This window comes from Ruminococcus albus 7 = DSM 20455 (assembly GCF_000179635.2).
GTDB classification, from domain to species: domain Bacteria; phylum Bacillota; class Clostridia; order Oscillospirales; family Ruminococcaceae; genus Hominimerdicola; species Hominimerdicola alba.
The window spans coordinates 115,344-346,029 of record NC_014824.1 but is presented as its reverse complement, the minus strand read 5'-3'; the positions used below and the strand labels follow the sequence as shown (position 1 = coordinate 346,029).

Annotated in this window: 221 protein-coding genes, 1 tRNA gene, 9 pseudogenes, 1 CRISPR repeat array and 2 riboswitches (1 of these 234 running past the window's edge); of the genes and pseudogenes, 75 read left to right on the top strand and 156 right to left on the bottom strand. The window is 37.9% G+C overall.

The genetic code is table 11. The features are described from left to right. The 14 genes from RUMAL_RS18345 to RUMAL_RS18280 all read right to left on the bottom strand — a co-directional run. Positions 1-295, bottom strand: partial view of an adenylyltransferase/cytidyltransferase family protein gene (locus tag RUMAL_RS18345; RefSeq protein WP_013483593.1) — the beginning only. It extends 980 nt beyond the left edge of the window; 295 of the gene's 1,275 nt are visible here — the first part of the coding sequence; its start codon is at positions 293-295; the stop codon falls past the left edge of the window. Between the two features lie 28 nt (positions 296-323). Continuing rightward, positions 324-1,397: a pyridoxal-phosphate-dependent aminotransferase family protein gene (locus RUMAL_RS18340; protein WP_013483592.1), complete on the bottom strand. Its 1,074-nt coding sequence runs from the start codon at positions 1,395-1,397 to the stop codon at positions 324-326. Positions 1,398-1,410: 13 nt separating this feature from the next. Further along, on the bottom strand, positions 1,411-2,250 hold the full coding sequence (locus tag RUMAL_RS18335) for a LicD family protein (protein WP_013483591.1): 840 nt from the start codon (positions 2,248-2,250) through the stop codon (positions 1,411-1,413). Positions 2,251-2,384: 134 nt separating this feature from the next. After that, positions 2,385-3,692, bottom strand: coding sequence for an O-antigen polymerase (locus tag RUMAL_RS18330; protein WP_013483590.1), 1,308 nt, complete (start codon positions 3,690-3,692; stop codon positions 2,385-2,387). Between the two features lie 243 nt (positions 3,693-3,935). Continuing rightward, positions 3,936-5,003, bottom strand: coding sequence for a glycosyltransferase (locus tag RUMAL_RS18325; RefSeq protein ID WP_013483589.1), 1,068 nt, complete (start codon positions 5,001-5,003; stop codon positions 3,936-3,938). Continuing rightward, entirely contained in the window at positions 4,984-6,129 is a 1,146-nt protein-coding gene (gene wecB, locus RUMAL_RS18320; RefSeq protein WP_028504351.1) for a non-hydrolyzing UDP-N-acetylglucosamine 2-epimerase, read from the bottom strand. The genes RUMAL_RS18325 and wecB overlap by 20 nt, the downstream gene beginning before the upstream one ends. A 32-nt stretch (positions 6,130-6,161) precedes the next feature. Next, the gene (locus RUMAL_RS18315) at positions 6,162-7,016 is read right to left on the bottom strand and encodes an SDR family oxidoreductase (protein WP_013483587.1); all 855 of its coding nucleotides are present in this window, start codon (positions 7,014-7,016) and stop codon (positions 6,162-6,164) included. 9 nt (positions 7,017-7,025) lie between these two features. After that, a complete protein-coding gene (locus tag RUMAL_RS18310; protein WP_013483586.1) occupies positions 7,026-8,066 on the bottom strand; it encodes a polysaccharide biosynthesis protein in 1,041 nt (346 codons plus the stop codon). Between the two features lie 7 nt (positions 8,067-8,073). Continuing rightward, complete coding sequence (locus tag RUMAL_RS18305; RefSeq protein WP_013483585.1) at positions 8,074-9,288, bottom strand: glycosyltransferase family 4 protein; 1,215 nt, start codon at positions 9,286-9,288, stop codon at positions 8,074-8,076. A 2-nt stretch (positions 9,289-9,290) separates the two neighbouring features. After that, entirely contained in the window at positions 9,291-10,163 is an 873-nt protein-coding gene (locus RUMAL_RS18300) for an NAD-dependent epimerase/dehydratase family protein (protein WP_013483584.1), read from the bottom strand. Next, entirely contained in the window at positions 10,164-11,054 is an 891-nt protein-coding gene (locus RUMAL_RS18295; RefSeq protein WP_013483583.1) for a sugar transferase, read from the bottom strand. Positions 11,055-11,073: 19 nt separating this feature from the next. After that, the gene (locus RUMAL_RS18290; protein WP_154662850.1) at positions 11,074-11,571 is read right to left on the bottom strand and encodes a PglD-related sugar-binding protein; all 498 of its coding nucleotides are present in this window, start codon (positions 11,569-11,571) and stop codon (positions 11,074-11,076) included. Position 11,572: 1 nt separating this feature from the next. Then, positions 11,573-11,824, bottom strand: coding sequence for a hypothetical protein (locus tag RUMAL_RS18285; RefSeq protein WP_157865506.1), 252 nt, complete (start codon positions 11,822-11,824; stop codon positions 11,573-11,575). A gap of 451 nt (positions 11,825-12,275) precedes the next feature. After that, positions 12,276-13,454 carry an RES domain-containing protein gene (locus tag RUMAL_RS18280; protein ID WP_161635474.1) on the bottom strand — a complete coding sequence of 393 codons (1,179 nt, stop codon included), beginning with the start codon at positions 13,452-13,454 and terminating at the stop codon, positions 12,276-12,278. Between the two features lie 349 nt (positions 13,455-13,803). On the opposite strand from RUMAL_RS18280, the gene RUMAL_RS18275 reads away from it, so the two are divergent. Continuing rightward, positions 13,804-14,448 (top strand): transposase, encoded by a 645-nt coding sequence (locus tag RUMAL_RS18275; RefSeq protein WP_013483579.1) that lies wholly within the window; start codon positions 13,804-13,806, stop codon positions 14,446-14,448. Between the two features lie 258 nt (positions 14,449-14,706). Here RUMAL_RS18275 and RUMAL_RS18270 read toward each other — a convergent pair whose 3' ends face one another. The 3 genes from RUMAL_RS18270 to RUMAL_RS18260 form a co-directional block, all read right to left on the bottom strand. Continuing rightward, positions 14,707-14,982 (bottom strand): stage V sporulation protein S, encoded by a 276-nt coding sequence (locus RUMAL_RS18270; RefSeq protein WP_013483578.1) that lies wholly within the window; start codon positions 14,980-14,982, stop codon positions 14,707-14,709. Between the two features lie 357 nt (positions 14,983-15,339). After that, on the bottom strand, positions 15,340-16,002 hold the full coding sequence (locus RUMAL_RS18265; RefSeq protein WP_013483577.1) for a DUF4314 domain-containing protein: 663 nt from the start codon (positions 16,000-16,002) through the stop codon (positions 15,340-15,342). Between the two features lie 186 nt (positions 16,003-16,188). Further along, a complete protein-coding gene (locus RUMAL_RS18260; protein WP_013483576.1) occupies positions 16,189-18,129 on the bottom strand; it encodes a dockerin type I repeat-containing protein in 1,941 nt (646 codons plus the stop codon). 183 nt (positions 18,130-18,312) lie between these two features. Between RUMAL_RS18260 and RUMAL_RS18255 the strand changes: the two genes are divergently transcribed. After that, positions 18,313-19,032 carry a hypothetical protein gene (locus RUMAL_RS18255; protein WP_013483575.1) on the top strand — a complete coding sequence of 240 codons (720 nt, stop codon included), beginning with the start codon at positions 18,313-18,315 and terminating at the stop codon, positions 19,030-19,032. A gap of 221 nt (positions 19,033-19,253) precedes the next feature. Here the strand turns inward: RUMAL_RS18255 and tnpA (RUMAL_RS18250) are convergent, their stop codons facing one another. The 5 genes from tnpA (RUMAL_RS18250) to RUMAL_RS18230 form a co-directional block, all read right to left on the bottom strand. After that, on the bottom strand, positions 19,254-19,730 hold the full coding sequence (tnpA, locus tag RUMAL_RS18250; protein WP_013483574.1) for an IS200/IS605 family transposase: 477 nt from the start codon (positions 19,728-19,730) through the stop codon (positions 19,254-19,256). Between the two features lie 177 nt (positions 19,731-19,907). After that, a complete protein-coding gene (locus RUMAL_RS18245) occupies positions 19,908-20,216 on the bottom strand; it encodes a hypothetical protein (RefSeq protein ID WP_013483573.1) in 309 nt (102 codons plus the stop codon). Between the two features lie 221 nt (positions 20,217-20,437). After that, positions 20,438-21,511: a hypothetical protein gene (locus RUMAL_RS18240; RefSeq protein ID WP_013483572.1), complete on the bottom strand. Its 1,074-nt coding sequence runs from the start codon at positions 21,509-21,511 to the stop codon at positions 20,438-20,440. Positions 21,512-21,675: 164 nt separating this feature from the next. Then, entirely contained in the window at positions 21,676-21,876 is a 201-nt protein-coding gene (locus RUMAL_RS18235) for a hypothetical protein (protein WP_013483571.1), read from the bottom strand. After that, on the bottom strand, positions 21,854-22,195 hold the full coding sequence (locus tag RUMAL_RS18230) for a hypothetical protein (RefSeq protein ID WP_013483570.1): 342 nt from the start codon (positions 22,193-22,195) through the stop codon (positions 21,854-21,856). Before RUMAL_RS18230 ends, RUMAL_RS18235 begins: the two co-directional genes overlap by 23 nt. A gap of 677 nt (positions 22,196-22,872) precedes the next feature. Between RUMAL_RS18230 and RUMAL_RS18225 the strand changes: the two genes are divergently transcribed. Continuing rightward, the gene (locus RUMAL_RS18225) at positions 22,873-24,198 is read left to right on the top strand and encodes an IS200/IS605 family element transposase accessory protein TnpB (RefSeq protein WP_013483569.1); all 1,326 of its coding nucleotides are present in this window, start codon (positions 22,873-22,875) and stop codon (positions 24,196-24,198) included. Between the two features lie 104 nt (positions 24,199-24,302). Here RUMAL_RS18225 and RUMAL_RS18220 read toward each other — a convergent pair whose 3' ends face one another. The 49 genes and pseudogenes from RUMAL_RS18220 to RUMAL_RS22630 all read right to left on the bottom strand — a co-directional run bounded on the left by RUMAL_RS18220 (position 24,303) and on the right by RUMAL_RS22630 (position 66,009). Then, complete coding sequence (locus tag RUMAL_RS18220; RefSeq protein ID WP_013483568.1) at positions 24,303-24,821, bottom strand: hypothetical protein; 519 nt, start codon at positions 24,819-24,821, stop codon at positions 24,303-24,305. 212 nt (positions 24,822-25,033) lie between these two features. Beyond that, positions 25,034-25,228, bottom strand: coding sequence for a hypothetical protein (locus tag RUMAL_RS18215; RefSeq protein ID WP_013483567.1), 195 nt, complete (start codon positions 25,226-25,228; stop codon positions 25,034-25,036). Positions 25,229-25,241: 13 nt separating this feature from the next. Then, positions 25,242-25,562 (bottom strand): hypothetical protein, encoded by a 321-nt coding sequence (locus RUMAL_RS18210; protein WP_013483566.1) that lies wholly within the window; start codon positions 25,560-25,562, stop codon positions 25,242-25,244. A 48-nt stretch (positions 25,563-25,610) separates the two neighbouring features. Further along, positions 25,611-25,745: a hypothetical protein gene (locus RUMAL_RS22755; RefSeq protein ID WP_272868109.1), complete on the bottom strand. Its 135-nt coding sequence runs from the start codon at positions 25,743-25,745 to the stop codon at positions 25,611-25,613. A 24-nt stretch (positions 25,746-25,769) separates the two neighbouring features. Continuing rightward, on the bottom strand, positions 25,770-26,060 hold the full coding sequence (locus RUMAL_RS18205; RefSeq protein ID WP_028504369.1) for a hypothetical protein: 291 nt from the start codon (positions 26,058-26,060) through the stop codon (positions 25,770-25,772). A 5-nt stretch (positions 26,061-26,065) separates the two neighbouring features. Beyond that, positions 26,066-26,329, bottom strand: coding sequence for a hypothetical protein (locus RUMAL_RS18200; RefSeq protein WP_013483564.1), 264 nt, complete (start codon positions 26,327-26,329; stop codon positions 26,066-26,068). 454 nt (positions 26,330-26,783) lie between these two features. Then, entirely contained in the window at positions 26,784-26,912 is a 129-nt protein-coding gene (locus tag RUMAL_RS22750) for a DpnD/PcfM family protein (RefSeq protein WP_013483562.1), read from the bottom strand. Positions 26,913-26,975: 63 nt separating this feature from the next. Further along, positions 26,976-27,452 (bottom strand): macro domain-containing protein, encoded by a 477-nt coding sequence (locus RUMAL_RS18190; RefSeq protein ID WP_028504370.1) that lies wholly within the window; start codon positions 27,450-27,452, stop codon positions 26,976-26,978. After that, positions 27,449-28,249: a DUF4241 domain-containing protein gene (locus tag RUMAL_RS18185; RefSeq protein WP_013483560.1), complete on the bottom strand. Its 801-nt coding sequence runs from the start codon at positions 28,247-28,249 to the stop codon at positions 27,449-27,451. Before RUMAL_RS18185 ends, RUMAL_RS18190 begins: the two co-directional genes overlap by 4 nt. A 346-nt stretch (positions 28,250-28,595) precedes the next feature. Beyond that, positions 28,596-29,957: an RNA-guided endonuclease TnpB family protein gene (locus tag RUMAL_RS18180; RefSeq protein ID WP_013483559.1), complete on the bottom strand. Its 1,362-nt coding sequence runs from the start codon at positions 29,955-29,957 to the stop codon at positions 28,596-28,598. Between the two features lie 658 nt (positions 29,958-30,615). Further along, positions 30,616-30,873, bottom strand: coding sequence for a hypothetical protein (locus RUMAL_RS18175; protein WP_013483558.1), 258 nt, complete (start codon positions 30,871-30,873; stop codon positions 30,616-30,618). A gap of 230 nt (positions 30,874-31,103) precedes the next feature. After that, positions 31,104-31,247, bottom strand: a complete 144-nt coding sequence (locus RUMAL_RS21990; RefSeq protein ID WP_154662861.1) for a hypothetical protein — start codon at positions 31,245-31,247, stop codon at positions 31,104-31,106. A 37-nt stretch (positions 31,248-31,284) separates the two neighbouring features. Further along, positions 31,285-31,905: an SMI1/KNR4 family protein gene (locus tag RUMAL_RS18170; protein WP_013483557.1), complete on the bottom strand. Its 621-nt coding sequence runs from the start codon at positions 31,903-31,905 to the stop codon at positions 31,285-31,287. 708 nt (positions 31,906-32,613) lie between these two features. Next, positions 32,614-33,129, bottom strand: coding sequence for a hypothetical protein (locus RUMAL_RS18165; RefSeq protein ID WP_013483556.1), 516 nt, complete (start codon positions 33,127-33,129; stop codon positions 32,614-32,616). 19 nt (positions 33,130-33,148) lie between these two features. Further along, positions 33,149-33,640 carry a hypothetical protein gene (locus tag RUMAL_RS22195; protein ID WP_013483555.1) on the bottom strand — a complete coding sequence of 164 codons (492 nt, stop codon included), beginning with the start codon at positions 33,638-33,640 and terminating at the stop codon, positions 33,149-33,151. Positions 33,641-33,679: 39 nt separating this feature from the next. Next, positions 33,680-34,201 carry a hypothetical protein gene (locus RUMAL_RS18155; protein ID WP_013483554.1) on the bottom strand — a complete coding sequence of 174 codons (522 nt, stop codon included), beginning with the start codon at positions 34,199-34,201 and terminating at the stop codon, positions 33,680-33,682. A gap of 276 nt (positions 34,202-34,477) precedes the next feature. After that, a complete protein-coding gene (locus RUMAL_RS18150) occupies positions 34,478-36,427 on the bottom strand; it encodes a leucine-rich repeat protein (RefSeq protein ID WP_013483553.1) in 1,950 nt (649 codons plus the stop codon). Positions 36,428-36,744: 317 nt separating this feature from the next. Then, on the bottom strand, positions 36,745-36,975 hold the full coding sequence (locus tag RUMAL_RS18145; protein WP_050793327.1) for a hypothetical protein: 231 nt from the start codon (positions 36,973-36,975) through the stop codon (positions 36,745-36,747). A gap of 12 nt (positions 36,976-36,987) precedes the next feature. Further along, positions 36,988-37,236, bottom strand: a complete 249-nt coding sequence (locus tag RUMAL_RS18140) for a hypothetical protein (RefSeq protein ID WP_013483552.1) — start codon at positions 37,234-37,236, stop codon at positions 36,988-36,990. Then, entirely contained in the window at positions 37,229-37,501 is a 273-nt protein-coding gene (locus RUMAL_RS18135; RefSeq protein WP_013483551.1) for a hypothetical protein, read from the bottom strand. The genes RUMAL_RS18140 and RUMAL_RS18135 overlap by 8 nt, the downstream gene beginning before the upstream one ends. Before the next feature lie 19 nt (positions 37,502-37,520). Then, on the bottom strand, positions 37,521-37,889 hold the full coding sequence (locus RUMAL_RS18130; protein WP_013483550.1) for a hypothetical protein: 369 nt from the start codon (positions 37,887-37,889) through the stop codon (positions 37,521-37,523). Between the two features lie 2 nt (positions 37,890-37,891). After that, a complete protein-coding gene (locus RUMAL_RS18125; protein WP_013483549.1) occupies positions 37,892-38,479 on the bottom strand; it encodes a hypothetical protein in 588 nt (195 codons plus the stop codon). Positions 38,480-38,600: 121 nt separating this feature from the next. After that, positions 38,601-39,476 (bottom strand): IS1595 family transposase, encoded by an 876-nt coding sequence (locus RUMAL_RS18120; RefSeq protein WP_013483548.1) that lies wholly within the window; start codon positions 39,474-39,476, stop codon positions 38,601-38,603. A 289-nt stretch (positions 39,477-39,765) separates the two neighbouring features. After that, positions 39,766-40,878, bottom strand: coding sequence for a dockerin type I repeat-containing protein (locus tag RUMAL_RS21040; protein WP_013483547.1), 1,113 nt, complete (start codon positions 40,876-40,878; stop codon positions 39,766-39,768). A 327-nt stretch (positions 40,879-41,205) separates the two neighbouring features. Then, positions 41,206-41,503: a CRISPR direct-repeat array (repeat unit 32 nt; unit sequence CTCGCAATTTACCTGCCTGTACAGATTGCATC). Between the two features lie 551 nt (positions 41,504-42,054). Then, positions 42,055-42,528: pseudogene (locus RUMAL_RS18110) on the bottom strand (hypothetical protein); the annotation flags it as partial. A gap of 12 nt (positions 42,529-42,540) precedes the next feature. Then, positions 42,541-43,005, bottom strand: a complete 465-nt coding sequence (locus tag RUMAL_RS18105) for a hypothetical protein (protein ID WP_013483545.1) — start codon at positions 43,003-43,005, stop codon at positions 42,541-42,543. A 128-nt stretch (positions 43,006-43,133) separates the two neighbouring features. Continuing rightward, positions 43,134-43,670 (bottom strand): hypothetical protein, encoded by a 537-nt coding sequence (locus RUMAL_RS18100; RefSeq protein ID WP_013483544.1) that lies wholly within the window; start codon positions 43,668-43,670, stop codon positions 43,134-43,136. Positions 43,671-43,829: 159 nt separating this feature from the next. Next, complete coding sequence (locus RUMAL_RS18095; protein ID WP_013483543.1) at positions 43,830-44,168, bottom strand: hypothetical protein; 339 nt, start codon at positions 44,166-44,168, stop codon at positions 43,830-43,832. 175 nt (positions 44,169-44,343) lie between these two features. Then, positions 44,344-44,655 carry a hypothetical protein gene (locus tag RUMAL_RS18090; protein WP_013483542.1) on the bottom strand — a complete coding sequence of 104 codons (312 nt, stop codon included), beginning with the start codon at positions 44,653-44,655 and terminating at the stop codon, positions 44,344-44,346. A gap of 13 nt (positions 44,656-44,668) precedes the next feature. After that, the gene (locus RUMAL_RS18085; RefSeq protein WP_013483541.1) at positions 44,669-45,379 is read right to left on the bottom strand and encodes a hypothetical protein; all 711 of its coding nucleotides are present in this window, start codon (positions 45,377-45,379) and stop codon (positions 44,669-44,671) included. A 133-nt stretch (positions 45,380-45,512) separates the two neighbouring features. Further along, positions 45,513-46,598, bottom strand: a complete 1,086-nt coding sequence (locus tag RUMAL_RS18080; protein ID WP_013483540.1) for a DNA-methyltransferase — start codon at positions 46,596-46,598, stop codon at positions 45,513-45,515. A gap of 209 nt (positions 46,599-46,807) precedes the next feature. Further along, positions 46,808-47,092, bottom strand: coding sequence for a hypothetical protein (locus RUMAL_RS18075; RefSeq protein ID WP_013483539.1), 285 nt, complete (start codon positions 47,090-47,092; stop codon positions 46,808-46,810). A gap of 386 nt (positions 47,093-47,478) precedes the next feature. Then, the gene (locus tag RUMAL_RS18070) at positions 47,479-48,267 is read right to left on the bottom strand and encodes a hypothetical protein (RefSeq protein WP_013483538.1); all 789 of its coding nucleotides are present in this window, start codon (positions 48,265-48,267) and stop codon (positions 47,479-47,481) included. Between the two features lie 534 nt (positions 48,268-48,801). Beyond that, a complete protein-coding gene (locus RUMAL_RS18065) occupies positions 48,802-49,524 on the bottom strand; it encodes a hypothetical protein (RefSeq protein ID WP_013483537.1) in 723 nt (240 codons plus the stop codon). Next, on the bottom strand, positions 49,521-50,165 hold the full coding sequence (locus RUMAL_RS18060; RefSeq protein WP_013483536.1) for an ATP-binding cassette domain-containing protein: 645 nt from the start codon (positions 50,163-50,165) through the stop codon (positions 49,521-49,523). The genes RUMAL_RS18065 and RUMAL_RS18060 overlap by 4 nt, the downstream gene beginning before the upstream one ends. 12 nt (positions 50,166-50,177) lie before the next feature. Continuing rightward, positions 50,178-50,933 carry a hypothetical protein gene (locus RUMAL_RS18055; RefSeq protein ID WP_013483535.1) on the bottom strand — a complete coding sequence of 252 codons (756 nt, stop codon included), beginning with the start codon at positions 50,931-50,933 and terminating at the stop codon, positions 50,178-50,180. 11 nt (positions 50,934-50,944) lie between these two features. Next, on the bottom strand, positions 50,945-51,835 hold the full coding sequence (locus RUMAL_RS18050; RefSeq protein ID WP_013483534.1) for a hypothetical protein: 891 nt from the start codon (positions 51,833-51,835) through the stop codon (positions 50,945-50,947). Positions 51,836-52,825: 990 nt separating this feature from the next. Next, complete coding sequence (locus RUMAL_RS18045; RefSeq protein WP_013483533.1) at positions 52,826-53,116, bottom strand: HU family DNA-binding protein; 291 nt, start codon at positions 53,114-53,116, stop codon at positions 52,826-52,828. A 49-nt stretch (positions 53,117-53,165) separates the two neighbouring features. After that, a tRNA-Lys gene (locus RUMAL_RS18040) sits at positions 53,166-53,238 on the bottom strand. A gap of 239 nt (positions 53,239-53,477) precedes the next feature. Beyond that, complete coding sequence (locus RUMAL_RS18035) at positions 53,478-54,755, bottom strand: dockerin type I repeat-containing protein (RefSeq protein ID WP_013483532.1); 1,278 nt, start codon at positions 54,753-54,755, stop codon at positions 53,478-53,480. 279 nt (positions 54,756-55,034) lie between these two features. Next, a complete protein-coding gene (locus RUMAL_RS18030) occupies positions 55,035-56,360 on the bottom strand; it encodes an IS200/IS605 family element transposase accessory protein TnpB (protein ID WP_013483531.1) in 1,326 nt (441 codons plus the stop codon). A 451-nt stretch (positions 56,361-56,811) separates the two neighbouring features. Beyond that, the gene (locus RUMAL_RS18025) at positions 56,812-58,635 is read right to left on the bottom strand and encodes a zinc ribbon domain-containing protein (protein WP_013483529.1); all 1,824 of its coding nucleotides are present in this window, start codon (positions 58,633-58,635) and stop codon (positions 56,812-56,814) included. Positions 58,636-58,727: 92 nt separating this feature from the next. Beyond that, positions 58,728-59,858: a DUF4317 family protein gene (locus tag RUMAL_RS18020; RefSeq protein ID WP_013483528.1), complete on the bottom strand. Its 1,131-nt coding sequence runs from the start codon at positions 59,856-59,858 to the stop codon at positions 58,728-58,730. 21 nt (positions 59,859-59,879) lie between these two features. Then, positions 59,880-60,374, bottom strand: a complete 495-nt coding sequence (locus RUMAL_RS18015; RefSeq protein WP_013483527.1) for a hypothetical protein — start codon at positions 60,372-60,374, stop codon at positions 59,880-59,882. An 80-nt stretch (positions 60,375-60,454) separates the two neighbouring features. Next, the gene (locus RUMAL_RS18010) at positions 60,455-61,504 is read right to left on the bottom strand and encodes a hypothetical protein (protein WP_013483526.1); all 1,050 of its coding nucleotides are present in this window, start codon (positions 61,502-61,504) and stop codon (positions 60,455-60,457) included. 485 nt (positions 61,505-61,989) lie between these two features. Next, positions 61,990-63,225 carry a hypothetical protein gene (locus RUMAL_RS18005; protein ID WP_013483525.1) on the bottom strand — a complete coding sequence of 412 codons (1,236 nt, stop codon included), beginning with the start codon at positions 63,223-63,225 and terminating at the stop codon, positions 61,990-61,992. Between the two features lie 16 nt (positions 63,226-63,241). After that, a complete protein-coding gene (locus RUMAL_RS18000) occupies positions 63,242-63,838 on the bottom strand; it encodes a hypothetical protein (RefSeq protein WP_013483524.1) in 597 nt (198 codons plus the stop codon). Between the two features lie 21 nt (positions 63,839-63,859). After that, complete coding sequence (locus RUMAL_RS17995; protein ID WP_013483523.1) at positions 63,860-65,032, bottom strand: ParM/StbA family protein; 1,173 nt, start codon at positions 65,030-65,032, stop codon at positions 63,860-63,862. 617 nt (positions 65,033-65,649) lie between these two features. Continuing rightward, entirely contained in the window at positions 65,650-66,009 is a 360-nt protein-coding gene (locus tag RUMAL_RS22630; RefSeq protein WP_013483522.1) for a dockerin type I domain-containing protein, read from the bottom strand. Between the two features lie 217 nt (positions 66,010-66,226). Between RUMAL_RS22630 and RUMAL_RS17985 the strand changes: the two genes are divergently transcribed. From RUMAL_RS17985 to RUMAL_RS17965, 5 genes are all read left to right on the top strand, one after another. Continuing rightward, the gene (locus tag RUMAL_RS17985; protein ID WP_013483521.1) at positions 66,227-66,460 is read left to right on the top strand and encodes a hypothetical protein; all 234 of its coding nucleotides are present in this window, start codon (positions 66,227-66,229) and stop codon (positions 66,458-66,460) included. A gap of 141 nt (positions 66,461-66,601) precedes the next feature. Next, positions 66,602-67,222, top strand: a complete 621-nt coding sequence (locus tag RUMAL_RS17980) for a TetR/AcrR family transcriptional regulator (RefSeq protein ID WP_013483520.1) — start codon at positions 66,602-66,604, stop codon at positions 67,220-67,222. Then, a complete protein-coding gene (locus tag RUMAL_RS17975; protein ID WP_013483519.1) occupies positions 67,219-67,950 on the top strand; it encodes a glycosyltransferase family 2 protein in 732 nt (243 codons plus the stop codon). The genes RUMAL_RS17980 and RUMAL_RS17975 overlap by 4 nt, the downstream gene beginning before the upstream one ends. 103 nt (positions 67,951-68,053) lie before the next feature. Continuing rightward, on the top strand, positions 68,054-68,704 hold the full coding sequence (locus RUMAL_RS17970) for a hypothetical protein (RefSeq protein ID WP_013483518.1): 651 nt from the start codon (positions 68,054-68,056) through the stop codon (positions 68,702-68,704). Then, positions 68,704-70,185 carry a serine hydrolase domain-containing protein gene (locus RUMAL_RS17965; protein WP_013483517.1) on the top strand — a complete coding sequence of 494 codons (1,482 nt, stop codon included), beginning with the start codon at positions 68,704-68,706 and terminating at the stop codon, positions 70,183-70,185. Before RUMAL_RS17970 ends, RUMAL_RS17965 begins: the two co-directional genes overlap by 1 nt. Before the next feature lie 223 nt (positions 70,186-70,408). On the opposite strand, the pseudogene RUMAL_RS17960 reads toward RUMAL_RS17965, so the two are convergent. From RUMAL_RS17960 to RUMAL_RS22995, 3 genes and pseudogenes are all read right to left on the bottom strand, one after another. Then, a pseudogene (locus RUMAL_RS17960) lies at positions 70,409-70,920 on the bottom strand (recombinase family protein). 134 nt (positions 70,921-71,054) lie between these two features. Further along, positions 71,055-71,732: a relaxase/mobilization nuclease domain-containing protein gene (locus tag RUMAL_RS17955; protein WP_154662885.1), complete on the bottom strand. Its 678-nt coding sequence runs from the start codon at positions 71,730-71,732 to the stop codon at positions 71,055-71,057. Continuing rightward, the gene (locus RUMAL_RS22995) at positions 71,636-72,211 is read right to left on the bottom strand and encodes a MobC domain-containing protein (protein ID WP_013483515.1); all 576 of its coding nucleotides are present in this window, start codon (positions 72,209-72,211) and stop codon (positions 71,636-71,638) included. The genes RUMAL_RS17955 and RUMAL_RS22995 overlap by 97 nt, the downstream gene beginning before the upstream one ends. A 218-nt stretch (positions 72,212-72,429) precedes the next feature. On the opposite strand from RUMAL_RS22995, the gene RUMAL_RS22070 reads away from it, so the two are divergent. From RUMAL_RS22070 to RUMAL_RS22625, 5 genes are all read left to right on the top strand, one after another. Next, positions 72,430-72,654 (top strand): hypothetical protein, encoded by a 225-nt coding sequence (locus RUMAL_RS22070; RefSeq protein WP_028504423.1) that lies wholly within the window; start codon positions 72,430-72,432, stop codon positions 72,652-72,654. A gap of 210 nt (positions 72,655-72,864) precedes the next feature. Continuing rightward, positions 72,865-73,308: a hypothetical protein gene (locus RUMAL_RS17940; RefSeq protein ID WP_013483514.1), complete on the top strand. Its 444-nt coding sequence runs from the start codon at positions 72,865-72,867 to the stop codon at positions 73,306-73,308. Between the two features lie 344 nt (positions 73,309-73,652). Next, a complete protein-coding gene (locus RUMAL_RS17935) occupies positions 73,653-73,841 on the top strand; it encodes a hypothetical protein (protein ID WP_013483513.1) in 189 nt (62 codons plus the stop codon). A gap of 62 nt (positions 73,842-73,903) precedes the next feature. After that, positions 73,904-75,007, top strand: coding sequence for a recombinase family protein (locus RUMAL_RS17930; RefSeq protein ID WP_242837763.1), 1,104 nt, complete (start codon positions 73,904-73,906; stop codon positions 75,005-75,007). Further along, positions 74,968-75,456 carry a hypothetical protein gene (locus RUMAL_RS22625; RefSeq protein ID WP_242837762.1) on the top strand — a complete coding sequence of 163 codons (489 nt, stop codon included), beginning with the start codon at positions 74,968-74,970 and terminating at the stop codon, positions 75,454-75,456. The genes RUMAL_RS17930 and RUMAL_RS22625 overlap by 40 nt, the downstream gene beginning before the upstream one ends. Here RUMAL_RS22625 and RUMAL_RS21030 read toward each other — a convergent pair. The 11 genes from RUMAL_RS21030 to RUMAL_RS17880 all read right to left on the bottom strand — a co-directional run bounded on the left by RUMAL_RS21030 (position 75,446) and on the right by RUMAL_RS17880 (position 82,539). Beyond that, positions 75,446-76,108: a leucine-rich repeat domain-containing protein gene (locus RUMAL_RS21030; protein WP_013483512.1), complete on the bottom strand. Its 663-nt coding sequence runs from the start codon at positions 76,106-76,108 to the stop codon at positions 75,446-75,448. The two genes, RUMAL_RS22625 and RUMAL_RS21030, sit on opposite strands and share 11 nt — an antisense overlap. Before the next feature lie 73 nt (positions 76,109-76,181). Further along, positions 76,182-76,263, bottom strand: a riboswitch (cyclic di-GMP riboswitch). Between the two features lie 275 nt (positions 76,264-76,538). Next, a complete protein-coding gene (locus RUMAL_RS17920; protein ID WP_013483511.1) occupies positions 76,539-76,760 on the bottom strand; it encodes a hypothetical protein in 222 nt (73 codons plus the stop codon). After that, complete coding sequence (locus RUMAL_RS17915) at positions 76,741-77,160, bottom strand: hypothetical protein (protein ID WP_013483510.1); 420 nt, start codon at positions 77,158-77,160, stop codon at positions 76,741-76,743. The genes RUMAL_RS17920 and RUMAL_RS17915 overlap by 20 nt, the downstream gene beginning before the upstream one ends. Before the next feature lie 123 nt (positions 77,161-77,283). Then, on the bottom strand, positions 77,284-77,790 hold the full coding sequence (locus RUMAL_RS17910; RefSeq protein WP_013483509.1) for a hypothetical protein: 507 nt from the start codon (positions 77,788-77,790) through the stop codon (positions 77,284-77,286). Between the two features lie 24 nt (positions 77,791-77,814). Next, positions 77,815-78,135 carry a hypothetical protein gene (locus tag RUMAL_RS17905; protein ID WP_013483508.1) on the bottom strand — a complete coding sequence of 107 codons (321 nt, stop codon included), beginning with the start codon at positions 78,133-78,135 and terminating at the stop codon, positions 77,815-77,817. Positions 78,136-78,155: 20 nt separating this feature from the next. Then, on the bottom strand, positions 78,156-78,671 hold the full coding sequence (locus RUMAL_RS17900; RefSeq protein WP_013483507.1) for a hypothetical protein: 516 nt from the start codon (positions 78,669-78,671) through the stop codon (positions 78,156-78,158). Positions 78,672-78,686: 15 nt separating this feature from the next. Continuing rightward, positions 78,687-79,004, bottom strand: a complete 318-nt coding sequence (locus tag RUMAL_RS17895; protein WP_013483506.1) for a hypothetical protein — start codon at positions 79,002-79,004, stop codon at positions 78,687-78,689. A 2-nt stretch (positions 79,005-79,006) separates the two neighbouring features. Continuing rightward, a complete protein-coding gene (locus RUMAL_RS17890; protein ID WP_013483505.1) occupies positions 79,007-79,207 on the bottom strand; it encodes a hypothetical protein in 201 nt (66 codons plus the stop codon). 21 nt (positions 79,208-79,228) lie between these two features. Then, complete coding sequence (locus RUMAL_RS17885) at positions 79,229-79,801, bottom strand: hypothetical protein (RefSeq protein ID WP_013483504.1); 573 nt, start codon at positions 79,799-79,801, stop codon at positions 79,229-79,231. Positions 79,802-80,029: 228 nt separating this feature from the next. After that, the gene (locus RUMAL_RS21975; protein WP_013483503.1) at positions 80,030-80,188 is read right to left on the bottom strand and encodes a hypothetical protein; all 159 of its coding nucleotides are present in this window, start codon (positions 80,186-80,188) and stop codon (positions 80,030-80,032) included. Between the two features lie 161 nt (positions 80,189-80,349). Then, positions 80,350-82,539 carry a DNA gyrase/topoisomerase IV subunit A gene (locus RUMAL_RS17880; RefSeq protein ID WP_013483502.1) on the bottom strand — a complete coding sequence of 730 codons (2,190 nt, stop codon included), beginning with the start codon at positions 82,537-82,539 and terminating at the stop codon, positions 80,350-80,352. Between the two features lie 544 nt (positions 82,540-83,083). Here RUMAL_RS17880 and tnpB (RUMAL_RS17875) point away from each other — a divergent pair. Beyond that, complete coding sequence (gene tnpB, locus RUMAL_RS17875; RefSeq protein WP_013483501.1) at positions 83,084-84,202, top strand: IS200/IS605 family element RNA-guided endonuclease TnpB; 1,119 nt, start codon at positions 83,084-83,086, stop codon at positions 84,200-84,202. Positions 84,203-84,518: 316 nt separating this feature from the next. Continuing rightward, positions 84,519-84,809, top strand: coding sequence for a hypothetical protein (locus tag RUMAL_RS17870; protein WP_013483500.1), 291 nt, complete (start codon positions 84,519-84,521; stop codon positions 84,807-84,809). A gap of 92 nt (positions 84,810-84,901) precedes the next feature. Here RUMAL_RS17870 and RUMAL_RS17865 read toward each other — a convergent pair whose 3' ends face one another. The 3 genes from RUMAL_RS17865 to RUMAL_RS21025 all read right to left on the bottom strand — a co-directional run bounded on the left by RUMAL_RS17865 (position 84,902) and on the right by RUMAL_RS21025 (position 88,752). Then, entirely contained in the window at positions 84,902-85,291 is a 390-nt protein-coding gene (locus RUMAL_RS17865; protein WP_013483499.1) for a hypothetical protein, read from the bottom strand. A 402-nt stretch (positions 85,292-85,693) separates the two neighbouring features. Then, complete coding sequence (locus RUMAL_RS22620) at positions 85,694-87,316, bottom strand: dockerin type I repeat-containing protein (protein WP_013483498.1); 1,623 nt, start codon at positions 87,314-87,316, stop codon at positions 85,694-85,696. Between the two features lie 452 nt (positions 87,317-87,768). Continuing rightward, the gene (locus tag RUMAL_RS21025; RefSeq protein WP_013483497.1) at positions 87,769-88,752 is read right to left on the bottom strand and encodes an SMI1/KNR4 family protein; all 984 of its coding nucleotides are present in this window, start codon (positions 88,750-88,752) and stop codon (positions 87,769-87,771) included. Positions 88,753-88,984: 232 nt separating this feature from the next. Here RUMAL_RS21025 and tnpA (RUMAL_RS17850) point away from each other — a divergent pair, with 232 nt between their 5' ends. The 5 genes and pseudogenes from tnpA (RUMAL_RS17850) to RUMAL_RS17830 all read left to right on the top strand — a co-directional run bounded on the left by tnpA (RUMAL_RS17850) (position 88,985) and on the right by RUMAL_RS17830 (position 91,783). Continuing rightward, a complete protein-coding gene (gene tnpA, locus RUMAL_RS17850; RefSeq protein WP_013483496.1) occupies positions 88,985-89,302 on the top strand; it encodes an IS66 family insertion sequence element accessory protein TnpA in 318 nt (105 codons plus the stop codon). Next, the gene (tnpB, locus tag RUMAL_RS17845) at positions 89,296-89,652 is read left to right on the top strand and encodes an IS66 family insertion sequence element accessory protein TnpB (protein WP_013483393.1); all 357 of its coding nucleotides are present in this window, start codon (positions 89,296-89,298) and stop codon (positions 89,650-89,652) included. The genes tnpA (RUMAL_RS17850) and tnpB (RUMAL_RS17845) overlap by 7 nt, the downstream gene beginning before the upstream one ends. A gap of 26 nt (positions 89,653-89,678) precedes the next feature. Further along, positions 89,679-91,255 (top strand): annotated as a pseudogene (tnpC, locus tag RUMAL_RS17840) (IS66 family transposase). 51 nt (positions 91,256-91,306) lie between these two features. After that, on the top strand, positions 91,307-91,456 hold the full coding sequence (locus tag RUMAL_RS21970) for a hypothetical protein (protein WP_157865504.1): 150 nt from the start codon (positions 91,307-91,309) through the stop codon (positions 91,454-91,456). Positions 91,457-91,459: 3 nt separating this feature from the next. Beyond that, positions 91,460-91,783, top strand: coding sequence for a hypothetical protein (locus RUMAL_RS17830; protein ID WP_043550630.1), 324 nt, complete (start codon positions 91,460-91,462; stop codon positions 91,781-91,783). 479 nt (positions 91,784-92,262) lie between these two features. Here the strand turns inward: RUMAL_RS17830 and RUMAL_RS17825 are convergent, their stop codons facing one another. The 15 genes from RUMAL_RS17825 to RUMAL_RS21965 all read right to left on the bottom strand — a co-directional run bounded on the left by RUMAL_RS17825 (position 92,263) and on the right by RUMAL_RS21965 (position 117,503). Continuing rightward, a complete protein-coding gene (locus tag RUMAL_RS17825; RefSeq protein ID WP_013483495.1) occupies positions 92,263-93,492 on the bottom strand; it encodes a hypothetical protein in 1,230 nt (409 codons plus the stop codon). Further along, on the bottom strand, positions 93,489-93,935 hold the full coding sequence (locus RUMAL_RS17820; RefSeq protein ID WP_013483494.1) for a hypothetical protein: 447 nt from the start codon (positions 93,933-93,935) through the stop codon (positions 93,489-93,491). Before RUMAL_RS17820 ends, RUMAL_RS17825 begins: the two co-directional genes overlap by 4 nt. 288 nt (positions 93,936-94,223) lie before the next feature. Then, entirely contained in the window at positions 94,224-94,604 is a 381-nt protein-coding gene (locus RUMAL_RS17815) for a hypothetical protein (RefSeq protein WP_013483493.1), read from the bottom strand. A 21-nt stretch (positions 94,605-94,625) separates the two neighbouring features. Continuing rightward, positions 94,626-96,608, bottom strand: coding sequence for a toprim domain-containing protein (locus tag RUMAL_RS17810; protein ID WP_013483492.1), 1,983 nt, complete (start codon positions 96,606-96,608; stop codon positions 94,626-94,628). A gap of 72 nt (positions 96,609-96,680) precedes the next feature. Then, complete coding sequence (locus RUMAL_RS17805) at positions 96,681-97,835, bottom strand: replication initiation protein (protein WP_013483491.1); 1,155 nt, start codon at positions 97,833-97,835, stop codon at positions 96,681-96,683. A gap of 6,293 nt (positions 97,836-104,128) precedes the next feature. Continuing rightward, entirely contained in the window at positions 104,129-104,563 is a 435-nt protein-coding gene (locus tag RUMAL_RS17800; protein WP_013483489.1) for a hypothetical protein, read from the bottom strand. A 217-nt stretch (positions 104,564-104,780) separates the two neighbouring features. Next, the gene (locus tag RUMAL_RS17795; RefSeq protein WP_013483488.1) at positions 104,781-105,866 is read right to left on the bottom strand and encodes a DHH family phosphoesterase; all 1,086 of its coding nucleotides are present in this window, start codon (positions 105,864-105,866) and stop codon (positions 104,781-104,783) included. A 14-nt stretch (positions 105,867-105,880) separates the two neighbouring features. Further along, positions 105,881-106,135, bottom strand: coding sequence for a hypothetical protein (locus RUMAL_RS17790; RefSeq protein ID WP_013483487.1), 255 nt, complete (start codon positions 106,133-106,135; stop codon positions 105,881-105,883). A 14-nt stretch (positions 106,136-106,149) separates the two neighbouring features. Beyond that, positions 106,150-107,322: a hypothetical protein gene (locus RUMAL_RS17785; protein ID WP_013483486.1), complete on the bottom strand. Its 1,173-nt coding sequence runs from the start codon at positions 107,320-107,322 to the stop codon at positions 106,150-106,152. Positions 107,323-108,655: 1,333 nt separating this feature from the next. Further along, positions 108,656-112,015, bottom strand: a complete 3,360-nt coding sequence (locus RUMAL_RS17780; RefSeq protein WP_013483485.1) for an MSCRAMM family protein — start codon at positions 112,013-112,015, stop codon at positions 108,656-108,658. A gap of 175 nt (positions 112,016-112,190) precedes the next feature. Then, on the bottom strand, positions 112,191-113,357 hold the full coding sequence (locus RUMAL_RS17775; protein ID WP_013483484.1) for a hypothetical protein: 1,167 nt from the start codon (positions 113,355-113,357) through the stop codon (positions 112,191-112,193). 346 nt (positions 113,358-113,703) lie between these two features. Continuing rightward, positions 113,704-115,029 (bottom strand): NYN domain-containing protein, encoded by a 1,326-nt coding sequence (locus RUMAL_RS17770; protein ID WP_013483483.1) that lies wholly within the window; start codon positions 115,027-115,029, stop codon positions 113,704-113,706. A 104-nt stretch (positions 115,030-115,133) separates the two neighbouring features. Beyond that, positions 115,134-116,543, bottom strand: a complete 1,410-nt coding sequence (locus RUMAL_RS17765; RefSeq protein ID WP_013483482.1) for a competence protein CoiA — start codon at positions 116,541-116,543, stop codon at positions 115,134-115,136. A gap of 379 nt (positions 116,544-116,922) precedes the next feature. Further along, positions 116,923-117,354 (bottom strand): hypothetical protein, encoded by a 432-nt coding sequence (locus RUMAL_RS17760; RefSeq protein ID WP_013483481.1) that lies wholly within the window; start codon positions 117,352-117,354, stop codon positions 116,923-116,925. Between the two features lie 2 nt (positions 117,355-117,356). Beyond that, positions 117,357-117,503, bottom strand: a complete 147-nt coding sequence (locus RUMAL_RS21965) for a hypothetical protein (RefSeq protein WP_013483480.1) — start codon at positions 117,501-117,503, stop codon at positions 117,357-117,359. A 116-nt stretch (positions 117,504-117,619) separates the two neighbouring features. Here RUMAL_RS21965 and RUMAL_RS22990 point away from each other — a divergent pair. From RUMAL_RS22990 to RUMAL_RS17740, 5 genes and pseudogenes are all read left to right on the top strand, one after another. Further along, positions 117,620-117,730 (top strand): annotated as a pseudogene (locus RUMAL_RS22990) (IS1595 family transposase); the annotation flags it as partial. Between the two features lie 274 nt (positions 117,731-118,004). Beyond that, complete coding sequence (locus RUMAL_RS17755; protein WP_013483479.1) at positions 118,005-119,198, top strand: ATP-binding protein; 1,194 nt, start codon at positions 118,005-118,007, stop codon at positions 119,196-119,198. 344 nt (positions 119,199-119,542) lie between these two features. Further along, positions 119,543-119,881 carry a helix-turn-helix domain-containing protein gene (locus RUMAL_RS17750; protein WP_013483478.1) on the top strand — a complete coding sequence of 113 codons (339 nt, stop codon included), beginning with the start codon at positions 119,543-119,545 and terminating at the stop codon, positions 119,879-119,881. Next, positions 119,878-121,164 carry a type II toxin-antitoxin system HipA family toxin gene (locus RUMAL_RS17745; protein ID WP_013483477.1) on the top strand — a complete coding sequence of 429 codons (1,287 nt, stop codon included), beginning with the start codon at positions 119,878-119,880 and terminating at the stop codon, positions 121,162-121,164. Before RUMAL_RS17750 ends, RUMAL_RS17745 begins: the two co-directional genes overlap by 4 nt. 90 nt (positions 121,165-121,254) lie before the next feature. Continuing rightward, positions 121,255-122,064: a zinc ribbon domain-containing protein gene (locus tag RUMAL_RS17740; protein WP_013483476.1), complete on the top strand. Its 810-nt coding sequence runs from the start codon at positions 121,255-121,257 to the stop codon at positions 122,062-122,064. Positions 122,065-122,654: 590 nt separating this feature from the next. On the opposite strand, the gene RUMAL_RS17735 is transcribed toward RUMAL_RS17740, so the two are convergent. Both RUMAL_RS17735 and RUMAL_RS17730 read right to left on the bottom strand, forming a co-directional pair. Further along, complete coding sequence (locus RUMAL_RS17735) at positions 122,655-123,254, bottom strand: SMI1/KNR4 family protein (RefSeq protein WP_013483475.1); 600 nt, start codon at positions 123,252-123,254, stop codon at positions 122,655-122,657. A gap of 387 nt (positions 123,255-123,641) precedes the next feature. Then, positions 123,642-124,379: an ankyrin repeat domain-containing protein gene (locus tag RUMAL_RS17730; protein WP_013483474.1), complete on the bottom strand. Its 738-nt coding sequence runs from the start codon at positions 124,377-124,379 to the stop codon at positions 123,642-123,644. Between the two features lie 298 nt (positions 124,380-124,677). Here RUMAL_RS17730 and RUMAL_RS17725 point away from each other — a divergent pair, with 298 nt between their 5' ends. Continuing rightward, positions 124,678-125,145 carry a DUF3592 domain-containing protein gene (locus RUMAL_RS17725; RefSeq protein ID WP_013483473.1) on the top strand — a complete coding sequence of 156 codons (468 nt, stop codon included), beginning with the start codon at positions 124,678-124,680 and terminating at the stop codon, positions 125,143-125,145. Between the two features lie 144 nt (positions 125,146-125,289). Here RUMAL_RS17725 and RUMAL_RS17720 read toward each other — a convergent pair whose 3' ends face one another. Beyond that, positions 125,290-125,580 (bottom strand): hypothetical protein, encoded by a 291-nt coding sequence (locus RUMAL_RS17720; protein ID WP_013483472.1) that lies wholly within the window; start codon positions 125,578-125,580, stop codon positions 125,290-125,292. Between the two features lie 3 nt (positions 125,581-125,583). Further along, positions 125,584-126,102 (bottom strand): hypothetical protein, encoded by a 519-nt coding sequence (locus tag RUMAL_RS17715; RefSeq protein ID WP_013483471.1) that lies wholly within the window; start codon positions 126,100-126,102, stop codon positions 125,584-125,586. Between the two features lie 683 nt (positions 126,103-126,785). Between RUMAL_RS17715 and RUMAL_RS17710 the strand changes: the two genes are divergently transcribed. From RUMAL_RS17710 to RUMAL_RS21960, 9 genes are all read left to right on the top strand, one after another. After that, a complete protein-coding gene (locus RUMAL_RS17710; RefSeq protein WP_013483470.1) occupies positions 126,786-128,441 on the top strand; it encodes a MutS-related protein in 1,656 nt (551 codons plus the stop codon). Between the two features lie 358 nt (positions 128,442-128,799). Next, a complete protein-coding gene (locus RUMAL_RS17705) occupies positions 128,800-130,350 on the top strand; it encodes a hypothetical protein (protein WP_013483469.1) in 1,551 nt (516 codons plus the stop codon). A 1,190-nt stretch (positions 130,351-131,540) separates the two neighbouring features. Then, the gene (locus RUMAL_RS17700; protein WP_013483468.1) at positions 131,541-131,975 is read left to right on the top strand and encodes a hypothetical protein; all 435 of its coding nucleotides are present in this window, start codon (positions 131,541-131,543) and stop codon (positions 131,973-131,975) included. A 19-nt stretch (positions 131,976-131,994) separates the two neighbouring features. After that, a complete protein-coding gene (locus tag RUMAL_RS21020) occupies positions 131,995-132,972 on the top strand; it encodes a 3'-5' exoribonuclease YhaM family protein (protein ID WP_013483467.1) in 978 nt (325 codons plus the stop codon). 145 nt (positions 132,973-133,117) lie between these two features. Continuing rightward, positions 133,118-133,200: riboswitch (cyclic di-GMP riboswitch) on the top strand. Positions 133,201-133,273: 73 nt separating this feature from the next. After that, positions 133,274-134,905, top strand: coding sequence for a hypothetical protein (locus RUMAL_RS17690; protein WP_013483466.1), 1,632 nt, complete (start codon positions 133,274-133,276; stop codon positions 134,903-134,905). A 6-nt stretch (positions 134,906-134,911) separates the two neighbouring features. Further along, a complete protein-coding gene (locus RUMAL_RS17685) occupies positions 134,912-137,914 on the top strand; it encodes an ATP-binding protein (RefSeq protein ID WP_013483465.1) in 3,003 nt (1,000 codons plus the stop codon). After that, positions 137,914-139,461, top strand: coding sequence for a hypothetical protein (locus tag RUMAL_RS17680; protein WP_013483464.1), 1,548 nt, complete (start codon positions 137,914-137,916; stop codon positions 139,459-139,461). Before RUMAL_RS17685 ends, RUMAL_RS17680 begins: the two co-directional genes overlap by 1 nt. 382 nt (positions 139,462-139,843) lie before the next feature. Continuing rightward, positions 139,844-140,605 carry a recombinase family protein gene (locus RUMAL_RS17675; RefSeq protein WP_013483463.1) on the top strand — a complete coding sequence of 254 codons (762 nt, stop codon included), beginning with the start codon at positions 139,844-139,846 and terminating at the stop codon, positions 140,603-140,605. Positions 140,606-140,789: 184 nt separating this feature from the next. Further along, positions 140,790-141,107 (top strand): restriction endonuclease, encoded by a 318-nt coding sequence (locus tag RUMAL_RS21960; protein WP_157865502.1) that lies wholly within the window; start codon positions 140,790-140,792, stop codon positions 141,105-141,107. Positions 141,108-141,734: 627 nt separating this feature from the next. On the opposite strand, the gene RUMAL_RS17665 is transcribed toward RUMAL_RS21960, so the two are convergent. The 4 genes and pseudogenes from RUMAL_RS17665 to RUMAL_RS17655 all read right to left on the bottom strand — a co-directional run. Beyond that, positions 141,735-143,060 carry an IS200/IS605 family element transposase accessory protein TnpB gene (locus RUMAL_RS17665; RefSeq protein ID WP_013483460.1) on the bottom strand — a complete coding sequence of 442 codons (1,326 nt, stop codon included), beginning with the start codon at positions 143,058-143,060 and terminating at the stop codon, positions 141,735-141,737. 18 nt (positions 143,061-143,078) lie between these two features. Further along, positions 143,079-143,168 (bottom strand): transposase, encoded by a 90-nt coding sequence (locus RUMAL_RS21470; protein WP_242843419.1) that lies wholly within the window; start codon positions 143,166-143,168, stop codon positions 143,079-143,081. Positions 143,169-144,062: 894 nt separating this feature from the next. After that, entirely contained in the window at positions 144,063-144,203 is a 141-nt protein-coding gene (locus RUMAL_RS21955) for a hypothetical protein (RefSeq protein ID WP_154662866.1), read from the bottom strand. Positions 144,204-144,302: 99 nt separating this feature from the next. Further along, positions 144,303-145,175, bottom strand: a pseudogene (locus RUMAL_RS17655) (DUF4368 domain-containing protein); the annotation flags it as partial. Positions 145,176-145,228: 53 nt separating this feature from the next. Between RUMAL_RS17655 and RUMAL_RS17650 the strand changes: the two are divergent. Both RUMAL_RS17650 and RUMAL_RS17645 read left to right on the top strand, forming a co-directional pair. Beyond that, a complete protein-coding gene (locus RUMAL_RS17650) occupies positions 145,229-145,573 on the top strand; it encodes a plasmid mobilization protein (protein WP_013483459.1) in 345 nt (114 codons plus the stop codon). Positions 145,574-145,757: 184 nt separating this feature from the next. Next, positions 145,758-145,970 (top strand): hypothetical protein, encoded by a 213-nt coding sequence (locus tag RUMAL_RS17645; protein ID WP_013483458.1) that lies wholly within the window; start codon positions 145,758-145,760, stop codon positions 145,968-145,970. A gap of 59 nt (positions 145,971-146,029) precedes the next feature. Here RUMAL_RS17645 and RUMAL_RS17640 read toward each other — a convergent pair whose 3' ends face one another. The 4 genes from RUMAL_RS17640 to RUMAL_RS17625 form a co-directional block, all read right to left on the bottom strand. Further along, positions 146,030-147,370, bottom strand: coding sequence for an ArsB/NhaD family transporter (locus RUMAL_RS17640; RefSeq protein WP_013483457.1), 1,341 nt, complete (start codon positions 147,368-147,370; stop codon positions 146,030-146,032). Beyond that, on the bottom strand, positions 147,363-147,950 hold the full coding sequence (locus tag RUMAL_RS17635) for a hypothetical protein (protein WP_013483456.1): 588 nt from the start codon (positions 147,948-147,950) through the stop codon (positions 147,363-147,365). Before RUMAL_RS17635 ends, RUMAL_RS17640 begins: the two co-directional genes overlap by 8 nt. Further along, positions 147,950-148,465, bottom strand: coding sequence for a hypothetical protein (locus RUMAL_RS17630; protein ID WP_013483455.1), 516 nt, complete (start codon positions 148,463-148,465; stop codon positions 147,950-147,952). The genes RUMAL_RS17635 and RUMAL_RS17630 overlap by 1 nt, the downstream gene beginning before the upstream one ends. A gap of 106 nt (positions 148,466-148,571) precedes the next feature. After that, positions 148,572-150,290: an ATP-binding cassette domain-containing protein gene (locus RUMAL_RS17625; RefSeq protein ID WP_013483454.1), complete on the bottom strand. Its 1,719-nt coding sequence runs from the start codon at positions 150,288-150,290 to the stop codon at positions 148,572-148,574. A gap of 208 nt (positions 150,291-150,498) precedes the next feature. Between RUMAL_RS17625 and RUMAL_RS17620 the strand changes: the two genes are divergently transcribed. Next, complete coding sequence (locus RUMAL_RS17620; RefSeq protein WP_013483453.1) at positions 150,499-152,196, top strand: winged helix-turn-helix domain-containing protein; 1,698 nt, start codon at positions 150,499-150,501, stop codon at positions 152,194-152,196. A 202-nt stretch (positions 152,197-152,398) separates the two neighbouring features. Here RUMAL_RS17620 and RUMAL_RS17615 read toward each other — a convergent pair whose 3' ends face one another. Further along, the gene (locus RUMAL_RS17615; protein WP_013483452.1) at positions 152,399-152,980 is read right to left on the bottom strand and encodes a TnpV protein; all 582 of its coding nucleotides are present in this window, start codon (positions 152,978-152,980) and stop codon (positions 152,399-152,401) included. A gap of 359 nt (positions 152,981-153,339) precedes the next feature. On the opposite strand from RUMAL_RS17615, the gene RUMAL_RS17610 reads away from it, so the two are divergent. Beyond that, on the top strand, positions 153,340-153,582 hold the full coding sequence (locus RUMAL_RS17610; RefSeq protein ID WP_013483451.1) for a hypothetical protein: 243 nt from the start codon (positions 153,340-153,342) through the stop codon (positions 153,580-153,582). A gap of 183 nt (positions 153,583-153,765) precedes the next feature. Here RUMAL_RS17610 and RUMAL_RS17605 read toward each other — a convergent pair whose 3' ends face one another. The 8 genes from RUMAL_RS17605 to RUMAL_RS17565 all read right to left on the bottom strand — a co-directional run bounded on the left by RUMAL_RS17605 (position 153,766) and on the right by RUMAL_RS17565 (position 160,257). After that, positions 153,766-154,698, bottom strand: a complete 933-nt coding sequence (locus RUMAL_RS17605; RefSeq protein WP_013483450.1) for a ParB/RepB/Spo0J family partition protein — start codon at positions 154,696-154,698, stop codon at positions 153,766-153,768. Positions 154,699-154,719: 21 nt separating this feature from the next. After that, the gene (locus RUMAL_RS17600) at positions 154,720-155,493 is read right to left on the bottom strand and encodes a ParA family protein (protein ID WP_013483449.1); all 774 of its coding nucleotides are present in this window, start codon (positions 155,491-155,493) and stop codon (positions 154,720-154,722) included. Positions 155,494-155,737: 244 nt separating this feature from the next. Continuing rightward, positions 155,738-156,364: a LexA family protein gene (locus RUMAL_RS21015; RefSeq protein ID WP_013483448.1), complete on the bottom strand. Its 627-nt coding sequence runs from the start codon at positions 156,362-156,364 to the stop codon at positions 155,738-155,740. Positions 156,365-156,632: 268 nt separating this feature from the next. Continuing rightward, positions 156,633-157,814: an ATP-binding protein gene (locus RUMAL_RS17590; RefSeq protein ID WP_013483447.1), complete on the bottom strand. Its 1,182-nt coding sequence runs from the start codon at positions 157,812-157,814 to the stop codon at positions 156,633-156,635. A 297-nt stretch (positions 157,815-158,111) separates the two neighbouring features. Next, complete coding sequence (locus RUMAL_RS17585; RefSeq protein WP_013483446.1) at positions 158,112-158,657, bottom strand: TMEM175 family protein; 546 nt, start codon at positions 158,655-158,657, stop codon at positions 158,112-158,114. A 56-nt stretch (positions 158,658-158,713) separates the two neighbouring features. After that, complete coding sequence (locus RUMAL_RS17580) at positions 158,714-158,896, bottom strand: hypothetical protein (RefSeq protein ID WP_028504376.1); 183 nt, start codon at positions 158,894-158,896, stop codon at positions 158,714-158,716. A gap of 583 nt (positions 158,897-159,479) precedes the next feature. Continuing rightward, the gene (locus tag RUMAL_RS17570; protein ID WP_013483443.1) at positions 159,480-160,043 is read right to left on the bottom strand and encodes a type II toxin-antitoxin system VapC family toxin; all 564 of its coding nucleotides are present in this window, start codon (positions 160,041-160,043) and stop codon (positions 159,480-159,482) included. Continuing rightward, on the bottom strand, positions 160,027-160,257 hold the full coding sequence (locus RUMAL_RS17565; RefSeq protein ID WP_013483442.1) for a type II toxin-antitoxin system Phd/YefM family antitoxin: 231 nt from the start codon (positions 160,255-160,257) through the stop codon (positions 160,027-160,029). Before RUMAL_RS17565 ends, RUMAL_RS17570 begins: the two co-directional genes overlap by 17 nt. Positions 160,258-160,612: 355 nt before the next feature. Between RUMAL_RS17565 and RUMAL_RS17560 the strand changes: the two genes are divergently transcribed. Together RUMAL_RS17560 and RUMAL_RS17555 are read left to right on the top strand one after the other, a co-directional pair. After that, positions 160,613-161,770: a hypothetical protein gene (locus tag RUMAL_RS17560; RefSeq protein ID WP_013483441.1), complete on the top strand. Its 1,158-nt coding sequence runs from the start codon at positions 160,613-160,615 to the stop codon at positions 161,768-161,770. A gap of 56 nt (positions 161,771-161,826) precedes the next feature. After that, the gene (locus tag RUMAL_RS17555) at positions 161,827-164,541 is read left to right on the top strand and encodes a protein kinase domain-containing protein (protein ID WP_013483440.1); all 2,715 of its coding nucleotides are present in this window, start codon (positions 161,827-161,829) and stop codon (positions 164,539-164,541) included. Positions 164,542-164,562: 21 nt separating this feature from the next. Here RUMAL_RS17555 and RUMAL_RS22185 read toward each other — a convergent pair whose 3' ends face one another. The 3 genes and pseudogenes from RUMAL_RS22185 to brxL all read right to left on the bottom strand — a co-directional run. Further along, a complete protein-coding gene (locus RUMAL_RS22185; protein ID WP_013483439.1) occupies positions 164,563-164,736 on the bottom strand; it encodes a hypothetical protein in 174 nt (57 codons plus the stop codon). Positions 164,737-164,822: 86 nt separating this feature from the next. Next, on the bottom strand, positions 164,823-166,121 hold the full coding sequence (locus RUMAL_RS17550; RefSeq protein ID WP_013483438.1) for a hypothetical protein: 1,299 nt from the start codon (positions 166,119-166,121) through the stop codon (positions 164,823-164,825). A 28-nt stretch (positions 166,122-166,149) separates the two neighbouring features. Beyond that, a pseudogene (gene brxL / locus RUMAL_RS17545) lies at positions 166,150-167,475 on the bottom strand (protease Lon-related BREX system protein BrxL); the annotation flags it as partial. 214 nt (positions 167,476-167,689) lie between these two features. Here brxL and RUMAL_RS17540 point away from each other — a divergent pair. From RUMAL_RS17540 to RUMAL_RS17530, 3 genes are read left to right on the top strand one after another with little or no spacing between them, the layout of a single operon-like run. Beyond that, positions 167,690-169,402, top strand: a complete 1,713-nt coding sequence (locus RUMAL_RS17540; protein ID WP_013483437.1) for a ThiF family adenylyltransferase — start codon at positions 167,690-167,692, stop codon at positions 169,400-169,402. After that, positions 169,378-169,845: a Mov34/MPN/PAD-1 family protein gene (locus tag RUMAL_RS17535; protein ID WP_013483436.1), complete on the top strand. Its 468-nt coding sequence runs from the start codon at positions 169,378-169,380 to the stop codon at positions 169,843-169,845. The genes RUMAL_RS17540 and RUMAL_RS17535 overlap by 25 nt, the downstream gene beginning before the upstream one ends. 10 nt (positions 169,846-169,855) lie before the next feature. Beyond that, positions 169,856-170,695, top strand: a complete 840-nt coding sequence (locus tag RUMAL_RS17530; protein WP_013483435.1) for a hypothetical protein — start codon at positions 169,856-169,858, stop codon at positions 170,693-170,695. A 633-nt stretch (positions 170,696-171,328) separates the two neighbouring features. Here RUMAL_RS17530 and RUMAL_RS17520 read toward each other — a convergent pair. After that, the gene (locus RUMAL_RS17520) at positions 171,329-171,529 is read right to left on the bottom strand and encodes a hypothetical protein (RefSeq protein ID WP_028504372.1); all 201 of its coding nucleotides are present in this window, start codon (positions 171,527-171,529) and stop codon (positions 171,329-171,331) included. A gap of 103 nt (positions 171,530-171,632) precedes the next feature. On the opposite strand from RUMAL_RS17520, the gene RUMAL_RS21950 reads away from it, so the two are divergent. After that, positions 171,633-171,779, top strand: a complete 147-nt coding sequence (locus tag RUMAL_RS21950) for a hypothetical protein (protein ID WP_013483434.1) — start codon at positions 171,633-171,635, stop codon at positions 171,777-171,779. 224 nt (positions 171,780-172,003) lie between these two features. Continuing rightward, positions 172,004-172,639 (top strand): hypothetical protein, encoded by a 636-nt coding sequence (locus RUMAL_RS17515; protein ID WP_242837751.1) that lies wholly within the window; start codon positions 172,004-172,006, stop codon positions 172,637-172,639. Positions 172,640-172,755: 116 nt separating this feature from the next. On the opposite strand, the gene RUMAL_RS17510 is transcribed toward RUMAL_RS17515, so the two are convergent. The 4 genes from RUMAL_RS17510 to RUMAL_RS17500 form a co-directional block, all read right to left on the bottom strand. After that, positions 172,756-173,760, bottom strand: coding sequence for a tyrosine-type recombinase/integrase (locus tag RUMAL_RS17510; protein WP_013483433.1), 1,005 nt, complete (start codon positions 173,758-173,760; stop codon positions 172,756-172,758). Continuing rightward, positions 173,753-174,622: a tyrosine-type recombinase/integrase gene (locus RUMAL_RS17505; protein WP_013483432.1), complete on the bottom strand. Its 870-nt coding sequence runs from the start codon at positions 174,620-174,622 to the stop codon at positions 173,753-173,755. Before RUMAL_RS17505 ends, RUMAL_RS17510 begins: the two co-directional genes overlap by 8 nt. 106 nt (positions 174,623-174,728) lie before the next feature. Further along, positions 174,729-174,896 (bottom strand): tyrosine-type recombinase/integrase, encoded by a 168-nt coding sequence (locus tag RUMAL_RS22610; protein WP_272868114.1) that lies wholly within the window; start codon positions 174,894-174,896, stop codon positions 174,729-174,731. A gap of 156 nt (positions 174,897-175,052) precedes the next feature. Beyond that, entirely contained in the window at positions 175,053-175,961 is a 909-nt protein-coding gene (locus RUMAL_RS17500) for a tyrosine-type recombinase/integrase (protein WP_242843416.1), read from the bottom strand. A 233-nt stretch (positions 175,962-176,194) separates the two neighbouring features. Here RUMAL_RS17500 and RUMAL_RS17495 point away from each other — a divergent pair, with 233 nt between their 5' ends. From RUMAL_RS17495 to RUMAL_RS17465, 7 genes are all read left to right on the top strand, one after another. Next, positions 176,195-177,019 carry a Mu transposase domain-containing protein gene (locus RUMAL_RS17495; protein WP_242837738.1) on the top strand — a complete coding sequence of 275 codons (825 nt, stop codon included), beginning with the start codon at positions 176,195-176,197 and terminating at the stop codon, positions 177,017-177,019. Continuing rightward, complete coding sequence (locus RUMAL_RS17490; RefSeq protein ID WP_013483431.1) at positions 177,009-177,755, top strand: ATP-binding protein; 747 nt, start codon at positions 177,009-177,011, stop codon at positions 177,753-177,755. Before RUMAL_RS17495 ends, RUMAL_RS17490 begins: the two co-directional genes overlap by 11 nt. Continuing rightward, complete coding sequence (locus tag RUMAL_RS17485) at positions 177,752-177,949, top strand: mobility-associated LCxxNW protein (RefSeq protein ID WP_013483430.1); 198 nt, start codon at positions 177,752-177,754, stop codon at positions 177,947-177,949. Before RUMAL_RS17490 ends, RUMAL_RS17485 begins: the two co-directional genes overlap by 4 nt. Before the next feature lie 314 nt (positions 177,950-178,263). Further along, entirely contained in the window at positions 178,264-179,334 is a 1,071-nt protein-coding gene (locus RUMAL_RS21010) for a hypothetical protein (RefSeq protein WP_013483429.1), read from the top strand. 269 nt (positions 179,335-179,603) lie between these two features. Beyond that, positions 179,604-181,508, top strand: a complete 1,905-nt coding sequence (locus tag RUMAL_RS17475) for a hypothetical protein (RefSeq protein ID WP_013483428.1) — start codon at positions 179,604-179,606, stop codon at positions 181,506-181,508. Positions 181,509-181,531: 23 nt separating this feature from the next. Beyond that, on the top strand, positions 181,532-182,839 hold the full coding sequence (locus RUMAL_RS21005) for an HNH/ENDO VII family nuclease (RefSeq protein ID WP_013483427.1): 1,308 nt from the start codon (positions 181,532-181,534) through the stop codon (positions 182,837-182,839). Between the two features lie 13 nt (positions 182,840-182,852). Beyond that, the gene (locus RUMAL_RS17465; RefSeq protein ID WP_013483426.1) at positions 182,853-183,242 is read left to right on the top strand and encodes an SMI1/KNR4 family protein; all 390 of its coding nucleotides are present in this window, start codon (positions 182,853-182,855) and stop codon (positions 183,240-183,242) included. A gap of 78 nt (positions 183,243-183,320) precedes the next feature. On the opposite strand, the gene RUMAL_RS17460 is transcribed toward RUMAL_RS17465, so the two are convergent. Next, complete coding sequence (locus RUMAL_RS17460; RefSeq protein ID WP_013483425.1) at positions 183,321-183,869, bottom strand: hypothetical protein; 549 nt, start codon at positions 183,867-183,869, stop codon at positions 183,321-183,323. Positions 183,870-184,212: 343 nt separating this feature from the next. Here RUMAL_RS17460 and RUMAL_RS21000 point away from each other — a divergent pair, with 343 nt between their 5' ends. The 9 genes from RUMAL_RS21000 (at position 184,213) to RUMAL_RS20995 (ending at position 192,584) form a co-directional block, all read left to right on the top strand. After that, a complete protein-coding gene (locus RUMAL_RS21000; protein ID WP_013483424.1) occupies positions 184,213-185,169 on the top strand; it encodes a helix-turn-helix domain-containing protein in 957 nt (318 codons plus the stop codon). Between the two features lie 385 nt (positions 185,170-185,554). After that, positions 185,555-186,307 carry a DUF6465 family protein gene (locus RUMAL_RS17450; RefSeq protein ID WP_013483423.1) on the top strand — a complete coding sequence of 251 codons (753 nt, stop codon included), beginning with the start codon at positions 185,555-185,557 and terminating at the stop codon, positions 186,305-186,307. A 149-nt stretch (positions 186,308-186,456) separates the two neighbouring features. Continuing rightward, positions 186,457-186,822, top strand: coding sequence for an ACT domain-containing protein (locus tag RUMAL_RS17445; protein WP_013483422.1), 366 nt, complete (start codon positions 186,457-186,459; stop codon positions 186,820-186,822). 44 nt (positions 186,823-186,866) lie between these two features. Next, the gene (locus RUMAL_RS17440; RefSeq protein ID WP_013483421.1) at positions 186,867-187,553 is read left to right on the top strand and encodes an SOS response-associated peptidase; all 687 of its coding nucleotides are present in this window, start codon (positions 186,867-186,869) and stop codon (positions 187,551-187,553) included. A 30-nt stretch (positions 187,554-187,583) separates the two neighbouring features. Further along, positions 187,584-188,417, top strand: coding sequence for an alpha/beta fold hydrolase (locus RUMAL_RS17435; protein ID WP_013483420.1), 834 nt, complete (start codon positions 187,584-187,586; stop codon positions 188,415-188,417). A gap of 41 nt (positions 188,418-188,458) precedes the next feature. Then, positions 188,459-189,952 carry a Y-family DNA polymerase gene (locus tag RUMAL_RS17430; RefSeq protein ID WP_013483419.1) on the top strand — a complete coding sequence of 498 codons (1,494 nt, stop codon included), beginning with the start codon at positions 188,459-188,461 and terminating at the stop codon, positions 189,950-189,952. Between the two features lie 311 nt (positions 189,953-190,263). Next, the gene (locus RUMAL_RS21945; protein WP_154662839.1) at positions 190,264-190,518 is read left to right on the top strand and encodes a hypothetical protein; all 255 of its coding nucleotides are present in this window, start codon (positions 190,264-190,266) and stop codon (positions 190,516-190,518) included. A gap of 15 nt (positions 190,519-190,533) precedes the next feature. Next, the gene (locus RUMAL_RS17420) at positions 190,534-190,947 is read left to right on the top strand and encodes a hypothetical protein (RefSeq protein ID WP_013483417.1); all 414 of its coding nucleotides are present in this window, start codon (positions 190,534-190,536) and stop codon (positions 190,945-190,947) included. Between the two features lie 362 nt (positions 190,948-191,309). Continuing rightward, positions 191,310-192,584 (top strand): alpha/beta fold hydrolase, encoded by a 1,275-nt coding sequence (locus RUMAL_RS20995; RefSeq protein WP_013483416.1) that lies wholly within the window; start codon positions 191,310-191,312, stop codon positions 192,582-192,584. Between the two features lie 593 nt (positions 192,585-193,177). Here RUMAL_RS20995 and RUMAL_RS17410 read toward each other — a convergent pair. Beyond that, positions 193,178-193,717, bottom strand: a complete 540-nt coding sequence (locus tag RUMAL_RS17410; protein WP_013483415.1) for a hypothetical protein — start codon at positions 193,715-193,717, stop codon at positions 193,178-193,180. Between the two features lie 67 nt (positions 193,718-193,784). Between RUMAL_RS17410 and RUMAL_RS17405 the strand changes: the two genes are divergently transcribed. The 3 genes and pseudogenes from RUMAL_RS17405 to RUMAL_RS22875 form a co-directional block, all read left to right on the top strand. Continuing rightward, positions 193,785-194,135 carry a hypothetical protein gene (locus RUMAL_RS17405; protein WP_043551133.1) on the top strand — a complete coding sequence of 117 codons (351 nt, stop codon included), beginning with the start codon at positions 193,785-193,787 and terminating at the stop codon, positions 194,133-194,135. 851 nt (positions 194,136-194,986) lie between these two features. Beyond that, on the top strand, positions 194,987-196,342 hold the full coding sequence (locus tag RUMAL_RS17400; protein WP_013483414.1) for an ATP-binding protein: 1,356 nt from the start codon (positions 194,987-194,989) through the stop codon (positions 196,340-196,342). A 971-nt stretch (positions 196,343-197,313) separates the two neighbouring features. Then, positions 197,314-197,415: pseudogene (locus tag RUMAL_RS22875) on the top strand (DUF6075 family protein); the annotation flags it as partial. Positions 197,416-197,561: 146 nt separating this feature from the next. On the opposite strand, the pseudogene RUMAL_RS21460 reads toward RUMAL_RS22875, so the two are convergent. From RUMAL_RS21460 to RUMAL_RS22745, 11 genes and pseudogenes are all read right to left on the bottom strand, one after another. Beyond that, positions 197,562-197,906: pseudogene (locus RUMAL_RS21460) on the bottom strand (transposase); the annotation flags it as partial. Between the two features lie 207 nt (positions 197,907-198,113). Further along, positions 198,114-199,550, bottom strand: coding sequence for a 4Fe-4S dicluster domain-containing protein (locus RUMAL_RS17385; protein ID WP_013483413.1), 1,437 nt, complete (start codon positions 199,548-199,550; stop codon positions 198,114-198,116). 16 nt (positions 199,551-199,566) lie between these two features. Next, positions 199,567-200,736, bottom strand: a complete 1,170-nt coding sequence (locus RUMAL_RS17380) for a SpoIIE family protein phosphatase (protein WP_013483412.1) — start codon at positions 200,734-200,736, stop codon at positions 199,567-199,569. Further along, complete coding sequence (locus RUMAL_RS17375) at positions 200,729-202,405, bottom strand: [Fe-Fe] hydrogenase large subunit C-terminal domain-containing protein (RefSeq protein WP_013483411.1); 1,677 nt, start codon at positions 202,403-202,405, stop codon at positions 200,729-200,731. The genes RUMAL_RS17380 and RUMAL_RS17375 overlap by 8 nt, the downstream gene beginning before the upstream one ends. 10 nt (positions 202,406-202,415) lie before the next feature. Continuing rightward, a complete protein-coding gene (locus RUMAL_RS17370) occupies positions 202,416-202,667 on the bottom strand; it encodes a (2Fe-2S) ferredoxin domain-containing protein (RefSeq protein ID WP_013483410.1) in 252 nt (83 codons plus the stop codon). Between the two features lie 5 nt (positions 202,668-202,672). Then, positions 202,673-202,912: a (2Fe-2S) ferredoxin domain-containing protein gene (locus RUMAL_RS17365; protein WP_013483409.1), complete on the bottom strand. Its 240-nt coding sequence runs from the start codon at positions 202,910-202,912 to the stop codon at positions 202,673-202,675. A gap of 17 nt (positions 202,913-202,929) precedes the next feature. Then, positions 202,930-203,679, bottom strand: a complete 750-nt coding sequence (locus RUMAL_RS17360) for a phosphotransferase family protein (protein WP_013483408.1) — start codon at positions 203,677-203,679, stop codon at positions 202,930-202,932. Between the two features lie 15 nt (positions 203,680-203,694). Beyond that, positions 203,695-206,412 carry a bifunctional acetaldehyde-CoA/alcohol dehydrogenase gene (adhE, locus tag RUMAL_RS17355; protein WP_013483407.1) on the bottom strand — a complete coding sequence of 906 codons (2,718 nt, stop codon included), beginning with the start codon at positions 206,410-206,412 and terminating at the stop codon, positions 203,695-203,697. 16 nt (positions 206,413-206,428) lie between these two features. Further along, positions 206,429-207,031, bottom strand: a complete 603-nt coding sequence (locus RUMAL_RS17350; RefSeq protein ID WP_013483406.1) for a redox-sensing transcriptional repressor Rex — start codon at positions 207,029-207,031, stop codon at positions 206,429-206,431. 160 nt (positions 207,032-207,191) lie between these two features. After that, on the bottom strand, positions 207,192-208,124 hold the full coding sequence (locus RUMAL_RS17345) for a LysR family transcriptional regulator (protein WP_013483405.1): 933 nt from the start codon (positions 208,122-208,124) through the stop codon (positions 207,192-207,194). Between the two features lie 199 nt (positions 208,125-208,323). After that, positions 208,324-208,446 carry a hypothetical protein gene (locus RUMAL_RS22745; protein ID WP_272868112.1) on the bottom strand — a complete coding sequence of 41 codons (123 nt, stop codon included), beginning with the start codon at positions 208,444-208,446 and terminating at the stop codon, positions 208,324-208,326. A gap of 259 nt (positions 208,447-208,705) precedes the next feature. Between RUMAL_RS22745 and RUMAL_RS17340 the strand changes: the two genes are divergently transcribed. From RUMAL_RS17340 to RUMAL_RS17325, 4 genes are all read left to right on the top strand, one after another. Further along, on the top strand, positions 208,706-208,909 hold the full coding sequence (locus RUMAL_RS17340) for a helix-turn-helix domain-containing protein (RefSeq protein WP_028504327.1): 204 nt from the start codon (positions 208,706-208,708) through the stop codon (positions 208,907-208,909). A 285-nt stretch (positions 208,910-209,194) separates the two neighbouring features. Beyond that, on the top strand, positions 209,195-209,410 hold the full coding sequence (locus tag RUMAL_RS17335; RefSeq protein WP_050793324.1) for a hypothetical protein: 216 nt from the start codon (positions 209,195-209,197) through the stop codon (positions 209,408-209,410). 369 nt (positions 209,411-209,779) lie between these two features. Continuing rightward, positions 209,780-212,965, top strand: a complete 3,186-nt coding sequence (locus RUMAL_RS17330; RefSeq protein WP_013483403.1) for an amidase domain-containing protein — start codon at positions 209,780-209,782, stop codon at positions 212,963-212,965. Further along, a complete protein-coding gene (locus RUMAL_RS17325; RefSeq protein WP_013483402.1) occupies positions 212,962-213,513 on the top strand; it encodes a hypothetical protein in 552 nt (183 codons plus the stop codon). The genes RUMAL_RS17330 and RUMAL_RS17325 overlap by 4 nt, the downstream gene beginning before the upstream one ends. A 218-nt stretch (positions 213,514-213,731) precedes the next feature. On the opposite strand, the pseudogene RUMAL_RS17320 reads toward RUMAL_RS17325, so the two are convergent. After that, positions 213,732-214,106, bottom strand: a pseudogene (locus tag RUMAL_RS17320) (recombinase family protein); the annotation flags it as partial. 152 nt (positions 214,107-214,258) lie between these two features. On the opposite strand from RUMAL_RS17320, the gene RUMAL_RS17315 reads away from it, so the two are divergent. Beyond that, positions 214,259-214,480 carry a hypothetical protein gene (locus RUMAL_RS17315; protein WP_013483401.1) on the top strand — a complete coding sequence of 74 codons (222 nt, stop codon included), beginning with the start codon at positions 214,259-214,261 and terminating at the stop codon, positions 214,478-214,480. Positions 214,481-214,588: 108 nt separating this feature from the next. Beyond that, the gene (locus RUMAL_RS22740; protein WP_272868111.1) at positions 214,589-214,711 is read left to right on the top strand and encodes a hypothetical protein; all 123 of its coding nucleotides are present in this window, start codon (positions 214,589-214,591) and stop codon (positions 214,709-214,711) included. A gap of 52 nt (positions 214,712-214,763) precedes the next feature. Here the strand turns inward: RUMAL_RS22740 and RUMAL_RS17305 are convergent, their stop codons facing one another. The 4 genes from RUMAL_RS17305 to RUMAL_RS17290 all read right to left on the bottom strand — a co-directional run bounded on the left by RUMAL_RS17305 (position 214,764) and on the right by RUMAL_RS17290 (position 218,822). Continuing rightward, positions 214,764-215,471 (bottom strand): hypothetical protein, encoded by a 708-nt coding sequence (locus RUMAL_RS17305; protein WP_013483399.1) that lies wholly within the window; start codon positions 215,469-215,471, stop codon positions 214,764-214,766. Then, entirely contained in the window at positions 215,464-216,855 is a 1,392-nt protein-coding gene (locus tag RUMAL_RS17300; protein WP_013483398.1) for an AAA family ATPase, read from the bottom strand. Before RUMAL_RS17300 ends, RUMAL_RS17305 begins: the two co-directional genes overlap by 8 nt. Before the next feature lie 557 nt (positions 216,856-217,412). Next, entirely contained in the window at positions 217,413-217,685 is a 273-nt protein-coding gene (locus RUMAL_RS17295; protein WP_028504329.1) for a hypothetical protein, read from the bottom strand. Positions 217,686-217,841: 156 nt separating this feature from the next. Next, positions 217,842-218,822, bottom strand: a complete 981-nt coding sequence (locus RUMAL_RS17290) for a tyrosine-type recombinase/integrase (protein WP_013483397.1) — start codon at positions 218,820-218,822, stop codon at positions 217,842-217,844. Positions 218,823-220,246: 1,424 nt separating this feature from the next. On the opposite strand from RUMAL_RS17290, the gene RUMAL_RS17285 reads away from it, so the two are divergent. Both RUMAL_RS17285 and RUMAL_RS17280 read left to right on the top strand, forming a co-directional pair. Further along, complete coding sequence (locus RUMAL_RS17285; protein WP_013483396.1) at positions 220,247-222,844, top strand: hypothetical protein; 2,598 nt, start codon at positions 220,247-220,249, stop codon at positions 222,842-222,844. 18 nt (positions 222,845-222,862) lie between these two features. Then, positions 222,863-223,240: a hypothetical protein gene (locus RUMAL_RS17280; RefSeq protein WP_013483395.1), complete on the top strand. Its 378-nt coding sequence runs from the start codon at positions 222,863-222,865 to the stop codon at positions 223,238-223,240. A gap of 169 nt (positions 223,241-223,409) precedes the next feature. Here the strand turns inward: RUMAL_RS17280 and RUMAL_RS17275 are convergent, their stop codons facing one another. The 6 genes from RUMAL_RS17275 to RUMAL_RS20985 all read right to left on the bottom strand — a co-directional run bounded on the left by RUMAL_RS17275 (position 223,410) and on the right by RUMAL_RS20985 (position 228,867). Continuing rightward, a complete protein-coding gene (locus tag RUMAL_RS17275) occupies positions 223,410-223,733 on the bottom strand; it encodes a hypothetical protein (protein ID WP_043550630.1) in 324 nt (107 codons plus the stop codon). Positions 223,734-223,736: 3 nt separating this feature from the next. After that, positions 223,737-223,949, bottom strand: coding sequence for a hypothetical protein (locus tag RUMAL_RS17270; RefSeq protein ID WP_043550632.1), 213 nt, complete (start codon positions 223,947-223,949; stop codon positions 223,737-223,739). Next, positions 223,939-225,450 carry an IS66 family transposase gene (gene tnpC / locus RUMAL_RS17265; protein ID WP_013483394.1) on the bottom strand — a complete coding sequence of 504 codons (1,512 nt, stop codon included), beginning with the start codon at positions 225,448-225,450 and terminating at the stop codon, positions 223,939-223,941. The genes RUMAL_RS17270 and tnpC (RUMAL_RS17265) overlap by 11 nt, the downstream gene beginning before the upstream one ends. A gap of 92 nt (positions 225,451-225,542) precedes the next feature. Continuing rightward, entirely contained in the window at positions 225,543-225,899 is a 357-nt protein-coding gene (gene tnpB, locus RUMAL_RS17260) for an IS66 family insertion sequence element accessory protein TnpB (RefSeq protein WP_013483393.1), read from the bottom strand. Next, complete coding sequence (tnpA, locus tag RUMAL_RS17255; RefSeq protein WP_013483392.1) at positions 225,893-226,210, bottom strand: IS66 family insertion sequence element accessory protein TnpA; 318 nt, start codon at positions 226,208-226,210, stop codon at positions 225,893-225,895. Before tnpA (RUMAL_RS17255) ends, tnpB (RUMAL_RS17260) begins: the two co-directional genes overlap by 7 nt. Positions 226,211-226,482: 272 nt before the next feature. Then, the gene (locus RUMAL_RS20985; protein ID WP_013483391.1) at positions 226,483-228,867 is read right to left on the bottom strand and encodes a BspA family leucine-rich repeat surface protein; all 2,385 of its coding nucleotides are present in this window, start codon (positions 228,865-228,867) and stop codon (positions 226,483-226,485) included. Between the two features lie 451 nt (positions 228,868-229,318). Between RUMAL_RS20985 and RUMAL_RS21940 the strand changes: the two genes are divergently transcribed. Together RUMAL_RS21940 and RUMAL_RS17245 are read left to right on the top strand one after the other, a co-directional pair. Next, the gene (locus RUMAL_RS21940; protein ID WP_157865500.1) at positions 229,319-229,471 is read left to right on the top strand and encodes a hypothetical protein; all 153 of its coding nucleotides are present in this window, start codon (positions 229,319-229,321) and stop codon (positions 229,469-229,471) included. Beyond that, on the top strand, positions 229,464-229,979 hold the full coding sequence (locus RUMAL_RS17245; protein WP_013483389.1) for an N-acetyltransferase: 516 nt from the start codon (positions 229,464-229,466) through the stop codon (positions 229,977-229,979). The genes RUMAL_RS21940 and RUMAL_RS17245 overlap by 8 nt, the downstream gene beginning before the upstream one ends. Positions 229,980-230,686: the final 707 nt, after the last annotated feature.

Below are 230,686 nucleotides of genomic sequence, written 5' to 3'. Positions count from 1 at the left end.
TGCCTTCCCAATCAGAACCAACAGTAAAAATATCGACCTGATAACGGCGGATATCATCTATTTTTTGACCTTCGTATTCTTCAACTATTATTTCATCAGCAATACCTATCGCTTTGACTGCTTCAACACGTTCCATCAAGGATTGCTGAAGATTAATTTTTCCTCTTGTTTTATCATAGTCATCAGATGTTACACCAACTATAAGATAATCACCAAGTGCTTTGGCTCTTTCAAGTAGACGAATATGTCCATAATGGAGCATATCATATGTTCCGTATGTAATTACTTTGATCACTATATCATCTCCATTAAAAACGTTTTTCTCACAGTTTACCTTTTCTTTGCATATCTTTCAAAGCGTTTATAAGCGTAGTATTGTCTTCGTGATTCAAGTAACCAATGTGACCAACACGGAATATAGTACTTTTCATTTCTCCGCCGTTCGGACAAATCCAGATTCCATAATGGTCTTTAAGTTCCATGAAAATCTCATAGGCATCTGCATTCAACGGATGAACCGATGTAACACCATTAGCTGGAGACTCAGATACAAATTCAAATGGCAATTCTTTGATCTTCTCACGGAAATCTTGTGCCTGGGCTGCAACACGGGCAATTTCAGCATCTGCCCCACCTGCTGCCTCAATTTCCTTCAGTCGTGTGTTTATCTGACGAAGTATACCAACAGCAGGAGTGAACGGTGTCTGTCCACGTTCCATATTTTTGAGAACATCTGCAAGATTGAAGTACATTGACTTCACATTTGCGTTTGTCACACGCTCCGCAGCCCTGGGAGCAAGAACAATCATGGAAACGCCAGGAGGGCAAGCAAGAACCTTCTGCGAACCGGTTATCATTACATCCGCACCGCAGTGTGCCATATCAAACGTATCAGCTAGGAATGCCGAAACACAGTCGCAAACGTAGAAGATATCATTCTTTTTACAGAATTCACCAATCATTTCCGAATCATAAAGGACACCGGTAGAAGTTTCATCAATATTGACAAGCAATCCAGTATAGTCCTTGTTGTCGTATTCATATAGTCTTTCTTTGGTAAGCTTCTGTCCATGATTCAGCTTCAGAATATCGTGTGGAACATCATGAATCTCGCACAGTTCAACAAATCGCTGACCAAAGCTACCGCCGTTGATAACCAGCACCTTATCCGATGCTGTAAAACAGTTCATAACTGTCGCTTCCATCGATCCAGTAGAAGAATTGGTCATAAAAGCTACTCTCGATCCTGCGGGCGCTTTGGAAAACTTCAGCATAAGCTTTTCATTTTCCAGCATCAATTCTGAAAATTCCGGCGTTCTGAAATAGGGAACCTGCTCACCGCCAACCGCACATACTTCATCACTGCACATAACTGGACCTACTGTAAAGTTTAACATTCTATTCACCTCATTATTTTTTCCAATAAGCATTATTGACATGATGCGTAATCTGTTTTTCAACAGGAGGCAATTTCATATAATCTCCATAATGAGCAGTTAATATCTCATCATAACCACAAGGAATTCTAAACTGTGTATCTTCAAACTGCATCATTTTGTAATCACTATATGCTGATCTTGGAAATCGGTATCTATCCCCGATACCAATATGACACACATATTCCGATTTTTCAAAATCATATTGATTTGATAATTGTTTTACTTTGCGTGCAACTGCCTTAAAACTCATAAATGGACAAAAATGAGCTTTGAAGCGATTTTTAACGAAATCTTTTCCGATTGTCAACATCCTGCGAAAAAAAATCTTCTTTTTCAGCATATACGTTTTATTATATCCTCTAATTGTTTTTTGATATTTATCATACTCATTCGGATTTGATGGTGCTCCATCAATTGGAAAGACATCAATGTCAATCCCAATCAGACCAAATTTATAGTTCAAATAGGGCTCAATCTTGATAGTTCGAGTATCGATAATCTTGACAAAATAATGCTGTGCTTCGTCATCAGAAGGCTGAATTAAATGATATGTTCCATCATTATCTTTTGAATTGAATAATTCACACATTTTTTCATAATCTGGTCTTGGCATCCGTATATCAATATCATCATCCCAAGGAATATAGCCATGATGCCTGACAGCTCCAAGTAGCGTTCCATCAGCCAAAAAATATCGAAGCCCATTCTTTTCACAAAAACTTGCAACATATTTCAGAATGTCTAGTTGTATTTTCAACTGTTCTTGACTATTTATTGTTTTGCCGATAAAATCTTTATAAAATTGTTTCACTCTAACTCTCCTTAGCTATGTTTTGGGGAAGTATCAAAAAAATGTAAACTAATGAGACTTTTTTAATGATTGCAACATATTGCATATTTCTGTAAAAATGGGTTTAATATTAAGTTATAAAGCATTTTATTCGATTAAGCTTTGGCATATTGTAATTTGTCGCGTTCATTCATTCTCATATATTGTCGTTTCATAAAAAAAGCATTGAACTGTTCAGTAATATAATACACAACAAAAACTAGAAATGCTCCTCTAAATAATGGAGACGGAGAATACAAAAACCATCTTGGAGTTGTGACAACAAAGTAAAGTAAAATACATTTTGATAAACCTGATTTTTTGTAAAAAGACTTCAAGTCATTTATGTATTTTGCAACTACAAGACTTATCAAAATTGTCCCTATGTATCCCATAAAGAAATGTCCGAAAAATGGAAGCACACCGCCATAATAATGTATGTAATAACGTCTTGTTATTTGAGCAACATTCGATTCTCTGATTAAACTTCCTCCTACCAACTGTGAACATATCCAATTTATAAATATCCTTAATCTTTCTGGTAAAGATAGTATTGATTCGGTTTTAATAAATGTTAAGGAAGTGTAATACGCAGAGTATGCTGTATCAAGAGTTAATGCTTTATTATTGCTCGATTCAAAAATATCATTTATAGTTGAGGTTGACAGTCGAAAATTAGCTCTAAAAAGTCCAACTCCAGTAAATATGATAAACGAAAATATTACAACTGGAATCATTGTTTTTAAATTAGTCTTAGATTTCTTGTGAACAAAAAGAATAAAAAAAATTGTCAACTCTTGCAGGGCAGTAATTCTACCTCCGTAATACAAGTTCTGTAAAGCATATAAAATCAAGAGAAAAGAACTTAAATTAATATAATACTTGTTTGAATGAAAGAAATAATAACCAACGATAAATAGTACTATAGAGTACTCGTATATCGTAGAAGGTGACCCTCGACCACCTTCCTTAGCTGGTCGGGAAAATCCAAAGATCAGGATGAATGTCAAAAGAAATAAATAGCCCCATGCGATTATCTCACTAACGGGCTTATTATATTTCCATGCTATTTCATAGTTTTTGCTGTCACTATTTTTTGTGAACAAACATAAAATCAAATTAAATATCAATAGTACTCTTAATCCTATTACTGATACTGCTGAGTACGAATCTCTAAGATAAAATGAATGCATATCAAGAAAGTAATTTGCAAAGATTATACTGTAATTAAACCAAAATAAAAATAATGCAACAATAAAAGACATAATATTCTTATACGATTTAATTATGAAAATAATACTTAGAAATACAATATATCCACCTACTAATGGTAATTCATTTACATTCGGAAAAATATACATAACCGCGGATGACAGTATTAGTAATAACAATTTAGCCGATATATCTATATTATTTTTTTTCATCAAAATCACCTGTTAGCATCTTATATTCGTGTGGAATTCGCGTTGAGACTAAAATAATAGTTTTCCTCAAATTCATTCCACGGAGTTTGGTCTCAAATTATTGGTACACATATCTGCTAACGCTTCATAAATCACAAAACCATTTTTTTCTTTAATTGTATAAACCGCTTATGGTATTATCCGTATTCTTCTCTTCATCTATAAATAGAAACATGAGACCCTTCATAAACTAATTCATTTCCATTATAACAAGTCAAAAACTTTCTTCCAGGTATTATCTTTAATCATGTGACAATCTACAGTATGAGAAGGTCTAAAGTCGAATGCTTTTTTCATGCACTTAAACATTTCATTCATATCGCCTGTTTTAAATAAAAATGCCGCTTCATTGTTGCTTAATATCTCTATGGCATAATCGTGCGCAGATGATACAATAGGTGTTCCAACTAATGCAGCCTCCATAAATGGCAGCGGAAAAGATTCAATATCTGAATTATTTATGAGTGAATAATTTCTATAATATTCAATAATCGTGCTTCTTGACTGATAACCAATAAAACTAACAATTCCTAATTTCTTAGCAAAATTATACACTCGTTTGGAATATTCGTTTTCATTACCTGTTAGTGTAATAATTACTTCAAGTTTGTTATATAAAAACCACTTTTTGTTAATTTTTATACATTTAAGTATATCTTCTATTTTTTTAAATGGAACCGCAGACGTCGGATAAATAAACCCCTTTATGGGAAATCTCGCTGTATTTATATATTCATCATCAATATGAACATTTGGATTAATAACAATCTTATTAATTTTGGGAAGAAAAACTTGTAATTTATTCTTTACTGTATTTGTCTGACAAATGATAGTATTTGCAAATTTCATACTTCTAATTGTATAAGGTGCTATTAATCTTGTGTACAACGCAAACTTACGTTCTTCTTTATTGAACAGTGAATACTTTTTTTTACTCTCTAAAAGTAATACATTGTGAAAATAAACAATCTGTCTAAAACCACGAAAAAAGAAACCCGTATTTTGAAGAGAAATAATTGTATCTATTCTATACTTAGTAAAATCCTTTTTAGCTTCTAGTAGTTCCCACTTTAATCGGCAAAACCATGATTTTTTTATTTCTGGTTTTATTACAACATGAAACTTATTGTTCTCAATTTCAATTGATTGGCTTACAAATATATAGTATTCATTCTTATCATCGTCTATTGAATGAAGATAATTTAGAAAATCCATCAATACTGACAATGCTCCACCACTTTCAGCAGCAACATCAACAATCGCTATTCTCATTGCATTTTCTCCAAACCATCTTATTTATTATACCGACATAACTCTGAATCAGTTTGATTACCTTGACACTTACATTCTTATCAACATATCCCGGCACATCAACTGCATCATCACCATTAGCATGCATAGACACAGCAAGATCAACAGCCTGAAGTACCTGTTCAGTAGTTATGCTACCGATTGTAAAAACGCCCTTATCCATTGCTTCGGGACGTTCCGTACTTGTTCTGATAGATACAGCTGGGAACTTGAAGTATGCACCTTCCTCAGGAATAGTTCCGCTATCGCTAACAACACAAAAAGCGTTCTGTTGCAACTTGTTATAATCAAAGAAACCAAGCGGCTTGTGCTGGATGACTCTGCTGTCAAACTTAAAGCCTCTGGCTTCTATGTATTTCTTACTCCTCGGATGACAAGAATAGAGAATAGGCATATCATACTTTTCAGCCATAGCATTGACAGCATTCATAAGGCTAAAGAAGTTTTCTTCAATATCTATATTCTCTTCACGATGTGCTGAAAGCAGTATATATCCGTTAGATTTTAATCCAAGAGTCTCAAGAATAGTGCTGTTTTCAATTTGAGCTTTACAAGAAGAGAGAACTTCTGCCATAGGAGAACCGACTACATAGGTATACTCCGGTTTTACGCCGGTATCAAGAATATATCTGCGGGCATGTTCAGAATAGCACAGATTGACATCGCTGGTAACATCAACAATTCTTCTAATAACCTCTTCAGGCAGATTCTCATCTTTGCATCTGTTTCCGGCTTCCATATGGAATACCGGAATCTTGAGTCTCTTTGCAGAAATAACGCAAAGACATGAGTTTGTATCTCCAAGCACTATTATAGCATCTGGTTTTACTTCCTGCATAAGCTCATAAGACTTTGAGATTACATTACCCATTGTCTGACCAAGATTCTCACCAACCACACCAAGATAGTAATCAGGCTCTCTGAGACCCAAATCTTCAAAGAACACCTTGTTAAGCTCATAATCGTAATTCTGACCTGTGTGAACAAGTATCTGATCAAAGTACTGATCAGCTTTCTTAATGATTGCAGACATTTTAATGATCTCAGGTCTTGTTCCGACAATAGTCATCAAACGCAATTTCTTTATCTCCATGTATTTTACTCCTCAAATCCTCGCCATTAAAGTTCATAATGTGGATATAATGATTTATGTGCTCTCATCCAATCAGCAAGTTCCGCTACCATTTGCTCATAATCAGGGATAAGATAGTCAAATTCAAATCTTGTACGTTTTAAAGATTTATCAGCTACTGTTTTATCAACAGGAATGATATTGATCTTATCATTTCTCATGTAGTGATTAAAGAGCTTAAGCAATTCGTATTTATTTATACTTTCAGAAGGTACGGTATTAAACAATCCATGAGCCTTAGTTTTAGCCGCAACTTCCATTGTTTTTGCAAGCTGTAAAGTTGTCTGTCCTGTCCAGATTGCTCCTAAGAAGCCATTTACCGTATCTTCTTGCTTCATAAACCAGTTGAGAAGTCCTATACCATTTGGATTAATATCAGGACCTACGATTGAATTACGCATAGTTATATTCCTATCATCTTCCAGTTCACCAAGAGCTTTTGAACGATCATAGAAGGTCTCCCCGTCACGCAAATCATCTTCAGTATACTGCCCACGCTTTCCGGAGAAAACACAATCTGTACTCATATGTATTACCTGAGTATCTGTTCCTTCTGTCAATTCTGCAAGATAATGCGGAAAATATCCGTTAAGATAAGCTGCGCTGGATTTATTGTTCTCTGCGAACTGATTAAGAAGTCCAATACAGTTGATAATACTGTCATACCTATTAACGCCGACAAGATCTTTTATAAACGCGGAATCCATTGCGTTTCCAGTTGTGCTTTCAATCAAAGTGGAAGGGCGAAGATCAAAGCCAAATACATCATGACCCTGTTCTTTCAAGTATAAGCTAATGGTATGACCAGCCATACCGTTGCATCCAAGAATTAAAAACTTCATGTTATGTACTCACTTCCCGATATTCAACTGCTCATTAACATAATCTGTAGTGAGTAGTTTTTTAATCGTTCCCTCAACATCAAGTCTGACAGTATTATGGCTTGTGTATGCCTCATCAGCCTGAGTCTGAACTTGACCTTTAACGAAATACTTATCATAATTGAGATCACGGTTATCAGCGGAGACACGGAAGTAATCGCCCATGTCCTCAGAACGCAGTCTCTCTTCCTGTGTAAGAAGTGTCTCATAGAGCTTTTCACCATGACGTGTGCCGATGATCCTTGTTCCCGTATCACCAAACAGCTTCTGAACAGCCTTTGCGAGATCTCCTATTGTAGAAGCATCAGCTTTTTGAACAAACAAATCCCCGGGATTAGCGTGCTCAAAAGCGAACTTAACAAGATCGACAGCCTCGTCAAGGTTCATAAGGAAACGAGTCATCTCTGGATTAGTGATTGTTATAGGATTACCCGCTCTAATCTGATCTATAAATAAAGGAATAACAGATCCACGACTACACATTACATTTCCATAACGAGTACAGCAAATAACGGTATTACCTCTTTCTGCAGCTACACGAGCGTTAGCGGTAATAACATGTTCCATCATTGCCTTGGAAATACCCATAGCATTTATAGGATAAGCTGCCTTGTCTGTTGAAAGACAAACAACACGCTTAACACCAGCTTCAATTGCAGCGTGAAGCATATTATCTGTTCCTTCAATATTGGTCTTTACAGCCTGCATAGGAAAAAACTCACAAGAAGGTACCTGTTTTAATGCAGCAGCATGAAATATGAAATCAACACCGGGCATAGCATCTTTTATAGACTGAGGATCACGAACATCTCCGATATAGAACTTAACTTTTTTTGCAGTATCAGGATTCTTTGCCTGCAATTCATGGCGCATATCATCCTGTTTCTTTTCGTCACGGCTGAATATGCGGATTTCTCTTATATCAGTATCTAAAAAATGCTTAAGTACAGTATGACCGAAACTTCCTGTACCACCAGTTATCAATAAAGTAGCTCCATTAAACGTTGACATATTATAATCAAGACCCTTCTAGTATTTTGTCCATTCTATCCATCAGCTTCTTCTTTTCAAAGTTTTCAGAATAGTATTTTAATGCATTATTGCCCATTTCATTCAATTCATTTATACTAGTATTTTTAAGTAATACTATATTATTAGTAAGTGCATCAACATCCTCTGATCCACTTACAAGTCCGGCTTTAGCTTCTTTAATAATGTCTTGAACCTCACCATCAGCCGAAACCAATATTGGCTTACCACAAGCCATACATGATTGAGTTTTAGCAGGTATTGTAATAGAGAACACTTCACTTTTGGATAGACAAATAAGAGAAGCATCAGCAGAAGAAATGTAACTTGGGATTTCTTCAGGATTCTTTCTGTCTATAAAATTAAAGTAATCATCTGTTTTACTATCCTTAACTAATTTCTTTAGTTCAGGCAAATACCTACCATTTCCAATTATATTAAATCTAACCAAAATGCCTTTTGATAATAATTGCTTAGCACTATCAACCAATATTCCTAACCCTTGAGCATAACCAATATTACCTGCAAACACTATATTAAAAATACCATCCTGGGGTATTTCATTATATTGAGGATGAATAATTGGTTTATAGAACTCTTCTGCATACTGAGGCCAAAACTCTATCTTATTAAATGGTATACGCCGTTTACTGATTGATTTGATAAAACTTTTAGAAGAAGTCAATATACGGTTATTTCTTTTATATATGTAATCTACCATCCATTGAATTGGAGTAATTATCCACTTACTTTTTATTCCCGTTATAATCTCGACGTTTTCAGGCCATAAATCAGTAACGTACAAATAATTGGGTATTTTTCTTCTTTTGGAATACCATACACCAACAAGCGCCTGTGTCATGGGAGAAACTTCATATGTAAAAACATAATCGGCTTTAACATTTGTCGTCTTTGCCCAGATTAAACCTGAGATAACAAATGACAGATAATTCAGCGCAAGTCTTACAGAGCCTTGTTTTCTTGCTGTTAGCGGCAGTCGTATTATCTTTACGCCCTTCCATTTCTGTTTTGTATGCCTGAACCAGCCATATCCATCATAGTATTCACCCTGCGGATAATTAGGATAACCGGTAACAACTGTGACCTCATAGCCCCTCTTGACCCATTCAGCGCACATATCGTTTATCCTGAACTGTTCAGGATAAAAATATTGTGTTATGACCAGGATGTGTTTTTTATTCATTTTCATTCCTCAGTTCGCTTTATACTTTCTGCTAAACTGCATACTCTATAATTGCTTTTGTATATGCTCAAACTTCTGTCATAATACAGATTTCCAAACGCCTTGTACACAAGACCGGTGAACAGTCCCAGAATCTTCAATGCCCACTCAAATCCGTGGATCAGATGCACGTTCTTACCGTGAGCCGCACCGATCATCTTGACCATTTCTGAAGTATTGCTATACTCCTTATTCTGCGGCCAGAATGTACCCTGCTCGTTTTTCTCGATCATCAGTCGGATAAACTCGCACAGGTTCTCAATGTAAAGCATCGAGCGTCTGTTTTTGACGTAAGGGAATACAGGCAGCTTCTGTGCCATTTTGGACATCAGCGGGTAATTGCCCTTGCTGCCTTTGCCATAGATCATTGGAGGGCGCAGGATAACGACCTTGAAATTGTCATCATCAAGCTTACGCAGACCGTTCTCTGCCTGTACTTTGCTGTCACCGTAGCAGTTTGCAGGTCTGAGAGGTGTATCCTTTGTGATACGCTTGCCTTTACCAATAGGTCCGCTGTTGCCGTAAACTATTGCGCTGCTCATGAAAATAAATTGCTTAACGCCTTCGGCTTTAGCTTTCTTCGCAGTTTCAATAGTAAGATCAGTGTTTACAGCATAATACAGCTTTTCCTTCTCTTTGCTGATCTTGCCGTTGTCGGAATGCGCGATACCAGCCACATGAAAAACACAATCATACTCGGAAAAATCCTTACTCTTCCAAGCATCACCGATCATATCAACAGTATCGATCTGGTATTCAGCACCGAAATGCGCCATATATTTTTCAAACGAAGTGCCTATGTAACTGTTCGCACCCGTTATAAGGATCTTCTTCATTTACGACACCTTTTCATTCTCTTCCTGCTTATGAATCTCTCCGGTTCCACCCTCAACAACGCCGTCGCTCTTGAGAACAGCCTTTACCGAATCTACAAATACCTTTATATCCATTTTCAGACCCGACCAGCTTGACTTCTTGAGTGCTGCGGCATATTCGCCGTCCAGCTTTGCCTTGTCCGGAATCTCCAACTCATCTCTGCCGTGCACCTGTGCCAGACCTGTAAGTCCAGGCTTTATATCATTTGCACCGTACTTGTCTCGTTCGGCAGTCAAATAATCTTGATTCCACAACGCAGGGCGTGGTCCAATAATACTCATCGAACCAACAAAGCAGTTCCACAGTTGCGGAAGTTCGTCGATGCTGCATTTTCTGATAAGTTTGCCAGTTCGTAGTAGGTATTGATCCGGATTGGATAACTGGTGCGTGGGCATATTTCGGGGTGTATCCATTCTCATCGAACGGAATTTCAGCACATCAAAATAGCCTGTCTGCTCAGATATTCTTTTCTGTTTGAAAATCACCGGACCGGGATCGTCTATCTTAATAGCAATAGCTGCCATTGCATATACGGGTGCAAGCACCACCATACCACAAAAAGAGAGGATAATATCCAATGCTCGCTTGATGTACTTTTCATAAAATGTTTGAATATGTTCACTTATTCCAACAGCTTCAAGGTGTCCTCGTTTTCCGTCAGCATTCACAGGATCATTATCATCTTCGATAAAAACAACCCTTTTCTTATACATTGGATTTTGCTCGGACTGATCATTTCTATATTTATCATTTGCCATTTGATGTTTAGCAATCTTTCGCATAACAATAAATGCTAAGCCTAAAGCAGCTCCTGTTATCGTAGCCGCCTTTTTGATCTTTGCTTTATTCAATCAAACATCCCTCGCTTACTTAATTTTGTGTGATAATCTCTCCGTATTTTGTTGTAATGTACCTTGGAGTATTTACCCTTGCACCGATTATCGAACCACAATCAATGTGACAACCATCGCCAACAATCGCATTGTGATTTACTACCGCTCCTGCGGAAATGATGCAGCCAATGCCGATAACCGATTCTGTATGCACGACGGTCATAGGCTCAACAAAACTACCCTTGCCTATCACAGCACTCGGAGCAACATATGCTCTCGGGGATATCAGAACGGGAATATCATATCCAGCGTTTTCAAGCTGTTCAATCAATTTTAGCCGCATTACTACATTGCCGATAGCGACAACAGCACTATTGTATTCGCCTATATATTTATCAAAGTCATTAAGTTTGCCGATCGCAACCGAAGAATAATCATCAAGAAAAGAAATACGCTCAAATCGTTCCATAGCTTTAGCTATCTCATAAGCGACCTTCCCGTATTGTCCTGCACCAAGTATAAGTAATTTGTTCATATCAAAAAAACGAAGCCTGTTCTTCGCCAATCCAGTTAATATCATTGGTTTTATCATTTTCTTTCAGAACAATGCATACCTTATTGTCCTTAGCTCTGATTTCCGCAACCAAATAATTCTTATCATACGATTTTTCATATGCTGCACTGCCATTCTGAAACTCTGTTTCCTTATTGCCAATTAAAACTATGACAGGAGATGTTATGTTCTTAACAAAAGATGAAATTTTATACGTTAAAGCCATTATGCTCATTCCTCTCCACACTGTTTTATTGGCTTAGCGAGTATACTAAAAAAGTTATAAAAGGCACTATTATCAATATTTCTTTAATCGCAATGATTAAGGAAATTCCAAAAATCATAAAAAATACCGACCTGTGTGAAAAAATATCATTGAAACACAGAACGATATGAAAATACGTTGTATTGTTATAACATATTCACCTTAATATTATACAGCAAAGAATAGTTAAAGTCAAGGAAATATGCACATTTTCCAAACACTTTGTTTAAAGTTCGTCGATAATTACAATTATTGGGAGCGGACAAGACTTAACCTTGTTGTTTGTAGCCACAAAAGCAAACGTAGATAACTATTAAAGAGTTTATGCCGTCAAGATAATTGTCAGGAGGGAGAAACAATTATGTCACGGAGAGGAAATCTTGCGCCTATTCACTTGAGTTAGTGCGTAGGCGCTGTGATTTTATAATTGGTTTCCGTCTTTGAATGGTTGGTTTACAAGATAATCGTCAAATATGCTGTATGGCGAACTAGAATATAGTTCGTTATCACCCTGCAAATGGATTTTTGAATTGAAGTCATGAGGATCACTGAAATTACTGTTGACATAGCTATGATGCTCGATATTATCATTTGATTCCGATATCTTGTCAACAAACGACTGTGTAAATTTTTGGGGTTCTGTAATTGATAAATAGTTTTTTAGCGTTCCGTAATCATTTTCTTCACTGACATCATCTACTAAAATCGCCAAGTTTATATTGTGCGGAATTGCAAAGTCGCTATTAGTATTTCTTTTAGAAGCATAAGCTATTCCGTTTATTCCGTTCTCTTTCAATGTGCGCATCAAACTCTGTGACAGTAAATACTCGTATTTGATCTCACCATTGGCGTGATTTTCTACAACAAAAGAAGTTGCAATAATGATGGGATAGAGTTTTAGATGAGATAACCAGATTTCTTTGAGAATTATATTATTACTATCTCTTCTATCATAAATGTTAAAATATTTTGATGATGCAAGATTCAGGATTTTTAATTTCTTGCCAAGCTCGTTAAATTTGATAGCGGATACGTGTAAGTGACTGTATGTTTTCTCATCAAATCGCAGTTCCTTAGCACAAACATAAGATGTTGTCCCTAAATACATACATGACGCACCTTGATTAGAAAATCTTCCGGCAGATGCATAAGATATAGATGAAAAAGGACAATTGAGCATTCGGTTTATATCCGGAGTCTCTTTTTGGCAAACTGCACGAAAAAATGTTAAGTCATTTTCTTTCAGCTTTTCATATTGTTGCACAAAACCCTGACTATGTAATTTTTCAAAATATGTTACACCACGGAAAGCATAGTTATGATCTAATTCTGAAACCCAAAATTCATCCACTAAATAGTAACCTATCAGATTTTTCATTTTTTCATCCATTTCTGGAAATTTACTTTTAGTTCCAAGAATTAATGCTTCTAATAGAGTATTGCATACAAAATCAACATCTTTCAAAAGAGCCGTTTCATATTTTGTACTAATGCTTCCGTGAATCACTGTTTTGTAATTATTCAGTATAGCAATAACTTTTTCTACATATTCATCATTGCTTTCTACAATTTGAGGAATGCTGAAATCTTTTTCGTTCATAATTCTTTGGTTCATGATTAATCCTTTCAAACTTATATAGCAGTGCGTATGCCATACTGGCACGTAACATTACAAGATTCGATATATCCATTACCATTGCGCCCTGTTTCTGTACATAAAGTGTTTGATTCAATGATAGTTCATCATTAAAGTTGTATGATATCATATCACCTAATTGATAGTTTTGGATGTAATTGTTTTCAAATGAATAAAAGTCAAGGGGCTGTTGCAGCCCCAACAAAGAAAAAGAGCCTGGCACAGACCTGAAATGAAAGGTGCCAGCTCTTCTTTTTGTGGTATAATATAATTGCAAAAACCATTAAACCACCGAAAGGATTGTACCACAAAAATGAGAAATTGTCAAGTGCGTCTTAACATGAATTATGAGATCTACATCGAAGGAAGCTCACCTGTCAGAGTATTGAGCAATGTTATAGATGAGATCTATCAAAAAGAAGAATACACGATAGTAAGCAAGTGGAATGGCGCCATACCCGAGGATATCATGATGAAGATACTCATCTACGGCTACATGAACGACTCTTTTTCAAGCCGTAAGATTGAACAGCTCTGCAAAAGAGATATCCATTTCATGTGGCTTCTCGATGGCTTTGGAGCTCCGGATCACAGCACTATCTCAAGATTTCGACAGAAAATGGGAGAACAGATCGAGCGTGTGTTTTACACTGTTGTAAAGTATCTTTTGAATATGAAAGAGATAAGCGGCGAGAACCTGTTCATTGATGGCACCAAGATCGAAGCTAATGCAAACAGATATACATTCGTCTGGAAAAAGGCGATCTCAAAAAACGAGCAGAAACTTCGTACCAAACTGCCTGAGATACTTGATGAGATAAATTATGCTTATGGTGTGAGATTCCCCGAAAATACAGGAGTATCGGAAATGATCTCGACCCTGTCTTCTCTTATGATAAAATTCGGTATTGAACGAGTTTACGGAAAAGGACATCATAAATCATCATATCAGAACTGAGTTCCTTTTGCTGGGACTTGCATACAACATAAAGAAGCTTTTTGCAAAGATTTCAGAAAACCGACTTGGAATTTCTCTTTTTGAACTGAAAACGGCATAAAAACCAGCAGAACATAACACCCCCGAGTCCTCTTTTTTGAAGAGGGCTTGGGGGTGTGCGCAATGAAACAGCTTATTTCACCAGTTAATATTTTTTTACTCTGATGTTCGGATATGGTTAGAGGGTGCTGCGGTTGCAACAGCCTCTTTTTTAAAGTATTACTGGAAGCTACAATCAAACATTATACCCGTAACCTGCTTAGAATCGATTTCCAGCGTTGCAAAAGACGTTTTACTGATAACGTCCCTATTCTTGGTAATAGCCATTCCGCGAGCAATTGCTAAAGCCTTCACTACCTGGTTTGTTGCTGCGGCTCCAACTGCTGTTATCTCAACTTTTTCACTGTTACCGCTGAGTGCAGAGACGATTGCCCATGCAAGGTTCTTAGGAGTTGTTTTTGCTGATGCTTTCAGTCTTGTGATAGAATTATTCATTCATAATTCTCCTTTCATGATTTAATATTGTTTGGTTGTTTATTTGAAAGCTTTGTACTCTTATTATATAAGAAAATTATTGAAAATAAAAAAAAATCGCCTCGCTTTATATTTTTTTTAGGAATTTTTATATACAGTTCGATTTTTACGCAAAAATATTTATTAAGAACAGTACAGTAAAAAACTGCCACATTTCTGCAGCAGTCTAACTGAATACTATATTCTATTGATTCAAACCGAGTTTTTGATTACATCGGACAATTCGGAACAATAACAAGTTATTTTATGATTCGTTATATACTCCTTCAGCTCCGCAATTTGGGCATATCATTCTTCCTTGCAGACTTCCCATTTTTATTATATCCTCCTAATAAAGATCCTGCTACCTGAAAAACCACGATCAAGCAGATTTTTGATTTCACCATCAGACAAATCAAAAACAGGAATATTATTAATTTTAATATCCTCAACAAAAACGTGAGAACACCACCAAATGAGATGATCGTTAATAGCTTCCTCTATTGTATTTTCATCACCGCTGCAATAACTACAGCATTCTCTCAGCTCATTTACCGCTTCTTCGTATGTGCTAAATTCTTTGAGCGGAAGCCTGTGTTTCCAGCAATCTGCACGATACTTCCCTTCTACAAAGCTAATTTCTGTGTATCCGTAATCTTTTTCTTCGTCATTTTCAATGATATCAAATTCATCATCAAATACGCTGCTTGGTTTAATTTCTACAGAATCTTCATTGATGGGATAGCAGGAGATCGAATCTTTACCTGTTCTATAAAGCTTTCTTACATATGGTATTTCAATTATCTCTACCTTATCTACTTCAAGACATATCCCCAGACCGCTTCCGTTGTCAAATTTTGCGTGAACAGTACCTACGTCATCAACTTCAGTGACAGTACCGCAGGTATTATCCGGAACAGGATGATATGGATCATCCATGTGAATAAGCTTCACTCTGGTTCCCGGGAGATATTTTTCTTTGATCGATTTTACGTCTAACATTTTTATTCCTCCGTATTATAATATTCGGTCTGCGACTCCATTTTATCAATAAGCGTAAACCTAAAATAATTATACAAGAAAACTTATCAAGATAATTTCATTCCGGATGAAATCTTTCATTGATTTGTAATTTAAAAAAGCAAAACACATCCATTCTATTAAGAACAGATGTGTTGCAAGTTTTTTCTATTTCAGAGTTTTTTTCCCTTTTATATGAGCTGCTATCACTACAATATCGGTAATATTCACTTTTCCGTCTTCGTTTACGTCAACTCTGAGCAAGTCATCTTTTGAGTCAATGATCTTTCTGCCTTTTATATGAGCTGCTGCAAGAGTTATATCAGTTATGTTGATTTTTCCATCTCCGTTAACATCTCCCTTTGACAGCGTTGTTCCTTCTACGATGCTGAATTTTTTTGTTACAGTACCCTGGTAGTTACCCTTGAACTTGATCACTGCCGTAGCTGTTCCGATCTTAACGTTGTTAGAATACTCTACAGTATAATCTATACCATAAAGTACAGCTCTTCCATCAGAAAGGCGAATTTTATCATTGAACGGAGTTGCAGCTTTTCCGGTATAACCGACGCTGATAGGTGAGCCTTTAATATCATTGATTTTTGCGGGGACAATATTGAACCGGATATACGAAGTTCCTGTATAGTTTCCTATTCCTTTAATTGTAAAATTACCTGCAAGAAAACCTACTGCAGTGTTAGAACCATAGGTTATAGTATAATCTTCATCCTTTTTCAGAGTGATCTCCTTTCCGTTTCTATCGGTTATTACCAATGTGGGATTCGGAGTTATCTGTCTGCCGGTATACTCTTTGTCTCCAACGCTGTAATCACTGAAATTTAAAACGATCTTGCCGTTTTTCTGTGTAGTTCCGTTTGCCGTACAGGAACCTATGTATGAGCCGATGCCATACACTACTATTTCATAGCTAATAGTAGTGATCCCATTTTTTTCAGTTTCCCCGGTTTTAGTGACTGTGTAAGTGTAATCTGTGTTTTGAGCTAGTGTTTTATCGTTATCCATAACGATAAGCTTCACGAATTCGCCTTTTGAGAAAACCGGAGTGATACTGCAGGAGGAAATGTTTTTCTTTGTCGTGTCGGAAATTTTGTGATTCTCTATTTTATAGGAGAAGCTTCCTGCATAATTTCCCATACCTATAAATGTGCAGTTATAGGTTCTGTAAGTAACTCCGGACTTAGTAACATCTGATGTATTTATTACGATCTTATAATCTTTGTTTTCAGTAAGGATTTTACCTTTGTGTTTAACAACAAATACAGGGTTTTCGCCTTTATACGTCGGTTCGCTTACTTCACATTCAATAAAATTGATCTTATTGTTTTCATCATCTACAGAGTTTATGAACGTCCTGGAGGTTTTACCAACATAGTTTCCTAAGCCCTGTATCTCAACAGTAAAAGAATATTCTATACCTCCGGAGATCTTTTTGTTGCTGCTGGAAGTTCTGAGCACCTTATAGTCAACATTTTCCTTAAGTTCCACACCGTTGTACTTGAATTTATATGCCGGAACAGCCTCATTTTTTGAGTAGTCAGTCGTGGCCTTGAGTTTACCGGTGTCAGTGATATCGAAGATAACAGAGGATTTTATGAACAGATCAGAAACAACTGTATCTGATGTTACACCTTTATTATATATAACAACATAATAGTTTCCCGCCGGCACTTTTGCCAGTTTTATCTGACCGACTTCATTTGTTCTTCCCGTATAATCATACTTTTCCTTTATGCTGCCGTTTGAATCCACAAAAAGAAGTGACACTTTGTTTGAAGTTGCAGTCATGCTTAAAGTAATATCGCCTTGCTTGGTCAGCTTGACTTTCAAACCACAGTATTTTGGTGAATTACTTCTTAATATAGCCGGATTATATACGGTTCCGAAACTCATATCTTCACTGTCCATGAGATAAATATCATTTACTGCTATCTTATTTGTTGAGGCTTCAGGGTAACTTACACTCGTATTGCTTGAATCATACGAATTTGAATCCATTTCGTTTTCAACAGCTGATACGGTTATTGTCATTGAAAACATTAACGTTAATGATATAATTCCTGCCAGAACCCTATTATACTTTTTGCTCATAAAAATCATCCTTTCGTTTTCCTGTGTATTATCAGATTATGCATTCCCTTATTTTTTATTATTACAAATGCAATCATATAATAGCAGAAAATTTAGAGTAATAAAAACGACAGCAAGAAAAAATTTTTTCCCATTAGAAAAAAATCTAGTATAATTATATTATAGAAAAAAGAAGGTGTATTAATGTCAAATAATTGTTTTAGATTTTCTCCTGCCGGCAAACAGGATGATTGGGCAGCATTAAAAAGCGATGTAACAATTCTTATAAAAGCTCAAAATCCCGCCATGGAACAATCATTTTATGGTTCCTTGGCAAGTGAATTAGATCCAGAAAATTATCCGTACTATACTAACACTTATAAAAGTGAGATCACACGGGATTATCTCGTAGAAGTTTCTATTAGCGATAATCCTAAAGGTTTACATCATGGCTTTATAACATTTTGTTTACCGGAATTTTTACAAAGCGCTAAAAATAGGCGTTTTTTACACAATAATAGTTTCCAAGTATTTTGTTATAAAATATGCTCAGCAAATTCAAGCGCATTCTTATCTATTTTTGATTCAACTAATCATTTTCAAAAACGTATTTTTCATCTTCAAAGTGATCCTGATGACAGAATCTATGTAGATACCAGAGAAGATCCGTATTCTTACAGTCAACATATAACTCTGGATAATAAGAATCTTGCCATCTACGAGAATTCTAAAAATAAGTATCTCGGTGTGAACGTGGTCTCAGTTACAGAACAAAGAAATGCTACAACCCAAAATATAGAAATTTTACAGATCAATTTTTGTTATTCCGAATATAACAATCAAGCCATTACAGAAAAAATCATTGATCTCTTAAGTTTTATTACAAGCGATAATATGTGGTTTGCATTAAGGATACAGGATTAGAAGAATAAAGAGAAAATATTTTTTCCAGACGTTTCACTTCGGTGGAACGTTTTATTTTTTGGGTTTTATCACGCGTGAATCAAAACCACCCGTTAAACGGGTGGTTTGCACTAGCCCTATAAGGGCATGATACTGACACTACCCCTTAAGGGGTCGGGAAAGGTCTGTCAACCGCATTTCATTCCCGTGCAACCCCTCAAGGGGTATTTTGTGTTCGTTTTCTACTTTTTCTTGTATTTTTCTCCTGTAAATGGGTCTACTGTCTCAAACAGGCTGATCTGGTCGCACACTATATCTTCCTGCAACTGATTCCTGATGTACTCTGCTATCTTTTTCTTGTTCTTTCCTACTGTATCAACATAGTATCCTCTGCACCAGAAGTGCCTGTTGCCATACTTATATTTCAGATTTGCGTGTCTGTCAAATATCATCAAACTACTCTTGCCTTTCAAATATCCCATTATCTCTGCTACACTGTATTTGGGTGGAATAGACAACAGCATATGTATATGATCAGGACACGCCTCTGCTTCGATTATTTTAACTCCTTTTTGATCACACAACTTTCTTAGTATCTTTCCGATATCCACTTTGATTTTATTATAAATCACCATTCTTCGATATTTCGGGGCAAATACTACATGGTACTTGCAATTCCACTTGGAATGTGCTAAACTATTTATATCGTCTCTTGTCATTGACGATACCTCCTTGTTATTCTAAGTTTCGGTTGCCAGACCTATTCTTAGTTTATCACAGGAGGTTTTATTTTTCTACTCATAGCTAAAGCTTTTTAGAACCCCCGGCATAGCCGGGGGTTTTCGGTTACAACAAAAAAAAGCACCTCTTTACGTGAGGTGCTGAAAAGTCGAGCGTTAAGCGATCATAATATTGTTGTTTTTAAAAGCGTCAGTGAAAGTTTTTTTATCTTCTTCACTTAAGCAATCATTCCAGATCACTTTTGATGTGTTATCTGCATTTATTTCTAAATAAGTAATTCGATTTCGTTCTTTTTCCGCAGGATTCAATCTATATATTCTGCAAATTCTTCTTGAATTCCGAATTTCGACCGGATTTGGTTTCCAGCAAATTATCTCATAAGTAAATCCATTACTGCGAAAAGATGTCATTTCGTAAAAAAGTGCTTCATGAATAGCATTTGTGATCACTTTTACATCAAACATTATAATTTCCTCCCTTTTCATTAGTCATGTCAATAGAAATATTAATATAAATGAAATATTGAGGATATTACTAACGCTCGAATATTTTTTACCTCCATATCATCAATAATCATCTACAAATTTATTGTATGATAAAATTGATGAAGATAAAAGCAAAAGATTTATTTGAACTATTGTAACACACATAAAAACGCCTCTCCGTAGAGAGACGTTGGTATTAATTATGGTCTGTAATTAGATAGATAAAGAACGGCATCATAATTTGCATCTGAAGGTGTTTTTCTTCTATTGGTATTAAAAAAAACCGTATTATTTACAATAGCACAACCTTCAATTTCAAAAAGATCAGGGTAAGAACCGCTTTCAAAATAGAATTTGGCTTCACCATATGGATTTGCTATTGTGGAAGTTCCTGAATTGTTTAATTTATTGTATACATTCTTATATATAATGATAAAACTTTTATTATGCGGAACACTTTTATCATCCGAATTCATTGAATATGTTACATAAAGATCTCCATTATAGTAAGATATTCCCTGATTCGCATATTTTTTCTCAGAAAGATCATGGAGAACATTTGTGCTCTTGCCATTTTTATCCTTACCGGGCAACTGAACTTTTGTTTTCAGGTCAAACTTTTTATATGCCGGAATACTCTCGTTCGTGTTATTCTTGTTGATCGTTGCTGTATATATCTCGTTTTTATCCTTTAAAATAATTTTATATCTAGACTTATTATTAAGTTCATCTTCAAAACCCGAAAGTCCGGAAAATTTCAATCTTGTATCACCATTTTTCTTTACCGTTATCCTCTTAACTTTTTTCAGTTTTTTCTTTGAATCATCGATCTGAAGTTTAATAATCTGACCTTCTCCAGTGCTAACATAAAGATATCTGATACCGTTTTCCTTGAGTAAGAACATATCGTTTGCATGACTGAGATCACCGGCTACATTTTTTTCATTATTCTTTTTTGTATCGAACGACATCAATGTTGGGGCTTCATTTTTGTTATTTGGATTTAAACGAAAGATAACCGCATATTGTTCTGATTCGGATATTTTGTGATTTTTTGCAACATATATATAGGAAGAATCACCAGCAATTCCCTGCATTGAATCGAACTTCATACCATATATATTTCCATCATCATCTAGTTTTAAATCTTTTACCGCCTTAAAACCTGCGCATTCGTTTTTGTAAACTTGCGCATTCGCGGGTATCGCTGTTACCATTGTACTGCTAATAATCGCAGACATAACCAGTGAAACTATTTTTTTTGCGTTAAACATAATACCATCCCTCTTCTAAATAATTAATTTGTGTTACTTTATATTATAGCATTTATAAAATACATCGTCAAGTCTTTTGATTGGACAAATATTATTAACAATCAAATTAATTTTTATACTAAAATGAAAAACATCCCTCCTAAGAGAGATGTTTTCACAGCAGTTCAGTTTTCTATTTTGTAATCAAGGATTATTCCCTTTTTCCTATCCTGTTCGAATCGTATTAACATCAGTTGATCAAATGTTTTCTGATCCATACCGGGAGTTCCTGTTACAACAATAATAGCATTACGCATTAATTCTCTGACTGTATTATACGTTTTTTCGGCATTGGGTTCAGTTTTATGATGATACTTGATTATCATAATCATTTCCTCCTTCATTCCGCATTTTTTTATAGCTTGTATATTTCGGTAGTAGTTCGAGTATGCTTCCAGATAGTATTTCTTCTATGGAACGGTCCGATATCTGTTCTATCATCTCGTTTTCAAGCTTATCCGCATAATCCTTCATCTGAGGATCGTCTTTTTCTATTTTTTCTCTGTATTTTACCACTAAAGCATAAGTCGATGACAGTTTTTCATCATACTCACTGTCCATCTTTACAAAGTGGCTTATAGTTTTATCGCAAACTAACGCATGAACGTATTTTAATAGTGAAAAATCATTTATAATTTTCCTCATTCTTCCATCCTCAGCCATTTTTATTTCGGAAAATAGAACATCAGGATCGATAAGATCGGAAGAACACAGACCGCATCTTGAAGGGACGCCTAAACCGGGTAATGCTGCGTCCCAGTCATCTCCACAATTCTTCCATTCCTCATTTGTGATTCCGTCTGGCTCATCTGTATTGTTCCAATAGCCGTACTCTTCAATTTCGTACTTTGACGATTTTGCCGCTGCACGCTCGTGACTTTAGTCATGAGTTAGGCGGCATTTCTAGACATTCTGTTGTGCATGGTCGAGGGTATGTATATTCATTGTAATACCATATCGTAAGAACTACCAAATACAGAAGTCCTGATCATATACTTCGTCTTGTAAACTGTAAGCCTCACTTAAGAATGTCAAATACTATAATTCTTAAGTGAAAGACATCTAAGTGAGTAAGATTAGCTGTCTTTCTGCATCTTAAACCTCATAAAAAGAAAATTTGAATTCTGTTTGTGTCACGCGTGACACAAACACAGAACAACTTTTAAGTATATATAATTTTTTATTCTTAAATAAATCTGCTATAATATATATGGAATCCATCGTATTTTGTAGCAACTGTAAGCGACAGAAGTCTTAAACATAAACATGTAACAGATTACATTAATTCTCAAAAAAACAAGTATAAGGAGGGAGTCTGCAGTATGCAGATATATACGACATACAGCGTTAAGATCAAGCATTACAACAACATTTTCAAAGATACCGTTATCGAATACAGACATGCTGTAGATTACCTTATCAGCGTTTGTCTGGATCATTGGGATAACATTGTTACATTCAAAGGGGTGAGTAGACTCACATATATTGAAACACTGATCCATGCTACAAAAGATAATCCCGATCCAATTTATGATTTTGATGCCAAATTCTATAAGATGCCAAGCTATCTGCGCCGTGGTGCTATTAACGAGGCTATAGGCAAGGTATCATCTTACAAAAGCAATTTCGATAACTGGATCAAAGATTCTGTAGGCAGAGAACCATCGTATCCAAAAGCAGGTTATTCATTCCCGTCTATGTATCGTACAGTAATGTACAATCAGACCGGTGATTATACTGCCCAGATCAAAGTCTATATCCGTAATACATGGGACTGGATAACTATAAACCTTAAAAAGTCTGATATGGATTATATATACAGATATTGCAGGTTTCGCAAGGAATGCGCTCCAACACTTCAAAAACGAGGCAAGAAGTGGTTTTTGGACTTTCCGTTTGAGGAAAAGGTCAAACTGGCAGATATATCTGTGTATGAGCAGACCATTGTTGCTGTAGACCTTGGGATCAACACCGCAGCTACGGTTTCCGTAATGCGTTCAGATGGCACTATTCTTGGAAGGCATTTTTGTAAGCTTACCAAAGAAACAGACCATCTGATGCATAGCATTAACCGTATAAAAAAAGCTCAGCAGCATGGTAACTATAAAACACCAAGGCTTTGGGCAAAAGCCAAAGGAATCAATCACGACATTGCCACTAAAACTGCTGCCTGCATCGTAGATATAGCCGTTCTTTATAATGCAGATGTTATTGTATTTGAGCATTTAGACAAGAACGGTAAGGTCCGCGGTTCTAAAAAGCAGAAGCTCAAGCTGTGGCGCAGTCAGGAAGTTCAGTCTATTGTAACGAATAAAGCTCACAGACTAGGTATGAGAGTAAGCCATATCTGTGCATGGAATACGTCACGCCTTGCATACGATGGCAGTGGTTTTGTACTTCGTGGTAAATTCGGTGGTTTCAATACCTATGAGCTATGCAAATTTCAAAATGGCAAGACCTACAACTGCGATCTATCTGCTTCGTATAATATAGGGGCAAGATACTTCATACGTGAAATATTAAAATCCTTGGATGAGAATTCAAGGTTGCTCATTGAGGCTAAAGTACCTCAATGCAGTAAGAGAAGCACCTGCACGTTCTCTACCTTAGTTAACCTGAATGCGGAATTTATCGCTCAAACAGCATAATTTTCTGAGTTCAGGCTGTATGGTAGAAACGTAGTCCGCCTGCCTAAAGTGGGCGTGTCCGTAAGGATACTATAGGAAGCACGCGACTTTAGTCGTGTGAGGCTTCACACGAGCTCATCGTTCTTTTTTATAAGTTCGTACATACAGTCTGTGAAAACATTTCCGAACGTCATGAATAAAGTCTTTTCTTTGCTGCCCTGAAGTAGCGCAATACTACTTCTGACGTCATTGTAGCAAGACTGTTTGTTTTCGTTCATAGTATCATTTTTGTAAATATTAATAGCCATGTTTATAACGCCACCGATAAAAGGCCATTCCAGATCATCGATCACCTTATCCATCTTACCAAGAGCTCTCTGAGCCATTGTTGTCGTTGTCAGACTTGCAAGATAGTAACTTCTCAGGAATTTTTCTACATTTTCCGCCTTTTCGGGAGTTCCTTCAAAGTCAAAGTTGTATTCTATGCACTTAGTAATTATTTTTGATGCTATTTGTATAATACCAATGCAAAAAGCGTTATGGACTGTAGGTGAGATCTTTTCTCTTAATTCATTGATGAAAACAATAAGTTCATTTGAGGATAATTCCCTCATACGAAATCCGTTATATATTTTAGTTGACATTTGTAATTCCTCCGATTTCTATATATTGTATTTGACAATTCAAAATAGTAAACAACCCGTCTGACCTCCAGGCTATCAATGATGTTTCTTTATTGATTATAGCAGAAAACAACAGATTATATAATCGTTTTTTTCCTGCCAATGCATATTCCATAGTATAAAAGAAACGCCCCTCCGAGGAGAGACGTTTCTTAACTAATATGGATATTGACCTATAATTCGACTTCCCTGTGACTGAAGCCGAATTTTCTTGTATATTCGTTATCTTCTTCCTCAAAATCCTTCTGAATTGCGTGTGAAGCTGCTTCTAAATCGGAAGCCCAGTCATCAAATTGTAACTTCCTGAGCAGTTTTGCGGCACTCAAAAGATGAGTTTCTATTTTATCTTCTGTCTTTTTATCCAGCATAATTACTCCTTATTTAATACCTAAATTTTTTGTTTTGTTCGTATATCTGATCTTCTATAGAATAAGGATAGCCATCAATGAATACCATTCCTTCAGGTTCAATGAACACCTTATGGTGTTTTCCTTGAATGTAGATGATGTTATTTTCTATCATACATTTCCAGCCTTTAGATTCACAAGCAGCAATAAACTCTTCTTCAGAGCATTCCTGTGTCCCGGTCGTATACTCATAACGCATCCCACCTATAATGAAGTGTCGAGATACATGACCTTTAAGATGCACACTTGGTATGCCTCTTATTATAACAAGTATGTTACGTTCTGCTTCTGCCATGATTGATCCCTCTGTATTGTCTCATATAGTGTTTTGAGCTTGCATTTATTATATAAGCACTTCGCAAATATAGCCGTCCCAGTCTTTACTGCCGCTTGCTTCATTGATCCAAGCACCTGTCTCGTTTAACTCATACTCACCCGATGAACAATCATTAAGCAGCCTGAAATTATAATTTGCCATAGTATATTCTTCTTGTAATTTTGTTTAATCTAGAGCTTGTCTTTCAGCTTCCAGCCATACATCATAATCATTCAGAACATCATGATAGAACTTTTTAACTTCCTTTATTCCGTACTTCGATACAGCTTCTTCTAAGGAAAGGTCTGTTCTACCTGTTTCATCAAAAAAAATATTACTGATAAACTGTCCGTTATACTCGAATCCGACCTTTGTACCCTGCTCTGTTTCGTTAGCAAGATACTGATTCACTACTGAAAGAGCCATTGCCATTTCCAACTCGTCTTCTGTTGTACCAATTATCTTAAGTATATCCACAATTATTACTCCCATTCTCTGCCTTTGTCATCGCAGCCCGTAGAATAGAAAGGACACCTGCCTCCGGCACAGCACCAATCCAAAATATACCTTCCATTAATGTGAATTATTTCTCTGATATAGGAAGGATCACGGCACATCATGTGCATTTTTTTCGGTTTTCCGTTACTGAAATAGAGATCATTGTCTTTTCTTTTTAGTTTTTCTAATTCTGTTAAGTTCTTCTTGTCTGTTTCTCCATTAGCTTTCTTCTGATAGCTTATCTGCATATTCCTGTGCTTTCCTAAGTGTATTAAAAAGCACGAAGTGATCACCTGGATATTTATTATAGTCCTCATAATAATCTTTCTTTAGTACTTCTTCTTTGTTCGTTTCCGATTTAATTATGTTTCTTACTCCACCTGCCAATTTGCAATTGCGGTTTACTGCTACCCAATAGTATATCATAATATCACCCTTTTTTTTCTGCTATTTTTACGTTTATATCTATAATTTTAGCATCTATAACCTGTCTGACCCCAGATTATCGATAATGCATTCTATCTATATTATATACGAAAACTTAATACGACAAAAAGGCCCTGTCGCTGCATTTCTAATACCTTTAATTATTTTTCCTCGTTGCAGCAGTTATAATGTGTCACGTGTGACACAAACATAAAAAGCGTCTCCCCACAAAAGAGAGACGCCACACTGTTTCTATAAGCTATCAGTTTGCGCACCTTATCCGGTTTCTATTTCTGCTTCAGTATTATCTTCCTGAGTCTCAAACTCAACTCCTGATAAGTCCTCAGCTTCAACTGTTACAGTCCTTTTAAGCGTTTCGATAATTGTTACATTAAATTCTTTCATAATGAACTTCTCCATACATTTCTATAGCATATTTATTGTTTGTTCTTAAGGAAATTTAAGCGACTATTTGTACAGACAAACAAGGATCTCTATATCAGTGTTCTCAAATACTTCTTTTATGATCTGTCTGACATTATCCCATTTTAGTTTATCCAATCCGCAGCCGATTAGTGGCATAGCCAACTTCCGTTGAATTCCTATAGGCCGTATATCTCCCCAAGGCAAATAATTTTCATCAATCACCCAATTCTTTAAATTCTCAAGACTTTCCCTGAGTGTATCATAGGTGGGTTTCATCCAATACTTTTCTTTAGTGATGAGATTTGCTACCATTTTATCCTTAAGACCGACAGGTATCATATATCCATGACCTTCCCAGTTCTTCGGATAGTTTTTCACAAGTTTTTCTTTCACGCCCATCTGAGCGAATTTCTTTGCGATCCCTGCGCCCAAAGCAAAGTCAGAACTTATGCAATGGACGAGGATGTAATCATCTGAAGTTGTAAATAAGTCCCTTACTTCTTCCTTATAGATCATCATTCTTCCTCCTCATCGTTCTCAAAGTCAATGAATAATATCTTTATAGCTACGATCTTTCCTTCGGTATTTCTTGCAACAAAGCATTCGTAACTTCCATCGCCGTATCCAGAACTGCTTATAAATGCTTTATCATCTAGAGGCATTCCATCTCTCAGCACGTATGTGGATTCATACCAGTCTTGGTCCTTACAGTTTTTTGCGAAATATTCTTCATCGTAAATTCCACATTCACCCGAATCCACTCCTACGTCAATATCCTGAAGTTCATCAGGTTCATATTCTTCAGGATCGTATTCTTCGTGAACTATTTTGATCCCTGCAACTCTTCCCTCTCCTGTTTTCTGAACAAAACAGTTATATGTTCCCGGAAGAACGTTTTCAAGACTTCCTGCACACCAGGTATCCATATCATAGCACAGATCAGATATTCTGACTCTTGTACTCAGAGTGATAGTGCCACTTTCGGTATAATCATAAAGACAGTTCATATCTATATGCACCAGTTCATTAAAATAATGTTCAGATGAGTACTTATCTACTATAGCCTTTATTTTGTCGTGTTCTTTCTTTGAAAAAATATAATTTTCATAGAAAAGCCAGAAGTTATCTCCTCCTGAAGGCTTACTGTGAATACCGATATCTTCAATTATCTCCGCTCTCCTTTTTATCATTTCTTGATTTAACGAACTATTCTCCTTCTTGCTTGAAAAGATAGTTACAATTATATCTGAAATGATAGTGCCGTTTATGTTGTTTTTCTCAGATGTTCCATTGTTTGCATTTTTAAATTCTTTCATTTTGAATTCCTCCATATAATAATCATTTAGTGTCTTCGATAACTTATTTATCTTCGCCAGTTATCAATAACATCTATGTTGTTATTATACAAGAAAAGTGAAATCGATAATATCTTTCGCTTGTGTCACGCGTGACACAAAACATACAGCTGCCAAAAAAGGCTCTGTCACTAAAACAAAGCCTTTTTCTCAGATTAATTTTGTGATCGTTTTTATTCTTCTGCATACAACGGATAACGCAGCTTTATTGCCTGCCAGCCTTTAGTCAGCAATCAGGATTAATCGCCTCGATTTTAGGACGTTAAGTCGCCCTAAAAATATTATCATCACATTATTTTACATGAACTTACTTCTCGGGCTTTTCTTCCTCTGTTTTCTTTTCCGGTTCCGTCTTTTCAAGTTCAGCTTTTATTATCTTGTCTATATCCTTGACAGCAATGTTCTGGCTGGCATTGTAATCATGCAGAACCCTATACCCACACTCTTGACAGATAAACTGCTCTCTGGTCGGATGATTATCTTTGTGTATACATCCGCATTTTGAGCATCTCAGGCTTGTGTAAGCAGGTTCAATATAAACAACTTTTATCCCTCTTTCTTTCGCCTTATTTTCGATCTTACTCTGAAGATCATAAAAAGACCAGTTTTTGAGGAATCCTTCTGAATTTTTTGTTACTCCTTTAAGATTTTCGAGCTGGATGATCCCACAATCATTTTTGATTGCAAAATCAATTAGCTTTTTACTTGCTTTGTGATTAAAGGTATCTCTGAAATTTGCTATCTTATCAGAGACATTCTGTAATGGTTTCATCCTGGTTTTATAACCATGACCTATCCTTCCATCTCCGCACACAGCAGCCTGTTTCTTCAGAGCTGTCCTTCTAGCCTCTATTCGTTTCCTGAATTCGATTATTTCATCACCAGAGATCGCTAGTCTATCCTTTTCTCCGGATATTGAAGCGTATAAAGGGTAGTAAACACCGAGATTTACTCCCAGTATCTTTTTCTTGTCAAGTTCCTTTACCTCTACTTTATCGAATGAATAGCAGAGATTTAAAAACCACTGACTCTTCTTTCTGTTCCAGATAAGCTTACTTGCGCTTATGCCGTATACTCCATCAAAACAACGTTCAAGGATCGTTCTTGTTGAATTATCCTTTACGGTTATCTTAAATCTGAAATCACTGATATTATAATGCTTGACGCCATTTTTGTTTAGCAGAACAAGAGTTACATAATAAGTGTTTGTGTCCTTATCGTATTCCAGTCCGATACAGGTCTTCTTGATATCCAGAGGCTGATCGGCTCTATAACTTAAAATGCTCTTATCTCCTCTTAATATTTCTTTGAGATTATTTTTAAAGCTTCCGCAGGCGTCTCTTAATGTTTGTGAATAGTTTCCTGAATGAAGATTGTATTTTTTGCTGTATTTAGCATATATAAATCCATCCAAAGCATAATCTTTAATCGTTCCGTCAGACTTTGCCTTTTTCAGATAATCTCTTTCATTCGGATATTCTTCGTTAAGTTTATAATAATCGTTGGTGAATCCGTACCATTCCCAGCATTCTCTTACTACAGCATTTTTCAGGTCCCTGGTTTCTTTTTGAAGATCCCATAGGCATCTGTTTAATTCATTGTATTCAACTTTGTTTCCATCTTTATCGGTTACATTGCTTATTAACGCTAATTTTACTACTTTAGTCATTTTTATTACTCCTTAAGATTTTTTTGAAGGACACATCAATACTCCAATATCATTATATAACTTACAGCTCACATTCTTATATAGTTATGTTCACTGTCTACGCGGATTTTATGCGTATAATTTTGATCTCATTGCTGAGATATTACCTTATCGAGTATACGATCAACGCTGTATAGCGGTTTACGACGCATTGTTTCGATTTAAGGGCGTTAAGCCGCCCTGGATAATATGAATATCACAGTGTTATTTATTGTTGCTGTTATTCTTTTTGAGAAAAATTTTATATAGTTCGGGATTTCTTTTGATGATTAATAGTGCATTTCAATTTTCTCCTTTACTGTAAACTGATCTGTTGATTCCGACTCCGATTATCAAAATTTTTAGATCTAAGATAATTATAGAAGAAAATCTTTATCGATGAAAACGTCCCTGCAAAAAAGGTTTTTATAGGGAACATTTTATTTGTGTCCCGCGTGACACAACAAGTTTTATACTATTATAACAGAAGATAATTTTTCCTTTTTAATATTTCCTTGATTATTATATCAAAAAAACAAATTGTAGTCAACATCTTCTATTCTTGTATGATGAAAAAAACGCCCCTCGTGTGAGGAACGTTTAAAAGACAAATTATCGGTTATTTTTCTTGCTTGCTGTTTTATGTTGTCCATTCCAGTTTATTTTTTCCGTTGAGCCAGTCTCTGATATATTCAAGAGGCATTTTTTCAATTCTTTCTATAAAGTCTGCTCCTTTTATCATCAGATAACCAAACCCTTCATTTGCGTTCATTGCATCATCTGCATATTTCCTCAGCCATTCATATTTGGGATGATCTTTAAAATAGTTTATTTTTTCATTGAATATCTTGTATCTTTTCTTTCTCCATTCTTTATGATCCGGCATTATTCCTTTCATAGCAATTACTCCTTTTGGTTTTATAGTTATTTGAGAATATTTATCAATAATCTGTCTGGTCTCCTATGTTATCAATTAACATCTACAATTTTATTTTACGTGAAAATTTGCAATAATAAAAAAGCTTCATATCACAGTTAAAAGCCCAATAATCATATATAAGATTTCGCTCCCATAATTAAGGTTGCATAACGCATCAGTTGCGCAACCTTTTTCCATATTTGTCTGTTTCAACGCCAAAAAGCCCTCAGGAACGCTTTCACAGCGTTTCCGAGAGCCTTACGGTTAATGTATGCCATTGTGGTATGTGCATCTAACGATTCATCTAAACAGCCGTATATCTTTGCTATAAAGCTATTTGTTCTTTTACCCAAAAGCCGAACGCTCTCGATGAACATTCGGCTTGTGATGTTAACTTTCCTGAGCAGTTTCCTGCAATCGTTTTTTCTCGTAATCATCCAATGTTTTGGTAAGTTCGATATAACGAAGCTCCCCATCTCTCAGGCGTTTGAGAAGATAACTGAAGTCATTGGTTACATAAGGAGAAAGCGCAACGACATTCTCACGGGTATAAGGCAGGCGAACCAAACCGCCGAGTGCTTTTCTGTAGAAGGTGATCTCCTCGCCCTCGCTGAAAAGTTCATGACTGCACTGACGAATCACCTGCGTGGTGTAACATCCCCCATACCCAAACTTTTCACCAACGCTGTTAAGGTCAATGCAGATTGCATCACCGTCTACCCATGAAGCCACGGTCAGAAGTCCGAACGGCAGAACCATAAACCCGGGTACAGCGTCTGTATTCCATCTGACTATTTCGTTAATGCCGTAGAGATCAATATACTCATCAATGCGCACAATACCCTCAAAACTGTAATGTGAGTAAAATTCCATAGCCTCCTCGGGGAGCTTTCCGCCTGCAAGCTTCTGTAAAGCCGCAAGCTCCTCTTCCGTAGCGGGACGGACGTGCGTGACCTTTTCGATTTTCTTGATGAGCCTTTTTAAGGCAGGGAGTTTCTTTTTAACAGCCATAGCGCACTCCTTTAATATTCATTTTACCGCTTGATACGACAGATTTCACACTTACCGCCATCGTTACATTCAAAACACTTGAAATCATATACGAATGAAGTAGTATCTCGTTGATAAATTTGCAAAATATTTTCTCGATTTTAGGGCGTTAAGCTGTCTATAAAGATTATTTTGTGATCATTTTTGTAAGCATATTTTTGAATGGAAAAGTATGAAGATAATCACTCGCAATTCACTTGCGTAGTACAGATTGCAACAAAGTGTTCGACTGCTTTTGTACAAATTAATATACCTCGCAATTCACTTGCGTAGTGCAGATTGCATCGATAGTGCCCGATTCATCAAGCAGCAACGCCGAACTCGCAATTCACTTGCGTAGTGCAGATTGCATCTGCATAATTATACAAATAAAATTGAATACACGGATTGAATGTGTATTGTTTTTACCTTATCGAGAGTTACTTCGGCTACAGATTTGTAGACTTACGAGCACTTCTCGATTTACGGACGCCGAGCCGCCCGAAATAAAGTGCGAATCTCTTGGCATTTTTATGTAAGCTTGCCATTCGCAACGAGTTTTCCTGTATTTATAATAACACAAATACATCTATAATTCAAGTGAAATATTTTCTAATAGTAAAAAGGAATAAAAAAACATCCCTCCAAAAAAGAGAGATGTTTTACAGGACAGATCATGGCAGGAAGGATTCATCCTCCCTGTTCAATGGATTCAAAATTTACATTCCCTGCCTCTACAAATCCTTTCATTGATTTAATAATCGCATTTCGGCAGTCTTCTTTAGAATCGAATTTTTCAACTTTACGCCATGGATACACCATACCTAAAAGCCAGTATGTATGACTATCAGTAAACTCATCAATAACTATTTCCACTAAATCTTCAATATGCCCATTCTTTTGCCATAGCCATACAAAAATTTCAGCGACAAGATCATCAAACCCATATAAACAATAAAATGGACTTTCGTATTCACTGAACAGCTCTCTGGCGTTTTGAATATCCTGCTTAATATCATTCACATCAACAGGAATATTAAAAAAATTTTTCGCTTCGGGATAATCTTCATCACTGTAAGGCTTTTTTTCTTCCCAGAAAAGCCGAATATTCTCTTTTAACAGTGACCATTTTTCAAGTGTAAGATTATTTATTGTATTTGAAACATCAAAACCGTATCCGTCTACAGACCAAACATGGTAACTCATAATTAATTTCCCCTGTCTTTTATAGATTGCTTTCCACTCTACGCAGCTGCTTAATTCGTTTTAAAAGACTTTCTTTCTTGCTTTGGCAATCAATATCACATTCTTCACCATTTCTTCTGGTAGGACAATCATCACAATAATAGTCATAACGTGAATTAAGTCTTTCCAATTCATGCTTGACCATCGCAGCATTATTGCCGAAATTTTTGTATGTTGCGTAAAAAGCCGAAATATCCTTGTCTATCATATTATTTTTAATGTACCGTTCGACAAAATCCAGAAACACCTCATTAGCCAAATCATCCCCTATACTGTGATTCATAAGTAAAAGAGCTATATTGGTAGAACTGGTTATAGATTTCCAAATGCAGGCACCAACACCTTCTTTGGCCCCCTCTACCATTATTCCTATAGACTGCATCATATCAAGTGATTTGTAAAGTTCAGCTACCGTTTTTACGGCGTAAATAAAATTACGCTTGTCGTATCTTACAGATTTTCCATACAACAAAAAAGCCTTTCCGAAGAAAGACGTTTTGTATTGCTATAATCAAGGGCAAGTGATCTCTATAGATACTATATCTTTTGTTGTATCCTCTTCATATACTGCTTTTTTGATCCGTTCAGAGTCTCCTTTTTCCCCGAGCGATATTATCCGTTCAAGATTGTTGGAGTATTTTACATGAACAGCTCCGCATCCTCCACCGGTTTCAGTTATATAATCTGGATACGTCACTTTAGTTCCATCTTTATCCATTCTTGCAAAAGAAGGGTAACGCATTATTTCATCTGACATTATTACGGCAAAATTACTTGTAGGATAGTCTGAAAGATCTTCATCTTTTTCCGGAGATACCCATTTGTTATTCTTAAGAACGACTACATCTTCACGCCTGATATCTTCAGTTAGCATTATAGGCTCCCTGTTATCATCTCTTTTCAGGAATTTCTTTCTGAAATATCCGCATTTTGGACACAACTCACTGTACTCATCGCTTCTGTACCAATATTCGCAGCTCATTTCCTCAAAACTACATTTAGGGCATTCGTTTAATTCAATTACTGAACCCATGTCTTTATTCCTCCGTTTTTAATAATATTGCAAACACTTACCAATAGCCGAAAAATCTCCGAACTATCAATAAATCTCTACATAGATATTATATGAGAAATATCCTAACGATAAAAACATTACTTCCCTGCCGGATGGTTCTATACTTAGTGTCACGCGTGATACACAAAAACATCCTCTGCGATATATTTCGCAGAAGATGCTTTAGTTTTAATTATTTAGTTTGTTGATCATGGGATATAAATATGTCTGAGATGATATTTATAATCACTGAGCTTATCCTCGGGGCAATTTGCGTTTGAGCGCTGCCAGGTAATCATCCCAGTCAACTTTGCCGTCGAAGTTTGTATCTGCGAGAACAAGGTCTATGGAGCCGATATCGCCGTTGCAGTAATACCAGATAAGGTCGGCATCATCATCGTTGATGACACCATCCTTATTTACATCTCCTACCGAATAGAGGCATTTGGGGATTTCGTCGGGAATAGTGTATTTATATCGGCTTGTAGGCGCATCGATCGCCCAGCTCGAATGACCTGAAGAGCATTTTTTTACATCGGTATCCGAGATAAGGAAGTGATCATAACCTATGGTACCGTTTGGATCAGAGCCTGAATCATCATGTGTTGCATCAAGATGAAAATAATGGTCTCCAACTCTAACCATACACCATGCATGTTCGCTGAAATTTACAAGAAGATATGCTTCTACACCAGATTCATTGAGCAAAAGTGTAAGTGCTTTGGCATAGCCTGCGCATACAGTTGAATTTCTGATAAATGCAGACGAATCCACCTGAGTATAATTGCTGGTATCAGGAGTATACTTGCTGTTTTTCTTGATATATTTATAGAATACCTTGTTACAGAGCCAATCATGAAGAGTTTTTATCTTCTCCATATCGGACATATCATCGGTTATATTTGTGGATACAACGTACTTTACTTCTGCTTCAAGGTAGTCATTGAAGAAACCCAGCTCACTGTCGTCAATGGCATCAAAATTCTCTATTATAACACTTCTGTACTTTTCTGTAAACTCAGGCTCAGTGTTATCGCCGTTAAGAATAACGGGACTTTCATTGTTTATTGTACGTAGCTCTTTGCAGCCTGAAAATGTTCTTTTGTCGAACAATCCTGCCAGAATGTCAAAATCGGAAACATTTATATTTTCTACTGAAGAACAGCCTTTGAAACAGTATCCGCCGAATTTAGTAGCTGAATTAACATCAAGATCTATCGACCTGATACCTTTACATTCGCTGAAAGCATCTGAATCAATCTTCTCTACTGAGTCGGGAATGGAGATATATTCAAGCTTTTCGCAGCCTGCAAAAGCATACGATCCTATCGAAGTAGGTGAGTTTGAGAATGATACAGATTCAAGGCCTGTGCAGTTTCTAAATGCAGCGAATTCAATTGAAACCGTTGATTCTGAACAAGGAGTTTTTTTAAGCTTTGAGCAATTCATGAAAGCAGAATTTTTTATAGTCGTCAACGAATCGGGTGCGTTTATCTCTGTAAGGTTTGTGCAGCCTTTGAAAGCGTTCTTTTCAATAGTGATCAGGTCATCAGGAAGGATGATGGACTCTATGCCGATGCAGTTTTCAAATGTACTTTCGGGAATTATTGTAATGCCATCGGGAAGCACCACATCTTTAAGGTTTTTACAGTCTGTAAAAATTCTTTTGCCGAACTCATTAACATCCCGCATGTTAATGGAAGTTATTCCCGAGCCGGTAAATGCAGAGCTTTCAATGGTATCAACAGAAAGAGGCAGCGCTATTGATGTGAGGCTCTTTGCATTCATAAAAGCCCCGCGCTCGATTTTTGTTACGCCGAGAGGCATTACCACCGATTCCAGATTTGAAGCATTTGAGAAACAGTAACCGGGTATGCTCTGGATACCTCTGGGGATCTTTACAGACTTGATATTAGTATTATTACTGAACAGATTTTCACCAAGTTCTGTTATCGAATGACCGTCAATGCCCTGAGGGATACTAATTTCTGCATCGCTGCCGGTATACTTTACTAGCTTTGCAGTGTGGTCTCCGGTTACTTCATATTCCCAGTCACCATAAACAGTACCGGCACTTGCAGAGAGCGAATTTAATAAAATTAATCTGCCTATCACGCTTGACTCAGATGCAATTGCACCAGAAGATACGATTGAAAGTGCCATTACACCTGCAATTATTCTTTTTGACTTTATGTTTATATTCACGGTTAAATTACTCCTTAATTAATAGTGTTTGTCGCGACAATTTTAATTTAACACATTCGAGAAAGAAAGTCAACCTATCAAAAATACGTTTTACCTCACCTTAACTCGAAATTTACCGAAATTTCCAAGTTAGTGTGTATCTGATAATTTTTTGCAAATTATGTAGTTCATAAAGTTATAATTGTTAAAATTATGCAATTTATATAATTAATAATCTCAATATCGTTATACTTTAACATCCAGATGAAATGACAGTTTATGGACACAGCATAAAAACGCCCCTACGAAGAGAGACGTTTGTAAAAGACAGGTCTTATTCAAGGAAACAACTTTTCAGCAAGACGAACGATCCGTTCCATACTACAAAACTCTTTAGCTATATTAAGAGCTTCAACATCGGATAGCTCGTATTTATCTCTGAAAGGGACAACAAGTTCGCATATAGCTGATTTTGTGATCTTACTTGATGTATACAGTTTATGATACTGTTTTTGCAGTTCAAGTATCTCCTGTATCAGATTCCATCTACTTTCGTACTTATTATACATTGTACGCTCCTTTCAAAAATATCGTCCGATTTTTTTGATGATCACTTTATTCTTTTCTTTTGAAACAACTATATCCTCGATCGTTCCTGTTTCTCGCATTTCCTCTTTGTTTTCCAGAAGAAAGTTAAGAACAGCACGAACACAGTTCTGATTGTACATCTTATTCACTTTCATAGCTTCAGAATGATCATCAAAGAAGTTCAGTACATTGATTAGAGCTGTCGTATAACCTCTAATGTAGTCTCCGTTCAGATTATCCATCTTTATTCTCCTTTGTTGCATCATAATATTCATTGTTCCATGCTTCCCTTTCCCAGAGTCCTGATTTTTCATCACACCCCAAAACAACATCGGGATCAGACTCTATCTCATAAGATTCATCGATATAATTGGCATCTCCGCAATGGGTAGGTATTTTGTCCTGGTGGTCTCTTACATACTTTATTGCTTCTTCTTTAGAAAAAGCCTTCACCGGAACGTATTCACTCACTTGATAATATACGGGAACTCTATAGATCTTCGACATTTTTTCCTCCTTGTTATTCTTACAGTCCTTTAATCTTTTTCATATAAGGCAATGCTGCATTTATCCGTGATACCTGTTTAGCTTCCCAGGAATCTTTTTTCGGCTCTGGGTTATCTGACAAGAATTTTTCCATTAAAGCTACCGTATGATATCCTCCGCCTATCGCAGCCATTATCTTATCTGATCCTTCTGACTTTATTGCTAATAGACAATCTTTTTCTATTACATATAGTCCTTTTTGCAAAAGTTCTTGTTTTAGCCGGCACAGCGGAATGAATCCTTTCAGCATATAAGGACCTATATTCCATATTTTATATCCATCAGGAACTTCATTTACTATTGTAAAGGTATTTTTACCATATACTATTTTATCTTCGGTGATTTCCATGTTTATTCCTCCGTTTCGAAAGTTTTGATCCATTCCTTTAACTCCTCGGTCTGATAAATGAATGCTGTATTTTCCTTCACAAGGTCGTATACCAATTGTTCGTAGAAGAATTCAATATCTGTGATAGACTCTTTTGTATCTGCACGAATGGCAACACAAAGATCATCAACTCCTACATAACCGATACTGTTTTCAGTTACAAACTGAAGATGCAAGATGTGACCATCCGGAGTAAGATAAGCTTCATTAATATCTTTGATTCTTCCCTTTTCATGTAGCTTATTATATACGATATCCAATTCGTCCAGACTTTCATGCATAGAAAAATCTTTCACACCGTTGACGTAAAGAGCAAGTGACTGCTGCAGCAAATCTTTTTCTGTCATTTTCCGTCCCGACCACGTCGTTCCAAAATCTTTTTCTGTCATCTCACTGCCGTTTCTCTCCACTTTGATATCATCTGCATAAAGAAAAACAGTGTATTCATCCTGTTCGATTTCAAGATTACGTACCTTGACTTCATATGCGTCATTTCTGAATTCAAAAGAATATCCCTTCCATTCAGATATTTCGTTTTTTACTTCGTTCATAATTCTTAAGCTCCTTTTTATCTTCTTCGATATGTATTTTGAAAGTATTATCAACAACTTGTCTGACCTCCAAGCTATCAATGAATATTATGGTTATCCCTTTAACACACCACAAGTAAGATCACTGCACCAAAGCAGCCAAAAGCCTTAAATACGCACTGTTTCCCAGCTTACGACGGTTGAATTTGTAGCAGTATTCGGCAGCATATAACGCTGTGTGGATCTTTTCGTTTCCGTGGTAAGTTCCCATGATCATTGCTTTGAAGTTTGATATAACTTTATGCATCCAGTTCAGCTGACCGCTTGTCGGATCATATGTTTCAAAAACATGGAAGTATTTCTGTGCCAACGGTTTCTTGTAACTTCGAGCATTATCACTCTCGATCTTCGAGCCTGCGCGGATATTATCCCTGGCAAATCTACCAACAGTTATACCCTTTAAATTCGGCACATCGCTCATTTTAACGTACTCGGGATTTCCTGCTGCGTTCTTTGACAAAGCTACTATCATCTTGACTTTTTCAGTTCCTCTGCCACGCTTTTTACCGTGAGTCGGAGCACCGAGATACGTGTCATCAAGTTCAACGATCCCGTCAAGCAAATAGCGTTCTTCACGGCATTTCATAGCTTTTCTGATGCGATGAAGGATGTACCATGCAGTCTTGTAGGTCACCCCCAAAGACCTCATCAGCGTAACAGCAGAAACGCTGCATTTGTTGCTCATAATGAGGAATGCGGTGACTATCCACAGTCTGAGCGGAATATGTGTTCTGTGCATAAAAGTTCCGTTTGTGGCGGATATATCTGCTTTACAGAACTTGCATCGCAGCAGATGGCGTGACCTTATCCTGCGGTACTCAGAGCCACCGCAAAACGGGCAGGCAAAACCCTTTTCAAAGCGGATATCAAGCAGAAAATCCTTGCAAAAGCTTTCATCTGCGAACTTTGAGTATATCCCATCAAGTGTGATCTCAGGTTTCGGAAATCTTTTTGACATAGCGACAGCTCCCTTCGGTTTCTGTCACTATTATACTATATTTTCTGAGTTTTGAGGTCTGTTTATTTGGACAGCATTGTAAATTATCTGTGGTGTGTTAAAGGGATAACCATGATGAATATTCCTGAATAGATTATATTTGAAAATACAAGAAGATATAATACGTCATAGAAATGAAACAAAAACAATAAACCAACCAATAGAACAAATGATACACCAACCAGTGCTATCATTCAGTTGTTCTATTAGTTGGTCTATTTGTATCACGCGTGACACAAATTATACGCTATCAAAAAGTGGGCGGGGCAAAAACATAGATCAGATACTGTGTTTTTGTGTTATTACAAAGGTCATTATTTATCTGCGGTCCGGTGAAGTTATCAAAACCGTGCCAAGTACCCGTGCTTTCAAGTCTCCAGTGTTTTCCGTCATTATCGCTGTTGTTGCTATTATATCCTATCTTCTGTGAGCCTATCCTGGTCATAATATCCCCAGGAGCCTTATCTGTCAGTGAAGCTATGTATTTTCTAACTTCATTTGCATTGTTGTATTCGCCCAGATACAGCCACATATGATCTGCATTAGCCATGCGGTTTCCTTTATTATCTTCAGCAAAGGCAACGACAATAGAACCCACAGGAATTATATCATTATTCTTCCCGTACTGATAATACTTCTGTTTTGAGGTAGAAACACCGTTTTTCAGCACTTTCATCGGTTTCTTTGTTCCGTCAACGATCCAATAAGCATTCTTTACAGGCTTTATTACGTTATATTTATTGAGCCAGTCACCTGTTGCTGCCGGAGTATATCCAAATTGTGCAGCATTAGTGTTGCTTGATCCACGAAGACCTTCTGTTTCTATTCCAAGTGTACCCAGAGCATAATTTATTATACCCGAACAGTCTATTCCTTCTTTAAGGATGATTTTTTCAGCTTTGTCGTTTCCTTTTGTGAAATCATATTTTCTGGGCTCATTAGGTGAGTAGTATTTGAGATTAGCTTCGGTAAGTCTGAGTGCTCTAGCGATAATATCAGTTTCGGTAGGAGTCGTTAGTTTTCTTACATTTTTAAATGCATTAGTGCTGCTACTAATACTTTTTACGTTCTTTATTTGAGCCGCTATTGTAGTGATGTCAGTTATATTGAGTTTTCCATCCCTGTTGACATCGGCAGCCCAGAGTGTTGTATACGGTACAAGTATATCATTTCGCTCTTCACTAAGCATTTTTTTGCTTTTTATATGAGAAGCTATCTTAATGATATCCGTAATATTTACTGTGCCGCTGTTGTTTATATCCCCTTTTGTATAAAAAGTTTCAGCGCCTGCATTTACTGTGAATGTACTCCCCAATATCATCAGTGCTGTCAGCGAGGATACGATCTTTCCGAATTTGTTCATCTTTACATTTCCTTTCTTTTTCTTACCATTTGTTTGAATGTTGTATTTTTATTATAGGAGAAAATTTACTACAATAAAAAAAGCCAAGATCTGTTTTTGTCTCTACAGCTCCAATTGCTGCAGGCAGTTAAACGATCTTGGTTATGATACTATTATAATATGAAGACTTCTGAAGCCGAAAAGATTGCAAAAAAATAAAAGCCAAATGACACTTGAAAGATAAGACGAACGGTACTTCTTATTAACAAGTTAATTTGACTTTAATAATATTATACATCATAAAGTAGGCCCTGTCAAGGTTTTCGATGGAAAATTTTTAATTCGTTTTTTGTAATTTACTTGCCTGTACAGATTGCATCCTCCACTTTAATAAAATCTCTGTTGCAAATGACTTCTCGCAATTTACCTGCCTGTACAGATTGCATCTATCTCAATCGCCCTTGAAACTGTACGTCTGTTCTCGCAATTTACCTGCCTGTACAGATTGCATCTAGTAGTGGTTTTTATGTTGACGGCTTTTACACCTCGCAATTTACCTGCCTGTACAGATTGCATCCCCGAATGCGGCGGACGGCTGATAAAGGATATGGCTGCTCGCAATTTACCTGCCTGTACAGATTGCATCTGCATAATTATACAAATAAAATTGAATACACGGATTGAATGTGTATTGCTTTTACCTTATCGAGAGTTACTTCGGCTACAGATTTGTAGACTTACGAGCACTTCTCGATTTACGGACGCCGAGCCGCCCGAAATAAAGTGCGAATCTCCCAGCATTTTAACGTGAGCTTATCATTCGCCCTGTATTACTGATCAATGAAATTGATTTTCTATAGTCATTATAACATATATGAAGTTATAATGCAAGAGAAAAATTTTCTAATAGTATAAAAGCGTTTTTTCTCTTATGAATTATTGATTGACCGATTTTTTTTGTTATCGTTTTGATTTTCGTGGCACTTCCCTAACGAAACAAAAAATTTCCTCCTATGAGAACCGCAATTACATAAGTTTTCAGTTTTGAACAGGAGAATCGCTTTCCAGCAATTGCTTTTCATCATTAAATTTCACACGGTATTATCGCACTAAATCGAAGTTTAGTGCGCTTAATTATACATAACTATTCAGAAGTCGTCCTAAAAGTACTGCCACAGATCGGGATTATTCACTCCATCATTTAAGCCACAATAATCCTTTTACACATCCTTCAAAAGTCGATTCGTCATCTCCGCCAACACTCATTATCCTGTCAGAAAGAGTCCACTGATCCCAAGTATAAACAGTTCCGCCCCACGGATCAACTATTTTATAGTACATACAGTTTTTTTCACAGTATTTACCGTATATAACTATATAATGAAGAGTGCCGCTAAAAGTTCTGTGACCGCATATAAGCCTGTGTCCTTCATTCAGTTTTTCATTTATAGTATAAATGATATCTTCACTTGAATTATTCCATAAATGATCTATTTCGGAATCCTGTCCGTAATAGCTTACAAGATCCTGTATATTTTCTAGTGTGACTCCCATTCCGGATGTAAAATTTATTCCTGCATCATAATAGAAACCATTATCATAAGCATTTACAACAATCTCATCTTTAGAAATATCCATTCCTTTTTCTGAAGACAGCAGCATGGCCGCTGAAGTCGGGCCACATCACGAAGAAGAATATATGGATCCGCCAAGCTGATTATAAATGTAAGTGTCAAGCTCGATTATATCAGTAATGATAGTATATCCTGGTTTCTGAGCTTTTTCTTCTACAATCGTTTCTTCCTTATTTTCTTCACATGATGAATCACAGGAAGATTCATTATCACCGGTATCAACGGGTACAACCTGACAACTTTCATTTAAAGAAGGCTCCGTGATATCAATTACAGATACAGGTTCTTCTTTTTGAGGATCATCATTACTGTTGATTTTTTTCAAGGATGAACTGTCTGATGATCCTTTTGATGAATAGGATATGTTATAAGATAATGGGCTTATTCTTTCAGGATTGCTTTCACTCGTATATTGAACGTTCTCGTCTTCTATAAAACTGTATCCTGCAAAATTACAGCATAATAGCGCCGAAATCACAACTGAAAGCACCATGGTAATTTTTTTAATTTTCATAAGTGTACATCTCCTTTATACATTTATTATATATGAAAACAAGCATAAATAAAAAAGAGTATAAACTATATAAAAAAATCACTCCACAATTGTGAAGCGATTGACCAAATAATCTGGGATAACAGCATTCATCCTATTTTATAATAGTTTTCTATGAAAAATACTTCGAATTCAGAATAGCCATTTGGGATCTCATCTTCTACAGAAACAAGATCCATAGCCCAAAGACCTACATCATTAAAATGTGACTCTGAATAATAATCTCCGCCGCCTTCACCGTTTCCTTCCGCTGTTAATAATGGCAGAGGGTGAACGATTTCTCCGTCAGGATCTTTAGACAGCATTTTGTATTTATTGATATCGATGTATGTTTTCTTTGAATGATTTACCAGAAATTTATTGTCAAGATTAAATGTTGATGGATCCGGTATTATAGTCTGTGCCTTTTTATTATAAGCTATTCGGTATGATTCAGTGTTTTTATCTGCATAATCTCCTACCCATGATATTTGAGCCGGAGAATGATAGAGCAATTCAGTGATACTATTTACAAATGTGTTTTTGTACCAGCTATGTTCCATTAATTTTAAATAATTTTTTGGATTTTTAAATACAACGTTCTTTCCATTAAGTGTTTTCATAATTGCCTTAAAATACTGACCCATAATTTAAAATCTCCTTAGTATAGTTAGATTTTGAAATTGAGCGAAATATTCGGTCTTAATGACTCCAAATTTTCGCTCAATTAATCTGATTCTATTATATAAGAAAACCTTCACCAACAAAATACACCCCGCCATAGCGAGGTGTTAGAGTCATTGAAATCAACTATATTTTACTTTGTAATTATTAATGCAGTAACCATATTCGTCTGAAAGCCAGTCTGTAACTTCTCCAGTATCATCTTTCTCGCTTTTCAATCCAAAAAAGTCGGGAATTATTACCTCATCGGGAAGTCCTACTATTTCAGCTGCATTAATTCTGTTATGGTAAAGTTTATCACGTATAATTTCATGTCTATCTACCGTTTTCATATCAGCATACGTATCTGCAGTGATACATAATTCTTTTGCTGCATCGTAAATAGTCATTTTTTCGAATGCTTCATAGATTTCATTAATATCAACATCCCAGTCTATATCATAAGCAGTAAATATTTTCATTTTTCATCCTCCGTTTAGAAATTATGTCATAGATTTTTACCTTTATTATTTGATCTCAACAACTTGTCTGACCTCCAGTTTATCAATTAAATCCTATACCTGAATTATACTAGAATTTCCCCAAAGATAAAAGCGTCCTCCTGAGAGAGACGCTTTGTAATCATGAATTACTATACTAGCTGAAGAATTTTTCTACATCTAGTCTTACGGTTTCAAATTTAGGAAGTTCAGGCTTTTTAAATCCCTTTTCCTCGATGGCATCAAGCAGTATTCTCTGTTCATCCGGTTTATTGACCAGATCTCTTGCTGCATCGAAAATATTTTCACTATACCATCCTTCAGGATATTCCTCTCCATTACCCTCACAAAAAACGAGAATATCAGACGGAATTTGGGGATTTTTCTGTATCAAGCCGATCTCTACGAGGTATTCTAGAAGTTTCAGGCATTGATAGTATTCCAGTTTTTCTTCTTTTACATCATTCATTGTTTATCTCCTTCTACCACCATGGCCAGAATACTGTTTCATTGTCGATCCAATTTTCCATAAAGGACTCTGATAGTCCGCCGTCTTCAGTCATTTCACAGATAAGGTCTTTATCATCGCAGTAACAACAGTTTTCCGGGAGCAACGACCATCCGGTATCATTCAGTCCTTTCCGCTGATAATCGACTTCTTTCATTATTACAGCATATTTTTTATTATTCTTTGTGATGAGGTATTTACCTTCATAGTGCATATTAGTTTCATTCACAGTAAAACTAACAACTATTCTATCATAATCTTTTTCATACCTGATACTCGTTGTCATACTTGGTGTCGTTTCTAAAATCGTTTCGCCTGAATTACCGATGCTATTAAGAATTCTTTTAACTTCTTCATTATCATCACAATACAGACTAAAAGATTGTTTTGTGCAACTATAGGAAGATCCGCCCTGATAGAACTTTTCTGCGTATTCAGAGGCTTTTTCTTCTAAAACATCAAAATTCATTAGATAATCCGTTATGATTTTTCTCATATTATAGTATCGTTCTGTTATAATACATTTTACAGCAATTTTCTTAATTGTGTCGCAAAGAACATTTTCTGCATCTGTGTTGATAAATTTAACACCGGAGCATCTTGGATCTTCGTGTATATCATTTATAATTTCGCCCTCATTTATTTCCGGTGTAGATACCTTGTACAAATACATATCTAGTCCCATTTTTACTTCCTCCTGTTTTAATTATTATAGTAACTCTTTTTTTACTCCAAGTATCCAAAAACTGATACTGTTAATATTATAATTGAATATTTATCTTATTAAAAGCAGCACCGCTGACGCAAAACTGATTTTTTCAAACTACTAAGTTCCTATCATCTTCTCCGCTTTTCAGGATAGATATTGCTCTGGTTTTTATTACATTAAGATACTTTTTATCTATCTCACAGGTAAATACCTTTCTATTCAGAAGAAGCGATGCCGCCATTGTCGAACCTGAGCCCGCAAACGGGTCAAGGATCCATTCTCCTTCTTCAGTGGAATTTTCTATATACATTTTAAGCAGTTCAACGGGTTTTTCGGTCTCATGGAGTTTTGGTCCCTTTATGTTATCAAACTGATGTACGGTCTTACTTCCGCAGTTTGAAATAGCCTTTGCTTTTCCTTTGTAGCAGAACAATACATTCTCACAGTTTTTCATGTACCATCTGTTGGGTGTGGCATTATTTTTCAGCCAGACCAAAAGGTTATGAACCTTAAATCCTGACCTCTGAACTGCTTCAATAAGCTGCTGAAGATTAAGAAAATTTGTGAAGAAGTATGCCTGTCTGTCAGGTTTAAGTACCCTGTAACATTCGGGAATATATTCATCAAACTGTATGTCGTTGTTATCGAATATCTTTCCGTCATTTTTGCTCAGCATTCCTTTGGGTGCGTTTTTACCGCCTGTCCCTCCTGAAATTACCCTGTAAGGCGGGTCGGTAAGTATCATATCAAAGGACTCTGTTTTAAGTTTGTTCAGTATAGTCTTAGCATCAGCATGAGCCAGCACTGCCTGCAAGTTTATCTTTGCATTAAAGAAGTCCTGTTCATCTGCAAATGCTCTTCTTTGTTCGTATACGCCCTCTTCTATCATTTCGTTTTCTACAAATACATCTTTATAAAAGAGATCAACACTGCCATTTTCCAAAGTATCATATGATGCTCTATAACTGAGACTTATACCTTCTTCGTTCTTTTCTGCCTTTATAACTTCTATCAAGACAAAGACTCCAGCTTCTTTTCTTTCAAAAGCTGGAGTTTCGTTTGTTCTCAAATATCTGGAAATAACTCCTCTTATGCCGGTAGGAGAATATTCCGGTAATTTTTCGTATAATTCTTTCGTCGTCAGACCATCATGATTTATACTTAACAGCCTGATCACTTTCTGTATCAGTGTCATATTTATTCCTCCGTAATATAAATAGTAATTCAATTTTTTCTGACACTCCAAGTCATCAAAATGAATTCTGTAATTATTATATTTGAATTTTTGATCCGATAAAAACAGCCCTGCAATAAAGCAGAGCCGTTAAGATTGGATCTAATTGTATTTTTTAATCATAATTTATAACTCGATAATTGTGAGAGATGAAATACCTATCCATTATTTTATATCTCCTTTTTGCATCCTGATTTTACGACATTATATAGAATGTCGGATAAATTATCATTTTCGTTTGTTATAGCATCGATATAATCATCAGTAAGTTCTCTCAATTTGACCGATTCAAAAAAATCATCCGGGATCTTTTTGTCTTTGTTGACGCTTAGGTACATATCATACACTTCTTCTTTGCGTGAATTGAATTCCACTACGTTATAGATCTGTATCGCTTCATAAGACGGAACGATGTGTCCGTCATCAAGAATATATTTCCCGTTTTTGTAGTTCATTGTTTATTCCTCCGTTATAATTAAATTAGATCCATTTTTAATAACTCCGATTATCAAAGAATGAATCTAATAGTATTATAACAGATTATTATAGCAAGTAAAAACGCTCCTCCCCAAAAGAGAGAAGCGCTTTGTTGATTCAATGAACATTCATTTTAGGAAAAATTTCATTGTCTGAAAATCAAAAATAGTTTTATCAAATATTGTGATACGACTCAATTCTGTCTCAAAGTCTCGTTCGCTATAAAACTCATCTATTTCCTGACTGCTCCATAGTTCACCGTGAAAGATCATTTTCTTTCTACTATATCATCAATCTTTGCGAAGCAAAGATCTATGTCAGAAAATTTATTGGCTATAACTATATCTCCTTTATTTGATTCGTCTTAAATGTGACAATCAATCACAAAAACATTTGTATCATCGTCATAGGGTTCAATGAATTCCTTATAATAATTTTTACGAAATTCGTGCTCCTCCGCGGGACTCGCAGTACTTAAACCAAAGCTTCCTACTGTTCCCGGTTCAAACCAGCCTTCAGGCAAGAGCACACTGTAAGAAGGGCAGAAAGTATCTCTGTGAAAAGAAATATACTCTTCTTTACTTTTATACAGCTTCAACATTTCTTCTTTAGAAGGAACGCCCCACAGCAACATGAAATGATCAAGATCCATTTTTTCAGGTTTGATGCCATTAACCACTACATTCCATATAAATTCGAGCCTGGACGAATCAAACTTCTCTCGTGCTTTTCTATACTCTTCTTTTATTTTCCCGATCGTTGTTTCTTTTTCTACATCATAATAATCCCACTTGGCTTCAGAATTAGACATCGTTAATACATTTCCATTTCTGTCTGTTTTTCGATGCGATATAATCTGTTTATAATAATCTTCAGGATTTTCGTAACAACCCAAATACCCATCGATATGACGGTTTTCATAAAATTCCTTAGCTCTTTCTCCATGCTCAGCAACTGCTTTTTCAGGATTTCTTTCATATGCTTCAATAAGCTTGCATTTTTCCTGATAGAAAGCTTGTGCATTTTCGTAAATTTTTTCTTTCGTCATGTCGATATGAGGAGCGACTTTTCGGGATTCGTCGTAAATAGACATCATATTCTCCAGATCTTCCTCATTTTCAAATCCTATTGCGATCAATGAATAGTGACTCATAATTATTACCTCCAAAAATATTATATATAGTAATTCTTGAAGCTTATTTCTTGATGTTCATCTTAATCAAAAAATTTGATTACTCCAGTTATCAACAAATAAACTCTGTAAATATTATAGATGAATATTTAGAATGATATCAGACGTTATAATTTCATGAAAAAGGCCCGAATAAAAAACGCCTCACATAAAAGTGAGACGCTTATGTTGTTGATCAAACACATTCAAGAACGTGCTTATGCCATCTTTCTATGAATTCAGTCTGTGCTTTATTTCTTATCGGTCAATTATAAGCCAGAAGCTTCTGTCGTATTTTATGAGTTTTTGGGGTAAGTTCAATTGTAATAAGGCTTTTATCGGGAGCTTTCTTTTCACGCATCACATAAATAAGACTTCTACCTTCCGCTATACTTGGCATATCAGTGAAGTTTTTGATTTTCAGCCGCAAACCAAACTCAGTAATTATATAATTATTTTAATGTGACAAAATACTCCAAAACGATTTATCTGGAAGGCAAAATTGCTATTTTTTCTTTATTTGCAATACTTATTCAGTATGCTTTCTTTTTTTGAATAAAATGCCTCTATTATTTCTTGTTCAGGAGTAAAAATTTCATTATCAAAGCAATCCGAATATACATATTCTGTTTTCATAATTTTACTTTCAGTTTTATCAAGGCACAGCCAGCTTATCATATAACCATTTATCCTATAAAAAGTCTTGTCTCCTAAATCAAGGGTTTGAGAAATAATGAGATACTTTTTGCCAGGGTTCATAAAATTCATACCGCCCAAATCAAAAGTGAAAAGTCTTTCGGCAGGTGTTTCTATCTCCATATCCTTAGCGTCACTTAGACGTTCCATGTGTTCAGATTCAGTCTCGTAATAAAACCCGCCTTTTATCTCTACATTAATACTCTTAGTCTTGATATTACCTTTTATGACCTTATCCACATCAATCGTGCAGAAAGTACTGCTATTTGAAAAAGAGAAACTGTCCTTTGGCGTTCCAATAAAAATTGCTGTGCCATATGTTTGAGTTCCCAGATCTGCATTCTCACGGTCAAACTGAGTAAACCTGTCATCGAGTTCTTCAGTGTCATGTATTACTGCAATGTAGTCACAATCACTTTGATGTATCTTTTCAATACTGTTCATTTCAGTTATTCCCACATTATCTGTCAGACTCTTGGCATGAAAGCAAAGTATTACCGTTATAGCAATCAGTACAGCTTGTAACGAAAGAAATAATTTCATATTTCTCGATCCTCCCTGACTTTGCCGTTATCAACCCTGAATATTTTATTACTCAGCAATGCTATATCTTCCTTATTGTGACTGGCAACGCAAACTAAAGCACCGCGCTGCGCTTGGGCAGATATCAATTTTCTTATCTCATCAACACCGCTGTCATCAAGTCCGTTTGTAGGCTCATCAAGAAGCAGGACATCCGGATCCTCCATTATAGCTTGTGCTATAAGTATTCTTTGACGCATACCTAATGAGTACTTCCTAATCGGACGTTTATCATCTGGATCAAGTCCAACAGCTGCGATGGTTTCACGAATTTTATCTTTACTGATCTTCTTTTTTATTCCTGCCAAAATCTTTAAATTTTTATACCCTGAAAACTCCGGAAATAATCCTGCATTTTCGATGGCTATGCCTACACTGGGGAGGGCATCGATATCTTTATGGAGCACTTTGCCGTCTACCTCAATACTGCCTTCTGTTAAATGTATAAGTCCCGACATAGCTCTAAACAACATAGTCTTTCCGCTGCCATTTCTACCTACGAATCCGTATATGTTTCCACTTTTTAACGTAAGTGAAACATCATCTATGACTGTGTTACTTTTGAATCTCTTCACTGCGTTTTTAACTTTTATCACTGACATATTATTCACCACTCATACTATAATTTCTTTGTTTTTAAGACTAATATCTGACTTATTCACGTATAAGCAGAAAATTGCACAAACAATAGCTAAAATAACTATCATTGTGCTCACTGCCGTAACAACGTTTTCCCTGTCCTCTACTACATTGAAAACTACGGCAAGCGGGTCAACTTTTTTGATAAAATTGTTTTCAAAGCCATACCTTGCAGCCATGACAAAGACATAATGAAGTGCCGATCCCAAAGCTAAACCGATGGTACTGCCAAACAGTGCTGACAAGAAATTTGAAGCGATGATAAGTATCCAAATGTATATGATCATCAGAACAGCTATCCACAATATTTTTTCCAAATTTTCAGGTTTCTTGATAATTGCCGTTTTGGCTGTCATAGACCATATAATCGCGATATTTGCAAGTGTTATTATAGTGCTTTGCCAGAATATCCGTATAGTATTTTTCATAAACCATTTTGTTCGCTTGTTCTCTCGAATAAAAACATAAATATCGCTGACATTAAGGTTGTCTGACATTGTATGTCCAAACATGAAAAGAAATGGTACACAGACAGTCAGAGTATACAGCATATATTCCAAGCTTGAATTTTGCAAGTAAATAAATCCAAAAGCATTGCAAAAGAACAAAACATCAAAACATTCTTCCGATTCACCAAAGCGACGTTCAGCAAATGCACTCCAGAAATCCTGACCGTTAAATATCAGCGATATTGGAATAATTACGGCTAGCATCAAAAGCATTTTCTTCATTCTATCACCCCTCAGATATAGTCTTTTCTGCAGAAATAAATCAACATAGCTGAACTCAGAATAATTACTGCTACCAAAGAAATAAAAAATGCTCCGTAGTTCATACCTGTCTTGCCATCGCAATAATAGAAAGTTACATATATGAATGGATCCAAGGCGGTGTATTTTTTCTCTATATCGTCATTCAGAGTATAGTTTTCAAGAAATTGCATTATATTAATTATCAAAAAACCTGTACCAAAAGTCAGCACTTTATTTCTTCTGCAAAATACCGAGCAAGCAAGTGCAAGTATACCAAACACTCCGGACATTATCGAAAACAAAAAAGCGTGAAGAGTGCAAAACAGAAATGGAGAAACTGCTATAATATCACCAAATGGGGCATTTGGATAGTCCGTTGTACGCATAACCCCGAATCCGCTCCACCGCCAGTTGGGGTTAAATAGATTTGCTCCCATAGAATTGTCAAAGATGATATAGTTCAAACAATTGTTTATCATAATTGGAATGAAGAATATCAATGATGATCCGATAAATGAAGCCGCAATTTTTGAAATCAGATATCTTCTTTTACCACAGTAGGCGCAAAGCAAAGTGTCTGTATTTGCTGCCTTGTCTGTAAGTATTGAAAATGAAAAAGGCAAGGCACAAAGAAATGGGAAAAGCAGCTTCATATAGCTTAAAAGCCCCGATGGATCACAAAGAATAAACGCTTCAAAAGAACTTATGACAGATGACGCATCATTTCCTGGAAAACCATCGTCATTTACGCGATATATTGAAAAACCGTAGGCGTTTATAACAACCTCCGCCAGACAAATAATCATCACAGCTGTAAAGCCAAACATGAAACCCTTTTTGTTAAGCATTATTTTTGTCTGAGTAAGTATGCTTCTAATCATTTACATATCTCCATTTGTTAGTTTAACAACTTATTAGGTTGTTTATCATTTTTCAATTTGTCATTATGCTAAAACAGAGAAGGAGCTTTACTCCTCCTCTGTTTTATTTATGTATCACATAAACCTAAATTCACCAGATACTTTGCACTTACAATCATCGGTTATATTCTTTACATAGCATTGATAAAACTTCTTTCCTCTGCACATATAAGAATCAAATGTATAAAACTTATTTTCAATATATACATCTAAATAATGAAAGTGAAAATTGTCAATGCATTTAGAATTATGCACAAACTACTAAACAAAGAATATTTAATTGTGAATTAACCATTTAATCAGTATATCACCAGATGTGTTAATTGTCAAGTTAATAATCTATTAAATTACAATGCAAAAGAAAACTTAATTTGTGTCTGTATTTCATTTAATAACGTATTTTTTCTATGTTTTCATGATAGATGCAATTAACCATACGAACCTCTGAGCATGAGAAACTTGAAAAAACGCACTAAAATGCACCTTAGTGTTAAGATGATATTTGAATTTAGCTATATGCCCACTCAGTAGCAACAAAGAACAAATTTTCGATAAGCTCTTGACAGTGCGAATATTCGTGCTATAACATAAAACAGAATCGAACATTTGTATGTATTGAGATTAATCCAAACCGAAAGAAGTCGCATAACAGCAATATATCATTTCAACGTCAAAATGGTCACGCGAACGAGTGGGGCAGTTGCGTAGCAAGTGCAGCATATATCGCAGGTGAGAAGATAAGGAATGAGCGTGACGGGAAGTTTTGTGTGATTCTGAGCGTTTCAACAACAAGTCTGACACCTTAAGAAGTTTTTTTGAAAATCCTCAAAAAAAACGCGCAGACGGTGAGATTCGAACTCACAAATTCCGTATAACGTCTGCATACAAGCCTCTTTTACAATAGTTATGTATTGTATCAGAGGCTTAAAAAGGAGAAAATGAAAAAGCTTTTTACTTCTTGTTCTTAGCCTTTGCAACAGCTTCCTTAAGAGCCTGTCCAGCCTTGAACGCGGGAACCTTTCTTGCAGGAACGTCAACAGGAGCCTTGGTAACAGGATTTAAAGCGACCTTAGCAGCTCTTTCCCTAACCTCGAATGTACCGAAGCCAACGAGAGTGACCTTCTCACCGTTCTCCAGAGCGCCTGCAATAGTATCAAGAACTGTTGTCAGTACCTTATCAGCTTCCTTCTTGGTATAACCGCCCTTCTCTGCGATAACATTGATAAGTTCTGCCTTATTCATTTTTCGTATCACTTCTTTCTATAATTTATTCAGACTAAAAGTCCGTAAGTGTGCCATCGGAGATTCGAACTCCGGACCCTTTGATTAAAAGTCAAATGCTCTGCCGACTGAGCTAATGGCACATGTACTGCAAAGGTAACTAAAAGCTGCCCTTGCAGCAAAAATTTAGGAGTAAAAATGAGATGAAATCGTAGTTACGCAAGCTTTGTGATTTGTTTTACAGCGAAGGAAGATACACTGTATCTTCCTTACAGCCATAAAACATCAATAGGGGTTAAAATGAAACATGAAATGTTTGAAAGTATACATATATATTATAGCAGATTTTTTTGAAAAAGTAAAATTATATATAGTAAAAAAATTATTTCACGTATACAATACCTCTGTACCACGAATCATACATCTGATTTATCGAACCAGCCATAGTCTGTTTTCTTACGATAGTAAGTCCCGAATTTATATCATCACAGACCAAATTTCCGTTTATATCTTTCAATGCTTTTTTATAAGGATCCGCTACAGCATAATATCCGTCATATTTTCCTGATCCATCACATTCTCCTGCTATGACCACATAATGGATAAAAGGATTTGCCGGGAGAAAATTTGCTGCAGCACGGATAGTATTGGAATAGCCATTGAAAGCTACATATCTCGAATTAAACAGCACAGAAGCCACAACGGTATGTCCTTCACTGAGAGCCTTGTCTATTTTATCTATTGTTTTATTATTGCTTTCATAATAGTTTACAACGGGTGAAACAGCAGTCTTCCCTTCCCTGTCGGCATATATCTGCATAAGCCTGAACATACCATTAAGGGTAGTGCCGTTCCCTCCGGCCTCACACCATTCAAAATTCCATGGTGTGTAGTTGTAATTATGTGCATAAAGATTTTTTGGTATAGCTCCTATAGACCATGCATAATTATTTCCGTCTACAAAAACGTCTGTAATAGATACATTCTTTTTGAATTCACTTGTAACAGCCATAGCAATACACGCGGGACCGCAGCTCAGATCCTTATCTTTTCCGTTATATTCTGTTACATTAAGTTCATTATCAAACTGCGATATATTTCCCACATTCAAGATATTGTTGTATTTATTGGTAATAAATACACCGTCACGAACATACTTCTTAGGAACGTCTGTATAAGTGTTCCTGCTATATAATCTATATGTATTATCGTCTATCTGATAACCATAATAAAGATTATCAAATAATACTCCGTTATTGCTGTTTGGATCCAGCTCCTTTGATTTTACCATTCCTTTATAGTTTTGTTTCAAAAACAAGTAAGACGGAGATGTATCCGTGCTTGTAAAATTTACTTTCTCCGGAACCTTATTGGCATAATAACCTTTGACTCTTGCAGCTATTGTCGTTATATCAGAAATATTTATAATACCATCTTCATTTATATCGGCCAGATATTGATATTCAGGGTCTATTAATCTTTTGCCTTTTATATGGGCTGCCACACTGATAATATCTGTAACATTAATCGAACCACTTCTGTTTACGTCTCCCTTTTGATAATCATCAGCGAAACTAACCAGTACTGTTCCTGAAACAGCTAACAATGCAGCAATTGCCGACGCGATTACTTTATTGATACATTTAAACACTTTACGCATTATTTACCTCCTGTTTTTGACGATACGCCAAAATATACAATTTTTATAATACATATTTATTATATGTAAAAATTTATTTAGATAAAAAAAAGCCCCGTAAGGAGCTTTTTAATTAAGGAGATAATCAAGCAGCATCTTTTGGTCCTTGTTAACCACAAACCAAGGATCACTGTGAAGCCTCACACGACTAAAGTCGCGTGCTTCCTATAGTGTCCTAGCGGACACGCCCACTTTAGGCAGGCGGACTACGTTTCTACCATACAGCCTGAACTCAGAAAATTATGCTGTTTGAGCAATAATTTCCGCATTCAGGTTAACTAAGGTAGAGAACGTGCAGGTGCTTCTCTTACTGCATTGAGGGACTTTAGCCTCAATGAGCAACCTTGAATTCTCATCCAAGGATTTTAATGTTTCACGTATGAAATATCTTGCCCCGATATTATACGAAGCAGATAGATCACAGTTGTAGGTCTTGCCATTTTGAAATTTGCATAGCTCATAGGTATTGAAACCACCGAATTTACCACGAAGTACAAAACCACTGCCATCGTAGGCAAGGCGTGACGTATTCCATGCACAGATATGGCTTACTCTCATACCTTGTCTGTGAGCTTTATTCGTTACAATAGACTGTACTTCCTGACTGCGCCACAGCTTGAGCTTCTGCTTTTTAGAACCGCGGACCTTACCGTTCTTGTCTAAATGCTCAAATACAATAACATCTGCATTATAAAGAACGGCTATATCTACGATGCAGGCAGCTGTTTTAGTGGCAATGTCGTGATTGATTCCTTTGGCTTTTGCCCAAAGCCTTGGTGTTTTATAGTTACCATGCTGCTGAGCTTTTTTTATACGGTTAATGCTATGCATCAGATGGTCTGTTTCTTTGGTAAGCTTACAAAAATGCCTTCCAAGAATAGTGCCATCTGAACGCATTACGGAAATCGTAGCAGCGGTGTTGATCCCAAGGTCTACAGCAACAATGGTCTGTTCGTGTACAGATGTATCTGCAAGTTTGACCTTTTCCTCAAACGGAAAGTCCAAAAACCACTCCTTGCTTCGTTTTTGAAGTGTTGGAGCGCATTGCTTGCGAAAACTGCAATGTCTGTATATATAATCCATATCAGACTTTTTAAAGTTTATCGTTATCCAGTCCCATGTATTACGGATGTAGACTTTGATCCGGGCAGTATAATCACCGGTCTGATTGTACATTACTGTACGATACATAGACGGGAATGAATAACCTGATTTTGGATACGATGGTTCTCTTCCGACCGGATCTTTGATCCAGTTATCGAGATTGGTTTTGTAAGATGATACCTTGCCTATAGCCTCGTTGATTGCACCACGACGCAGATAGCTTGGCATTTTATAGAATTTGGCGTCAAAGTCATAAATTGGATCGGGATTATCTTTTGTAGCATGGATCAGTGTTTCAATATATGTGAGTCTACTCACCCCTTTGAATGTAACAATGTTATCCCAATGATCCAGACAAACGCTGATAAGGTAATCTACAGCATGTCTGTATACGATAACGGTATCTTTAAAGATGTTGTTGTAATGCTTGATCTTAACGCTGTATGTCGTATATATCTGCATACTGCAGACTTCCTCCTTCTACTTGTTTTTTTTGAGAATTAATGTAATCTGTTACATGTTTATGTTTAAGACTTCTGTCGCTTACAGTTGCTACAAAATACGATGGATTCCATATATATTTATTATAGTAGATTTTTTTAAGAATTTAAAATTTTATATACTTAAAAGTTTTGCTGTGTTTGTGTCACGCGTGACACAAACAGAATTCAATTTTTCTTTTTATGAGGTTTAAGATGCAGAAAGACAGCTAATCTTACTCACTTAGCTGTCTTTCACTTAAGAATTATAGTATCTGACATTCTTAATTGAGGCTTACAGTTTACAAGACGAAGTATATGATCAGGACTTCCTGTATTTGGTAGCTCTTACGATATGGTATTACAATGAATATACATACCCTCGACCATGCACAACAGAATGTCAAGAAATGACGCCTAACTCATGACTAAAGTCACGAGCGTGCGGCGGCAAAATCGTCAGCCTTTGACGAATTATCAGTTTTTGAACTTGCTTCCTGAGGCATATCCTCTTCCAAGCCTATAGATGATGATTCATCTTTACTGTCATCTTCTTTATTTACTGACTGCTGTTCTATACCAAAAGTCAAGGTAAAGCAGGTGCCTTCCTCATTGGATATAACAAGATGAGCCGGTACGTTGCTGGACCATGCAGCGCCAATCTTAACATCGATTTCAAAAGGCTGGTTCTTTCTCAATGATTCAACAGCTTTGTCAGCCGGAATGTTAGCACCGGCAATATTCGGGTAGATAGCCTTAAGGAAAGAAATGATCGATTCGACGTTCTTATCTGTCCTGTTGCTGTTTTTGAGATTTCCGTATATCTCACTCTTACATTCCGAGTAATTTGATTTATCATCCTTGACTGCTTCAAAATTGAAGTCTACGAAAGGAGCATCCTCATACTTCATTCCGCTGACACCGCTTGAAACTCTGAATTTAAAAGCGTTTTTGGTCTTTGAACCATCGTCCTCGGATACCATTTCAGTAACATTCATGCTGTCAAGCTTAGTATCGATAAACTTTTTACCCGGTATAGTAAAGTTTGACATTACATTCTTCATGAATTCGTGAGAAGAACCGCAGTCAGTCTGAGAAGGATCACTCAGAACCGGGATAAAGTCGGATATCTTTATTGAAGAATTATTATACACCTCGGGAGAGCTTCCGTCAAAATAAGGAGTCTGACTTTCTTCATCAGTCATAAGTTCAAATCCGATTTCAAACGCAGCCTTAAAGCCGTGTCTTTTATCGACCTCAACATTTCTGTTAGCCTTCATTTTTATGTCCTGTGTGGAGAAGATCATCTCGTATTCAAGGTTTTTGTTATCTTCTTCTCCGTAATAGACTTTACCCTGGCCATATACAAGAAACTCAGCCAGATCTTCGTCCATAAAGTTCTTCAAGTGATCATAGCATTCTGTCTGAAAAGTTGAAACGGACTCCCCTTCTTCGTCGTGTATTTCCATATAGAAAGACGATGCACCGTCAAAATACGCCGTGTACGTACTAAAGCTTGACTTTGCAAGAACGACTGATTCTCCGTCTCTGGTGTTAGCATTGATGTTTATGTTGTAATTATCTTTAACACCGGTGTAATTCTTTCGCTGCGACTGTCTTGTATAAACGTCCTCGGTTTTGAACTGAGAATAAGAAGCATTACTGCCGTACTGTTCCTTATAGTAGTTTACAAAGTCATAATACGAATCTTTGATGCCTGTAGAAAACTTTTTGATCTCATGATCATTAACTGTTTCCGTAGTTACATCAAGTTCTTTCTCAGGAGCTTCGATTTCTGCTTTGATCTCCCATTCATTATCTTCTGTCTCCGGTTCAGAAGAATCATCCGCTTTGCTGTCTTCATCCGATGTGGTCAACACTTCTGGTTCAGATTCTGTTTTTTCTGCTTTGGATGATACAACTTCCCGGTTTGGCTTAAGTGGCTTTTCGGGCTCTTTAAGAAGCAAATAAGCTAAAGCACCGCCTGCGCACACCACAAGAAAAGCAAGTACTGCAATTATCTTCCTTCTTACAGGCTTTTTCTCTTTTGGCTTTTCCTCATAAGATCTGCTTCTCAGCATAGCAGCCGCGCTGTTATCATCATCATTTTCATAGGTTTTTTCTTCCGTCGCCGGCATATAGACCTGGCTTACCTCTTCGGAAACTGTACTTTCTGTGTTTAACTTGGTTCCGCAGTGCTCACAGAACATTGCTGTATCGTTCAGCTGCTTTCCGCATGACGGACAAAATTTTGACATTTATAACACTCCTCGTCTTTGGTTATTTATTTCTATATATAATTATAGCAGAAAATTTTTCAAATAAAAAATTTTTTTGCAGACTTATTTAGTTAAACGTTCAGAGAATGATTTACGCTCGTGTCGATGCCAAGCACAGAAATCTCGGCTGAATCAAGAGGAAATACAAGGCACTTCCTTCCGTTTACCATCTGAACGTCGAGGGCAGTAGCTGCTTTTTTATAATCGATCTTCAGGCTGGAATTTCCGAATTTTATATTAACTTTTTCATCACAGACGTTTGCTGCAATAAAAGATGAATACCTTGATGACATCACCTTATCATAGATCTTACCAAAATCATCAAGCTTGTCCTTCGGTACATCGCATTTTTCAAGAATATGCTGTATGTCTGCACAGTCTATTTCACGTGCCTCTTTTAGTCCCTCGGAAGCCTGTACAAGATCTGACAGCTTTTCATTTATATTTACTATCATATCATAGTTAAGGTCTTCACCCAGGACATTGGCGACCATACCCCAGAAATGCGTTTTCTGCTGTTCAGAACTCATTATATACTTGCAGCCGAGTACATTTTCTATTATCCCGACATTCGGCTTTCCGGCATTTTTAGAAAAATACATTACATGGTTCACATCTTCCTGCCTATCTGTGAATGTAGGGAACATGAATCCGTCAGAAGCCTGTTCCAGGATCCTGTCTGTTGATGTTTTCTTTTCGACGGTATTGGACTCGTCGTTATAAATAAAGCCGTCGATCCTCAGCTTTATAGGACAAAAAGCAGTTACAACAAAAGATACTTCATCTGAGTGATCAGCATTTTTATCGTATACAGAGATCGTAAAGTTTACAGACAGTACGGTGTATGCACCATCTGTTTTCACACCGTCTTTGATCTTATTAATGAAGATCTCGTTCAGATCATCATCTTCAAACTGAGATATCTTCATATTCATCAGTAGTTCCTGAGAAACATTTTTCTTCTCGGGGGTTATAGGGAATTCGTATTCGGTAAGAACTTTGCCTATCTTTCCTGTCAGTACTTTTTTGATTATAGAGACTATCTCCTCCTGTTCGCTCTGAGAATAGCTTATCCACGATCTTTTTTCAGTACAGTATACAACGTCTTTATTTATAACAGCAGTCAGAACATTATTCACTGTAAAAAAGTTGTTGTCGTTGTCGATAAACTTTTTGAACTTAGTTACATCGCTCTTATTCATATATGTATCCTCCTAAATTTATTAATAAACGTAAGAAACATCTTCTATGAGACTTTGTACCATATTTCTTGCATAGGTTATGGCTATATCTTCCTGTTCGTTAAGTAATTCAAGCCCATTAACTCGGAATTTGAAAGTTACATCAGCTAGATCCGGAAGCTCAATAAAAAGTGCTGTATTTATAAGAAAATACTCATAATTCAATGGAGCTTTCAGCTTTGCCGCAACTTTTTTATCCAAATATTTATTTATGTTGCTTTCATGATACTCTCTCGGAGTAATATTAAGGTCATTGATGTTTATTCCTGAGAAATCAAAATCAACAGGCTCTCCGTCTTTCCATGTGATGTTAAGGAATGCTCTTCTATTACATTCGATCTTTATCGCAAGATCTGAACGGCTTCTCCCCGTGATCTTACATAATTTCTGTATTCTGTCCTCAAAGGCAAAATTGCTTTCCAGCTCCTTTATATACTGATAGTATAATATACAATTTTTATCAATTTTGTATATCACTTTTATCCCGTCCTTTCTTTTTTTTCTACTATTATTATATAAGAAACTGAGGCTAAAAAAAAATTATATATAGTTATTTTTTATTTTTTAAAAAAGTCATCAGAGATCCAGTCCGAATCGTCTGTTTTGCCTTCAAAAAAGCTGTTATCCTCCCATTCTTCCGGCTCTTCGGGATTCGTATCTTCATCCTGAGGAGCGATATCATCATTATCCGCTCTTATATCGACCTGAGAGGAATCATCTTCTTTTTCTCTGTAATCATCTATGTCTTTAGGTCTGGCTATAACTTCTGTGGCTTTATCCGTTTTTTCGAGATCACCTTTTATTGTGTAAAGAGGCTTATTCTCTTCATCGACCACACTCATTTCATATTCAAGATCCAGGTCATCATTAACAGTCAGAGTAAAAGAGAAGAGTTTATCTGTCTCTGATAAAAGCTTTCTCTGTGCTATGACGCAGTAAGCTTCAGTGAAATCATTCATAGCGTTTTTGGATAATCCCTCCGACAATTCGTGTTCAGTATCATTAAACATTTCTCTTGCAAAGGACATAAACGACTTATCCTCTTTTGTCAGCCTGTATACTTCCGAATAATTTTCGTTCACCTGATCAAATATTTCACATATTGCAGAAAACACAGTAGATGAATTGCAGTTTAACATCATGCTCTTATTGTCTTCAGTAAAGCTGAAAAAACCGTTATTGTTGGCTGCGTAGATAGCATACTGATACATATGATCCTTTATACAAGCAAAATTGTTGAGGATAATACGCTTTGTATCCATAAAGTATTCATTTCCGGAAGGATTGATAACAAATAATTCCATCGAATCATTGAAATACAAAATAGAAAACTCGGTATCTTCGGAATGTATTCCCAGTTTTATGTTTTTATCCTCACTGACATCAAGAGTTACATCATAATTTATATCGTTATCTTTTGCATTAACGGTCAGATTTCCCTCAAAATGACCTGAGTTATTTTCAGATATGGTTTTTATGATCGGGATATCGCTAAATGTTTTTTTATCAGGTTTTTCCATTACTTCTGCAATACTTTCGTTTTCACCGACTATGCGTTTTTTCCCTTTGTCAACGAATTTGGTTTCATTGCTGCATGCGGATAACATACACGCTGATAAAATAAATGATAATAGTTTGATTTTTTTCATTGTGCAGGGCGATAAACCGCCTTGCCCTCCTTTCTAAAAAAGAGTCGAATTTTTAGTCTATATATATATTATTAGAAAATTACTAAAAATAAAAAAAAAGAAAGCCGAACTGCGCTCATCCGACTTTCCTTCCAAAAACCAAGAGATGCTGATGATTTCCGACAGACACTCCACTATTAGGAATTATTTTTCTTCGCTCTCCACGAAGGTTCTGTCCTTGGCAAAGGACATTGAACTCCGGATAATAATTAAATATCGGAAATGTTCATCAGCAATTATATTATAACAGAAAATTAGAATCGATAAAAATACGTTTCTTGAATTTATATAACTGATTTTACCAGTTCCGGAGTTTTCAAGTGTGCAGAACAAGCTGCACTACATGATATAGAACTGAGATAATATAGAAAAAGACCGACTGTCACAATCGGTCTTTTTTTCTTCTACGCATCGTCGTATTCGCCATCTATGAAGTCATCGGGGAATCTCTCAAGAATATCTTTATATTTTTCGTACAAAGCAGAGTTCGATCTCTTTTTACTCTTGCTGGACTTCATTATAGGAGTGATGATTTCTCCCAAATTTGAATATTCTTTTGTTTTTATTTTCTTCTGAGGGGCGCTTGTTGCGGCCGGTGTTTCAATTACAGCATTCATTTCCGTCTTCTTTTTCCTTCCTCTTTTCTTGGGCTTAGGGGCCTCATCAGGGATTTCCTTGTGTTCTACATTTATTACAGATGTTTCTTCAGGAACAGGAACTGTTTCTGATTTCTTTTTTCTTCCTCTCTTTTTGGGCTTAGGAAGTTCGTCCGGTTCTTCCTTTTTCTCTATGGTTGAAACATTTGGAACATCCGAGGTAAGAACCGTTTCTGACTTCTTTTTTCTTCCTCTCTTTTTCTTTGGCTTTTCTTCGACAGGCTCAGAAACAGGAGTGATCTTATTATCCGAAATTGCTTTTGTTTCCTTATTGTTCATAGATTCGATTATTTCAGCGCTGTCCATTACAATTTCGCTTATAACATCGTATTCAGCCGTTTCGGGATTATAGACAGGCGCTGAGTAGATCTCAGAAAATTCAGTTTCGGTAGAATCCGGATAGATTTCTTCCTGATCATGATCCAGCTTAGTTACATCATTAACCATCTCACTAATGTCAAGCAGATCAGTCTTCAGGTCCATCAGCCTTGATGGATAAATATTCGACTCCATAGTATATCTCAGAACTTTTGTGATCTTATCATTGTTAAGCTTTATCAACAGCCTGTACGGTGATACGATGTCCATAATGTACTCTGTGCTGTTCTTTTCTGCGTTATTTTCTACTGCGATCTGAATGAAGCATGGGATCCTAGCGTTTTGGCAGTAAAACATAAAGCTGTTTACGATATTTCTAAGCTTTTCCCTTTCATCATCCGGCATTGAAAAGTCCTTGACGGAGCATGGCGTTCCATCGCGGGGAATGTTATGGAGATCGAGAATGTCTTTCATTTTGTTATCGCAGAGTTTATAGCCCAATTCCGATGGTATAGAATAGAAATACTTATAGTTGGTCTTCTTATTCATGTTTTCGGTAGCGTAAACTATAAAGAAAGGATAAGAACCGTCGATCATATCCATTATCTGATCCGCAAAATCATTGAGTCTATCCAGAGTGTCTGATGGTATTTTGAAATTATCCATTGTTTTTTCTTTCCTCCTAGATACCGATAAGGCTATCTATCAGATCGACCATTTCCTCGGTATCATTGTTTCCTGCATCGCTAGTATCATTGATGTTTTTTTCAAAAGTGATCTCCCGCTGTACCGCCGGCTCTGCAGGTGCTATGTTGCTTTCGGCAGGATCTTGACCCGGCACATTGAGTACATCGTTTTTCTTGCTCACATTTATTTCTTTGGGTTCTTCATTTAAGCTGACACGCTTTTTATGGTAAACAACGCCTTTGACAGATTTGTTATTTTCACCTTCCTCTGCGCAAAAAGCAGCTTCAAACATATCCCTCTGTATATATCTTTTGGTTATCTGCTTGAGATAATCATTCATAAACCCGTATCTTACTGTTTTGAGATAAGATATAACGTCTGCATCTGACCTTTCATCGAATGTTACGCATATCCTGCCGGAGTCCTTCATATTTTTCTTTTTTATCGTTAGAGACGGGATCTCAAAATCCTCGCCTCTGACGAAAGCACACACTGCATCGTGGATGATCGTGTCAAGATTGAAACCGGGAGCGTTATTTATCATCATCAAGTCGTTATCCTGATGAACATAGAGTCTTACCTGTACATACATTTCCTAGTCCTCCTCCTTACATCATGCTGACTTCTTTGAATTCAGTGCAGTTACACGATACAGATAGTAACCTCTCACGTTGGAGAAGATCTGAGGAATAGTAGTAGCTCTGTTAGCTGCTATAACATTGAGCCCTTCCATCTTGGAAAAATAATTTTTTACTGTCGAGAACCAAGCATCACCTGTGCCGCCTGTAACGAGCAAATAATCGTATTCGATAAGATTGTTGTAAATAGTACGTATGCTCTTAATAGCTTCCATGCAGATATCATAACTGCAAGTCTCAACGATGTCTGCTATCTCTATGGTTTTAGTGGATACCGTTTCCGAATCGTACTTTTTGATCTTTCCGGTACTAAGAATATTCTGCATTGCAGATACGGCTATCTCCTCGTCGTATTTGTTATAAATATCATTTACTGCCTTGTGCAGTATTGCTTTCATACCGAGATGATCAAATGTTTGTGTCGATCCTATTGTTCGGTTTATTATCTCGAAAGTATCAAGAGTTCCGAATCCGCCGTCGAAGATGAGGACGTTCTTGTTCATAAGATCTTTTCCGTCCGGAGTCTGCTTTCCTTCATCAGTTAGAGTTGCACCGAGAAGTGAGCCTAAAGGCTGCTGCATGATCCAGATGTTCTCTTCTTCCAGTTCAAAGCAGTATTTCTTCCATGTTTCTTTTCCTATCTTAAGATAAAATTCGTGCTTACCCTTAAGTATATTTTTTAAGGGTTTGCTGTCTGCCTTTACATATGCAGGAGGAAGTCCAGTCTGGAGGACAATTTTCTTCTTTCCGCCGCCGTTCTCTCCCATGTAGCCCTGCAGACCGAGCGCGATACCGACTCTGCTGATAACAAGAAACATCGGATTAGTGTATCTATTTCTCGAATAGAGCATTTCTTCGGAATTACTGCTATCTGACTGAGAAATCTTACCAACAGCGATCTCTCCTACATCCCAGATAACACCGTCTTCGCCCTTATACTGAATATCTGTAGGAGCAGCGTCGCCTATGGAAGCTGTATTATCTTTTCTTCTTATAGCAAATGATGGGAAAGAACAGATATCTGTCTTTGACATTATCTTTACTGCTGAGTAGCCAACATCCATAGCTATGACCCAAGCTTTGTTTGATCCTATGTTATTTCCCTTTTTAAGATAAGTCTTTGTCTTAAAATCTTTTGTGTTTATCATATTTGTACCTCCTGAATTTTCAGTTTTAATTTGCCTATATTATTATATAAGATTCTGACGCGAATTAAAAATTATATATAGTATTTTTTAGACATCTTTATTTTATAAGAAAATTTATTCAGATAAAAAAAGAATCTCCATAAAAAAATGAAGATTCCAAAAAACAGGAGGAAAAAATTCAAAGAATCACCATAAAGGAACATAAACGATGGAACTTATCCGCTTTTGCGGATTTCCTGATGAATACAGGCCTGAGCTCGGGGCTGTTCCCTACCCTACTGATAGCAGAATAACAAGGAGAATAACATTTTTGAGTTGCTTGCTATACAAAGGCAAAACGATGATTGGTAACTGGAGTTTTCACGCCATGTTAACCTCTTGGCGCTAAGAGGTGCCTTTTTTGCTGCAGGGAGCAAGTGTTATCTGCTTGTGAGAAGTCTTCCTCTCTTCTATGACTACAGTATAGCACAGGTAGATAAAAAAAATCAAGGAAACGTCCAAATAATATTTTTATATAGTTAAAATGTGATTTTTTATTTTGTGTCACGCGTGACACACGTGATACGGATGATAGGAAAAAAACCAGACCTGCCGGTATTGACAGGCCTGTGCGAGAACTAAAATAGTAATTTTTTCCCTTTTATGTGTGCTGCGATTTTTGTAATGTCAGAAACATTGATTTTACCGTCGTGGTTTACATCGGCATATTGAAGTACTGCATCATCAAGCATTTTCTTACCTTTGATGTGTACAGCTACCTTTGTGATGTCGGTAACATTGATCTTGCCGTCACCGTTTACGTCACCGAGCATTGAATCAACTTTAGCAATTATTTCGAAAGTCAGGCTTGTTGTTCCTGAATACTGTCCGATACCTGTAACAATGATTTCTGCAGTACCCACATTTTTATTATCTAAATAAGAAACAGTATAATCAGTACCGTTTACAAGTGTCTTCGTTCCATCTTTTACGGTCACAATAGGCTCCTTTTCCGTTTCGTCATAGATGTATGACGTGTGGCTGAGCGTGATCGTACAATCGGAAATCGTATTGGTTTTGTCTAACAATTCATAATCAAACCCATTATCAACCGCATATTTTTCGCCAGCGGTGTGCCGTAGGCAACACCTTATCAACGGAATATTTGTTAATCGGACGATTGGTTTTACAAAAAACTGAAAGGACGAAATAACGATGATTGATGTACTTTACAACTATCGGCAGGGCGATATTCACGCCGCCGAGTTTTCTGACGAGTTTAACAAGCTCTGTATCCCCTTTGAAAATTCGCTGAGTGAGGAGCAGATCGATGTATTCCACAAAATTCTCGACTGCGTGAGTGATACCGCTGCTACTGCCGAGATGAGGTTAGCCTACAAGATCGGATTTAAGAACGGTGCGACTATGATGAAGGAAATTCAGGACTAATACGATCATAACATAAGGAAAGGGCAATGTCCTCCGTGAGTGGAAGGCATTGCCCTGTTTTTTTAATTATGAAAAGGGTCTTGTCAAAAACGGTCAGTCGTGTTATAATTTAATTGACCAAGCGGTCAAGGGGGGGATAATATGAATAACAGCTTTCTTAGTTTGCCAGATGATAAGCGCACCTCTATCATAAATGCTGCTCTGCGTGTATTCTCGCAATATGGATACAAGAAAAGCCCTATAAATGAGATCGCAGCAGAAGCAGGGATAAGCAAATCTCTTTTATTCTATTATTTTAAGAACAAAAAAGAGCTTTATCTGTATCTTCTGCAATATTGTGCTGAGATAAAGAGTCAAAGAATAAAAGAACAAGGATGCTATGACAGCGAGAACTTTTTTGATGCTTTTACACATTCATTAAAGACAATAACCGATATGCTTCGTTCATACCCTGAATGTGTGATATTTGAACTGAAAGCATACTATGATAATGAACCAGAGGTAAAAGCGGACGTTTCGGACTTTATAGACAGCTATTCAAGATTTGATTATCAGACTACTAATATCAGCATTACCCCTGATCAGTTTATAGAAGGTCTTGACCTTGAAATGATATATAGGAACATATATCTTGCCTGTGAAGGTTATTTATTTGAAAAGATAAGCAATGGCAGCTTAAATGCCGATGATATGGAACATGATTATCTGAAAATGATAGATCACTGGAAACAGATATATCTGCGGAGGGAAACATCATCATGAAAAGCATCTCGGTTATTATTCCCGCCCATAACGAGGAAAAATATGTGGCAAGGTGTATCCGTTCCATAAAAGCCGCCGTAAAGTATTACGGCGGTCAGGTGGAGATCATCGTTGTCTGCAATCGCTGTACTGACAGGACTGCAGAGATCGCAGAGAAACATGGTGCAAAGGTCATTTCCAACGGTGACAGGTGTATTGCCAAGGTCAGAAACGCAGGGATCATTAATGCGACTGGCGATATTATTGTGACCATAGACTGCGATAACCGTATGACGAAAGGAACGCTGAAAGAGATCGCTTTTTTGCTGGACACAGGCAAATATATCGGCGGCGGAGCGCCGATCCGCTTTGAGCGATATTCTGTTCCTCTGTATCTGAATGATCTGCTGTGTAGAGTGTCTTTTGCTGTCACGGGACTGTACTGTGGTATCTTCTGGGCTGAGAAATCAACATTTCAGGCAATAGGCGGATTTGTGGAAAAGAAAGCTATGGAAGATGCTGCGACTGCCAAGCTATTGAAAGCATATGGTAAGCGTAAAGGAAAGAAATATACCGTTCTGCATAAAAACGTACTTATCAATTCCACAAGAAAATACGATGATATGGGTGACTGGCTCTATCTGAAGCTGATGCTCTGCAATATCGGCATTTTTATCAGGGCTGCCCTCGGTGACAAGCGTGGGCTTGACAAGCTGCTTGATAAGCTGTTTTATGATTACAACGGTTAGACAGGTGATCATATATTGATGAGCCTGAAACTGATAAAGTGAGCTATTGCAGTAAGCTCTCATTTTGCTCATAAAAATCGGAAAGATTATGAGGTAAACAATTATGAGTTATGAAGGAAATAGAGTATCTTATGCAGACAGAACTATCAAAAGAATAACAAAAATGATTGTGGGGGCATTCATACTATTCACGGTGCTTGTTGGATATCATTTTCAAGTTTCATTGATGCATGAGTTGACTTTTATTTCAAATTCCTTATGTGGCTTGTTATTGCTATTTGACGGGATCGTAGGTCTTATCAGAAAGAAAGCCTTGCCTGTGATGATGTATCAATTAGTTCTGCCGTGTATACTGACCGTTTTTTGTACTGTGTTTTTTAAGTTCTTAGGTTGGTTCAATTTTAATTTTAGTGATATGTTTTTCTTCATGCACGGAATCAATCCCATGTTGGTTTTGGCAATGTTTTTGTTTGCGACAAAATTTGAGTTAAAGGATAAAAAAGATCGTTTCAGAAGAATTATGATTGCCCCGGCTATGGCAATGTGTTACTTCCTGTTTGATTATATTCGCTTTCTAATTACAGGTAACCTTATATATGGCTTGGTACCGGCAGAAAGCCTGACTTTATTTAAGGCGGCTATACTCGGTATTGTATACTATGCTTTGATTTCATTGATGAGCTATGGATTACTTGCTCTGAAATTGTTTGTTCAAAGTAAAATAGATAACATTTGTAAAAAGGAGAATACTTGATGATCAGAAATTTCATACTGAAAGCAATAGCAGTAACTCTTACGCTGCCTATTCTGATCGCAGCACCGCTTCAGGCATCTGCTGCGGATACCGTCTTGGATAATACGGAGTGGAGTGCTTTTGTTGAAGAAAAAATAGAGAAAGATGATCCGCCCGGACTTGCCGTTACTTTGGTGAACGGCTCGGAGGTCGGTTTCAAGAATTGGGGATATGCCAATATCGAGGAGCAAACTTCCGTAACTGAGGACACTGTGTTCGGCATCGGCTCATGCTCAAAAGCATTTACTGCACTGTCTGTATTTCTATTGCAGGAGGAGGGTAAGCTCTCGGTTGAGGACAGCGTATCGGACTACCTGCCGTGGTGGATCGTGACTTGGAACGGAGCATCGCAGGATACGAAGATATGGCAGCTTCTTGAACACTGTTCGGGCATTTCCAACACAACGATGATGCAGTATCCGGTCGAAGACAACACAGTTTCCAATGAGGAAATAGCCCACATTGCCGAAAACATCGAGCTTGTCTATGAACCCGAAACGAGGTTTGAATACTGTAATCTCGGCTATGACATTCTTGCATATATCACAGAAACCGTCAGCGGTCAGCCCTTTGAAGAATACGTCACAAAGGAAATATTGCAGCCGATCGGAATGATACACAGCGGATATCATATTCCGACAACACAGGGCTACCGCTGGTTATTCCTGAAACTTAGGCCATACGATGAACCTGAATTTTCGCTGACTTCGGGTGACGGCGGTCTGCGTTCCACACCGAAGGATATGTCGCTATGGATAGAAGCACAGCTCGGACATTTGGAGCTGCCGGAAAAACTAACAAACGCTATTACTGCTTCACAAAAAGCTCCCGATGTGTACAAGATCGACATGGGTAACAGTATGGTACAGTATAACGGATGGATAGATTATGACGGCTTTTTGTATCACACGGGAACGAACGCAAATTTCAGCTCTTTCATTCTTGTCGATAAAGAACGGGACATCGGCATTTTCTCCGTTTCAAACGTGTGGACATTCATAGCAGATTATGCAGGCAACTCACTTTATCAAGTCATGAAGGGCGAACAGATCAACAGAGAACAGTTTGAACTGTTAGATCCTTGCTCGACTATGGATAAGGTATCGTCTTGTATCACAATCGTTAGTTTGATCGGTATTATTCTGGTGCTTTTTATGATGTTTACGCAGAGAAAGCGCCTTGACAAGAAGCAGACAGACCTTGCAAAAGAGAAGAAAAGACTATGCAAACAATGTTGCATTCTGGTGCCGCTGCTTGTATTGACCCCCCTGCTCCCCAGAATAGCAGTCAGCATCGCAGGTTATGGCTTTGCAAGCTACAAAATGATCGGTGTGTGGTTTCCGTACTCTTTCCTGATCGCATTTGCCGTGCTGAGTGTGATGATCCTTATGATGATCATTTCAAGTGTTACTCGGTACTTTACTGTCAAGAAGTTCAAATGACCGTAGTCTATTGGAACACCTGTAATCCGTTCCACACAAGTCCATATCGGAATTATGGCGCGCGCCACAATGACAGCATACCCTTTTGGAACTGAATAACTCACAAAGACCTGAGATTTGCTCACACAAGCACTTCTCAGGTCTTTTCTTTTCAGGCGGTTAGTTTTCCGCTCCGCAGGCTCGAACGGCTCTGATGGACTTTTCCGTTCGTCTGAGGGGGCTGTCAAGCAGAGGTAGGCTCGGCAATGCCGTGACGGATTTCATACTCACGCACACGGCGGTAAAAGGTGTTAGCCGACAAGCCCATTCTCCGCATAAAGTCCCTGCCCGTGATGCTCTTTGACTTCCATTCCCCATAAAGCTGACCGAACCTCGTCCAGTCGATTTCAATGGGTTTACGCCCTGCGTACTTACCCTGAGCCTTAGCGATCTCGATGCCCTCACGTTGTCGATGTTTTCCTTGTGGCTGATGAGAGTGACACCCTTTTCGGTGAGAGTGTCAATGATGTTCAGCAAATCCTTTGTGGAGCGTCCTAAACGGCTGATACTTTCGATGTAAAGCGTATCGCCTTCACGCACATAGTCAAGCATAGCCCTGAGCTGTGGGCGGTCTTTGTTCGCTCCCGAAATCTTCTCGGAGAAGATGCGGTCTACCTGATAGCCGTCCATGATCTCCTGCTGTCTCGCTGTCTCCTGATGTTCCGTGGAAACACGGATATAACCTATTCTACTCATAAAATCTTCCTCTCTTTATTCAAGCTGACCTTTCTTTCTCTTGGCAGCCTGTTCGTTCTGCATATATCGGTCAAGCGTTCTCTGACTGTCACGCTTCTGCTGCGCAAGCCTTGAAAGTCTGTCCGCTTCTTTCTTCAGGGCTTTACGCTCCGCACTCTGCTGTGCGTAATCTGTTCGGGCGTTTTCGCTCTTGTGAATTTCGCCCTCGAATTGCGTTCTTTCTGCTCGGCAAGCATAAATTTCAGGTCGATTTTATGGTCGGGATTGTAGTCCACAAGTATTCCGAAATCGGCACATTTCGCAAGGAAATCCTCAAAGTCCTCACTGACCTTGATAACCTCGTCAATGGCTCGTTTAAGCTGTTCTTTCCACGACAAATTCTGTTGGTCAAGCTCCCACTCCCAATGGCTTTTACCCTTTGAAAGATGCGGATTTTCGATGATAGAAAGTCCGTGTTTCCTGCATAGTTCGTCCGAAATCGTGCGGAGTTTGCTCCACGCTCGGTCGGGAATTTTGCCCTGATTATGCTCGGTTTCAAAGGTCTTGCCCGTGTAGAAGTTCACATTGTTCACGATGATGTGATTGTGGATATGTTCATGGTCGCAATGGACGGCAAGCACATACTGATACTTGTCATTGAAAAGTGCCTTGCAAAGTTCCTGCCCGATAAGCAAAGCACGTTCGGGAGTGACTTCCCCCGGAGCAAACGATTGTATTATGTGCTGACACTCGCTTCGGCTTCGTCCTGTGCCGACACACTCTCGGATATTTTTGAACTGTTCTGATGCTCCACATGGAGAAGATACGCACAGGTTGCTAACAACATATTTGCCGTCTGCGGTTTTGTCCGGGTTGCAGATATAAGCAATTGCACCGTATGTTCCCGTGTGGATCGTATGGATACGAGTAATCGCCAAACTTCCTCTAATCTCGCTTTCATATCGGAAATATCTTCATCGTAAAGTTTTCCGCCTTTATTGACACGGTGGGCTACCTGATTGAACGAATTGGAGATAGACGATATGTACCTCGCTATCTGCTTTATGTCCTCGGTATCTTCCTCAACATTCATCACGATGAGTGCAGAATACCTGCAAAAATCGCCACGGCTTTTGAACGATGTTTCCGCATATCGGCGGTTGATTGCTTCAAGTTCCATGTCGTTCACTCTGAAAGTAATCAGGTGCTTGCGTACCTCGCTCGGCTCGGTGTCCTGCGGTGGTGATTCGCCCTCGCTGGTTTCGGGCGGTTCAGTGAAATCTACCTCGCCCGATTTTTTGAATATTGACATTGTGTCTCCTTTCTGTATCTCGGTCGGCTGTGCCGACCTCTCAGGGGTCTTAGGGGAATTTTCCCCTAACAAGCCGTATGTGGTTTACGATTTTTCATAATCGTAATACGACATACCGTGCTTGTGAAAATTGATCGGGCGTTCCACGCCCTCACTTGTTTTTCGCCGTTCTTCGGCACTTTTTCACGCTCCTGCTGTGATATACATGAACAAAGTTCATGTACGAGCTATGCGACTTTTCTCTGTATTCGCACGGCTCTGAGAGTATTTTACTGGGCTTCGGCGCAGTTATGATGCTGGGTGGGCGGCAGTCTGGTGAAACCTTCCGTTCAGCTCTCCCTGAGCCGATTTTGAATGTCGATACACTTATCGTTACATTCAAATTTCTGCCCTGCCTGATCGCCCATGAAAATACCCCTTCACTTATCTACCGTGAAATTTGAGGATTCTGGCATAATTTTCTGAAAAGTTTACAGTTTGTTCATGATGATTCTCCCTCCTGCATAGTTTCAACATGGGATTTCTGTTGATGATGACGGTGATTCTGGAGGGTGGATTTTTCGGAAATGGGATTGCATTTTTGGGGGCGGTGTGTTATAATTTAGGGGAAAGAGTTGGAGGTCGGCGTGCTCGTAAAAACAGGGAGAGTTTTCATGGGACATATGATAAGAGCTATTATTGCAAAAGAGAATGTTATTCAAAACATTTCAGATCATTGGGTGTATGCAGAGAAAAATATACTTCCGCAGGGTTATGGAATGTCATTTCTCAATGATAGCTTATTTGACGATATTGAGGAGTTGTTTGATACTGCTGATACTCATAAATATCCTCAGTTCAATTATCTATCTGATTCTGTCATTAGCTTTTTGTTGCAGGAATCTAAAGACGCACAGATCATGTATATTGAAACAGATTATTTTGGTGGATATGGAACACAAACAGGTGTTTTATTTGAGAATGGCAGCATAGCGATAGAACCAATGCAAGGCAATGGTGTAATCAACTACTTGCTCCGTCAAATTGGCGTGTATAAGGAGCATAACAAAGATGAATTTACAAGTTTGCAATTATATCGTTTTCGCCGTATGGACTAAGAATAATCTAAGCGTACGATTCAGATAATAAAACCGAATACCATCTTCATGCAGAGCAACACCGGCTCTGCATTTTTTATGCCCAATTCAAAATTTCACATAACATTTTCACGATAAGAAAAGTTTTATGGCGCACGGGGCTTCATGCGCACTGCGAATAGACTTTCACCCCGAAAGTGCGCTATAATTTTAGTATGGGCTGAGTAGTTCGGCTCGACTAAAATTTCAGAATGGTGGTGATGATATGGCTACGACTTCTATCGCTGAAAGAAGCGATGATGCTGATAACCAAACCTGAAATGACAGACAGCGACAAAGAGAAAGCTGTCGGAAAGGACTAAAATTTGAATACAACATCTGCCGTAGAGAAAAGAGAGAAGGCAGCCCCCTATGTGTCTGATGAGGGTATCAAGGTTAGAGTTTCTTACCCTGATGATGTTCCCGAAACAATCAGACAGCAGAAGATCAACAAGATGTACGATATTTTCCTCGGTGCAATGCGCCGCAACGGAACAAAGAAAGAAACTGAATGATCTGGCAATCTGCCGAAAAAGAATTACAGTTACGATTATGCTGATGCAATTGGAGGTCAACAATGAGAAAATCAACTAAAACAAACGACGGTATCACGGCAATTTACTTTCGTCGATCCGTTAGTGACAAGGATAAGGGCAACAATTCGCTGTCCATATCCGCACAGAAGGAGGAGTGTATCAGATTTGTGGGCGAATGCGACTATCGTATCTACTGCGATGACAGCAAGTCGGGCAAAGATGTGATGCACCGTCCCGCATTTATGCAGATGATGAGCGATGCCCGTGAGGGGCTTATCAGCAGAATTATCGTGAAAAAGTATGACCGTTTCAGTAGAAATATGAGGGAATACTTGAATATCACGGACGAGCTTGACCGCTATGGTGTGACCGTCTACTCCCTCTCCGAGCCGTTCAATACGGAGACAAAAGAGGGGCGTATGATGCGAAACAATCTGCTAAACTTCGCAGAGTTTGAGCGTGAGACTATCGCTGCCCGTGTAGCCGATGCTTTCCAGACTAAGGCAAGAGAAACAGGATTCTATCAGGGCGGTAAAGTTCAGTTCGGCTACACTCCCGAAAGACGGACTATTAACGGCAAAACAGGCTCGGTGCTTGTTCCCTCGGAGAATGCGGAGGCGGTGCGTGTGGCGTATGACCTGTATCAGCATCCCGAAAACTCTCTGACCGATATTATCCGCTACATGACGGAGAACGGTATCAATGCTTCAAGACCGACACCACGCACGAAAACAGGCATTTCCAATCTTGACAGGTCGCACCTGAGCCGTATCCTTGAAAATCCGCTGTATGTGAGGGCTGACAAAGAGGTCTACCGCTATTTTCTTTCCAAAGGATATGAAATGCTTGACGATATTGAAGCCTATGACGGCATTCACGGCTTGTTTATCCACGCTGGGCTTGATGATACGCATTTCGTCAAGGTAGCATACCATGAGGGGCTTGTGCCTGCGGAAACGTGGCTGAGAGTGCAGGACAGGAAGTCGCACCAGAGCAAGTTCCCGACAAACGGCAAGGCTATGAACTCTTGGCTTGTGGGTATGGTGAAATGTGCCTGCTGCGGCTATGCGATGCACTTCAATCACTGTGCGAACAGAAAAGGTGTGTGTATCACCGCTTCATCGACTACGGCAAGTTCACGCTGAACGGCTGTCCCACTCCGCCCATTCAGTTAAAGCCGAAACAGGTCGAGGACGCTGTGCTGGAAGAAATGCAGAAGCGTATCGAACAGCTCAAAATCGCAAAGCGTGAGGACAGCAAGCCCGACACCGAAACGGAGAGTATCAAGACAGAGATCATTCACATTGACGGTGAGATCCAGAAGCTCATGGAAAAGCTCGCTGATGCGGACAGCGTACTTTTTGACTACATTCAGAAGCGTGTGAGCGCCCTGCACGAACAGAAATCGAAGCTTGATAAAAAATTGCAGACTATGTGCCGTAAGCGTAAAGCAATCGACACAAAGCCTTTGGAAGAACCTATGAAGCAGTGGGATAAACTGACGGTTCAGGAAAAGCACGATATAGCGGCAGCGATGATTGATGTCGTGCTTATATCCGATGAAACAGGTATTGAGGTGAAATTCAGCATTTGAAAAAATGCTGAATTTCGGTATTTTTTAGTGTTGATAAGGTGATGTGTTGGGCGTCTTTGTAGCAATAAATTTTGAAATTGGGGAGTTTCTCATATTCATCAAACCTTAATAACATTTTATATCCTAAAGCATAATCTCCAATATTTGTAACGCTATATGGTATAGTAATACTTGTCAGGCTTTTGCAGCCGCCAAAAGCACATTGCCCTATGCTAGTTATGCTATTGGGTAACGTTATGCTCTCCAGATTATCACAACCCCAAAAAGTATAGCCTTCTATTTTCTCTACACTTTCTGGAATAGTTATGCTTGTCAGGTATTCGCAATTATCAAAAGCATTTTCCCCTATACTCTTTACGCCATCGGGTATCGTTATGCTTTTAATTCCGGTATACCTAAAAGAATTTTCCCCTAAGCTAGTAACTTTTTTACCATCTATTTTATCAGGTATTATTATTTCTGCATCATAACCACTATATCCTGTGATACAAATCGTATCGCGATTAATCACTTCATATTCATAACCCTCATTAGTTTCCCAACTGTATACTGAAATCAATGAACTAAAATCCAATTTAGCCTTTGGAAATACTCCTCCAGTACCCAAAATCATAGTTATAGCAGCTGATAAGGCTAATACTTTCTTTTTCATAAAATCATCCTTTCTCAATCTGTTAAAACAAAAAGACAATGCGCCAAAACGCATTGCCTATAACCTACCTATCTATAGCAACCGGCTGTCATACCATACGGTTTAGACCCTTGGCTTTGCGTCACTGCTTTTCAGCAATTTTGCTTTTATATTTTCAGCTAATTGTAATACTGAATTATTATAACTAGCCTTATTATAATTATACAATGAAATCATGATATGTCAAGCAAACGAACATAAATAACCGTTTTTTAACAAAAAACTCTATTTTTACCATAAACAATGATTTGTTTTTAGGCAAATATAATACACTGAAATCTTTTTGTAGTTTATAAGTGATTTTGTGTCACGCGTGACACAAATTTCAAACAACTCCCCTCCCCCACAAAAAAAGAGCTGCACATCAACAGCCCTTTCCTATTAAGCTCCTTTAAAGCTTCCGTCCACACATCGGACAGTAATTGATCAAAAACACTCCTCTGGAAGGTATTCCATTCATACCGCAAAAAGCATTCTCAGGACAAGGCATACTTTCTACCTTTATCGTTCTGGCTTCACCTGTACTTCCGGCATCAACAAATACTTTCATTTCTGTAGTTTCTCCTATAAGGACTTCCCCACCGCTGCAGTAATCACATTTTTGGTTTTTCATTCATTTCTCCCTCTTTCTTATCGTCTTCTAGATAAACAGCCCATGTCCTTCTCATCATCGGGCAATTTTTCCTATAACTTTTCGCTTCAAATTTATCTGTAAGTTCTTTTGCAAAAAGTGCAGCACTTCTTTTATCAGAAAAAACAAAATTGTTATTAAGATTGGTCAGTTTGAAAAAATCAATGTTGTTCTGCAAGGCAGGCTTTGTTATTTTCGTTTTGAAATCAGTGTATCCGCCTTTTCTGAAATACTCTATCTGCGCTTCGTAAATGCAAAATTCCTGTTTGGGAATAGGATCGCCAGGAAGATAATACAGATGTTCACGAACTACATATACTGTACTTCCTGCTTCAATACCGTATTTTTTGCTTATATAATTGCTGCTTGAAAATTTTTCCATTAGTAATACCTCCGTTTTTACGTTTTTGAACTCCGAATTATCAGTAAATACACCTATAATCATTATATCTGATTTTTCGATATAATAACAAAAACTCCCCCGAACCATCGGGAGAGTATAAGATCAATTAACCTTAACGGGATCAATTCTAAAATATTTGTTCGATACATTATTAAGATATTCAAGAACTTCTTCTGCTTCTTTTATCCTTTCAAATACAGTTGCCTTGGCTTTATCTGCAGTAAGAGAATGATCCAGCCCTCTGAAAGACGTCATCTCAACATATTCCGGCTTGTTCTTGCTGTAGGTGATTATAATATAGCCTTCGATTTTAGGTGATGGCTTTTCTTCTTTGCTTTCATCGAAAGGGAAAATCATGGCATCCCAATTATCGTGGTTTGCACAATCATTAGCCCATGCAGAATATGGTGTGATCTCACAGTCCTCAAATTCTCCATATGCAGGCTTCTCGGTGAGGTCTATTTTTTCTTCTGAAAGAATAGTCTCTGCTCGATCTCTTATTGCTGCCAGAAAATCTTTTCTCATCTGACAGTTTGCTTCAGCATAAGTATTATACACTACAGGCTTTTCTATCTCTCTTTCCCAGACTTCGACATAAATATATTTCATAGATTTTTTCCTCCGTACTTTTATTTAACTCCAGACGATTCCTATAGCTCCATATTTCTCAAATATTTTAAGCCTCTTGAACTCGTCAGATTCATTATTTATTTCGTTTATTATTTCGGGCGTTCCTTCAAAGATCATATCTATTCCAAAATTATAGACCTGTTCAGGAATATCTATAATTCCTTTCCACAGCTTATAACCTTTAGCATTTGGATGCTCTTTTTGATAAGCCTTTATTAGCCTGCGATTGCTTTCGTTCAGAGCATCATCAGCTTCTCTCATTCCACATCTCATCCAGTTTACATAGATGACCCAATTATCTGCTATTTCTTCATTAAGTCCCATTTTAAATCCTCCGTTATAATTCATGATGTCCTGTTTTCTTTATTATGCAGTTCCTCAAGAACTTCACTTACGGACATCATATTGAAGCCGAAATAATCAACGAGTGATTCTCCGGTGAATCCTATTTTTATAAGCTTGTTTATTGCAGCTTCTTCGTTTTTCTCATTGTCAGCTAAATAATCGATGATCTTATTCAGAATTTTTTCTGCTTCACCTCCGGGAATATGACCGGAAGTATTAGTGGTTTTGTTTGTGTTTTCCTGAGAATTCAAAAAGTCTTTCACGACATTTGATGTTACCTTCCGGTGACTATAACGCAGATCATTAGACTCCTCTTTGTAAATGAAATCTATCGTGCATTTTGCTGCAGGAAACTTTTTGAGTTCGTATTCGTTTATCATTCCGTTGTTTTTCAGTTTCCTTATTATATCAACAGCATCTTTGTCATTCTCTGCTATAATTGAATTAACCTTACTTCCTGAAAGAGGGTGATTCTCATCGATCCCTGTAAAAGTGTATCCAAATAAATATTTCATAATTTTCTTCCTTTCTTAAAACCATTGAAACATAATATAAGGGTTTATCCTTGGTTCTTTCGCAAGAATTCTTTTGGCGTTATCCCAATGTTTCCTGCGAATTCTTTTATGTCTTACTACGTTCTTTTCGTGATAAGTTCCGCCCATATCCTTATATCCTTTGCGCAAGTCACTGAAGAATTCGTAGACAGGTGAATAAGCCTGTTCTATTGTATAGCCGCATTTATCGCAGTAGCCATGCTGCTCCACACTGCCCCATCCAAATTCAGAATAAGATTCGTATCCATATTCTTTGCTTCCGCAAACAGGACAATTTTTTTGAAATGTATCCATTATTACTCCTTTTCAGCATCGATCACGTAGATTTTGTAATACTCTTCAAGTGTATCATCAGGCATTTGATCTATCACCTCATCCATAATCTTATCAATAGATTCTTTATCATAGCCTGACAGATCCATACCACAGAAGTCTTCCACCGCTAATGTTCCGCTGTTAAATAGTGCTTTCTTTATTTTTTCGTTATTGATTTTCATATTAGTACTCCTTTTGATTATTTAAGCTTCTTCTCCTGTAAGCTTTGTGAATCTTTTGCAGTATTCTTCGCATTGCTTTATGTCATCTTTGAGTTCGGCTTCTTCCATTACTGTTAAAAACTCCTCAGGATATTCTTCCTTATAAGCCTCATTGAGAACTGCCTCGCATTCCGCTATCCTACGTCTGCATTCAGCTGCCGTTTCTCTTAAATTTGTATCTATTTCGTAAGAATTTATAGGGTCATCCGAATACCTATCATAAGTGAATACCTGTATTCTACCGCTTTCTTTATTATACTCAACAAGTACTGCAGCCTGTCGTTCTATTTCTGTACCATTTACTGAATTTAATGCATCATAGGTAACAAATACACCGGGATTACCTTTATCGTTTGTATGAACATGAAGCAGTCCCATATTAATTTCCGTAGCATTGGCAACAAATTCATTGTACTTTTTTTCCAATGCTGCATAGGACTTCTGAATAACCTCTCTGTTTTTACACACGAAATTCAGCTGGTCATTGATTTTCCTGTTTTCTTCTCTAAGTCGAATTATCTCCTTTTCTAGTAATTCATTTGCTATTGCTGACATGTTTTTTTCCTCCGTTAATAATATTCAGATCTTATATAACTCCAGATTATCATAAAAGATCTCAAATATATTATATGGTAAAATTCGCTCCAATAAAAAATCCCTGCAAAAATTTGCAAGGACTTTTATCGTATCTTGATTTTTCATTATTTGTGTCACGCGTGACACAAATAGCTCTCCCATCCTATTAGTGACGAGAGAGCTTTGTCGTTTTATCAGATAATTATATTACGCTTCGGAGTCTGTCTTATCTTTCCCCTTCACAATAACCTCATACTTTTCTTTCTGCTCGATTATCTCTTCAACAGGAGTATATTCGTCCGGGAAAGCCTTTTCTATCAGCTCTTTATTTTCCTTTATGATCTCATCAAACTGCTTACTGGTCATTTATTATTCTCCTCTTCATAATAATATTTGTCTTCGTAGATTATAACCATTGTTCCGCTCGTAAGTATTTTTTCTCCCTTGTCTGTTGTTACAAGTATATAGTCTCCGAAGATTTCTGTTGATATTGCAGGCTTTTTATCTTCTCCAATTAAAGTAATTCTTTATTTCTTTCTTGAAAAACCACTTGCAGGGATGCTTTTCACTACTATTTTACTGCTTTTTTTATCAAGTTCCTCAATGATCCTAGACTTTAGGATCTTTGTTTCCTTTGGAAGCTTCATTACCTGAGTTCCTTGTGTTGTCTTTGAATTCTTTAGATTTATCATTTCTGAATTAAAGATCAGCAGCTTTCCGCCATCGCTCTTCATCTTTATATTGACGTCTTCAAGAACATGATAGAATGCGACGGGCTTTACGTTCGTATAAAAGGCATTTATCAGTTTTTTTCTGTTCTGTTTTGTCTCATAAACGTTTAACGGGAACTTCGCAACTTTACCATTCTCGAAAACAACTATCATGTTACCCGAGAAATCTCCTGTTGCTGTTATAAAGACAGTTTTTTCATCGTCGGGTATTTCGGCTGCAGAACGGATAAATGTTCCAAATTCTCCCGCTTTGCAAACTTCTATATCGCTGATCTTTGTTTTATAGACTACACCTTTATCAGTAAAGGTAAGTACTTCTCCGATGTTCTGAGCGTCTATGATCTTTAGGATACGATCATCGTCTTTCAGCTTATACTCTGTATCTTCCTTATACGTACTTGTGGGAACTTTCTTGACGTATCCGTGTTCACTAATTATGATCTTTACATCATAATTTTTCACTTCTTCAATTACAGTTACTTTTTCAACCTTAACTTCCGTATTGATAGTTGTTTTTCTGGGTTTGATATAATCCTCTTTATTTGCTATTTCCTTCAGTTTCTTGATTATTTGCTTTTTCAGGGCTTTATCACTGCTTATTATCGTTTCATTTTTCTTTATATCTTCTTTTATTTTCTCGATTTCCTTTGTTCTGTCAAGGATCCATTCCTCGTTTATGTTTCTGAGTCTTATTTCTGTGATGTATTCAGCCTGAGTCTTGTCTATATCAAAGCCTTTCATCAAGTTGGGGATAACATCCTTATCCAGTTTTGTACCGCGTATGATCTTAATTGCCTTATCGATATTTAAAAGGATCTTCTGTAGGCCTTCCATAAGATGGAGTTTCTTTCTGAATATTTCAAGATCATATGTAAGCTCTCTCTTGATGCATTCAGTACGGAACTTTATCCATTCATCGAGTATACCGTATACTCCAAGAACAACAGGATTATTGTTTATAAGCATTGTGAAGTTGCAGCTGAAGGTGTCCTGAAGCGGAGTCAGACTGTAAAGCTTATTCATGATCTCGTCAGGGTCAGCTGATCTCTTATACTCAATAGTGATAAGAAGTCCGTTTTTATCAGTATCGTCTCTTATATCATCGATGTCCATTATTCTTTTGCTTTTACACAGGCTTATAACATTTTCGATGATAGCTTCGGTAGTCGTACTATATGGAATCTCTCTTATCTCAATTCTTCTGTTTTTCTTATCGACTGTATATTTGCTCCTTACAACGATACTCCCCTTCCCTGTTCTGTAGATCTTGTCCATTTCATCTCGATCAAACAGGATGTCTCCCCCGGTAGAAAAATCAGGGCCGGGCATAATATCCAGAATATCTGTTTTAGGATCCTTTATATACTCGATAGTAGCTTCGCACAGTTCTTTAAGGTTGAAGGATGCAATATTGGAAGCCATGCCGACAGCTATTCCCAGAGTAGGCATAGCGAGTATATTAGGAAAGCTTGTTGGCAGAAGCACAGGTTCTTTCTTTGTAGCATCGAAGTTATCTGCCATGTCTACGGCGTTTTTGTTTATACCCTCAAATAACTCTGCTGCTATCTTTGTAAATCCTGCCTCTGTGTATCTGTATGCTGCATAAGCCATATCTCTTGAATAGTGCTTACCGAAATTGCCTTTAGAAGAAATAAGAGGAGTAAGCAAGGATTCATTATCTTCGGTCAATCTTACGAGTGTTTCGTAGATACTGGAGTCTCCGTGTGGGTTATACTGCATGGTCTGACCAACAATATTGGCACATTTCGTCTTTTTATCAAAAAGCTTCATCTGATACATTGTATACAGAAGTTTTCTGTGTGCAGGCTTAAATCCGTCTATCTCCGGCAGCGCTCTCGATTTTATAACACTCATGGCATAAGGCATATAGTTTTCTGTCAGAACTTCTGATACAACTATGTCTCTCATGTGCTCATCATAACCGGTCCTGTCAATAACAGCAGTTTCCGCTTTTTTTCTCGGCATTTTTATTCTCCTTAAAAATATTTATGTATAGAAAATATTGTTTCTGTATAGTATTATAGCAGATTTTATCATAGAAAAAAAATTATATATAGTAAAAAAGAGAGTCTTTAGGACTCCCCTTTTAATTTTAACGTCTCATTGCAAATACTTTGTGTCACGCGTGACACAAAGCAGTTCAAGTACCATCGCAAATATTATACACAAAAAAATAATTTTTGTCAATATTCTGCTATCGGTTTTGCTTTTTTAATCCTCTTTAAGCAAGAAGACTCCCACCTCTTAGGTGGGAGATGAATTACGTTTCTTACTCATTGAACTTTTCACTTTACTCATAGCATAAAATATTCAGTCGAATAAAATGGAGTGGCTAAAATACAGTGGATTTGGATAATAAAGCACTATTTATATTATTACTAATTTTCTTGTATAATAGTATTGTAGATAATAATTAATAACTGGAGGTCAGACAGATCAAATAATACTACTAATACAACACTAAAGAATTTAAAATCAAGAACATAAAGCCATAAAAGGAGTGAACACTATGGCAAACAAAGCATTTAAATTCAGAATACACCCAAATAACGAGCAAAAGATTTTGTTTGCCAAAACCTTCGGCTGTGTGAGATTGGTATATAACTATTGGTTATACAAAAGAATCAAGCAGTATAAAGAATATGAGACAACTTTAAGTTACAATGCCTCTGCTAAAGAAATGGCTGAACTTAAGAAAATGGAGAAATACTCATTCTTACGGGAAGTGGACAGCGTATCATTGCAGCAGTCGCTTCGACACCTGGATACAGCGTTTCAGAACTTTTTCAAACAGCCTAAAACAGGATTTCCCAGGTTTAAATCAAAAAAATGTAAAAAGAACAGCTATTCTACCGTTTGTATCAATGGTAACATAGCCATATCCAATGGATACTTGAAATTACCTAAAGTTGGACAAGTCAAAGTAAAACAGCACAGGAACATTCCTGATGAATATGTTCTCAAGTCTGTGACAGTAAGTCAGACTCCAAGCGGAAAATACTATGCAAGTATTCTGTATGAGTACGAAAACCAAGTACAGGAACAGGAACTGCATGACTTCTTAGGGCTTGACTTTTCGATGCATGAGCTGTACAAAGACAGCAACGGCAATGAACCTGCCTACCCCAGATACTATAGACGAGCCGAAAAAAAGCTAAAAAGAGAACAAAGAAAACTTTCTCTTATGCAGAAAGGCTCTAAAAACCGTGATAAACAACGTATCAAGGTTGCTAAAATGCATGAGAAAGTAGCAAATCAACGAAAGGACTTTCTACATAAACAGTCAAGACAGATAGCCAATGCCTATGATTGTGTATGTATAGAAGATCTTAACATGCAAGCAATGTCTCAGGCACTTAAATTCGGCAAGTCGGTTTCTGATAACGGCTGGGGAATGTTTGTAACATTCCTGAAGTACAAACTGGAAGAACAAGGCAAAAGACTTGTAAAGATAGATAAATTCTTTGCGAGCAGTCAGACTTGTTCGTGCTGTGGTTACATCAATAAGGAAACAAAGAACCTTGCTATAAGAGCATGGGACTGTCCCGAATGCGGAACTCACCATGACAGAGATGTAAATGCTGCAATAAATATAAGAAACGAAGGCATGCGAATAGCATTAGCGTAGCCTTAAATCATAAAAACCGTGGGACACACGGGGTTAGCTCGCTTATGCTTAGTGCATTAGTACTATCGAACGAGAACCGAACTCGCTGAGGTTAGGGGACGCCCCCCGCCTCTTTAGGCGGGGGAGGATGTCACTACGATGTTATTATAGCAGAAATCTCATCCAGATAAAAAAAGAGGTAATGACAATTTATTTTCAATTATTTTGTGGATACGTCGTTGCAGCTCTTGACATTTTAATATTTTTGTGATATAATATTAACAGTTTTATAATTCTATATTTTGATCATATATTATTAGAAAGGATTGAACTTACTATGACACTAGCTAAAGCACTTGATATGTACGCAAACTACTACAAAGAATGTGAATCAGACGGAAAAATACCGGCTAGTTTTTACGACTGGCTTAGCATTAACCTAATGGTTATTAATGATAATGGTTTGTTAGTATCTTATGGATATAATGATCCGGATGAATTCTATACCACCATATCTGATGGACTTATGGATCATGACATTAACGGATTAAATCAGGATAAATTATATGATATAGCGATCGAATGCTTAGATAATTCTATTACCAAAAGTCACGGTCGTGGAAGATAGCTTCTCCTTATTGATTTTAATATACAACAAGAAAACGCCCAACATCTTATGATAGATGAAGGGCGTTTTCTTGTGATCTGAATTCTGTATTTCTATTCGTTTATATCATTGCAAATAGCCTCGTATGTTGCTTTCACTTTATTGCTGTACATACGAATTGATTTCCAAGGATCTTTTACTGTTCGATCTTTTATCTTCTGCAAATTATCCCTGAATATATGCTTTTCTTCATTGTTCATAAGCTGATAGAACCGGTCGATTTCGTTGAGAGGAAATTTGTTATATACTTCGTTTCCGTCTATATCTTTTCCAGTTTCGCAATGAAGTAACCCCTGTTCAAGATATTTATCGAGAAAGGCTGTATTTGTACTTTCATCGATCTTTACGATACGCGCATAGATCTCGAAATCAACGTTTGCTTTGGTTCTTTTTTCTTCTGCCGGCTTACAGATGATGAAATCATTTTCCTTAAATTGTGCCATAATATCTACTCCTTGAAAAATAATTCAGATCTTGATATGTAGTTTCAACTCCAAATATCAAGATCTGATCTATAGATATTATACTCGAAAATAAGTGAAAATAATAAATATGTTGGTGACATCCTCCCCCGCCTAAATAACGTGTGTTCTCGCCCTGTTAAAAAAATTTCCCCTCTTGTAAAGCAAGAATATGCTTTATTATCAAAATCCACTGTGTTTTAGCCACTCCATTTTATTCGACTGAATATTTTATGCTATGAGCAAAGTGAAAAGTCCAGTGAGTAAGGAACGCAATTCATCAACCACCTAAGAGGTGGGAGTCTTCTTGCTGAAAGAGGATAAAAAGGCAGACCCTTTTAAATAGGATCCGCCTTTGATAATGCTCATTGATCATTCATATAATTACTTCAGAATTATACGACCCTTTATATGAGCTGCTATCTTTGTTATATCCGTGATATTTATTTTGTTGTCGTCATTAACATCTGCTGCCTTCAGACTATCGCCTGTCAAAACCTTTTTACCCTTGATATGCGCTGCAACTTTTGTGATATCCGTAATATTAACTACATTGTCCAAATTCACATCGCCTTTTGGGATATTGACCTTTGATTCATCTTTGATGATAGCAATATCTGCCAAACCGTATTTGGTATTAGCATATTTGTCTGAAAAATTGATCTTTACACATTTAACATTTGATACATCAAGATCAACATTCTGGGTCTTTTGATTTTTTTGATTTTTTTCAATCGATATCTCCTTGAGTTCACCATCAAGATAAACCTGTAATTTATTACCCGAATAAGGAACTGAGTTATCTATATAACCAAGTTTAAATGACAGTTTCTTTATACTCTCAGTATTGAATGATACCGTGCCTCCAGCACTCATTAGCAAACCTTGTTTGTAATTTACTCCATCCATATTAAAACCTAGCTTTTGAGTATTGTCATATACCGTTACGCCGCTGTCATTGAATTTGCTGTTAATAAAATCTATGGCGTCATCATAGGTAGGCACTATATAGCTTTTCTGAGATTTAATATTATTGAACTCAATATTACCCACTGCATATGATGTCTCTGTATATCTATTTGTTTCAATGCGTAGATTATCTATGTTTTTCAGATCTAATGTATATCTTTTTATAGGGGTGTTTGGTGCAATGCTTATTGCTTTATTCTCGTAAAGTTCATTATCCAAATATATCTTTACAGCAGAATCTCCAATTCCCGAGTTATCAACATGACTAAGATCAAAAGATATTGAATCTACATTCTCGGTGTTTAGTGAGAAACCACCACCAGAACGCATAGATATACCATTGTAGTATGTTCTGCCTTTCATTTTAAACCCAAGTTTTTTACTGCTGTCATATATCGTCGTTTCGGATAACCAAAATGTATCAGTATCGTACGCACTGTTAATTAAGCTATCAACCGACGTATATTTAGGTATATCTGCGCCTTTCGGGGCAGTTTTACCATCTACTTTGAAATCTACCAAAGCAAACCTTGAATCCTTGTATTCACCAAAATCAAATCTTACCTTGCTAAATTCAGTTGTATCAATATCTATAGGAAGATATGTCATATTATAAGTTAAGGTATAAGTTTTATATTTTTCTCCGTCGAGATATATGGTAAGTGTACTATCATCCACCAGACTAGAATTATCTAGATGTGCAACCTTGAATGACAGTTTTTTGACCTTTTGGGTATTCAATGAGAATGAGCTTATATTTCCATTTTGGGTAATGCCATAGTAGTACGTTCTGCCTTTGACCTTAAAACTTTTTGCGTCCGAACCATCATATACTGTATAATGATTATAAGGACTATCTTTTCCGTTGGTTGCACTTTTCAGAAGATCAACTACAGGATTGGTTGCACTGATATGATTTTCATTTGCGACCATCACATTTGAATTAGCATTATTGTATTCAGCTTCTGCACCAGCAGACATACAAGCCATTCCTGTAATCATTGAAACAGCCAGCATACTCGTAATTATTTTTTTCATGTTAAAAGTTTCTCCTGTTATTTATTTAATTATATTTATTATACCATAAGCATTTTATAATGTCAACGTTGTATATTAGCATTCATTATGAATTTGAGTTTTGTTCTTGCCGTTCTACCAACTTTAAGAATGAAGGAGCAGACTTACAACGTGCAATCGTTTATGTCATCCTGCGCCGTTCATCAAATATATGCTTGAGCATTTTTCTGACTGTCTTTGTTCAAAAATATCAAAGTAAGATAAAAGTGTACCCTCATTTCGAAGCAGATTTTCAGCAATCATTTCATATACTTCCGTAACTTCATCAAAAGCAAAATCTTCGTCCACTAACTGAAAGAAAAAGAAGCTGTCTTAAGCTAAGCTTTAGGCAGCTTCCTATGTTTCAATAATTGTTATTATCGTACTACACCGAACTTTTAAGCGTTGTGATAGGATCCCGTGTTCTTAAATTCTCATTTTTGATCCTGCTCTTTCATAAGCATAACCTCTCCGTTTTTATCGTTTATCACTCGGTATACTCTTATTCTGTCGCCCTCTTTAAACCCCTCGGTGTTTGGGTAACTTTCAGCCTTGCTTTTTGTCAGGTGAAAAAAGAACGTTCTCTTTTCTTGGTTATATTTCGTTTTACTGATCGGCTCATTTGCCTCCCAGACAATATCAACAGTATCAACATAACATTCGTAAGAACGCTTGCTCTGAGAAGAACAATATATAATACCACCTATCGTGATAAGGAAACCAAGTGCGGCTGCGATATATGCCAGGTTTGATAATAACGATAACAGTTTATTATCTGTATCAAATAAATCAAGTACGATGCCTATCAGTATGCAGAATACAGTGAAAAAGGAAAATCCCGGCATGCCTTTCCATATATATCGATCCAATTCTTTTTTCTGCTCTCCTTCTACGGGAGTGAACTGTACTCCTTCATAAGGATCTATTTTTACAACGTCTTCTTCGATAATCTCGTCGTTTTCATCATATCTTGCAGGGACAAGCATATTTATGAACGATTCAAAGTCCTTGGCAATAAATTCGATCGTATCCATTTCGGGAGAGATCCCCACTACTCTGGGTTCTCCGTCATTTCCACACTCACGATAATCTAAAAATATCCTGTCACAGTCATAGTCGCTTATACATATAGGTACACCTATCTTCGGATAAGCTACCCCCTCATTTTCCCAGAATTCGCTTTCACCTTTGCAGATACCGTAAATGCCTTCGAGCAGCCATGACGTATTTCCGACTCTTTTATTTTTGGGGCAGCCTCCATTTTGCACACGCAACAGGGCGATATAGGATTCGGGTAATTTATATCCGATCTCTTTTTCTATAGCCCGAAGTTTTTCTTCCGAAAAAGGCTCCAGTTTAAGATAATCATATTCACTGCTGCTGTCCCAGAAATCATTGAGATCGATTTTATCAAACATTTTTAATGCTCCTTATTTGAATTCGCACAGGGATCGAGCCCTGTGAAACACAGAATTATTATACATTATTTCACTGTAGATGTCAAACATCGTAAGCGTATAACCCCCAGCACCTACCCCACCGAAGTCTAATAAAGTATAATAAACTCCAAGGAACACCATGAAGTAAATTGAATAATCCAAATTGATCCATGGAGTTCATTGGAGACGATTAGACAAGGAGGTAACAGGTATGGACAAAACAACATCCATCACAACAATCAAAAAAGAAATGCAGCTTCAGGAATGGTCTGCGCAGATCAAAGCACAGCAGGCAAGCGGTCTGACGATCCGGGAATGGTGCAAAGAAAAAGGGATCAAGCCAAACACGTATTACAACCGCCTAAGAAAAGTTCGTGAAAAGTATATCGAAAATTCTCCGACCATCGTTCCTGTATCAGTTCCTTGCTCAAACGAAAATATCCGCATTGAGAAAAACGGACTTCAAATATCTCTTCCGGCAGATATATCTGCGGACACTCTGACCGCTTTGGTGCATGAGCTATGCTGAATGATCTGGCAGCGGACGCACAGGTCTATCTTGTTACGGGATACACCGACCTTCGACGCGGGATAGACGGACTTGCGACTATCGTTCAGGCTCAGCTTCGACTTGACCCGTTCTCGAAAGCATTGTTTTTGTTCTGCGGCAGACGTTGTGACCGCATCAAAGGTCTGCTGTGGGAGGGCGATGGTTTTCTGCTGTTGTACAAGCGCCTTGACAACGGAAGATTCCAGTGGCCGCGCAGTGAGACCGAAGCAGTAATGCTCACATCTCAGCAAATTCGCTGGCTTCTGGAAGGCTTGAAAATAGAGCAGCCGAAGGCTATCCGTGAGGGAAAGCCGGGGGCGCTGTATTAAGGCAATACTTACCGAATATTCAGAATATGTGCTTGAAAAGCCCCTCTTTTCGTGGTATCATTAAAGTATCATCACGAACGGAGGGGTGCTTTATGTCCGAACCAAATATGACATCGGAAATTGTATCGCTCCGTAATGAAAACGCTGTTCTCAAGGAAGAACTAGCACTTGCCAATCAGCAGTTAGCGTGGTTCAGAAAGCAGATATTCGGAAGAAAAACAGAGCAGACATCTGTTGTTATGGAAAAGGAGTTCGGTGTTCAGCTTTCCATGTTCGGAAACAATGAAGAAAAATCCGCAGCTAAATCTGCCGAAACAATTACTGTTCCCGAACACAAGCGCAAGAAAAAACGCACTCACGATGAATGGATGAACAATCTGCCTGTAAAAGAAGAACATCACAAAATTGACAACCCGGTATGCGAAATATGCGGCGCCGAAATGGAAGAACTGACTCCCGAAAAGGCTTACGATGAACTTATATTTACGCCGCCAAAATATCATATCCGCAGGCATATAGTACATAAGTACAAGTGTCCCGAGTGCGGAGAAAAGCCCGAAGAAAGGGACGAACCTTGTCATATCATCCGTGCGCCATATCCTCACGCTATGATCCCGGGAAGCTATTGCTCTCCCGAACTTCTGGCTCATATCATCTACGAAAAATATGCAAAGTCAGTACCTCTGCACCGTCAGGAAAAGGACTTTAATTCCAAAAACATACCTCTGCTCAAAGCGACTATGTCTAATTGGGTAGGCACTGCTGCCGAAAAATGGTGTTTGCCGATTGTGGAGAAAATGCATGAGACGCTTATCGCAGGGCAGATGATCCATGCCGATGAAACGACCGTTCAGGTGCTTCACGAGGAAGGCCGAAAGCCTACCACGACATCAAGAATGTGGGTCTACTGCAACGGCAAAATGAATGACAGGAGCATCATCATTTTCGATTATCAGCCGACACGAAAGGGTGAGCACGCCTCGAATTTCCTGAAAGGATTTATCGGCTATCTTATCTGTGACGGATACGATGCCTACAATGCAGTCGAGGGTGCTAAGCGATGCGGCTGTATGACTCATGCAAGGCGTGGTTTTATTCAGGCTCTTCCGAACGACCAAAAGCTGCACAGCACTTCTGTTGCGGCAAAGGCAGTAGAATATTTCAACAAGATATATCACGAAGAAAATCTGCTTGCCGACAGCTCCACAGAATACAGATATAAACAGCGCCTTGTGAAGGTAAAGCCTTTGCTTGACGAGTTTTTGCGTGGCTTGAAAATGTTCAGGTCAGTGGTAAGGGCAAGCTGACAGATGCAGTAAGATATGCGTTGAATGAACGGAAATATCTTTACACGTTTCTTGAAAACGGAGACGTGCCTATCGACAACAACAGAGCCGAAAACGCAATAAGACCGTTTGCGTTAGGCCGAAAAAATTGGCTGTTTTCAAATACAGCAAACGGAGCCAGATCAAGTGCAACGCTGTATTCGATCATTTCAACTGCACAGGCGAACGGTGTTGATGCTGAGAAATACCTGACCGAGCTGTTTTCACAGCCTGCGGGAACGATATTATTACCATGGAGGGAAGAAAATGAAACTTAGTAATGAAGATGCAAAGCTGTTTTATGAACTGTTTTTCCACTGCTTGACTATGTGAACAGAGAATATCATATACTTCCTGAGGAAGATTATTTCGGGCAAGGAATGATCGACCCACAGGATGCTGCGGAGGTTGCCCACTTTTTATGGGAACGGACATGGATCATTGATGATTATCTTGAGCGATCGGATCTGCCCGAATAACACATGGAGATACTTAAAAGCTGGAAAGGGTGCATCACCGGCAGATTTATCATTGAGCGACATTTGAAAAAGGGATCGGTATTTATATCGATCGATGACAATTCTGTTTTTCTTGTAAACGGCATTGTCAGCAGTTGGGAGGAAATGCTGAGAAATGCACCGATGCCAACTTTGCTTGATGCAGCGCTTCTGCCATTTAAAAATGCGATCATTTCCGATGGCCTTGTATCTGTTATGCCGATCATATTCGGTCCGAACAGCAAAGCTGATTTCAAAGAAATATACATGGACGCAAAGAGAAATGGAGAAATCAAAGCCAGAATATGATGTTACAGCCGGGTGTTATCTGCCCGGCTGTTTGCTTTTATGATGCGGGGGGTTATACGCTTACCAAACATCGATCCAATCCATTTTATTCGACTGAATATTTTATGCTATGAGCAAAGTGAAAAGTCCGGTGAGCAAGGAACGCAATTCATCTCCCACCTAAGAGTTGGGAGTCTTCTTGCCTAAAGAGGATAAAAAATCAGATTTTGATATATAGTTAAAAATCCACATATCAAGATCTGATCTAATGATATTATACTTGAAAATAAGCGAAAATAATAAGAATTACTTGACTTAATTTGCTTTCAAAGCGTTCAGCGGCACTTTCAGGATCCTTTATTTTCTGCCAACAATCCCTGAATAATTGCTGTATTACACCAACGAGGTAGATTTAAAATGTTAAACCTGCCCTACCTTCAAAAAGAGAATCTTGTCGTGTACGTATAATCAATTTTATTTAGACTTTATATACCTTTGATTCACTTTGTTTCATGATAACTATTTCCAAAAAATTTTCTATTTTGATCAACGAAATAATCAGAGTTGATAGACACTATTTCTATTCGATCATTATATACAATGTGAATTTGGTTAATATAACATTTTGAACGAGGAAAAGTTCGCCATGTGATAAATTCTTCGTTATCATTGTCTGCAATATTAATTACTTCTTCATTACTTAAAAATACAAGCAGGTGCCTTGATGTTTCAACTATTAGACCAAAGTCAGTAACCGCAGAATTGATAATTTCATCTTCAAAAGTAATATTCTTTTCTTCTTTTTTTTTGAATGGATTTACGTTTATATCTTTCACATAGAAGTTAACTTTCTCTATTTTTTGCGTAGATAAACGATAGAATTTATCATTATTGCTAAATACATAAGAATTTTCGTTTTTTGTTTCAAAAATATCGTTTTCAGTTTTTATTATTCCTAATTTTTTTTTATAATCATTTTGGATTTCGTATTTTGTAGCAATCAAATAACACTCATCAATAAACGAACCACTAAATACACTTGAGAATGACCAGGAACAATAAGAAGAATGCTTTGAACTTATCTGATGAATATTCTTTTCTATCTTCTTTCCACCAAAACTTGAATAGTATTCATCGTATTCATCATAATCAATAATATAATCATTATTAGTTAAATCAAATAGACCATCCGAAGAAGCAGACATGATTATTGTACCGTATTTTCCCACTTGAAGATTTTGAACATTACCATCCCAGAGTTTTTTTGAGTTTTTTGACATATAATTGACATTTCTAGGGTTGAGGGCATTGCAAAACACACCATCAGAATTGCAATAATAAAACGTATCTTTATAAATTCCTATATCAGTTGTAAGATTATTTAATACGACTTCTTTTTTATATGCAGCATATTTATTTAGCTTATCTGCGGAAATTTCAATATCTCTAATTCGTTTGAATTTTTGTCTTAATAAATCTTTGAATTCTTTATCTTGTAATATGAGAGTTCGGGAATTAATGCCGTACAGATTATTGCCTTGAAGAAAGGCACATTTATACGCTAATGAATCATTAGAATCACTTATTTCATCTAGAATTATTTTTTCCCAGTTATATGATTTGATTGTTCCATCCATACCGATGAGAATAAGCCATTTTTTGTATATGAAACTATCCCAATATACGCCTGGTATGATAACTTTCTTTATAAAATCATTGTCTTCTGTCATATTTTTAGTCCTCTTTTAATTTTATTCATTTCACGTGGAGTTATCAAATTTTTTTTTATCATTTCTTTTAGTATACTGTCATTAGGTTTATCTTGCTGATTAGCTATATAATCTGCTGGATACCCATGCCATATTCTCTTTTCAATATCATTGTTGAATTTTGCTATTATTAATCCATAATGTTTAGCATTAGAATTGCTTTCGCCTAAAATAGCAAGTTTATTTGATGTTCGCTTTAAATTATATGCAAATCTTTTGTTATCAGATTTAAAATCGTCCTGCAGATATCTTTTTTTTATTGCATCTTCACATAAAGAAAACTCTTCTTTTAAATCAATAAGCCACACACTTGCAACTTTATTTACTTTTGAACGATGTTTGGAATAAAAATAGTAATTATCAGAATTGTACATTTCGTTGGATTCATCTAGCAAAAATGGCATTGATACTCCTCCATTACCTAATAATAATAATATATATATTATACCATTAACATTTTGTAATGTCAACGTTGAATATTAACATTCATTATGAATTTCTGTCTTTCGGATCCATGTATAAGTTTCTGAAGTGCTGCATTTACCTGTTCATTGATTCTTTGAATTATGCCGTAATATCTACTCCTTGAAAAATAATTCAGATCTTGATATGTAGTTTCAACTCCACATATCAAGATCTGATCTAATGATATTATACTTGAAAATAAGCGAAAATAATAAGGATTACTTGATTTAATTTGCTTTCAAAGCGTTCAGCGGCACTTTCAGGATCCTATTAAACAGAACATCCGCAACAGTTGCGTATTGTACTCCATAATAATAATCGTCTTTGGAATTAAGTACGAGTACTTTTCTGCTGTGTTCTTTCATATACTTTTCTTTGTTAAGAGTTCCATCTATTCCCGTTAAGCAGTCGGAATTTATGAGATCCGCTTCAGAAGGGAGAAGTGTTCCTTCATATTCACACTTTATGTAGTGATTTATATCCGGGTCCTCTCCGTTAAAATACTTCTCATAGTCGATATACGCCGAAAAAGGGTTCTTAAAAACCTGGTCAAGCTTTTCATAAAAATCTTTAGTGTTCATACTCTGAATGTTCTCTCTGTTTGTCATAGTCATTTCCCTTTCTAATTGTTAATCGAGATCAAGATCATCAGTGTATAGATGTCCGTTTTCTTCTATGTAGCTTTTTCTTGCAGCTACATTATTTCCAAGGTATAATTCAAAGTACTCAAGCATTTTTTTTGCATCCTCAGATGTAACCCTTATAAGACGTCTTGTTTTAGGATCCATCGTAGTGAGCCACATAAATTCCGCAGTATTTTCGCCAAGTCCTTTTGAACGCTGAATAAAGAATCTTGAAGGATCTTTTCCTTTCATTATCTTGTTTTTTTCTTTTTCATCGAAAGCGAAGAACGTTTCCTCATTAGCTCTCGTTTTATATCTCATTTCGTACAGTGGAGTTTCAGCGATATAAACGTATCCTTCTTCTATAAGAGTCGGACATAATCTGTAGATCATAGTCAGTATCAGAGTTCTTATCTGAAATCCATCAACATCGGCATCTGTACAGATTATTATCTTATTCCATTTCAGGTTGTTTATATCGAAAGAGAGGACTCCCCTCTTGGGTGTTTTTATCGGTATTTCTATACCGCAGCCAAGCACTTTTATCAGATCCATTATTATATCGCTGCTGACAATTTTTGAAATATCCGATTTCAGGCAGTTAAGTATCTTTCCTCTTACAGGCATTACTGCTTGAAATTCTGAATCTCTGCCCATCTTTACCGAACCGAGAGCTGAATCACCTTCAACAATAAATAATTCTCTTATGGAAGTATCTTTAGACTTGCAGTCTACAAATTTCTTTACTCTGTCCCAAGAATCACTCTTGCCTACAAGTTTTCTTTTCAGTGCGATTCTTTGCTTTTCGGAGGCTTCCCTGCTTCTTTTATTTGCAAGTATCTGGTCGATCACCCTGTTGGAATCGCCGGCATTTTCAATAAACCATATTTCCAGTCTTTCTTTGATCAGTTCGGTGAGAAAATCCTGGATAAATTTATTGTTTATAGCCTTTTTGGTCTGATTCTCGTAGCTTGTCATTGTCGAAAGACTGTTTACGATGACTATAAGACTGTCTTCTATATCAGCAAAGCTAATTTTAGTCTCGCCTTTATTATACTTTCCTCTTTGCTTGAGAATCTTATCAAAAACAGCTACAAAAGCTGACTTTACCGCTTTATCTGGAGCTCCGCCGTGTTCAAGAAAGCTTGAATTGTGGTAATACTGAAGGGTAGGTACATCGTTATTGAAAGCAAAAGCGATCTCGGCTTTGACCTTGTACTCTTTAAGGTCTTCCCTATCCCTTCCTGTTCCGGAGCCCTCGATATAATACGGAGAAGAAATATTTTTACCGTCGGAAATTTCTTCTATATAGTCAATTATTCCGTTTTCATAGTAATACTCAGTGTTTGTATCAGAAGACTGGTCCATGATGCAGAAGGTTATGCCCTTATTGACCATAGCCTGTTTTTTGTTTACATCAAGCAAATATTCATAAGTGATATTTGTATCCGTAAATACCTCAAGATCAGGCTTCCATTTCTGGAATGTACCGGTTTCTGATTTTGATTTCAATTTCTTTTTTACAAGTCCACCTATATTCTCACCTTTTTCAAAGTGAAGGTTATATTTATAGCCATCCCGGACAACTTCCACATCGAAATACTCGCTTGCATACTGAGTTGCACAAGCTCCAAGACCGTTAAGCCCCAGACTGTACTCATAATTAGCTCCGTCAACATCGTATTTTCCTCCTGCGTAAAGTTCGCAGTAAACGAGCTCCCAGTTATAGCGATTTTCGGTTTTATTGAATTCAAGTGGAATGCCTCGACCGTGATCCTGGACGCTTATAGAACCATCTTCATACAGAATAGTTGTGATCTTGCTGCCGTACCCATCTTTGGCTTCATCAATGGAATTGGACAGTATCTCAAAATAAGCATGCTGAGCTCCTTCAAGACCGTTAGAGCCAAAAATAACACCGGGTCTTTTTCTTACTCTGTCAGCTCCTTTAAGAGAACTTATACTGTTATTGTCGTATGATGCTGCCAATTACATATCTCCTTTCATTCTCTGACATCCTCCCACGGTTAAAGCCGTAGACTTTCTGTTGAAGTGTTGTAATTATTCATCTGAATCTTCTTCTGCTTCATTTTCAAGCATTTTTCTTAAATACGCAAAACGGTTAGTGATAGATTCACCGTTTTTCGCTTTATTTTCTTCTTCCTGACACAGACGCAGATACTTTTCCTGTAAATACGCTTCCCTTCCGAATCTACATGTACCCGTTCTGTCTCCTTCAGCCGGCGATATATTTATCTTTTTTAGGAGAGCATGGATAAGCTGCATTTCTTTCTTAGAAAACGTGTATTCACATTGCTCAGCCAGTCCTGCAAGGACAGATGAACCATAGAAAGCTTTCCAGTCTTTTTCCTCATTATTATCAACCGGTACAGTAGATGCAGATTTACTTGATTCAACATCTACCATTTTATCAGTATCTACCATCTTACCAGTCTTCTTTTTGTCAGTAAGACCTTTGACTTCCGAAGCCGTGAATGTTACAGCAATTACAGAGCGGTTTTTCCTTATAGGCTCGAAAGTGAAGCGGACACCTGTTTTGCTTTCTATTTCTTTCTTACAGGGGTTGAGGATATCATTTTTTAGATAACTGAACATAGAATATCTCGATGATTCGCATCCTAATCTGACCTTCAACTCAGGATAACTAATAGTCCATGTTTTTTTATACAAATTGTCTTTTAAGTATAAAAATAACGTGTAACTATATCTTGAATTTAATTTGATTATATCTTCAAGATTATATTTGATGTATTTAATATCATCTAATTTGAAAATAAAATCTTTAGCCACGTCATTACAAACCAGCACTATCTCACCCATTCGGGTTTCTTTGTTGATTCTTCTTCTAGCCATTTGAAACAAGTTGATTTTTATTACATCATCATCTTCGTCGTTGGCAGTGTTTTTTAGCGTAATCACGTGATTAAGCAATTTATCAAGATTAGCGTCTAGGACTTCTGTTCGGAGTCTCTGGATACCCAGCATCTCTTCGTACTCTTTTACCTCGAATACGACAGTTTTGTTATCTGGCTTATAAGTATCAATTTTTGCTAGATAAGCATCGAGAAGCTTGAGCGCATCTAATGGAAGTCCTATTCTCACTATATCCAGTAATGGTTTTGATTTTTGAATCACCAGTTTTTTGGGATCTCCTAACCCAACTAATATTTGAGTTTTTTCGTCTTTCTTTGACATAATAACATCCTTTCAAGGAATCATAACTTAGAGTCACATATTGATTATAGAAGAAAACTTCAAAAAATAAAAAATCAAATGTAATCTTTTTTTATAAAAAAATTTTTTTGAGTATTAAGTGTGTGAATCTCGGCAATAATAACAAGTAGATTCTTGTGTGAAAAATCAGTCTATCTTTCTATCGGGTGATAGATAGAGTGATTATACAGTTATAATACTTGTGATTTTAATGTGATATTTGATGTGATAGATTTTGTGATAGTTATTGTGATTACGGCTTTTAAAAACAACCGAAATAAATCCGTTTCAAAAGCTGAACTAACGTTCCGAATCCACTCAATTAACGGTTGAAAACCACTCTACTAACGGATAGAATCCATCCAATTAACGGTTGAAAACCACCCGACTAACGTCCCAAATCCACTCAATTAACGGATGATAACCACCATACTAACGGATGGAATCCACTCAATTAACGGTTGAAAACCACTCTACTAACGGATGAAATCCACTCAGTTACGCTTCTCTATCAATATACCTGAGCTATCTGATATATTGAAAAGCATATATCATAGTTTTTCGTAAAGATACAAATAAATGAGATACCTGTCTATAATTTAGACAGACTTGCTTGAAATATTTTTTCAAATACTGTAAGCTCATCTTGTATATCATAGATTTCTAGCCTTATTATACCATATAAAAGAGAAAATAGCAATGATTGTTCAGAATTTATCAGAAAAATCAAGAAAAAATTTATTCTATTGATAAGATATTGGAACAGTCCACAAGCTCGTTTCTTTAGCTATACCGAAGCTATAGATAATATAATGAAATCTCTCCTATGAATCTTAGGCTTCAAGTTTGAGCTTTCTGGAAATAATTACAGATGTAATTGCGTGAAAATCAGTCTATCTTTCACTTGTTTATGATAGATAGAGTGATTAAAGTTATAGTATATGTGATAGTTGATGTGATATATATTGTGATTACGGAGCTTTGAAACGACCGGAATTCCGCTGTTTACGATATTCAACTAACGGATGAAATCCACCTCTTTTACGAATAAAATCCGTTCAACTAACGGACGCAATCCACCAGTAGAATAATCTAATATTCCAGATTTCAAGTGTGTCACTCGTGACACAAGCCAATCTAAAAAGCGGTATTTCTGGGCGTTACAGTTTTGAATTAACGGACGTAATCCATGATAGGAAAGCTCCAAAATTCTAATTAACGGATACAATCCACCTCAACTAACGGATGTAATCCACCTGATCTGGGTGTGACACGCGTGACACAAACTGAGTTGAAAAGCAGAATTTCTGGCAGTTTAGCATTGAATTAACGGACAAAATCCACCTTCTATAATACAAGCAAAACTCTAATATACGGATAGAATCCATCTCAATTAACGTATGAAATCCACTCTATTTAACGGACGTAATCTAACTGATATAAGTGTGACACGCGTGACACAGACTAAGTTGAAAAGCAGCATTTCTGTGTATTTCACTCTAGAATTAACGGACAAATTTCACTTCAATTAATGGATGCAATCCACTATGCAATGATCAGATGTCTTGAATTCGAGCGTGTCACCCGTGACACAGACTAATCTGAAAAGCAGTATTTTCATGCGTTTCTGTTTTGAATTAACGGATACAATCCACCTTATAAATAATAGCAAGCCTCCAATTAACGGATAGAATCCATCTCAACTAACGGATATAATCCACCCGCAGCATTATTCCGATTCAATTGTATCAATTGTGTCACGCGTGACACAAACAAAGCTGAAGCAGCATTTCTGTGTATTTCATTCTTGAATTAACGGACAAATTCCACTTCAATTAACGGACGCAATCCACCTCATCTGACTGTGTCACGGGTGACACAAATTATTCTGAAATAATGTATTTGGGGGATTTTCAGTTTTGAATTAACGGACAAAATCCACTCTCCATAATACTAGCAAGACCCGAATTAACGGATAGAATCCATCTCAATTAACGTATGAAATCCACTCTATTTAACGGATACAATCCACCTGATCTGAGTGTGACACTCGTGACACAAACTAAGCTGAAAAACAGAATTTCAGGCAGTTTAGCTTTGAATTAACGGACAAAATCCACCTTCTATAATACAAGCAAAACTTTAATTAACGGATAGAATCCACATCATCTAACGGATGAAATTCATCTATGCAATAATCTGACTTCTTGTGTTGGAGCGTGTCACCAGTGACACAAACTGATTTGAAAAGCAGTATTTCGGGAAGTTTTAATTTAGAATTAACGGGCGAAATCCATGACAGGAAGGTATCAAAACTCTAATTAACGGATAGAATCCATCTCAACTAACGGATATAATCCACCCGCAGCATTATTCTGATTCAATTGTTTCAATTGTGTCACGCGTGACACAAATTATTCTGAAATGATGTATTTGGGGGAGTTTTAAATTTGAATTAACGGACGTAATCCATGATAGGCAAGCTTCAAAATTCTAATTAACGGATACAACCCATCTGATCTGAGTGTGACACTCGTGACACAAAATAAGCTGAAACGCAGTATTTGGGGAGTTATAGTTTTGAATTAACGGATAAAATCCACTCTCCATAATACTAGCAAGACTCTAATTAACGGATAGAATTCATCTTAACTAACGAATGTAATCCACCAGAATTATTCTGAAAAAATGATGTATTTGGGGGAGTTTTAAATTTGAATTAACGGACAAAATCCACTCTCTATAATACAAGCAAAGCTCTAATTAACGGATATAATCCACCCGCAGCATTATTCTGATTCAATTGTTTCAATTGTGTCACGCGTGACACAAACAAAGCTGAAGCAGCATTTCTGTGTATTTCATTCTTGAATTAACGGACAAATTCCACTTCAATTAACGGACGCAATCCACCTCATCTGACTGTGTCACGGGTGACACAAATTATTCTGAAATGATGTATTTGGGGGGAGTTCCTGTTTTGAATTAACGGACCAAACCACTCTCCATAATGCTAGCAAAACTCTAATTAACGGATAGAATCCATCTCAATTAACGTATGAAATCCACTCTAATTAACGGACGTAATCCACCTGATCTAAGTGTGACACGCGTGACACAAACAAAGCTGAAAGCAGCATTTCTGTGTATTTCACTCTTGAATTAACGGATAAATTCCACTTCGATTAACGGACACAATCCACCTATGCAATGATTAGATGTCTTGAATTCGAGCGTGTCACCAGTGATACAAACTGATTTGAAAAGCAGTATTTGGGGAAGTTTTAATTTAGAATTAACGGGCGAAATCCATGACAGGAAGGTATCAAAACTCTAATTAACGGATAGAATCCATCTCAACTAACGGATATAATCCACCCGCAGCATTATTCTGATTCAATTGTTTCAATTGTGTCACGCGTGACACAAATTATTCTGAAATGATGTATTTGGGGGAGTTTCAGTTTTGAATTAACGGACAAAATCCACTCTCCATAATACTAGCAAGACCCGAATTAACGGATACAATCCATCTTAACTAACGTATGAAATCCACCAGCATTATTCTGAAATGATGTATTTTGGGGGAGTTTTAAATTTGAATTAACGGACGTAATCCATGATAGGCAAGCTTAAAAATTCTAATTAACGGATACAACCCATCTGATCTGAGTGTGACACGCGTGACACAAAATAAGCTGAAACGCAGTATTTGGGGAGTTATAGTTTTGAATTAACGGATAAAATCCACTCTCCATAATACTAGCAAGACTCTAATTAACGGATAGAATTCATCTCAATTAACGAATGTAATCCACCAGCATTATTCTGATTCAATTGTTTTAATTGTGTCACGCGTGACACAAATTATTCTGAAATGATGTATTTGGGGGGAGTTTTAGTTTTGAATTAACGGACAAAATCCACTCTTCATAATACTAGAAAGACCCGAATTAACGGATAGAATCCATCTCAATTAACGTATGAAATCCACTCTAATCAACGGAAGTAATCTAACTGATATAAGTGTGACACTCGTGACACAGACTAAGTTGAAAAGCAGAATTTCAGGCAGTTTAGCTTTGAATTAACGGACGTAATCCATGATAGGCAAGCTTCAAAATTCTAATTAACGGATACAATCCACCTGATCTGAGTGTGACACTCGTGACACAAACAAAGCTGAAAGCAGCATTTCTGTGTATTTCACTCTAGAATTAACGGACAAATTTCACTTCAATTAATGGATGCAATCCACTATGCAATGATCAGATGTCTTGAATTCGAGCGTGTCACCAGTGATACAAACTGATTTGAAAAGCAGTATTTTTGGGCGTTTGAATTTTGAATTAACGAGCGAAATCCATCTATGCGACGATCTAACTTCCTGGTTTCGATCGTGTCACCCGTGACACAGACTAATCTGAAAAGTAGTATTTTCATGCGTTTCTGTTTTGAATTAACGGATACAATCCACCCGCAGCATTATTCTGATTCAATAGTTTCGATTGTGACACGCGTGACACAAACAAAGCTGAAAGCAACATTTCTGTGTATTTCATTCTTGAATTAACGGACGCAATTCACCTCATCTGACTGTGTCACGGGTGACACAAATTATTCTGAAATGATGTATTTGGGGGAGTTTCTGTTTTGAATTAACGGACAAAATCCACTCTCCATAATACTAGCAAGACCCGAATTAACGGATGCAATCCATCTTAACTAACGTATGAAATCCACTCTAATTAACGGACGTAATCCACCTGATCTAAGTGTGACACGCGTGACACAAACTAAGTTGAAACGAAGTGTTTCGGGAGTTTCTGTTTTGAATTAACGGATACAATCCACATTCAAAATACAAGCAAGCCTCTAATTAACGGATAGAATCCATCTCAACTAACGGATATAATCCACCCGCAGCATTATTCTGCTTCAATTGTGTCACGTGTGACACAAACAAAGCTGAAAGCAGTATTTCTGTGTATTTCACTCTTGAATTAACGGATGCAATCCACCTATGCAATGATCAGATGTATTGAATTCGAGCGTGTCACCAGTGATACAAACTGATTTGAAAAGCAGTATTTGGGGAGTTTAAATTTTGAATTAACGGTCGCAATCCATCTATGCGATGATCTAACTTCCTGGTTTCGAGCGTGTCACCCGTGACACAGACTAAGTTGAAAAGCAGTATTTCGGGCATTTCAGTTTTGAATTAACGGACAAAATCCACTCTCCATAATACTAGCAAGACTCGAATTAACGTATGAAATCCACTCTCTCTGAGTGTGTCACTCGTGACACAGACTAAGTTGAAAAGCAGTATTTCGGGCATTTCAGTTTTGAATTAACGGACAAAATCCACTCTCCATAATACTAGCAAGACTCGAATTAACGTATGAAATCACTCTCTCTGAGTGTGTCACTCGTGACACAGACTAAGTTGAAAAGCAGTATTTCGGGCATTTCAGTTTTGAATTAACGGACAAAATCCACTCTCCATAATACTAGCAAGACTCGAATTAACGTATGAAATCCACTCTCTCTGAGTGTGTCACTCGTGACACAGACTAAGTTGAAAAACAGTATTTCGGGCATTTCAGTTTTGAATTAACGGACAAAATCCACTCTCCATAATACTAGCAAGACTCGAATTAACGTATGAAATCCACCCTCTCTGAGTGTGTCACTCGTGACACAGACTAAGTTGAAAAGCAGTATTTCGGGCATTTCAGTTTTGAATTAACGGACAAAATCCACTCTCCATAATACTAGCAAGACTCGAATTAACGTATGAAATCCACCCTCTCTGAGTGTGTCACTCGTGACACAGATTAAGTCGAAAAGCAGAATTTCAGGCAGTTTAGCTTTGAATTAACGGACAAAATCCACTCTCCATAATACTAGCAAGACTCGAATTAACGTATGAAATCCACCCTCTCTGAGTGTGTCACTCGTGACACAGACTAAGTTGAAAAGCAGTATTTCGGGCATTTCAGTTTTGATTTAACAGATAAAATCCACTCTCCATAATATTAGCAAGGCCCGAATTAACGGATACAATCCATCTTAACTAACGTATGAAATCCAACTGATCTGAGTGTGTCACTCGTGACACAGATTAAGTCGAAAAGCAGAATTTCAAGCAGTTTAGCTTTGAATTAACGGACAAAATCCACTCTAATTAACGGACGTAATCCACCTGATCTAAGTGTGTCACGCGTGACACAATAAAAAAAGCCCATCTATCGATGAGCTTTTCTTCTGAATTATCTGTTGCAGAAATCATTATATTCCTTGTTTTTGAAATCCAAAACCATATTGTTCTCAGTTAATATCTGAACTAAGTCAGACTCATTCATTTCTTCTGTTAAAGAGTATTTCCCTTCTGAATATTGTTTGAGTCCGCTTTTGTATAGTATTGTATTTAGTTCTTTATATTTTTCTCCGCTGCCATCATCAAGGCATTCATTTTCGATGAAATAATTCGCCTGGGTGATCACCAGAACTTTTTCTTCATGTTCTGTCTTGATGCAGCCATAATAAATATTGCTTGCTACTTTTTCTTTTTTGATCTTCTCTTTTTTTACGCTGACATTCATTAACGCGATGATTATTAGTAATATTACAGAGATTCCTAAAAAAATAGTTAGCCCGTTTTTCCTCAGCGTGTGTTTTATTTTTTGCTTCGTTACTTTATCCATTCGATTACACCTCGTATAATTTATTTTGGAACATCTGCATTCGGAAACAGACTCCAATTATCAGTAGTTACTACTAATATAATTATACAAGGAAATTGGAATAGATAAAAAAGATTCCACTGTAAATTACTTTAATAATTTGATCGCATTTTTGGTATTAGAGTGTGTCACGCGTGTCACACTCTAATCTGAAATATAGTTTATCAGGACGTTCCATTCATGAATTAGCGGACTGATTATATTTTTCAATAGTTCCTGTAAGAAGCTTTTCCATATATTCTTTCTGAAGCTCAGAAGAAACATGAACACCACTTGCATTGATATGTCCGCCGCCTCCAAGCTTTCTCGCAAGCTTTTCAACATTGATATCATTGTCTATGGAACGGAAGGATAATTTGGAACCTGTATTTATGATTGCAATGTCTCCTTCCGGGAAATCAGTTTTCATTACTTCAAAAAGTTCCGGGGTGTGAGAGTCTGCAAAACAATAAATTGCCTTGTAAGAAACATCATCTATTGTAAGTACACACTTTTTGAATGACTCTCTTTTGGAGTTGATATAGTTTTCGTTTCTTCCTTTTTCCAGCATAAGTACAAAGTTTTCTCTTTTATCGAGAATCCTTGCTCCTTCTTCAGATATCTTTTTTGAAAAGATGTTGTCGAATATTTCCGGCTGGTAGATCCAGAATACAGTGTTCAGATCCAGAAACTTTGGATCTTTTTCAAAAACATTTACCCAATCCCAAGAATCATAAGCACTTATCATGAAAGCAAGTTCTTTAGCAAGAGAAAGGTTCTTGATATACTTCGTAAGCCCATAGTACTTCAAAAAGTCGAAGGTTATTGAAGTTGCGGAAGGCTTTCCAATGGGTTCCTTATAATATTCATCAATGAAAGATTCTTTGATGTGTTCTGACAGAACAAATGCCCAGTCATACTCATTAAGATACTCAGCTGTTCTGTGGTGATCAAGCAGATAAAGCTTCTTCCTATTATAGTGTTCATTTATCTTTTCTGCAGTTTCTTTCGTACAGGATATGTCTGTAATGAAAACCGCATCATATTTATTTGCCATATACATAGAATTCATTATCTCACGATCCATATTATTATTAGAACAGTGAATAACGTCTGTTTTTACAAAAATGCTTTTAAGCAGCACTGCTGGTCCGGAACCGTCAAGATCGTTATGAGTCATCAGCAAGATCTTGCTTTCCGGCTTAAGATCTGATCTTGTTATTTTGTCTTTGAATTTTTCGAAAGGTGAAAGCATATCCAGTTCATCGAAATTCAGTTCAAACATGATTTGTCCTCCAATTATACTACGTCGTCGAAATATTCTTCGTAGTGTTTCTCAGAATAATCCATGGCTGTGCCGCGTTTTATTCTTCTATAAGTCAGTCCGCTGAAAGCGCACCAAGGGCAGCTGCAGTGAACTTTTCCTTTACTCAGTTTTCCTTCAGGCTTTTCATAGTTACAATGATATACAATATTATATAATTTCTTTTTACGTTCGATATTTTTACTTCTCACACGCCTATAGTAGGCTCTTGTATTACGTGTATTTCCCATAGCCATTCTCCTTTTTAACACCTTGAAGGCAATGACATACTATAGTGATTCTTACAATACTCATTTGCCAGATCGTATAACTCATAACGTTCGAAAGGTGTTAACTCGACCATTTCAGGTTTTCCCTTTAATTTTCCGAATTTTTCTCCGTACAATTTAAGTGTTATAAGAGGATTTCCTCTGCTGTCGATAGAAAACAGAACAGCACATTCGCTTGTATCGGTTATTATCTTTCTATTTGCAGAGCTGCTTGTCTTTTTAAGAAGCTTATTATACAGTATAAGCTGTTCGGCCGGTGTTTTAGATGTGAGACCAGATGCAAACTTCAATGGCTCTATTGATGGCTTGCAGACATCACACAACTCAACTTCCTTTAGAATATCGATTTCAAAGGATTCGTCGATAAGTTCCTCTGCCATTTCCTGAAAGAGCTTGTTTATATCCGAGCTTTCATTACACCAACGAGATTTATTTCTTATTATATTTGCCGCTTTATCGTCAGGAATTTTAGAAAGAAAATCGCTGTATAATATGCCTTTGTAGGATTTTTTTGATCTCAGATAATCGCCCCATAGCATTGAAAGTTTGAACACTGCTTCTTCCGCCGGAGTGGATCTCCTTTTATATAGTGAAGAATAATTATCGTCGAGAAATTCAGCCCATTCGGAATTTGACAAAAGCTGAGCATTTTCTTCTATATAAGTTGTATTTTCTTCGCAGATTTCCCTATCTTCAGCATTATAGTCTTCCATATACTGATGCGCAGTCAGACGATCATTGCAATTATAATCTGTGAAAGTATACTTAAGAGAACCATTATTCATCACGTACAGGTAGAACTGACCGTCATTGTTATCCTGACCGTAGAATACATAATCATTGAACTTACAGTTATCATCAGCTTCTTCCTTGAATTCTTCAATAATATCCTGACTCAACACTATATCCTGCATATCAAAATTTACATCGAGCAGTCTTTTTAGTTTTCTGATAGTATCTTTATTTTCATACCAAAAGTGAAAATTGCCCTCTTTGTAAAATGTATCGTAAGCATTTTTAATATACTCAATAACATATTTTGCTCTGGAAATCATTCTTTCTCCATAATTCCATTGATAATAATTTGCTATCAGTATTTTTTCTTTTTCAGATTCAAATTTAATGTACATTTGTGATCTTTGTCCCATTGATATTTTCCTCCTATGATTTTGAATTTTAAAACTCCTGATATCAATATAAATATCTACGTTTATTATACAGGAAAATTCGATTTGATAAAAAGAAAAAGGGAAAATAGTATTTGCAATTATGTAATTGAACTTACTGTGTCACGCGTGACACAAACTAATTTGAAACGCAGAATCTCTGTTAGTTTCGATTTTGAATTAACGGATGAAATCCACTCAATTAACGGATAAAATCCACCCGAGAAATGTTCTCAGTCCCTGTGTATCAAGTGTGACACCCGTGACATACTCTATGTGAAATCCAGTGAATTAAAGCCTTTGATCTTCAATTGGTACCATTAAAATCCAAAGCAGGGGAGTCTTAAATTCTTTATTTACCTGCATAACCATTATTGGGGCAAATGAAATCTATGCACTTTTACTGTGTCACGCGTGACACAAACTAATCTGAAACGCAGAATCTCTGTTAGTTTCGATTTTGAATTAACGGATGAAATCCACTCAATTAACGGATAAAATCCACCCGAGAAATGTTCTCAGTCCCTGTGTATCAAGTGTGACAACCGTGACATACTCTATGTGAAATCCAGTGAATTAAAGCCTTTGATCTTCAATTGGTACCATTAAAATCCAAAGCAGGGGAGTCTTAAATTCTTTATTTACCTGCATAACCATTATTGGGGCAAATGAAATCTATGCACTTTTACTGTGTCACGCGTGACACAAACTAATCTGAAACGCAGAATCTCTGTTAGTTTCGATTTTGAATTAACGGATGAAATCCACTCAATTAACGGATAAAATCCACCCGAGAAATGTTCTCAGTCCCTGTGTATCAAGTGTGACACCCGTGACATACTCTATGTGAAATCCAGTGAATTAAAGCCTTTGACCTTCAATTGGCACTATTAAAATTCAAAGCAGGGGAGTCTTAAATGCTTTATCTACCTGCAATACCATTATAGGTTACAATTAAATCCAGGTGCTTTTGCTGTGTCACACGTGACACAAATTAAAAAGGCTTCTTATCCTTATAAGGACAAAGGCGGAAATATACGGATAAGATTTACACTTAGCTGACTTTTCTTTAAGGATGTTCCACTGTGTAGAAGCGGCAGGGAAGTTTTGCTAATAGATATTAAAATACTTGCCTTTTGTATTATAGTAGAAAATTCAGTTAAGTAAAATGAAAAATAAAAATAGAATTTATTTTGTGTCACGCGTGACACAGAACTCTAAGACGGAAGACTATTTAAGATACGAAAAGGCAGCTAAGCTTTTACACTTAGCTGTCTTTCCTCAAAGGATGTATGATAATAAAGGCGCTGTTAAATTAGATATCTTTCTTCTTGCCTATTGCAACGTATGTCAGAACTATAAGTCCTGCCACAGCACCTGCGCCGGCTGTCAAAGGAAGAGCAGTGTTTACATCAACGCTTGTCTTAGGAACCTTTTCATCCCTCAGCTTATCGTGAATGACCTGACCGCCTGCAGTGATCTCGAACCAGTGCTTTTCGTCATTGATAAGATAACCCTCGGGAGCATCAAACTCTTCGAAGTAGTACTTGCCATAGCCGAGCTCTTCGATATTAATCTCGAAGGTCACAGAACCATCTGAACCTGTACGCTGTTCGGATACAACAGTGCCGTCAGCTCTGCAGATCCTTATTCCTGTGTTAGGCAGGGTAGTGGATTCAGAAATATCAGTTTTAGTTATGGTAACAAGTGCAGGCTTAGGTCTGTTTGTCATATCAGCTCTTACTACGACACCATCCTCACGTATCTCAAATCTGTAGAGAGATTCATCGATGATGTAGCCCTCGGGAGCATCATACTCCTGGTAGTAGTACTCACCGTATTCAAGTTCCTTGAAGGTGATCTTTCCGTTTTCATCGGTGTAATCTTCAAAGATAACGTTCTTGTCCTTGTCGTAGATCCTGAAGCCTGTGTTGGGCAGTGCTTCAGATGATACGATATCTGTCTTTGTTATCTCTATATCACCACGCTTGATGTCATTGTAGAAGCCGGAAGCGAAATCACCGTCTGCATCTCTGTTTGTTACAACTGCGATATCGCCGTCATCTCTAATAGCTGCAGGGTAGTAACCATCATCAACATTGAAGCCCTCGGGAGCCGCTGCTTCATGTACGATATAATCGCCCAGTCTCAGATTTGACATTTCGTAGATACCGTCTGCAGTTTCGACAAGATTGCCAAGATATTCATCGACTTCATCTACAAATCCGTTAGAGTTAGTATCCTTCCATACATCAAATACTGCTCCTGAAAGAACATGGTCAGGATATCTGGAATCGTACTTTGTAAGAGTTATCTTACCCTTCTTTTCTACCTCAAAGAATCCTTCTTTATTCTCTCTGTTATTGATATAAACAGTCTGTCCATCAGCTTCAACAACAGCTACATATTCATTAGGATCAATGATGTAATTCTCAGGTGCCGCTGTTTCCTTTACGATATACTGTCCAAGTCTGAGGTCTTCTATGTGGTAATTTCCGGTACCACGTGTAACTACCTCTCCGGCTTCTCCGTCAGGAGTATCCTCTTCGATCACTTCTTCTGTTGTTTCATAAAGAGTTCCCACTTCTGTATCGCCGTCATCAAGAGTACCGTTCTTGTTTTCATCTTTCCATACAGTGAATTCCGCACCGGAGATAGGTTCATTTGTATCAGAATCGACCTTGTTGAGCTCGATGTTGCCCTTGGCAGGTCTTTCCTTGAATACAACGTTGCCGTTTTCGTCTATAGTATTACCGATAGTCAGGTTCTGACCGTCCTCGGTGATTTCAAAAGCGATAGGTGCTCTGTATACAACATAACCGTAAGGAGCCTTTGTTTCTTTTACGAGATATTTACCGCCTTCGATCTTGTCGGAAACATACTCGCCGTTGTTGTTATCATTGAGCGTTCCAACCTTAACATCAGCTTCATCAAGCTGACCATTTTCGTTAGTATCATTCCACAGTTCAAAAGTTGCACCGGAAAGTCTTTCACCGTTTTCAGAATCGAGTTTCAGAAGAGAAACCTGACCGTAAATGCTTTCCTTATTATTTGCAAATGTTACTGTTGCAACATCGGGCTTATCTGTCAGGCTGTATCCGCTGACATGAACGTTCTTAGGATCCTCTGCAGCATAACCATCATTATATGCCTTTGAATTTTCTCTTACAGTTTCAGTCACAACATAATCCATACCATCTTCATCGGCAGGAATGTTTTTGATCTTCATTACTGTATCTGCTTCAGCACCGGAGTTGAATCTGAAGTTTGTTGCTTCACTTGCATTTGTAGTCGTTCCTGTAAAGGTATAGTCGCTTGAAGAAAGGCTATCCCAGCTTGCCTTAACATAGTATGTCTTACCATCTTCGCCTACTGTGGACAGGTTGAAGGAAATGGAAGTCATATATTCGGCTGCCTTTTCATCATCGATAACATTTCCGTTAATTTCCCACAGCTTAGTCAGCTCGATATCGCCGTAGCTTGCTACCTGATAATTGATTTCTCCCTCGGCAGGGTCAATTCTCATTGCATTGAATGCAAGATCCTGGCAGTCTTCATCGGAGCTGTTTCTTGCTTTTCTTGGATCAAAACTGTGATTATAGATTGTCCAAGTGTCTGCAGCATCATACTCATCAGTCCTTATAGGCGAAATAACAGTTTTGGTAGCTGTCGGTCTTTTTTCAGAACTTATGGTATATACTGTTCCGTTTGTAGATATATTATCAGCTCCCCACTGAGACTTGAGAGCTGTGCCGGTTGCATTTGCCCAGTTTCCCTTTGCTCCCTTTATATCTACGCTTCCGGTATACTTGTTATCAGCAAAATCATACGCAAGAACAACCTTATCTGATGTGCTGTAGAGACTTGCTGGCCTATTATAAAGTGTATCTGCCCAATTTTTCATGGATTTGACGATTTTATTATATTCATCAACGATCCCCGAGCAGCTGTTGTTCTTGCTTATAACAGCGCCGCCGGCTGTAGGCTTGTAGTAATCAAGGAGGCTTGAACTTGTCGAAATGTTATTGCCGTTAGCATCCTTGGTAACAAGTTCCATGGTTTTAGGATCTCTGTATCCGCATACAAGTTCCCAAACGATAAACTGAGTTGCAATATAGCAGTCTGCAACACTCTTACTCTTACCCTGAACTCTTCCTCCGTAGCCATAGTACATTGCTGTGGCTATCGCCCTTCCGGTCTGTGTTCCTTTAACCTTGTCCCAATATCCTGTATAGCCATTAGTAGATGTGTATTCGACGATCTTTCCGTCTGAATCAAAAAATCCGGCAGCAAAGGAGTGTGCTGTAGGTCTGAGACAGATACCGAGATTGGAATTTGCTCCGTTACCCTTCATCTCATACATTACCATCTGATGCATTCCGCCGCCCTCGGTAAGTCCTATGGCTTCTGTTGTAGTACCGTTTGAATTACGGAACTTAACAGCCCCGCCGTATGTTGCATGTTCGCTGGGGGAGTCATATGCGGTAAAAGGCAACTTAGATGTGTAATTGTAATAAATACCATCAGCCTGTTCAAGAGTAACATTGCCATTCTTAAACCACACTGTACCTTCAGCTGCCGAGCTGATTATCGGCACCATTGAATTGAACGCCATGAGTGTAGCCATTGTAGCTGCGGACATTCTTGCGATGAGCTTCTTTCTGTTTTTCTGCATAAAAAAATACATCCTTTCTTTTTTTTATGTAATTTAAAGATTATGTTTTCCCTCTTGAAAACATCTGACTTTATTATATACGAAAATTACTAAAAATAAAAAAAGGGGTTTTTTTAAAAATAATTTTTTATAATAAAAAAACAGAGGAGAAATCTTCCTCTGTTTAAAATGTTTATTAAACCTGACAAACAAATACGTTATAATCACCGAGTCCGTTATAATAATAATTTAAATGAATACGAAGCGTAAAAGTATCGTCTTTGGTAAAGTGAAAAGAGTCTATTACATCTTTTATTTCCTCGTAAAATTGATTTCGTAAATCTAAAAAATCCTCATAATACCAAGGAATATTATTTTCATCTACGCAAACTTCGCCTTTATCATTATGATAGAAACTACGTCCTCCTACTCCATATCCAAATCCGCCCTTCCAATCTAAACAGTTTCCATTTTCATCAAACACCACATAAAATTCATCTGTGTTTTCAATTTTGATATTTGGATAATCCTTATATCGTTCATGTATATAGTTCCAGCAGTCATCACAAATTATCTGCCAATCTCTATCTGTCATGCATCCCATATCAAAGTTGAAGTAAGCAAGTTCTACATCACTAAGATCATTTACCCAACTGAGATAATAATGGATATCATTTGCAAAGCCATCATAAGGCTTATTTGTATGAACCAGAGCTCCGCCTCTTAGTCTTGCATATTCTCTGGGGTCATATCCGTCTTCAGTAAGCTGAACAGGTTCAGGCTGAGGTGTAGGATCTGAAACAGTCTGGGGCGGGGGAGTGGTAGCAGGTTCAGGATTATAATTTACAACTGGCTGAGTATCGTTCTGTACAGGCTGAGTATTATTGGAATTGCCTGTATTTCCGTTATTATTAGTGCTTCCTGAATTACTGTTATTTCCTCCTGAATTATTCTTCTGAGAAGTATTAGCATTACCGTTTCCGCCGGAGGAATTAGAATTCCCGGAAGACTTATTTGAGCTCTTAGAGCTTGACTTGGAAGAGGAATCAGACTTCTTGTTTGCAGCCTTAGAGGAGCTCTTGTCCTTCTTAGAACTGCTTTCATTCTTGGAACTACTGTCTGTCTTGGAGCTGTCATCAGGCCTTGAAGAACTATTATCATCTATACGGGAAGAATCATCCTCACAGGCAGAAGAATCCATAGTATCTGTTACTACTTCATTCTCATCTTCCTTTTCTACAGCAGTAATTTCTGTCGAAGAATCGCTGATATTATCAGCATCCTTAACTTCAGTATTTCCGCAGGCGGTCATCATTATAATCATCGCACATGCTATCGCGCATATTATCTTATTAGTTTTCATAGTTGTTACCTCCGTATTTTTTATATAGTTGTAATTTGGGATTATTTTCTGAATGGATGATTTTTTTTCTTTTAAATCATTCAGAAAATTTTTGTTTCTATATATATTATATAATATTTTGAAGGATATAAAAAATTCTGTATAGTTAAAAAGTGTTTTTTCGATGAAATAAACTATATAAAAAATTTTTTTTTTGCTTTTTTATATTATACCATACAGAAAAATTTTGTCAAACGTTTTATTTGGAAAAACAAAAGGGGAGTCGTCTCTTTTTCTAAGACAACTCCCAAATATTCTCTTGAATATATTTGACTATTATCAACAATAAAATAAATCTGCTTAATAATTATTTTTGTATTTCAATTTCGAATTTTCCATCAACGATCTTCAGCTTTAATGTCTTCACGTATCTTGTACAGAAGTTTTCCATTTCTTTTTTCGTAGCAGTAATTCTTGTTTCTTCATAGATCTTCTTCGTTAGTTCCATTGGTTCTTCGTCCAGCAGGGTAGGGAAGTGGGTTTCCAATTCAGAAAACAAAACAGAACGCTTTAAATCTTCCGTTGCTGCAGAACAAAAATCGTCTATCGCACAATAATAGATCCCGTGCTGAGTAAGAGCATCTTTTATAGCAAAGCCACACTTGTCATACTCATACATTACAAGAAAATTCGCTTCGGGAAGACTTTCAATAAGACCGTAGAAATCCGAATCGCTTGATACTAAAATAAAAGAGGTTATATTGTTGTTGTAGAAATCCTTTACTATACAGGCAGTCATTCTTATATCTACAAGACTCTTTCTGTCTGTTATTCTATCTATTTCTATATGCTCGACAGGGATCTTGATAAATTTAGAAAGCCAGTCCCAGCCCGTTGTTGTATGCGGATCGTCATAAAGAGTTATTTTTTCTATTTTTTCCAATTCATCAGGTTCAAGTCCTTTTAATACGCTGTATAGCTTAAAAGGATCGGAATTTTCACAATCTACTGCAATAGTGGTCTTTTCAGAATCATCAATGAAATTATAAATGTTATTTCTGGTATCATCATCAGCGTCCCTGTATTTTGTCGGGTCGGTAAATACGTCTCCATTCATTTCATATATGAAATTCAGAAACTTTTTATCCGAGTAAAGGATCCCGCCGCAATCCTGAGGTTCCCAGTAGATATATTTCTGGAAAGGATAATATTCAATATTAGCCATATATTTCGTAAATTCATCCCGCATTACGTTCGGCTTATTATATCTTGGTACTACAAATAATTTTTTGATATAGTCCCAGTTTATCCAATCATAGAAAAGACCTTTACAATTATCTATATTATCATTGATAAGTTTAGTGAAATCCAGAATGTATTTTTCAGAGCGGTAATTTGCTTTTACTATTTGTATTCCCCATTTATTTAATTGCTCGATCTCGCTGTTATCATACCATTCAAGAGACGTCAGGTTTTTTAAGCCATACACCATCGCGTCGTCTGTTCTCTTAAAATTCTGAAACAGAGTTGATCTGAGTTTGCTTAAGTATCTTATTATATTCGCTTCTTTGTTGTTATAAAGGAAATCAAGTTTTTCGGAACATTCCTCCCGGAAGCTTAATTCAAGAGCTGATTTTTTTACCCCAATCAAGTATGCGATGGTCGTTACAATTTCTTTAGTATCTATTGCCATAAAAATTCCCCCTGTTTTTATAAATAATATCGAATCAGACTTTTATTACTATATATATTATATCATAAAATCCGGAGATTTAAAAAACCCAAAATGAAAACTTTTTAGCTCTTTTTATATTTTGCGACCAGGATGTGATCATCTCTACCTTCTATATAATCTTTCTTTATCCAGTTTTTGTTATTTATCATAAACCTTTGAAATTGTTCTTCGTCGATATCTACATTATTGCGAAGAAGTACATTTCTTAGTTTAGGACCGTATGTATCTGTGAATTGTTTTTTGATGTATTCTGACAGACCGCTTTGATTGAATATGTGGACAAGTATCCTGAGTCTTTCATCATCTTTCGGGAGCTCTCTGTAAGTCCTCATCAACTCCAGAAAGATAACCTTTTCCTCTTTTGAACCCTGGTGAAGCTTGAGCATAAGCTCCTTGATCGGTGCAGCGTATCCGTTGAATGCCTTAGTTAGTTTTTCTTCAAACTTATCTTTTGAAAAAGGCATAAGTTGTATTGATGTTTTGGGCATCGTTATTTTTTCCAGGGGGATCCACTCGTTTTCAGAACCTAAAAACAATCCTGTACGCTGATGAATCTCGATATTTTTATCAACTTTTCTATGCTGCTCTACTTCTTTTCTTTTAGCTAATTCTTGCTGAAGTTCTTTTTGTTTTTCCAATAGCTTTCTCTTCTGTTCTGCTTCAGCAAGCATTTTACGCTCTTGTTCTTCCTGTTTTCTTCTTTTTTCTTCATTATAGAGCCCGTTATCTTTTTCAATCTCTGAATTTTTTTGCTCAATTATTTTTTCTATATAAGGAATTTTTCCTGACTCATTTACTGAAAAAGCGGATATCGGCATGGATTCAGAATGAAATCTTTTATATGTTCTAAGCTGGGTGGTAGTTTTGAATTTTACTGTCAGTTCACTATCGATTTCGGAAACATATAGATCCATGTTTTGCCAATCGTCCCTCAGCAGTAATGCATCTTTTGTGAACATTTCATCATAATCATTACGTATAGAAGGCTCCCCGACGATCACCCATAGGTCAACAATACCCATTTCTTTGAATTTCTCATGCTGATCATTCATTTTAGTCTCATTGAAAGATCTTTTTATAAAATTCAAAGCGATGATAGTTTTGTTATCAAAAACAAATGCTATATCGACCCATGTTCCGTCTTCAAGACGCTTATCCATAATAACTGACTGTCCGGGGATAGTTTTATTTATTTCATCATAGAATTTTTGTTTGATATCTTCGGAGAATTTATGTTCTTTTGCAAACTTATTATAGGTACATTCTGAATTTTTCAAATGTCGGAAATGTTTTCTTTTTTTTTCGGTATCTACAAGTCTTACTTCATCTCCGCACCCTTTACAATGAAGTTCATGATTATCGCTCAGCTTTCTCAAAAGCAGTTTTTTGTCGGCTATTTCTTTTTCACTGACAGCATCTTCAATAAAGTCACTGTAATACATCTCTTTGCCGTTATATTTGCATGTAAGCATAGTCGTATCCCTCCTACTTGATTATTATTTATCTGAGTGTTCATTCGGCATTCTCCTTTGTTAGTTTGTTTGTATGCCAAATAAAGTCCTTAGCGGTTCTTATCCACGGCTCGGAGAAGTGATTTCCTATTATAATAGAATTATTCATTAGCAGAGTACCGAACTAAACTATTTATTATTTTCTGAATTTGATCTAATAACTGTTTTTGTTTTGTATTCAAAGCCAGCATTATGCAGATTCTCACGGGATATCTGTTCATCAACAAGAGGATAGCTGTTATTGTCTATAATCTCAAAACCTATGAAAATATCATCCGCTTTAACAAAGTATGTGCCGTCAAATTATATATTATCCTCTCACATTTTTTCGTGAGATGCACTAATCAAAGCATTCCGAGCAAAGACGATTAATCTCCTTTTTGGGTATAGTGTTGTCGCATAATACGATTGCAACATTTTCATAATAAATAATCTCAATTTTAAAACAGCAATAGTATAGACCTTTTTCACAGATAATTTCTATATCCATTTCTTCAGGTTCCATTTGATGAATGGCTTTTAAAGTATTAAGTAATGAAGCATCGGAAACTTTTTTCTGTACAGAAACGCTCGCCCATTCACCCTCATGTTTAATTTCCAAATAATACTCCATGCACCATTTAATGGTATCGTTGTTGCACAAGATCTTATTTGCAAAAATGTTAAGATTTGCATTGACGTCAAGTGTTTTTGCCATATTAATGATGGCTTGATAATTTACACTCGAAAAGGCATAATTTATTATTTGCTGTTTATTTTTATGATATTTCATTTTTAGTTTCCAAAAATCTCTCTCCAGCTTTCACGCTGCCATTTTTTAAAGTCATCATAGAAATTGCTATTTGAGACAGCAGATTCTGAAAAAAGAGCTCTATCATCTTCTGTAAATCTCCAACTATAAGCAAACTCATTAATATCCATTATTATTCCTCCTAAAAGATATGCCCATTACTGCCAGAAGAATCAGGTTTACTATATGTAGCTTTTTGCTTAATCCAGTCTTTAAACTTTATATGTGGCATTCCATAATCATTAGAAACGAAAAGATCCACACAGCGTTATATGCTGCCGAATACTGTTACAAATTCAACCGTCGTAAGCTGGGAAACAGTGCGTATTTAAGGCTCTTGGCTGCTTTGGTGCAGTGATCTTACTTGTGGTGTGTTAAGGGGATAACCATAATTCTAAATGAAAGATTAATTTATTATATCACACTGAGAACTAATAGTCAATCAACTTACCCTAAATACCAAAGGGGCTGTTGCAGCCCCTCTTCTTGCTTAAAGAGGATAAATAGATTTCCAATTGTTCGCATTTTCTAGTATAGTTGGAAATACATTTCCAACTATTGACTTTTTAAAACGGACATGGTATAATAATTCCAGAAATCCATATAATACATGGCAGAAGGAGTTGATTACTATGATAGATCGTCCTGAATATCTCAGATTTCTGAACGATTGGAAGGATAAACAAATAATAAAAGTTATTACCGGCATCAGAAGATGTGGAAAATCCACGCTGTTTGAGCTTTTCCGAGAACAGCTCGGAAAACAAGGCGTTAGTGATGACCAGATAATATCTATCAATTTTGAAGAAGCCGAAAATGAAGAACTCCACGACTGGCATAAAATGTACAGCTATATAACATCCCGTATGCTTCCTGATAAAACGAATTATATCTTTCTGGATGAGATTCAGTGTGTTGCTGATTATCAAAGAGCTGTAGACAGCCTGTTCGTAAAAAAGAACACAGACGTCTATATAACAGGTTCAAATGCCTATTTTATGTCGGGTGAGCTTGCAACGCTGTTATCAGGCAGGTATGTTGAACTTAAAATGCTCCCTCTGTCATTTAAGGAGTACGCAAGTGTGTTTGAGGGAATAAGCAAAGAGGAACTTTACAGGAATTACGTGTACAACAGTTCCTTTCCTTATACAACCGAACTCCATGACAGGAGGAACATAAGAACATATCTTGACGGTTTATATAATACCATTGTTCTGAACGATATTGTCACCAGAAAGAAAATACAGGATCCGCTGATGCTGAAAAGCGTTATAAAATACCTGTTCGATAATATCGGAAGCCCATGTTCTTCAAAGAAGATAGCCGATTCAATGACAAGTGCGGGAAGAAAAATATCCAATCATACTGTAGAAAACTATCTTGAAGGTCTTACCGATAGTCTCCTTATGTACCGTGTCGGAAGATATGACATCAAGGGGAAGGAATACCTGAAACTGCTGGATAAATACTATGCTGCTGATGTTGGACTAAGATATTATCTTCTCGGTACCAATAATGCAGATAACGGGCATATTCTGGAAAACGTGGTATACCTGGAGCTTATTCGCAGAGGTTATGAAGTATATATAGGAAAAAACGGCAATACGGAAGTTGATTTCGTGGCTGTTGACTATGATGGAAACACCGAGTATTATCAGGTATCATGGACTGTTCGTGATGAAAAGACTCTTGAAAGAGAACTCACACCGCTGCAAAACATTAATGACCATAATACAAAGATACTTCTGACTATGGATAACGATCCGCCTGTATCATATAATGGGATCAGACAGAAGTATGTTCTTGATTGGTTGCTTGATAAATGAACTCTGACATCCTCCCACGGTTAAAACCGAGGGAGGATGTCAGTGCACTATATTAACGATTACGGGTTCGGTATTTGTCTTGTGTCACGCGTGACACTCACTGATAAATGGATTTCAAGCTAAAATAGTCGTGAAAGTATCAAAGCAATTTCCATTCATCTATTTTCTGCTGAAGAGAACGTTTATCATAACTGAGAATACTAATTTTGATTATTCAAACTATTTAAAATACAATATATTATACTTTATGCGTAAATGTGATTTTTAACAATCAATATATTGCATTTTAATTTGAGATGTGATATAATATATACCAGTAATACAGACTACGAGGAGCGTTCTTAATGAAGATAAACAGAGAATTACAAGACAAAGCTATATTTAAGGAATTATCAGAAAGATTCAAGCAGTACAGGATCGATTATCCAATGACAAGATCAGAGCTTTCAGAAAAATCAATGGTTTCAGTTGGAACAATAGCTCGTTTTGAGAGCGGTAATGATATAGGACTTCTAAAACTGATCAAACTTTTTAAAGCACTTGATCTTGAAGAAAAACTAGATATACTGATACCGGATCCGCTGGAGCGACCTTCACACTATGCAGAAAACAAAGCTCCGAAACAGCGTGCAAGCAAACGAAAAAAGACCGATAATAACTGGAAATGGGGCGATGAAGAATGATAACTACCGCAGAAGTATTTCTCTGGGGAACTCGTATAGGATACATTCATCAAGGCGAAAATGATGTTGCTGCGAGTTTTGAATACGATAGAAAGTTCCTTAACAGTGGGATAGAACTGTCTCCGTTCAGAATGCCTTTATCTGATCGAATATACTCCTTCCCCGAACTCAGTCGTATAGAGGCATTTCATGGAATCCCGGGATTATTTGCCGACTCCTTGCCTGATAAATTTGGTAATGCGGTTATAAACAAATGGCTTGCAGGTCAGGGTCGTTCTCCCGAATCGTTTACAGCAATAGAGAGACTGTGTTACACCGGAAAACGCGGAATGGGCGCACTTGAGTATGTCCCTGCAGCAGGTCCCGAAATTCTAAACAGCAACGTCGATGTAACAGAGATGACTCAACTTGCATCTGAGATACTGTCAGGTAAAGAGAGTGCTGTTTTGTCAGACAAGGATGCAAGCATAATGCAGCTGATGGAGATAGGTTCTTCGGCAGGCGGTGCAAGAGCAAAAGCTATAATTGCGTGGAATGAAGATACCGGCGAAGTCAGATCAGGACAGATAGAAACGGGGAAAGGTTTTGACTACTGGCTTATCAAGTTTGATGGAGTATCTGGCAACGGCGACCACAATTTAGCCGATAAAAAACAATATTCACTTATCGAATACGCTTATTATCTTATGGCAAAAGATCTGGGGATCGACATGAACGAGTGTCGTATATATAAAAAGGACGGATTACATCATTTCATGACAAAACGTTTTGATCGTGCAAATGGTGACAAAATACATATGCAGACTCTTGCAGCGTTGGGACATTTTGATTATAACACACCGAATATTTGCAGTTATGAATTATATGCCGATCTTGCAAAGAGACTTGGTATTGGCAAAAGCGGGATAGAGCAGATCCTCAGACGTATAGTGTTTGCAGTGTTTGGTGGAAACTGTGATGACCACGTCAAGAACTTCTCATTTTTGATGGATCGTAAAGGCAAATGGGCGCTTTCTCCGGCATACGATCTAACATTCGCTTATAATCCCGATAACAAATGGATATCAAAACATCAGATGTCAGTAAACGGAAAAACCTCGGGAATAACAGCAGAAGATCTTGTAGCAAGTGGAAAGTCTATGGGGCTGTCACAAGGGTTCTGCCGTAAGGTATTATCCGAGACTGAAGTTGTTGTAGGTAAATGGCTCAGCTATGCAGAAAAATGCGGTATAAGTGAAGAACGTGCCAATGAGATACAGAAAGGAATCAAAACGGCTAAATAATACTGAACAGCTTTAAGATTAATTGATGTATTTTTATTTGTATTAAAAAGTATGATATAATCAGAAAAAATATATTGAGGAGGCAATATCATGATATGTCCAATATGCGGAAGCAAAAACCCTGACGGTTCGACATTCTGTATACAGTGCGGTGCGGTAACAGATGACGATGATGACAGCTTTTTCACGGAAGATAAAGCTTTATTAGATGAAAAATTCTTTGGCAGACACGGGGCTGATAGCTATCAGTCAGAATCTTACTCGACTGTACAAGCAGTTCCAGTTACGGAAGACATATCTGACGCAGCGTATAAAGGCAACAGGATACACTCAAGGTTTATAGCAAAAATCGCTTTTTTGCTTGCTATCGTATGCTTCTTTTTTCCGTTCATGTCGGTTTCATGCGATACCTCAACGATAACCGGCAGTGGCGATAAATACAATACCGAGGTCATATACTCAGGCTACAATATCATTTGCCCGACAACTATAAGCGATAAAAACGTCAAGAAAAACGAAAATGTAGAAGAACTTAGAAAGAATTTTATACTTCCCAGTTACAAAGACTACGGCAACAAAGAAGATGCGAACCCGTGGTTGTTAGTAACGCTGCTCTGCTGCATTTTGGGGATGATGTTGCTGTTTATAAAGAAAATAAAAATATTACCGCTTGCATCAGCAACCTGTGCGGTCATCGCGCTTGCAAGTCTGATAATATTCAATACCGATTTTTACAAGCGCTACATAACAAATAGCAAAACAGACCTGAGTGAAATAAAGGAATATCTGAAGGTGAACGTAAAGTTCGGTTTTGTTATATGCTTCATAACAATAATAATCGCGTTCTTCTCTAGCGTGAAGACCTTCACGGCTGAAAGATCTTTAAATCAACAAAGATGAGTCGGCAATCGGCAGAAATTATTATCAAAAGGCAAGACCCTGCAAATTTTGAGGGCTTGCCTTTTCTTTTTTTATGGGAACCGACAAAAAGAAAAGATAGCAACTGCCATTAATACGCTGATAATTTTAACATTTTGTCGAGATAAAAGCTGACTCGTGGGTAATAACATTATATCGAACGCGGAGCTGATTTTAAAGTTTGTGTCACGCGTGACACATATAATGGGGTTATTTTTAATCGCTTTTTGCATAGTCGTCAGCTTATTGTCTTCATGCAGATTAAGAAGAACACCATTATCAATATCAACCAAAGTGCCACACACATACAGCAGTACGAAAAAGAAATGCTTACCATATTATCACCACCATTCTATATTTTATTGCGGAGCCGAATGCCCGAACTCATACTAAAATTATAGCGCACTTAGGGATAAAAAGTCTATTCGCATTGAGCAAGAAGTTGAGTGCGCCATAAGACTTTTTCATTCGTCAAGATTTTATGGGGAAAAACAAAAAAGCTGCGAAGCTTATATGCTCCACAGCTTATGAGATTATTCAGAAATATTTGTTTAGAAGTTTATGGCCATCTTTCATGATTTTATATCCAGCCATTCATCAAGTGAGTTTTCTGCAATAAGCTTTTTTGCCACTGCAAAGGTAAGTGACTCGGTAAGAACAACCGGAGCATTATTAGCAGCACGAAGTAATTCGGTAATTGGCAATTCAAGACGCAATGCTTTTCTGATCTTCATTATCGTTCTTGATTTATCGGTCGGACACTTTTTTAATACAACCTTCACTCTTTTTGACCCGTCGATATTGCTTGTTCCAGTTTCAAACTCAAAAGAGTGACCGCTATTATACCACTGGGTAAAATTATGAAAATGTTCCGGTTCAAGCGAACCTACCGAGCCTTGCTCGACAATACCAAACCTTTTAATCTGGTTTCCTGATTTCATTACAAGCTCATAGTCTCCATTGTCATTGCCAATAGGAATCAATTCAGGAGCATATTTATTAAATTCAAAAGTTAGATATCTGTCCTCTATTTCTTCAATACCGTATAGTATTCCATCATCAAACTCCATACCATCGTGTTTAAGTAAAAAATCCTTATAGACTTTAGGAATTGTTATGTTCAATCTGTTTTCCACTTCGGATATGCGAGTGAATAATTCTTTATCGTTCATAGAGCTACCTCGAATTACATTATCAAAGTTAATCTTACCCACAAATTATACCACATCTTCCTTGAAAAAGCAACCGCTGATATACATTCTGTTCGCATATTATATAAAAATTCGCAGTTGAAATTATGCAGGAGGGAGAACTGCCTTGAACAAACTGTATACTTTTCAGAAAGTACCGCCAAAAGCCCGAAGACGTCAGTAGATATATGGAGGGTTTTTTGCCGCGAAGCACTGCATATCATTATCAATACTGAAATATTTCAGTGGTTATGCTTAACGAAACGGTCATTATTTTGGTATAAACTTACAGAACGAACAGTCTGCCAAAAGGAAAAAATCAGCTTGAATAAAAAATCAGCAAGGAGAGCGATTTCTCCTTGCTGTATATCAAGTATTAGTTTGTCTGTTAAAATATTCTTGAAAAATGGTGCGAATCTCTCGATTAAAATCAACTTCGTCTTTAATTTCAAAATCATCGAGATAAGCTTTTCGATTGGATTCGTCTCCCCATACGCCGTTATCAAGCCAATCCTCAACATCTGCTCCATACTTTATCAACAAATCAAGGATAGTAATGATGTTTTTATTTGCTATGCAATATGCCTCCGGATCATCGCTCCTTGTCCGCTTCAAAATATAATTTCCTCCTGCAGCCAGTACTCCAAGTGGCTGCCAGTTGTTGATTGGATTCTTATCAATTCTTTTTTTGTTCGGATCTGCTCCTAACACAAGCAATCGTTCAATGATCCCTACATATCGTAAGGATTGTTCAATGTGTTTTGTACCAGTATACAGCAAGGTATCCATTGCATATTTAATTGCATCTGATATTACAGGACAACACATACTACCCGGTGGAACTTGTGAGGGGTTTTCTATGAAATCCGGATCAGCACCATTATTGAGCAACAAGTCTATAATATCAAATTCAGCGCATTTCAAAGCAACCTGCAATGGTGATTGTCCTATATCTTTCAATGGTTTTTTTCCAGTGAATACCTCATTTACAACGGCAGGATTTTTTTCAATTCGTTCTCTTATATTTTCGATATTTCCTTGCCGAATTTCCTTGAATAATACATTCATTGTCTCTGCTCTCCATATAGTTTTAATATTTTCAAACATACCAAGTGCCTGCTCTTATTGGTAATTATACATCACCGCCCCAAAAAAGTCAATCGCATATCGACAGAAAGAAAAATAATTATACATCAGAAAGAAAAAGAGCTTAGCAACCTCGAAAACATGGGAGCTAAGCTTTTTGATTTGTGTTATAATATAATTACCGTTACCATAATTATTCTTTTGCCAATAAGAGAAGCAAAGTCAGAAGTACTATGGCGTTTATATTGACAATAAAGTGATGTGGTGCTATAATAGTTACTTACATAAACCCGGAATTTATCAAGGAGGGGTAATCAAATTGAAAAAATCAAATTTCAAAGCGAAAAAAATATGTGTGATAATGACTTTTATACTTTCAGTTCTGATCTTTTTGGCAGGATTATGGCAGCTCGGGATCTATAAAAAGCTGAAGAATAATTGCACCTGTACAACAACTGGTGTAATAGTAAATGAAGCACATTATACCGGTGGAAAAAGTATACAGGAATATATTGAAGTAAAGACGGACCAATATTTTAACAAAGGAACTATCTACGCAAGCAATAGAGAAGATAAAAAAGGAGACAAGGTGATCATTCACTATGATAAAGATGATCCTGATAGTTACTATATCAACGACAGAGTTGATGAGTATAAAGATGCAGCGGTCTTTATTTTTGTGATTAGCATATTTATGTTTATGCTGACAGTATTTCTGGCAGTAGTTATCCGTAAGCAGATGAAGAAGTCTCAGGAAAAAACTCCCGAATTATTTTTTTACGAATAAACACAATGCCCCTGAGTGCTCACATTGTAACACTCAGGGGTAATCTCTAATGGGTCGTTCCCTATGAGTGCTGTGTCACGCGTGACACAAAAAAGCCACCGGCATAAAAAATACCGGTGGCTGAACAAGTAAAGCTAATTAACGTTATTCTTTATCTCTAAGGTCAAGCACTGATGTGCTTGTTTCTTCGTTGTTTACGAGAAATTTGATAATATCATCGTATGTTGTCTGTATTTCTTCAGCTGTTGTGACCTTAGAAAAGAGAGGCTGAGTTGAACACGTGCTAAGTGTCGCCTCGATAGAGTAATGTGCTCTCCAGCTTTTATCACCATTATGCTCAATTGTATCAGTTGGGTGATGATCACGTATATGCATCTCTACGATGTAGTCTGTGTTGATTGCCATTCCGCTTTTTGTAATAATAATCTTCTTCATTTATTAGTCCTCCGAGTTAAATTCAAGTTTTAACGATTCAATTTTATATTTGGTTTTATCTACCGTTTCTACAAAGGATTCACTTACAGTTCCGACAAACTGTTCTGTAGTCTTGCTGAATACTACGTAAATGTTTTCCTGTGGGTATATGTCTGTGTAAATTGTTTTCCCGTTCACAAAAGTGCAGCGACGGTGAAGGGAAATAAGACCGTTATCGAAACACAGATGTCCTTTACAAAAAGGAGCCACTTTTTCAAAGAAATCATCTATGATCTCATCTGGATAGATTTCAGTGTTATCGAATTCTATTTCGATATATCCTGAAAGGTGAGATCCGGTATTGGATAATTTAAGTCTGATGTACTTATCGATTGCTTCTGCTGCATCATCCCAATTTTTAAAAGGTTTTATCTGAGATATATCGGATAGTGTAGTGTTTATTACTGCGCTATAAAGTCTTCCATCTGTAACAGCTGACTCTTCCATTTTCCATGTGCATTCGAAAATGTATTGTGCGTCCATTTTATCCTCCTTGAGTTTTTTCATGATTATTTTTGTGTTTGGAACTTGAAATCATGGAGAGTTATTTAGAAATACGTAAAAGCTTTGGTCATTGCTCTATCCTCCTGTAATTTAAACTTGATCTGATCTCCCAATTATCAATCAAATCTGCATTTTAATTATACTAGAAAATTAGGAATGGTAAAAACCGTATAAAACAGAAAACGCCTTGCACGAAGCAAGACGTAATCAGAATCTCTTTCTACACCTGGTAGGCGAGCCATTATGGAGTTTATCCATAACCCTGCACGGCAGGTCGGAAAAGTACTTTCCGTATTTACATAATACAGTATTCTGAAGCGAAAATCAATAGAATCTTACAGATTGAAAGGGAAGTCTTACTGATTGAAAAGATAAAAGACAGTCTTTGATCGCTTTAATAGAAGAGAGACTGCTTGTATTTTCGAGTGCTTTCAGGACGTTGGTATTGCATTTTTATAATTTGCATGATATAATAATACTTAGGTAAAAAAAGAGACTAAATCTTTTCGTAGGGGCAACGCCTCACCACTAAAGATACGCCTCTTGCTATTCATGTTATTATTTCTTTTATTTGTGGTGTGTTAAAGGGATAACCAAGTAATAGAATATATATGCTATAATTATAATGAAATAGAAATAATACAAAATTTGGAGATAACAAAATGGAATATTTGATATTGATATCGCTGATGATAGTTACTGTTATTGTGATAACTATCGTTCAAGATAAAAAACGGCAAAAACGTATCCTTGACTACATAAGATCTTCCTTTGGCGTGCCTCGTGATGATACTGAGGAGCAGTTCTACAGACTTGGCAACATTGAAACTCTTTATCTGATGGACAAGAAAAGTATAGCTGAACATGAGATTGTTGATGATATCACTTGGGAAGATCTTAGCATGGATAATATTTTTGCCCTTGTTAACCACACGGACAGTTATATCGGGGAGCAATGTCTGTACTCAAAGCTGCATGATCTTTCAAAAACAGAAAGCAACCTGAAGCAGCTTGAAGAAAAAATATCTTTCTTTGGTACTAACGAAGACAAAAGATTCGAAGTCAGGGAAAAGCTATATTTTCTAGGCAAATCGTATGTGAACTACGATATGCCGATACTGATAGAAAACATATCCAAGCACAAACTGAAAAATAGTAAGTTTTATTATGCGCTGTCATATCTGCTTATGATATCGATAGCAGCTGCCATTATAATAAGAAAACCAGTTTTTATCGGAATGTGCATAGCTGTTTATCTTATAAATATGATCATCCACACGATAAAAAAGGAAAAAATGGACATAAAAGTAAAGTCTGTATTCAATTTAGGGAAAATGCTGAATACATCATTTTCGCTGGCTGAGCTTGTTCCGGAATTCAGCAATGAGATATCAGAAGATCTGAACACATTGAAAAACACCGCAAAAAGATCGACTTTTCTCGAACAGAAGAATGCTACCGATAATAAAGATGAGGTCAGTATGATGATGTCATATTTACTCGGTCCACTCATGATCGACTTTATCATGTACGATAAGATCATATCTGAACTTATTGAAAAAAAGTCGGAATGTATGCGTATATACAAGTTTATCGGTGAGATAGACTGTAGTGTATCAATAGCTTCGTACAGAAAAAGTGCGGCGACATACTGTATTCCTAAAACAGCAGATAATGACAGTTTTTCGTTCGTCGGATTAGTTCATCCTGCTATATCAAATGCGATACCGAATGATATTGAATATGATCGCAATATAATAATCACAGGCTCTAATGCTTCCGGTAAATCCACATTTATCAAATCCACAGCAATAAACCTTATTCTTGGTCAGACCATACATACCTGCACTTCCGAAAGCGCTTCTGTACCCAAATGCGGTGTGATCACATCAATGGCTGTGAGAGATGATATTTTATCAGGCGAAAGCTATTATATCCGTGAAATAAAGTATCTGAAGAGAATGATTGAGCTCTGTCAAGAAGACAGACTGCTGTTTCTTGCAATAGACGAGATACTTAAAGGTACTAACACCAGGGAACGAATAGCAGCTTCAAAAGCGATACTGAATTATTTTACAGATAAACGATGTATGCTCTTGGTGGCGACCCATGATCTGGAACTTGCAAAAGCATTTGATAAGATCTTTGCCAATTACTATTTCTCGGAAGTCATTGACTCGGATGACATCATGTTTGATTACACATTACACAACGGTATCAACGATTCAAGCAATGCTATAAAACTTTTAAGCGCTATAGGTTTTCCGGATGATATAGTTGATAAAGCAAAAGAAGAAATCGCAAAACCGGATATATAGCTAAAAACTGCATCAGTATAGCATTTGTATACAGCCACTGTTATTGTTTTTGTGTGAGTTTTCTATTATATGTTTTCGTTTCATAATATAAGCTTCCGATAATAACTGCGATCACTCAGTCGTATGCAAAATCAATGGAATCTTACAGTTTGAAAGGGAAGTCTTACTGATTGAAAAGGGGATAATGGTCTATTGACTTTTGATCATTGTTATGATAAAATAAATGAAGATAACTTAGAGAGCCCTAATATCTACTAATGTAGATATGTTATTTGCTATTTGAAACAGCTCTCTGAGTTTTTTTCTGTTAAGGCATACTATAATTCGACAAATAAACTACTAAAAGGAGTATTCACTCATGGGACTTTCTGCATCCTGCATCTTTGTTCAAAATCCGCAGCAGCTTTCTTCGGAGAAGCTAGCTGATATTCTTCGCAGATACATGACCGCGCAGGGTTTTGTGGAAGCAGAGGCATCCGACGCATATACTGCTCTACGTCTTCGTTTTTCAGCAAGCGGACAGTGGTTTGCAGTCTCTCCGGAGAAAGAGAATCATACCGCGCTTAAACGCTGCGCAGCAATTGCAGTCGGTGCTTTTCAGGAACCGGTTATCACAGCAGAGCTTGTTGACAGCGATTTTGCGGAACTATCGCTTCAAGTAGCGAACCGGAAGAAGTCCTGCCGCATAGCGATCGGCGAGCCCTACGGCGGCAGAACACACAGCGATTATCGGCAGTTTGCCGCACAGTTCCCGGATTGTGTGAACGCGGCGCAACTCAAAGAGATCTGCGAAGGTGACGATGTCTTTGCAGAGGACGGACTTGCTGCTCTCGGAACCTGTTTGAATCTGGATATCACCTTGATGACAGAGAACATTGAAGCAGGATGCGCTGTGCTGTATTTTAAAAAAGCGCAGGTGCCTGAGGTCGAACGCATCGAGCTCTATTCCGGGAATATCCTTAGCATGACCGAAAAGCCGGATGCCACAGCACTTGCGAAAAGAATAGTGCTAGAAATGTCATCTGCTTGGGAGCATACCGAAAAAGAAACCGGGAATTATATCCGCATCTTGGAGACCGACAATAGTCTCCTGCTCTTCAGCAACATGCTCTATCCTAAGCAGCTTGCCGCCTGTGTCGGTGAGCCCCTCATCCACATCTCCGTCGCGAAGCAGGATATAGAAAAAGCGATTCTCCAACCAAATATCTTTGCCGAAGCGCAATGGGGTACACTGCCGCGCACCGCACTGTCGGGGCTTCTGGAATCCGCAGAAACAAATGAAGACACATTTCGCGAAGCCGCACTGACCGGCACCGGCTGCACTACGCTCTTTTTCACCAAGAGGATTTGTCCCCCCGGCCCACTGATCAGTCTGTCATTGCGGACGTTGTTTGAATCAGAACAGTTTGCATATTTGTATCAGAATCCGGACAGGCTGACAACGGAGCAGATCATTGAAAAACTAGATGTTTTTTTAGCGAAGGTCTACGGTCCGAAGACTGTCTGGCTTCTTCCTCAGAATCTGGATACGGAGGAATATGAACCGGTTTCGTATCAGTATCCCGGCGGCATCTGTCGCACCGACAAAGCACACGGTGAAGCGTATTTGCGCATCTTTGTGAATGAGAACGGCATCGCGCTGACCGGCAATCTTGCACTGCCGGACGATCACAGCTATGCAGGCGTATTCGGTCAGAGCTGTGTGTATCTGGAGGTTGATCGTGAAAACCTTTTTGCCCATTATAAACTGTATGCGCCGGACGGTGGTCAACTGCGTTCAAAGATGATAGACATCGAGGAATATCCGACTTACTGCGAAGAATCCGGATTTGATCCCACACTCCTAGATGCGGTATACGGCAGTGATGTAGTTGTCTGCTGGTACAGTAGGCCGCGTGATGCAAACTGATCCAATGGCAATGGTCAAAGTTATGCGTCAAATACAAATATAAGAAAAAAGAGGTCCTACCGAAGTTTAAACGGTGGGACCTTTGTTGTTTAGAAGAATTATTCAGTTCTAGAGGTTGTATCTGATCGGATTCATTTCTAGCAATTCATTTGCCTGTGCAGATTGCATCCAAGCCGAATTGCAGTTCTTTCAAGTTCACATAAGCTCGCAGCCTATTTGTACTGCGCAGATTGCATCCGCAAAAATATACAAATATAACTGAATACACGGATTGAATGTGTATTGTTTAAACCCTATCGAGAGTTATTTCGGCTACAGATTTGTAGACTGACGAATACTTCAATCGATTTACGGACGCCGAGCCGCCCGAAATAAAGTGCGAATTTCCCAGCGTTTTAATGTGAGCTTATCTTTCGCACTATTCAGAGAAAATGATTCTATGTACTTATTATAACATATATGCAGCTATAATTCAAAAAAACTAATAGTATAAAAGATAAATTTTAGATGCTTTGTTGTGTCATGCGTGACACACTCCATGCTGTTATAATTTTTTTAGGTTCGCAATTGTAATAAACTGGAATATAATTCTGTTACTTAACTCTCGCAATCTACTTGTACTGTGCAGATTTCATCTGCAAAAAACATACAAATAAATCGAATACACGGATTTAATATGTATTGTTTAAACCTTATCGAGCGTTGTTACAGCCACATTGCTATGGTCTTACGAATACTTCATCGATTTACGGACGCCGAGTCGCCCGAAATATAGTGCGAATCAACCAGCATTATCATGTGAATCTATCATTCGCGCCATACTATTCTTAAAGAAATTATTTTACTGTACTTATTATAGCATATATTCAGGTATATTTCAAGCTTTATTTTTCTAACAGTATGAAAGATAAGCTTTAAGCATATCCATTATTTTAGATTGTATCTTTGTTGTGTCACGCGTGACACACTCTATGTCATTATCAGATGTTTTTTCAATTATCAATCTACTTTTGCAGATTGAAAATAAATCAGAGTGGTTAGCTTTGAGTTGATCGTGAATTCTTGTGAAAAATGGAATTAAATCGATTGTTTATTATGCTAGAAATCGTGTCAAAAATTGTTGACAAAATTGGCTATTTGTGATATCATATAAAGTGAGTATTTATAGAATTTATGCGTGGTGATAACGAATGGAAGAAAAGTATAATGCCGGACTTATGTCCGATAATAATCACATTCTATCCGCTATTTCGTTTCACTGCTCATGTGGCAGTTTCCTTGGCGGTTACGTTGAAGTGACTATCAAAAAAGAGAACGATCATGCCGTACTGACGGTTAGTCCTTCTCTACTTCGTGAGGGCAAGGTTGATGACATAACAAAAGAGATAAGGATAGGCGAATGGAATGAATTCATCAGCGATGTATTCTTAAAGTACCGTATAGATGATTGGAATAAGGAATATATCAATGGTGATATTGATGACGGAACACAATGGTCAGTAAAGGTCACTCTTGATAACGGCAGCGTACTTGAACATTACGGCTGCAACGATTTTCCTCCAAATTTGAGGAGTTTTGTCAAGTACATCAATAACCTGATCGCTTTTTCAGGTGTGACATTCTAATACTAAGAAAGGAACTTCTATGGATAAGGAACAGTATATAAAATTCTCCGATGCTCAGATCGGCAGCACGATCAACCGTCCTGTATTGGTGTCTGCAATCGAGGAAAATACCGCACGAAACGGCAATAAATTTGTGAGAGTATCGCTGAAAGACGGCTTTTCGGAAGTCACGGCTATGATGTTCGATACCTCGGAAGAGAGTCTTGCGTCTCTCGGTATCAGGCAGGACACGATAGCTGATGCAGAGATATCTGTTTCTGAGTATCAGGGATCAAAGAGCTTCAAAATAGTGCAGATCAGACCGACAGCAGACAGCACACTTACGGTCAATGACTTCACTAAGCTCCCACCCGTGGACTTAGACCTGATGTATACCGAAATATGCAGTCTGATCGAAAGCTCTTCAAACGACTATGATGGCAAATATACGCCGTTGTCCGATCTTACGTTGAAGATACTGACAAAGTATAAAGATAGTTTTATGACTTCCTCGGCCGCTGTATCTATGCATCACAATCTCAGGGGTGGTCTGCTGTACCACTCTTATCGTATGGTCAAGGCTGCCGATGCACTCTGTGGAGTATATACGAACCTTGACCGTGAGCTGCTTCTCTGTGGTACAGCCCTGCACGATATAGGCAAAGTATGGGAATATAAGACCTCGATCAGCGGTGATGCTGAGTTTACGGCAAGCGGAGTGCTGTTAGGTCACTTATATATGGGAGCTTCGCTTATCAAAGGCTTTGCGTCGGACGGAAACTACAACAAAGAAAAAGTTCAGCTTTTGATCCACATGATACTTTCGCACCACGGTACGCAGGAGTGGGGGACAGTATCCTGTCCGGCTATTCCAGAAGCATTTGTTTTGCACTACATCGACAACATCGATGCGAAGATGTATATGTGTGAAGAGCATTATGAGAAGTTAGATCCGGGAGAAATCACAGAAAAGAAGCCGTTTGGACTAGACAATCGTCTATATAAGCCCAATTACTAAAACAAGAATGTAAAATGGCCTTTCATCAAAGTGCAATATTATAAATGGATAATTTGTGTGTAATACCAAATATATCTTTAAATAAGCAGGATACGTACAGATTCATTGACAATTACAAGTACATGGTATATAATAAAAATATATTATATCACAAAGGCAAAATTGCTGAAAGGCAGTGACGCAAAGCTAAGGGTCTAAGCTCGAAGAGTATGACAGCCGGTTGCATAGATTTTTGGTTTATAGCTGATTAAGGCAATGCTTTTGGCGTTGCCTTTTATTTTTATTAAAGGAGTGATCAACTATGGTAAAAACAGAATTAAGCTATAATCCATACTTAATGGAAACAGTAGTGAAATTCAATGATCAGCCACCTAAAATAAATAGTATTATAGAAAAATATCGTGATAAAAAACTTCAGGAATGGGTCGAATTACTCCCTCAGGTATTTCGTGATGAGATGAACGGTTATGGATTTGATTTTTATTTTTCAGGTACAGAGTCGGATTACGAACTAATAAAATCTTCATTTAGAAAAGCAGGGGTAACAGATAACGAAGTCGCATTCTTTTATAAAAACGAGCTAGAAGAACCAGTTATAAAAAACAAACGTATTTATGATGTTTTTTCATGGTTGGATGCGCATCCCAATCGTAGATTTGATTATAAGGCTTTTAAAGATGATAATAAAGAGGTACTCGATAGTCCATATTCATTTATAACGATAAATGGAAACAAAATATCCTCTATTTCACTTTGTGACGAGAAAATAGATATTGAAAATATAGATAATGTTAATGAACTGACAACCACAGATCTTACGAATACACCAATAGTAATGTTTATAGATTCTCACGATCTAAATCGCAACAAAAGAGACCTAAGATCAATAATATGCCGTGATGATATAAGCAGCAGACAACTCTTTTTCTGCATTAGTGCTGAATTAAACAGACCTCAGATCGAAAGGATAATCTCTGATCTTGGGATACATACCCCAAATATCATAAATGATGTTAATGATGCGGTCATAAGCGATTATTTTGAAGTATATCCGCTTACTGAATACATTACAAAAGTTCTTGGGATTTTAAAAGGTACTATCAGTAAGTTACAGGCGGATGTAGATGAGGAGAATGAAAAGAGTAAGATAGTAAATTCAGGTATACATAGGAAGATCGATTCACTTGAAAACGATATAAATACTCTAAAAAACGCTGATGATCTTTTCAATCAGCGTGATAATCTGATCATACCTACGGAATATGTATCTTCAATGAAATCATTTTTCTTCAAAATTTCCGAGTGGAGAAAGAAAAAGACAAAGACTACTAATATGGATGAAGCAATTGCAATGGCTACAGAATTTAATACGATGCTTGATAAATTTTATTCTGAATTTGTAGCGGAAATAGATAGTGCTTCTGTGGCAAAAAGCGCAGAGATCGATCAACTATTCGGAAAATGGTTTTCTGATACAAAAATGGACCCGGATTTTGAACCAACTGTGGATTTCAATTACGAAGCAAAGGAGTATATTACTCCATCACTTACAGAAAAGTTTATGGATATCAAAACAGAACAATATATAGTTCGCAAGGCATCACTTTTCGATAGGTTGAAAAACAATGCTGATGCTAATAATGATAAGGTAATGGAAGTAACATATACATATGAAGCGTGGAGAACACTGGCAGTGGAAGAATATGGTCCTATTTGTCAGAGAGTTGTCGATAACTGGACAGAAACTCTTACAAAGTATTATGCTGTTCTTGCAAATGTTTATCATAATCGTATACATCAGATAATAAAGCAAAAGACTGAAGAAAAGCAGATCGTCTCAAAACAGCTTTCGCAAGATGAACAGCTTTTGCAGAATGATATGGATTGGCTTTCTCAGATAAATGATAAACTTCATCTGATCGAAAGGGGGTAAACAAAGATGGACGAAATAGCTACCTATAACTCTGATGTGATGACATCGACCGAAGAAATGACGATAGATAATCGTCTTGAGATAATAGATGAGGGTATAAGAAAAAAATATCTGGCACGACTTAATGAAATGGAGATCGCTCCGGCTGGAGATCTACCTTCTCTTGAAAATGAACTAATAAATAATATTCGTATTTATAGGATCACAGAGATGGTTTATCGTAAGGGCGAGTCTGTTACTAATAAATTTACTACGGTCTTTAATACATTATCTACATATAACGCATCGGTTTTCATAATAATTGATTCTGATGGTAATGAAACAAATTTTTATCTCGGGGTAAGGAGCAATACATCAGATGATGATCCTGAAAAGCGTTCAATGGTGACGCTTGGTGATACACTGAAAAATACACTTATCGGAAATTTCCCCGGAGTTAAAATAGTTAGCGAAGACAGGACGAGCATTGGAAAACTGTCAAGAAAAATATTAGATCAGAACAATATTGCATCGGTAAGTGTTGTTGGAAATTGTAAAAATACGGAACAGGCAAATGAACAGTTTGTTCAGGGCTTGGAAAAACTGGCTCTTGCAATGTATGGCAGACAATACACAGGTATTATAATCGCACAAAATCAGTCTCCGCAGACGGTTCAGATGCTGAGAAAAAGTTATCAGGATCTGTATACCAAGCTATCACCGTTGGCAAGAGTTCAGTATACTGACAGTACAACTGATTCATCTTCACATTCCAGATCTTTTGCTGAAATGAACGGAAAACAGAAGGCTGCTATGATAACGGGTGCTGTATTATCAATTGCCGGTGTTGTAGGTGGTGCCATAGGTGGAGCTGCAGCTATTGGTAAGGCAGGAGGATTGAGTACAGGAGCAATGTTTGGCGGACAGATCTCAGGTCAGCTTAATGGTTTTATCAACTCCCTTGCTCCGAATGAACAGGTAACGACCACAACATCAAACTCGGTTATGTCCACAACAGAGAATAAGACAGTCGTTGATCTTATGGCGCTTATCGATGAAAATCTTAAAAGAACTGATGAATTTGACAGTTACGGTATGTGGGACACAGCAGGTTATTTTATCTCTGATGATATGTCAGCTGCTGAAATTGCTGCCAGCAATTATCGGTCACTTATGAATGGTGAAAAATCAGGAAGAGAAGTTTCAGCTATAAATTCGTGGAGAAGAAATAATCCGCAGACTGTGGGGAATTTTTCAGATCTGACGATGTACCTTTCCAGATTTATGCATCCTCGCTTTGTGTATGGAGGAAATGTACTTGTGAATGCAGCCACATCAGTTAGTGGAAAGGATCTGGGCTTGCACCTGGGACTTCCAAGGACTACGGTTCCCGGACTACCGGTAATTGAACACGCAGAATTCGGAAAAGAAGTTAATTCATATAGATTATTTTCAAAAAGCGAAGAAGACCAATCTGATGATACTATGTTACTTGGCAGAGTATTTGATCTCGGACAGATAACAGAGAAAAAAGTTGAGCTTGATAACAGAAGCCTTAATATGCATACATTCATTACCGGTTCGACCGGTTCGGGAAAAAGCAATGCCGTCTATCAGATGCTGGCAGAGCTGCATCAGGATGAAATACCTTTTCTTGTTATCGAACCTGCTAAAGGTGAATACAAAGATGTTTTTGGAAACTGGGATGATGTTAATGTATATTCTACTAATCCCAAAATATCAGATCTTATAAATCTTAATCCGTTCCGATTCCCTGAATCTATCCATGTACTAGAGCATGTTGACGGTCTGGTGGAAATATTCGGAGTATGCTGGCCGATGTATGATGCAATGCCTGCGTTTTTTAAGGATGCTATACTTCGCTCCTACGAAGCTGTAGGTTGGGATCTTGGCTCTTCAACTTTTGAAGGAGATGTTGCGGAATATCCGGACTTTGAAATTCTTTCCGAACAGCTCGGGATGTTAATAGATAATTCGGATTATGCTTCTGATATAAAATCAAATTACAGAGGTGCGTTGCTGACAAGAGTAAAATCGCTTACGGTAGGATTAAACAAATATATTTTCACGACAGATCAGACCCCGTATTATAAACTGTTTGATAATAACTGTATAATAGACATATCAAGAGTGAAATCAACTGAAACAAAAGCACTTCTCATGGGACTGATCGTATATATCCTGAATGAATATCGTGTTGACAGGAAAACAGAAAATAATAACGGACTTAAGCACATAACTGTCCTAGAAGAAGCACACAACTTACTTAAAAATACGGGTAATGGCGGTTCATCAGAATTGATCGGAAAATCCGTTGAAATGCTTACAAACACTATAGCTGAAATAAGAACATATGGTGAAGGCTTTATAATCGTTGATCAGTCGCCTTCATCGGTAGATATTGCAGCCATAAAGAATACAAACACAAAGATAGTTCTGAGAACACCGGAAGCAAATGACAGGGAAGCTGTTGGACGCTCTGTCGGATTGACCGAGGATCAGGTAAATGAGATAGCGAAACTCCCCAGTGGTGTTGCTGTGGTATATCAAAATGACTGGATTAATCCTGTGCTTACTATGATAAATAAAGCAAACATCATCGATTCGCCGTATGTATACAAATCCAGAACAGAGATAAAGCCGATCAAAGAAGCACGTTCAGAATTGATATGTATGCTTATGCAGCCGTGGATAAAGAGAAAGAAGATAGAAGAAAGTAGCCTGCGGGCAGCATTAAAGGTGCTTAATATATCTCGTGATATCAAAAACAGAATATCTTCTCTGATAGAAGAGTATGACCTTTATGGTGGTATTATGGTATGGAAAACTCAGGATATACCTATACTGAAAAAATTTGTACAAGCTGTAATAGATATAGATGACAAGACTTTTATGAGAATCGAAGGTTCTAAAGAACTGAAAGCGCTTGTAAAAAATAAACTGAAGAGATTTTCTGATGACGAATATGACAGTATCTGTTATATACTGACAGCAAAGGGGGAGATATAATGAATTTTGATAAACCGGAAACAAGTGGATTAGATAACAGTATTTCTGATATTGAATCTAAAATGAAAATTTTGCACAGTGGTTTTGAAAGTTCAATAAAACCTGAAGCTGGAGTTTTCAGCGGTGTAAATGAATCTATCGACAAAAATATTACAAACTGGCTGGATGTTGATCTTGCTGAAAACACCGATTTATCTGCTTTTAGAAATAATTTTTTAGATACAGCAAAGCAAATGTATAGCGGAGAGGATCTTGGTGATGGAAAAAAGACGCTAGGACTGAAAGACATAGGGGCATGGAAGATAAATCCGGATAATTATCACCAAAATCTAAAACAACATTCAGGCTTTTCAGCAGAGGTCATTAGTACAGCAAAAGAGAATATGCAAGCAAAGATCTCAGGCTCAGGCATCACCACCTATCGTGTAGATGACCTTGCAGATAAAGCAATTAAAGGTATTGCAAAGAACGACCAGTATGTAGATAAAGTTCGCATAGACAGCAATGGAAACATTGTTGAAAGAGTTCAAGTCAAATTCGTCGGTAAAAATGGAGAAGAGTGCCTTAGAAAGCTGAAATCAAAATCATTTGATAAATACTTCAATGATGGCGCGGTTGATAAAATGGAGATACCTAAAGATTATTATGATGATGTTAAACAACTTATTCCTGAAAAAATCGAAAAACTTGAGGAACAGTATCGGCATGCAGCAAAAAGCGGTAATAGAGAGCTTGCTGAAAAAAAACAGGCTTCTATCGATAGGTACAATAAGATCGATCAGATGATCGAAAAGAGTACTGTTACTTCAAGCGAAGCAATAGCTGCTACAAAGCATCCGAAGTTGTATACGGCTAAAATATTTGCACAGGAAACAGCTCGTGTCGGCAACAAAGCCGGACTTGAAAGTGCCGCTTTATCTGCTTCGATAACTGCGTGCGTATCTACAGTTGACAATGTTAATAAGGTTATGGAAGGTGAAATAACTCCTAAGGAAGCATTTGTAGATGTTACTAAGGATACAGCAGCTTCTGGAGGGATAGCTTATGGAACAACTTTTATTTCAACAGCTGTATCACAGACTATGAGTAAGAGTTCGAGTGCTTTGATAAGCAAAGTCGGAGGATCATGCCTTCCGGCAGCAGCGGTTTCTTACGCAGTTGAATCATATGATGATATCTCAGATTATGCACAGGGAAAAATTGGCGGAAAGGAACTGGCATATAATTTGGGAGAAAATGCGGCTGCTGTCACGGGAAGCGTGGTAGGTGGAGCTGTTGGTGGAGCTATCGGTACTGTTGCAGGACCAGTTGGCAGTGTTGGAGGTTCTATTGTTGGCGGAACAGTAGGATGCGCACTTGCTACTGAAGCATATCAAACAGCCGTAGAACTTGGTGCTGAAGGAGCTGAAATCATTGCTGAAAAAGCACAGGATCTAGCATCTGGAGTGGTGGATACAGTTTCTGAAGTAGTACCGGAAGCACTCGATGATGTAAAAAATGCTTTCTCGGATTTTTCAGCTAAGGCGAAAATTAAATTTCCTTTTTAAAATCAGATCTGCATAAGAACTATCAAAGTAAACTGATCATACGCTCGAACAGTAGAGACTATCGGGGTAGGGGAGTGAGATTTTTTGCGCCACCAAAAGTAGCCCCTGCTTGGAAGCTTCCAAGCAGAGGTTATTAATTTCAAGATTAAATACAAATCAGCATTTTAAATAATACTAACATATATCAATTGTATATATTTATGCGATCTGGTTCCGGCTGCTGCATGTTAGCAGTTAAATCGGGTACCGGGGGAATGAATGAGGGTATATAAGCCGGGCGTATGAGTGTCGAAAATTCCGCAAAAAAAACATTTAACTTGCAAAAACCTCTTGGCAAGTAAATACAAACATGCTATACTAAATACAACAAAGTGGTATCATTATGAAAGATCTTAAGAAAGCAATAGGCTATATAAGAGTTTCAACAGTTCAGCAGGCTAACGATGATAAGTATGGTATAGATGTTCAGCGTAAAGAGATATTGTCCTATGCTGATCAGCATGATTATTCCATAGTCGATTGGAAGATCGATGAAGTGAGTGCTGCTTCCGATAATCGTCCTGCTTTCGATGAAATACTTTATGGTGATATAACAAACCCACCATTTGAGGCAGTGATAGTATTCAAGAATGATAGAGTTGCTCGTGATACTAAGTTGTACTTTTACTATCTGTACACTCTCGAAAAGAAGAATATAAAACTGCTTTCTACCAAAGAAGATTTTGTTGAGGGTGGGGAGTTTGCCAATATCTATAGAGCTTTGCTGCAATTTGTGGCTGAGCAAGAGCGTAAGAACATAGCACTTCGTACCGGGAAAGGTAGGAGTATGAAAGCTCAGTGTGGTGGCTATGCAGGTGGAAGGTGTCCTTATGGTTATAAGATAGAGCATGGACAGCTTATTATCAACGATGAAGAAAAGCCTATAGTTGAATATGTGTTTAAGCGTCTCGATGAAAAAATACCGATGCTTACCATAGCTGATGAACCGAATGATCTCGGATATAGAACTCGTAAGGGGACTAAATTCCAGAATACAAGTGCGAGAAGCATAGCTAACAATAAACCTTTATATCAGGGAATGTATAAGTATGGAAAGGAAATGAACTGGGTACAGGGGGTACATGAACCGATTTTGAAAGGGTGATCATATGAAAGCTGTCAAAGACCTGGTAAACATTATCCTAGTTATATTTTTGGTCTTCTTTCTGGTAATATTCAAAACGGATCTGGAAAACAAGCAGTATGGTAATAGTGTAGTATCATTAGTCATTGCACTAATAATAGCCTGCTTGTTATATCTGATCAATAAGTCAAAGAAGACTGAAAATATGTCAGGTAGGGACTACGAACTATACTGTGCTAAGTATCTATTAGGTAGAGGTTTTCGGAAGGTGCAGACTACGCCTATAACAGGTGACTATGGTGCTGATCTGACAGCAAGGGATTGGCGTGGTAACAGCTGGGTATTTCAGTGTAAGCGGTACAAAGGTACTGTCGGAGTGAAGGCAGTACAAGAGGTATGCGCTGCTCGTAAGCACTATAACGCTAATAAGGCTGCGGTTATTACCAATTCTAAGTTTACTAAGAATGCTAAACAGCTTGCTATGGAAAATGATATAGAGTTATTTGAAATGATAGATGATTGACCAAATTTAGTTCGGTTAAGTCCAATGGGACTATCCTGCAAGGGGTAGCCCCTCTTTTTATGGAGGTGTAATTATGAATAATAACATCTTGATAGATAAAATCGAAAATGCTATAGCTAAGTACCCCTTGGACTTTGTACCCTATCAGGATATGTTCTCACTTGCTAGGGAGATAGAGAAATAGGACATGAAAAAGCTATCATATTCTTAAGTGAAAAAGTAACTCTAGATGAGCTATGCCGCGACGAATTTGAGTAACAATAAGAGGCTGTTGCATCCGCAGCAGCCTCTTTACAAAAAAATGAGTCATTATTACATTTTCAATAATGTGGTAAAATTCAAAACGCATTTACCCATGCCCTGTATGCAGGGGCTTTTTGTCTGTATTATAGAAAATACTATGCCGTTTTCATCGGTTGTATCTGTTGCAGGCTCCCTTTTGATCTCTGAGGTGTTCGCAGAATTTTTTAAATCGAAAGACTTGATATTATCGTCATTTTGCTATATACTATTATTAGAGTGAAGCCTCACACGACTAAAGTCGCGTGCTTCCTATAGTGTCCTAGCGGACACGCCCACTTTAGGCAGGCGGACTACGTTTCTACCATACAGCCTGAACTCAGAAAATTATGCTGTTTGAGCAATAATTTCCGCATTCAGGTTAACTAAGGTAGAGAACGTGCAGGTGCTTCTCTTACAGCATTGAGGGACTTTTGCCTCAATGAGCAACCTTGAATTCTCATCCAAGGATTTTAATATTTCACGTATGAAATATCTTGCCCCGATATTATACGAAGCAGATAGATCACAGTTGTAGGTCTTGCCATTTTGAAATTTGCATAGCTCATAGGTATTGAAACCACCGAATTTACCACGAAGTACAAAACCACTGCCATCGTAGGCAAAGCGTGACGTATTCCATGCACAGATACGGCTTACTCTCATACCTAGTCTGTGAGCTTTATTCGTTACAATAGACTGTACTTCCTGACTGCGCCACAGCTTGAGCTTCTGCTTTTTAGAACCGCGGACCTTACCGTTCTTGTCTAAATGCTCAAATACAATAACATCTGCATTATAAAGAACGGCTATATCTACGATGCAGGCAGCTGTTTTAGTGGCAATGTCGTGATTGATTCCTTTGGCTTTTGCCCAAAGCCTTGGTGTTTTATAGTTACCATGCTGCTGAGCTTTTTTTATACGGTTAATGCTATGCATCAGATGGTCTGTTTCTTTGGTAAGCTTACAAAAATGCCTTCCAAGAATAGTGCCATCTGAACGCATTACGGAAATCGTAGCAGCGGTGTTGATCCCAAGGTCTACAGCAACAATGGTCTGTTCGTGTACAGATGTATCTGCAAGTTTGACCTTTTCCTCAAACGGAAAGTCCAAAAACCACTCCTTGCTTCGTTTTTGAAGTGTTGGAGCGCATTGCTTGCGAAAACTGCAATGTCTGTATATATAATCCATATCAGACTTTTTAAGGTTTATCGTTATCCAGTCCCATGTATTACGGATGTAGACTTTGATCTGGGCAGTATAATCACCGGTCTGATTGTACATTACTGTACGGTACATAGAAGGGAATGTATATCCTGCTTTTGGAGACGATGGTTCTCTTCCAACTGGATTATTAACCCAGTTATAGTGATTGCTTTTGTAAGATGATACCTTGCCTATAGCCTCGTTGATTGCACCACGGCGCAGATAGCTTGGCATCTTATAGAATTTGGCATCAAAATCATAAATTGGATCGGGATTATCTTTTGTAGTATGGATCAGTGTTTCAATATATGTGAGTCTACTCACACCTTTGAATGTAACAATGTTATCCCAATTATCAAGACATACTTTGATAAGGTAATCTACAGCATGTCTGTATACGATAACGGTATCTTTTAAGATGTTGTTGTAATGCTTGATCTTAACGCTGTAAGTCGTATATATCTGCATACTGCTGACTCCCTCCTTCTACTTCTTTTTTTGAGAATTAATGTAATCTGTTACCTGTTTAAGACTTCTGTCGCTTACAGTTGCTACAAAATACGATGGATTCCATATATATTTATTATAGTAGATTTTTTTAAGAATTTAAAATTTTATATACTTAAAAGTTGTTCTGTGTTTGTGTCACGCGTGACACAAACAGAATTCAAATTTTTTTTATGAGGTTTAAGATGCAGAAAGACAGCTAATCTTACTCACTTAGCTGTCTTTCACTTAAGAATTATAGTATCTGACATTCTTAATTGAGGCTTACAGTTTACAAGACGAAGTATATGATCAGGACTTCCTGTATTTGGTAGTTCTTACGATATGGTATTACAATGAATATACATACCCTCGACCATGCACAACAGAATGTCAGGAAATGCCGCCTAACTCATGACTAAAGTCACGAGCGTGCGGCGGCAAAATCGTCAAGAACATCAAAGCCCTCGAATGATTGTAGTCCGAGCACACTAGATGTAAATTGGCTTTTATTTTTTCATCTCAGGTATTGACAATACTATCATTTTGCTGTATAATATTATTAAGGGTTAAATGAACTTGTTAATTCGGAGTATTGTTCTCCCCATCTTTCAAGTGTCATTTGGTTCTTGTTATCTATACCATCTATTCTTACACCAGAGGTCTTAACAATATTGTTGCTTTGATGTAAGATAATATCATAGTCAAGATTGTTAAACGCCTTCGGCAATTGGAGCAGTAGAGACGAGAACAGATCTTGGCTTTTTTTGTTTGTTGAAATACGAAATGCAATTATTATCTCTATCCAGTTCACATGTAATAACAATAGCGCTATTTGATTTCGTTGGTGAATCCGCAATAACCGCAGCTGAATTAAATAAGTCAGGCAGTGATTTGATTGATACATAAACCATGCTTATGCTTTTTCCTGTCTTTTGAGGCTAAAGCGTTCTTTAGATGCTTTTGAGTGTACAACATAGGCAATTATTCGCAGCCTATATCTTCTAAGATCTTGGGTGTATCACAAACTTCCAGCGCAAGCGCACTATAGAAAGGGAAGTTACCATTCATTACAGCATCTACTTGATCTGCGAATGATAATTCTGTCTTATCAACACCTATCATATCACATTCTTCTTCATAAACAACAAACCCGCCAGCCGAAAGGCGGGTACTCGTAAAGAAGTTTTATGATTTGAAGATGAGGTTGCGTAACCATGGCGGTTACGCAGCCTTTCTATTTTTGTCGTATTTCATGCTGTCAGCGACAGCAGTTGTAACGGCAACATCGAAACGATAGTGTATCTCGATCTCCTGTGTACTGTGACCACTGCTCTTGTCAGGAGCGTGAACGACGATCTTCTCGATCAGTTCATGCATAATCTCAGGTGTCAGCTCCGTGATATGCTCATATTTCTGTACTGCCATGATGAATGCGGTCATATCGGCTGACTTCTGTTCGGCAGTATCAATGTAAGCGGTCAGCTCTGCTACGGTTGCTCTCAGCTTCTTCCTGGACTTGGCAAGCTCTGAGGACTGCTTCTGAACAGAATTATCCATCGCTGCCTGCACAAACTCGTCCTCGTTCTCCTTGACAAAGGAAATCATCTTGTTCAACTCACCTAGTATAATCTCTTTCAGAACAATCGTTCTGATGAAGTGAATTGTACAGTCGTTCTTGTCTTTTGCATAAGTGCCACATTTCAGATGTTCCTGATCGGCAGTCATAGTTGTCGAACGGCACAGATACAATTTCTTTCTGCAGTCAGCACAATAGCAGATGCCTGAAAACGGATTGACTTCCTCGTGTTTTGTCGGGCGACGTTTGTTCTTGCGAAGCTCCTGAACCAAGTCAAACTCCTGCTGAGTGACAATAGCTTCATGAGTGTTCTCGAAAATCAGCCAATCCTCTTTTGGGTTATCCACACGTTTCTTGTTTTTGTAGGACTTCACATGAGTACGGAAGTTGACAGTGTGACCTGCATATTCAGGCTTTTTGAGAATACCCGAAATAGTCTCTATACCCCAACGATTAAGATTAGCATTCTTATGACCGTTATCCCTGCCCTGCGACAATGCATAAGGCTTGGCAGAGGGCGCTGCCCCTACAACCCCGAATTAAGGAAATAATAAAAAGGAGAACACGAGAAATGAAAGATGAAAAGAAGCGTACATTGTACCTGAAAGTCCGTGTCAGCCCCGAAGGAATGGCGGCTATCAAGAAAAAGTTTGAAAACAGCGGTATGAGCAGTCTCAGTGGATTTGTTCGTGTGATGATTTTTGAGGGATACATCGCTCAGGTCAGCGAAAATGAGCTGAAGGAGCTCGCATGCATCGCCAATAATGTTGCCAACAATATCAACCAGATCGCCCGTCGTGCAAATGTCACGAACAAGGTTTACAAGGAGGATATTGAAGAAGTCGATAGCCTTGCCGTTCAGATCATCGACCCTCTGCTGTTTCTGCAAACGAAGGTCTTGCAGTTGAAGCATTGACAGAAAAGTGCTGTCAGGAGAAATTCTGACAGCACCGAAAGCCGATATGTGCGCTCTGCACCGGATCAGCGTTTGAAATTGCTGCGAACTTCACAAGAATGGTTACAATTATTCCGCAGATCTGGACTCCGGAAGAATTATCCGCTATAATGGATTCACAATAAATCTTTTGGAGGGAACAGCTATGTTGAAAATATCTGAATTGGCAGTGCCGAGATCAAACAAAGTCACTACCGTTTGCAACGGCAAGCGAGAGGTCTGGACGGACTATGAAGAAGCGAAAGCGTATTTCCTTGAACTCATGATGTCTACAGATGGCGAGGAACATGAACGTGCAGAGTGTGTATACATTCAGCTACTTCACGGTTTGGATGAATGTAGTGATGAGGACGAATAAAGAGAGGCAGGCTGTTGCACTAAAACCAAGTGTAACAGCCTCTTTTATGCGTCTTTTCTTTATAATACCACTGCGATAACCACTAATGCGATACTTAACTGAATAGCGTAATTCACAAATCCATATTTCAAGTACTGACCTACTCCCCAAGAAGTCTTCTTACCATCTTCGGCTTCGATACCTGCACCGTTTACCTTGCCACTCAAAATGAATCCGGCGGTTGCAGACCACATAAAGAGACTTGAACCGGCACAGATTGCTGCTGCATAGGCATCAGCAATCCAGTCTGACTGTCCAGTAAGAGAGTTTTGACAGATATTTACAACTATTGGCATCATCGCCGCAGCAGCCGGACCAGCACTAAAGATACCTGCCACAAGTGATGTAATGACCATAATTACCATTACAAGGATTTTCGGGTTATCAATATGATTCTGGAGATAAGCTGCAAGGAGATTCAGAACACCTGTCTGACTTACTACCTGCGCAAAGAAAAGGAAGGAAGCGATAGTAAGAACGGATTTAAGATCCATGATCTGGCGAACCTTGATTTTTTTGACCGAGCAGATGACCATGGCGATTCCGTATCCAAGTATAGCGATGATCTCAGGGGGGATAATGTTCTGAGGGACAAAGCTCCAGGCAAGGAACATTCCCACAAAAACAACCGCAAGGAGTTTCAGAACGTCAAATCGGATTTCGATGTTTTTGTACTGGCTTTTAAGATTGATAACAGCTAACTTTCTTAATGCACCATCATCATTCTCTTTCTTTACGTGATATCCCCAAACTGCGATCAGAACCGCTGAAGTGATTGCAAAGAGAGGAAAAGCGTGTGTAAGATAGCTAAGAAAGCTAGTAATACCACTAGTCATAATGACAATTGCTGGAAAATCGCCAACAGGTGACGCAGCTCCGCCAGTGTTACTAAGAGCAAGAATAGCTGCAAAGAACGTACATACATACTTCTTGTCCACTTCAAGAGTTTTTAGAAGCACAAACACGATAGGCAGGATCATCATAACTGCGGTTATGTTATTCAAGCACGAGCTGATAAGGAACATCATCCCACCGAACATCATGAGACACAGGCGTTTCTTACCCTTGGACATTTCTGCTATCTTGATAGCTAAAAGCTGCATGATGCCGGTCTCTGCAATCAAGTTGGTAAACAACTCCATGACGATCAAAATGACCAGAACATCATAGGAGTAGTTGCTCATTACACTCTTGATAGGAATATTGAAAAAGAGGGCTACCACACTTCCGATGACAAACATCGCAGCGATAAGAATCAGCGAACCACTCTTTTTGAGTTTTTCCAACAAAGCACTCTGTTTTCTTTCAGTCTTGAACTTTTCCCTCAAACCACCGCTTGAGATTACAGCTGTATTATTCATGTCCACTCCTCCATTTCTCTGTTATCCTGTCCTGTCCAACCTCCATCCAGCCATCATAGCGAGCCGCTGAGGTAAGTTCAGTATAAGGAATAAAGACCTTCTTGCCGAGGAAACTGTTGTAATGCTCTACCATCCTGTAGGTATCTGCCATTACCATCGCCCTATCTTCGCCCATGTATCCACAAGTTACAAGCATTCCGTTGCTAGGATAGAGCATAGCAGGAAAATGAGGTTCTTCGAGCAGTTCCACCATTGCTCCGTGAGGAAGATTATTCTGCAATCGTTCCTTGATCTCAGGGTCAAGATCACAGGGAATAACAATTGTGACTTCGGCTTTGTTGTCGGTCTGTCTGAGAAGCTCCTCAATCAATGCGATCTCGGGGGTAAGGAAAATATACTTACGCTTGCCAAAACCGGTAAGCCACTTAGCTATGTCACTTACTTTCTTCTCAGTGTCAGAATCCGGCAGGGGCATTGAAGCCCCTACCTTATCCTGAACATCAGGACTGTCCATGACAGCAACCAGGTTGATAGCCGTGAGAAACAGTCCGATTTCTTTGGCAGTTCTGTGCATATCCATTACGATACCTCCTTTGTCCTGTCATCCAAATAGGCGATCAATCTGGAAATAACTGCGATCTCATTCGGTGAAGAGTTCAGAATACCAACGAAACGAGCACCAGCATCACCGTAAAGCTCTGCGTAGAGGTTCTGTGCAGATTCGTCCATAGTGGGAGACGGAAATCTCACCTGAGAATCAATGCCGGAGTTTGCAGTTAGGAAAGTAGAAGAACCGTTCATCTTCATAAGCTGAATAGCAAGGATCTGGATCTCCGGAGGAGCGTTCTGAATGATGTAAGCTGCTGCCATTGCGGTGTCGGGATCACCGAAGATGGTATCCAGAAGAGCGATGTCGTCTTTACCGAACTCAACGTGCATCATTGCTCTCCTCTCATAAGGAGGAATGGGTCTGCCATGACGCTCATGAGGAGGAAGCGGTCTTCCGAAGTCGTGCTCATGAGGCATCGGGGGTCTGCCTTCAAGGTGCTTGTCCATTTCCATTCTGTTTTCTCTGCTCTCTGTAAATACTTTCATTTGAAAGACCTCCTTAAAATATATGGTGTTTTTAGAGTGAAGACGTTGTTCTCTCCACATTTTTACTATCATTTGCTCTTATCCCCAAGTGGAAGGGGAAGAATTCTCATGCCACCTCTGTTTCGCTTAATTTGTCCATAGTATTCCTGCGAAGCTTGTTATTGATTGTAACTATTTCCTCACATCTCTTTACTACACACGAATCGTGACTGATGTACATGATACCTGCGCCGATGCTCTTTGCGTAGCTTTCGATATTCGCAAGTACAAAGTCTCTTGAATTTTCATCTAAATTAGCTGTGATTTCATCGAAGATGAACAGCTTAGGGTGACGAAGAAATGCTCTAGCCATAGATAGTCTCTGCTTCATACCACCGGAGAGTCTCTCGGACTTCTCATTGATAAAAGAATCAAGAGCTTCTTTTGCATCTACATCTATAACAGTATCACCATGTCCTGTTCCAGTCAAATGAACACGATAGAGTGCATCAGCCAGTTCTGCATCAGATACGTCTCTTTCAATACCATACATCAGGTTTTCTCTAACGGTGCCAGCAATAAAGAATGAACTCTGAGGAGTGTAATAGATCATCGAAGTGAGTTCTTTCTGGTCAAACGATGACTGATCTCGACCGAAAAGACGAATTGTGCCCTGAATATGTGGGTAATATCTGTTCAAACACTTTACAAGGGAAGACTTACCACAACCATTTGGACCCTGGAGTGCGATTACAGAGTTGGTGGGGATTATTATATCTTCGTACCAAGCAATCTGTTCAGTTTTAGCCGGATTAGTTACGATAACATCATTAAGAACGATCTTGTTTCCAATGGTTTTTTCACCAGAGGAATTGATGTTGAATACCTCATCAGATGGGTTAGAGGTCACTTCGAGCAAAGCCTTCGCTTTGATTACGGAAGAAGCTGTTTCATCCATAAAACGATACACTTCATCAATAGGCTTGACAAGTTGCTGGAATAGAAGGCATACTGTAATTACTGATGCACCAGACATCTTTCCGCTAGAAACGAGAACTACCGAAGCAATCAGCAGAATAATCTGGAATGAGATCTTGCAGAACTGCTTTACGCAGTCAAAAGATCCCATATATTTGTGGTGCCTTTTCTCGGTATTACTAATATTCAAGATTGACGGAACAAGCCTTTTTTTCTCATACTCCTCAGCATTCATGCTTCTGATAAGTTCAAGATTCATGATGGACTGGCAGATCTGACCATCAAGAGAGTTCTTGTATCCAACTATTTTTTCACGAATACCATTCTGCGAACGAATCTGGAATACTGAAATGAGAATTGTCAGAGCAAGGTACAGCATCATGATTCCAACCATAATCCACGGCGCATTCAGAAAAACCTGTACAAGCGTGCAAACCGCCGTAAGAACAGTGGCGAATACGTCGTTGCACATGATTTTTATGAGCTGACTGAATCCTGCAACCCCCTGATTTAACTGTGCTGTTTTTTCACCGCTTAAGCTACCAGAGTAAAATGATGCAGGCATTTTAAGAAGCTTTTCAACACTGTTTTCACGTACTTCCGATTCGTGTGTAGCAATTACGCAGTCCAGCATAACTCTACGAAGTATCGTAATGCACTCGGCAGAAAGATAAATCAAACCGAAGGTTGCAACGGCTAAGGCTCCTTTAGCCAGTGTATTGATAGTACCATTGGAAATGTTTGTGTAGAGTTCAGCCAGTCTTACAGGCCAAAGAGAGGCAAGTAACGAACTTACAAAAGCAAGAATAATAATTCCTGCACATTTGATCTTTGTTTTTCGACTCATAATGGAAAGATATTTTTTCATAGCGATTCCTCCTAATTATCATTTAAGGGTTGTAATTCTATCAGAATTATGCTATAATCATACATAGCATTTTAGATGTTGGATTGCTTTTTCTCTGTATTTATAGTGTAACACAGCCCTATTAGTTATAAAATAGATTCAGAATGAGATTTGAAATTCTTTCATTAGTTATGGATTTGTTTTGAATGTACTTACTATGGGAGGCATTATGTCTAAATTAATTTTTGATTCACATAAATATTTTGATTTTGATACTCAATTACTCTATACCGATGGTATTCCTAAGGAAGAGGCATTAACCGGAATCCCATTTCGTATTTTAGAGTATTTAGCTAACAACTCACCTCTTCCTTTATCTTGTGATCGAATACGCCAAGAATGCTGGGAGAACGACAACGGTACAGGTGATGTACCATATCATATAAGTGTGTTAAGAGAATATATTGAGGACATAAAGATAAAAGGCACGAGAAAATACACTTATATCGTTACGAGAGATAAAAAATACTATTGTTCCATTAAATTAACAAGCGATTTTATTTCAGACGGCACGAATAGTTTTATTACTGATGAGTTAGAATGTGATAATAATAGTGTAGATTATTTGATTTCCCCATTAGACTATTGTAAACAAAGAGGCATTAAAGGTTTTTTAGATAGTGGTCTTGCTCCTCAAGTTTTAATTAAAAATTTAAAAAACAAAACAAACATTTATATTCTTACAACCACCGGCGCAAACTTAATTACAGCGTTGTCATCAGATTTCATTGCAGATTCGCTTGTTCATGGCACTTCTTTTACTATATTACTACCGAATAAGTATTCTGAGTTTATCAATGATGTGGCTGATACTGAAACGCCTTATGATAAAGAATTATCAAGAGATGCATTTGCGACACAATTTGAAAATATAATTAAAACGATTAAGCGAGAAGTGCTAAAAGCACAGAATTTGTCAAATCAAAGTACAGTCGGATCTGTGTATATTGGATGCGCATTTACATATTTGCGTCAAACAATTATTATGGGCATAAATGAAACCGAAGTATGGGGGTATCAGTCAATGACAATGCCACCTGCAAGAACTATTAATGGAACTACTTCATTTGTGTTCTCTGGCAATATCAATGAAAATACGATAGCCAAACGAACATATAATTACATAAATGCATTGATTGATGAAGCTAAGCATAGATTATCTTTTTTTGAAGTGACGGAATTAATAAATCCATCAACATTTAATTTTGGCTTAGAAAAAACAAATGCACGGACATATTGGGAATCTTTATATAGAAAAGCAGATATTAACATGAAAATACATATGCAATATGAAGATGAACTTATTGAGGTTGCAGCTCAGCATCCGCTTAATCATGGCGAGCCAGATTCAGAATTTAAAGAAAGGTTAAACTTTGCATTCGAATTGTATAATAAGCTAAGAAAAGGCAATCGAAGAGTTGGAATATATATCCCTGGTAGTGTTCATACAGCAAATGGCATACAAGACCAGTATTCACTAAGTCTTGCAGGGGTTAAATATCTAACAAAGCTTGGAATACCTATCGAATCCTTATTAGGAGATGAATATAATCAAAAGTATAAGGGTGAAAATGGTGTATATAACTCTGCTGACGAATGTTATGTTGCATCTCAGATTTTTTTAAACGGAAAATATAAGTACATTCATGTGGTTTGTTCCCCAAATCAAATGCTTCGCAAACAATTGTTTTACATTTCTTTTGGCGTAATTCCGCTATTTCATACGGTTCCAAATAATAATTCAGCTCATGATTTGATTTATGAGTTATTTGAAGCGATACCAGATGTCATATATAATGACCATACGTGGCAAGATGACGATTCTCCTAATGCTATTCGTACAAGAAATGAACGTAAACCCAAATAGCCAAAAAACAATGGTATCTATATTATGTACAGATTGCTGCGCTATAAAAAATACAGAACAGGCAGATACCTCGTAATTGAAGTATCTGCCTGTTCTGTTTATAGCCCGCTGTATAGGTCTTTACATAATATCTGTTGAAAAACTTCTATATTAGTACCGCCCGAATTGGTTGACGGGTTGATATATGTATCAAATTTATCTTTTACGGTCTCGTTACCGGAACTAAGACTGTTTCTCTCATCACTGTGCTGTCCACTGTAAATGCTCTTGTTTGTTCCCATGTCAGCACTTCCTCGAAATTCTCCGGACGTGGATTCTCCTTCTCGTACTGTCTGTCCAGCAGTTCTTTGTGTTCCCAAGCTCTGCTGTCCACCGCTCTGGCTGTTGTCAGGTATTTGTGATAGAACTTCATTTCTGTCACTCTCTCCGGATAGTTTTCCTCCATCCACTTCATCCACTTCTGACCGTATATTCCTATCGGTTCTTCCTCTATTGTCGGCTCTGTTTCTGACAGATTCATGCTGTAAGTTCCGTTCAGAGGATTGAACTTGTACCAGATCTTCTGACATTCCAGTTCCTGAGTCTTGTATTCCAGAAACCACATCTTGTTTTCCTGATCTTCTACTTTCTGAATTGCTTCCCAGCCCAGTTCTCCGTTCACTCTCACCATTCGAGCTGATACTATGCTGTTTCGCAGCTGTTCCACCGGAATAACCGGAAGCTCCTCGTCCGGAACGTTCTGCTTTTCTTCCTCTGTTAAGGTTTTCCATTTTTCGTATGTCATTACGCTCATTCCTTTCTTTGATAGATTTATCGTTGATTATTCTCTTCACATTGAGCAATGCTTCACTGGCTGTACTGAATGTATTGAACGGTGTGTTTTTACTTAATAGAATAACTATAAACTATCCCACTATATATTATACGTCAAGTTTTTCTATTTGTCAAGCTTTTTTGTGAGGTAAAGAGTGTATTAGCTAAAAGAAACGTTCTTTTAGTTGTTTTTCCTTATTTTACTAAGATACTGGTAACGAAGTTTTCAGTAAACTCATTTTCTGCGTATTGACTTTTATCGTTTTTTTGTGATATAATGTAGAAAATTAGAAGAGAAATGGCAATAAAAAGATAAGGAGGAAAATAATCATGTTAACGATTATATTTAGTGTTCCTGTATTAATAGGCGTATTTCTTGTTGCACTTTTCTTTTTTGCAGCAAGCAAAAGTAAAGCCGTTAAGGTAGTGTCAGCAATCTTCATGGTGCTTGCGGCTGCGTCAATTTTAAAGCTTCTGGTATTTACGCTTTCGATGATTATAAGAGTTCTTTTGCCATTAATCATTATCATAGGTATCATATATGCAATTTATACTATAAAGAAAAAGAAGTGAAATTCAAAAGGCAAGTTTGCAGCTTGCCTTTTTTATTTTTACGGATAGTTTATCGATGCCGTAGTATGACTTCACTAAATTGGTTGTTTTTGGACATAAAAACAAGACCATGTATGAAAAAATTTCTACATGGTCTTGCTTTTGGGTAAAGAGCGTATTATTTATGAAGAAACAGCCTTATGGCTATTTTTTCTTTTTCTTACTGAAATATTGCTCAAGAAGCTTTTCAGTGAGTTCATCAAGTTCGTTTTCCGTCATTTTTATCCCGTATTTTTCAGAAATAGAACAGTAAACCTTGTTTTTATAGGGACCTTTTGACTTTGGCTTGTCCGGAACAGTCATCATTTCCAGGATCTCATCAGCTGTAATTTCATCTGCAAGCTCGTTTATATAATCTCTGAGTTTTATAGCAGTTACTCTCGTCAGAGAGAGCTTGTTTTCTGAAAGAACATTATACAGTTCTCTCTGAACATCCTCAGAAAATCCCTTGATGTATTCAACCGCGTTGAACTTTATTATCTCGTCATCCACGAGATACTGAAGTTCAGGTATCAGCTTTTCGACATTTATATACCTGTATATAGTTTTTCTTGAAACGCCGAACTTTTTTGCTATCTCTTCTGCTGTCAAGTCTTCATCGTCTCTCATTTTGAAATACTTTGAAAAGATCTTTGCGTATTCGCTCGGGTATGTTTTATCTCTCTGGATATTGCTTTCAGACACGGCTTTATAAACAATATCCTCAGTATAGTTCTTAACTATACATGGAACCTTCAGCTGACCGATAAGCTTAGCTGCTTCAAGTCTGTGATGTCCGGAAATTATTTGATATATATCTCCCTTACTGATAACAGTCAGGGGGCTGACAATACCAATATCTTTAGCACTTTCTGCTATTTGTTCAACTCTTTTCTGGTTGATCTTGAATGGTTGTTCGTTTCCGTTTTCATCTGAGTAAGGAACCAGCCTGGAAATATCGACTTGTATTACTGTTTCCTTGCCTCCGCTCCATAAATCTGTGTAGCTTTTTTCGAGTCCCTCGGGTATATTATCTTCGACTTTATCTTCGACAGCTTTTTGAGCATTTTTCATTGCTTTAAAATCAATTTTAGCCATTTTATGTTCTCCTCATCCGAATCATTTTATTTTTTCAATGACTTCTTTTGTAAGCTTAAGGAAAGTCTTTCCGAGGGTGGATTTTTTATCGAATACATTCGATTTTTTATTAAACACAGCCTGTTCTGTCTGAGCAGGGCAAAATGGTATAACAGTCTTAAACGTTATATTTGTATATTCCTCGCGAATTGATTCTGCAAGGGATGTGCTGACATTTGTTCGCTGCGTTTTATTCAGGAGAATACCAAGCACTTTGAGCTTCTTATTTGTGCTATTATTGATCGAAGATACCTTATCAAGCATCTTATCCAGACCCATATAGGCATATATTCCGCTTTCTACGGGTATAATTACGTAATCACTTGCATTCATTGCATTTGACACGAGAAGATCAAGCAATGTACGGCAGTCTATAAGTATATAATCATACTGTTTATATATGTCATTTGAAAGCAATTTTTTAATAACATAGTTATAATCCGGATCATTTGACATTATTGATGTAATGTTTGTAAGCATATCAGAAGCCGGTATGTAGTCAATACCAGTTTCATTATGCCTTATAGCTGAAGCGTGGTCAGTCTCAATTCCTGCCACAGAATTATATATAAGTTCGGCTATGGTAATTTTGCCGTCTTTTATATGTCCCAGCGTTAAACTTGTATTCTGCTGCTGATCGAGATCAATAACCAGAACTTTCTTGCCAAGGCTGGCAAGTCCTCCGGCAAGATTTATGGTAGTTGTAGTCTTTCCGACTCCACCTTTTTCGTTGCAGATAGAAATGGTAATAGCCATGATATAATACATCCTTTCTGTGTCACGCGTGACACATGTATAATTAAAGATCATTCTTTCTTATTATTGAAATGACCTGTTATAATTATTATAGCAGATTTTTCAAAAAATAAAAAATTATATATAGTTATTTTTTTTATGTGTCACGCGTGACACATGGATAATAGACCGGGCATTTGTCTTTACTGAGTATAAATGCCCTTTTGATTTTTGACACATAACCATTTTTTACGTACCAAAATTTTTATATAATTTTTATGATTTGCTGCACGAGCCCCACAACCTTAACGTTTGTAAGCTCGGAACCTTCAATGATCATTGGCGGGTATTCGGGATTATACGAGGTCAGTATCAGACGGTCGCGGTTAAAGTCCACGCGCTTTACTATCGTATTCTCGCCAATCATGACAATTGCTATCTTGCCGTTATCAACGTGGTTTTGCCTGTGGACGACTATTGTATCGCCGTCCTCGATCTTCGGACTCATAGATTGTTCTCTTACAGTAACGCAAATAGTGTTTTTCACATCGCTGTCATTTTCTATATATAACGGGAGATGTCCGGAAATATCACTGCTGTCATACGTTTTGAAGCCTGCATCTATACTATTATAAACGGGTATCATGTGGATTTTCTCTCGGGAGAGGATGTTATGTGCAGGGGAATTTTCCCAACCCATGAGATAAGATGGTGTCAGATCCAGAATTTCAGCTATTTTAACTACTTGACTTTTTGGAATATCTCTTCCGCCCGTCTCGATCTTGTTTATTGATGATCGTGATTTATAGCCAAGTTTTCCTGCTAATTCTGTTTGCGACAGCCCTTTTTTTATTCTGGCTTCCTTTATTCGCTTTCCTATGGTTTCCGTCACTATCACCCCCTATTTATAATATCACATGTCGTCGGTTATGTCAACAATAATTAACTAAGTGTAAAGTAATCTTGTAATTGTAGACAAGATAGACAGCCTAAATTCACGTCCTCTTTACTAAACAGATAGGAATTTTATTATGTGTCACGCGTGACACACAGCGAAAAACACCTAATATTATCTTGTCCTGACATTCTCCGTGTGGTATCGCTTGCTTTTCTAGTATTATTATCTTGTTTCTCATTACTATATATCATTGTGTGAGTGCCTATTTTGTAAGGAAATCCACCACATTAATAACCTTGATCCCATCCTCATCCATCGGGATTTCGTCCATTGTGACGATGTATTTGGGGTAATTATCATGGATCCTCTTCAATGGAGCGATCTCTCTTGCAAAGGTTTCTTCACTCAAAACTGTTGCTGCCACTTGAAAGTAGGCTTTTTCGCCGTCTTTTTCTGCAACAAAATCTATCTCCAGCTCTCCGAGCTTACCAACACTGACGTGATATCCTTTTCTGGTCAGTTCGAGATAAACGATGTTTTCAAGAATGTGACCAATATCCCGATTTCGGTTGCCAATAAGCAGATTGCGAAGTCCGACATCAACAATGTAGTATTTTTCAAGAGATTTTAAATGCTGCTTCCCTTGTACATCGTATCTTCCTACTTTATATAGGATAAAAGCTTCACACAACGCGGTGACATAGTTTTCGACGGTCAGGGATGTTGTTTTTCGACCGAATGAGGTTAAACTATCTGCAATTTTTTTAGAGGAAACTATATTACCAACATTATCAAACAGGAATTTGACAATGCTTTCCAGAAGTTCAATGTCATTGATCCTTCTCCTTGCAGCTACGTCCTTCAATAAAACAGTGTGATAGATTCCGTAAAGATAATCTCGGCGAATTTCTTCATCTTCTATCTGTGAAGCATACGGAAAGCCTCCGCTTGTGAAGTATTTTTTCCAAGCACTTCTGACGTCTCCGCCAACCAATTCTGCATACTCTGAGAATGATAGTGGCAGCATCGGTACTTCCACATATCTTCCGGATAAAAGTGTTGCAAGTTCACCTGATAACATATGTGCATTGGAACCAGTGATATAGATATCCACATTGTCTTTTAGGAACAGTGAGTCCACAGCTTTCTGGAAGTCTGAAACTGCTTGAATTTCATCTAAGAAAATGTATGTTTTTCTGTCATCAAGTAGCCTTTCCGTTATATATTGATGCAATGCATGGTATTCCAATAAATAATCGAATGAGATGTCCTCAAAATTGATTGAAATAATTTGTTCCTCAACGACTCCGTTTTCCAGAAGATATCGTTCAAATTGTTTCAGAAGCGTTGACTTTCCGCATCTTCGAACGCCGGTAACAACCTTAATGATTTCTTTGTCTCTCAAGCGAATCAGCCTGTCAAGATATTGATTGCGCAGAACCATTGTATCATCTCCTTAGTTTTTAGTATACCACAAAAATATCCTTTTAGTCAATAGTTTTTTAAGTATACTAAAAAAACTTTGGCAATCGTTCGAGAACGTATCTGAAGTTTTAACTTCGACTTTTTCGATTGAATGTTTTGCGGCGAAATACTGTGATTTTGAGTAGTGTGAGTATATAATCAATGTCTTTATCAAATTGGTCGTGACGATCAGCGTAGAGAAATGAGTAATTCCCGCATCACCGGTATGCGGGGGTATTCTTATTCGACAATAATTTAGTGAGAGAAAAATGCTTTTTCATCTGTTTCTTTCCGGGAATATCCACCACGCTGATACTGCAGCCACGATGATATATGCCACTTTCGGGCAGAATCCGCCGAGGCATGACGCTAATGTATAGGTAACAATGCTGATAATGTTGCGCGGACCAAGCTTGAAGTCCTTTGCAGTTCCGTTTTCACGGGCGATGAGATATATCAGAAGGTGGATCGTCAGGCAAGCCAGCAGCATATCCAGAAAGTACAATGATACGGGAGCAAAAGCAGTTGGGTGCGCACCTATCCAGGCGGTTGTGAATGGAATGAATGACATAACGAACATCCATGCGATATTGCACCAGAGTATCGGATAATTTACAGTCTTAACATCGTGAAAAATGATGTGATGATTTACCCAGTAGATCGCCACAAACACAAAGCTGAGCAGATACGCAAGCAGTGTTGGCGCAAGATCAAAAAGATCGCTGAGCTTGTCACCCGCAGGCTGTTTTAATTCCAGAACCATGATAGTAATAATGATTGCCAGCACTCCATCGCTAAACGCTTCAAGTCTGTTTTTCTCCATAGCTGAAACCTCCTATCTCTGTTTTCACAGCCGTTATATATTATAATATGTAACTTTTATTTATTCCTTGATTTTGTCTTAATATCTTCAAGCATTGCTTCTATTTTTCCATCCTTGCCGTCTTTGCTCATGTTCTTCAGCTTAAATCCTTTTCTTTCATAGAAACCGTTCCTGATTTCGATATCCTTTTCTTCATCTATATCTACGTAGGAAAGCATACCGATGAACCTTATAGGCATAGACGGATTTTTTTTCTTTTCTTCATCTTTAAGAAAAAAACCATACTATCTAATAAGAGGGAACCGTATCCTTTCCCTCTGTAATCATAAAAAGAAACTCTGCTATGAAATTCGTCGATTCTAACTGTTGTTTCCTCTACAGAATAATCGATTGAAGCTTCTATGTAAGGAACATTGCTTTTTATCCGAAGTTCAGTTTCATGCTTGATACTATGATACATATCAGAATTGATGGCATACAATTCAATTTCTCCGCCGTTGTTTATCAGCGTATTCAAATTCAGGGGATAACTTCGCAAAGAATCACTTGAAACTTCTTTGCGTCTGTCTACCAATATTACCATTGTATCACGATCGCTTTCAGAAGTTTCACTTTTTGGTTCTTTATATTAGTAATAGTATAAAGCCTGTAATTTTTGTGAGCAGCCAATAACTCACATACCTTTTTATATGTTTGGATCGTATCAAGGTGTTCTTTCTTTTCTTCAACAAGTTTATCTACTATTTTACTTTACTATACGAACTCAACATATCGCATTGTACGGCCCATTCTGAATTTGATAATATCTTCATGTTTCTTCCTTTATCCGCAATTATACTCTTCTACGTTTCCATTAAGGTAGTCATCAAAACTCAACTGCATTTCATCTATTGAGTAGGTTTTGGATGATGTTATACTTGCTGCTCCATAGTGATAAGGAGAACTTGACGCTTTTGTTTCGTCCTGTAAACTATATCCTTTAATTTCTTCTAATATTTCCGCAGGCTTTAATGCCGGAATCTTACTGTCCCTGAAATATACAGGCTTTTTTGCTACAATAAGATCCAGTTTCATTCTTTTAGCCTGACACATCTGAACAGCATTTTCAAGGTCGGAATAATACATTTCAGAGGCGTCTCTCAGATCGGAAGGTTTTAGCTCTATTACTTTAAAGATAAATGTTATCTGTTTTATTATCTGCGCCGCTTTTATATTATCGAATTCATTACGGAGAATATATTCGATGCCGGGAACAGATAATGCAGAAATGTACCCTTCGGTCAGACCAATCTCACAGCATTTCCAGATTTTAGAAGAAACATCGAAATGCTCGGGTCGCTTACAAAGCACGTCAAGAATTGTTCCCGTATCAACTAAGATCTTCATGATCTGTCCTTTCTGCATGAATAGCCTTGTCCTCATAATCATTCTGCAGGATTCCCATAAGCGAATCAGTGAGGAAAGAAATGCTGGCATCATAGGGGATAAGTCTTGCAACTTCTTTTCCATTTTTTAGGATTATAACCTCATCCCCCTGCTGAACAGCTTGAAGATACTTACTGAAATTAAGCTGCATATCTGTGGCAGTCGCTATCATCATATGTTTTCCTCCGTTTCTTTCTCGTTCATTATACCACTTTTTTGTTGAAAAATCAACCCAATCAACGAAAATGCTATATTTTCACGCTTTTCAGCTTCCTGATGACCGTCCCAAAAAACTACTATCTGAATTGCGGTTAATTTATCAGTAGCGAGTAATTCTTAATGCGATTTTCAATCCGGGGATTGTTCGTTTTGCATAATAAAATGTTGCAATTTTTGGTTGTTTTATTTCTAAAAAAGTTCTCACAAAGTGTTAGATATGTGTTATAATATTTAAAAGTAAAATGTAATTGGAGTTTTCTGAAAAAACAGACCAACCAATTTTATATCATATCGAAAGTGAGGCATATAGAATGAGCACCAAAAAAGAACATATCCCTGAACTTCCTCGTAATGAATATACTGAAATTATTTACGATGAAACCTGTTTCGATGATCCTATCAATCCTGAAAGTGCTGAAGATGTGGCTGCGGGTATCGAACGTGCAATGAAGCTTGAAGCGCGTCCTATATTCCTTGAGGGGGTATCTGCCAGACTGACACAGCTTGGTGTGCCTTGTACCGCTGAGGACAATGAACGTATGCTCGCGGAGATCAAACGCAGATATGATGAGCTTTTAGGTTTTTCCTGTCCTCGGACTGTGAAGGAATGGATAAAAGGAACTACGCCGGGTGTCACTAACCGTAAAAACAAATATGATTTGTGCTATGCCCTTGAGATGGATTTTCAGCAGACGTTTTTTTTCTTTCAGAAGCATTTCCTCTCGTTGCCGTTTATTATCAAAGCAAAAATCGATGCTGTTTTCCTGTATTGCCTTTATCACCACAAGCCATATTCAGTAGTGACCGAATTGCTTGAGAGATCAAAAGGATTTGTTTCTCAGGAAAATGCACATACCTCAACGTCTCAAATTGCTGCTATGATATTTGATATTGACGATGATGAGAAGTTCCTGCGCTATCTCTCGGAGCATTGCTATGATAATGAGCAGCAGTTTCAGCTTGCACGTTCAATAATCAACAAAGAAATCGACGTATTAAAATCCAGGATAATTGAAGACGATTTAGCTGACATAATCTCTCCCAATAGACTTAATAGTTTGACGATAGATGCATTATTGGGTTATCGATATCAAAGTCGTGAAAAGGGACATAACGATATAAACCTTCCAAAACATTTTACCGAATCACTTCCAAACGATGTTAATCTTGGTAAGATAATAAACGGCAATAAAATCTCTTATGAAGTGCTTCGTAAAACAATGATGCTTCTTAAGCTATATAATTACTATAGGGCCGCTGAAGCCGAGGATAGAAAAGACGGATATGAACCTGACAAGTATGAAATCAATAAACGCCTGATGGATTTTTTCGAAGAGTTGAATGATACGTTGATCTCCTGCGGATTTGCACAGCTCTATGTTCGGCACCCATTCGACTGTTTGCTCCTATACTGCGCTAACTCACATGATCCGATCCTTACACTTCATCTTCTGAACGAACGGAATTGATTTTTATATTCCGTCTTTCGATAAGTGTATAATATAGGTGAAAGGAGGTCGGTGCTATGCTTAACAATGGCTACACCTTTAACGCTGACGGCAGACAGTACACGGTCATAGAACAGCTCGGCAGAGGTGCCAATACGATAGCTTACCTTGCTGAGTGCAGTCACGGCGAGCTTGTGACTAAATGTATCCTGAAAGAATACGCTCCACATAACGCTGACGATTTCGAGGTTGGAAAGGCACGTTTCATAACTTCGGGCAAGATGCAGAATTTAGTACGGCAGAAGTCTGTTCTAATCAATCAGACTCCGCCGGTGAGCCACGTTTTTGAAGCCAACGGTACGGCTTATATCGACGTTGCCTGCTATAACGGCACGACTCTCGATAAGCTCGATTCACTCACTTTACCGCAGTATATGGCAATTTGCGAGACAATTTCAAAAACTGTGGGCTATTATCACAAGTCAGGCTTTCTCTGCCTTGACCTGAAACCCGAGAACATCTTTATCCTGCAAAATGCTCCTGATGATACTATAACACAGCTTGTGGAGTTCATCGACTTTGACAGTATCCGTGATGTGAATAATGGCTGTAATACGCTGTTTTCCTACACAAGAGACTGGGCCGCCCCAGAACAGCTCAATCCCTATTCGACCGCACGTATAAGCACGGCTGCGGACATCTATACCGTCGGAGAAATAGTCTTTTATCTTCTTTTTGGCAGACACTCCAATGATACGGAGCATAGGGGCTTTTCCAGATTCCCATTTAAGGATTGCAAGCGTGAGTATCAAAAATACACGGAGCGTCCCGATATTCAGTCACTTTTTACCCGAATTTTTAGAAATACGATACGTTCCTCTGCGGTAAACCGCTTCAAAAACATGGATGAGGTCACAAAGCTCCTCGGTGAGCTTGTGGAAGTACTGAACCAAAAGGATTACATTATTCCGATACTTCCGTCTGTATCTCCTGAGTTTGTGGGCAGAGATGCAGAAATCAGGAAGATAGTAGAGAGCCTGCAAGCCAATCCTGTGCTGTATGTGACGGGTATCGGCGGTATCGGCAAGACAACGCTTATCAAGAACTATATCACAAGAAAACGCACAGAGTACGATGTTATAGCTTATCTTGAATATGACGGAGATATTCAGCATACATTCTGTGATGATATGCAGTTACAGATCAGTACGGTGTCACATCAGGACGGTGAAGCTTTGGAGGACTATTTTGCCCGTAAGCTAAAAGCTTTCAAGCGTATCTGCGGTGATAAGCGCGTTTTGTTTGTGCTTGACAACTATACGGACAAGCTCACCAAAGACCTGAGCCGTATCATCAACTGCGGATATGAAACCATTATCGCAACAAGGCAAAACCCTCCGAAAAACAGTTTTGCTGTTTTCGAAGTAAATGCCATAGCTGATACTTCAGAGCTTTTCAGGCTTGTTGCTCTGAACCTTGAACGGCAGCTCACAAAGGAAGAACGGATCTGTTTTGAAGAGATCATCACGCTTGTTCAGGGGCATACGCTTGTTTTGGAGCTTATAGCGAGGCAGATAGCAGTAGGCAGGCTCGATATCCACACGGCTCTTGACCTGATCCGTGAGAACGGATTTTCTCAGTTCTCAGAGGAAAAAGTCGGCAATATAAAGGACGGTGAGGAAGTTTACGATACGTTAGAAGATATTATCTATGTTCTGTTCGATGCAAGTGCTGTCAGCAAAGAAGCAAGACTCACGCTGAAGATACTTGCTTTACTGAACGTGAGAGGTCTGGAAACTAGCCTGATATACAAGTTTTTCCCCGATATTAAGGCTGAAACGATAGCCGATTTGTCTGAACAAGGTTGGCTTTACGAAGATAACAGAGTACGTCTGCACCCCGTTATAGCGGAAACTGTCCGCTGCTGGCAATGGTTCGGGGAAAAGGTGACTGTCATGGAGTATCATAAGCAGATGATCGACATATACGTTGGTATGGCGAATGCCGCACAGATCAAAGAAATACTGCGTTCTGCCGATAGTTACACAAGTATGCACAACCATCATATCATCAGAGGTATGTATTTTGATATGCTCGGCTGTTATTATGATACTCTGCTTGGCGGTGCTTACTATCCCGAAAATGATGAGGAAGCCGATTTACTCGAAAAGCTGATAGACTCGGCTGATAATGCTATATCCGAAATGGAGCAAGAGACTGATAAACGCAAGTGGAAGTATCTCACGGGATATTATCTTGATTTAGCAAGTATACTGATAAGGAGCGTTCCCGACTATTACGATGAAGCCGCTGAACTGCTCGACAAAGTATATGAGCTTATTGAGGATAATGAGCCTGAGATAAGCGATAATCACTGCTATTATAATATGGTGGCAGCTTGGTACTATACGCTTGCTAAGCCTGATCTTGAGGAAACACGAGAGCTGACGGAACAGGCTGAGGAGATCGCAAGACAGGTGTTCCAGACAGAATTGGAGATAATAGACATTATCCATATCCCGACAGCAAACTGTTTCTTCTATCACAATGACTTCCGTTCGGCTGCCGATAAGATAGAAGAAGCTGTGGAGATTTGCAAGAAGTATCCCGACATGATACCGTACATCGACAAGCAAGCAGAGCTGCTCAACATTCTGCTTGACATCTACATGGAAATTCAGGATACAGCAAGATGCCGTGAGCTGATCACCGAAATAGACCGTATCAACGAAACATACAAGGAACAAGGCGTTTGCCGGGAGGTATCGCCTGACAAACGAAATCAGCTATAATGCACTACCTTTTATGGCAGTCTATCCGCTTTTGTATTTGTTATATTTACGCTCCAGCTTTCCGTCAGCCCATTCGATAGAAACTACATCAAAATCGTCTATGTAAAATATCGTTGCCGTTGAATCTATCGGATAAGCGCTGGTAATGCTCTTAGTCATTCTGATCTTTTCACCGACTGTAATTGCATCTAACATCGTAGTAACCTCCTGAAATTGTGCACTTCCAATATTATACTACAGCAGATAAAAACCGTCAAGGAAAAGTTGTTATTCAAAAGGCCTTACTGTTTCTCAATATAATCAGCACAATTCGAGCAAAAACCGTCTTCAAGTTCATTTGCATTAAATAACTCGCCACAACGAATACATGTATCTAATTCGTGCTCATAACCACAAAAGTAACAGCGCCCAATTGTCAGAAATCTTTCGTTTAATGAAACTCCAAGTTTATCACATTGCTCGCAAGGAAAGTCTGCAACAAATGAATCACAACCCTTTGATTCATATTCCAATTGTTTTAGGATAGCGGGATATGGGTTAAGCTTATTAATTGCATCTATCAACTTCTCTTTGAATTCTTCTATTTCAGAATCATCATACTCTGTATTTTCGATAACTTCCATCAAACATTCTTCATTTTCAAAACCATTTCCATTGTGGAATCTAATTTCTGCAGTAAATACTTCTTTATTATTATTTTTACATATAAGAGTACATATACTTGTTCCTCCAAGAGAAGAATCAATCGAATAATCAGTGATAACTTCTACAACGGCTGTTCCATCTTCAACAACCATACATTGTACAGAAAAAGCCAAGTTGTCCATAGAAGGTAATGAAAGATCTGAAATCTCAAACCCTGTCTCTAAATGATAATGCTGATAGATGGAATCATATAAATCATTAATTACTTCATCAAACCACTCTATAATATTTTCATCATCAAGAATGTCCATTCCTGTTTCAGAAGCTAGTCTATCTCTGTAATAATCTTCTTCATCAGCTTTTGCCTCTTCTTGTTCACGATACATTTCATCCAATGCATCCCACGTTTCAATCCAGTTTACTCCTAAGAAATGAATAAGTACTTTGCTAGCAAAAGCACGCAGATTATTTTCAACATGATACGTTTTTTGAAAAGCTTCTCTGCAAAGATATTCCGATTGTTCGTCTACAAGCCATGTGCATTTACGCCAATCTAAAATCAATCTATTTTTCAGTATAATCTTTAGTTTTTCAAGATTCTTATCATAATTCTCACAATCATCAGTAAAAATTATACATTCGACCCTCGCCTCTTCTTTGTTATAAGTGTTTATAGCGAAGGAAACTTGGTATGTGGATTTCTCAGTTTTTAACTCAAATGTTTCGTTGGCAATTCTTTCTAGTTGTCCGATATAGGTGTCTTCTACAATATCTTGTAACTCTTCAACAATATCTTTGATTACAGTTTGACAGTATTCTGTCCCATGGTAATTCTCTGTTGACACATCAAATCCTAGTGTTTCATCCATTTCTTTGTGCCAGGTATACAGCAAATCCATGTTCTTTATTCCGTCTACCGAAAATTTAATTTTCATTATACAGTATAACCTTCTTAATATTTCATTACTCAATTCCTAACGCCTTAATAACCGCATCCTCCGGACTACTGTAGAACGAAATCTGGAACTTTGCAAACAGCTCTGCCGGTACGGTTGGTATATCTGCTGCGCTGCTCATCGGGATTAGAATTCTCTTTGCACCAGCATCAAAAGCAACCTGGAGTGTTGATGCAAGCTCTTCTACAGGGTTTATAGTTCCGCCTATACTCATAGAGCCGAGTACGCATAACTGAGGCAGAATAGGCTTGTCAATAGCCACACTGCAATATGCAACCAATGCAGGAAGCGAAATATTGCTGTCAAGACCTACTCCCTGACAATCCTGAATGTGCATCAGATAATCCCTGCTGTCAGTAGATATGGAAGCACTGATATGTTTAGCATTAGCTTTAAAGTAGTTTTGAGCTGTTTTTACGGATTCTTTTGTTTCCTTGGCACTCTGCATACCAGTAACATCGAATTTGCCACTGCCGTTTGTCATAGTGCTCTCAAACTTGAACAGTCCCATCATGCCGTTGGTTCCGTTAGCAACGGTATATACATGTCCTGCTTTTCCCGTTCCTTCAGGAATCAGTTTGCCGCCGCCCTGTTCGAGAACTGGAACGTTTACCTCTTCCATATTTGAATTACGGATAAACGAGAACTGTACATCATAGAACTCCATACCGCCGATTTTCTTCAGCTGCTCTTTAACCCTTCTACGTCCTTCGATAGCATATCTCAGAATCTCTTCCATGTCTTCTTCGGTATACTTTTCATCAGGGTAGATAAGCTTTGTCAGACCAGATACCATCTTTCTTACAGCGATAGTATCTCTCTGATTCAGACATCTGCCGAGTTTGAAGAATTTATCAAAGGCATCTGTTTCCGGAACCTTTCTCATTTCACGCATAAACTCTGCAAGATAATCAGAAATGAATCCGTAATTATCTGTGAAATACTCCGGACGCATCTTAGGAATTTCCCATCCCGGAATATAGCAATGCATTCTGTCAAAGAATGCGCTGTCTATCATTGCATCAGGAAACGGTTCAAACAGATGTGAAGTCTTCAAAAGATAATCCACGCTCTGATTGATATTACCTACGAACACCATTGAAGCATTAGCCTGAATAGCATCCTTACCTCTTGCAAATGAACCGGAAGCCATGTAGTCCTTCATGATCTGAACGCCGTCTTTATCTTTGAAATTGATGCCAGCTACTTCGTCAAAAGCAACTACATCCCAAAGTCCTACAAGACCAACCTGTCGTCTTCCCATGTTGTAAAACAAGTTAGCAACAGTGGTCTGTCCGCCGGAAACCAGAATAGAGTTAGTCAAAATCTTCCTGTTGAACCAAAAAACAATCTCTTCAGTAAGATGACTGAGAATCAGCAAGATGATTTCCATAGCAAATTAACCACTATGAAATCAAAGCTAACAGAAGTTGAGAATACCGATAAAAAATCTGAAGCTTGTAAAGTGTTGGCTCAAATTTTTGGGAACGACTTTCCAATCAAAGCAGACCGCAGTTATGTAGGAACATCTGAATCCGCTTGATTTTATGATAGAGAATTACATTGAACAGCTTAATCGAGATAGAAATGTAAGATTTTCTCACGTACCAGAAACTACGGATGAATTTCACGGGAAAGTATCAATTGGAACCGAGAGTCTTGAACTAAGAATAAGCTTCAACAATCACTTTCCCATGGAATTTCCTTTCTTCTATCTTGAAAACAGTAAGAGGTTTTATCCCCACGTTGATAAAGATAATAAGCTTTGTTTGTTTGAAAACTCATCTTTACTGATAAATTCTGTTGATCCGTATATTATTCTGCTCGATGCTTTCGATCGTGCAGTAGAAATACTAAGTATCGAGCCTGGTAGTACACAATACACATCAGAAATACTAAAAGAATTCAATGCTTACTGGGGAGAACGTAGCCTGTTGCAATTGCACATGGTTACTCCAAAGTATACTTTTAATTCTTTTGAGCTGCTTGACTCTGTATGCATAAATCATAAGATTGTTTTATCGGACAATAAGGAACTGTCATTATCAATTCTTGACAGCTACTTTAATGAAAGAACAGACAGTCCTTACATTATCAAAACGTATTTTATAAAACTAAGTAAATTCGTTTCCATTCCTATAAAAGACGTATATACATGGAAATGGTTAAGGCTGTTTATTCTTCAAAACACTACATCAAGTCAAAAAGCTAAGTTCAAAAAAATACTAAAAAACAAGTATAAGACTTTCCGTATATTTATCATTTTAATGATTCCAGGTATGAAAAGAGACATTCCTGTCGGTTTCAGTATAAACCGGAAAGGAAATTCTTATAAAATTCTCGAAAAAGTAAATGATAGCAAAGTAAAACCCCTTTCAATTAAAATGATTGATTATGAATATATGACACTTAAAACAGGAACCCCGTCAAATTTAAAAGATAAGCGTGTTTTATTGCTTGGATGTGGCTCAGTTGGTGGATACGTCGCCGCTAATCTTTGTCAGTCTGGATTATGCTGTATCGATATACTTGATAAAGATATTCTATATGTAGAAAATGTTCACAGACATATTCTCGGTTTCAGCGATGCCCTAAAAGAAAAAAATAAAGCAGATCTTATGTCTAATTACCTTGAAGATCATTATCCATTCGCTGAAATTGATCCTATGAATTGTGTCAATCGTGATGTTCGGGAACTATTAAAAACGCCAGAACGGTTGAAAAATTATGACTTGATTGTTTCTGCACTTGGCGAACCGACTATAAACCTTGAAATAAATAAACTGCTAATAGAGCAAAAAATATCTGTTCCTTTTGTCGTATGCTTTAATGAGCCTTATGGTATCGGAGGTCACGCAATAGCTGTAAACGTAACACAAGGCGGCTGTTTACGATGTCTATATTCAGATATACTCTCTGGTGAACTAATTTCTTTCAGTACGAGTTTTGTTAAAGAGGGTCAGAACTTTTCAAAAACTATATCTGGTTGTGCAGGAACATATGTTGAGTATTCTTCACTTGATACCCAGCAAACCGCCTTGCTAACGAGTAGACTATGTATATCCGTTTTAAAAGGAGAAACTAATACAAGCACTCTCTTATCATGGTATGGCAACTCAATAACTCTTGAAAACAATGGATTTGCTGTATCAGATTATTATAAAGCCTGTATCTCCTCTTCCAAGTATAACGGTATAGTACAAAAATCATTTGAACCAATCGAGGTGTGTCCGGTGTGCAAAATGAAGCATCAACAATAAAGGTAAAGATATCGCCAGAGGTTTATAAATCTCTTAAATCATTCCAATGCACAAATAGCTTTTCAGTCGAATATGGCGGTATTATTGTCGGATATTATGATGCTACAGAAAACACCTATGTTGTTACTGATATTACATGGCCTCAAAAAAACGATATTCAGGCAAAGTTCCGCTTCGTAAGAAAAGATCCCGCTCATCAGTCTATCATGGATGATCTCTGGGAAAAATCAGAGAGTGTTAAAAGCTATTTAGGAGAATGGCATTCACATAGAGAAAAATGTCCTTCTCCTTCATGGATTGATAAAAACAGTTGGAAGAAAAAAGCAAAGGAACAGAGGAACTACGATATATCATTCTTTATTATTGTAGGAATGGAAGAGATTCGATGCTGGTACACAAATGGAAAAGATATAATCGAAATCAAAACAGAGGTTCAGTTATAAGGAGTCTATTGTGAAAAAACTAAATAAAATTTTTAATTTCATTAAAGATAATTGTTTGCAAATTGCAGAAATAATAGTATTGATTATAGTTTGTTGCCTCCCTTATTTCATAGATATTAAAAGTATCTTTCAAAAATATTTGAGTGAAGAAGACCATCCAACTCCTGAAAATGCAATATATTATCTTACAATTGAAAAAGGAAGTTTTTTCATTTCAATTGCAATGTTTATAGCCGCGTTAATTGCCATAAGAAAATACAATCACGATAAAGAAAAAATGGCAAATCGAGCGAATTGCTATCACAACTATCCATTTATATGGTATCTGTTTTGTGCTAAGTTTTTAAACATAGAAAAATGCAACTTGATATTAGTTCCGATTTTCATGCAATTCAAATTAGTTTCCCGCTCAGTTTTTAATCAATTTCCTTTAATCGAAAGCGACTATCCGATCGAAGAGAACAAGACTATTAAAATTGACAAAAAAAGGATTGTTGCAAATATTCGTGAAGTAAATATAATCCTTGAAGATACATACCCTATTTCAAATAATCAAATACCAACAACTAAAAAGAATCTACCTACTATTAAAATAAGTAGAAATGACGGAAATGATTTTGGTAGATATTTCAATCAAGATTTCATAAAAAATATTATAAACGAAGTAAGAAAACTACCACAAGATATAACTATCAATGTTTTCGCTACTACAAATCCTATGCATACAGTAAATATTATAAGGCGAGTTTTTGTCATTGGTGATAGAGGAAATATAAAAAGGCTCTATGTTTTTCAGCAAAGAAGAACTGGAAATAGAGCATTCGAGGCAAAAGGAAGAAAGATTTACTGAAATAAGTAATCATCTTACATTACACTGTTCGCAGAGTCACTACCATAAATAAACAGAAAACACAAAACAGCGGAGGCACTTTGAACGACTCCGCTGTTAATGTTTTGGATTTGATAAATTAATCGTCTGTAATTCCGAGTCTGCAAAACAGTAAATACAGATTTCAAGGGGCATGTCATGATTGATTAATAATATTTGACACCATAAGTTCTTTAATCTTTTCTGTCATCTCTTCGTTATAACATTTATCAAAAGCAAAATTATTCGTTATTTCATTAATAGCTTTAAAGGTGTTTATTAATATTTTTAAATGTCGATTTTTATTTATTTTGAAAACTGTAGTATTATCATCTTTAGTTGACAAAATACATTCACTTCGAGATGACAGAATAGGTGTGCGTTTGCAATCTATCCTGCCAGATTACCACAAGCAATAACACCTATTTTCATATCTGTTTCATAGACTTTACATCAAAATTAAGAGGAAGCCCCAACTTATATGTTAAGGCTTCCACTTTTACTTTAGCTTCAAATGAAGCCAACTAGGATTTCCTGATACCTGTGTTTTTTCATATAAAGCACAGGTATCATATTAATATGAGCATAATGGGTAATTTCAGATACCATTTTCACTTATACGTTCATTAACACTTTGCTATTGAACGCTTCCGGTGTTGTAAACGTAGGCATCATCTTATGTAACGCTTCAAGAGCAATCTTCTCATTGTTCTTTTTAGCAGCATCACGAAGTTCTCTGAGGTCAGAAGCGAATGTTTTTTCATCAATTTCAATCTGCTTGCCTATGTAGATAAGCTTGTTTGATGTCTTCTGCATTGAGCCTGCTTTTTATTTTGGAATCCATTTTTATAACCTTGTCTGCGGCAGTGATATAATATAGTCAGAAGATAAAAACAGAGACCTTAAAGGAGGTATAACTATGAATGATATTGGAAAAGGAATGCTGCTGGTACTGCTGATACTGTATATTGCATCGCCTGTAGACCTGATGCCGATGTGTCCTATTGATGACATAATCGCAATACTTCTATATACGGCGTCTTCTAAGAAATCCAAGACAGAATAAAAAGACAGGAAATTCAATACAAAGAACGGAGGAATGACTATGAAAAACATCACATGATTATTCCGCGCTCCGGAAAACATCAATCCGCCGGAAGGAAAACATCGATACGCGGCAAGGAAAACACTAATCCGCGCAAAGAACGCAGTAATTCGCCAAAGGAACGCACTTCGTGTATAATGTAGGTAGAGGCTATGCCTCGAATCTACACGAAGGAGGCCATAAATATGGCAGACAAGATCAATGTGAAGCTTCTTTTGGAGCTTCGTAAGGCAAATATGTCGCAGAGGGCTATTGCAGCATCCAGGCATATTTCAACCAAGTCTGTGGCATCAGTATGGAAGAGGGCAGATGACCTCGGTGTCAGTTATGCTGATGTTGCAGACAAGAGTGACGATGAGGTGTATCTGCTTTTCTTCCCGGACAAGTTCAGGAAGGAAACGGTATATGAACCTGTCAATTACGAGTACGTCCACACTGAGCTGAAGAAGACCGGTGTCACTCTCAAGCTGCTTTGGCAGGAATACAAGGACGGTGTGAAAGATGGCGTTACAGTAGGATACACAAAATTCTGCGATGACTATACCAAGTATGTCGAGCAGAACGATCTCACCAACCACATCGCCCATAAGCCCGGTGTTGTATGTGAAGTGGACTGGAGCGGCAAGACGATGCGGCTTCATGATCCGGAAGAAGGTAAGGTGTATCCTGTGTATCTTTTTGTCGCAGCACTCCCGTACAGTCAGCTTGCATATGTCGAGCCCTGCCTGAATATGAACGAGCAGACATGGATCAACTGCAATATTCATATGTTTGAGTATTTCGGCGGCGTTACGCTGCGTGTCGTCTGCGACAATCTCTAATGTAAAGCTTCACATTAGAGATTTAATGTAAAGAGGATGTTAATGTAAAGTCGGCCGTTTCAATGAAAGTCTGATCGGCATTCCATCATGACCTACTTTACATTAACAAATGCGTGTTATCCTAGTGAATCCAAGAAGGAAATCAAATCGTCCTTTTCTTTGTCTGAAAAGAAATCAAGGCTTTCTGATACTGTTTTCTCAGCTACTGTCTCGATAGCCTTTCTGATAACTTCCGGATTCGTTGACAGGTAAATCTGAGTTGTTGCAACAGACTCATGTCCCAAGAAATCCCTGACATTATAAATGTTTACGCCATTGTCCACAAGGTGTGTGGCTTTACTGTGGCGTAATCGATGTGGGTATACAGAGCCGGTTATAATACCGGGAACCGTATCGTTTGCCAACTTAGAGTATTTCCTTATTATGTAGCGGATGCCTTGCCTTGTTAGCCGGTCACCATTCCTGTTGCAAAACATTGGGGACTCTTGCATAAGACCGAATTGCCTGATATATTTTGAGATGATTTTTTCTGTTTTTCCCAGTAACGGAATGGTGCGATATTTATTTCCCTTACCATGCACATATATCCTGCAGCATTGACCCGGCTGAAAGTCTTTGACATCTAGTGAAATGATTTCCTGAACCCTACAAGCTGAATCGTACATAAGGGATAAGATTGCCAAATGCCTTAGTCCCTCGTTAGATGATGAGTCGATCGATGAAAGCATTTGCTTTATAGCATCCGTAGACATACAATCAGGAAGCCTTTTATCTTCCTTTGCAAATGGTATACTGAGTATTTCGCTGCATTGCCCGGAGTATTCAGGTGAGATCATCATTACATATCGAAAAAATGATTTTATATGTGCCAATCTTACATTTTGGGTAGGCACCCCATTTTTCCTGACATTCGAAAGCCAAGAGAGAAACTTGAGTACTACATCGCAGTCAATCTCATCAACAGTTTTCTTTGATATGCTTTTACCGGATTCTGACATAAATTTAAGCAAAAGCTTAAAGGTGTCTCGGTATGATGAAACAGTATTAGGGCCGTAATTATGCTGTTTCATTAGGTAAGACATAAAATATCGTTGTATATAGAAGAATAAATTATCACTCATTGTCCACCTCCGGGAATAGACTCCCCAAGGATGATTCTTTCTGCAAGAAATCCGTATGTCCCTGTTCTGTGAAATGAATGTATTTTTCTGTATCTATGTAATTCACATGTCCGACGTATGCCGCCAGTATTGGAATAGCAGTATAGACATTCATTCCGTTTTCCAACATTTTTTCCAGACTTTTGGTGCAGAATGTATGCCGGATAGAATGGATATTTGGCGTCTTACCATCTGACTTGTGTATGCCTGCCGTCTTAAACATCTTTGGAAACATATATTTCATAGCATCATATGTAAGATGACCACCGGTGTAGGAGGAAGTGAAAAACGGTCTATTCTCATCAGACATATCTATAGTCTTGGCATAGTCAAATAGGACTTCTTTCAAGCTGTCGGATACAGGAATAAATCTTGAAACGCCATTTTTACCGTTGATAACATTGATCACACCGTTTGAAGTGTCAACATTCGCCCGCTTCAGTGCAAGGACTTCGCCTATGCGCATTCCGGTACCTATAAGTAATCTGACGAGCACTGGGTATATCTGCTGATGCGAGCTCGACTTTCTTGATGCAGGAAGCGTGTCGGCTGCAATAGTCAGACGGCGCAGTTCATCGTCGCTGAAAATGTACGGACGAAATTCACTCTTTACCGTTCGCATATATTTTCGTGGGACGATGACCGCATCAATTCCGAGAAGCGCCAAGAAAGAACAAAACTGGCGGAGATTCGCTGTAAGATATTGGCGTTCTAATTCGCTTAATCCATCACGAGGAGCCAGTAACTCCTCCACCATCTGGTCAGATATATGGTGTTCATAGTAAGTATTAAGCGAATTGTTCAGTTTCCTTAAGCGAACCATGGTTGAATGAGCAACTTTTTCACCTTTTCCACGCTTGAACTCTATGAATTTTTCAAAATATGGTTTGAAAAACCTTCTTCAAATTTAAGAAATTCCTTGTCATTGATCATTTTTTAGGCACCTCCAATGCTGCTGCTCGGAGATGCTCTATATCTGACCATACATAAGTTTTTGTGGATGCCGCAGATGTGTGTCCAAGTATCACAGCAATCTCATTTATCGGGGTTCCTGAAACCAAAAGGTTTGTTGCCAAACTATGCCTTAAAGAATGCAGACCATGATGTTTACCTTTGTATCAACACCGGCAATTTCAAAAAACGGTAATATCTTGTCGCCAAAGTGATCATTCATTGAGTATGCAATGTACGGTTTTCTAAGTCGGATGAACACATTCGAACAGTCTGACTCAGGACGCACATTCTTAATATAGTCAAGGAGTGCAAAAAAGGATCTCATCTGTCATGGGAAGGGAAATCTCTTTGTGCGTCTTGTACTGCGTGATATTTATTGTGCGATTTTTCCAGTTTATATTGTCAAGAACCATTGCTTTGATATCGCTTGAGCGAAAACCGTACACACTTGCCAAAAGCATCATAAGATAGACTGTTTTTCCCCATGGGGTATTCCTGTCGACAGCATTCAGGATACGCCTTACTTCTTCTGCCGTGTAAAAGGATGGGAGTCTTTCATGCTTTCCGGAATGAATCCCTGTCAAAAAGGGAATCGGATCGAAAGATAGCGCTCCTGAGAACTCATCATAGGAAAAGAAATTCCTTAACGTATACAAAATGGACGCTTTTCCCTGTGATGAATACCTATCATTGAGGGACGATACAAATCTTGCAAACAGCTCCGGCGTGATGCCCTCTAATGATGTACATTTACACTCCTCAAGAAAAGCAAAAAACACAGTGATTCGTCCGGATCTCGTGCGTACTGTGCCATCGCTCTTTTGGTCATTTCTCATGAAAGTTTCATATTTTCTGATGACATTCAGGTACGTAATGGGACAATCACGCTTATGGGTGGTATACTTTCTCTTAGGTTCTTTTCCATTAAGGATATCCAGAATCATCTGAACAGCTCTTCCTCGACGTTCTTTTGATTTTGACGGAACAGCTTCAAATGCAGGGACCCCGACGATAATACGATAGTATTCTTGGATCACATCTTCCGGAGAAACCTCCAAATCCGTTTCTTTAGCATACCGCTGTAAATCATTAGAGATCCGAATGTAAGCCTGTGCTGTTTTGGATTCAGATCCGCAGTTTTGTATGATGTGTCTTTGAAACAGTTGGATTGCATCATACAGTGTCATTGAGTAACTGGAATCAATCATGATGATAATTCCTCCTTTCTATGATTGATCCAATTATATCATATTAATGTAAAGTCGAATACCTATAATCATTAGATTTTAGATCTATTTTTATTCAGCTTTACATTAACATCCTCTTTACATTAAATCTTAAGACCGGTGTTATCACACATCCCCGCGAAGGCGATATTGTTCTGAACAAATCCTATGAGGATTTTTCCAATCACTACTGTACGGCGATCATGCCCGCAGGCGTGAAAAAGCCGAAGCAGAAGGCATCTGTTGAAGGCACTGTCGGAAAGATCGCTACAGCTATCATCGCCCGTCTTCGCAACAGCGAATATACTTCTATGATCGATTTGAAATCGGATGTTGCAGCAGCGCTGGAGAATTTCAACAACAAGCCCTTTCAAAAGCGTGAAGGCAGTCGCCGTGAGATCTTTGAAGTGAATGAGAGAATCACTCTTCATCCGCTGCCTGCCTTTCCGTATGAATACGCTGTGTGGGAATACGGACGTGTCATAGGTTCGGATTTTCATGTGACCTACCAGACCTGTAAATACTCCGTGCCGTATCGTTTCGTAGGCAAGACAGTTGATCTGAAGATCACTGACAGCATGATCGAGATATACTGCGGTCATGAACGTATTTCTTCTCACAAGCGCTTTCCAAGCTATGTCCGCAATAGGTACGACACCTACCTGGAGGACATCCCTGAAAGATTCCAGGCAACGGAATGGAATGAGCTTACGCTCCGGCAGTGGGCTGCATCCATCGGCAAGCAGACATTGACTGTCACTGACCGTATTTTCAAGAGTTACCGCACCTCTGAACAGGGCATCAACCCCGCAATGTCAGTACTGAAGCTGAGTAAGAAGTATTCGTCCGAACGTTTGGAAATGGCTTGTGAACTGGCGATTGAACATGTCAGTGTGCCGCGCTATTCGCATCTAAAAGCGATCCTTGCCTCCGGTCAGGATGTGGAATACAAGGAAAACAAGAAGCAAGAAAATGGATCGTCATCCGCTGGATTTGTGCGTGGTGCTGCCTATTACGGAGGTGACGGTCATGCTGAGTGAGGAAACAAGACGTAAGTTGCGTGAAATGAATCTTGGCGAATTGGTCGAAGCCCTTGATTTTCAGGAAAAGCAGCCGGAATATATGGCGCTTTCATTTGATGAACGGATGAATATCGCTGTTGATTATACTTATTCAGCCAAATACAATGCCAGGGTCCACCGTCTGATCAATGCAGCAAAATTTCGTATTGCGGATGCTGTGCTTGTGAACGTGTACTATGAAAAGCGCGGACTGGACAAGGATCTGATCCTGGCGCTTGGGACCTGCGGCTTCATCGAAAAGAACCAGCCGGTCGTGTTCAACGGATTCACTGGTTCCGGCAAGAGCTATCTTGCGTGTGCTATTGGCAGACAGGCTTGTATGCAGGGATTTCGCACAAGGTATATCAGGGTTCCGGATCTCATGCAGCTGCTCAGTGAAGCATCACTGGATATACATGGCAGAGCCAAACTCCTGAAGAAGTTCAGCGGATACCGTCTGCTGATTCTTGATGAATGGCTTCTGAACGACATGACAGAAAGCGAACAGCACTTCATTTTTGAACTGATCGAGCGCCGTTATGACTGCACCTCAACGATCTTCTGTACACAGTACAAACGCGAGGACTGGCACAGTCGTCTTGGCGGCGGTATCCACGCTGACGCGATCATGGACAGGATCGTACATACTGCTGCTTGGGTGTATTCAGGTGACATCAATATGCGTGAGTTGCAGGCGAAGGAGGCAGAGTCATGATGGAAAATTACTGCGCCTTCAGCAAAGATCACAAATGCCTGAAATGGGAAGATTATGAGTTGACCCGTCACGAACTTGAAGAGGCAGACAGGTTGTGCCACGGAAACTGGATTGAGATTCAGAGACTGTATGTGTACATTGACGAACTCAGATCCATTTTGGAGGAAAACAACATAGATTATCCGAAGATGTAATGATCGGTAACAATAGGCTGGTTCAATACTAATCGGATTAGAAAACCCCGTGCGTGTGGCCACCACAGTTTTCACGGTTTCCGCCTACATTCCGCTTCGCTCCATTCCGGTGGAAACCGTGAAAACATTTATTCAGGTATGATACTATCTACTCTATTGAATGACCCACTATAAGATTGACTGAATGGTAAGTGCGTTCCTTCTGCGGATTGATGCGTTCTTCGTTTCGGATTGGTGCGTTCCTTGTGGCGGATTAACGTTTTCCTTATTGCGGATTGGTGCGTTCCAAGTCATGAAATAATCACATCACAAGAATGATTACTATTACAGCAGCATTATGCCTGACATTATCAGCCTGCGGAACAACAAGCGGTGAGCAGAACGAAGAAAAGCAGACTAACGCGTTAACAAAGACGGCTGAATCTTCTGAAAAAGCAGAGAGCATTATCCAAACCGAAAATGAAACTCGATCCGATGAAAATACCGAAAAGGAGAGTGTTCATCTCGACTATGGTGATGAGGAAGCATTTGAAGCTGCTCTTAATTCGGGCGATGATCTTAACGGAAAAACTGTAAGTATTATAGCTCAGGAACTTCATCCGGAATCAATATACGGTTACAATATCTGGGCTGGTATTCATCTTAATTTTGTTTCATCGGATGACCCGAATGTTCAAGTCGGTGATGTTCTGACAGTCAGGATAACAAACGTTGAACTTGTCGATCAATCGTGGATAATCAGCTACGAGATGGTTGAAAATGCAGTTGAGGACGAATATACAATCACAGCGGAAAATCTTCCCGATACTAATGAAGAACCCGAAGAAGACACGCCTAATGCTTATGAGAGCAATAAGTATTACGAAATAATCGATGCAGCAAGCTGGATAAATTCTATCGGGAACACGGTGATAGTTCACAAGATACAGGCAAAACAGGATGTTTCGATCTCAGCTTCTCTGATCGCATATTCGGAAGACGGAAGCGTTGTCGGCAAAGGCAGTGATGATATCACGCTGACAAAGGGGCAGGTGAACTATTTTGAATATCACTTTAGCGGAGATATTTCCGGCGCGAAGCTTCGTGCTAATGCTACTGCAAAGAGTGACGGGCTTTTCACAGGGGCACGTAATGCGGTAGAACTTGTACAATGTGACATTGCCGGCGAAGAAGTTTTTCTTACTTTCAAACAGACGGCAGACGAGTTGGGCGGTTTTGCAAAATTCAAGCTGCTTCTCTATAAGGACGATCAGATCGTCGGAACTAGAGATGGGCATTTCGATGTTTATGCAAAAAATCTTAATGGCAAAGGAGCTACTGATGTTGCTGATATAACGGTTTATGAAACAGATTTCAACAGGGTCGAAGTTATCATTGAACCATAAATATGGAAAAACAGCGCTCGGAATAATTCCGGGCGCTGTTTGACTTGGAATCCATTTTTATAGTTATTTGCTAAGCTGTGGTATAATGAATATAACAAAGAAAAGATAAATCATTTGTTCAATATCACAATTGAAATATACTAATTAACTTTTAATTTCTTTGATATTGACCAATTGGTGCTTTTGTGATATAATAATTTTGAGAAAGTAAACTAATACTCAATTTGTTTATGTACTATAATCACTTCAAATAGAAAAGGGAGGATAATATGAAAAATTTGCAGAAAAAGCTATTATATGCATTAGGGATAGTAATGATGCTTACAGTGATTTCATCTGCATTTCCTTTTACAGCAGAAGCCCAAGAAGAGATTATCACCTTGACAGGGGAGCTATATGAATTCGGAGAAAATAGCAAATATGAGATTGATTCATCAGATCCGTCTGAAAACTATTTGATGGATTATAGGTTAGGTATACTATCTTTGAAAGGTGATGTTCAGAAAAGCTATAGTAAAAATGGTATACCTGCGTATGAGATAGCAGATGACGAAACGTTCAGTCTTGAGTATGAATATATTAGTTCTCTAAAAGACGCAGGAGAAGATGACTGGCATCTTATCAAAGACGGCAAAAATGTTGTAAATGGTTCAAAGCTTGATGATGATATTGATCACGGTGCCCTCATTTTCCAAACATCATTTGATGGTGATAATTGGATCGACTGTAAATCTTATGTAAATATAAAAAGTGATAAAGAGTTTGATGATGGGCAGATAAATAATATTCAGCTTATAAATGGTTGCTATTATCGTATTATCGTAGCTTATGAGATAGAAAAGCGAACTAAGGATTATTCATGGGAAATAAAGGAATTACTAAAGAAAGATAAATATGATATAAAGAAAATTGCTCAGGTATATACTTTTTATGCAGGCTATAAAGGTGCAGATAAAAATATTCCCGAAAACATCGAAACATTTGAACTTGGAAAGACCCAGGCTGTAAAGGTTGATAATGGATTTACAGACAGCATCAACATGGACAGTGATGATCCACATTTAGGCTGGGACCTTGGAAGATTTGTAGTGGGCGGATTTACATCTAATAAGAAAACTGTTACAGGAGATACTGTTTTTCTGAAAAATGTTGGTGATAAAATCACCCTCTGGTTTGACATGAACAAAAATGTTAATATAAACAAACTGAATGGTGACAAACACTTGACAATTAATTCCGATTTAAATGGATATGATTCAATTCTTAATGTACCTCAGCAGAATTTCAAGCGTGGAACACTTATTATAAGATTTACAGATTACAAAGGAATAACTCATGATCCGATAATCTATACCAACTTTCTTGAAGCACTTGTATTACCTGGCGCTAATACTAAAGTACAGTTGTTTGAAGAGGGCGATTACGAAGTATCACTGGATTATGAGATACTTGATGATAATTGGAAAGACAGATTTTATGATTACAAAATAGCATTTAATTTTCAAGTCAGGAACAGTAATGCTATTGTTTATCCCAAAGATAAGGTAACAAATACTTATCTTGCAAATGACTCTGTAACTGAAAACGGATTTATCTTGGATTGGGCAAAATCACGCTATCTTAATATAAACGTTCAACTCTCACAATGGACGAAAGGAGTAAATGGGTATACTGAAGATACTAAATTTAATCGTAGCGCAAAAGAATCTGATGAATACATAACTCCGGGAATATACACGATAAAAGTAACTAATCCAACGACTGATCCATATGGGCAAAATCCGACTGTAAAGAAAATCTACGTAGGCTCGGATAGTGTAATTATCGCATCAATGAATGCTAAGAATTCAGCTTACACTATAAATGAAATATCTGATCTGGTCGAAAATGCTGGCTACGAGATTTCAGACAGCGGTGAACTAATACCGCCAGAATCATCTAAAACTGAGGTTACATCTTCTATTGTGGAAACGTCTTATTCGATTCGAGACGATACCATAGAACCCGAAACATCATCAGTGGCAGAAAAAACTGTTGATTCTATGTCAGCTTCGGAAACAGATCAAACTACAGCACAGACTGACAGATCAAATGTATATTTTATTTGGATAGGGATTCTTAGTGCAGTTGGCATTATTGCTGTAATTATTCGAAAATATAAAGGAAACAAATAATTGCATAAAAGAGAGGTATGTGTATGAAACGAGTAATTGCTTTATTTCTATCATGCGCAATGCTGCTTACAGGGTGTGCAGGAGATACCGAGATTGAAATAAATGTAAGCGATACTGCGTCATCAGAAATCATCGATGATGAGATTTCCAAAACAAATGATGAAATATCTTCTAAAGACCATGCTGATGAAAATGATATTACATGTTCGGCCGTTGACGAGAGAGATAGTTCCGTATCAGAGTGTATTTCAGATATTCAGGATAACATTGAAAATATTAGTTTTTTGACAATGAATGATCCGGAACTACTGCGGTATGTTGAAGATTCGGTCTATTCAGAACTTGTTGAACAACTAGGCAGTGATGATTATTTCGTTGAAAACGTACAGGCGGCGTATATGCCTAAAGAATACTATGAAGAAATAGAATTCAACTCCCAGGAAAATATTTACTTTGGATATAAGGCATCAGAGCTTAATGAGATATTTCAAGGTCAAAAGTACATATTTACCCTTGATGAAAATGGACAAACAACTGTGCAGGAGATGGCTGCATTCAGAGATAACACCTACGATACAGTTATGCGTAATGTCGCTATTGGTACTGGAGTTATTTTGATTTGTGTGACTGTATCTGTAGTTTCTCCAGGTGTTGGCGCACATGCTGTGAGTATGATAATTGCGGGTTCCGCAAAAGAAGCAACAACATTTGCTATTAAATCTGCTGCTTTAGGTGGTGTATCAGCTGCTATTGTCAAGGGCATTGAAACCAGAAATGTCAAAGAAATGGCAAAAGCTGCTACTCTCGAAGCATCTGAAGGCTTCAAATGGGGAGCAATCACTGGGGCGGTTTTAGGCGGCGTCAGTGAAGGGAAATCGCTTTATGGTTCAGCAAAACAAACGGAGTTCACAATGAACCAATATGCAAAGATACAGCGAGAAACAAAATACCCTTTGGATGTTATTAAAGAATTTCACAACATGGAAGAATATCAGGTGTTTAAAGATGCCAACCTAAAATCAACAATGGTTGGGAATAAATCTGCTTTGATAAAAAGTGATATTGATCTTACTAGGATTGACTCAAAGGGAAGAACGAATTTGCAACGAATGAAAGAGGGATTAGCTCCGCAAGACTCAAATGGAATTTCTTATGAACTTCACCATGTAGGACAAAAGAAAGATGGTACATTGGCTATTCTATCACGATCAGAGCATGATAATCCTGCAATTCATGGTTTCCTTGAACGTACAGAGGCACACGCGGCAGGAAATAATTGGGATGAAGAACGAAAAGCTTTTTGGAAAGCATTTGCGTCAATGGTAGGTTGAATGGAGTATTTAAATGAGCATAATATTTGATAAAGTGAAAGAACGACAGGATTTCTACTTCGAGGGTACTGTTTCAATGGAAAAGATTAAGAATGCTGAAGATAAGCTTGGTCTTCAATTTGCAGATGATTATAAAGAATATGTGGCGCATTATGGAACAATATCTTTTAATGGCCACGAATTGACCGGAATTAGTTGCGATAGAAATCTTGATGTGGTTGCTGTTACAGAAAAACAGTGGAATAAAAATCTCATAGAAGAACATTTACTTTATGTGATAGAGGAGGCACACATAGATGGCATAGTAATATGGCAATCACCTTCGGGAGAAATCTTCCAGACTTCTCCAAATGCGGAAGCTAAAAAGATATGCAATTCTCTAGCGGAATATATCTGTATATAAAAACGGAGGGTGTTGCAACCGCAACACCCTCATCTATGCTTATTACTCAGAACCGGCTCTATTACATACAAAAAACTACTAAAAGAATAAAGACGTTTTACTCGATTTGAGCTGCTTTATAGTACCATCTTTGTAAAGACGATATTTTGCACTGCGTTTTGCTTTTAATGCAAAAGGGCTGTTTTTGCCGAAAATTTTAGCTATAAACTTACTGACCCCAGATGTTATATAATATGTGGAGCTAATCTCAACACCATCGTCATGATATTTAGATATCTTCCAACCCCATGATCTGAATCCCCAGGAATGACCATCACAGTCTTGATCGACTTGGACATTGAATACTTTGGTACCGTCATAATTAAAGCTTACTGTATCAGTAATATATACTTGACCTGATTGTTTTGGAACAAGTTTGTATACTTTTTTTACACTCTTAATTTTTGTTTTCTTATTTGCCTTCGATTTGTTCTTTGCAGCAAAATCATTAAACGCTTCCATAGCACCGGAGATTTGTCCCGAGTATGCGGATGCCTCGATAGTCGAACTTACACTTGCTGCAAAATCAGCAAAGAGAATAACAAAGCAAAGGATTAGTGTGGTTATAACATTCTTATTAATTATCATAATTAAAGCCTCCTGATTGTTTACTTTTTTCGCTTACGGATATTGACATGAATGGATTCGCGAGATTCTGTGCCTGGAATTAAATGCCCTAATTATTTGATGTTGTCATATGATTTACCTCCTTCGCTTGACAATTAAGTATCAATAATGTATAATTTACACAATAAAGTAGCATCCATTTTAATTTATATGCAGCGCACTATATTGGGTTGTAAATTATAATTACAGATTCCTAGATATTGATATATCTGACTTTTTCTCTCTTGAGCTTGATTGTATTATACCACATTATTAGGTTTATGTCGTCAAGTAATACTTGACTTTTTTGGGGGAGGCTTTTTATATGTCAATAAAACAAGAATTTATGAAAACACTTTTATTACCGAAGTATCCTGATAGTATTGAATCTGGCATAATATCAAAACTGAGATATTTAAATTTGACTTTCTACTCGTCTATTTCTGATATTTCTGACATATTAGATGATATTGAGAATAGTAATAATCAACTAACGTACAGTGATGATATTAGAGAATTTAGAAAATTTTATCACTTAAGTTGTGAAATTGAATCCTATGCCATAAAAGTATGTGGATTATATTATTCAAGGTGGATTCTATATGCTGCTTCTCTAGATGAGATTTACATAAATATTGAACAAAACCGTACAGTCTTTGAGGAAAAATTCAAGGAATGGAAAGAAATCCTTGACAAGAATATTTCACTATTAAGTTTTTGGGGTGATGGCTGTAAAATTTTAATCGAAATTCTGACGAATCATTATACCAATATAGCCGATGTAATTCGGGATTATTTATACTACATTAATGATGCCATCAATAACAAGTTAATTGAAGGCCCGAGTCATTCATCGCGGAAAGATTTTCTAATTAGACCTAATCCTCTGTATCTTTCTGAAGCTGACCGTAATGAATTATATGAACTCTCTCACGCAATACCTTTCAAAACGCTATTACTACAGTTTATCGATGAGTCAGGAATGACTGATGCAAATGTATACAAAGCCGCTGGGATTAGCAAACAAGTTTTTTCGTATATTCGTAATAATAAGCTTCGTTCTCTCAAGAAAGAAAAAATCGTATCTATTTGTATCGTTCTAAAGTTAGACATGGAAAAAACACAAAGATTACTTGCAAGTTGTGGGTATGGCTTATCAGAGTATATACCCTTTGATAGAATTATCATCTTTTGCATAAGTAAAGGTTGTTATGATGTTGATGAAATTAACGAACTACTTTACGAATTCAATCAACCTACAATTTGCGGAATTAAAGAGTAATATGAATTTAATACAAGGAAGATGCTTTACCATATAAGTGGAGCATCTCCTTGTATCGTATTATTCCCAATATACAGAGTATCGTGATTTATTGCAAGATCTAATAATTCACGTGTTTCAGTAAATTCGGCCTTTACTTCCCTTGAGTCAGTCATCATACCAAAGTACAAATGCCCTATGATGCATAATGAATTTTGAAAAACTCTATGTCACCATTCATTTGAAATCACCGTCATTTTAGTTCTGTGTCACGCGTGACACACCCACATTCCAAATTTCCTTGAAAATACTGTCAAATAATGAATTTTTTATTATAAACGGATTGACAGAAAGAAAGTAATATTGTATAATGTAATCACAAATTATTTTATTGGAGGTAATAGCAATGGCAGAAGAAAAGAAAACCGAAAACATAAAAGCACCCGCAGCTGAAGTAAAAGCAGAAGTTGCGACTGAAGTTAAGAAAGAAGCGGTGAATGAAACTAAGACAGAAGCTGTAATTGAAGCTGTCAAGGAAACTGCAAAGGAAGCTGCAGCTGAAAAGCCTGTAAAGAAAACTGCTGCCAAAAAATCCCCCGAAAAGAAAACGGCAGCTAAGGCAAAGGCCTCTGCAAAGTCTGCTAAAGAAAAGAAAACTACTTCAAAAACCAAGACAACCAAAACCACAAATGCACCCATAGCTGAAGCAAAGATAGAAGCAGTGGCCGAAGTTAAGACAGAAGCTACAAACGAAGTTATTAATGAAGCTGTAAAGGAAGTATCTGCTCCTAAGTCTGAGAAGAAGACTGAAGAGAAGAAATCGGCAGAAAAGAAGCCTGCGACAAAGAAAGCTCCTGCTAAAAAGCCGGCAGCTAAAACAAAAGCTGCTTCAAAGACTGCAGCTGCGAAGAAAACTACTACTAAGAACACTGCAAAGACAGAAAAAATAGTCAAGAACGCAGTTGCTCCTGTAGAGACAGTTAAGATTCAGTTCTTTGGCGATGAATTTGATCTTGCAGAGATCAAGAAGGCTGTTGAAGCTGATTATAAGAATAAATTCAAGGGCAGTGTTAATTCTGTCGAGTTTTACATCAAGCCGGAAGATAAAGCGGTTTATTACGTTATCAACGGCAATTACTCTGATAAGGTAGATCTTTGATAATACAACGGGAACAACTGACTTAGGGTTGCTCCCGTTTTTTATACCAGATTGAAAATCAGGGCTGATTGTGGTATAATTTGTAATGTAAGTAATGCGAGGAATAGCTCGTATAAATTAAATCGGAATTTAGGAGGGGGAACGGACAAATGGAACTGAAAAGAATTGAGTATGATCTGACTGTTTGCAAAGTAAAGGATATATCAGATATAGATATGACCGCAAATTTTTATTTTATTGGAAAAACGGATGAAGAATTATCCTTGGTTTGCAAAACAGAAGATGTTCCGGCAGAAACCATTGAACGGGATGACGGTTGGAAAGGCTTTCGTATTCAGGGAATACTTGATTTTTCGTTGATAGGTATCTTATCAAAGCTGTCAGGCATCCTCGCTGAACATAAAATAGGTATCTTTGCAGTATCAACATTCAATACAGATTATATTCTTGTGAAGAAAGAAAACTATAATAGAGCTTTAGAAGTCTTAGCTTCTGAAGGATATAGAATAGTTTAAATTCTGATTTGGTTTATCGCAGGAATAAGGGAGGAGTGAACCCCATGTGTACTTGGTTCTATGTTGAAAAATCTACGCTGTCACCGATCATCACAAAAGCACAGCAGTTACCATTGACCAATACCATAATGAACACTATGGCGCGATCAGCGGCAATGTCGGGCAATATCCGTCCTACCGATATGGCAGCGGTGTTTGCTCCGAACAAGCAAGGCAATATGGCTGTGTTTCCTATGATATGGGGCTTCACTGTCGATGCATCTCCAAAACCGCTTATCAACTGCCGTATCGAAACAGCGGACCAGAAGTCTGTATGGAAAGACTCATGGTTCAGACGGAGATGCGTGATTCCTGCATCTTGGTACTACGAATGGGGCATACCGCCATCTGAGGTCGGCTACCATAACGCAAATGAACAGCGGAACATCAAAAAAGAAAAGTTTGCGATACAGCCTGAAGGTTCTGAGATCACATACCTTGCAGGACTGTACCGCTTTGAGGAGCATAGAGGTGTTCAGATACCGATGTTCGCTGTCATAACAAGAGAATCGGTCGAACCTGTAAGCACTATCCATGACCGAATGCCCCTTATCCTCGGCAAAGACAGTTTGCGTGATTGGGTGCGCCCCGATGGTGATCCCAGCAGGATAGCAAAGAAGGCACTGACAAATATGGTCATGGAAAAAGCGGTTGACTATCCTGAGCCGAAGCCGGAGTTTATGCAGATATAGTGTTGAATGGTAATAAAGAGAAGGTGAAAAATGAAAGCCAAGTTCAGAAAAGATTTGGAATTTGTCAAGATAAACGGTCATAAGCTGCATATCTTCAGATGCGGTGATGCAAATAAGCCGAAGCTCGTATTTATGTCAGGCTCCGGTACGGTAGCACCGATATATGATTTCAAGGTCTTATACAAAAAGCTGCTCGATGATTATCGGATAATCGTGATAGAGAAGTTCGGTTACGGCTATTCCGATCTGTATGAATGTCCGTGTGATATTGATTCAGTCGTTTCCTATCAGAAACAGGCTTTGAAAATGATCGGTGAAAAAGCCCCATATATACTTCTACCGCATTCAATGAGCGGAATAGAAGCTATACGGTGGAAGCAGATGTATCCTGACGATATAAAGGCTATAATCGGTCTTGACATGGCAACTCCGCTTACATATATGGAATGGGGCAATAAAGAGATTCACAAACGATTAGAACTTATGCGGAGATTAAAGAAGCTGAATAATCTTGGGCTGATGTTCTGGTATCCGATAAGCAAGAGAGAACTGAATAAGGATGAAATACAGCAGCATAACCTCCTTAAAAGGCGTAACCTGATGAATAACTGTTATGTCAATGAGGCAATGCAGGTTCTGAAAAATGCCAAAATCGTTGCAAGGGCAGGTAAAGCCGAATGTCCGACTTTAATGTTTGTATCTGACGGAAAACAAACATCGCCTAACTGGATAAGCAATGAACAAAAGTACGCTAAGTCCGTAAATGCTGAGACTGTTTTCCTGAATTGCGGGCATTATATCCATTATTATGAAAGCGATAAGATCAGTTCAAAGATAAAAGCCTTTCTATCAAAATTGGCTTGATTGCCCTGACACAGCGTATATGACCGAAAGGACGGTGAAAAATGAACAAGGTATATGTAGCGATAGACCTCAAATCCTTCTATGCTTCGGTAGAGTGCGTAGAGCTTGGGCTTGATCCGCTGAACACAAATCTTGTGGTAGCAGATCAGAGCCGTACCGAAAAGACAATATGCCTTGCCGTTTCGCCGTCACTCAAAAGCTACGGTATTTCGGGCAGAGCAAGGCTGTTTGAGGTCGTACAGCGTGTGAAAGAGGTCAATGAACAGAGGCAGAAGAAAGCTCCCAACAGACAGCTCACTGACAAGAGCTGCATTTACTCGGAGCTTGTGCAGAATCCTTCCCTCGCCGTTGATTATGTGGTAGCAACCCCGCAAATGGCGCACTATATGAAAGTGAGCGCTCAGATCTACGGCATTTACCTGAAATACGTTGCTCCCGAAGATATTTTTGCTTACTCGGTCGATGAAGTTTTCATTGATGCCACAGGCTATCTCAGCATCTACAACACTGATGGTCACGGTTTTGCCCGTATGCTGATACAGGACGTTCTCGATACAACAGGTATTACGGCTACGGCAGGAGTCGGCTCAAATATGTTCCTGTGCAAGGTAGCTATGGATATTGTGGCGAAGCATATTCCTGCGGATAAGGACGGAGTGCGTATTGCAGAGCTTGATGAGCAGACCTATAAGGATAAATGGTGGTCGCACACACCGATAACAGACTTCTGGAGAGTAGGTGCAGGCATAGCAAAACGCCTTGAAACACTCCATATCTACACTATGGGGGATATTGCAAGATGGTCGCTTGACCGCTATCATATCGGAAAGCTGTATAAGCTCCTCGGCAAGAATGCAGAGCTGCTGATAGATCATGCCTGGGGCATTGAACCAACTACCATAGCTGATGTAAAAGCTTACCGTCCGGAAAATCAGAGTATCACATCAGGACAAGTCCTGCAAGAGCCTTGTGACTATGAGCGTACTCGGCTGATCGTGTGGGAAATGGCGGATATGCTGTCGCTTGACCTGGTGGATAAAGGGCTTGTGACGAATCAGATCGTGCTGACCGTCGGCTATGACCGTGAGAGCCTTGCGGACGGTCACTATCAGGGCGAAGTGGTTTCCGACCGTTACGGCAGAAATGTTCCCAAACACGCTCACGGTACACAGAATCTTGATAAGCACACATCGTCCACAAGGAAGATGGTCGAAGCGACAATGGCACTTTTTGACCGTATTTTCGATAAAACGCTACTTGCAAGGCGGATCAACCTTGTTGCCTGCAACGTCATCAAGGAGAGCGATGTGCCTGAGAGCGAAAGCTACGAACAGCTTTCCCTGTTCGATACGGAGGAAACCATACAGAATCACGAGGATGATGAGAAGGCGCTTGAAAAAGAAAGAGCATTGCAGGAAGCGATGCTCACGATCAAACACAAATTCGGAAAGAATGCCGTTCTTAAAGGTACGAATTTTACGGAAGGTGCTACGGCTCGGGAACGCAATAAAACCGTGGGTGGACATAAAGCTTGAGATGCATTCCTCTGCTGTGCGTTATGAATCGTGATTTATCAGTATAGAGGTGTTTTATGCACAACAATTTTACTAAATATGAAAGAATCGCAGTAGCAATTTTTATACTATGCTCGTTTATATGCGCAATATCTGCTATTGCACGTTTTAATATCGAACGTCTTAGAATTCTTATTTGGATGACAATTTTGATTCTGTTTATTGGCTATATGTTTTTTAACAGAACCATTAAGCTGTTATTCTTTATATTAAAAAACAGAAAGCATCTATACGCTTCAACTTGCACGATAACAGATACAGAATATATACGAATGGGTAGAGGCTTACACACAGTTTATATAACAGAATATGTTGATTACAAAAATAAAAAACATAAAGAAAAAGTATTCAGGTCATTTTCGATAAAAAAGTGGGAAATAGGCACACAGCTAAAAATCAAAATCAATAGGAATAATCTGGAGCAGATGATTATAGTTTTCAGTGACATCTGTGAAGCAATATTTGAATCAATTCTTGGAACTGTTTTTGAGAGTATCTTGATTATTTCATTCTTACATTTACTTTGATGAGGTGAACACGCTATGCCCAATAATTACGACGATATAAAACACCTCACCCGTCCGCAGTATGACGATCTGCACCCTATGTCCATGAGCGACAGAGCGGCACAGTTCAGTCCTTTTGCGGCTCTCGTTGGTTACGATGATGCAGTAGCCGAGACAGCAAGGCTGACCGACAGCAGAACCGTAATGACAGAGGACGAAATGTCTGAGCTAAACGATAATCTTAACCGGCTGCTTGACAGCTTGGACGAACAACCGGAGATCAGCGTTACCTACTTCGTACCCGATGAGAAGAAGTCAGGCGGTAAGTATGGGGAAAAGGTCGGTGTAGTGAGGATATTTGACAGCTATTCTCAGGAGCTTGTCTTCAAAGACAGGTTCAGGATAAACATTCAGGATATATTCAAGATAGAGTTCAAAGGGGAGTGCTGACCAGTATGTGTACTTGGTTTTATGCTGATTATAAGCCTTTGTCTAACTTCATAGATAAAGCGCAGAAATTACCTCTTGCCGACAAGATCGGAAATGCTATTCAAAGCCAAATTCATTAGGTTCAATGAAAAATTTCCCAGCTGAAACCGTTTCTCTATCATTATCAGGTGTATCTATTATTTTATTATAATAGACTTCTATTTGAACATCCTCTAACCCATCGTACCTGTCAGCGTTTTCGACTTTGTCTCACGTGAATCTTAGCATGAGGTTGCTTGACAGGCTGATTTTGATTCCTTCTGATTGACATTTTCTAGTATACTTGTTATAATACATTTATACCATTTCAAAGGGGTTATAGTATGTCATCAAATAAAATAAATAGAATAAATAAATTTTTATTTATAATAGCAACCCTGCTGGCTATCAGTATCATAATATGTTCTATTGTTTATTGTTATCAAAAGTATAATGAGGAGAAAAGCATTATCCAAAAACTAAACTCAATCGATATCGATGAAATCAGAAAAAAGCGGGAACAGTATTTAAAAACTCCCAATGGTGGAATTAATGAAAATTATTTTGTTGATTTAGATGAACAGGAAAAAGTTGATATAAGCGAAATGAAACAAGAGGATATAGACGAATCGATACAATGGATCAGCATATATGGAGAGAATCGCGATAATCCAGTTCTATTATATCTTCATGGTGGTCCCTGTTCAGCAACGAGTTATTATGATTGGGGCGTTCTTAGAAAACTAAGTGATGTATACACCGTTGTTATTTGGGATCAACGTGGATGTGGTCATAGTTATCATGAAAATTTACAATTCCAAGAAGTCAGCCCTCTTACCAAAGACGTCATGATGCAAGATGGAATTGCAATGACTAATTATTTATGTGATTGCTTGCATAAGGAGAAAATTACTTTATTTGGACATTCGTGGGGGTCTATTTTTGCTGCTAATTTAGTTTTAGAACATCCAGAAAAGTATGATAAATTAATTGTTGCTTCATTAGTTGTTGACGAAATAGAAAGTAGACATTATCTTAAAGATTATCTCTTAACTTTAGATAAAGTAAAAAATAATGAAGAATATTTAACTTTAGTGGAATCTTTTAATCCAAATGACTTGAAAGATGATCCATTAGATGATAATGATAGTCAATTAGAAAGACTTACTCAAGTTTTAGAGGATTGCTGTAAATATCCTGATTCAAATGAAAAAATGGACGATTGGCTACTTCTAAATCCTTATATCACTTTAGAACAATCTAAAATGCTTCACGACAGATATCTAAAAAATCAAATAGAAAAACCAGAAAAGAATATAGACTATACATATATAAATGGATGTGAGTATGAGGAATACATAAAACGATTGGGAGCAAAGAGTGACGAGATGGAACAAGATATGTCGATTGATGAAGAATGCAAATACGAGGTACCTTTTTATCTGCTTGAGGGGGAAAAAGATCGAAATCCTGATACAATGTATTCATTTGCATGTGATTATTATGAAAGAATAGAAGCGCCTGAAAAAGGTTTTTTTAAATTTGAAGGTGGTCACAGCAGCCCAATGATTCAAGCAGACGAATTATCCGAATATATGCATGAAATCGCGAGAAAATAATATAAAATGAAACCTATTACCCTCTAAAGTAAGTCTATTAGCACTTGTTACGGCAGGTGCTTTTTTTATGCCCTCACTGATGAGGTGAAACCGCATGGCAAACAGAATCAAGGATGTAAAGAAGCTGCTGAAAATCGAATCGATTAATACAGAAAGTATATTGCAGAAAAGTACGGTGTGACTTATGATATGCTGGCTGGGAGAGTATGAAAAAGGGAATAACTGGATATCTTGGTAAAAGCGAGATGCAATTGATCTGCATCTCGCTTTTATTCGTAAGCGTATTATCCCCCCGCATCATCAAGCTAAATAGCCGGACTGATAACACACGGCTGCAACATCATATCCTGGTTTTGATTTCTCTTTGCGTCCATATATATACCCTTGAAATCAGTTTTGCTGTTCGACCGAATATGATGGCATAACACATACAAGGCCATCGGAAATGATCACATTTTTAAATTGCAGAAGCGTTGCATCAAACAGCGTTGTAAGCATCATATCCGTCACAGATATGTTCTATAATTAATTGAAAGTATATGTGAAAATTCGTTGTAGGGTAGGGGAGTGATGATGTTATATCATCTTCTTTTTCAGCATCTGTTCCTAAGAAGACAGAACATAAGCTCAAGCATAGGCTTCTTTCTGTATGTCTGTATAGCGTTTCTGACCGAAACGAGCCGCCAATTATCTGTATTATAATCATTCGGAAGGGGAGTGGGATCATCAAATTCATCAAGCACAGCTTCTTTATTAGGCTTGGTAGCATCTTTTGGTATAGAAACCAAAACTCCGACTTCATGAGGAATATCATTTAATTCTTCATGCAAAAGTTCTTTGTATGTCTGCATGGTCATCACTAAATAATTGTATTCACAAAAATAATTCTGTCCAAAGCCTGATTTAAAATCAGCTTTACAGGACTTTACCTCATACCCTTTAAAAATCCCTTTTTCTATTCCATCTATACTCAGTTGATTAACCGGAACAAATTCCATATAATCTATCCTTCTGATATCTTCTGTCCCGTAATCAACTACGACTTCTTTTCCCCAGTATTTACCCATACCAGTAAATTTTTCTTTTTCGAGAAGACGACTGAGGAAATCTGTTATTTGTTTTCTGTTACTCATTTTTTTATCATTCCTTTTCTGGATTAAAATTTTTGGTTTTCATAGTAATTATAGAAGAATATTGAGTTTGGTAAAAATTATATATAGAAAAGCTTTTGGAGTATTCTATGAGAAAATTATTGAGAAAAAAGATGAGACCATAGAGCATCTTGAAAAACTTCTTCTGAAAAGAAACAAGATGCTTTTCGGGCGTAAAAGCGAGAAGTCAAAATATTTGCAGTGTGACGGTCAGGAGAGCTTTGAAGGCGTGTTCAACGAAGCCAAAATGCTTTCCGATGAAACTGCGGAAGAACCGACAGAGGAAACCATCGTTGTAAAAGAAAGTCCCAAAAGACCGGTGAACACCGCGGCAAAAATAAGCTCAGAGAAGATCTTCCAAAGAGAAGATCGTATCGAAGCTGCCCGAAAACAAGTGTAACTGTGCTGTTTGCGGCAGTAAGCTCAAGGTCATCAAGGAAGAATTTTCTTTTCAGCTGTACCGAGAAGGGTGCTCACGCAAGCGCGGCGGTTATGACAATTATCGAGACAGCTAAGCGAAATGGTCTTGATGTGTAGGGTATCTCCTACATCTGCTGACAGAGCTGCCGAAGTACGGTCATACTCCGACAAGGGAACAGCTTGAAGCTCTGATGCCGTGGAGCGACAGCCTGCCTGATTTCTGCAAGAAAAAGTATAGTCAGGTAGAGTCAGTTACAATATCGGAAATGAGTATATGCAAAGCAAAGGTGTAGTAAGGTGCAGTCAGGTATAGTTGTTTCCAGCATATGATATACAGAAGAGCCGTGTTGTCAGTCAGCACGGCTCTTTTTGGTGGGAATAATTTTGGGGGTGGGAAGGGGAGTGCAAGGGAGAAAGAAGATGGTTTTGTTAGAATGATTCCAATCGTTGTATAAAAAACAGCTTCTCACTACGCATTAATTATATAATTATGTATATGTGTTATATATGATTGTGGATTTCTTCTTATTGATTATATGTGAAGCAGAATGATCTCAACGAATGCAAATACCTCGACAGACCGATGACGCTTGAAGAATGCCGTCAGGAAAAGGAACATAGGCTTTGTCTGCACCGTTGGATTTGATTTTAAGGACACAGACGGATTTGATCTGATCGGCGGAGAAACACTTTTCACTGATATTTTGTAACGAAGACATAATAATTCGCTCGAATTTTGTATTGTTAATTTATAAATTCACTCTAAAAATGTTATAACCTCTTGACTTTTGGCTCAGATTATTGTATGATAGTATCAGGAGGTGCAGCAATATGTATATGCGAAGAAAAATAGACCGGTTTCTAAGCGACTGGAAACTTGACAACGACAGAAAGCCGCTTATCATTAAAGGTTCACGTCAGATAGGTAAGACCGAATCAATCCGCCACTTTGCAGCAGAACACTACGAAAGCGTTATAGAGATAAATTTTGTAGAAGAACCGAAATACACGATGATAATCGCAGACGGTTATAAAAGCGATGCAATCATCAAAAACATCTCACTGATCGACCCAACCAAAAAATTTATCCCCGGAAAAACGTTGCTCTTCTTCGATGAGATACAGCACTTTCCCGATATTGCCACAAGTCTGAAATTCTTCAAACAAGACGGACGCTTTGATGTGATATGCAGCGGTTCGATGCTGGGCATCAATTACCGCAGGATAGAAAGCAACAGTGTAGGCTACAAAAAAGACTATATCATGTACTCGCTTGACTTTGAAGAATTCCTGTGGGCAAAAGGATATGATGCTTCGCTGCATGACGATCTGCTCGGTGCTATGCTGGAGCTGAGACCGTTCAGCGAGCCGGAAATGGCAGTGTACCGTTCATTGTTTCTTGACTATTGTGTACTCGGGGGTATGCCAGCCGTTGTGAAGCAGTATATCGAGAGCGGTATTTTTGAAGGCTCTCTCGATACGCAAAGACAGCTGATAGAGGACTATAAAGAAGATATCAGAAAATATGCAGACGGTGTAGACCAGACCAGGATCATCAATGTCTTCAATAGCATAGCACCGCAGCTTGCAAAAGAGAATAAGAAATTCCAAATCTCAAAAGTCGCTTCCGGAGCACGCTTTCACACATACAGAGGTTGTATTGAATGGCTCACCGACGCAGGGATCGTTAATGTATGTAATTGTATGAATTTTCCTGAACTGCCGCTGAAGGGCAACATTGATCCTGATAAATTCAAGCTGTATTTTTCAGACAGCGGACTGCTTGTAGCAATGCTTGATGATGAAGCACAGGACGACCTTCGTGCCAACAAAAATTTAGGCGTTTACAAAGGCGCTCTTTATGAAAATATGGTTGGTGAAGCACTGGTAAAAAGCGGCTGTGAGCTGTGTTATTACAAGCGTGATGACTCTACGCTCGAACAGGATTTCTTTCTGAGAACAAGCAATTCTCTTGTTCCTGTTGAAGTGAAATCACAGAACGGCAGAGCAAAGTCCCTGCGGACACTGATCAGTTCGGAAAAATATGCTGACATACGCTTTGGTGTTAAAATGATAAACGGCAATATCGGCTACAGCGATCATATCTACACATTTCCATATTTTTGCACATTTTTGCTCAGAGAGTTTCTGAAAGCCGGAACATTCGATGAAGAAAAAGACCTGTAAACCACAAAACCGCCGTCAGGGTACGAACCTGAACGGCGGTTTTTTCTATTATGTAAGATGCTTGAAAACGGCGTAAAATCGAGGTTTTATATACCCCTCACTGAACCTGTTGAACCCCCTCATAGAACCGATTGAAAATCGAGCTTTTCACAAAACGGCGTAAATACGCCATTTTTGACGATTTTGCCGCCGCACGCTCGTGACTTTAGTCATGAGTTAGGCGGCATTTCTAGACATTCTGTTGTGCATGGTCGAGGTATGTATATTCATTGTAATACTATATCGTAAGAACTACTAAATACAGGAAGTCCTGATCATATACTTCGTCTTGTAAACTGTAAGCCTCACTTAAGAATGTCAGATACTATAATTCTTAAGTGAAAGACAGCTAGGTGAGTAAGATTAGCTGTCTTTCTGCATCTTAAACCTCATAAAAAGAAAAATTGAATTCTGATTGTGTCACGCGTGACACAATCACAGCAAAACTTTTAAGTATATATAATTTTTTATTCTTAAATAAATCTGCTATAATATATATGGAATCCATCGGATTGAAGTTTTTGTTTTTATATTAAAATTATAGCAGAATATTGCGGCTGATAAAAATTATATATAGAAAAGCTTTTGGAGTATTCTATGAGAAAAATATTGAGAAAAAAGATAACGTATTTTCTAAGGGTTGACAAGCTTTTGTGATTATGGTATACTATATTTGTTTCATTTTAACCCAAGAGTCTGTCACATTAGCCAATGTGGTGGGCTCTTATTTTTTAGGAAACTCAAAGCAATTATCTTTACCTGATGCAAACACTGCTTGATATATATTGCATGAAATCTGGATTTAGTTTTGTGCAAGTATCCAAAACTCACTATAATGGTGGTAAAGTGCTTGATGTGTCACCAAGATGGTGGTATAATGTAATCAAGAAGATGATGGTGAAACCTATACGAATAAGGATGGATATAAAACGGAACTGCCGAGCAGCTATTGTAATCCCGACCAGATTTTCAATAATAAGGAATATGCTACGTACTATTGGGAAGCTATTAAGATCCGTTTTGAAATAGTTTAAATTTTCGTCCGAAGTACTAACCTAGAATAAAGCTTAAAATAGTATAAATTCAGTAATCGTAAATGCAGAATATGAGAACGTCGTGACGATACATAAGGTGAAATAAACTTACTATGAGTGATATGAAAAACGTATATACCGGGGCCTTTGCGAAATTCAACAAGCAGAGACGGCACAAATGGAATCTTGTCTTCATATCCGGGCAGACCGATGAAATACTGATAATACGGGTTTTCTCTGATCTGTTCGACCAGTTTCTCATCAGGATAGTGATATTGCTTCTGAATCAGCAGCGAACCGAGTGCCATGCGCAGGGGCTTTGCAGGCATACCGGTATGGCTCGGGAACAGCTTCGCATACTCAGCCTCGATCGTTTCCTACGGAATCATTGCTGCTTTATTCACCCAGCGGTTATCCGGGTTCATTTGCATTCCCAGCGGCTGATAGAAATCGGTAAATGAAATCTGCTTTTCTCTCTTGAACTTATACATGGCATCCTCCAAAGTGCAAGCTTTTTGCTCGTTTTCAGGCTTTTTACTTGCACTTCTATTATACCATGTTTTATCGCTTTTGTCGATACTACGAGGGTTTTATTTGAATTGAGGAGAGACTAATTAATACAAAGAAAAAAGGCATCACCGTTCAGTATAAACGAGATGTCTTTTCTCATTATATATCAGTTATGCAAAAACAATAAGTCACATTTTAAGCACCGAGATAGCATCAGAGATCGTCTTTTCCAGAGCTTCTCTGCCGTAAGCATCAACCTGAGCTTTGTTCTTCTCACCGTGAGTAAGACAGCCCGCGCCGCCTATACAGCCGCCGATGCAAGCCATACCTTCGATGAAATTCTCATTGAGCACACCGCGTTTTTTCTTCATCAGTGCTGCTCGGCACTCTTCAATTCCATCACAGGAACATGGCAGGAGTTCAAAGTCCTCTATCCTCTGTTCTTTGATCGCCTCTGCGACCGCATCAGATAGACCGCCGCTGCGTGCAAAAATTCTTCCAAAGTAGGAAGCATTGTCAAGTGCTTCTTCTTCAAGCTGTGTAATGTCAAGATCGCGGCTGTCAAAAAGTGCCTGGAGTTCTTCAAAAGTCAGCACTGAATCAACATAGGCTCTGACATCCTTCAGCTGAGCTTCTGCTTTTTTAGCGGTACACGGACCTATGAATACCACCTTTGCAGACGGCTCTATCTCCTTAATATATTTCGCAATCGCAGCCATCGGTGATGCATTGTGCGATATATGCTCTGTAAGTTCAGGAAAAGCAGACTTAACATATGCCACAAACGCAGGACAGCAGGAACTGGTCAGAAAGCCTTTTTCTACCAGTTCTCTTGATTCGGAATATGCTACCATATCAGCGCCAAGTGCAGCTTCTACTACCGCATGGAATCCGAGCTTTTTCAGCCCTGATACCACCTGTTCCAGCTTCGCGTATGTGAACTGGCTGGATATCGAGGGCGCAACTACCGCATAAAGTTTCGACTTCTTATCGCGGCTGTTTTTCTTTATCATGTCGATAACATCGAGGATAAAAGATTTATCGGTTATAGCTCCGAATGGACACTGGTATACGCAGGCACCGCATGATATACATTTCTTGTTATCGATAGCTGCAACGCTGTCTTCATTTATGCTTATCGCCTTGATCTTACATGCATTCTGACATGGACGCACACGGTTGGTTATCGCCGAATAGGGACAGACTTTGGAACATCTGCCGCATTCTATACACTTGCTTTTGTCGATATGTGCCACATGGTTGTGATCAAAGGAGATAGCCCCTCTGGGACATACATCCTCGCAACGGTGGGCAAGACAGCCGCGGCATGAATCCGTGACCTCATATCCTGCCGCAGGACATTCGTCGCAGGCGATATCAATAACTTCGATGACATTGGGATTTTCCTTATCGCCGCCCATAGCCATCTTTACACGCTCGGCGATTATGGCTCTTTCTTTATAAACACAGCAGCGCATAGTAGGAGTCTTGCCTGATACTATTTTCTTCGGGATATCCAGAAGATCTTCAAGCAGCTTATCATCCCACGCCTCTCTTGCGACCTCTCGCAGGACCTTATATTTCAGATATTGTACCTTGGTATCAAATACTCTCTTGTTTTTCATTTATCTGTTCACACCCTTAAAAATAGCTGACCTTGATGCGTTTTCCCATCTTGCCCAGAGCCTTTGAGAGTTCCTGCACAAGGTTCATCTTGATGTTGAAATTTATCGGCAGATCGGGATTCTGATGCGCAGGATTTATAGCCCTGCCAACATAGAAATTAATATCGGTAGCTTCCTCAAAAAGCATCCTGCTGATAAGAGACGCTCCGTCTCTGCCGTGACTCCATTTTTCGTATAACAGATTTTCGCCGATATGATCTTTTGCATATTCAAGCACGCGGTTGACTGTGATAACACCCTCAGTCACTAGGTCAACACCCTCAATAGTCGCAATGGGTGGTACGTCGCTGTGTTCAAAGCTAAGACTTGCCACCAGCGGTTTTTTCAGCCACTGGGAAGCTATGGTCGAGGTCGTTCCACCGCAGATTATATGCTTGCCCTCTTTCGAGAAAAACAGACTCATCATCCTGTCACAATCGTCTTTGTTTGAGGGCGGGCCAAATAGTATATTCATCGGAACGCGGCGGCGTATACGGATAACGCAGGCAGTAGTATCATCACCCGGCTCATGTCCGTATAGATTGTCGCACTCATCCACAAGTATAGTTGATAGAGTTTTTGCTGTATACCCCACAGGTGCCAGCATTTCCATAAAAGACGCGATATCTTCTCGCTTCCATCCGAAATTATATGCCATACCTATACCTGCATGAGGACAGCCGTCGCTCATGGATATGATAAGATCATTCTCCTGTAACCTTATCTCAGAGCGGTATATCTTCTTGCCGCCAATGTTCATCTCCGTCTTGGGATAGTCGTACACCTTTTCATTGCGTATAAGTATGCTCAGAGGATTATCATACTGTATAAGCACAGCAGTTTCATTATTTATGATGTGGATTATCGTGAAAGTAGAGTATGCAACTCCCCTCACCGAACATATAGGCAGTGTGCCCGCGATAGTCGAAACGCAGTCTTCAAGGGGAAGCCCCGCCGCAAGCATGGTGGAGATTATTTTCGATGTCAGGGTGGAAAGTATGCTAGCCTTCACCCCGCTGCCAAGACCATCTGCAAGAACTATAACTGTGGAATCATCATTCTCAACGATATCGATATGATCTCCGCACAGCTGTTCACCTACATGATTTATGCTTTTGAATCCGATATCCGCACACAAGTTATTCATCCTGTATCGACTCCTTGAGTTTTGATAGCGCTATCTTCGTTTCAGCAGTAGTTTCTCCGAGAAGCGACGCTATCTCCTGAACTATCCTCATCTGCTTATCAATAACCTTATCAGCCACTTCGATAGTATTGCGGCTTATCTCTTCCTTTTTACTGCGTGCGTTCTCCTCATCGGTAACATCACGCATGATACATATGAGCATTTTGCTCTCGCGGTCAAGCACGATGGTGCGCTCGGCATATCTCTGGTATTCGGTCAGGAATATCCTTTCGTTATATACTCCTTTGCCTGTCCGCTTTACTTCCATAAATACCTTCGGGTCGAGTATCCGCACCACCTGATCTCCCAGAACATCGGATGCGTAACGTATATTCATCATCTCCATAGCAGCGGAGTTTATCTGCTGTACCTCCAGTGAATCGTTAAGCACTATGATACCGTTGGGAGTATTCCTGACTATGGTATCCGAGAAACTCTCTGCCTTGTCTTTCAGGAAAGGCAGGCACATGGATATATCTGCTTTGCCCTGATATATCGCTATCGCTTTCTCACGGCAGGTATTGTATCCACAGGAACCGCAGTTGAGTTCATCGGAAGTATCGAACTTGCCCATCTGCGCCAGTATCTGACGTATCTCCGATTCAGTTGGCTGTGCATGCCCGAGATCTATCAAGGAGAATTGCTTTTTCATGTACAGCATATCAGGCTGTTCAACTTCATAATCCTTTGAGCCTGCATATCCTGCTATCAGCATCTGGTCTTCAATAGGAGTATACCGAGCATTCTCCATAACAGGGCCGCCTATACAGCTTCCGTTGCAGGCTGACATCTCAATGAAGCATTTATGTATACTTCCCTTTTCAAGCTCACGCAGAACGGATATGCACTTTTCAATGCCGTCTATCGCGATATATGTGTAATCAGGCAAATCGCAATCCATGGTTTTGAGTATACCACCCGCTGTCGGGAAAAATCTTGCACGGCTGTGTTCATCGGCAGAAAAACTGCGTTCTATCTCGATATTCTCTTCTTTCAGCCAGACTGAAAGTTCCTCAAAGGTGAGCACAGCATCGACTGTATCGCCATAATGCTGGGCTTCATCCTTTTTGGAAACACACGGACCTATGAAAACAGTCTTTGCATCGGGGATACGCCTTTTGATATCTGCGCAGTGCGCCTGCATCGGAGATATAACATCAGCAAGCATGGGCAGAAGATCGGGGAAGTACTTCTGTATCAGCAGGTTTACCGAATGGCAGCAGGACGATATCACAACGTCCCTGTTTTCTTCTTTTAGTATCCGCTCATATTCACGCTTTACATGGGTCGCGCCTACAGCTGTTTCTTCAACATCATAAAAACCAAGTTTTTTAAGTGCATCACGCATCTGTTCTATGCCCGCCCCGTGATAATTTGCAATGAATGACGGTGCAAGGCTCACAACTACAGGAGAACCGCTTTGTAAAAGTACCCTTACCTTTTCAGATTCATCAACTATCTGCTTTGCATCCTGGGGACAGACTACTACGCACTGACCGCACAATATGCACTCCTGTTCGATTATGTGCGCCTGGTTGCCCGAAAATCTTATGGACTTTACAGGGCAGTGTCTGATGCATTTATAGCAGTTTTTACAATTTGATTTTTTTAATGTTAAACAGCTGCTCATAGATGACAACTCACTTTCCTATACGGTTCATTACAGCTTTCTGAAAAAACTCGGTGAACCCCTCGGGGGTCACACCTGTGTATACTTCATCGTCTACAGTGACAGTCACACCCACGCGATTACATCTGCCCGCACAGAAACTGCCGGCAAGTGTAATTTCGTTTTCAAGATCATGAGTCGCTATCGCCTGTTTCAGCAGCTCGATCATATCCTCCGAACCTTTCAGATGACATGATGAGCCGACACATATCTGAATGATCATGGTTACTATACCTTCTGCTTGATCTCTTTCTCGAAGAACTCTCCGACCGTTTCGGGAGTTACCGAGTAGAACACATCATCAACAGTTACACATACACCCTGCTGACATTTGCCCATGCAGAATGTTCCGCCAAGCTTTATCTTGTCACCTAATTTTTCTTCTGCGATAAGATACTGAAGCTGCTCGACAACCTGACGCGAGCCTTTCAGATGGCAGGAAGAACCAATACATACAGTTACCTTCATATCTAGCACCTCACATATTACATATAATCTACAACATCTACCCAAGAAAGCAGGAACTCACGCTCTTTAGCATTGCCCTTCACCGACTGCGAAGCCGCAACGATAGGCATCCACTTCTGAACGTATTGCTTGGCGGTATTGCTCTTCTCGCAGAATATGTCGAGATACATATCTGCGCCCTCAATATCTCCGTCCAGCCAGAAGCAGAGATACGTTCTTGCTGCATCAGCAGAAGCATTGCCCTGTGTAGCGTGTGCCCAGTCGATGATATAGGGAGTTCCATCCTCAGTAATTATTACATTTGAGGGATTGAAGTCACCGTGGCAGAGCTTATAGTGCTTGGGCATACCTTCAAGGCGTGTATGAAGATCATATCTTGTTGTTGCATTGAGGTCAGTCTGACTTATCTTACTGTTCATCTTGTCTTTCAGCTTTCTCAGCATGGGACAGGTTCTGGAGTGTATATCAAGCTGGATATCTACCAGCTTTTCGATGTACTCTCTCTTCTTTTCAGGTTCTTCTTCCATCATCTGTGCAAGGGTCTTACCGTTTATATATTCAGAAACGATAGACCATTTGCCATCTATCATAAGAACCTCTTTCAGGCGTGGCATATTTATGCCTGTTTCTTCAACCATGGATTGATTCAATGCCTCGTTGAGCACTTCAGACTTCTTGTAAGTATCATTGAATACTTTTATACACTTATCACCGTCACGATACACCGTCTTGGTATTTCTGACAGCTATTACACGATCCAGATTCATATACCGTTCCTCCGTTTATACTCTTTTTTTGCCGCTGCTTGCTGCACGGTTGAATGCCTGCTTGAAATCCTTGCTGCTTTCAGAACTGTCTATCTGGCTAGCATCGGGCTTCTCAGTCTCAGTGAAAGTTCTGCCGTAGTATACGTTCATATATATCTGCTTCAGCTCGCTGATGAGAGGATATCTGGGGTTAGCACCTGTACACTGGTCATCAAATGCATCTCTTGACATCTTATCAAGAGTAGCGAGGAAGTCTTCCTCGGAGATACCGTACTCAGCGATAGTCTTCTTGCAGCCCACAGCTTCTTTGAGTTCTTCTATCTTTGCAATAAGACCTTCGACAAGTTCATTGTCGCCGCTGCCCTGTACACCGAGATATCTTGCTATCCTAGCATACTTAGCGGCAGCCTGAGGATATTCGTACTGTGGGAATGTACCCATCTTAACAGGAACATCAGAAGCATTGAATCTTATAACTTCGCTAATCACCAACGCACAGCATATACCGTGAGGCAGGTGGTGATATGCACCCAGCTTATGTGCCAGTGAGTGACCGATACCCAGGAATGCATTAGCAAATGCCATACCTGCCATAGTAGCCGCATGAGCCATATTTTCTCTTGCCCTTACAGCTGTCTGACCGTTCTCAACACATTCGGGCAGATTATCAAAGGTCATTTTCAGCGATTCGAGAGCGATACCATCAGTAAACGGTGTAGCCATTACTGATACCAGTGCTTCAAGGTCGTGTACCATGCAGTCCAGACCGGATGCAGCAGTAAGTCCCTTTGGAGCACTCATCATCATATCGGTATCAACTATTGCAATATTTGGCATAAGTTCGTAATCTGCAAGAGGATACTTGTGACCTGTCTTGTCATCGGTGATAACAGCAAAAGGTGTTACCTCAGAACCTGTACCGGAAGAAGTAGGAACGCATATGAAATATGCCTTTTCACCCATTTTCGGGAATGTGTATATTCTTTTTCTGATATCAACAAAACGCATCGCCATATCCATAAAGTCAGCTTCGGGATGCTCATACATTACCCACATTATCTTAGCAGCATCCATAGCAGAACCGCCGCCGATAGCAATGATCACATCAGGCTCAAAACTTCTGATAGCCTTTACGCCCTCCACAGCACAGGCAAGTGTCGGATCGGGAGCAACATCGGAGAATGTCTCGTGTACTATACCCATTTCGTCAAGCTTATCTGTTACAGGCTTAGTGAATCCGTTCTTGAAGAGAAAACTGTCAGTAACGATGAATGCTTTCTTCTTGCCCATCACATTTTTCAGTTCATCAAGAGCAACAGGCAGGCAGCCTTTCTTGAAATATACCTTCTCGGGCGCTCTGAACCAAAGCATATTCTCTCTCCTTTCGGCAACTGTTTTTATATTGAGCAGATGCTTTACTCCTACATTCTCACTTACCGAGTTTCCACCCCATGAACCGCAGCCGAGGGTAAGTGATGGCGCAAGTTTGAAGTTATAAAGGTCACCGATACCGCCCTGAGAAGATGGTGTATTCACAAGAATTCGGCAGGTCTTCATTCTTTCACCGAACTCGGAAAGCTTTTCCTGTTCCCTTACCGCATCAAGATATATGGAAGCAGTGTGTCCGTATCCGCCGTCAGCAATAAGATGTTCTGCTTTGCCGAAAGCATCCTGAATATCGGAAGCCTTATACATAGCAAGTACCGGAGAGAGTTTCTCATGGGCGAACTCCTCGGAGATATCAACGCTCTCAACTTCACCTATAAGTATCTTTGAACCCTCGGGAACTGTCACGCCTGCAAGTTCAGCTATCTTAGCGGCAGACTGTCCAACTATCTTCGCATTGAGCGCACCGTTTATGATGATGGTCTTTCTTACCTTGTTCAGTTCATCGGGTTTGAGGAAGTAACAGCCCCTTGCAGCGAACTCTGTCTTTACTGCATCGTATATGCTGTCAAGTACGATAACGCTCTGCTCGGAAGCGCATATCATGCCGTTATCGAAAGTCTTGGAATGAATGATAGAGTTTACAGCAAGCAATATATCTGCACTTTCATCAATGATAGCAGGAGTATTTCCCGCACCTACGCCCAGTGCAGGCTTACCGCTGGAATATGCAGCGTGTACCATTCCGGGACCGCCGGTAGCGAGTATGATATCTACTTCTTTCATCAGCATATTTGTCATTTCAAGACTGGGTATGTCTATCCATGCAATGATATCCTCTGGAGCGCCCGCTTCGACAGCTGCTTCAAGTACAACCTTTGCTGCTGCTATGGTGCTCTCCTTTGCACGTGGGTGAGGGCTGATGATGATACCGTTTCTGGTCTTCAGTGCGATAAGAGACTTGAATATCGCAGTGGAAGTAGGATTGGTAGTAGGTATTACCGCTCCGATAACGCCGATAGGCTCTGCTATCTTCTTTATGCCTGCTGATTTATCCTCTTCAAGAACACCGCAGGTCTTGGTATCGCGGTACTTGTTGTATATGTATTCGCTGGCATAGTGATTCTTGATGACCTTGTCCTCAACGATACCCATACCCGTTTCTGCAACAGCCTGCTCAGCAAGATCTATTCTTGCGCGGTTTGCTGCGGTGGCAGCAGCTAAGAATATCCTGTCTACCTGCTCCTGAGTAAATGTTGCCATTTTTCTCTGTGCTGCCCTTACTCTTTCAAGGGCGGCTTCCAGCTTTTCAACACCGTCAACGATCTCGTATTCTTTCTTTGCCATTGAAATTTCCTCCATATCATTTCCTGAGTTTCATGGTAAGATGTGCCAGTGAAAGCGCCAGATTCTCCTGACAAACCGTTATATTATCCGTGACATCCAGCTCGATCTGTGCAAAATTCCATATCGCAGTTATCCCGCTCTTTATCATGATCCCGCAGACTTCTTTCGCACAGGCGGCAGGCACTGTGATTATTCCAGCATGGATATCATATAGCCGACAGTAGTTGGTAAAAGTATCCATAGAGAGTATCCTGTCGCACAGCAGGCTATTATCAACATCAAACGCCGCAGAGATCTTTATCCCGTATTCTTCAAACCCCTCGAAATCAAGCAGTGCTTTGCCAAGTTTTCCCGCACCGACAATAACAACAGGGGTCGCTGCTTTTCTGCCGAGAACAGCTTCAAGTGCCGCGATAAGTTCAGTGGTCTTGTAGCCTACCTTTGGTCTGCCTGTACCGCTGACTGCGTTAAGGTCTTTTCTCACTTGAACACCACCAAGCCCTAATGCCCTTGATATCTCAGCAGCAGAGATGTTCTCGCCATGGTCGCCTGTCCTCAGATAATCCAGATATACAGGTAGTCTACCAAGCGTTGCTTTGGAAAATATCGGTCCTTTCACTATCTCACCTCCGATAATTCAATTATAACATCTTTTTAATTTGAACGGAATAACCAAAAAAGTATATCGATATTATCTTTATCGATATAACCGCAACCAAATAAAAAAACACAGTTTCCAATTTACAGAAAACTGTGTTAAAACTCGTATTTACGTCATTTTAGCTATCTTTAGTGAAATAAGCCCTCTTCGATTTGATTAGCGCTGTTATGAACCTGTGGTCAAGTTCGGTAAGGTTATATCCTTTACGATATATCAAAACATCTTTGTACAGGCGCTTGTTGTCTATGCATTTTTTCTGCACAAGACCATAAATATCCAGTATCCTGTCAGGAAGAGGCGACACCCACATATAAGTCTCGTGATTCAAAGATAAAAGATCGAACTGGCTCCCCCTCTCGAACAGGAATATTCTCCTGCCAATGCTGTCAAGCAGCTCTTCCTTTTTAACGTTTGAAAGCGGCAGCGACGGCACATAAGGGTCAGCATGGGCTATCTCGATCATATTCGTGAGATTATCGAAATGCACTTCATCAAGCGATGCTATACTGCTCTCTCTGCTCGCTACAAGCATATTCGAAAACTCAGCTATGAGTTCATATTCAAGACCTTTTTCCTCAAGAAAGCGTTTAAAATACTTATCATATACGGAGGCATACCTGATTATACCAAGTTTGTATTTTAAAGTAAAGATATTATCTATAGCGCGGTGAGCATTGGTTTCATAATAGGAAAGCTCTGCCGAATCACCTGTGATCGTTCGTGAAAATTCAGCAAAGGCTTCCGAGATATAACCGGCCCTGGGAACAGAGATAGAAAATTTCTGCTTTTTCGGCACGCCCTGACGGTACATACGCTCAACATCGTCTATCTGGTCAAGTATCTTGCGTGCATATCCGATAAACTCTTCGCCCTCGGAAGTAAGGTTCATACCCTTGGAAGTTCTTGAAAATATAGTAATTCCCAGATCTGCTTCAAGCTCTTTTATGCTTCTGCTGAGGTTTGGCTGTGCTATCAGCAGTTCCTCTGCCGCCTTGTTTATCGAGCCTATCCTCGCCACCTCGACAGCATATTTCATATGTATGATATTCATAAATTCACCCCCGTCAGTTTTGTTCATTATAACATCATTCCAAAGAGATGTCAACATCATAATATTTTATAGATGAGTATATTGATATAAACGAACTCCTTTACAGATCATTTATCAAGTAACCAGTTTCTGTTTGATCCCATTATATGATACAGGCGGATCGTTATCTATAGTCAGAAGTATCTTTGTGTTATGGTCGTTAATGTTTTGCAGCGGTGTAAGTTCTGTCCTCTATTTCCGAGATCACATTGCCTGAGGTGTCAAATACGATCATTCTCTTGTTCTTTCCGTCGGGGAGATACAGTACAGCCATTTTCAGCATACCGTTCGGATACCGCCAAAAATGCTTTGTTTAGCTAAATAATTTCTAAATGTTCTACACAATTCGGCATCAGCACAAATGACAATTTCACATTCTCTGTTTTGCAATGGCTATTGTATCAAAATGTCAAATTGCATGAAATCTGGATTTAGTTTTGTGCAAGTATCCAAAGCTCACTATAATGGTGGTAAAGTGCTTGATGCGTCACCAAGATGGTGGTATAATGTAATCAAGAAAACGTCGTTTTACGGAATGGTATATGGCTTTTAAAGGATGTGATATTATGACCGTAAAGGAAATGCGTGCGAAAACAGGGCTATCCCAAGCCCAGTTCGCAAAGCTCCTCGGGATTCCCAAGAGAACTATCGAGAATTGGGACGGAGGAAAAAGCAACTGTCACGAGTATACAATCAAGTTGATAGATTACTTCCTTACGCATGAAGGATTATACAATGAGGAGTAATTTGGTAGATGAAATCAAAGAAATCTGCCGGATCTACAAGACAAGGTTCTCATAGTCGAAAATGAACTCACGCAATGAGAAAACACATTAATCACTTTTGCACTGGCAGCAAATCGGGAGAACGACAGCTTACTGTAAAAAGGGTCTCCCCGGTGATCGTAAACGCAGAATATGAGAACGTCGTGACGATACATAAGGTGAAATAAACTTACTATGAGTAATATGAAAAACGTATATACCGGGGCCTTTGGCAAAGTGAATTCTCCCTAGGAACAGTATCAGATAATGAATGAAAACTACAGCAAAATATGCCTGGAATTTGCGGGTATTTGCCGTAGATACCGACTTATGCTGGATGAAAAGTTCAAGGAGATAGTCAGGCTTAGAGATGAAGTGATAAAGCATCAAAATACTATCTCTGCGCAAAATCGGCAGATAAGAAATCTGCAAAAAGAAAATTCTAAGTTAAAGAAAGCATTGCAAAAACAAAAAAAGAAATAAACGGAAAATCATATAAAAACTCTGAGATACAAAATGAACCTCAGAGTTTTTCATCTTATGGAGTTGAATTTGTCTATCACTGTTGTTGATTGATCATATTTTGATTCAATTTTGGCTTTTTTTCTAAAACACCGAAATCGATTAGTTTTAACCATAAGTGAAGTGTGACTGCTTTTGCGTATCGAGTTAATTGTCTATTCTATAATGTGGTAATTTGGTTGATTAACAATAATTAAGTATATAATCCTAAATCGTATACTAATTTATTGACATTCTATAATGAACATGATATATTAACTTTCGCGCGTTATCAATTATAAGTAATTCGCCATGCAAATTCGGCATGAAAATTTATTCAGGAGGGTTAAAATGGATCAAAAACGATCAAAAAACCAGAAACGTATTGTTTCCGGGCTGTTATCATTAGCTATGATAACAACAAGTATGTCAGCAGTTTTACCTGCAAGTGCTGACTCTGCAAGTAAGCAGGAAGCATATCCGTATGCGATATTTGCTGCGGATGAACTAGGTGGCATTAAGCTTGACCTTAATTATCTGACGGTCAATGGCAATGCTTGTACAAACGGTGTTTATTCGACAACTGCAAAGTATCCGAATGTAAATGGTACTATTTTGGAGAACGAAGCACTTGCTGTTGATGAGGTAGTCACCGATGATGAAAACGCCACCGATGCACAGGACAGCGCTAAAGCTTTCGATATCAGCAGGGATATGATCTATATCCACAACAAGCTGATGACCGGCTGGTTCAATAATGGCAGGAACTTTGATAATGATTACACTCTGTCAGAGATGAACATCAACCTAAATTCGCCTGTATATGTTACAGGCAAGATGTCATATAATGGCAATATGGCTCTGAATACCGCAATCGGTGCGGTTTCCGATGTTACTCTAAGCGGCGGAAATCTCAACGGCAACAATGCTGTGATCTATTCCAAATTCGGTGATATAAAGATCGATGAAAGCCAAGCTTCAATGAACGGTCTGATCTATGCGCCATTTGGTACAGTTACCATCGACTGTGACAATTTTAATCTGAACGGTATCATAATCGCACAGAATGTTGTTATTAGCAGCCGCTATGGTGCTAACATCAATTACAGCAACACATGGGCAGAATTTGTAGGTACTGAAACCGAAGAACTAAGCTGGACTTTTGCTGATTGGAAGTATCTTGCTGATACAGACAAAGACGGTCTGCCAAACATTATAGAAAAGGAAATAGGTACAAAGCCTTATGAGGCTGATACTGACGGAGATCTTCTGCCTGATGGATATGAAGTACTTTCTCTCGGAACCGATCCTTTGAAAATCGATACAGACAATAATGGCGTATCTGATTACGATGAAGATTACGATGAAGATGGTCTTTCAAACGGTCGTGAATATGAGATAGGCACAAGACCTTATGCTGATGATACCGACGGAGATAACCTCAAAGACGGCGAAGAGGGTGATAAATATTACACTGATCCTCTCGAAATGGATACCGACAAGGACGGTCTGAATGATGATGACGAGATATATTTCGGTACAGACCCCAACGATCCCGATACTGACGATGATGGTGAACTTGACGGCGAAGAGAGACGTTCTCAGACATTTACCCACAAGGTAGAGAACGAGGATTGTGCTGTAACAGAAGTTATCGTTTCTATGGAGGGTACGGGTAATCTTCAGAAGACTGCAAAAATTAAAAGTGTCATGAACAAAGACAAAATGTGTACAGATGTTGTGGGACTTGTTGGAGAACCTTTCTCTATTAAAATTTCATCAGAATATAAAAAAGCTACTTTGAGCTTTAAAATAGATCAGAGCAAGCTGGGCGATACAGAGTTTGACAATCTGATGTTTTTATGGTATGATGAAAAGAAAAAAGAGTTTGTAGAACTTGATACCTTCTATGATAGTGAAAACTCTATTGTTTCCATTGAAACGGAACATTTTAGTAAGTATATGGTTGTAGATAAAACAGAATGGTTTAATAACTGGAGAAAAATCTATAATTCCTACGCCGCTATTTTTTCTGCAATTCCTTCATATACTGCAATATGCGTTGATTGCTCCGGAAGTATGTCAACCAATGACAAAAGCTTTAAAGACGATAATGGTGTATTAACTTGTTATAGAAACATAGCAGTACAGAATTATGTTGAGTCAATGTTTGTTTTTGACAACGCAAGTATTATTACTTTCGAATCATCAGCATCTGAGGAGTGCGAAATGACAAATAATAAGCGTACATTAAGCGGTAAGGCTTCCTTCTACAATAGAGGAGGAACGAATGCTAACAGTGCTATTGATATTGCTATTGATGAATTAAATCATGTTTATGGAAAGAAAAATATTATCCTTCTTTCCGATGGAGATGTAAATGTTTCCGATGATAATATAAAATATTGTAAAAACAATGGAATAAGAATACATACAGTTGCACTTGGTTCCGGGGCTAATAGCCAGCTGTTAAAACAATACGCTAATGATACAGGTGGAACACCTCTTACAGCAACTACAGCAGAGGGACTTACTAAAATATACGAGAGTTATGCTTACAATAATATGACTGACTTTAGAGAGATGGAGGACAGCGATGGTGATGGTCTTCCTAATGATATAGAGTATATTTCAGGTATTCCACTCCCAAACGGAAAATTGGTTTTTACAAATCCCAATAAGCCAGATTCCGATGGAGATGATTTGACCGACGGTCAAGAAGTAAATGAATCTTTGTACATTCAAAAGATAATGGTCGAAACTTTCGATGAGGAATTTGAAACAATAAATATTTTTAAGTTTAAACCAACAAGTGACCCAACTGATCCGGATACTGATGATGATGAATTAGATGACTATCATGAATTGATTGCAGCCACAAATGCTTTTGATGATGATACAGATGATGATGGAGCACTTGATGGTAGAGACAAATATCCATTAAATCTTTCTGATACTATCTATGATAGAAATGCAGCATATGAATACTCTCAGAAATATTATAATACTTTTAATTCAGAATACCCGCGAATCGATTCTGATTGTGCTAATTTTGTTTCACAATGTGTTTATGCAGGTGGAATGCAGATGAATAGTTTATGGTATGTTAAGAAAAATAATCTATTTGATTACATAACTACCGTATGGGGAGATAGAGCCCAAGATTTATCATTAAAATGGTCTCTAAAATGGACTGATGCTGAAGCACAATATAAATATTTTAAAGAAACATATTCTATTGCATATTATAAAATTAATCGTGGAGATTCAATATCAGATTTTGTTCAAAATCATCTCGAAATAAAGGTTGGGGATACACTATATTTCCATAATGTTCATAAGCCCAAAAAAGAGGTTACTCACGCAACCATTATTAGTAAAATCGATGATTCCGAAATATACTATGCAGGTCATTCAAATCCTGCAAGTATGACACCGCTTTCAGATAAGATAATGACTCCTGATGAAGATACCGAAGATCCAAATGATTATCTTTACGATTATGTTTATATTGTTCAAATGAGTGATGCGTTATGACAAAGAGAAAAAGAGTTATACTAATCTCTGTGATGATTATAGCAGCTTTATCTTTCGGCATAATACTATTTATTTTTACTCGAACGGTATACTGGAACAATAAATACTACGATGATAATCAGCCAAGTAAAACAGATGCTGAATACTTAAATGTTTGGGATCTTAGATTTATTCTGCATTCTAAAGATAAAGATGAGATAGAAAATTTAGGTAATAAAGTAGTTAACGATTCTTTAAATTACAATGGAACACTGACAGAGGAATTACAAGGAATAATATCAGACCATACTTTTTCATATATAAATCCTCGTGATTTTCTATCCGAAAATAATTATGAGATAACAGATGAACAATTTGTTATTAAAGAAACAGATGTACTAAGGCATAAGAATAAAGCTATATTTTTTTATGGATGTGAATATCATGCAACTTATAAAAAAAATGGTGAAACTTACAACTATGATATAGGGTATGATGGGATGCCAAATAGGTTATATTTAGAATATGATGACAATAAATGGATTATCGTTACTGCTTTTAGACCATAGCCTACTGGCACACTCAAAAACCGTTCCACTGGGGTCATAATCGGAATTGTGGAGCATACCACAATAGGCACATACCCAAATGGAACAGAACACTAACCGCAAGCTCTCGGAAACGCTCTACAAGCATTTCTGAGGGCTTTTTCTTTTCAGCGGTTAGTTTTCTGCTCCGCAGGATCGGACGGTGCTGTGGGGCATTTCCGTTCGCCCGACGGTTATCGTCAAGCAGAGGTCTGCTCGGTGATGCCGTTGCGAATTTCATACTCACGCACACGGCGGTAAAAAGTGTTTGCCGACATATCCATTTTACGCATAAAGTCACGCCACGTGATGCGCTTGGCTCTCCATTCCCCATAGAGCTGCCCGAACCTCGTCCAGTCAGTCGGGATAGGTTTCCGTCCCGTATACTTGCCCTGTGCCTTAGCAATCTCGATTTCCTCACGCTGTCGCTGTCTGAGCTGTTCACGCTCCAACTGCGAGAGGGCAGCAAACACGGTCAACATGAATTTGCCCGTAGGCGTGTTGGTATCAATGCTCTCCTTGTGACTGACGAGGGTAACGCCCTTGTCGGTGAGAGTGTCGATGATATTCAGCAACTGAATATAAATCAGTTGCCTCTCTTTGTGATGTTATCCAGAAACTTGATATTCAAATCGAAGAAAACGAAAAAAAGGGTCCCACGTGGGATTGGAACACCAAAAACCTCAGACTTATTAAAGACAGTATATTAAAATAAAGGAATGATTATATGGCTAAAATAAGCGATTTTGTGAAAGAAAATGAGCCTGACACTATTGTGAAAATTGAAGGAAGAAATCCGGATGATGATTGTGATTGTCTTGTGGAGGAATATTACCACGGAAGATTAGATGGAGTACCTGCTGATCTTTTAGAATATGAGGTATTATCTACGGGATGGCTTGTCGGAGCACAGTGTTTTGGCATCGATATAGCTTATATTCGTAAGTAAAAGGTTGTTCATATGAAAAAATCCCGCCTTTTTAGGCGAGAAAAGTATTATTTTAGGGAAATAAAAAAAGATATAGAAAAAACTCCAAGGAATCATACACTTCAAACAATGTTCTGGCAGGTAGCCAGCATTACCACTATAAAGATGGTAGTGGTAAATGGAAAGATAGGCGAGACTTATCTGGAATTCCAATTCAAGTCGGGCGCAAGAATGGTCGTTGAAAATGAATAGGATAGAGCAAGCCCCGCATCACTGGTCATTCAGTGGTGCGGGAGTAATCATATTAACTCTTATGATTATTAATACAAATCCAGAAATTTGATCCTCTCAATAAAGAGTTTAATCCTTGTTGAACGTATTTCCATGTTTCCTCATATGTTCCATTGATTTTAATGTCTCCTTCATTAAAGAACTTTTCAAATAATAGTGGGTCATCATATTTATCAGAAAAATCTAAACTATTATTTTTCTTTTCTTCAACTGTTGAATTTCTCTTATCGTGAAGAACGTGATCCAGATTACATGACATATAATAAATAGAATATGGTACTTTAATTCCATGAGGAATGGCTATCTCTTTTAAAGTGCATAAATGTAACAGGATAAGTTCCTTATTATTCTTTGTTTGTAAAAAAAGATTTCGATCCTTACATACAATGGAATCGTCATGATATTGCGCTTTGTCTATGGTGTTATCTTCAATAACAATCGAATCTGGTGCAAATGCCCCATCTAAATCGACAATATGAATTACTGCGCAAATGTCATTTTCGTTAAACTGAGCGTTTTCATCAAGGAACTTTTTTACGCCTAATTTTTTAATCCTACGTTCAATATTGCTAACTGTAGAAGAAAAATCACAGGTAATATCTGACCTCATTACTTTGAATTTGACTGTATTGCTTGTAATAATTTGTTCAAGCGCAGGGGCAAGTGCTACTTCATCGCTCATTCCCTCAACAATAAATAAAATAATTTTGCTCTCAGTCACTTACAAGCACCCCTGCTTTCCTAAATGCCTTTCCAATTTGGTAGGTACTTGTATTTTCATAAATTGATTCTTTTTGTCCGCCTAAATCTATTGTTCTCAATAAAGTGGTTCTCAGGTTATTATTGTTTTTGATTCCAGTAAATTTAATATATTTATTATTAGGATTAGTCGTTGTGAAATAAATACTTGAATTATCCAGCACTTCCAAAGGTCGCATATTATGGGATGTGAATAAAAGCTGTCCTTTTCCTGTAGATTTGATTGTTTCAAGTATTTCACCTAACAGATACTCAAAGATCCCTGCATCCATTTCATCGATGGCAACAAATATTGAACTATCATTGTACATTGCTATCAATGAACTCAAAATACATAGTATCTTCTTGATTCCTTCGGATTCATATCTTAAAGGTGTAATGATGCCATTGCGATTAGATGCTAATTCAAATACCAGCTCTTCTTCTGCCCTTTCATTAAATTGTGATGTCTTATTGATTATGTCAATTTTTAGACCAGGCACAATATTGCCGATTAAAAGATCAATTTGCGCAATTATACTTTGAATGGTTCTAAAGGCATCAGCCGAAGCACTATTTTGACCGAGCCCAACTGGAATTGCATCTGACTTTGAGATAGTATTCTGTGTGCTCAATCGCATACTTAACGGAAGAAGATTCATATTATATGATGATTCCGAGTTTTTATTAAGCACAAAAAGATTCATTCGTGCAAAAAAGCGGAGTTCATCTAATATTTTAAAGAAGATATCATTAGTAAATGATGCCTTTAAAAGTTCCATCATTTTGTCATTAAAAATGAAAGATGTCATTTTTTCGTTTGCCAACGCTTGAAGAACAAGCAGCTTTTGACGAACAGGCTTATTTATTCTTGCCATTTCATCAATACGAGTATCGGGGATATAAAAGCATTCATCAAGACCCGTAGAGTTCATTGGATAATCAATACCAATAATTCGTGTTTTGTTTATTCTTGGTAATGATTCAGTTGCTTTAGCACTATAGTCGATGCTTTCAGAAAGTATCTGAATTCTATCGTTTGTTGTGCCAAATGAAATGCCATAATATACATCGTATATTCTTTCAAGTATTGTTATTTCAAATTTCACCTGAATAAGTGTTCGTTCTGATTTTTGGCGTATATAATAATGTGAGTCCATAGGCAGAATGGCTCCAGAAATAGCATCCTTTATAAAACCAATAGCCCATATAAGTGCAGTTTTACCTGAACCATTTTGTCCGTAAACGCCAATTACACTTGCACCCATGGAATCCTCTTTTATATTATTTAAAAGCACCGAGCCTTTAGAAACATTTTTAATATTTTCAATGGAAATGCTTATGATTCTAGTTTTCTCCTTTTTCATAACAATACTCCTTTCAGTTCTATTATAACGCATAAGTCTTCAAAAGTCAATATTAAAATTTAAAATTAGGAAATTTTGTGCTATTATTTGATTCTGATCATGAAAATTCGATGATTATAGTATATATAATAAGTATTCTAATTATTCCTATAGTTGTCAAAAATCAAAGTGTGCAGATTGATTGTCAAACGCGCCGTGTACGTGTTTTTGCCCTTTTACCTGTTTCCTCATACAAATTTTGAGTGGGTAAAACTGCTATTATCGAAAAAGGGTGATGCCTATAAATCGCGTAAATACGCTATTTTAGGATTTCCCTCTTAACAGCAGAACTATGCACTCAACGTGTCTCGGAAGCCAGCATTTGATGTCATACTGACAACAAATCCCTTGAAACGAGAGGTTTGAGAGTGAGTCTTGGACGTCAGTATCTAAATTCACAGCAACTTGTTGTGGATTTACAGAGTAAAGTTCGTAAACACGTCATGTGTCGCAAATTTGTTAAAAAACGATTTGGTGGTCGACAAAAACTCCTTTAGATCTACATCTACCAATAACTATTACAGATAATCATCTTGAGATATAACACACTTTTCTGGGAACAGACAAATTGCAATTCCTTCATCAGGATTTTTGACATCATCGCACAGTAAAGCAATAGCACCACTTCTCTTAATTAATAGTGTCTTAGGGATAAATCTATTATCAAAATTAGTGGAAAAATCACTCATAAGCTTTTCTATACTTGCAATCATTTCTTTTTCACGATCAATATACAAGCCATACGAACGCAATTGTTCTACAAAGATTTGAGTAGCATTAAAGTGTAACAATAAATAGGTTCCCGAATTGTGTGTAAACGAAAACCAGTGTAATAAAAGAGTATAGTGTCTCTTTTATTACACACTGCTTCAAGGTTTACTAAAATTCTGGATAGACTAAAAAAGCCCGATACAAACCAGAACTGAACCATAAAAGCAGGGAAGTGCTCAATCTTTTTTCTTTAGAAGATCTTCCATAACATCCATAGTATTTTTCATTTTTTCTGATCCGAGATGAGTGTAAATTTCTGTTGTTGCCGTACTTTCATGACCAAGGATCTCTTTTACAGCAAGAATATCTCCGCCATTATTATTATACATCAGAGTAGCAGCTGTATGTCTGAGCTTGTGAGTAGTTACACCCGTATTTTTTAAGCCTGCATCCATTATGCATTCTTCAATTATCTTTTGAACTCTCCGTCTAGATAGTCTGTTCTTTCTGGAAGACAAGAACAAGGCTTTTTCATTTTGTGCCATCTCGTAATTTTTCCTGTATGGAAGATATTTTTCAATAGCATCAAGACAATTGTTATTCAGGGTTATTATTCTTTCTTTTTTTCCTTTACCCATCAGCCTTAAAGTCTTGTTTTCAAAACTTATATCATTTATATTTATACCGCATAATTCAGAAAGTCTCATTCCGCAATTCAAAAACAGAGTTATTATACAATAATCTCTTTCAGTGTTTTTGGTACGGATGGAAGAAAGCAGCTTCTGGACTTCGTCAAGTGAAAGGTATTTAGGCAAGGCCCTTTTTACGTGCGGAACTTCCAGAGAAACCATATTATCCTTAGGTATCAGTTGGGCTTTATTAGCCAGGTAATCATAGAACTGTTTCAGTGAGGTAGTTTTTCTTGCTCTGGCGGAAGCTCCATTCTGTCTTTCATCCTTGAGCCATACCATATAAAGGTAAGCATCTTTTTTAGTAAAGTTTTCTATCATTTCTATAGGAACATCGCTTATAGTGATGTCATTGAACTTGGTCTCAGCTGAAACCATTTTATTCTTTACCTTTAAGTATCTTAAAAATGTTCTTATATCAAGATAATATTCACTTGAAGTAAGATCACCACGATTTTTTATTACACTTAAATTTATCAAAAAATCCTCAAGATAATAAGGGCAATCGTTCTTATAGCTTTCTTTCACGGCAGGTCACTCCTCTTTATGGCACAAAATATTCATTTTGTGCCATGTTGTGTTTTGCTCCCCTAGGGCAATTCCGGCGGTTTCCTTTTGATATTATAATTGTTTTTTTTGAAAAAATAAAAACAATTATGTGTTTAAATAATAAAAACGAATATTCTAGCTTCTACAAATAAAAAACCGGACTCAGTTTATTCCGAGTCCGGCATAATTAGATCATCTTTAACCTTCATAGAGTTGTTTGTTTTTGGGTATGATGCTTACTATTACAAATACTTTGTATTTAATCTGTTAGTTGATCTGAAAGTTTAAATCGTATTAAGTCATGGAAAAGTATCTGTTATTTTCTTCATTATGTATTTCGATAGGTATTTCATAAGGTTATTTTTGATGATCACTAGACTCCAAGTTATCAATTATTATCACTACGAGTATTATAGCAGAAAACTTAGAAAAATAAAAACGAAAAAAACTATTTCTTTCTTGTTTTTTGGCTTCTTTTAAAAACGAATTTTGCTCAAATGGCTTATTTTCGGGCTTTTTGGGAATTTTATTTTTCAAAAAATCTTTTATTAAAGTTTTGTAAATGTCATATTAATAAATATATGTGGTTGATATTGTCCGAAAACGCGCGGTTTTAAGGGCTTCGCAAATTAAATTATTTTTTTATTTTAGAATAAATATTTTTTAAACAGAAGAACGAAAGAATTTAGACGGAAATATGCTTGAATTGTTATTCGCGTTGGATATAGAGTTTGGAGACAGGCTGATCCCGCCATAATAGTACTATGACGGCATTTTTCTCAACACTGTTATAATAGCGAATATTCCCTAATACAATCTTACATTGACTTATTTTAAATATTACACAAAACATTAAAAAATCAGTCTTGATATAATAACAAAAACATGCTACACTTATCAAGTGTCTTTTGAGGAATTCAATAACAATAACTACCCTTTTAAAAGCAAAAATTCAAAGAACGGAATGGTCAATTATAAAAAGTTCAAAGAAAAATGTTGCTCTTATAACAGCACTTTCGCTAACGTTAACAAGCAATGCAGTACCTCAAAGCATTGCTGCGAATGGTTTTGACTAAGTTGCAGCTATTGCTCATAGTAACGTGTGTTTCCAGTTCTCTGGTCTGAGAAAAACGCTGTGGGTAGTAATAATTATTCTAAAGTGTTATTATATACACTACTGAGACGGGTTGTGATAATAAATAATCATTTAGGAATTAAATCTTGAATAATGAGGGAGGTTAACATAGGAATAATATTCAGAATTTTAAGTTGGCTATATTTCATTAAAGAAAAAATGCAGAAAAATTGATTACTATAAGAATTTTCAACAACAAATGATACAATAAAATTGGCTGGCATGATTTAGACATTAAGTCAGCACATCATAATTTAGGGAGAATAAAATGAAAACAATGTTTCAAAGATTTACAGCCGGTATTATTTCATCCGCTATAATGTTTAATATATCAGGATTAATACCTGTAGTTGCAATTGAATCATCATGTAACAATATGTATTCCTATGCGTTATTTGCAGGAAGTTTTGAAGAAGACGCTGTTAATATTTCTTCATCTACATTTAATTTAAATGGAAGTATTTGTACAAATGGTGATGTAATATCAAATTGTACTATTAATAATATTTTTGAATCCGTTGAAAAAGACATACCAGATTTGAACAATAAAATCTCAGACAGATTTTTCAATGAAGGATCTGATAATTATTCAGAAGATTATACTTGGGTTGACACAAACATATCTGTTAACACGCCTATCATATGTGATGGTGAGATTAGATTAGAAGGAAATATACTTCTAAATAAAAGTATTATGTCAACAGATGAAATTACGGTTGAAGGAAATACAAGTACTAATAATGACATAGTTCTATACTCTAAAAATGGAGATATAAATTTCACATCAAATAACACTAACATTACAGGATTAATATATGCTCCTAATGGCTCAGTAATATTCAATTCTGACAATGTAAATCTTAATAATACAATTGTAATCGCCCAAAAGATTTGTTTTAATTCTTCTACCGTCAATATAAATACTAATAATGAGTTTATCGACTTCGTTAATAGTAAATCTGAAAGTGATGGCATGAATGAAGATATTACTCCAACCATTGAATTATTTGCAGCATGTGATTATAAAAACTCATCCATAGATATTGAATGGGAATCTAATGTAAATGCTGTTTATGATATTCTGGAGTCAGAAGATAATGAGATATTTAATTTAGTGGATGAAGTCTATGACAGGAACTCCTATTCATATGCAGTTAATTCTTTTAATAAAAGAAAATATATTAAAATCGCTTGTAATTACGGTGATAGGATAGTTGAAAGCAATACAATTGTCATTGACCCTAAAGATGCTAATGTCACGGTAGATGTTAATAATTCATTAGATATAGATGATAATAGTGTTGCAACTCCATTTGTACTAAATTCTATTGGAAAAGATAATAATATAACTATAAAATCCAATTATTTTGAATGTAGTGGAAATATTTCTTCAGCCAATAAAATTTATATTTCATCAAATATAAGAAAAGAAATAGGAAATAAAACAGAAAACGATAATGATTTTATTTATGATTCGTTAAATGCGTTATTTTCTGATTATAACAATACCCAAAGCAACAAATTGGAAATGACCACCGATTCATATACCATTGATGAAGATGGATATTTTTCAAACGTAAATTGCTGTGCTAATGATTTTAAGCTTAATGGCAACATATATTCTGATAACCAGATCATGATTGATGCTTCATCGATTATATCTCAACAAGACGATGCGCAAATTATTGCTTCAAAAAATGGAAATATAACTTTTAATTCAGATGAATTCAACTACTCTGGTATTATTTTTGCGCCAAATGGTTATGTTGAAATTAATTCCAAAGAGATCAACTTTAAAGGATTCATAATCGCATCTGGTATTTTATTAGATGGAGAAAATGTAATTATATCAGAAAGCACAGATGTTTTTTCATCTTTTTATCAATTAGAGCAATCATATCAGCAAGATACCGATAAACTAATTGAAGATTATTATGAAAAGGTTGAAGAATTAAAGGACGATCCAGAGAATCTCAATATAATAAATGAGTATCAATATCTAAGAGATTCATTGGAAGAAAAAAATATATTATTAAGTAATCAGGAAATCTCCGAATTATTTGACAAACAAACACATCCTATTTTCACTAAAAACGTAATAAAAAAAGCTAAATCTGACTTTCATCCTTGCAATGGTATTGATAAAATGTATGATGTAATACGTACTTCTTCTACATATACATATAATGGAAAATCATATCAGTACTATTCATTAAGTGTAAGTGATAAGGTATCAACTAAAAATCCAAAGCTGAGATGCAATTACTCTCCCGGAATATATCTGATTGGAGAATGCACCAATCCGACAAGGGCAAAGAAATTATTAAATACAGCAATGAAAAATTTATTTGGTACTGGAGTGTCTGCATTGCTTTCTTGCGCTGGTCACCCTGTAGCAGGTAAAACACTCAGTGTTGCCATTAAGACCCTTTTCAACTATACACCTTCACCTCACGATTTATATACTACTAGTGCAAACTTTCTCCGTTTATCAGATGTATGTTTAAATACAACCATGAAATATACTTGGGTTAAGTATAAAGGCAAGTGGGAATTTGGTTACAGTTGTGATAGAACTTCTTGGAAGTATTCCTTAACACTCGGTAAATTAAATAAGAAAACGAAATTATATGATTATACAACTCGCAGTTATAGTTTCACAAATAACGGTAACTACTTTAAGCCGTATGTTGCGATTAAGACGGTTGTAGATTTTAAAAAAATGTTTGGAGATGATGCATCAAGTGGTAATTATGATCCTATTGGATACAATAAAACTACTTCATACTCTATAAAGGATAGTGATGGAAAACTGAAAAAAACATTCAGTCCTCTTTTTATTAAAAATACAATAGGATTAATGTGAGTTATTTCGAGGTGTATTATGAAAAAAACAATTATAATAACATTAAGTGTAATTTTAGTATTATTACTGTGTGCTTATATTCCAGATCCTAAAACCGATAATAAGATTTTTGGAACAAAGTTTGAAAACCATATAAAAGACAAGTATACTCATTATTTGGTCGATGAAACTTTTCGCAAAGCATCAGAAGCAGGTTATGAATCAGATGAAAATCAGGAATTAATTGTACATGGTAATATTATAATTGATAAGTATAATGATAGATATATATATTGCCACCTTGAAGGAGAATACAATGCAACCAAGTTGATCATAAAGTTTAAAGGAAAAAAAGAAATAGGAGACAGGTACAGCTGGAGCGTATTGAATGAAGATACATTATTTGTTAAACAATAATAAATCTCTGTAAAATTATTAACTACTATAAACAGATATATGTGAAAAGATTAAAAATTTATACGATCCCCTTGAATATTCACACAAAAAGTGTAGAATTTTAAGGTAAGCGTATAACCCCCCGCATCATAAAAGCAAACAGCCGGGCAGATAACACCCGGCTGTAACATCATATTCTGGCTTTGATTTCTCCATTTCTCTTTGCGTCCATGTATATTTCTTTGAAATCAGCTTTGCTGTTCGGACCGAATATGATCGGCATAACAGATACAAGGCCATCGGAAATGATCGCATTTTTAAATGGCAGAAGCGCTGCATCAAGCAAAGTTGGCATCGGTGCATTTCTCAGCATTTCCTCCCAACTGCTGACAATGCCGTTTACAAGAAAAACAGAATTGTCATCGATCGATATAAATACCGATCCCTTTTTCAAATGTCGCTCAATGATAAATCTGCCGGTGATGCACCCTTTCCAGCTTTTAAGTATCTCCATGTGTTATTCGGGCAGATCCGATCGCTCAAGATAATCATCAATGATCCATGTCCGTTCCCATAAAAAGTGGGCAACCTCCGCAGCATCCTGTGGGTCGATCATTCCTTGCCCGAAATAATCTTCCTCAGGAAGTATATGATATTCTCTGTTCACATAGTCAAGCAGTGGAAAAAACAGTTCATAAAACAGCTTTGCATCTTCATTACTAAGTTTCATTTTCTTCCCTCCATGGTAATAATATCGTTCCCGCAGGCTGTGAAAACAGCTCGGTCAGGTATTTCTCAGCATCAACACCGTTCGCCTGTGCAGTTGAAATGATCGAATACAGCGTTGCACTTGATCTGGCTCCGTTTGCTGTATTTGAAAACAGCCAATTTTTTCGGCCTAACGCAAACGGTCTTATTGCGTTTTCGGCTCTGTTGTTGTCGATAGGCACGTCTCCGTTTTCAAGAAACGTGTAAAGATATTTCCGTTCATTCAACGCATATCTTACTGCATCTGTCAGCTTGCCCTTACCACTGACCTGAACATTTTCAAGCCACGCAAAAAACTCGTCAAGCAAAGGCTTTACCTTCACAAGGCGCTGTTTATATCTGTATTCTGTGGAGCTGTCGGCAAGCAGATTTTCTTCGTGATATATCTTGTTGAAATATTCTACTGCCTTTGCCGCAACAGAAGTGCTGTGCAGCTTTTGGTCGTTCGGAAGAGCCTGAATAAAACCACGCCTTGCATGAGTCATACAGCCGCATCGCTTAGCACCCTCGACTGCATTGTAGGCATCGTATCCGTCACAGATAAGATAGCCGATAAATCCTTTCAGGAAATTCGAGGCGTGCTCACCCTTTCGTGTCGGCTGATAATCGAAAATGATGATGCTCCTGTCATTCATTTTGCCGTTGCAGTAGACCCACATTCTTGATGTCGTGGTAGGCTTTCGGCCTTCCTCGTGAAGCACCTGAACGGTCGTTTCATCGGCATGGATCATCTGCCCTGCGATAAGCGTCTCATGCATTTTCTCCACAATCGGCAAACACCATTTTTCGGCAGCAGTGCCTACCCAATTAGACATAGTCGCTTTGAGCAGAGGTATGTTTTTGGAATTAAAGTCCTTTTCCTGACGGTGCAGAGGTACTGACTTTGCATATTTTTCGTAGATGATATGAGCCAGAAGTTCGGGAGAGCAATAGCTTCCCGGGATCATAGCGTGAGGATATGGCGCACGGATGATATGACAAGGTTCGTCCCTTTCTTCGGGCTTTTCTCCGCACTCGGGACACTTGTACTTATGTACTATATGCCTGCGGATATGATATTTTGGCGGCGTAAATATAAGTTCATCGTAAGCCTTTTCGGGAGTCAGTTCTTCCATTTCGGCGCCGCATATTTCGCATACCGGGTTGTCAATTTTGTGATGTTCTTCTTTTACAGGCAGATTGTTCATCCATTCATCGTGAGTGCGTTTTTTCTTGCGCTTGTGTTCGGGAACAGTAATTGTTTCGGCAGATTTAGCTGCGGATTTTTCTTCATTGTTTCCGAACATGGAAAGCTGAACACCGAACTCCTTTTCCATAACAACAGATGTCTGCTCTGTTTTTCTTCCGAATATCTGCTTTCTGAACCACGCTAACTGCTGATTGGCAAGTGCTAGTTCTTCCTTGAGAACAGCGTTTTCATTACGGAGCGATACAATTTCCGATGTCATATTTGGTTCGGACATAAAGCACCCCTCCGTTCGTTATGATACTTTAATGATACCACGAAAAGAGGGGCTTTTCAAGCACATATTCTGAATATTCGGTAAGTATTGCCTTAATACAGCGCCCCCGGCTTTCCCTCACGGATAGCCTTCGGCTGCTCTATTTTCAAGCCTTCCAGAAGCCAGCGAATTTGCTGAGATGTGAGCATTACTGCTTCGGTCTCACTGCGCGGCCACTGGAATCTTCCGTTGTCAAGGCGCTTGTACAACAGCAGAAAACCATCGCCCTCCCACAGCAGACCTTTGATGCGGTCACAACGTCTGCCGCAGAACAAAAACAATGCTTTCGAGAACGGGTCAAGTCGAAGCTGAGCCTGAACGATAGTCGCAAGTCCGTCTATCCCGCGTCGAAGGTCGGTGTATCCCGTAACAAGATAGACCTGTGCGTCCGCTGCCAGATCATTCAGCATAGCTCATGCACCAAAGCGGTCAGAGTGTCCGCAGATATATCTGCCGGAAGAGATATTTGAAGTCCGTTTTTCTCAATGCGGATATTTTCGTTTGAGCAAGGAACTGATACAGGAACGATGGTCGGAGAATTTTCGATATACTTTTCACGCACTTTTCTTAGGCGGTTGTAATACGTGTTTGGCTTGATCCCATTTTCTTTGCACCATTCCCGGATCGTCAGACCGCTTGCCTGCTGTGCTTTGATCTGCGCAGACCATTCCTGAAGCTGCATTTCTTTTTTGATTGTTGTGATGGATGTTGTTTTGTCCATACCTGTTACCTCCTTGTCTAATCGTCTCCAATGAACTCCATGGATCAATTTGGATTATTCAATTTACTTCATGGTGTTGTTTGGAGTTTATTATACTTCATTAGACTTTGGTGAGGTAGGTGCGTGTGGTTATACGCTTACTTTTTTACAGCAAGTGAAGGCGTAAATGATTACAATTGCATGAAAATCGTAGCACAAAAAACGGATAGTCGCCAGATAATGACGGTCTATCCGTTTCGTATTTTTCAGATCATTTTTTCAGCATCATCCTGTCACCTGATAGTAACAGTACCCGAATGTCTGATAGCGTTTGTTGTATCCCATCTGCCGTTAACTCTTGCGGCGATAGCCACTTTGTAGGTCTTGCCCGGGGTGAGATTTTTGGGAGAAGTGTAAACCGTTCCGGTGATATTCTGCGCTTGAACTCTCCACTTTCCTGCCAGATATACTGCTATGCCGTATCTATCAGCACCTTCGACTTTGTCCCAAGTAAATCTGACCTGGTGATATTTTTTGCTGTATTCTACCTTGATATTTCTGGGATATGTGGGCACGTATTCTTCAACCGGTGTGAAACGCTTGAAGGTGTTGTTGCCGCTGTTTTCAATAACAGCAAATTCATCACTGCCGCTGATAATGGTTGAAGGCGCATTTTCATTCACCCAGCCCTCACCGTTAGGAAGCTTTGCAGCTTCTTTTATGTTTTTGAAATTCTCGCCAATTTTAATGGTTTTCAGATTATTACAATCGCCGAACATAGCACTCATATTTGTTACCTTGCTTGTATCGAAGTTGCTGATATCAAGTGTAGTAAGATCAGTACAACCCTTGAACACTTCTTTCATATCTGTGATTTTAGTAGTATCAAAGTTGCTCAGGTCAAGGGACATCAAACTTGAACAACCGGTGAACATATTGTACATGGTCAGATTCTTGCTGGTATTGAAACCGCTCAGATCAAGTGATCTCAGACCCGAACAACCAGCAAACATATTGTACGTATTGGTAACATTGTTTGTTTTGAAACCGCTGATATCAAGTTCAGTCAAACCGGAACAGCCCTCAAACATACCATCCATAAATGAAGCTTCGCTTACATCAAATCCACTTACATCAAGTGAAGTCAGACTGGAACAATTCTTGAACATATTAGACATATTATAGCCTTTTTTAGTATCAAAGCTGCTAACATCAAGCGAAGTTAAACCTGAACAGCCGGAAAACATATTACTCATTTGCCAAACATTGCTTGTATCAAAATTACTCAAATCAAGTTCTGTAAGCTTGTTACAACCAGTGAACATATATGTCATTTCTGTAACATTGCTTGTATCAAAACTGCTTACATCAAGTTTAGACAAAGAGGTGCAATACCCGAACATACTCCACATATTGGTGACATTACCGGTATCAAATCCGCTCAGATCAAGCGAGGTCAGGTTAGAACAGCCCGAGAACATATATTTCATATCGGTAACACTGTTTGCGTCAAATCCGCTTAGGTCTAATGATGTAAAACCGGTACAGTAACTGAACATACTGCTCATATTTATTACATTGCTTGTATCAAACCCACTCAGATCAAGTTCAGTCAAACCTGAACAGCCGTTAAACATACTGCTCATATTTGTTACATTGCTTGTATCAAACCCACTCAGATCAAGTTCAGTCAAACCTGAACAGCCGCTAAACATATTGGCCATATTTGTTACTTTGCTAGTATTTAATACACTCAGATCAATTGTAGACAAACCAGAACAAGAACCAAACATAGCACTCATATCTGTTACATTGCTTGTATTAAACCTACTCAGATCAATCGTGGTCAAACCTGAACAGATATTAAACATACCACTCATATCTGTTACATTGCTTGTATTAAATCTACTCAGATCAATTGTAGTCAAACCGGCACAGGAATAGAACATACTGCTCATATTTGTAACTTTGCTTGTATTTAACACTCTAGTATTTAAAGTAGCTAAACTGTAACAACCGCCAAACATACCACTCATATCTGTAACCTTGCTTGTATCAAATCTGCTTAAATCAAGAGTTGGCAGGTTATTACACCAATAAAACATATAGCTCATATCTGTGACATTGCTCGTGTTAAATCTGCTTAAATCAAGAGTTGTCAGGTCAATGCACCAATTAAACATATAACTCATATCTGTAACATTGCTTGTATCAAATCCGCTTAAATCAAGAGTTGTTAGTTTATTACACCAATAAAACATATGGCTCATATCTGTAACCTTGCTCGTTTTAAAACCGCTAATATTGAGAGTTTTCAATGCATTACACGAGCTAAACATATAACTCATATTTGTTACTTTGCTTGTATCCGCTTTTGAAAGATCCATATAAGTGCAGTATTTGAAATTATAAAACAGCTTACTGCAGTTTTCAGGAAAAACAGTTTCTTCTTCGGCTACAACGGATTTTACATTCTTATTATTAGCATATGCCTTTACAGCACTAGCGTCAACTTCACCACTAAGTGTAAGCACACCTGTATTATAATTCATTGAACAACAGCTTGCATTAGCTGCCTCAGCGGTTATACTTTGTGCAATAACAGGCGCTCCAAAGCTAACCGCACCTGCCACCATACAAAACGCCATCACTACCGCTAATACTTTTTTCATCTTCATTTTAATGACCTCCTAAATTATCGTGTTGAAAATCGTAATAAATATCAATATTTCCCAAAATATGATATCACATATAATTATCAATGTCAATAATTTCGATATATTTTCTTAATTATTTGTTGCTAATTCATATTAGAAAATTATATTAATGTATATTTTGACAGTAACTATGTGTCGTTCATTTGCTGGTTGATTTTCTCATTCCTGTTAGATGTACTGGTACTGAAATTATCATATATGAAAATTACAAAATCTAGAAAAAGATCATCCGGCACTTTTGATGTTGTAACAGATGCCTTGGTATCATAAACGAAATTAGAACTATCGCATAGAGCCGAGTGAATATGAAATTTTTAAGATAGCTTGATTATTCGACCAAGATGTGATATAATATTATTGAGAAAAAACTCGACCAAATTGTAAGGAGATGATTTTCATGGGAGCATATTCAATGCCAGGAGATAAGCCTTTCAGAACAGGTGGCAAGGTCAAAAGGACTCGCTGCAAGTCAAGACTTGACAGAAATGCTGCCATGTTGCGCGGATCCAAAATGTTCTTAGATAAAAAGAACAATAAGATCATTATGGTAAAAACTGATGACTGATACATTTCACACCATCCCCTACACAAAAGAACTTCAAAAGCAATTCGCTTCTAAATTCGACTGTGGCAATGAAGCGATCAATATGTTCCTGCGTGACAGCATTTCCCTCGATCCATTGTTTGGCAAGACCTATGTGCTGATTTCGGAAGATGCTATTGTTGGCTACTACAATATAAGTACAGGACATATCGAAGATGATCAAAGTATCCGAATGGGTGGAACAATTTACATAAACTACCTCGCACTTGATCAGGAATACCATAAGGTGAAATTTGATGAAGAAGGCTATGTTTCTGATTTTCTGCTGGGCGATTGTTTTAACCGTGTGTTGCACCTGCAGGACAACTATGTTGGTTTTACCTTCATAACATTGTCATCTACCGAGGAAGGCTACTATCTTTATAAACGCAATGGGTTTGAAGAATTAGAGGATGACATGAAGATGGCTAAAAATGACGGTGAAAAAAGATGCATACCCATGTATCTGCCACTGGATCTGGAAGATTAAAACGAAATATAATGAAAATAGGGCGGATCCGTTTCTATACGGACCCGCCCGTACTATTAGTTTGTAATTATTCATTACTGTTATTGTATTTACGTTCAAAATGAAAACCTGAAATTTTGATTTCAACAAAAAAAAACGGACTCAGTTTATTCCGAGTCCGGCATAATTAGATCATCTTGTATAAGCTCTTACTGGATTTTTCATTTCTACGATACTGAGTATAACTACAGATTCAAAAAATATTTCATACGTACATTTATGTCCTACTGAATCATTCATTATTTATTTCATTAAGTGCTTCATTATATATTACATAAGCTTATTTTATAAGACGATCACTAGACTCCAAATTATCAATCATTATCACTACAAGTATTATATAAGAAAATTTATTTAGATAAAAAAGGAAAAAACTATTTTTTTTATTGTTTTTTTGCCTTTTTTAAATAGTGAATTACCGTCAAATGGCTTGTTTTCGGACTTTTCTGAATATTGAAATTCCATATAAATTCTTTTATAAAGTTTTTGTAAATGTTATATTAATAAATGCAAAAGGCTGATTTATCCCGAAAATACGTGGTTTTAGGGGATATAGAAATTAAATTATTTTTTTTATTTTGGAATAAAAATTTTTTTCAAAGCACTATTTTTTTATTTTCACGTTTGATTTTCTTAGCACTTCCCTGCTGTTTTATTTTGAACTTGGT

What these genes read in the sequence shown, in the direction of transcription:
- RUMAL_RS17245 (WP_013483389.1), top strand. Translation starts at nt 229,464, where the DNA reads ATGACTGATACATTTCACACCATCCCCTACACAAAAGAACTTCAAAAG.
- RUMAL_RS18010 (WP_013483526.1), bottom strand. Translation starts at nt 61,504, where the DNA reads ATGTTATCCGCATGCAGCAATGAAACCAAATTCGTTGACAAAGGGAAA.
- RUMAL_RS17345 (WP_013483405.1), bottom strand. Translation starts at nt 208,124, where the DNA reads ATGAATATCATACATATGAAATATGCTGTCGAGGTGGCGAGGATAGGC.
- RUMAL_RS17465 (WP_013483426.1), top strand. Translation starts at nt 182,853, where the DNA reads ATGAGCATAATATTTGATAAAGTGAAAGAACGACAGGATTTCTACTTC.
- RUMAL_RS17280 (WP_013483395.1), top strand. Translation starts at nt 222,863, where the DNA reads ATGAAAAAAACAATTATAATAACATTAAGTGTAATTTTAGTATTATTA.
- RUMAL_RS17620 (WP_013483453.1), top strand. Translation starts at nt 150,499, where the DNA reads ATGTCTAAATTAATTTTTGATTCACATAAATATTTTGATTTTGATACT.
- RUMAL_RS18240 (WP_013483572.1), bottom strand. Translation starts at nt 21,511, where the DNA reads ATGTTTAACGCAAAAAAAATAGTTTCACTGGTTATGTCTGCGATTATT.
- RUMAL_RS18310 (WP_013483586.1), bottom strand. Translation starts at nt 8,066, where the DNA reads ATGTCAACGTTTAATGGAGCTACTTTATTGATAACTGGTGGTACAGGA.
- RUMAL_RS17340 (WP_028504327.1), top strand. Translation starts at nt 208,706, where the DNA reads ATGGCTTTTAAAGGATGTGATATTATGACCGTAAAGGAAATGCGTGCG.
- RUMAL_RS17570 (WP_013483443.1), bottom strand. Translation starts at nt 160,043, where the DNA reads ATGAAGATCTTAGTTGATACGGGAACAATTCTTGACGTGCTTTGTAAG.
- tnpA (WP_013483574.1), bottom strand. Translation starts at nt 19,730, where the DNA reads ATGACAAGAGACGATATAAATAGTTTAGCACATTCCAAGTGGAATTGC.
- RUMAL_RS17380 (WP_013483412.1), bottom strand. Translation starts at nt 200,736, where the DNA reads ATGAATAACTTGTGTGCGGATATCGGATTCAAAAGCATAAATCATGTA.
- RUMAL_RS17360 (WP_013483408.1), bottom strand. Translation starts at nt 203,679, where the DNA reads ATGAATCTGGATCGTGTAATAGCTGTCAGAAATACCAAGACGGTGTAT.
- RUMAL_RS17710 (WP_013483470.1), top strand. Translation starts at nt 126,786, where the DNA reads ATGGAATATTTGATATTGATATCGCTGATGATAGTTACTGTTATTGTG.
- RUMAL_RS21005 (WP_013483427.1), top strand. Translation starts at nt 181,532, where the DNA reads ATGAAACGAGTAATTGCTTTATTTCTATCATGCGCAATGCTGCTTACA.
- RUMAL_RS22745 (WP_272868112.1), bottom strand. Translation starts at nt 208,446, where the DNA reads ATGCTGAAAATGGCTGTACTGTATCTCCCCGACGGAAAGAACAAGAGA.
- RUMAL_RS18265 (WP_013483577.1), bottom strand. Translation starts at nt 16,002, where the DNA reads ATGTTAGACGTAAAATCGATCAAAGAAAAATATCTCCCGGGAACCAGA.
- RUMAL_RS17565 (WP_013483442.1), bottom strand. Translation starts at nt 160,257, where the DNA reads ATGATGATAGCGACTGCCACAGATATGCAGCTTAATTTCAGTAAGTAT.
- RUMAL_RS17980 (WP_013483520.1), top strand. Translation starts at nt 66,602, where the DNA reads ATGAATAACAGCTTTCTTAGTTTGCCAGATGATAAGCGCACCTCTATC.
- RUMAL_RS17590 (WP_013483447.1), bottom strand. Translation starts at nt 157,814, where the DNA reads ATGGTTCTGCGCAATCAATATCTTGACAGGCTGATTCGCTTGAGAGAC.
- RUMAL_RS17735 (WP_013483475.1), bottom strand. Translation starts at nt 123,254, where the DNA reads ATGAACGATAAAGAATTATTCACTCGCATATCCGAAGTGGAAAACAGA.
- RUMAL_RS18270 (WP_013483578.1), bottom strand. Translation starts at nt 14,982, where the DNA reads ATGAATAATTCTATCACAAGACTGAAAGCATCAGCAAAAACAACTCCT.
- RUMAL_RS18275 (WP_013483579.1), top strand. Translation starts at nt 13,804, where the DNA reads ATGAGAAATTGTCAAGTGCGTCTTAACATGAATTATGAGATCTACATC.
- RUMAL_RS22750 (WP_013483562.1), bottom strand. Translation starts at nt 26,912, where the DNA reads ATGAAAGAATTTAATGTAACAATTATCGAAACGCTTAAAAGGACTGTA.
- RUMAL_RS17515 (WP_242837751.1), top strand. Translation starts at nt 172,004, where the DNA reads ATGGCAGACAAGATCAATGTGAAGCTTCTTTTGGAGCTTCGTAAGGCA.
- RUMAL_RS18145 (WP_050793327.1), bottom strand. Translation starts at nt 36,975, where the DNA reads ATGTATAATAAGTACGAAAGTAGATGGAATCTGATACAGGAGATACTT.
- RUMAL_RS17970 (WP_013483518.1), top strand. Translation starts at nt 68,054, where the DNA reads ATGAGTTATGAAGGAAATAGAGTATCTTATGCAGACAGAACTATCAAA.
- RUMAL_RS17615 (WP_013483452.1), bottom strand. Translation starts at nt 152,980, where the DNA reads ATGACATACGAAAAATGGAAAACCTTAACAGAGGAAGAAAAGCAGAAC.
- RUMAL_RS17940 (WP_013483514.1), top strand. Translation starts at nt 72,865, where the DNA reads ATGGGACATATGATAAGAGCTATTATTGCAAAAGAGAATGTTATTCAA.
- RUMAL_RS18085 (WP_013483541.1), bottom strand. Translation starts at nt 45,379, where the DNA reads ATGGGACTAGATATGTATTTGTACAAGGTATCTACACCGGAAATAAAT.
- RUMAL_RS17625 (WP_013483454.1), bottom strand. Translation starts at nt 150,290, where the DNA reads ATGAAAAAATATCTTTCCATTATGAGTCGAAAAACAAAGATCAAATGT.
- RUMAL_RS17755 (WP_013483479.1), top strand. Translation starts at nt 118,005, where the DNA reads ATGATAGATCGTCCTGAATATCTCAGATTTCTGAACGATTGGAAGGAT.
- RUMAL_RS18330 (WP_013483590.1), bottom strand. Translation starts at nt 3,692, where the DNA reads ATGAAAAAAAATAATATAGATATATCGGCTAAATTGTTATTACTAATA.
- RUMAL_RS17605 (WP_013483450.1), bottom strand. Translation starts at nt 154,698, where the DNA reads ATGGCTAAAATTGATTTTAAAGCAATGAAAAATGCTCAAAAAGCTGTC.
- RUMAL_RS17560 (WP_013483441.1), top strand. Translation starts at nt 160,613, where the DNA reads ATGAGCACCAAAAAAGAACATATCCCTGAACTTCCTCGTAATGAATAT.
- RUMAL_RS18080 (WP_013483540.1), bottom strand. Translation starts at nt 46,598, where the DNA reads ATGACACTGATACAGAAAGTGATCAGGCTGTTAAGTATAAATCATGAT.
- RUMAL_RS21955 (WP_154662866.1), bottom strand. Translation starts at nt 144,203, where the DNA reads ATGATAGGTGTTGATAAGACAGAATTATCATTCGCAGATCAAGTAGAT.
- RUMAL_RS18230 (WP_013483570.1), bottom strand. Translation starts at nt 22,195, where the DNA reads ATGAGGAAAATTATAAATGATTTTTCACTATTAAAATACGTTCATGCG.
- RUMAL_RS17750 (WP_013483478.1), top strand. Translation starts at nt 119,543, where the DNA reads ATGAAGATAAACAGAGAATTACAAGACAAAGCTATATTTAAGGAATTA.
- RUMAL_RS17445 (WP_013483422.1), top strand. Translation starts at nt 186,457, where the DNA reads ATGGAACTGAAAAGAATTGAGTATGATCTGACTGTTTGCAAAGTAAAG.
- RUMAL_RS17400 (WP_013483414.1), top strand. Translation starts at nt 194,987, where the DNA reads ATGTATATGCGAAGAAAAATAGACCGGTTTCTAAGCGACTGGAAACTT.
- RUMAL_RS17650 (WP_013483459.1), top strand. Translation starts at nt 145,229, where the DNA reads ATGAAAGATGAAAAGAAGCGTACATTGTACCTGAAAGTCCGTGTCAGC.
- RUMAL_RS18220 (WP_013483568.1), bottom strand. Translation starts at nt 24,821, where the DNA reads ATGTCAACTAAAATATATAACGGATTTCGTATGAGGGAATTATCCTCA.
- RUMAL_RS17540 (WP_013483437.1), top strand. Translation starts at nt 167,690, where the DNA reads ATGATAGAGAATTACATTGAACAGCTTAATCGAGATAGAAATGTAAGA.
- RUMAL_RS17920 (WP_013483511.1), bottom strand. Translation starts at nt 76,760, where the DNA reads ATGAAAAACCAAAAATGTGATTACTGCAGCGGTGGGGAAGTCCTTATA.
- RUMAL_RS21975 (WP_013483503.1), bottom strand. Translation starts at nt 80,188, where the DNA reads ATGACCAGTAAGCAGTTTGATGAGATCATAAAGGAAAATAAAGAGCTG.
- RUMAL_RS17885 (WP_013483504.1), bottom strand. Translation starts at nt 79,801, where the DNA reads ATGTCAGCAATAGCAAATGAATTACTAGAAAAGGAGATAATTCGACTT.
- RUMAL_RS18260 (WP_013483576.1), bottom strand. Translation starts at nt 18,129, where the DNA reads ATGAGCAAAAAGTATAATAGGGTTCTGGCAGGAATTATATCATTAACG.
- RUMAL_RS18235 (WP_013483571.1), bottom strand. Translation starts at nt 21,876, where the DNA reads ATGATAATCAAGTATCATCATAAAACTGAACCCAATGCCGAAAAAACG.
- RUMAL_RS18075 (WP_013483539.1), bottom strand. Translation starts at nt 47,092, where the DNA reads ATGAACTACAAAAACGGGAAATATATTCTTGATGACGGACACATCGTT.
- RUMAL_RS22620 (WP_013483498.1), bottom strand. Translation starts at nt 87,316, where the DNA reads ATGAAAAAAATAATTACGAGTATGCTGGCTGTTTCAATGATTACAGGA.
- RUMAL_RS20985 (WP_013483391.1), bottom strand. Translation starts at nt 228,867, where the DNA reads ATGAAGATGAAAAAAGTATTAGCGGTAGTGATGGCGTTTTGTATGGTG.
- RUMAL_RS21945 (WP_154662839.1), top strand. Translation starts at nt 190,264, where the DNA reads ATGGGTAGAGGCTTACACACAGTTTATATAACAGAATATGTTGATTAC.
- RUMAL_RS17905 (WP_013483508.1), bottom strand. Translation starts at nt 78,135, where the DNA reads ATGGGACTTAATGAAGAAATAGCAGATAATTGGGTCATCTATGTAAAC.
- RUMAL_RS18120 (WP_013483548.1), bottom strand. Translation starts at nt 39,476, where the DNA reads ATGTCAAAAAGATTTCCGAAACCTGAGATCACACTTGATGGGATATAC.
- tnpA (WP_013483496.1), top strand. Translation starts at nt 88,985, where the DNA reads ATGGACAAAACAACATCCATCACAACAATCAAAAAAGAAATGCAGCTT.
- RUMAL_RS21030 (WP_013483512.1), bottom strand. Translation starts at nt 76,108, where the DNA reads ATGAAAAAGAAAGTATTAGCCTTATCAGCTGCTATAACTATGATTTTG.
- RUMAL_RS17760 (WP_013483481.1), bottom strand. Translation starts at nt 117,354, where the DNA reads ATGAAATATCATAAAAATAAACAGCAAATAATAAATTATGCCTTTTCG.
- RUMAL_RS18095 (WP_013483543.1), bottom strand. Translation starts at nt 44,168, where the DNA reads ATGAAAATATTTACTGCTTATGATATAGACTGGGATGTTGATATTAAT.
- RUMAL_RS18225 (WP_013483569.1), top strand. Translation starts at nt 22,873, where the DNA reads ATGCAGATATATACGACATACAGCGTTAAGATCAAGCATTACAACAAC.
- RUMAL_RS17680 (WP_013483464.1), top strand. Translation starts at nt 137,914, where the DNA reads ATGAATTTTGATAAACCGGAAACAAGTGGATTAGATAACAGTATTTCT.
- RUMAL_RS18190 (WP_028504370.1), bottom strand. Translation starts at nt 27,452, where the DNA reads ATGATGATCTATAAGGAAGAAGTAAGGGACTTATTTACAACTTCAGAT.
- RUMAL_RS21965 (WP_013483480.1), bottom strand. Translation starts at nt 117,503, where the DNA reads ATGGATATTAATGAGTTTGCTTATAGTTGGAGATTTACAGAAGATGAT.
- RUMAL_RS17510 (WP_013483433.1), bottom strand. Translation starts at nt 173,760, where the DNA reads ATGAGTGATAATTTATTCTTCTATATACAACGATATTTTATGTCTTAC.
- RUMAL_RS18180 (WP_013483559.1), bottom strand. Translation starts at nt 29,957, where the DNA reads ATGACTAAAGTAGTAAAATTAGCGTTAATAAGCAATGTAACCGATAAA.
- RUMAL_RS17795 (WP_013483488.1), bottom strand. Translation starts at nt 105,866, where the DNA reads ATGTTTGAACTGAATTTCGATGAACTGGATATGCTTTCACCTTTCGAA.
- tnpC (WP_013483394.1), bottom strand. Translation starts at nt 225,450, where the DNA reads ATGTCCGAACCAAATATGACATCGGAAATTGTATCGCTCCGTAATGAA.
- RUMAL_RS17285 (WP_013483396.1), top strand. Translation starts at nt 220,247, where the DNA reads ATGAAAACAATGTTTCAAAGATTTACAGCCGGTATTATTTCATCCGCT.
- RUMAL_RS17430 (WP_013483419.1), top strand. Translation starts at nt 188,459, where the DNA reads ATGAACAAGGTATATGTAGCGATAGACCTCAAATCCTTCTATGCTTCG.
- RUMAL_RS17880 (WP_013483502.1), bottom strand. Translation starts at nt 82,539, where the DNA reads ATGCCGAGAAAAAAAGCGGAAACTGCTGTTATTGACAGGACCGGTTAT.
- RUMAL_RS18100 (WP_013483544.1), bottom strand. Translation starts at nt 43,670, where the DNA reads ATGGGTCAGTATTTTAAGGCAATTATGAAAACACTTAATGGAAAGAAC.
- RUMAL_RS18290 (WP_154662850.1), bottom strand. Translation starts at nt 11,571, where the DNA reads ATGAACAAATTACTTATACTTGGTGCAGGACAATACGGGAAGGTCGCT.
- RUMAL_RS17635 (WP_013483456.1), bottom strand. Translation starts at nt 147,950, where the DNA reads ATGGATATGCACAGAACTGCCAAAGAAATCGGACTGTTTCTCACGGCT.
- RUMAL_RS18060 (WP_013483536.1), bottom strand. Translation starts at nt 50,165, where the DNA reads ATGTCAGTGATAAAAGTTAAAAACGCAGTGAAGAGATTCAAAAGTAAC.
- RUMAL_RS17805 (WP_013483491.1), bottom strand. Translation starts at nt 97,835, where the DNA reads ATGTCAAAGAAAGACGAAAAAACTCAAATATTAGTTGGGTTAGGAGAT.
- RUMAL_RS17675 (WP_013483463.1), top strand. Translation starts at nt 139,844, where the DNA reads ATGAAAGATCTTAAGAAAGCAATAGGCTATATAAGAGTTTCAACAGTT.
- RUMAL_RS18175 (WP_013483558.1), bottom strand. Translation starts at nt 30,873, where the DNA reads ATGAAAGGAATAATGCCGGATCATAAAGAATGGAGAAAGAAAAGATAC.
- RUMAL_RS20995 (WP_013483416.1), top strand. Translation starts at nt 191,310, where the DNA reads ATGTCATCAAATAAAATAAATAGAATAAATAAATTTTTATTTATAATA.
- RUMAL_RS18130 (WP_013483550.1), bottom strand. Translation starts at nt 37,889, where the DNA reads ATGGAAATCACCGAAGATAAAATAGTATATGGTAAAAATACCTTTACA.
- RUMAL_RS17910 (WP_013483509.1), bottom strand. Translation starts at nt 77,790, where the DNA reads ATGAAATATATTTATGTCGAAGTCTGGGAAAGAGAGATAGAAAAGCCT.
- RUMAL_RS18285 (WP_157865506.1), bottom strand. Translation starts at nt 11,824, where the DNA reads ATGAGCATAATGGCTTTAACGTATAAAATTTCATCTTTTGTTAAGAAC.
- RUMAL_RS18050 (WP_013483534.1), bottom strand. Translation starts at nt 51,835, where the DNA reads ATGATTAGAAGCATACTTACTCAGACAAAAATAATGCTTAACAAAAAG.
- RUMAL_RS21020 (WP_013483467.1), top strand. Translation starts at nt 131,995, where the DNA reads ATGGATAAGGAACAGTATATAAAATTCTCCGATGCTCAGATCGGCAGC.
- RUMAL_RS17965 (WP_013483517.1), top strand. Translation starts at nt 68,704, where the DNA reads ATGATCAGAAATTTCATACTGAAAGCAATAGCAGTAACTCTTACGCTG.
- RUMAL_RS17450 (WP_013483423.1), top strand. Translation starts at nt 185,555, where the DNA reads ATGGCAGAAGAAAAGAAAACCGAAAACATAAAAGCACCCGCAGCTGAA.
- RUMAL_RS17900 (WP_013483507.1), bottom strand. Translation starts at nt 78,671, where the DNA reads ATGAAATATTTATTTGGATACACTTTTACAGGGATCGATGAGAATCAC.
- RUMAL_RS18280 (WP_161635474.1), bottom strand. Translation starts at nt 13,454, where the DNA reads ATGAACGAAAAAGATTTCAGCATTCCTCAAATTGTAGAAAGCAATGAT.
- RUMAL_RS17890 (WP_013483505.1), bottom strand. Translation starts at nt 79,207, where the DNA reads ATGAAAATCAATAACGAAAAAATAAAGAAAGCACTATTTAACAGCGGA.
- RUMAL_RS21025 (WP_013483497.1), bottom strand. Translation starts at nt 88,752, where the DNA reads ATGTTTGATAAAATCGATCTCAATGATTTCTGGGACAGCAGCAGTGAA.
- RUMAL_RS18155 (WP_013483554.1), bottom strand. Translation starts at nt 34,201, where the DNA reads ATGGGTTCAGTAATTGAATTAAACGAATGCCCTAAATGTAGTTTTGAG.
- RUMAL_RS18255 (WP_013483575.1), top strand. Translation starts at nt 18,313, where the DNA reads ATGTCAAATAATTGTTTTAGATTTTCTCCTGCCGGCAAACAGGATGAT.
- RUMAL_RS17995 (WP_013483523.1), bottom strand. Translation starts at nt 65,032, where the DNA reads ATGATAAACACAAAAGATTTTAAGACAAAGACTTATCTTAAAAAGGGA.
- RUMAL_RS22995 (WP_013483515.1), bottom strand. Translation starts at nt 72,211, where the DNA reads ATGTCAATATTCAAAAAATCGGGCGAGGTAGATTTCACTGAACCGCCC.
- RUMAL_RS21950 (WP_013483434.1), top strand. Translation starts at nt 171,633, where the DNA reads ATGAATGATATTGGAAAAGGAATGCTGCTGGTACTGCTGATACTGTAT.
- RUMAL_RS17765 (WP_013483482.1), bottom strand. Translation starts at nt 116,543, where the DNA reads ATGCTTACATGCAAATATAACGGCAAAGAGATGTATTACAGTGACTTT.
- RUMAL_RS18245 (WP_013483573.1), bottom strand. Translation starts at nt 20,216, where the DNA reads ATGTTTGATGTAAAAGTGATCACAAATGCTATTCATGAAGCACTTTTT.
- RUMAL_RS21940 (WP_157865500.1), top strand. Translation starts at nt 229,319, where the DNA reads ATGCCAGGAGATAAGCCTTTCAGAACAGGTGGCAAGGTCAAAAGGACT.
- tnpB (WP_013483393.1), bottom strand. Translation starts at nt 225,899, where the DNA reads ATGCTGAATGATCTGGCAGCGGACGCACAGGTCTATCTTGTTACGGGA.
- RUMAL_RS18165 (WP_013483556.1), bottom strand. Translation starts at nt 33,129, where the DNA reads ATGAGTTACCATGTTTGGTCTGTAGACGGATACGGTTTTGATGTTTCA.
- RUMAL_RS17815 (WP_013483493.1), bottom strand. Translation starts at nt 94,604, where the DNA reads ATGACAAACAGAGAGAACATTCAGAGTATGAACACTAAAGATTTTTAT.
- RUMAL_RS17375 (WP_013483411.1), bottom strand. Translation starts at nt 202,405, where the DNA reads ATGAGCAGCTGTTTAACATTAAAAAAATCAAATTGTAAAAACTGCTAT.
- RUMAL_RS17485 (WP_013483430.1), top strand. Translation starts at nt 177,752, where the DNA reads ATGATGGAAAATTACTGCGCCTTCAGCAAAGATCACAAATGCCTGAAA.
- RUMAL_RS17740 (WP_013483476.1), top strand. Translation starts at nt 121,255, where the DNA reads ATGATATGTCCAATATGCGGAAGCAAAAACCCTGACGGTTCGACATTC.
- RUMAL_RS18055 (WP_013483535.1), bottom strand. Translation starts at nt 50,933, where the DNA reads ATGAAGAAAATGCTTTTGATGCTAGCCGTAATTATTCCAATATCGCTG.
- RUMAL_RS21960 (WP_157865502.1), top strand. Translation starts at nt 140,790, where the DNA reads ATGTCAGGTAGGGACTACGAACTATACTGTGCTAAGTATCTATTAGGT.
- RUMAL_RS17830 (WP_043550630.1), top strand. Translation starts at nt 91,460, where the DNA reads ATGGAGATACTTAAAAGCTGGAAAGGGTGCATCACCGGCAGATTTATC.
- RUMAL_RS22070 (WP_028504423.1), top strand. Translation starts at nt 72,430, where the DNA reads ATGTACGAGCTATGCGACTTTTCTCTGTATTCGCACGGCTCTGAGAGT.
- RUMAL_RS17330 (WP_013483403.1), top strand. Translation starts at nt 209,780, where the DNA reads ATGGATCAAAAACGATCAAAAAACCAGAAACGTATTGTTTCCGGGCTG.
- RUMAL_RS17770 (WP_013483483.1), bottom strand. Translation starts at nt 115,029, where the DNA reads ATGGCAATAGATACTAAAGAAATTGTAACGACCATCGCATACTTGATT.
- RUMAL_RS17630 (WP_013483455.1), bottom strand. Translation starts at nt 148,465, where the DNA reads ATGAAAGTATTTACAGAGAGCAGAGAAAACAGAATGGAAATGGACAAG.
- RUMAL_RS17315 (WP_013483401.1), top strand. Translation starts at nt 214,259, where the DNA reads ATGGCTAAAATAAGCGATTTTGTGAAAGAAAATGAGCCTGACACTATT.
- RUMAL_RS18140 (WP_013483552.1), bottom strand. Translation starts at nt 37,236, where the DNA reads ATGGATAATCTGAACGGAGACTACATTAGAGGTTATACGACAGCTCTA.
- RUMAL_RS21010 (WP_013483429.1), top strand. Translation starts at nt 178,264, where the DNA reads ATGATTACTATTACAGCAGCATTATGCCTGACATTATCAGCCTGCGGA.
- RUMAL_RS17780 (WP_013483485.1), bottom strand. Translation starts at nt 112,015, where the DNA reads ATGCAGAAAAACAGAAAGAAGCTCATCGCAAGAATGTCCGCAGCTACA.
- RUMAL_RS17550 (WP_013483438.1), bottom strand. Translation starts at nt 166,121, where the DNA reads ATGAAAATTAAATTTTCGGTAGACGGAATAAAGAACATGGATTTGCTG.
- RUMAL_RS17820 (WP_013483494.1), bottom strand. Translation starts at nt 93,935, where the DNA reads ATGCCATTTTTGCTAGATGAATCCAACGAAATGTACAATTCTGATAAT.
- RUMAL_RS17270 (WP_043550632.1), bottom strand. Translation starts at nt 223,949, where the DNA reads ATGAAACTTAGTAATGAAGATGCAAAGCTGTTTTATGAACTGTTTTTT.
- RUMAL_RS17300 (WP_013483398.1), bottom strand. Translation starts at nt 216,855, where the DNA reads ATGAAAAAGGAGAAAACTAGAATCATAAGCATTTCCATTGAAAATATT.
- RUMAL_RS17930 (WP_242837763.1), top strand. Translation starts at nt 73,904, where the DNA reads ATGAGAAAATCAACTAAAACAAACGACGGTATCACGGCAATTTACTTT.
- adhE (WP_013483407.1), bottom strand. Translation starts at nt 206,412, where the DNA reads ATGGCAAAGAAAGAATACGAGATCGTTGACGGTGTTGAAAAGCTGGAA.
- RUMAL_RS17520 (WP_028504372.1), bottom strand. Translation starts at nt 171,529, where the DNA reads ATGCAGAAGACATCAAACAAGCTTATCTACATAGGCAAGCAGATTGAA.
- RUMAL_RS17585 (WP_013483446.1), bottom strand. Translation starts at nt 158,657, where the DNA reads ATGGAGAAAAACAGACTTGAAGCGTTTAGCGATGGAGTGCTGGCAATC.
- RUMAL_RS17800 (WP_013483489.1), bottom strand. Translation starts at nt 104,563, where the DNA reads ATGGATAAAGTAACGAAGCAAAAAATAAAACACACGCTGAGGAAAAAC.
- RUMAL_RS18185 (WP_013483560.1), bottom strand. Translation starts at nt 28,249, where the DNA reads ATGAAAGAATTTAAAAATGCAAACAATGGAACATCTGAGAAAAACAAC.
- RUMAL_RS18000 (WP_013483524.1), bottom strand. Translation starts at nt 63,838, where the DNA reads ATGTATGTACAGGTAAGACTCTATGTTCATCAGGATAACGACTTGATG.
- RUMAL_RS18200 (WP_013483564.1), bottom strand. Translation starts at nt 26,329, where the DNA reads ATGCAGATAAGCTATCAGAAGAAAGCTAATGGAGAAACAGACAAGAAG.
- RUMAL_RS17665 (WP_013483460.1), bottom strand. Translation starts at nt 143,060, where the DNA reads ATGCAGATATATACGACTTACAGCGTTAAGATCAAGCATTACAACAAC.
- RUMAL_RS21000 (WP_013483424.1), top strand. Translation starts at nt 184,213, where the DNA reads ATGTCAATAAAACAAGAATTTATGAAAACACTTTTATTACCGAAGTAT.
- RUMAL_RS17420 (WP_013483417.1), top strand. Translation starts at nt 190,534, where the DNA reads ATGCCCAATAATTACGACGATATAAAACACCTCACCCGTCCGCAGTAT.
- RUMAL_RS17685 (WP_013483465.1), top strand. Translation starts at nt 134,912, where the DNA reads ATGGACGAAATAGCTACCTATAACTCTGATGTGATGACATCGACCGAA.
- RUMAL_RS17640 (WP_013483457.1), bottom strand. Translation starts at nt 147,370, where the DNA reads ATGAATAATACAGCTGTAATCTCAAGCGGTGGTTTGAGGGAAAAGTTC.
- RUMAL_RS17715 (WP_013483471.1), bottom strand. Translation starts at nt 126,102, where the DNA reads ATGGACGCACAATACATTTTCGAATGCACATGGAAAATGGAAGAGTCA.
- RUMAL_RS18065 (WP_013483537.1), bottom strand. Translation starts at nt 49,524, where the DNA reads ATGAAATTATTTCTTTCGTTACAAGCTGTACTGATTGCTATAACGGTA.
- RUMAL_RS17475 (WP_013483428.1), top strand. Translation starts at nt 179,604, where the DNA reads ATGAAAAATTTGCAGAAAAAGCTATTATATGCATTAGGGATAGTAATG.
- RUMAL_RS18340 (WP_013483592.1), bottom strand. Translation starts at nt 1,397, where the DNA reads ATGTTAAACTTTACAGTAGGTCCAGTTATGTGCAGTGATGAAGTATGT.
- tnpB (WP_013483501.1), top strand. Translation starts at nt 83,084, where the DNA reads ATGGCAAACAAAGCATTTAAATTCAGAATACACCCAAATAACGAGCAA.
- RUMAL_RS17790 (WP_013483487.1), bottom strand. Translation starts at nt 106,135, where the DNA reads ATGGGAAATACACGTAATACAAGAGCCTACTATAGGCGTGTGAGAAGT.
- RUMAL_RS18135 (WP_013483551.1), bottom strand. Translation starts at nt 37,501, where the DNA reads ATGTCGAAGATCTATAGAGTTCCCGTATATTATCAAGTGAGTGAATAC.
- RUMAL_RS17335 (WP_050793324.1), top strand. Translation starts at nt 209,195, where the DNA reads ATGAATGAAAACTACAGCAAAATATGCCTGGAATTTGCGGGTATTTGC.
- RUMAL_RS18070 (WP_013483538.1), bottom strand. Translation starts at nt 48,267, where the DNA reads ATGAGTCACTATTCATTGATCGCAATAGGATTTGAAAATGAGGAAGAT.
- RUMAL_RS18090 (WP_013483542.1), bottom strand. Translation starts at nt 44,655, where the DNA reads ATGAATGATGTAAAAGAAGAAAAACTGGAATACTATCAATGCCTGAAA.
- RUMAL_RS17500 (WP_242843416.1), bottom strand. Translation starts at nt 175,961, where the DNA reads ATGATTGATTCCAGTTACTCAATGACACTGTATGATGCAATCCAACTG.
- RUMAL_RS17775 (WP_013483484.1), bottom strand. Translation starts at nt 113,357, where the DNA reads ATGAAAACTAATAAGATAATATGCGCGATAGCATGTGCGATGATTATA.
- RUMAL_RS17645 (WP_013483458.1), top strand. Translation starts at nt 145,758, where the DNA reads ATGTTGAAAATATCTGAATTGGCAGTGCCGAGATCAAACAAAGTCACT.
- RUMAL_RS17410 (WP_013483415.1), bottom strand. Translation starts at nt 193,717, where the DNA reads ATGAGTAACAGAAAACAAATAACAGATTTCCTCAGTCGTCTTCTCGAA.
- RUMAL_RS17600 (WP_013483449.1), bottom strand. Translation starts at nt 155,493, where the DNA reads ATGGCTATTACCATTTCTATCTGCAACGAAAAAGGTGGAGTCGGAAAG.
- RUMAL_RS17385 (WP_013483413.1), bottom strand. Translation starts at nt 199,550, where the DNA reads ATGAAAAACAAGAGAGTATTTGATACCAAGGTACAATATCTGAAATAT.
- RUMAL_RS17870 (WP_013483500.1), top strand. Translation starts at nt 84,519, where the DNA reads ATGACACTAGCTAAAGCACTTGATATGTACGCAAACTACTACAAAGAA.
- RUMAL_RS17730 (WP_013483474.1), bottom strand. Translation starts at nt 124,379, where the DNA reads ATGTTTGAAAATATTAAAACTATATGGAGAGCAGAGACAATGAATGTA.
- RUMAL_RS22755 (WP_272868109.1), bottom strand. Translation starts at nt 25,745, where the DNA reads ATGGCAAATTATAATTTCAGGCTGCTTAATGATTGTTCATCGGGTGAG.
- RUMAL_RS17895 (WP_013483506.1), bottom strand. Translation starts at nt 79,004, where the DNA reads ATGGATACATTTCAAAAAAATTGTCCTGTTTGCGGAAGCAAAGAATAT.
- RUMAL_RS18315 (WP_013483587.1), bottom strand. Translation starts at nt 7,016, where the DNA reads ATGAAGTTTTTAATTCTTGGATGCAACGGTATGGCTGGTCATACCATT.
- RUMAL_RS17580 (WP_028504376.1), bottom strand. Translation starts at nt 158,896, where the DNA reads ATGCCTATAAGGTTCATCGGTATGCTTTCCTACGTAGATATAGATGAA.
- RUMAL_RS18125 (WP_013483549.1), bottom strand. Translation starts at nt 38,479, where the DNA reads ATGAACGAAGTAAAAAACGAAATATCTGAATGGAAGGGATATTCTTTT.
- RUMAL_RS22740 (WP_272868111.1), top strand. Translation starts at nt 214,589, where the DNA reads ATGTTCTGGCAGGTAGCCAGCATTACCACTATAAAGATGGTAGTGGTA.
- RUMAL_RS18035 (WP_013483532.1), bottom strand. Translation starts at nt 54,755, where the DNA reads ATGCGTAAAGTGTTTAAATGTATCAATAAAGTAATCGCGTCGGCAATT.
- RUMAL_RS18020 (WP_013483528.1), bottom strand. Translation starts at nt 59,858, where the DNA reads ATGAATAAGAGCGATGTAACTAAGTTCAAAAAGTTTATCGACAACGAC.
- RUMAL_RS18025 (WP_013483529.1), bottom strand. Translation starts at nt 58,635, where the DNA reads ATGTCAAAATTTTGTCCGTCATGCGGAAAGCAGCTGAACGATACAGCA.
- RUMAL_RS17690 (WP_013483466.1), top strand. Translation starts at nt 133,274, where the DNA reads ATGGTAAAAACAGAATTAAGCTATAATCCATACTTAATGGAAACAGTA.
- RUMAL_RS18045 (WP_013483533.1), bottom strand. Translation starts at nt 53,116, where the DNA reads ATGAATAAGGCAGAACTTATCAATGTTATCGCAGAGAAGGGCGGTTAT.
- RUMAL_RS17490 (WP_013483431.1), top strand. Translation starts at nt 177,009, where the DNA reads ATGCTGAGTGAGGAAACAAGACGTAAGTTGCGTGAAATGAATCTTGGC.
- RUMAL_RS17610 (WP_013483451.1), top strand. Translation starts at nt 153,340, where the DNA reads ATGTTAACGATTATATTTAGTGTTCCTGTATTAATAGGCGTATTTCTT.
- RUMAL_RS17700 (WP_013483468.1), top strand. Translation starts at nt 131,541, where the DNA reads ATGGAAGAAAAGTATAATGCCGGACTTATGTCCGATAATAATCACATT.
- RUMAL_RS18325 (WP_013483589.1), bottom strand. Translation starts at nt 5,003, where the DNA reads ATGAGAATAGCGATTGTTGATGTTGCTGCTGAAAGTGGTGGAGCATTG.
- RUMAL_RS17555 (WP_013483440.1), top strand. Translation starts at nt 161,827, where the DNA reads ATGCTTAACAATGGCTACACCTTTAACGCTGACGGCAGACAGTACACG.
- RUMAL_RS17720 (WP_013483472.1), bottom strand. Translation starts at nt 125,580, where the DNA reads ATGAAGAAGATTATTATTACAAAAAGCGGAATGGCAATCAACACAGAC.
- RUMAL_RS17785 (WP_013483486.1), bottom strand. Translation starts at nt 107,322, where the DNA reads ATGGGACAAAGATCACAAATGTACATTAAATTTGAATCTGAAAAAGAA.
- RUMAL_RS17460 (WP_013483425.1), bottom strand. Translation starts at nt 183,869, where the DNA reads ATGATAATTAATAAGAATGTTATAACCACACTAATCCTTTGCTTTGTT.
- RUMAL_RS17275 (WP_043550630.1), bottom strand. Translation starts at nt 223,733, where the DNA reads ATGGAGATACTTAAAAGCTGGAAAGGGTGCATCACCGGCAGATTTATC.
- tnpB (WP_013483393.1), top strand. Translation starts at nt 89,296, where the DNA reads ATGCTGAATGATCTGGCAGCGGACGCACAGGTCTATCTTGTTACGGGA.
- RUMAL_RS18210 (WP_013483566.1), bottom strand. Translation starts at nt 25,562, where the DNA reads ATGGCAGAAGCAGAACGTAACATACTTGTTATAATAAGAGGCATACCA.
- RUMAL_RS17865 (WP_013483499.1), bottom strand. Translation starts at nt 85,291, where the DNA reads ATGGCACAATTTAAGGAAAATGATTTCATCATCTGTAAGCCGGCAGAA.
- RUMAL_RS18170 (WP_013483557.1), bottom strand. Translation starts at nt 31,905, where the DNA reads ATGGCTGTTAAAAAGAAACTCCCTGCCTTAAAAAGGCTCATCAAGAAA.
- tnpA (WP_013483392.1), bottom strand. Translation starts at nt 226,210, where the DNA reads ATGGACAAAACAACATCCATCACAACAATCAAAAAAGAAATGCAGCTT.
- RUMAL_RS18005 (WP_013483525.1), bottom strand. Translation starts at nt 63,225, where the DNA reads ATGGATAATTTCAAAATACCATCAGACACTCTGGATAGACTCAATGAT.
- RUMAL_RS18105 (WP_013483545.1), bottom strand. Translation starts at nt 43,005, where the DNA reads ATGAAAATTAAAAAAATTACCATGGTGCTTTCAGTTGTGATTTCGGCG.
- RUMAL_RS17435 (WP_013483420.1), top strand. Translation starts at nt 187,584, where the DNA reads ATGAAAGCCAAGTTCAGAAAAGATTTGGAATTTGTCAAGATAAACGGT.
- RUMAL_RS17985 (WP_013483521.1), top strand. Translation starts at nt 66,227, where the DNA reads ATGATTGATGTACTTTACAACTATCGGCAGGGCGATATTCACGCCGCC.
- RUMAL_RS17745 (WP_013483477.1), top strand. Translation starts at nt 119,878, where the DNA reads ATGATAACTACCGCAGAAGTATTTCTCTGGGGAACTCGTATAGGATAC.
- RUMAL_RS17505 (WP_013483432.1), bottom strand. Translation starts at nt 174,622, where the DNA reads ATGGTTCGCTTAAGGAAACTGAACAATTCGCTTAATACTTACTATGAA.
- RUMAL_RS22185 (WP_013483439.1), bottom strand. Translation starts at nt 164,736, where the DNA reads ATGTTAGATGCAATTACAGTCGGTGAAAAGATCAGAATGACTAAGAGC.
- RUMAL_RS21040 (WP_013483547.1), bottom strand. Translation starts at nt 40,878, where the DNA reads ATGAACAAATTCGGAAAGATCGTATCCTCGCTGACAGCACTGATGATA.
- RUMAL_RS17440 (WP_013483421.1), top strand. Translation starts at nt 186,867, where the DNA reads ATGTGTACTTGGTTCTATGTTGAAAAATCTACGCTGTCACCGATCATC.
- RUMAL_RS17365 (WP_013483409.1), bottom strand. Translation starts at nt 202,912, where the DNA reads ATGAAGGTAACTGTATGTATTGGTTCTTCCTGCCATCTGAAAGGCTCG.
- RUMAL_RS17370 (WP_013483410.1), bottom strand. Translation starts at nt 202,667, where the DNA reads ATGATCATTCAGATATGTGTCGGCTCATCATGTCATCTGAAAGGTTCG.
- RUMAL_RS17825 (WP_013483495.1), bottom strand. Translation starts at nt 93,492, where the DNA reads ATGACAGAAGACAATGATTTTATAAAGAAAGTTATCATACCAGGCGTA.
- RUMAL_RS18305 (WP_013483585.1), bottom strand. Translation starts at nt 9,288, where the DNA reads ATGAATAAAAAACACATCCTGGTCATAACACAATATTTTTATCCTGAA.
- RUMAL_RS18215 (WP_013483567.1), bottom strand. Translation starts at nt 25,228, where the DNA reads ATGCTGGATAAAAAGACAGAAGATAAAATAGAAACTCATCTTTTGAGT.
- RUMAL_RS18300 (WP_013483584.1), bottom strand. Translation starts at nt 10,163, where the DNA reads ATGAAGAAGATCCTTATAACGGGTGCGAACAGTTACATAGGCACTTCG.
- RUMAL_RS17915 (WP_013483510.1), bottom strand. Translation starts at nt 77,160, where the DNA reads ATGGAAAAATTTTCAAGCAGCAATTATATAAGCAAAAAATACGGTATT.
- RUMAL_RS17975 (WP_013483519.1), top strand. Translation starts at nt 67,219, where the DNA reads ATGAAAAGCATCTCGGTTATTATTCCCGCCCATAACGAGGAAAAATAT.
- RUMAL_RS17705 (WP_013483469.1), top strand. Translation starts at nt 128,800, where the DNA reads ATGGGACTTTCTGCATCCTGCATCTTTGTTCAAAATCCGCAGCAGCTT.
- RUMAL_RS18030 (WP_013483531.1), bottom strand. Translation starts at nt 56,360, where the DNA reads ATGCAGATATATACGACATACAGCGTTAAGATCAAGCATTACAACAAC.
- RUMAL_RS17325 (WP_013483402.1), top strand. Translation starts at nt 212,962, where the DNA reads ATGACAAAGAGAAAAAGAGTTATACTAATCTCTGTGATGATTATAGCA.